General features: G+C 72.5%; 131 protein-coding genes, 2 pseudogenes and 1 riboswitch. Of the genes and pseudogenes, 44 read left to right on the plus strand and 89 right to left on the minus strand.

Annotated features, from left to right (window positions below; all coding sequences use genetic code 11):
- Together ABD347_RS21525 and ABD347_RS21530 are read left to right on the plus strand one after the other, a co-directional pair.
- A partial coding sequence (locus ABD347_RS21525; protein WP_344363802.1) for a PucR family transcriptional regulator occupies positions 1 to 495 on the plus strand: 495 nt, incomplete at its 5' end.
- A complete protein-coding gene (locus ABD347_RS21530) occupies positions 492 to 974 on the plus strand; it encodes a hypothetical protein (RefSeq protein ID WP_344363803.1) in 483 nt (160 codons plus the stop codon). The genes ABD347_RS21525 and ABD347_RS21530, both read left to right, overlap by 4 nt.
- A 67-nt stretch (positions 975 to 1,041) precedes the next feature.
- Here ABD347_RS21530 and serA read toward each other — a convergent pair whose 3' ends face one another.
- The 6 genes and pseudogenes from serA to ABD347_RS21560 form a co-directional block, all read right to left on the minus strand.
- On the minus strand, positions 1,042 to 2,643 hold the full coding sequence (gene serA, locus ABD347_RS21535) for a phosphoglycerate dehydrogenase (RefSeq protein WP_344363805.1): 1,602 nt from the start codon (positions 2,641 to 2,643) through the stop codon (positions 1,042 to 1,044).
- Positions 2,644 to 2,879: 236 nt separating this feature from the next.
- Positions 2,880 to 3,881 carry a ketol-acid reductoisomerase gene (ilvC, locus tag ABD347_RS21540; RefSeq protein ID WP_344363808.1) on the minus strand — a complete coding sequence of 334 codons (1,002 nt, stop codon included), beginning with the start codon at positions 3,879 to 3,881 and terminating at the stop codon, positions 2,880 to 2,882.
- Between the two features lie 75 nt (positions 3,882 to 3,956).
- Positions 3,957 to 4,481, minus strand: a complete 525-nt coding sequence (ilvN, locus tag ABD347_RS21545; protein WP_019889675.1) for an acetolactate synthase small subunit — start codon at positions 4,479 to 4,481, stop codon at positions 3,957 to 3,959.
- Positions 4,482 to 4,501: 20 nt separating this feature from the next.
- On the minus strand, positions 4,502 to 6,361 hold the full coding sequence (locus ABD347_RS21550) for an acetolactate synthase large subunit (RefSeq protein ID WP_344363813.1): 1,860 nt from the start codon (positions 6,359 to 6,361) through the stop codon (positions 4,502 to 4,504).
- A gap of 990 nt (positions 6,362 to 7,351) precedes the next feature.
- Positions 7,352 to 10,165, minus strand: a pseudogene (locus tag ABD347_RS21555) (putative bifunctional diguanylate cyclase/phosphodiesterase); the annotation flags it as partial.
- A gap of 432 nt (positions 10,166 to 10,597) precedes the next feature.
- On the minus strand, positions 10,598 to 11,548 hold the full coding sequence (locus tag ABD347_RS21560) for a 2-hydroxyacid dehydrogenase (RefSeq protein WP_344363814.1): 951 nt from the start codon (positions 11,546 to 11,548) through the stop codon (positions 10,598 to 10,600).
- A 47-nt stretch (positions 11,549 to 11,595) separates the two neighbouring features.
- On the opposite strand from ABD347_RS21560, the gene ABD347_RS21565 reads away from it, so the two are divergent.
- The 3 genes from ABD347_RS21565 to ABD347_RS21575 all read left to right on the plus strand — a co-directional run bounded on the left by ABD347_RS21565 (position 11,596) and on the right by ABD347_RS21575 (position 14,080).
- Positions 11,596 to 12,618, plus strand: coding sequence for an aldo/keto reductase (locus ABD347_RS21565; RefSeq protein WP_344364059.1), 1,023 nt, complete (start codon positions 11,596 to 11,598; stop codon positions 12,616 to 12,618).
- 84 nt (positions 12,619 to 12,702) lie between these two features.
- Positions 12,703 to 13,857, plus strand: a complete 1,155-nt coding sequence (locus ABD347_RS21570; RefSeq protein ID WP_344364061.1) for a PQQ-dependent sugar dehydrogenase — start codon at positions 12,703 to 12,705, stop codon at positions 13,855 to 13,857.
- Between the two features lie 13 nt (positions 13,858 to 13,870).
- Positions 13,871 to 14,080 (plus strand): DUF6191 domain-containing protein, encoded by a 210-nt coding sequence (locus ABD347_RS21575; protein ID WP_344363816.1) that lies wholly within the window; start codon positions 13,871 to 13,873, stop codon positions 14,078 to 14,080.
- Positions 14,081 to 14,633: 553 nt separating this feature from the next.
- Here the strand turns inward: ABD347_RS21575 and ABD347_RS21580 are convergent.
- The 14 genes from ABD347_RS21580 to ABD347_RS21645 form a co-directional block, all read right to left on the minus strand.
- Positions 14,634 to 17,726 (minus strand): helix-turn-helix transcriptional regulator, encoded by a 3,093-nt coding sequence (locus tag ABD347_RS21580; protein WP_425575729.1) that lies wholly within the window; start codon positions 17,724 to 17,726, stop codon positions 14,634 to 14,636.
- Between the two features lie 19 nt (positions 17,727 to 17,745).
- On the minus strand, positions 17,746 to 18,003 hold the full coding sequence (locus ABD347_RS21585) for a hypothetical protein (protein ID WP_344363817.1): 258 nt from the start codon (positions 18,001 to 18,003) through the stop codon (positions 17,746 to 17,748).
- A gap of 387 nt (positions 18,004 to 18,390) precedes the next feature.
- The gene (locus tag ABD347_RS21590; protein ID WP_344363818.1) at positions 18,391 to 18,954 is read right to left on the minus strand and encodes a GNAT family N-acetyltransferase; all 564 of its coding nucleotides are present in this window, start codon (positions 18,952 to 18,954) and stop codon (positions 18,391 to 18,393) included.
- A gap of 19 nt (positions 18,955 to 18,973) precedes the next feature.
- Complete coding sequence (locus tag ABD347_RS21595; protein ID WP_425575730.1) at positions 18,974 to 21,352, minus strand: MMPL family transporter; 2,379 nt, start codon at positions 21,350 to 21,352, stop codon at positions 18,974 to 18,976.
- A gap of 234 nt (positions 21,353 to 21,586) precedes the next feature.
- Positions 21,587 to 23,665 carry a phosphocholine-specific phospholipase C gene (locus ABD347_RS21600; RefSeq protein WP_344363820.1) on the minus strand — a complete coding sequence of 693 codons (2,079 nt, stop codon included), beginning with the start codon at positions 23,663 to 23,665 and terminating at the stop codon, positions 21,587 to 21,589.
- Positions 23,666 to 24,087: 422 nt separating this feature from the next.
- Positions 24,088 to 25,599: an Asp-tRNA(Asn)/Glu-tRNA(Gln) amidotransferase subunit GatB gene (gatB, locus tag ABD347_RS21605; RefSeq protein WP_344363821.1), complete on the minus strand. Its 1,512-nt coding sequence runs from the start codon at positions 25,597 to 25,599 to the stop codon at positions 24,088 to 24,090.
- 15 nt (positions 25,600 to 25,614) lie between these two features.
- Complete coding sequence (locus ABD347_RS21610) at positions 25,615 to 25,854, minus strand: hypothetical protein (RefSeq protein WP_344363824.1); 240 nt, start codon at positions 25,852 to 25,854, stop codon at positions 25,615 to 25,617.
- Entirely contained in the window at positions 25,851 to 27,344 is a 1,494-nt protein-coding gene (gene gatA, locus ABD347_RS21615; protein WP_344363826.1) for an Asp-tRNA(Asn)/Glu-tRNA(Gln) amidotransferase subunit GatA, read from the minus strand. The genes ABD347_RS21610 and gatA overlap by 4 nt, the downstream gene beginning before the upstream one ends.
- Position 27,345: 1 nt before the next feature.
- Positions 27,346 to 27,642, minus strand: a complete 297-nt coding sequence (gene gatC, locus ABD347_RS21620) for an Asp-tRNA(Asn)/Glu-tRNA(Gln) amidotransferase subunit GatC (protein WP_016642027.1) — start codon at positions 27,640 to 27,642, stop codon at positions 27,346 to 27,348.
- Between the two features lie 462 nt (positions 27,643 to 28,104).
- The gene (locus ABD347_RS21625; protein WP_425575731.1) at positions 28,105 to 30,231 is read right to left on the minus strand and encodes a putative bifunctional diguanylate cyclase/phosphodiesterase; all 2,127 of its coding nucleotides are present in this window, start codon (positions 30,229 to 30,231) and stop codon (positions 28,105 to 28,107) included.
- Positions 30,232 to 30,456: 225 nt separating this feature from the next.
- A complete protein-coding gene (ligA, locus tag ABD347_RS21630; RefSeq protein WP_344363829.1) occupies positions 30,457 to 32,640 on the minus strand; it encodes an NAD-dependent DNA ligase LigA in 2,184 nt (727 codons plus the stop codon).
- A gap of 23 nt (positions 32,641 to 32,663) precedes the next feature.
- Positions 32,664 to 33,671 (minus strand): methionine synthase, encoded by a 1,008-nt coding sequence (locus tag ABD347_RS21635; RefSeq protein ID WP_344363830.1) that lies wholly within the window; start codon positions 33,669 to 33,671, stop codon positions 32,664 to 32,666.
- Complete coding sequence (locus ABD347_RS21640; RefSeq protein ID WP_344363831.1) at positions 33,668 to 34,357, minus strand: SDR family oxidoreductase; 690 nt, start codon at positions 34,355 to 34,357, stop codon at positions 33,668 to 33,670. Before ABD347_RS21640 ends, ABD347_RS21635 begins: the two co-directional genes overlap by 4 nt.
- Before the next feature lie 28 nt (positions 34,358 to 34,385).
- On the minus strand, positions 34,386 to 34,925 hold the full coding sequence (locus tag ABD347_RS21645; protein ID WP_344363833.1) for an LOG family protein: 540 nt from the start codon (positions 34,923 to 34,925) through the stop codon (positions 34,386 to 34,388).
- 50 nt (positions 34,926 to 34,975) lie between these two features.
- Between ABD347_RS21645 and ABD347_RS21650 the strand changes: the two genes are divergently transcribed.
- Entirely contained in the window at positions 34,976 to 35,299 is a 324-nt protein-coding gene (locus tag ABD347_RS21650) for a DUF427 domain-containing protein (protein ID WP_344363835.1), read from the plus strand.
- A gap of 150 nt (positions 35,300 to 35,449) precedes the next feature.
- Here the strand turns inward: ABD347_RS21650 and ABD347_RS21655 are convergent, their stop codons facing one another.
- The 4 genes from ABD347_RS21655 to mnmA form a co-directional block, all read right to left on the minus strand.
- Entirely contained in the window at positions 35,450 to 35,929 is a 480-nt protein-coding gene (locus ABD347_RS21655; RefSeq protein ID WP_344363838.1) for a hypothetical protein, read from the minus strand.
- 104 nt (positions 35,930 to 36,033) lie between these two features.
- Positions 36,034 to 37,830 (minus strand): alpha/beta hydrolase, encoded by a 1,797-nt coding sequence (locus tag ABD347_RS21660; RefSeq protein WP_344363840.1) that lies wholly within the window; start codon positions 37,828 to 37,830, stop codon positions 36,034 to 36,036.
- The gene (locus ABD347_RS21665) at positions 37,827 to 38,192 is read right to left on the minus strand and encodes a hypothetical protein (RefSeq protein WP_344363842.1); all 366 of its coding nucleotides are present in this window, start codon (positions 38,190 to 38,192) and stop codon (positions 37,827 to 37,829) included. Before ABD347_RS21665 ends, ABD347_RS21660 begins: the two co-directional genes overlap by 4 nt.
- 129 nt (positions 38,193 to 38,321) lie before the next feature.
- Complete coding sequence (gene mnmA, locus ABD347_RS21670; protein ID WP_344363844.1) at positions 38,322 to 39,446, minus strand: tRNA 2-thiouridine(34) synthase MnmA; 1,125 nt, start codon at positions 39,444 to 39,446, stop codon at positions 38,322 to 38,324.
- A gap of 60 nt (positions 39,447 to 39,506) precedes the next feature.
- Between mnmA and ABD347_RS21675 the strand changes: the two genes are divergently transcribed.
- Entirely contained in the window at positions 39,507 to 40,166 is a 660-nt protein-coding gene (locus ABD347_RS21675) for an N-acetylmuramoyl-L-alanine amidase (protein WP_344363847.1), read from the plus strand.
- Here the strand turns inward: ABD347_RS21675 and ABD347_RS21680 are convergent.
- From ABD347_RS21680 to ABD347_RS21690, 3 genes are all read right to left on the minus strand, one after another.
- On the minus strand, positions 40,159 to 41,328 hold the full coding sequence (locus ABD347_RS21680; protein ID WP_344363849.1) for a cysteine desulfurase family protein: 1,170 nt from the start codon (positions 41,326 to 41,328) through the stop codon (positions 40,159 to 40,161). The genes ABD347_RS21675 and ABD347_RS21680 overlap by 8 nt on opposite strands.
- A gap of 129 nt (positions 41,329 to 41,457) precedes the next feature.
- On the minus strand, positions 41,458 to 41,829 hold the full coding sequence (locus tag ABD347_RS21685) for a DUF4190 domain-containing protein (protein ID WP_344363852.1): 372 nt from the start codon (positions 41,827 to 41,829) through the stop codon (positions 41,458 to 41,460).
- Positions 41,830 to 41,839: 10 nt separating this feature from the next.
- Entirely contained in the window at positions 41,840 to 41,986 is a 147-nt protein-coding gene (locus ABD347_RS21690; protein ID WP_344363855.1) for a hypothetical protein, read from the minus strand.
- 104 nt (positions 41,987 to 42,090) lie between these two features.
- Here ABD347_RS21690 and ABD347_RS21695 point away from each other — a divergent pair, with 104 nt between their 5' ends.
- Entirely contained in the window at positions 42,091 to 42,708 is a 618-nt protein-coding gene (locus tag ABD347_RS21695) for a TetR family transcriptional regulator (protein ID WP_344363858.1), read from the plus strand.
- On the opposite strand, the gene ABD347_RS21700 is transcribed toward ABD347_RS21695, so the two are convergent.
- The 3 genes from ABD347_RS21700 to ABD347_RS21710 form a co-directional block, all read right to left on the minus strand.
- Positions 42,677 to 43,822 carry a helix-turn-helix transcriptional regulator gene (locus tag ABD347_RS21700; protein ID WP_344363860.1) on the minus strand — a complete coding sequence of 382 codons (1,146 nt, stop codon included), beginning with the start codon at positions 43,820 to 43,822 and terminating at the stop codon, positions 42,677 to 42,679. The genes ABD347_RS21695 and ABD347_RS21700 overlap by 32 nt on opposite strands.
- A 63-nt stretch (positions 43,823 to 43,885) precedes the next feature.
- Complete coding sequence (locus ABD347_RS21705) at positions 43,886 to 44,704, minus strand: thioesterase family protein (protein ID WP_344363862.1); 819 nt, start codon at positions 44,702 to 44,704, stop codon at positions 43,886 to 43,888.
- Between the two features lie 26 nt (positions 44,705 to 44,730).
- Positions 44,731 to 45,411, minus strand: coding sequence for a trimeric intracellular cation channel family protein (locus ABD347_RS21710; protein WP_344363865.1), 681 nt, complete (start codon positions 45,409 to 45,411; stop codon positions 44,731 to 44,733).
- Between the two features lie 287 nt (positions 45,412 to 45,698).
- Between ABD347_RS21710 and ABD347_RS21715 the strand changes: the two genes are divergently transcribed.
- Positions 45,699 to 46,193, plus strand: a complete 495-nt coding sequence (locus ABD347_RS21715) for a hypothetical protein (protein ID WP_344363867.1) — start codon at positions 45,699 to 45,701, stop codon at positions 46,191 to 46,193.
- A 79-nt stretch (positions 46,194 to 46,272) separates the two neighbouring features.
- Here the strand turns inward: ABD347_RS21715 and ABD347_RS21720 are convergent, their stop codons facing one another.
- The 8 genes from ABD347_RS21720 to ABD347_RS21755 all read right to left on the minus strand — a co-directional run bounded on the left by ABD347_RS21720 (position 46,273) and on the right by ABD347_RS21755 (position 55,266).
- The gene (locus ABD347_RS21720; protein WP_344363868.1) at positions 46,273 to 47,652 is read right to left on the minus strand and encodes an ABC transporter ATP-binding protein; all 1,380 of its coding nucleotides are present in this window, start codon (positions 47,650 to 47,652) and stop codon (positions 46,273 to 46,275) included.
- Positions 47,649 to 48,740 (minus strand): ABC transporter ATP-binding protein, encoded by a 1,092-nt coding sequence (locus ABD347_RS21725; protein WP_344363870.1) that lies wholly within the window; start codon positions 48,738 to 48,740, stop codon positions 47,649 to 47,651. The genes ABD347_RS21720 and ABD347_RS21725 overlap by 4 nt, the downstream gene beginning before the upstream one ends.
- Complete coding sequence (locus ABD347_RS21730; protein ID WP_344363873.1) at positions 48,737 to 49,744, minus strand: ABC transporter permease; 1,008 nt, start codon at positions 49,742 to 49,744, stop codon at positions 48,737 to 48,739. Before ABD347_RS21730 ends, ABD347_RS21725 begins: the two co-directional genes overlap by 4 nt.
- Before the next feature lie 81 nt (positions 49,745 to 49,825).
- On the minus strand, positions 49,826 to 51,577 hold the full coding sequence (locus ABD347_RS21735; protein ID WP_344363875.1) for an ABC transporter substrate-binding protein: 1,752 nt from the start codon (positions 51,575 to 51,577) through the stop codon (positions 49,826 to 49,828).
- An 86-nt stretch (positions 51,578 to 51,663) separates the two neighbouring features.
- Entirely contained in the window at positions 51,664 to 52,662 is a 999-nt protein-coding gene (locus ABD347_RS21740; RefSeq protein ID WP_344363878.1) for an ABC transporter permease, read from the minus strand.
- 307 nt (positions 52,663 to 52,969) lie between these two features.
- Entirely contained in the window at positions 52,970 to 53,749 is a 780-nt protein-coding gene (locus ABD347_RS21745; RefSeq protein WP_344363880.1) for an enhanced serine sensitivity protein SseB C-terminal domain-containing protein, read from the minus strand.
- A 36-nt stretch (positions 53,750 to 53,785) separates the two neighbouring features.
- The gene (locus ABD347_RS21750) at positions 53,786 to 54,526 is read right to left on the minus strand and encodes an enhanced serine sensitivity protein SseB (RefSeq protein WP_344363882.1); all 741 of its coding nucleotides are present in this window, start codon (positions 54,524 to 54,526) and stop codon (positions 53,786 to 53,788) included.
- 74 nt (positions 54,527 to 54,600) lie between these two features.
- Complete coding sequence (locus ABD347_RS21755) at positions 54,601 to 55,266, minus strand: AAA family ATPase (RefSeq protein WP_344363884.1); 666 nt, start codon at positions 55,264 to 55,266, stop codon at positions 54,601 to 54,603.
- A gap of 173 nt (positions 55,267 to 55,439) precedes the next feature.
- A riboswitch (glycine riboswitch) is annotated at positions 55,440 to 55,532 on the plus strand.
- A gap of 155 nt (positions 55,533 to 55,687) precedes the next feature.
- On the opposite strand from ABD347_RS21755, the gene gcvT reads away from it, so the two are divergent.
- From gcvT to bla, 5 genes are all read left to right on the plus strand, one after another.
- Entirely contained in the window at positions 55,688 to 56,803 is a 1,116-nt protein-coding gene (gene gcvT / locus ABD347_RS21760; protein WP_344363885.1) for a glycine cleavage system aminomethyltransferase GcvT, read from the plus strand.
- 70 nt (positions 56,804 to 56,873) lie between these two features.
- Positions 56,874 to 57,251, plus strand: coding sequence for a glycine cleavage system protein GcvH (gene gcvH, locus ABD347_RS21765; RefSeq protein ID WP_344363886.1), 378 nt, complete (start codon positions 56,874 to 56,876; stop codon positions 57,249 to 57,251).
- A gap of 12 nt (positions 57,252 to 57,263) precedes the next feature.
- Positions 57,264 to 58,523, plus strand: coding sequence for a serine hydroxymethyltransferase (gene glyA / locus ABD347_RS21770; protein WP_344363888.1), 1,260 nt, complete (start codon positions 57,264 to 57,266; stop codon positions 58,521 to 58,523).
- Between the two features lie 156 nt (positions 58,524 to 58,679).
- Complete coding sequence (locus tag ABD347_RS21775) at positions 58,680 to 60,050, plus strand: L-serine ammonia-lyase (protein ID WP_344363890.1); 1,371 nt, start codon at positions 58,680 to 58,682, stop codon at positions 60,048 to 60,050.
- 53 nt (positions 60,051 to 60,103) lie between these two features.
- Positions 60,104 to 61,075 carry a class A beta-lactamase gene (bla, locus tag ABD347_RS21780; RefSeq protein ID WP_344363892.1) on the plus strand — a complete coding sequence of 324 codons (972 nt, stop codon included), beginning with the start codon at positions 60,104 to 60,106 and terminating at the stop codon, positions 61,073 to 61,075.
- On the opposite strand, the gene ABD347_RS21785 is transcribed toward bla, so the two are convergent.
- The 8 genes from ABD347_RS21785 to ABD347_RS21820 all read right to left on the minus strand — a co-directional run bounded on the left by ABD347_RS21785 (position 61,068) and on the right by ABD347_RS21820 (position 69,211).
- Positions 61,068 to 62,009, minus strand: coding sequence for a CopD family protein (locus ABD347_RS21785; protein ID WP_344363893.1), 942 nt, complete (start codon positions 62,007 to 62,009; stop codon positions 61,068 to 61,070). The two genes, bla and ABD347_RS21785, sit on opposite strands and share 8 nt — an antisense overlap.
- Entirely contained in the window at positions 62,006 to 62,221 is a 216-nt protein-coding gene (locus ABD347_RS21790; RefSeq protein ID WP_064071744.1) for an EF-hand domain-containing protein, read from the minus strand. The genes ABD347_RS21785 and ABD347_RS21790 overlap by 4 nt, the downstream gene beginning before the upstream one ends.
- A 347-nt stretch (positions 62,222 to 62,568) precedes the next feature.
- A complete protein-coding gene (locus tag ABD347_RS21795) occupies positions 62,569 to 63,210 on the minus strand; it encodes an ADP-ribosyltransferase (RefSeq protein ID WP_344363894.1) in 642 nt (213 codons plus the stop codon).
- Between the two features lie 161 nt (positions 63,211 to 63,371).
- Entirely contained in the window at positions 63,372 to 64,562 is a 1,191-nt protein-coding gene (locus tag ABD347_RS21800) for a YncE family protein (RefSeq protein WP_344364071.1), read from the minus strand.
- A 363-nt stretch (positions 64,563 to 64,925) separates the two neighbouring features.
- Positions 64,926 to 65,441 (minus strand): ATP-binding protein, encoded by a 516-nt coding sequence (locus ABD347_RS21805; protein WP_344364072.1) that lies wholly within the window; start codon positions 65,439 to 65,441, stop codon positions 64,926 to 64,928.
- Positions 65,442 to 65,672: 231 nt separating this feature from the next.
- Positions 65,673 to 66,440: an enoyl-CoA hydratase/isomerase family protein gene (locus ABD347_RS21810; RefSeq protein ID WP_344363896.1), complete on the minus strand. Its 768-nt coding sequence runs from the start codon at positions 66,438 to 66,440 to the stop codon at positions 65,673 to 65,675.
- A gap of 86 nt (positions 66,441 to 66,526) precedes the next feature.
- Positions 66,527 to 67,780: a L,D-transpeptidase gene (locus ABD347_RS21815; RefSeq protein WP_344363899.1), complete on the minus strand. Its 1,254-nt coding sequence runs from the start codon at positions 67,778 to 67,780 to the stop codon at positions 66,527 to 66,529.
- 195 nt (positions 67,781 to 67,975) lie between these two features.
- Positions 67,976 to 69,211, minus strand: a complete 1,236-nt coding sequence (locus ABD347_RS21820; RefSeq protein WP_344363901.1) for a L,D-transpeptidase — start codon at positions 69,209 to 69,211, stop codon at positions 67,976 to 67,978.
- A 164-nt stretch (positions 69,212 to 69,375) separates the two neighbouring features.
- Between ABD347_RS21820 and glgX the strand changes: the two genes are divergently transcribed.
- On the plus strand, positions 69,376 to 71,652 hold the full coding sequence (glgX, locus tag ABD347_RS21825) for a glycogen debranching protein GlgX (RefSeq protein ID WP_425575733.1): 2,277 nt from the start codon (positions 69,376 to 69,378) through the stop codon (positions 71,650 to 71,652).
- Between the two features lie 13 nt (positions 71,653 to 71,665).
- On the opposite strand, the gene ABD347_RS21830 is transcribed toward glgX, so the two are convergent.
- The 4 genes from ABD347_RS21830 to ABD347_RS21845 are packed head-to-tail and all read right to left on the minus strand — an operon-like array spanning position 71,666 to position 75,261.
- On the minus strand, positions 71,666 to 72,364 hold the full coding sequence (locus ABD347_RS21830; protein WP_344363903.1) for a response regulator: 699 nt from the start codon (positions 72,362 to 72,364) through the stop codon (positions 71,666 to 71,668).
- Positions 72,357 to 73,592 carry a sensor histidine kinase gene (locus tag ABD347_RS21835; protein ID WP_344363904.1) on the minus strand — a complete coding sequence of 412 codons (1,236 nt, stop codon included), beginning with the start codon at positions 73,590 to 73,592 and terminating at the stop codon, positions 72,357 to 72,359. The genes ABD347_RS21830 and ABD347_RS21835 overlap by 8 nt, the downstream gene beginning before the upstream one ends.
- A 20-nt stretch (positions 73,593 to 73,612) precedes the next feature.
- Positions 73,613 to 74,347 (minus strand): ABC transporter permease, encoded by a 735-nt coding sequence (locus tag ABD347_RS21840; protein ID WP_344363907.1) that lies wholly within the window; start codon positions 74,345 to 74,347, stop codon positions 73,613 to 73,615.
- Positions 74,344 to 75,261, minus strand: a complete 918-nt coding sequence (locus tag ABD347_RS21845; RefSeq protein ID WP_344363909.1) for an ABC transporter ATP-binding protein — start codon at positions 75,259 to 75,261, stop codon at positions 74,344 to 74,346. The genes ABD347_RS21840 and ABD347_RS21845 overlap by 4 nt, the downstream gene beginning before the upstream one ends.
- Before the next feature lie 152 nt (positions 75,262 to 75,413).
- Between ABD347_RS21845 and ABD347_RS21850 the strand changes: the two genes are divergently transcribed.
- From ABD347_RS21850 to ABD347_RS21865, 4 genes are all read left to right on the plus strand, one after another.
- A complete protein-coding gene (locus ABD347_RS21850; protein ID WP_344363912.1) occupies positions 75,414 to 77,198 on the plus strand; it encodes an ABC transporter ATP-binding protein in 1,785 nt (594 codons plus the stop codon).
- A complete protein-coding gene (locus ABD347_RS21855; protein WP_344363914.1) occupies positions 77,195 to 79,207 on the plus strand; it encodes an ABC transporter ATP-binding protein in 2,013 nt (670 codons plus the stop codon). Before ABD347_RS21850 ends, ABD347_RS21855 begins: the two co-directional genes overlap by 4 nt.
- Before the next feature lie 223 nt (positions 79,208 to 79,430).
- On the plus strand, positions 79,431 to 80,048 hold the full coding sequence (locus ABD347_RS21860) for a flavodoxin family protein (RefSeq protein ID WP_344363916.1): 618 nt from the start codon (positions 79,431 to 79,433) through the stop codon (positions 80,046 to 80,048).
- A 460-nt stretch (positions 80,049 to 80,508) separates the two neighbouring features.
- A complete protein-coding gene (locus ABD347_RS21865; protein WP_344363918.1) occupies positions 80,509 to 82,542 on the plus strand; it encodes a M4 family metallopeptidase in 2,034 nt (677 codons plus the stop codon).
- Here ABD347_RS21865 and ABD347_RS21870 read toward each other — a convergent pair.
- The 15 genes from ABD347_RS21870 to ABD347_RS21940 all read right to left on the minus strand — a co-directional run bounded on the left by ABD347_RS21870 (position 82,523) and on the right by ABD347_RS21940 (position 106,886).
- A complete protein-coding gene (locus tag ABD347_RS21870) occupies positions 82,523 to 83,128 on the minus strand; it encodes a flavin reductase family protein (protein ID WP_344363920.1) in 606 nt (201 codons plus the stop codon). The two genes, ABD347_RS21865 and ABD347_RS21870, sit on opposite strands and share 20 nt — an antisense overlap.
- Positions 83,125 to 83,574 (minus strand): acyl-CoA thioesterase, encoded by a 450-nt coding sequence (locus ABD347_RS21875; RefSeq protein ID WP_344363922.1) that lies wholly within the window; start codon positions 83,572 to 83,574, stop codon positions 83,125 to 83,127. Before ABD347_RS21875 ends, ABD347_RS21870 begins: the two co-directional genes overlap by 4 nt.
- Complete coding sequence (locus ABD347_RS21880) at positions 83,571 to 89,363, minus strand: SDR family NAD(P)-dependent oxidoreductase (protein WP_344363925.1); 5,793 nt, start codon at positions 89,361 to 89,363, stop codon at positions 83,571 to 83,573. The genes ABD347_RS21875 and ABD347_RS21880 overlap by 4 nt, the downstream gene beginning before the upstream one ends.
- Entirely contained in the window at positions 89,360 to 90,328 is a 969-nt protein-coding gene (locus ABD347_RS21885) for an enediyne biosynthesis protein UnbU (RefSeq protein ID WP_344363927.1), read from the minus strand. The genes ABD347_RS21880 and ABD347_RS21885 overlap by 4 nt, the downstream gene beginning before the upstream one ends.
- Positions 90,325 to 92,253: an FG-GAP repeat domain-containing protein gene (locus tag ABD347_RS21890; protein ID WP_344363929.1), complete on the minus strand. Its 1,929-nt coding sequence runs from the start codon at positions 92,251 to 92,253 to the stop codon at positions 90,325 to 90,327. The genes ABD347_RS21885 and ABD347_RS21890 overlap by 4 nt, the downstream gene beginning before the upstream one ends.
- Before the next feature lie 11 nt (positions 92,254 to 92,264).
- On the minus strand, positions 92,265 to 93,266 hold the full coding sequence (locus tag ABD347_RS21895) for a DUF1702 family protein (protein WP_344363931.1): 1,002 nt from the start codon (positions 93,264 to 93,266) through the stop codon (positions 92,265 to 92,267).
- 1 nt (position 93,267) lies between these two features.
- Entirely contained in the window at positions 93,268 to 94,590 is a 1,323-nt protein-coding gene (locus ABD347_RS21900; protein ID WP_344363934.1) for an ABC1 kinase family protein, read from the minus strand.
- Positions 94,591 to 94,625: 35 nt separating this feature from the next.
- Positions 94,626 to 95,177, minus strand: coding sequence for a hypothetical protein (locus ABD347_RS21905; RefSeq protein ID WP_344363936.1), 552 nt, complete (start codon positions 95,175 to 95,177; stop codon positions 94,626 to 94,628).
- 253 nt (positions 95,178 to 95,430) lie between these two features.
- Positions 95,431 to 97,170 (minus strand): MFS transporter, encoded by a 1,740-nt coding sequence (locus tag ABD347_RS21910; protein WP_344363939.1) that lies wholly within the window; start codon positions 97,168 to 97,170, stop codon positions 95,431 to 95,433.
- A gap of 254 nt (positions 97,171 to 97,424) precedes the next feature.
- Positions 97,425 to 100,052, minus strand: a complete 2,628-nt coding sequence (glgP, locus tag ABD347_RS21915; protein WP_344363942.1) for an alpha-glucan family phosphorylase — start codon at positions 100,050 to 100,052, stop codon at positions 97,425 to 97,427.
- A 125-nt stretch (positions 100,053 to 100,177) separates the two neighbouring features.
- Complete coding sequence (locus tag ABD347_RS21920) at positions 100,178 to 101,458, minus strand: FAD-dependent monooxygenase (protein ID WP_344363943.1); 1,281 nt, start codon at positions 101,456 to 101,458, stop codon at positions 100,178 to 100,180.
- 10 nt (positions 101,459 to 101,468) lie between these two features.
- Positions 101,469 to 102,590, minus strand: a complete 1,122-nt coding sequence (locus tag ABD347_RS21925; protein WP_344363946.1) for a monodechloroaminopyrrolnitrin synthase PrnB family protein — start codon at positions 102,588 to 102,590, stop codon at positions 101,469 to 101,471.
- A gap of 61 nt (positions 102,591 to 102,651) precedes the next feature.
- Complete coding sequence (locus tag ABD347_RS21930) at positions 102,652 to 104,046, minus strand: MFS transporter (protein WP_344363948.1); 1,395 nt, start codon at positions 104,044 to 104,046, stop codon at positions 102,652 to 102,654.
- A gap of 298 nt (positions 104,047 to 104,344) precedes the next feature.
- The gene (locus ABD347_RS21935) at positions 104,345 to 105,796 is read right to left on the minus strand and encodes a 4-hydroxyphenylacetate 3-hydroxylase family protein (protein WP_344363950.1); all 1,452 of its coding nucleotides are present in this window, start codon (positions 105,794 to 105,796) and stop codon (positions 104,345 to 104,347) included.
- A gap of 118 nt (positions 105,797 to 105,914) precedes the next feature.
- A complete protein-coding gene (locus ABD347_RS21940; protein WP_344363952.1) occupies positions 105,915 to 106,886 on the minus strand; it encodes an AraC family transcriptional regulator in 972 nt (323 codons plus the stop codon).
- A gap of 129 nt (positions 106,887 to 107,015) precedes the next feature.
- Between ABD347_RS21940 and ABD347_RS21945 the strand changes: the two genes are divergently transcribed.
- The 5 genes and pseudogenes from ABD347_RS21945 to glgB all read left to right on the plus strand — a co-directional run bounded on the left by ABD347_RS21945 (position 107,016) and on the right by glgB (position 116,210).
- A complete protein-coding gene (locus ABD347_RS21945) occupies positions 107,016 to 107,957 on the plus strand; it encodes an SDR family oxidoreductase (protein WP_344363955.1) in 942 nt (313 codons plus the stop codon).
- Between the two features lie 262 nt (positions 107,958 to 108,219).
- Positions 108,220 to 110,205: an alpha-1,4-glucan--maltose-1-phosphate maltosyltransferase gene (locus ABD347_RS21950; RefSeq protein ID WP_344364076.1), complete on the plus strand. Its 1,986-nt coding sequence runs from the start codon at positions 108,220 to 108,222 to the stop codon at positions 110,203 to 110,205.
- Positions 110,202 to 111,893: pseudogene (treS, locus tag ABD347_RS21955) on the plus strand (maltose alpha-D-glucosyltransferase); the annotation flags it as partial. The gene ABD347_RS21950 and the pseudogene treS, both read left to right, overlap by 4 nt.
- Positions 111,894 to 112,488: 595 nt before the next feature.
- Positions 112,489 to 113,871, plus strand: a complete 1,383-nt coding sequence (locus ABD347_RS21960) for a maltokinase N-terminal cap-like domain-containing protein (RefSeq protein ID WP_344363958.1) — start codon at positions 112,489 to 112,491, stop codon at positions 113,869 to 113,871.
- 29 nt (positions 113,872 to 113,900) lie between these two features.
- A complete protein-coding gene (gene glgB, locus ABD347_RS21965) occupies positions 113,901 to 116,210 on the plus strand; it encodes a 1,4-alpha-glucan branching enzyme (protein ID WP_344363959.1) in 2,310 nt (769 codons plus the stop codon).
- 339 nt (positions 116,211 to 116,549) lie between these two features.
- On the opposite strand, the gene ABD347_RS21970 is transcribed toward glgB, so the two are convergent.
- Together ABD347_RS21970 and ABD347_RS21975 are read right to left on the minus strand one after the other, a co-directional pair.
- Positions 116,550 to 118,772, minus strand: coding sequence for a HelD family protein (locus ABD347_RS21970; protein WP_344363962.1), 2,223 nt, complete (start codon positions 118,770 to 118,772; stop codon positions 116,550 to 116,552).
- 288 nt (positions 118,773 to 119,060) lie between these two features.
- The gene (locus ABD347_RS21975) at positions 119,061 to 120,677 is read right to left on the minus strand and encodes an MFS transporter (protein ID WP_344363964.1); all 1,617 of its coding nucleotides are present in this window, start codon (positions 120,675 to 120,677) and stop codon (positions 119,061 to 119,063) included.
- Positions 120,678 to 120,779: 102 nt separating this feature from the next.
- On the opposite strand from ABD347_RS21975, the gene ABD347_RS21980 reads away from it, so the two are divergent.
- Positions 120,780 to 121,379, plus strand: a complete 600-nt coding sequence (locus ABD347_RS21980; RefSeq protein WP_344363967.1) for a TetR/AcrR family transcriptional regulator — start codon at positions 120,780 to 120,782, stop codon at positions 121,377 to 121,379.
- A gap of 127 nt (positions 121,380 to 121,506) precedes the next feature.
- On the opposite strand, the gene ABD347_RS21985 is transcribed toward ABD347_RS21980, so the two are convergent.
- Positions 121,507 to 122,853: a cation:dicarboxylate symporter family transporter gene (locus ABD347_RS21985; protein WP_344363970.1), complete on the minus strand. Its 1,347-nt coding sequence runs from the start codon at positions 122,851 to 122,853 to the stop codon at positions 121,507 to 121,509.
- Between the two features lie 124 nt (positions 122,854 to 122,977).
- Between ABD347_RS21985 and ABD347_RS21990 the strand changes: the two genes are divergently transcribed.
- The 3 genes from ABD347_RS21990 to ABD347_RS22000 all read left to right on the plus strand — a co-directional run bounded on the left by ABD347_RS21990 (position 122,978) and on the right by ABD347_RS22000 (position 126,127).
- Complete coding sequence (locus ABD347_RS21990) at positions 122,978 to 124,630, plus strand: sensor histidine kinase (protein ID WP_344363971.1); 1,653 nt, start codon at positions 122,978 to 122,980, stop codon at positions 124,628 to 124,630.
- Positions 124,627 to 125,331 carry a response regulator gene (locus ABD347_RS21995; protein ID WP_344363974.1) on the plus strand — a complete coding sequence of 235 codons (705 nt, stop codon included), beginning with the start codon at positions 124,627 to 124,629 and terminating at the stop codon, positions 125,329 to 125,331. The genes ABD347_RS21990 and ABD347_RS21995 overlap by 4 nt, the downstream gene beginning before the upstream one ends.
- A gap of 100 nt (positions 125,332 to 125,431) precedes the next feature.
- Positions 125,432 to 126,127 (plus strand): helix-turn-helix domain-containing protein, encoded by a 696-nt coding sequence (locus ABD347_RS22000; protein WP_425575734.1) that lies wholly within the window; start codon positions 125,432 to 125,434, stop codon positions 126,125 to 126,127.
- 4 nt (positions 126,128 to 126,131) lie between these two features.
- On the opposite strand, the gene ABD347_RS22005 is transcribed toward ABD347_RS22000, so the two are convergent.
- Together ABD347_RS22005 and ABD347_RS22010 are read right to left on the minus strand one after the other, a co-directional pair.
- Positions 126,132 to 127,193: an RICIN domain-containing protein gene (locus ABD347_RS22005; protein WP_344363976.1), complete on the minus strand. Its 1,062-nt coding sequence runs from the start codon at positions 127,191 to 127,193 to the stop codon at positions 126,132 to 126,134.
- Between the two features lie 181 nt (positions 127,194 to 127,374).
- Positions 127,375 to 128,400: an ATP-dependent 6-phosphofructokinase gene (locus ABD347_RS22010; RefSeq protein ID WP_344363978.1), complete on the minus strand. Its 1,026-nt coding sequence runs from the start codon at positions 128,398 to 128,400 to the stop codon at positions 127,375 to 127,377.
- 259 nt (positions 128,401 to 128,659) lie between these two features.
- Between ABD347_RS22010 and pta the strand changes: the two genes are divergently transcribed.
- The 3 genes from pta (at position 128,660) to pyk (ending at position 133,507) form a co-directional block, all read left to right on the plus strand.
- The gene (gene pta / locus ABD347_RS22015) at positions 128,660 to 130,738 is read left to right on the plus strand and encodes a phosphate acetyltransferase (RefSeq protein ID WP_344363979.1); all 2,079 of its coding nucleotides are present in this window, start codon (positions 128,660 to 128,662) and stop codon (positions 130,736 to 130,738) included.
- A gap of 29 nt (positions 130,739 to 130,767) precedes the next feature.
- On the plus strand, positions 130,768 to 131,988 hold the full coding sequence (locus tag ABD347_RS22020; RefSeq protein WP_344363982.1) for an acetate kinase: 1,221 nt from the start codon (positions 130,768 to 130,770) through the stop codon (positions 131,986 to 131,988).
- A gap of 88 nt (positions 131,989 to 132,076) precedes the next feature.
- Positions 132,077 to 133,507: a pyruvate kinase gene (gene pyk, locus ABD347_RS22025; RefSeq protein WP_344363984.1), complete on the plus strand. Its 1,431-nt coding sequence runs from the start codon at positions 132,077 to 132,079 to the stop codon at positions 133,505 to 133,507.
- 266 nt (positions 133,508 to 133,773) lie between these two features.
- Here the strand turns inward: pyk and ABD347_RS22030 are convergent, their stop codons facing one another.
- The 4 genes from ABD347_RS22030 to ABD347_RS22045 form a co-directional block, all read right to left on the minus strand.
- Positions 133,774 to 135,081, minus strand: coding sequence for a hypothetical protein (locus tag ABD347_RS22030; RefSeq protein WP_344363986.1), 1,308 nt, complete (start codon positions 135,079 to 135,081; stop codon positions 133,774 to 133,776).
- Entirely contained in the window at positions 135,071 to 135,628 is a 558-nt protein-coding gene (locus tag ABD347_RS22035; RefSeq protein ID WP_344363987.1) for a DUF6114 domain-containing protein, read from the minus strand. Before ABD347_RS22035 ends, ABD347_RS22030 begins: the two co-directional genes overlap by 11 nt.
- 122 nt (positions 135,629 to 135,750) lie before the next feature.
- Positions 135,751 to 136,398 (minus strand): DUF6230 family protein, encoded by a 648-nt coding sequence (locus ABD347_RS22040; protein WP_344363989.1) that lies wholly within the window; start codon positions 136,396 to 136,398, stop codon positions 135,751 to 135,753.
- Positions 136,399 to 136,986: 588 nt separating this feature from the next.
- Complete coding sequence (locus tag ABD347_RS22045) at positions 136,987 to 137,964, minus strand: tetratricopeptide repeat protein (RefSeq protein WP_344363990.1); 978 nt, start codon at positions 137,962 to 137,964, stop codon at positions 136,987 to 136,989.
- A 294-nt stretch (positions 137,965 to 138,258) separates the two neighbouring features.
- Here ABD347_RS22045 and ABD347_RS22050 point away from each other — a divergent pair, with 294 nt between their 5' ends.
- Positions 138,259 to 138,885, plus strand: coding sequence for a TetR/AcrR family transcriptional regulator (locus ABD347_RS22050; RefSeq protein ID WP_344363993.1), 627 nt, complete (start codon positions 138,259 to 138,261; stop codon positions 138,883 to 138,885).
- Between the two features lie 241 nt (positions 138,886 to 139,126).
- Here the strand turns inward: ABD347_RS22050 and ABD347_RS22055 are convergent, their stop codons facing one another.
- The 4 genes from ABD347_RS22055 to ABD347_RS22070 all read right to left on the minus strand — a co-directional run bounded on the left by ABD347_RS22055 (position 139,127) and on the right by ABD347_RS22070 (position 142,518).
- Entirely contained in the window at positions 139,127 to 139,618 is a 492-nt protein-coding gene (locus tag ABD347_RS22055) for a GNAT family N-acetyltransferase (protein ID WP_344364079.1), read from the minus strand.
- A 229-nt stretch (positions 139,619 to 139,847) separates the two neighbouring features.
- Entirely contained in the window at positions 139,848 to 141,548 is a 1,701-nt protein-coding gene (gene icmA / locus ABD347_RS22060; protein ID WP_344363996.1) for a coenzyme B12-dependent isobutyryl-CoA mutase large subunit, read from the minus strand.
- A 74-nt stretch (positions 141,549 to 141,622) separates the two neighbouring features.
- The gene (locus tag ABD347_RS22065) at positions 141,623 to 141,955 is read right to left on the minus strand and encodes a DUF3817 domain-containing protein (protein ID WP_344363998.1); all 333 of its coding nucleotides are present in this window, start codon (positions 141,953 to 141,955) and stop codon (positions 141,623 to 141,625) included.
- A gap of 53 nt (positions 141,956 to 142,008) precedes the next feature.
- Complete coding sequence (locus tag ABD347_RS22070; RefSeq protein WP_189551834.1) at positions 142,009 to 142,518, minus strand: MarR family winged helix-turn-helix transcriptional regulator; 510 nt, start codon at positions 142,516 to 142,518, stop codon at positions 142,009 to 142,011.
- A 159-nt stretch (positions 142,519 to 142,677) separates the two neighbouring features.
- Between ABD347_RS22070 and ABD347_RS22075 the strand changes: the two genes are divergently transcribed.
- Entirely contained in the window at positions 142,678 to 143,721 is a 1,044-nt protein-coding gene (locus ABD347_RS22075) for a glycoside hydrolase family 6 protein (protein ID WP_425575735.1), read from the plus strand.
- 80 nt (positions 143,722 to 143,801) lie between these two features.
- Here the strand turns inward: ABD347_RS22075 and glxA are convergent, their stop codons facing one another.
- The 7 genes from glxA to ABD347_RS22110 form a co-directional block, all read right to left on the minus strand.
- Positions 143,802 to 145,763, minus strand: a complete 1,962-nt coding sequence (gene glxA / locus ABD347_RS22080; protein ID WP_344364006.1) for a radical copper oxidase GlxA — start codon at positions 145,761 to 145,763, stop codon at positions 143,802 to 143,804.
- A gap of 3 nt (positions 145,764 to 145,766) precedes the next feature.
- The gene (locus ABD347_RS22085; protein WP_344364009.1) at positions 145,767 to 147,563 is read right to left on the minus strand and encodes a glycosyltransferase family 2 protein; all 1,797 of its coding nucleotides are present in this window, start codon (positions 147,561 to 147,563) and stop codon (positions 145,767 to 145,769) included.
- A 139-nt stretch (positions 147,564 to 147,702) separates the two neighbouring features.
- Positions 147,703 to 148,353, minus strand: a complete 651-nt coding sequence (locus ABD347_RS22090; protein WP_344364011.1) for a TetR/AcrR family transcriptional regulator — start codon at positions 148,351 to 148,353, stop codon at positions 147,703 to 147,705.
- Positions 148,350 to 149,030: a DUF4166 domain-containing protein gene (locus tag ABD347_RS22095; RefSeq protein ID WP_344364012.1), complete on the minus strand. Its 681-nt coding sequence runs from the start codon at positions 149,028 to 149,030 to the stop codon at positions 148,350 to 148,352. Before ABD347_RS22095 ends, ABD347_RS22090 begins: the two co-directional genes overlap by 4 nt.
- Positions 149,027 to 149,845, minus strand: coding sequence for a hypothetical protein (locus tag ABD347_RS22100; RefSeq protein ID WP_344364015.1), 819 nt, complete (start codon positions 149,843 to 149,845; stop codon positions 149,027 to 149,029). The genes ABD347_RS22095 and ABD347_RS22100 overlap by 4 nt, the downstream gene beginning before the upstream one ends.
- Before the next feature lie 133 nt (positions 149,846 to 149,978).
- A complete protein-coding gene (locus ABD347_RS22105) occupies positions 149,979 to 150,272 on the minus strand; it encodes an MTH1187 family thiamine-binding protein (RefSeq protein ID WP_344364017.1) in 294 nt (97 codons plus the stop codon).
- On the minus strand, positions 150,269 to 150,613 hold the full coding sequence (locus ABD347_RS22110; protein WP_344364019.1) for a DUF3817 domain-containing protein: 345 nt from the start codon (positions 150,611 to 150,613) through the stop codon (positions 150,269 to 150,271). Before ABD347_RS22110 ends, ABD347_RS22105 begins: the two co-directional genes overlap by 4 nt.
- A gap of 172 nt (positions 150,614 to 150,785) precedes the next feature.
- Here ABD347_RS22110 and ABD347_RS22115 point away from each other — a divergent pair, with 172 nt between their 5' ends.
- From ABD347_RS22115 to ABD347_RS22130, 4 genes are all read left to right on the plus strand, one after another.
- Positions 150,786 to 151,424 carry an AIM24 family protein gene (locus tag ABD347_RS22115; RefSeq protein WP_344364021.1) on the plus strand — a complete coding sequence of 213 codons (639 nt, stop codon included), beginning with the start codon at positions 150,786 to 150,788 and terminating at the stop codon, positions 151,422 to 151,424.
- A complete protein-coding gene (locus ABD347_RS22120) occupies positions 151,424 to 152,074 on the plus strand; it encodes an AIM24 family protein (RefSeq protein WP_344364024.1) in 651 nt (216 codons plus the stop codon). The genes ABD347_RS22115 and ABD347_RS22120 overlap by 1 nt, the downstream gene beginning before the upstream one ends.
- Positions 152,071 to 152,844 (plus strand): AIM24 family protein, encoded by a 774-nt coding sequence (locus ABD347_RS22125; RefSeq protein WP_344364027.1) that lies wholly within the window; start codon positions 152,071 to 152,073, stop codon positions 152,842 to 152,844. Before ABD347_RS22120 ends, ABD347_RS22125 begins: the two co-directional genes overlap by 4 nt.
- A 136-nt stretch (positions 152,845 to 152,980) precedes the next feature.
- Entirely contained in the window at positions 152,981 to 153,457 is a 477-nt protein-coding gene (locus ABD347_RS22130; protein WP_344364029.1) for a MarR family winged helix-turn-helix transcriptional regulator, read from the plus strand.
- An 11-nt stretch (positions 153,458 to 153,468) separates the two neighbouring features.
- On the opposite strand, the gene ABD347_RS22135 is transcribed toward ABD347_RS22130, so the two are convergent.
- Both ABD347_RS22135 and ABD347_RS22140 read right to left on the minus strand, forming a co-directional pair.
- A complete protein-coding gene (locus ABD347_RS22135) occupies positions 153,469 to 154,827 on the minus strand; it encodes a sensor histidine kinase (protein WP_344364032.1) in 1,359 nt (452 codons plus the stop codon).
- The gene (locus tag ABD347_RS22140; RefSeq protein ID WP_344364034.1) at positions 154,824 to 155,483 is read right to left on the minus strand and encodes a response regulator transcription factor; all 660 of its coding nucleotides are present in this window, start codon (positions 155,481 to 155,483) and stop codon (positions 154,824 to 154,826) included. Before ABD347_RS22140 ends, ABD347_RS22135 begins: the two co-directional genes overlap by 4 nt.
- A 121-nt stretch (positions 155,484 to 155,604) precedes the next feature.
- On the opposite strand from ABD347_RS22140, the gene ABD347_RS22145 reads away from it, so the two are divergent.
- A complete protein-coding gene (locus tag ABD347_RS22145; RefSeq protein WP_344364036.1) occupies positions 155,605 to 155,958 on the plus strand; it encodes a PepSY domain-containing protein in 354 nt (117 codons plus the stop codon).
- 335 nt (positions 155,959 to 156,293) lie between these two features.
- Here the strand turns inward: ABD347_RS22145 and meaB are convergent, their stop codons facing one another.
- Together meaB and ABD347_RS22155 are read right to left on the minus strand one after the other, a co-directional pair.
- The gene (gene meaB / locus ABD347_RS22150) at positions 156,294 to 157,253 is read right to left on the minus strand and encodes a methylmalonyl Co-A mutase-associated GTPase MeaB (protein ID WP_344364038.1); all 960 of its coding nucleotides are present in this window, start codon (positions 157,251 to 157,253) and stop codon (positions 156,294 to 156,296) included.
- A 12-nt stretch (positions 157,254 to 157,265) separates the two neighbouring features.
- Positions 157,266 to 158,474, minus strand: coding sequence for an acetyl-CoA C-acetyltransferase (locus tag ABD347_RS22155; RefSeq protein WP_344364041.1), 1,209 nt, complete (start codon positions 158,472 to 158,474; stop codon positions 157,266 to 157,268).
- 137 nt (positions 158,475 to 158,611) lie between these two features.
- Between ABD347_RS22155 and mce the strand changes: the two genes are divergently transcribed.
- From mce to ABD347_RS22185, 6 genes are all read left to right on the plus strand, one after another.
- A complete protein-coding gene (gene mce, locus ABD347_RS22160; RefSeq protein WP_344364043.1) occupies positions 158,612 to 159,052 on the plus strand; it encodes a methylmalonyl-CoA epimerase in 441 nt (146 codons plus the stop codon).
- A 175-nt stretch (positions 159,053 to 159,227) separates the two neighbouring features.
- Complete coding sequence (scy, locus tag ABD347_RS22165; RefSeq protein WP_344364046.1) at positions 159,228 to 163,313, plus strand: polarized growth protein Scy; 4,086 nt, start codon at positions 159,228 to 159,230, stop codon at positions 163,311 to 163,313.
- Between the two features lie 115 nt (positions 163,314 to 163,428).
- Positions 163,429 to 164,367 (plus strand): coiled-coil domain-containing protein, encoded by a 939-nt coding sequence (locus tag ABD347_RS22170; protein WP_344364047.1) that lies wholly within the window; start codon positions 163,429 to 163,431, stop codon positions 164,365 to 164,367.
- Positions 164,368 to 164,556: 189 nt separating this feature from the next.
- Positions 164,557 to 165,492, plus strand: a complete 936-nt coding sequence (locus ABD347_RS22175; RefSeq protein ID WP_344364049.1) for an ABC transporter ATP-binding protein — start codon at positions 164,557 to 164,559, stop codon at positions 165,490 to 165,492.
- A gap of 2 nt (positions 165,493 to 165,494) precedes the next feature.
- Positions 165,495 to 166,274 (plus strand): ABC transporter permease, encoded by a 780-nt coding sequence (locus tag ABD347_RS22180; RefSeq protein ID WP_344364052.1) that lies wholly within the window; start codon positions 165,495 to 165,497, stop codon positions 166,272 to 166,274.
- A gap of 149 nt (positions 166,275 to 166,423) precedes the next feature.
- On the plus strand, positions 166,424 to 167,571 hold a 1,148-nt coding region (locus ABD347_RS22185; protein WP_344364054.1), incomplete at its 3' end, for an ABC transporter ATP-binding protein.

Here is a 167,571-nt window from a genome sequence, read left to right on the forward strand (position 1 = left end):
GACGGGCCGGCGGCGCGCGGGGGCACCGCGCGGAGCGCCGGGGCCGGGGGCGGGCCGGTCGCCCGGAGCGCCGGGCATTCCGCGGGCGCCGTCGTCGGGGTGGCCGATCCGCGGCGGGGGGTGGGCGGCCTCGCGGAGGCGTGGCGGGAGGCGACGTCCGCCGCGCGGGCGGCCATGGCCCAGCCGCGGCTCGGGCCGCTGGCCCCGTGGGCGTCGATCGGCCCGTACCGTCTCCTGACCGCGCTGCCCCCGGCGCCGCCGCACGACCGGGCGGTCCGCGCGCTGCTCGCGCCCGCCCACGCGGAACTGGCCCGCACCGCCGAGGTGTTCCTCGACAACGCGGGCCAGGCGGGCCGCACCGCGGCGGCCCTCGGCATCCACCGCCAGACGCTCTACTACCGCCTTTCGCGCGTGGAAAACCTCACCGGCCTGGATCTCGACGAGGGCGGGGACCGCCTCCTGCTGCACATGGCCCTGAAGGCGGCCCGCCTGTGAAGCACCTCGTCACCGTGCAGTGGGTCCACACGGCGTGGACCAAGGCGTCACGCGGCGGTGAGGCCGCCGCCCGGCGCCATGCCCTCCCCGAGGGATTCACCCTCCCGGGTGACATCGATGGGCCGTTCACGCACTGCGTCCGCATGGACGAGTGGCGCGACTTCGTGCCGGAGGCGTCGGCGCGGGCGTTTCGCGACACCCCCGTCCGCCTGCTGGAGCGGGACGGACGACTGACCGTGCTGCCCCGGGTGGACCCGCTCCACGGCGTCCCGCCCCGGCGCCGCCGCCCGCCCGCCGTACGGCTGGCGCCGGGCGAGTGGCTGCGGTGGCGGCTCAACCACCGGTTCAGTTCGGCGCTCGGCATCCGGGGCTGGACGTACTGGCTGGACACCTTCAACATCGCGTACGGGCCGGTCGGCCCCGAGGTGTTCCTCGGCGAACCGGTCCGCCTCGTCGACGAGACCGGCCCGGTGCGCTGAGGCACCGGGCCGGTCCCGGGACAGATCGTGCTTGTGATCGTGACCGTGATCGTGATCGTACGAACGGTCAGGTGAGGTTCACCGAGCGGGCGGACGTCGCGCCGATCTCCTCGGCCACCTCGGTCAGCACGTGCTGCGGGACGGTGTCGTCGACGGTGAGGACCGCGAGGGCCTCGCCACCCTCCGCGGCGCGGGCGACCTGCATGCCCGCGATGTTCAGGCCGGCCTGGCCGAGGATGCGGCCGACGGTGCCGACGACACCCGGACGGTCCTCGTACCGCAGGACGACCATGTGGTCGGCGAGCGCCAGGTCGACGTCGTAGTCGCCGACGGCGACGAGCTTCTGGAGGTGCTTGGGGCCGGCGAGCGTACCGGACACCGCCACGTCCTCGCCGCCCGACAGGGTGCCGCGCACGGTGACCACGTTGCGGTGGTCGGGGGACTCGCTCGACGTCGTCAGCCGCACCTCGACGCCCCGCTCCTGCGCGAACAGCGGCGCGTTGACGTAGCTCACCGTCTCGTCGACGACGTCCTCGAAGACGCCCTTCAGCGCGGACAGTTCCAGCACCTTGACGTCGTGCTGGGTGATCTCGCCGTACACCTCGACGTCGAGCCGGACCGCGACCTCGCCCGCCAGCGCGGTGAAGATCCGGCCCAGGCGCTCGGCGAGCGGCAGACCCGGCTTGACGTCCTCGGCGATGACACCGCCCTGGACGTTGACGGCGTCGGGGACCAGCTCACCGGCGAGGGCGAGACGCACCGAACGGGCCACCGCGATACCGGCCTTCTCCTGCGCCTCGTCCGTGGACGCGCCCAGGTGCGGGGTGCAGACGACCTGGTCGAGCTCGAACAGCGGGGAGTCCGTGCAGGGCTCCTTCGCGTACACGTCCAGGCCCGCGCCCGCGACCCGGCCCTCCTTGAGCGCCGAGTACAGCGCCTCCTCGTCGACGATCCCGCCCCGCGCGGCGTTGACGATGCGCACGGCCGGCTTGACCTTGTGCAGCGCCTCGTCGCCGATCAGACCGAGCGTCTCGGGGGTCTTCGGCAGGTGGACGGTGATGAAGTCGGAGACCTCCAGCAGCTCGTCCAGCGTCAGCAGCTTGACGCCCATCTGCGCGGCGCGCGCCGGCTGTACGTAGGGGTCGTAAGCGACGATCTTCATGCCGAAGGCCGACATGCGCTGGGCGACCAGGACACCGATGCGGCCGAGGCCGACGACGCCGAGGGTCTTCTCGCTGAGTTCGACGCCCGTGTACTTGCTCCGCTTCCACTCGCCGTTCTTCAGGGCGGTGTTCGCCTGGGGGATGTTGCGCGCGGTGGCGACCAGCAGGCCGCAGGCCAGCTCCGCGGCGGTGACGATGTTGGACGTCGGGGCGTTGACGACCATCACGCCGGCCTTGGTGGCGGCGGAGACGTCGACGTTGTCCAGGCCCACGCCCGCGCGGGCGACGACCTTGAGCTTGGCGGCGGCGGCGATGGCCTCGGCGTCGACCTTGGTGGCGGAGCGGACCAGGATGGCGTCCACGTCGGCGATGGCGGGCAGCAGTTCGGCTCGGTCGGCGCCGTTGCAGTGCCGGATCTCGAAGTCGGGGCCGAGCGCGTCCACCGTGGCGGGCGACAGCTCTTCAGCGATCAGTACTACCGGCTTCTTGGGGGGATGCGAGCTCACGTGGGTCCTCACAAGTCCAGTGCGGACGGCCGTCCCGACGGCCGCAGGCGGTGGAGGGGCTTGCCGCGTGGAAGACGCACGACGCTGTGGGCCTGACGCGTATGTGTTGAGAAGTGTAGTGGTGGCGGGTGCCGTCTTTTCCGCCGTGGCGGAAGGATCACCCGTCCGTGGTTGGACACTGGGTCCAATGCGGACGGGCGGGTCCGGACAGCCTGTCCGGACCCGCCCCGCGGGGCTTACGCCTCCTCGTTGTCCACCCAGCTCATGAGCTTGCGCAGCTCCTTGCCGGTGGTCTCCAGCAGGTGCTCGGAGTCCTGCGTCTTGTACTCGTCGTACTTCTTCAGACCGCCGTGGTACTCGTCCATCCAGTTCTTGGCGAACGTGCCGTCCTGGATCTCGGCGAGGACCTTCTTCATCTCGGCCTTGGTGGCGTCCGTGATGATCCGCGGGCCGGTGACGTAGTCGCCCCACTCGGCGGTCTCGGAGACCGACCAGCGCATCTTCTCCAGGCCGCCCTCGTACATCAGGTCGACGATCAGCTTCAGCTCGTGGAGGCACTCGAAGTACGCGATCTCCGGCTGGTAACCGGCCTCGACCAGCGTCTCGAAGCCCGCCTTGACCAGGGCGGAGGTGCCGCCGCACAGCACGGCCTGCTCACCGAACAGGTCGGTCTCGGTCTCCTCGGTGAAGGTCGTCTTGATGACGCCCGCGCGGGTGCCGCCGATGGCCTTCGCGTACGAGAGCGCCAGCTGGAACGCGCTGCCGGTGGCGTCCTGCTCGACGGCGGCGATCGCGGGGACGCCGCGGCCCTCCTCGTACTGACGGCGGACCAGGTGACCCGGGCCCTTGGGGGCGACCAGGGCGACGTCGACGCCGGCCGGCGGCTTGATGAAGCCGAAGCGGACGTTGAAGCCGTGGGCGAAGAACAGCGCGTCGCCGTCCTTCAGATTGCCCTTGACGGACTCCTCGTAGACCTGGGCCTGGATCGGGTCCGGGATCAGGATCATGATGACGTCCGCCTCGGCGGCGGCCTCGGCGGGCGTGACCACGCGCAGGCCCTGCTCCTCGGCCTTCGCCTTGGACTTGGAGCCCTCGTGCAGACCGACGCGGACGTCGACACCCGAGTCACGGAGCGACAGCGCGTGGGCGTGGCCCTGGCTGCCGTAGCCGATCACCGCGACCTTGCGGCCCTGGATGATGGACAGGTCGGCGTCGTCGTCGTAGAACAGCTCGGCCACTGGGTCTTCTCCTTGGTGTGCTGATGTTGCGTCCCACCGTACGGCGGGGAGGGATGTGGAGGTTGGGGGGTCTCGCTACGCGGAACGGTCCAGGGCCCGGAGCGAGCGGTCCGTGATGGAGCGGGCGCCACGCCCTATGGCGATCGTGCCGGACTGGACGAGCTCCTTGATGCCGAACTGCTCCAGCATCTTCAGCATCGCGTCGAGCTTGTCGCTCGAACCTGTCGCCTCGATGGTGACCGCCTCGGGCGAGACGTCCACGGTCTTGGCGCGGAACAGCTGGACGATCTCGACGATCTGGGAACGGGTCTCGTTGTCGGCCCGGACCTTCACCAGGACGAGCTCGCGCTGGATCGCCGCGCTGGGCTCGAGTTCGACGATCTTCAGGACGTTGACCAGCTTGTTGAGCTGCTTGGTCACCTGCTCCAGCGGCAGGTCCTCGACGTTGACCACGATGGTGATGCGGGAGATGTCGGGGTGCTCGGTGACACCGACGGCGAGCGAGTCGATGTTGAAGCCGCGGCGGGAGAACAGGGCGGCGATCCGGGCGAGGATGCCGGGCGTGTTCTCCACCAGGACGGAGAGCGTGTGCTTGGACATGTTTCTGACTCAGCTCTCTCTCAGTCGTCTTCGTTGTCGCCGAAGTCGGGGCGGACGCCGCGGGCGGCCAGGACCTCGTCGTTGGAGGTCCCGGCGGCGACCATGGGCCAGACCTGGGCGTCCTCGTGGACGATGAAGTCGATGACGACCGGGCGGTCGTTGATGGCGTTCGCCTCCTGGATGACCTTGTCCAGGTCCTCCGGGCGCTCGCAGCGGATCGCCACGCAGCCCATGGCCTCGGACAGCTTCACGAAGTCCGGGACGCGGGTGCCGGCGCTGGGCTGCCTGCCGTCCGCCTCGGGGCCGGAGTGCAGCACGGTGTTGGAGTAGCGCTGGTTGTAGAAGAGGGTCTGCCACTGGCGGACCATCCCGAGCGCGCCGTTGTTGATGATCGCGACCTTGATCGGGATGTTGTTCAGCGCGCAGGTGACCAGCTCCTGGTTGGTCATCTGGAAGCAGCCGTCGCCGTCGATGGCCCAGACCGTGCGGTCCGGCATGCCGGCCTTGGCGCCCATGGCGGCCGGCACGGCGTAGCCCATGGTTCCGGCGCCGCCGGAGTTCAGCCAGGTGGCGGGCCGCTCGTAGTCGATGAAGTGGGCGGCCCACATCTGGTGCTGGCCGACGCCGGCCGCGTAGATGGTGCCCTCGGGGGCGAGCTGTCCGATGCGCTGGATGACCTGCTGCGGCGACAGACTGCCGTCCTCGGGCTGGTCGTAGCCGAGGGGGTAGGTGTCGCGCCAGCGGCTGAGGTCCTTCCACCAGGCGCTGTAGTCGCCGGTGTTGCCCTCGGTGTGCTCGGCCTGGACCGCCTGGACCAGGTCGGCGATCACCTCGCGGGCGTCACCGACGATCGGCACGTCGGCGGTGCGGTTCTTGCCGATCTCCGCCGGGTCGATGTCCGCGTGGACGATCTTGGCGAACGGCGCGAAGCTGTCCAGCTTGCCCGTGACGCGGTCGTCGAAGCGGGCTCCGAGGGCGACGATCAGGTCAGCCTTCTGGAGCGCCGTGACGGCGGTGACCGCGCCGTGCATGCCGGGCATGCCGACGTGCAGGGGGTGGCTGTCGGGGAACGCGCCCAGCGCCATCAGGGTCGTGGTGACCGGGGCCTGCGTCAGCTCGGCGAGCACCTTCAGCTCGGCGGTGGCGCCGGCCTTGAGGACACCGCCGCCGACGTACAGGACGGGGCGCTTGGCCTGGGTGATCAGCTTCGCGGCCTCGCGGATCTGCTTGGCGTGCGGCTTGGTCACCGGGCGGTAGCCGGGCAGGTCCAGCTGCGGCGGCCAGCTGAAGGTGGTCCTGGCCTGGAGGGCGTCCTTGGCGATGTCGACCAGGACCGGGCCGGGGCGGCCGGTGGAGGCGATGTGGAACGCCTCGGCGATCGTCCTGGGGATGTCCTCGGCCTTGGTGACCAGGAAGTTGTGCTTGGTGATCGGCATGGTGATGCCACAGATGTCCGCCTCCTGGAAGGCGTCCGTGCCGATCGCCTTGGAGGCGACCTGACCCGTGATCGCGACGAGCGGGACGGAGTCCATGTGCGCGTCGGCGATCGGGGTGACCAGGTTGGTGGCACCGGGGCCCGAGGTGGCCATGCAGACCCCGACCTTGCCGGTCGCCTGGGCGTAACCGGTCGCCGCGTGGCCGGCGCCCTGCTCGTGTCGGACGAGGACGTGCCGGACCCGGGTGGAGTCCATCATCGGGTCGTACGCGGGGAGGATGGCACCGCCGGGGATGCCGAACACCGTCTCGGCGCCCACTTCCTCGAGAGAACGGATGAGGGACTGCGCACCCGTGACGTGCTCAACGATGGCGGAGTGCTGTCCGCCGGTACGGGCCCGCGGCTGCGGATGGTGGGCCCCGGTGGCCTGGTCGGTCATCGGCATTCTCTTCTCGAAGCTGAGGGTTTTCGCGAGGTTTAGCTGGTTTGGCGGGAAGCCAGTGCAACAAAAAACCCCTCGTGCCGTGAGGCAAGCGAGGGGAGCGCGCCGGTGTGGGTCTGCAGGGCCGTCATCGGGCCGTGCTCAGCCGACGCGCTTTCCAAGTACGAGAATTCGGGTGTGCATGGCATTGACCCTCCCTCCGGCGCACCGTCAGTGTCAAGTGGGTGGGACGCGAGTCTCACTATGTGAGCGGACGGGGTAGGGCGAACGCATGCCCGGAAGGCCACCCGGAAGGGCGGTGGGCACGCCGTTGGGCACCGTGCTGGCAAGCCCCCCGGGCAGCGCCGCGCGAGCCCCTCCGGCCGCCCCGCGCGCGGCGCCCGACCGGCCGGGCGGAGCGCCCGAGCCGCCGGGAAGGCCGTCGGACCGGTGCCCGTGACCACCAGGCGCCCCGCCGGACTGAGCGCCCGAGCCGCCGGGAGGGGCGCCTGGTTGGTCGCGGCGAGCGGCGTCGCGGGCCTCGCCCGGACGGGCGGCGGGGTGAGCGGCCGGGCCGCCGCCGGGTGGAGCCGTGCCCGACAAGTCGGCGGGAGCGGACGGGGGGCGGGAGCCGCTGGGCGGCGTACGCGGCCGGTCGCCGGCCGGGGCGGCCGGGACGGCGGCGGGGCCGGTGGGCGGGGTGTCCGGCATGTCACCGGAGCCGGCGCGGCGGGCTGACCCGGGCGGAGCGCCCGGGGCGCCGCCGAGGACGGTGGCCGGTCCGTGACCGGGCAGGGGCACGGACAGGGCTCCTGGCGCGCCACCGGGTCCGGTGGAGCCGAGGACGGGGCCCGGGCGGCCGGGGCCGGGCGCGGGGCCCGGCAGGGAGCCGGGGGACGGGTCGGGGAAGGCGTTCGACGCGGTGCTCGGAACGCCGTTCGGGAGGGCGGCGCGGGAACGGGCGCCCGGCAGTGCGCTCTTGAAGGTGGCGGGCAGGACACCCGGCAGGATGCCGGGACGGGCACCCGCGGCGAGCGCGGGCGGCACGGCCCCGCCGGGCACCGGGAACGCGCCGCGCGCCAGGGCGCGGCGGAGCCGGTACTCGTCGAGGGGGCCCGAGAAGGCCGTTCCCTGCCCATGGGTGCACCCCATCGCGCGTAGCGCCAGGACCTGCTCCGGTACGTCCACACCGTCGGCCACGGACTGCATACCGAGGTCACAGGCGATACGGAGCAGCCCGCTGGTGATCTTGTGCAGCCGGGCCGATTCGACGACGCCCTCGACCAGGCCCCTGTCCAGTTTCAGTATGTCGACAGGGAGCCGCCTGAGCGCGTTGATCGCGGCATATCCGCTGCCGAATCCATCGAGCGCGACACGCACGCCGAGCGCGCGCAAGGAGGCGAGGCGCTGCTCCAGCTCGTCGAAGGAGATCCGCGGGTCACTGTCGGACAGCTCGATGATCAAAGACCCGGAGGGGAGCCGGTACTTGGCCAGCAGCGCCTCGATCATGCCGAGCGGCATGGACCTGTCGACCAGCTTGTGCGCCGGGAAGCGGACCGAGACGGGCACGTGGTGGCCGAGCCTGCCGCGTTCGGCCGCCTGCCCGACGGCCTCTTCGAGGAGCCGGCTGTCGAACTCGGCGGTGCGCTCGGACTCCTCCGCGCCCCGGAGGTGCTCGGCCGGGGCGCACAGGGCCCCGCTGGCGGAGCGCCGGCGGGCCTGGGCCGCGACGGCGGTGATCCGGCCGGTCGCGAGGTCCACCACCGGCTGGTACAGGAGCACCGGCTCGCCGTCCCGGGCGCCGGTGCGCGCCCGGGTGGCCGGTTCCGTACGGCGTCCGACGTCCGCCTGCATGTGGGGCGCGTACAGCTCGACGCGGTTCTTGCCGCCCGCCTTGGCGCGGTACATGGCGAGGTCGGCGTTGCGCAGGAGGTCCCCGGCACCGATGCCGGCCTCGGCGAACGCGACGCCGATGGACGCGGCGACCCGCACCTCCTGGCCTTCGATCCGGTACGGCTGCGAGAGCGTCAGCCGCAGCCGGTCGGCGATCTCCAGGACCTGTGGCTCACGGGCGGACGGGTCACGGCCGCCGTCACCGAGGATCAGGGCGGCGAACTCGTCACCGCCGAGGCGCGCCGCGGTGTCACCGGCGCGCACCGAGTCCTGGAGCCGGCGGGCGGCCTGGATGAGCAGTTCGTCCCCCGCCTGGTGGCCGAGCCGGTCGTTGACGCCCTTGAAGCCGTCCAGGTCGATGAAGAGCACGGCCGTGCCGGCGTCGCCCGCCCGGCGTCCGCCGAGCGCCTGGCGGACCCGCCGGGTGAACAGGGCGCGGTTGGGCAGGTCGGTGAGCGGGTCGTGCTCCGCGTTGTGCTGGAGCTGCGCCTGGAGGCGGACCCGTTCGGTGACGTCCCGGCTGTTGAAGATCAGGCCGCCCTGGTGGCGGTTGACGGTGGACTCGACGTTGAGCCAGTCGCCGGTGCCGGACCTGAACCGGCATTCGATCCGGGTGGTGGGTTCCTCCGACGGTGGAGCGGCCAGGAACCGCCGCACCTCGTGGACGACGCCGCCCAGGTCCTCGGGGTGGATGAGGGAGGCCAGCTCGGAGCCGATGAGGTCTTCCGCGTCCCGTCCGTACACACCGGACGCGGCCGGGCTGACGTAGCGCAGCACTCCGTCGGGCGCGGCGATCATGATCACGTCGCTGGAGCCCTGCACCAGGGACCGGAAGTGGTTCTCCTTCTGGGCCAGTTCGTGCGTGAGGGCGATGTTGTCGAGGAGCATGATCCCCTGGCGTACGACCAGGGCGAGCACGACCGTGCAGCCGGTGAAGACGACGACGCGGTCCACCGTGCGGTCCTCGATGACGTTGTAGAGGATGCCGAGCGTGCAGACCGCGGCCGCGAGGTAGGGCGTGAGGGCGGCCAGCGACCCGGCGACGGGACGGCTGTGCTGACGGGGCCCGCGCGGCGGGCCGGAGTTCTCGAGGGCGCGGTTGGCGCCCCAGGGGGCGTAGGCCAGGAGCAGTGAGCCGGCGAACCAGCCCGCGTCGAGGAGCTGTCCGGACCGGTAGTGCTCGCGCAGCGGCGGCGAGGTGAACAGCGCGTCGCACAGGACGGTCAGGGCGAGCGCGGCGATCGCCGTGTGGACGGCCGAGCGGTTGGCCTGGGTGCGCCTGAAGTGCAGCGCGAGCACCATGCTCACCAGCACGATGTCCAGCAGCGGGTACGCCAGGGAGAGCGCTGCCCGCGCGACGCTCTCGCCCTCGAAGTGGGCGGTGTGGGCGAGTGCCAGGCTCCAGGACAGGGTGAGCAGCGATCCGCCGATCAGCCAGGAGTCCAGGGCGAGGCAGATCCATCCGGCCCGGGTGACCGGCCGCTTGGCGAGGACGAGCAGCCCGACGATGGCGGGCGGCGCGAAGAGCAGGAAGAACAGGTCGGCCACGGAGGGCTGCGGCACCTCGCGGTCGAGCACGACCTCGTACCACCCCCAGACGGTGTTGCCGCCGGCCGCCATCGCGGAGGAGAACGCGAACAGCAGCCAGGCCGGGGCGAAACAACTGCCACGCGTGCGTGCGTACACGAAGCAGGAGACCGCGGCGGTCAGCGCGGCGGCGCTGAGGCCGAAGTCGCCCATGATCAGGGCCATTTCCTCGGAGCCCCAGCCGATCGCCGACCCGGTGGCGTAGCTTCCGCACAGTACGGCGAGGAGCAGTTGGCAGCGCATGCCGCCGGAGCGGGCCTCGCCGGCGGGGGCGCCGCCGCTCGGGGTGTCACCGGCCCCGCCGCCCGTGACCGGCGGCCGCTCGATGAGCGCTCCCGGGGCGCTCACGGGGACACCCCCGTGAGCGGCTCCGGGCGGTGCGGGTGCCGGGAGGTCGTCGACGACCGTCGTACCGACGGCGGCGGCGCCGGGCTCCACCTCGCCTCCGGCTTCGGGTCCGGTGTGAGATCCACTCCCGGCTTCGGGTCCGGTGTCGGACCCGGCTCCGGCTCCGGCCTCCGTGACCGGGACGCGGTCGGGGGTCGCAGTCGGCTGCCCCGTCGCGTCGGTTCGTACGCCCATCGACCGTGCATCGCCCGTCGCCCCCCTCGGATTCTGATCGGCAATCACGTCGCTCCCCTGCGCCGGTTCGTGCTCGACGCGGCCCCCAGATCGGGACGATACACCAGGATCGTCACTCAGGGACAGGGGTGTTCTACGCTGCGTAACGATCATCAGTGTTATGGGCACGGAGGGCGCCCATTTCGCTTCGGAGCGTGGTCAGGAGGTGGTGAGGACGATATTCCGCATCGGCGCGCGCTCGGCGAAACGGGTGAGCTGGCCGGCGATGAGGCGCTTCGCGCGGGGCATGAACGCCGATGTGGAACCGCCCACGTGCGGACTGATCAGAACCCCGGGGGCGTGCCACAGCGGGTGCCCCTGGGGCAGCGGTTCCGGGTCGGTGACATCGAGGGCGGCGGTGATCCGGCCGCTTCCGGTCTCGGTCAGGAGCGCCTTGGTGTCGACGACCGGGCCGCGGGCGACGTTCACCAACAGGGCGCCTTCCTTCATCGCGGCCAGGAAGCCGGCGTCCGCGAGGTGGTGGGTGTCAGGGGTCAAGGGCGTGGACAGGATGACGACGTCCGCCTCGGGGAGGAGAGCGGGGAGATCGGCGAGCGCCTGCACGGGACCGCGCTCGGTGGTGCGCGCGGAGCGCGCGACGCGCGCCACCCGCGCGCACTCGAAGGGCGCGAGCCGGCCCTCGATGGCGGCGCCGATCGATCCGTACCCGACGATCAGGACGGACTTGTCGGCGAGCGCCGGGTAGAAACCGGCCCGCCACTCCTCCCGGTCCTGGCCGCGTACGAAGCCGGGGATGCCGCGCAGCGACGCGAGTATCAGCGCGATGGTCAGCTCGGCGGTACTGGCCTCGTGGACGCCCTTGGCGTTGCACAGGACCACGCCCGGCGGCAGCAGGCCGAGACCCGGTGTCACATGGTCGGTCCCCGCCGAGAGCGTCTGGACGACGCGCAGTGAGGTCATCGCGGACATCGGGCGCACCGCTGTCTCGCTGCCCTTCATGTAGGGCACCACGTAGAACACGCAGTCGGCCGGGTCGGCCGGGAAGTCCGGGCCTCCGTCCCAGAAGCGGTAGGTCAGGCCGGACTCGGCCGGGGCGGGGAGCCCGGCGATCTCGTCGGCAGGAATGGGGAGCCACACGTCAGCAGTCATGGTCAGGAGGTTAGTTTGGGGTGCGGCACGAGGAGGGGTACGGGGAGTTGGAGCGCAGGACGATCGGGGCGACGGCGCTCGAAGTAGGTGCGGTCGGCCTCGGCTGCATGCCGATGAGCTGGGCCTACAGTGCCTCGCGACAGCGCGGTGACCGCTCCCTGCGCACTGTGCACGCCGCGCTCGACGCCGGGGTGACGCTGCTGGACACGGCCGACATGTACGGGCCGTTCACCAATGAGCTGTTGCTGGGCCGGGTGCTGAGGGAGCGGCGCGCGGAGGCCTTCGTGTCGACGAAGTGCGGGCTGCTCGTCGGTGAGCAGCACATCGTGGCCAACGGCCGGCCCGGGTACGTGCGGCGGGCGTGCGACGCCTCGCTGCGGCGGCTCCAGACCGACGTCATCGACCTGTACCAGCTGCACCGCCCCGACCCCGAGGTGCCGATCGAGGAGACCTGGGGCGCGATGGCGGAGCTGGTGACGGCGGGGAAGGTGCGGGCGCTCGGGCTGTGCGCGATGGCGGTGCGGCACTCGCGCCGGGGCGCGGCGGGCGCGCCCCGGGCGGATCTCTACGACGGAACGATTCGGCAGCTGGAGCGGGTGCAGCAGGTCTTCCCGGTGAGCGCGGTGCAGGCCGAGCTGTCCGTGTGGTCACCGGAGGCACTGCGGCGGCTGCTGCCGTGGTGCGTGTCCCGTGGCGTGGGGTTCCTGGCGGCGATGCCGCTGGGCAACGGTTTCCTGACCGGGACACTCACACCGGGCGGCGGATTCGAGCCCGAGGACCTGCGGGCCCGGCACCCCCGGTTCACGGCCGAGATGATGGCCGCGAACCAGCCCATCGTGGTGGGGTTGCGGCGGGTCGCGGAGCGGCACGGTGGCGCGGCGGCCGGGGTCACCCCGGCACAGGTGGCGCTGGCGTGGGTACTGGAACGGGGCCGGCACATCGTGCCGGTGCCGGGGACGAAGCACGAGCGGTGGGCGGTGGAGAACGCGCGGGCGGCCGGACTGTCGCTGACCGCGGAGGACCTTGCGGAGATCGCGGCTCTGCCACCGGCGAGAGGGTCGTGGGACTGAATTCCCGGCGCCGGCGGGTGTATCAAGGGTGGACACGCGGCTCACACCGCCGTTGAAGGGATCGGAACTGTGCGACGTCCTGCTGTGACGGCCGTGTCGGCCGCTGCCGCCCTGCTTCTCGTGGCCGGGTGCTCGTCCGGAGCGGGCGGGCGCCCCGGGGACGACCGGAGCGCCGGATCGCGGCCGGCCGCCTCGGCCCCGCCGTCGGGCTCACCGTCCCCGTCGGGGCCGTCCGCACCGCCCGCGAAGGGCGCGGTGGCGGTCGTCTCCACGCTCACGGAGGGGCTGAAGTCGCCGTGGGGCCTTGCCGCCCTGCCGGACGGCGACCTGCTGGTCTCCTCGCGCGACGAGGGGACGATCACCCGGGTGGACGGGGAGAGCGGCGCGAAGACGGTGATCGGCTCGGTGCCGGGGGTGGCCCCGGCGGGCGAGGGCGGCCTCCTGGGTCTCGCGCTCTCGCCGGCGTACGCCTCGGACCACCTGGTGTACGCGTACTTCACCACCGAGTCGGACAACCGCATCGCCCGCATGCTCTACGACGAGAAAAAGCCGGCCGGTCAGCAGCTGGGGGCGCCGGACACGGTGCTGCGGGGCATCCCCAAGGGCACGATCCACAACGGCGGACGGATCGCGTTCGGCCCGGACAAGATGCTGTACGCGGGCACCGGTGAGACCGGAGACACCGGCCTGGCGCAGGACGAGGACTCGCTGGGCGGGAAGATCCTCCGGATGACCCCCGACGGGCAGCCGGCGCACGGCAACCCCGCCGAGGACTCGGTCGTCTACTCGTACGGGCACCGCAATGTGCAGGGGCTGGCCTGGGACTCGGACAAGCGGCTGTGGGCGTCGGAGTTCGGGCAGAAAACCTGGGACGAGTTGAACCTGATCGAGCCCGGCAAGAACTACGGCTGGCCGAACGCGGAGGGCAAGGGCGGCAGGTCCGGTTACGTCGACCCGGTCGCCCAGTGGCGGACCGCCGACGCCTCCCCCAGCGGTATCGCCGTCGCACAGGGCTCGGTGTGGATGGCGGCGCTGCGCGGCGAGCGGCTGTGGCGCGTCCCGCTGGCCGGGGCGGAACCTTCGGCGGACCCCCAGCCGTTCCTGGAGGGGCGGTACGGCCGGCTGCGCACGGTGCTGGCGGCGGGCGGCGACAAGCTCTGGCTGGTGACCAGCGAGACGGACGGCCGGGGCACACCGGAACCGGGCGACGACAAGATCCTCCAGCTGGAGGTGGAGTGAGAGGCGGCAGCCGGTGTTCAACCTCATGGAGCAGCTCTTCGCGCCGGGCCGCAAGCACACGGACGACGAGCGCCGGCGGCTGGAGCTGACGCGGGAGGACGCGGCCGATGGAGACCCGGCACGCGGCCCGATAGACCTCGCCTCCGGCACGGTCACCATCCGCGCCCCCCGGACCACCGGCGCTCCCGGCGCGGCTGACGCTCCTGGCGCGGCCGGCGCGTGACGCACCGCGTGCCCTGGCCCGGGGGGCGCGGGCAGGTGGGCGGACGCGCGGGCAGGTGCGAGCGGGCGGCCACGGTGGCCGGGCGCCGCGGCCGGAGTAGGGAGCCGACCGGGCGGCCCCAGGGCCCGGCAGCGGCCGAGGGCCAGGAGCCCGGCGGGCGGGCCCCCGGGGCGGCGCAGGGGCACGTGAGCGACGTAGGGAACCCGGGACGGCGCGGAGGCCCGGCGCATGGTGCGCCCAGGTGGAGGGGCTGGGCCGGTGCAGGGCGGGCAGCCGGCCGCCGGGGCAGGCCGCCGATCGCCATGTCCCGTGGGTCCGGCGCAACGCCCGTCCGCAGGGGCTCCCGAGCGCCCGCGAGCGTAGGCCCGGCGCCCGAGGCACAAGATCCCGCCGCTATGAGCGGAACGGCGGTCCGGGGGGTGCCCGGCGTCCCTCGCCGGGGCACCCTGCCACCGTGCGGGGCCGGTCGCGGGCGGGGCACCTGCCCGGCGCGGAAACGCGGGGCGCGGGAGCGGGGGCGCCCGGCCGGCGGGGCGGCCGGCGTCGACGGGGGTCAGGCGGGGACGCCCGGGAGGAGGCGCAGGCGGTGGGCGAGGGCGGCGGCTTCGCCACGGCCCGAGACGCCGAGCTTGGCGAGGATGTTGGAGACGTGCACGCTCGCCGTCTTCGGCGAGATGAACAGCTCCTCCGCTATCTGGCGGTTGGTACGGCCCGCCGCGACCAGGCGCAGGACGTCCTGTTCGCGGGGTGTGAGCCCGAAGCCCCCGTCCGTCGGCTCCGGGGCGGCGGCCTCCGGGGCCCCGAGGGACAGGCGGGCGCGGGCGGCGAGCAGTTCCAGGTCCTCGCGCAGCGGGCGGGCGCCCAGGTGCGCGGCGACGAGGTGGGCCTCGCGGACCAGTTCGGCGGCCCGCTCCCGGTTGCCGCCCCGGGCGAGCAGCGCGTCCGCCCAGCGGTGCCGGGCGCGCGCCAGCTCGTACGGGCGCTCAAGGGGGCCGAGGGCGGCCACGACCTCCGCCCAGCGGTCGGCGTCGTCGCAGCCCTCGGCGCGGGCCAGCTCGGCGGCGACGAACAGCGCGTACGCCTGCCACACCGGGACGGGGGTGGCGAGCCGCTTGGCGTGGGCGCGGATCAGCGCCAGCGCTTCGGGGCGGCCCTCCTCGGTGGCGGGCAGCCCACGCGCCTCCGCCTCCGCCGTGGCGGCGACGAGCAGCAGCGGCCACGCGTACCGGTGGCTGCCGACCGCGAAGCCGCCACGCGCCGTTTCGGCGAGACCGGTCCGCACGTCGGCGACACGGCCCTGCGCGGCGGCCACCGCCAGCTCGGTCCGGGCCAGCGGCAGCAGGTACTGGTTCATCGGGTCGTGTGTGCCGTACGCCTCCCGGGCCAGCGCCAGGTGCTCGGCGCCGCCGGCCAGTTCGCCCCGGAGCGTGGCGAGTTCGGCGCGCCTCAGATGCGCTCCGGCGCGTGGCTTCGCGCTGTAGGCGATGCGCTGGAGCCGGCGCGCGCCCTCGCTCGCCTCGTCCCAGTGCCCCAGCGACATCTCCGACTCGACCAGGTTGACCAGCACCCAGCCCTCGTTGTCACGCAGCCCCGACCGGCGTGAGTACGTGAGCCCCTCCAGGGCGATCCGGACCGCGTCGCGGGAGCGCCCGACGCCCTCCAGGCTGGAGGGAATGTTGACGTAGGCGCGTCCTGCCTCGTTCCGCACGCACAGCTCGCGGGCGCGGTCGAGGACCGCGTGCATCTCCGCGAGACCGGCCTCGATGTCGCCCGCGTCGACCATCAGGCCGCCGAGGGTGAGGCGGGCGTTGAGCTCCACCGGCTCGGCCCTGACCAGGCGGGCGTACTCGACGGCCCGCTCGGCCGCGGCGAGGCTCTCCGGGCCCGGCGCGTGCAGCATGCCCCAGCCGGCGGCCACGGCGAGGACCTTGGCGTGGACGGCGGACGGAGGCAGGCCGCGCACCAGCTCCTGCGCGGTGGCCAGCTCGGCCCAGCCGTCGCCCCGGCCGAGGTTCGACATGAGCCGGGACCGCTCGGTCCAGAACCAGGCGGCGCGCTGGGGGTCCTTGCCGCCCGAGGCGACGGCGGGGTCGCTCTCCTCGTCGAGGAGCCGCAGCGCCCTCTTGGCGATCTTCAGGGCGCGCTCGCGCTCGCCGCACAGCCGCGCGGCGACGGCCGCCTCGGCCAGCAGGTCGAGATAGCGCAGCGGCGTGGTGTCGGGGCAGCCGCACGCCGGGTACGCCTCGGCGTAGTCGATGGGCCTGAGGGACGCCCGTACGTCCTCGGGCACGTCGTCCCACAGCTCCATGGCCCGCTCCAGCAGCCGCAGTTGCTCGGCGTGGGCGTGACGCTTGCGGGCCTCGACGGCGGCGCGGAGGACGACGGGCAGCGCCTTGGCGGCGTCGTGCGCGTGGTACCAGTAGCTGGCGAGGCGGGTGGTGCGCTCGTCGGCCCGTACGAGACCGGGGTCGGCCTCCAGCGCCTCGGCGTACCGCCGGTTGAGGCGGGAGCGCTCGCCGGGCAGCAGGTCGTCGCTGACGGCCTCGCGCACCAGGGAGTGGCGGAAGCGGTAGCCCTCGCCGTCGGGCACGGCGAGGAGGATGTTGGCGTTGACGGCGGCGCGCAGCGCCTCGATGAGGTCGTCCTCGGGCAGCCGGGCGACGGCGGTCAGCAGGCCGTACTCCACGGTGGAGCCGCCCTCGGCGACGATCCTGGCGACCTTCTGGGCGTCCTCGGAGAGCCGCTCCACGCGCACCAGCAGCAGATCGCGGAGCGATTCGCTGAGGCCGCCGGACCCGCGGCCGTCCTCCTGGCAGACCACCAGCTCCTCGACGAAGAAGGCGTTGCCGTCGGAGCGGCGGAAGATGTCGTCGACGAGGGCGGCCGCGGGCTCGGCGGCCAGGATGCCGGTGAGCTGGCGGTGGACCTCCGTGCGGTTGAACCGGGGCAGTTCGATGCGGCGCACGGTGCGCAGGCGGTCCAGCTCGGCGAGCAGGGGCCTCAGAGGGTGGCGGCGGTGGATGTCGTCGGCGCGGTAGGTGGCGACGACGACGAGCCGGCCGCGGTGCAGGGTGCGGAAGAGGTAGGCGAGCAGGTGGCGGGTGGAGGTGTCGGCCCAGTGCAGGTCCTCCAGGGCGAGGACGACCGTGCGGTCGGTGGCGATGCGCTCCAGGAGGCGGACGGTCAGCTCGAAGAGCCGGGCGGTGCTGTCCTCGTTGTACGGCTCGGGGCCGGCCGCGTCGCCCAGTTCGGGCAGGAGCCGGGCCAGTTCGCCCTCCTGGCCCCGCGCCGCGGCGGCGAGCTCGTCGGGAAGCGTGCGGCGCAGGGCGCGCAGCGCGGCGGAGAACGGCGCGAACGGCAGGCCGTCCGCGCCGATTTCGACGCAGCCGCCGACGGCGACGACGGCGCCCCGGGCGCACGCCTCGCCGAGGAACTCCTCCAGCAGGCGCGTCTTGCCGACGCCCGCCTCGCCGCCGACGAGCAACGCCTGCGGCTCTCCCGCGGCGGCGCGGGAGAGCGCTTCGGTGAGGGCGGTCAACTCACCGGCTCGGCCGACGAATACCGGACTGACGGACCTGTTCTCCACGTCGCCGAGCATCGCACAGCCCTCTGACAACGCGGCACTGGTTATCGGTACGACGGCCATGGCCGGGGGCTTCCGTCCGTCACGCGGCCGTCGCGAACCGGTCGTGGTCGGTGTTCACCTGCCCTTCGGAGGCGTGGTCGCCGGACCGGCGGTCGAGGGAGCGGCGGGCCTTGCGGGCCGCCCTGGCGAGGTTGACCAGTCGCTGGGCGTCGGCCTCACGGAGGAGTTCGGCGTGACGGGCCTGCTGGAGTTCGTACGTGAACATCTGCTTCTCCCTGGTGGAGTCGGAGGGTGTGGTGATGCCTCGACTCTCGTCCACCAGGGGGTGGCGCCGCATCGGGAGACTGCCGCATCTTGACCGGCGCGGGGTCCTTAGGCGTGCTCACGAGGTCCTCAGTCCGGCGCGGCACGGCGTGGCTGAGGACGCCCGGCGCTTCCGAGGACCTCGGGAGCCGGTGCCGGACTACGGGCCAGCAGTCCGCCGCGTGTCCGTCGCCGGACGCGGTCCCGTAGTCCCCGCGACCGGCGGCCGGCGCGCGGCCCCGGGCTCCGCCCCGACCGCGCTCACCGTCCCGGGCGTGGTCGCCCCGGGGGGCGTCCTGGGACTCGGGCGTGGACGGAACCATCGGGGGCCCGGCGCCGTCAGTCGGCACCGGCGTCGGTGCCGGTCGTGGACGTCATGGGGACGTGCCCGGCGCGCTGGGTGCCGTTTCCGAGAGGCCCCTTAACGCGCCGCTTGGCGTGCCGCGCGCCACTCCGGGGCCAGGACGGACCACACCTCCATGTCGTGCCGTACGCCCCGGTAGGGGTAGCTCTCGCGGAGGACGCCCTCCTTGGTCATGCCGAGCCGCTCGGCGACGGCGATGCTCGCGGTGTTCGCCGAGGAGACCTGCCATTCGACGCGGTGCATGCCACGCTCGAACACCGCCCAGTCGATCAGGACGCGGACCGCGCGGGTGACCAGGCCCCGGCCTGACGCCGACGGCTCCAGCCAGCAGCCCGCCTCGCAGGTCCCGGTAGCGGTGTCCATGACCCGCAGCATGACGCCTCCGACCAGGGTGCCGTCCAGCCGGATGCCGAAGATCCGGCCGGTGTCGGCGGCGGCCTTGTCGGCGTACGCCTGGAGGAAGGCCCGCGACGACTCCAGGTCGGTGCAGACGGTCGGGAGCGCGACGTACCGCCCGATGTAGTCCCTGCCCCGGTCCATGTGGGCCAGATACTCCTCGGCCTGCCACGGCTCCAGCGGCCGCAGCTCGGCTCCGTCGTCACCCAGGGATATCGCGAACACCGCCGTGGCCCTCCGTGGCTCAAGGCACGAGCTGTCCGTCGTCGCTCGCGCGCTGCCACGGGATCTTCGCATGATCGGTATCGCGGCACTCGGGGTTTTCGATGCTGATGCGCGGCAGGACGCGGTCGAGCCAGGCGGGCAGCCACCAGTTGGCGCCGCCGAGCATGTGCATGAGCGCCGGAACCAGGAGCGTACGGAGGACGAACGCGTCGAGGGCCACGGCGGCCGCCAGACCGATGCCGAACATCGCGATGACCCGGTCGCCGGAGAGGACGAACGCCAGGAAGACCGCGATCATGATCACGGCGGCGGAGTTGATGACCCGGCTCGTCTCGGCCAGGCCGACCCGTACGGCCCGCCGGTTGTCACCGGTCTCCAGCCACTCCTCGTACATCCGGCTGACCAGGAAGACCTGGTAGTCCATGGAGAGTCCGAAGAGCACGGACACCATGATCACCGGCAGGAAGGGCTCGATGGGGCCCGCCCGGCCGAGCCCGAGCAGTTCGCTGCCCATCCCCCACTGGAAGATCGCGACGACGACCCCGAAGGCGGAGGCGACGGCGGCCACGTTCATCAGCGCCGCCTTCACCGGGATCCCGATCGAGCGGAAGGCGAGCAGAAGCAGCAGACAGCCCAGGGCGATGACGACGCCGACGAACAGCGGCAGCTTGCCGACGATGACCTGGGCGAAGTCGTCGTAGCCGGCGGTGATGCCACCGACGTACACCTCGAGGGAGGTGCCGTGCTCGGCGGTCGGCAGGACGTCGTCGCGCAGCCGGTCGACGAGGTCGCTGGTCTGCTGGGACTGCGGCGCGGAGTCCGGTACGACGGTGAGGACGGCCGTGTCGCCGCTGCCGCTGTACGTGACCGGGCCGACCGTCTCGACACCGCTGGTGGCGCGCAGGGCGTCGGGGAGCGTGGCGAGGGCGAGCCGGTCGTCGGCGCCGTCGAGCTCGGCGACGAGGGTCAGGGGGCCGTTGACGCCCGGGCCGAAGCCGTCGGCGAGCAGGTCGTAGGCCTTGCGCGTGGTCGACCCGGCCGGGTTGTTGCCCTGGTCGGACGTTCCGAGGTGGAGGCCGAGCGTGGGCAGGGCGAGGACCAGCATGACCACGGCGGCGACGGCGCCGAGCAGCTTGGGGTGGCGCTCGACGAACGTGGACCAGCGGGCGGCGAACCCGGTCGGCAGCTCGGGCTCCGGCCCGTGCTCGACGAGCCGGGCGCGCTCCCGCCGCGACAGGGCGCGCATGCCGATGAACGACAGGAGCGCGGGCAGCAGCGTCACGGACGCGGCCACCGTCAGGACGACCGTGAGGGAGGCCGCGATGGCGACGCCGTTGAGGAAGCCGAGCCGCAGTATCAGCATGCCCAGCAGCGCGATGCAGACCGTGGCTCCGGCGAAGACGACCGCCCGGCCGGTGGTGGCGACGGCGTTCCGGGCGGCTTCGGCGACGGGGAGGCCGCGTTTGAGCCCCTTGCGGTGCCGGGTGACGATGAACAGGGCGTAGTCGATGCCGACGCCGAGGCCGATGAGGATGCCCAGCATGGGCGCGAAGTCGGCGACCGTCATCACGTGGCCCAGCAGCCCGATGCCCGCGTAGGCGGTGCCGACGCTGACGAGGGCCGTGGCGATCGGCAGGAGGCTGGCGGCGAGGGAGCCGAAGGCGAGGAAGAGCACCACGGCGGCGACGGCGACGCCGACGATCTCGGAGGTGTGGGAGGCCGGCGCCTCGGTCACCGCGACGGCGCTGCCGCCCAGCTCCACCTGGACACCGTCGCTCGCCGCCGCGCGGGCGGTGTCGGCCACCGCCTGGATGTGGCCGGGCGGCATCTCGTCGGCGTGCCGGTCGAAGGCGACCATGGCGTAGGCGGTACGTCCGTCCTCGCTGATCCGGCCGGGCTGGAAGACGGGGCCGGAGGTACCGGACGCGCCGGAGGTGCCGGAGGTGCCGGTTCCGCCGGACGCGCCGGGTTCGCCGGACGTGCCGGGTTCGCCGGACGTGCCGGGTCCTTCGGCGGAGCCGGAGGCGCCGCCCGGGGCAGCGTCGCCCTTCGCTCCGGCGGGTGAGCCGCCGGCGCCGTACGGGGTGGTGACGGAGGCGACGCCGGGCAGCTCGGCGATGTCGTCGAGCATCGCGGTCATGCGGCCCTCGACGGCTGCCGCGCGGACGCTGCCCTCGGCGGTGTGCCAGACGATGGTGTCGCCGTCACCGCCCTGGCCGCGGAAGCCGTCCTCCAGGAGTGCGGCCGCGTGGCCGGACTCGGTCCCGGGGACCTCGTAGTCGTTGGAGTACGCGGAACCGGCGATACCGGAGGCCGCCGTGACACCGACCAGGGCGAGAAGCCAGAGCAGGACGGCGGCGAGGCGGTGCGTGATGCACCATCGGGCGATGGCTGCCAACGGGTGTGCTCCCTGAGTGGTTCGTGGTCCTTATCGGGAACTGCCCGTAAAGAACGCAGGACCTACGTCCCGCCACTCTGGCAGCCTAAAGAGATCAATTGTCCGTTTCGTGGCGATACTCACAGCCCCCGGGATCACGGTGCGCGAAAGGCCGGGCCAAGGCTCCGGGCACCGAGCACCGAGCACCGAGCACCGAGCACCGAGCACCGGCTCCCCGCACACCCCTCTGACCACTCAGCCGGATACGCTGGCGCGCCCGTTCTCGATGTGCCCCATCAACCGGCGGCGGAAGCCGTCGGGCCCGGCGATCTCCAGGTCGTACCAGCCGTGCGCGTCCGCGGCGGAGTGCACGACCGTGCGGCTGCGGCCGGCCCTGACGGTGACCTCGCGGGTCCAGTCGGCGAGGTCGGCCTCGTCGACGTAGCCGAGGGGGCGGACGGTGAAGGTCACCGGCCGGTCCCCGGTGGCGGCCAGCGTGAGGTGCAGGTCACGCTCGTGCGGATCGACGCGGGAGGTGACCTCGGCGCCGCCCGCCGCCCGGCCGGCGAACTCGCGGCGGAAGCCGTTCGGTCCGGTGATCGTGAAGCGGTACGCGTCGCCGGTAAGGGGCACCCTCCATTGCGCGGTGCCCCTTACGTCCATGTGCTGGGGGGCGGCGAACTCGCCGGCGTACGGGTACAGCGCGAGGGGCACGCTCGCCTTCCCGGTGTTGCCGAGGGTGACGATCACGGCCCCTTCCCGGAGACGGCCGTACGCGTCGGGCTGGTAGGGCAGAGGCCGCGCGGGCCGGGTGCCGGGCTCCTGGACGGGCATGCTCTGCACCTGTGGCGGCCGCGGACGCCAGCGGCCGGTGAACGGCGGAACGGCGCCCGGCCGCTCCACCTCCGGCTGCGGGCGGCCGCGCCGGAAGTCGAACGCGGACGTCAGGTCGCCGGTGATCCGGCGCCGCCACGGCGTGATGTTGGGCTCCTGGACGCCGGTCCAGGTCTCCAGGAAGCGGATCACCGAGGTGTGGTCGAAGACCTGGGAACAGACGTGGCCGCCGACGGTCCACGGCGAGACGACGAGCAGCGGCACACGGATCCCCAGCCCGGTGGGCAGCCCCTTCCACCGCTCGTCGGTGTCGTCGGCGGGCGGCACGGGCGGCGGGACGTGGTCGAAGAAGCCGTCGTTCTCGTCGTAGTTGATCAGGACGACGGTGTGCCGCCAGACGTCGGGGTGGGAGCCCAGGGCGTCCAGCACCTTGTAGACGAGGGTGGCGGAGGCGACCGGGGACGACGCGCCGGGGTGCTCGGAGTCGACCGCGGAGGGAACGAGATAGGAGACCTCGGGCAGGGTCCCGGCCGCGATGTCCGCCCGGAAGGCGTCGGCGAGGGTGCCGGACTCCACCCGGCGCAGCCCCCGCTCGAAGAGCGAGCGCTCCTGGTCGGTGAGCGTGGCCACCCCGTCCTCCAGGGTGGTGAGGAGCCGGGCCCGCTCGGCGGCGTCGCCGGTGGCGCGCACGGCCGCGTAGAAGGACTCCATGTAGGTGTGGCCCCCGGTCCGGGCGAGGGCCTTATGGGCGATCCGCTTGAAGGTGGTGAAGAACTCGATGTTGTTGTCGGTGAAGTTCTCCCACTCCGTGTACGTCTTCCACGTCCGGCCGGCCTTCTCCAGGCGCTCGGCGTAGGTCGGCCACGGGTAACCGGGGTGGGTGCCCTCGGCGTAGGCGGCGTTGGTGACGGCGCGGCTGCCGTCGGCCTCGTACCCGGTCCACCCGCTCCAGAGGTGGTTGCGGTTCGGGCTGGTGGAGGTGTGGATCGACGAGTGGTAGGCGTCGCAGATCGTGAACGTGTCCGCCAGCTCGTAGTGGAGCGGGAGGTCACGGCGGTCGTAGTACGCCATCGTCGCGGCCGTCTTCGCGGAGACCCAGCCGTCCATCCAGCCGTCCCGCCAGGCCTTGGCGCCGCCGCCCCAGGAGTGGTCGAGGTCTCCGATGTACTGGAGGTCCTTCTTCTGCGTCTCGGCGGCGTCGCGGACGGGGAAGGGCAGGACGGTACGGCCGAGCGGGCCGGGCTGCTCGAACACCGGCTTGCCGGAGGGCAGTTCGACGGCGTTGCGGTCGCCGAAGCCGCGGACACCGCGCAGGGTGCCGAAGTAATGGTCGAAGGAACGATTCTCCTGCATCAGGACCACCACGTGCCTGACCGCCCGCAGCCCCCCGGTGGGCGGAGCGGCGGCCATCGCGTCCCGCAGCGAGGGCGGCAGCAGCGATCCGGCCGCGGCGGCGCCGAGGGCGCCCCCGCCCAGCGCGAGCATCCTTCGGCGCGACATGTCCCGCTGCCGCGAATTGTCCGGTGACAAGCTCGACCTCCCGTCGACGGCCCAATGGTTGCTCTGCGATCCATTGGGCACTACGGGCGGGACGGTAGTGAGGCCGGGTGTCGGCGGGAAGGCCTCGTGACGACGGCGTGGTGAATGTCCAAGGATGCGGGGCGGGGAGTCCAAGCGGTCCGCCCCATTCGCACCACATTCGCACCACATCACGCCCCATGCCGGCACGGTCTCCTGGCGACTACGCGCCATGGGCGCATGACCCGCCGAACCGGGGGCAGAAGCACCAACGCTCCCCCCACGGGACGACACCCGGCCCCGCCATCCTCCCCCCGGTGGCGGCCAGGGCCGGAACACGGCTCGGCCCCCGCGCCCAGGGACTCCTGGGCGCGGGGGCCGAGCACTGCCGACCGGGGTCCGCGTCAGCCTTCGACGCCGAGCCTCTCCAGGATCAGTTCGCGTACGCGGGCCGCGTCCGCCTGGCCACGGGTCGCCTTCATGACCGCGCCGACCAGGGCTCCGGCCGCGGCCACCTTGCCGCCGCGGATCTTGTCCGCGATGGCGGCGTTGGAGGCGATCGCCTCGTCCACCGCGGCACCCAGCGCACCCTCGTCGGAGACGACCTTCAGGCCCCGCTTCTCGACGACCGTGTCCGGGTCGCCCTCGCCCGCGAGGACACCCTCGAGACACGAGCGGGCCAGCTTGTCGTTGAGGTCGCCGGACGCGACGAGCTCGGTCACCCGGGCCACCTGCGCCGGGGTGATGGGCAGCGCGTCGAGCGACGTGCCCGACTCGTTGGCGTTACGGGCCAGCTCGCCCATCCACCACTTGCGGGCCTGGTCGGCCGGGGCGCCCGCCTCGGTCGTGGCGACGATCAGGTCGACCGCGCCCGCGTTGAGGATGGACTGCATGTCGTGCTCGGAGACGCCCCACTCCTCGCGCAGCCGGTTGCGGCGCACCCGAGGCAGCTCGGGCAGCTCCTTGCGGAGTTCCTCGACCCACTCGCGGGACGGGGCCACGGGTACGAGGTCGGGCTCCGGGAAGTACCGGTAGTCCTCGGCCTCCTCCTTCACACGGCCGGACGTCGTGGAACCGTCGTCCTCGTGGAAGTGGCGGGTCTCCTGGATGATCGTGCCGCCCGCGTTCAGCACGCCCGCGTGGCGGCTGATCTCGAACCGTACGGCCCGCTCGACCGAGCGCAGCGAGTTGACGTTCTTCGTCTCCGAACGCGTACCGAACTTCTCGATGCCGTGCGGACGCAGCGACAGGTTCACGTCGCAGCGCATCTGGCCCATCTCCATACGGGCCTCGGAGACGCCGAGCGCCTTGATGAGCTCGCGCAACTCGGCGACGTACGCCTTGGCGACCTCGGGGGCGCGCTCGCCGGCACCGGTGATCGGCTTGGTGACGATCTCGATCAGCGGGATGCCGGCGCGGTTGTAGTCCAGCAGCGAGTGCGACGCGCCGTGGATCCGGCCGGTCGCACCTCCCACGTGGGTGGACTTGCCGGTGTCCTCCTCCATGTGGGCACGCTCGATCTCCACACGGAAGACCTCGCCGTCCTCCAGCTGGACGTCCAGGTAGCCGTTGAAGGCGATCGGCTCATCGTACTGCGAGGTCTGGAAGTTCTTCGGCATGTCCGGATAGAAGTAGTTCTTCCGGGCGAAACGGCACCACTCGGCGATCTCGCAGTTGAGCGCGAGGCCGATCCTGATGGCGGACTCGACGCCGATCGCGTTGACGACCGGGAGCGAGCCCGGCATGCCGAGGCAGGTGGGGCAGGTCTGCGAGTTGGGCTCGGCGCCCAGCTCGGTCGAACAGCCGCAGAACATCTTGGTCCTGGTGCCGAGTTCGACGTGCACCTCGAGCCCCATGACGGGGTCGTAGGCGGCGAGGGCGTCCTCGTACGGCACCAGCTCGGTGATGACGGTCACGGTGAAACTTCCCTCTCAGCCGAACAGGACGTCGTCGTCACCGACGCGCTTCAGCTCGCGCACCAGGATGGCGAGGCCGGTCGCGATGGCGGCGGCCGATACGACGGCGTCGATCAGCAGCAGCGTGTCGCTCTCGCCACGCGCCTTCCTCGCCTGCTTGACCACGCTGAGCGCGCCGAAGGCGGTGGTGCCGATGGACAGATACGTTCCGGCCCGGGACTTCTTGAAGCCCTTGGCCTTGGTCAGTGCGCTCACAGTGAGGGAGCCTCCTCCAGCAGCGGGTGGCCCCAGCGTGCCACGAAGGCGGCCTCGACGGCCGCGCCGACCGTGTAGAGGCGGTCGTCCTTCATGGCGGGGGCGATGATCTGGAGACCCACCGGCAGGTTGTCCTCCGGCGCCAGGCCGCAGGGCAGCGACATGGCGGCGTTGCCGGCCAGGTTGGTCGGGATGGTGCAGAGATCGGCGAGGTACATCGCCATCGGGTCGTCGGCACGCTCGCCGATCGGGAAGGCGGTGGTCGGCGTCGTCGGGGAGACGATCACGTCGACCTGCTCGAAGGCCTTCTCGAAGTCCCGGGTGATCAGCGTCCGCACCTTCTGCGCGCTGCCGTAGTACGCGTCGTAGTAGCCGGAGCTGAGCGCGTACGTACCGAGCATGATGCGGCGCTTGACCTCGTCGCCGAAACCGGCCTCACGGGTGAGGGCGGTGACGTCCTCGGCGGACCTGGTGCCGTCGTCGCCGACCCGCAGGCCATAGCGCAGGCCGTCGAACCGGGCGAGGTTGGAGGAGCACTCCGACGGGGCGATCAGGTAGTACGCCGACAGCGCCAGGTCGAAGGACGGACAGTCCAGCTCGACGATCTCGGCGCCCAGCTCCTTCAGCAGTTCGACCGACTCGTCGAACCGCTGCACGACGCCGGCCTGGTAGCCCTCGCCGCGGAACTGCTTGACGACACCTACGCGCATGCCCTGGACCGAGCCGCTGCGCGCGGCCTCGACCACCGGCGGCACGGGGGCGTCGATGGACGTCGAGTCCATCGGGTCGTGGCCCGCGATGGCCTCGTGCAGCAACGCCGCGTCCAGCACGGTCCGCGCGCACGGCCCACCCTGGTCGAGGCTGCTGGAGAACGCCACCATGCCGTAGCGGGACACCCCGCCGTACGTCGGCTTGACGCCCACGGTGCCGGTGACGGAGGCGGGCTGGCGGATGGAGCCGCCGGTGTCGGTGCCGATGGCGAGCGGCGCCTCGTACGAGGCGAGGGCGGCGGACGAACCACCGCCGGAGCCACCGGGGATCCGGGTCAGGTCCCACGGGTTGCCGGTCGGGCCGTAGGCGCTGTTCTCGGTCGACGACCCCATGGCGAACTCGTCCATGTTGGTCTTGCCGAGGATGACGACGTCGGCGCCGCGCAGCTTCTTCACCAGCGTCGCGTCGTACGGCGGCAGCCAGCCCTCCAGGATCTTCGATCCGACGGTGGTCGGCATGTCCCGGGTGGTGAAGATGTCCTTGAGCGCGAGCGGTACGCCCGCGAGCGGGCCGAGCTTCTCGCCCTTGGCCCGCTTCTCGTCGACGGCCCGGGCCTGGGCGAGAGCGCCCTCCCGGTCGACGTGGAGGAAGGCGTGCACCTTCTCGTCGACGGCCTCGATCCGCGCCAGGTGGGCCTCGGTGACCTCTACGGCGGTGAGCTCACCGGACGCGATCTTCTCCGCGATCTCGGCGGCGGTGAGCTTGATGATGTCCGTCATGTCAGTCCTCCCCCAGGATCTGCGGCACCTTGAAACGCTGCTGCTCCTGGGCGGGCGCGCCGGAGAGCGCCTGCTCGGGGGTGAGCGAGGGACGGACCTCGTCCGCGCGCATGACGTTGGTCAGCGGCAGCGGGTGGGAGGTCGGGGGTACGTCTTGGTCGGCGACCTCGGAGACGCGGGCGACCGCGCCGATGATGTCGTCGAGCTGTCCGGCGAAGTGGTCGAGCTCTTCGTCCTTCAGCTCAAGACGTGCCAGCCGGGCGAGGTGGGCGACCTCCTCGCGCGTGATGCCAGGCATGCAGCGATCCTCAGGGTGAGTGTGATGGTTTTGGCCCAATCCTATGGGGCCGGGCCGCGTGCCCGTTAAACGGTTTGCCCCGAGCGGCCTCCGCCCCTCCCCCACGGGCACGCGGCGAGGCCCGCGCCCCGCACCGCACCGGCGTCCCACCGGGACGCGCCCCGCACCCGGCATCCGGCCGGGGGGCGGCCGTGCGGGGTCGCCACCCGCAGGGGTGGGCGGCGTCCGAACGGCTCCCCTGCCGGGCCCGGGCCCACCTGCCCGAGGAGGCACGCCCGGAGGGGCCGCACCCCACCGCCCACCGGGCGTCCCGGGCCAGGCGCCGCCCCGGCGCGAACCGAAGAGGGCCCACCGCCTTGCCCGTTGCGCCCGCCCGCCCCGCCCACGACCGGGCGGCAGAAACAGACGGGGAAGCCCGACCGGCGATCGGCTGCCCACGGCGGAGAAGCGCGCGGCCCGGGGTTACTGCACCACCTGGTCGGCGCCCTGGGAGGCCGGGGGCGCCGGCGGCGTCGGGGGGAGCGCGCGCGGCGGGCGGTGCCAGCCGGCCTCACCGCGGGCGCGGAGCCAGGCCGTCGCCTCGGCGGGCGGCATCGCCGCGGCGACCAGCCAGCCCTGGACGGCGTCACACCCGAGATCCCTCAGGCGCTCCCAGGTCTCGTCGTCCTCGACGCCCTCGGCGACCACGAGGAGGCCCAGCGAGTGGGCCAGGTCGACGGTGCAGCGGACGATCTCGGCGTCCTCGTTGTCCACCGCGAGCCGTGCCACGAACGAGCGGTCGATCTTGAGCTCGCTCACCGGGAGGCGCCGCAGATGGACCAGGGACGAGTAGCCCGTGCCGAAGTCGTCCAGGGACATCTTCACGCCGTGCCCGGTGAGCCCCGCCAGGGTGTCGGCGGCGCGCTGCGGGTCCTCCAGCAGGACGTGCTCCGTTATCTCGAGCTGGAGCGCGCCCGCCGGTACTCCGTGGCGGGCCAGGCGCGCGGCGACCGCGCCCGCGAAGCCGGGGGTGTGGACGTCGCGGGGCGAGACGTTCACGGCGACGGGGACGTTCAGTCCCTGGGCGCGCCACTTGGCGACCTGGCCGAGCGCCGTCTCCAGGACGTACTCCGTGAGGTGCGGCATCAGCCCGGAGGACTCGGCGATGGCGATGAACTCGTCGGGCGGGACCTTGCCGCGTTCCGGGTGCACCCAGCGCACCAGCGCCTCCAGCCCGGCGACATGCCCGTCGAAGCGGACCTTCGGCTGGTAGTGCAGCTCGACGTCGCCGGCGTCCAGGGCGCGCCGCAGGTCGCCGAGGAGGCCGAGCCGGTCGGGGGTGTTGGAGTCGCGCTTCGACTCGTACACCTCGACGCCCGTGCGGTCGCGCTTGGCCTGGTACATGGCGACGTCCGCCCGCTGGAGCAGTCCTTCCGCGTCCAGCGCGTGGTCGGGGAAGACGGCGACGCCCGCGCTGGCCTCCAGGACCAGCGTCAGCCCGTCGAGGTCGAGCGGCGAGGACAGTTCGGCGGCGAGCTGCCGGGCGACCCGCTGGGCGCTGGTCGTGGAGTCGGCGACCGGCAGGAGTACGGCGAACTCGTCACCGCCGAGCCGGGCGGCCTCCGCGCCGCGCGGCAGCGCCAGCCGCAGCCGGTCGGCGATCTGGAGCAGCAGCCGGTCGCCCGCCAGATGACCGAGCGTGTCATTGACCGACCGGAAGCGATCCAGGTCGATCAGCACCAGAGCCGCCCTGACTCCCTCGCCCTCGGCCTCCTCCAGCGCGGACCAGGTCCGCTCCAGCAGCCACTGACGGTTGGGCAACCCGGTCAGCGGGTCGCGCAGTTGTTCCTCCGCCCGCGCGCGGGCGATCCAGAGCGTGGAGTCCAGGGCGATCAGCGGTACGGCGAACAGCGGCAGCATCACCGGCAGCGCGACGGCGACGACACAGATCAGCGGCGCGATGCCGAGCAGCGCGACCGCCACGAGCCCCTGCCGCAGCAGCGCCGTCCGGGCGGCGGTGGGCAGGCCGGCGCACTGCGGGGCGAGGGTGTACCACAGCAGCAGCCGGGTCACCACCAGATACGCGGCGGCCGCCAGCGCGACTTCCGGAACGGCCTCGATACCCCATTCGAGGGGCTGCCACGGCCGTTCGACCGTCGGCACGTCCCCGAACGCGGCGAGAATCAGGGCCGCCGCTCCTATGCCGAGGATGTCCGCCGCACCGTGCAGCAGCCCCTGCCGCCAGCGGTGCCGCCGCGCCGCGCCGACCAGGACGACGACAGCGAGGCTGACCAGTCCGGCCGGTACCCAGCCGTACAGGAGCAGCACGGCCAGGGTGAGCGCGGCGCCCGAGCCCGTGCCACCCCACCAGCGGTCGCGGCCGAGTGCGACGAGGTGGCCGACGATGATGCCGGTGAGCACGGCGAGCGACCAGCCGGCCGTGGCGCCGGGGAAGAGGGCGTTGCCGCCGCTCACGGCGCCGTACAGCCCTGCCGTGAGGACGAGGGCGGCGACGGTCATGACGACGTTCGGGAGCCTGGAGCCGATGCCCGTGCGGGCCGCGTACGCACGCGGCCGTGAGACCGGGGCGGCACTCTCGGTCGGTTTCATTCCGTCCCTCTCACAGCCGGCGGTGCCGTTGCCACGCGTTGGCCCGTTGTCATGCCGGCACGGCCGGAACCAGCCCCCGGCCGGGCACGACAGGCGCCGTCTCAACAGTAGGCCGCTGAAGGCTTCGACGGGCAGCGCTCTACTGGTCTTGCCCGAATGCGACCCGGCCACCCTTATCCATCTGGTATGCGCTGAACGGGTGACCTCCACGCGGCTTTCCCCGGCCTACTGTTCGAGCGGAACCGCCACCTCGCGAGCGGCGTCCGCACCCTGTTCCAGCAGCACACGGAAGCCGTCCTCGTCCAGAACCGGAACCTTCAGCTGCATCGCCTTGTCGTACTTCGAACCAGGGTTGTCACCCACAACTACGAAGGCGGTCTTCTTCGAAACGGAACCGGTCACTTTCGCTCCACGGCTCTGGAGGGCCTCTTTTGCGCCATCCCTGGTGTGGTTCTGGAGGGTGCCGGTGACGACGACGGTCAAACCCTCCAGGGGACGCGGCCCCTCGTCCTCGCCCGAGCCCTCCTCCTCCATCCGGACCCCGGCCGCCCGCCACTTGCGCAGGATCTCCCGGTGCCAGTCCACCTCGAACCACTGCTTGAGGGAGGCCGCGATGGTGGGACCGACACCCTCGACGGCGGCCAGCTCCGCCTCGTCCGCCTGCTCGATCCGCTCGATCGAGCGGAACTCTCGCGCCAGCGCCTCCGCCGCCACCGGCCCGACATGACGGATCGACAGGCCGGTGATGATCCGGGCCAGCGGCCGCTGCTTGGCCGCCGCGATGTTCTCCAGCATCGCCAGCGCGTTCTTGCGCGGCTCGCCCTGCTGGTTGGCGAAGATCGTGACGATCTTCTCCTCCCCCGTCTTGGGATCACGCTTCGGCAGGCCGCTGTCCTGGTCCAGGACGTACGCCCTGATGGGCAGCAACTGCTCGATGGTCAGGTCGAACAGGTCGCCCTCGTCCACCAGCGGCGGCTCGGCGGGCTCCAGGGGCTTGGTCAGCGCGGCCGCCGCCACATAGCCGAAGTTCTCGATGTCCAGGCACTTGCGCCCGGCGAGGTAGAAGAGGCGCTCGCGCAGCTGCGCCGGGCAGGTACGGCCGTTCGGGCAGCGCAGGTCGACGTCGCCCTCCTTCATCGGCCGCAGCGGTGTACCGCACTCGGGGCACTCGGCGGGCATGACGAACTCCCGCTCCGTGCCGTCCCGCAGGTCCGCGACCGGCCCGAGGATCTCCGGGATGACGTCACCGGCCTTGCGGAGCACCACCGTGTCGCCGATGAGGACACCCTTGGCCTTCACCACGTCCTGGTTGTGCAGGGTGGCGAACTCGACCTCGGAGCCCGCGACCGTGACCGGCTCGACCTGCGCGTACGGCGTCACCCGGCCCGTGCGGCCCACACCCACACGGATGTTCACCAGTTTGGTGTTGACCTCCTCCGGCGCGTACTTCCACGCGATCGCCCAGCGCGGCGCCCGTGAGGTGGAGCCGAGCCGGCCCTGGAGCGGGATCTCGTCGAGCTTGACGACCACGCCGTCGATCTCGTGCTCCACCGAGTGCCGGTTCTCACCGAAGTACGCGATGAACTCCCGCACCCCGGCGATGCCGTCGACCACCTTGTTGTGCCGGGCGGTCGGCAGCCCCCACTCGCGCAGCAGCTCGTACGCCTCCGACAGCCGGCCGATCTCCAGGCCGTCGCGCGCCCCGATGCCGTGCACCACCATGCGAAGCGGGCGGGTGGCCGTGACCTTCGGGTCCTTCTGGCGCAGCGAACCGGCCGCCGCGTTGCGCGGGTTGGCGAAGGGCTTGTCCCCGGACTCGACCAGACGGGCGTTGAGCTCCTCGAACTTCTCCATCGGGAAGTAGACCTCGCCCCGGATCTCGACGAGGTCCGGGATCCGGTCGCCCTTCAGCCGGTCGGGCACGTCCGAGATCGTGCGGATGTTCGGCGTGATGTCCTCACCCGTACGGCCGTCGCCGCGCGTGGCCGCGCGCGTGAGGCGCCCCTTCTCGTACGTCAGGTTGACGGCGAGGCCGTCGACCTTCAACTCGCACAGGAAGTGGTACTCCGAGGTGCCGACCTCCTTGGCGACGCGGTCCGCCCACCCGGCCAGCTCCTCGTCGTCGAAGGCGTTGTCCAGCGACAGCATCCGCTCGCGGTGCTGGACGGCCGTGAACTCCGTCGCGTACGACCCCGCGACCTTCTGGGTCGGCGAATCGGGCGTACGGAGCTCCGGATACTCCTCCTCCAGAGCCTCCAGCGAGCGCAGCAGCCTGTCGAACTCGGCGTCGCTGACGACCGGCTGATCCTTCACGTAGTACCGGAAGCGGTGCTCCTCGACCTGCTCGGCCAGCTGCGCGTGCTTGTCCCGTGCCTCCGCCGGCACGACGTCCTGCTGTTCGACAGCCACCGTCATTCCTCCCGTTACTGACGTCACTCAGGGTTGTCCGCGAGCGATCTCGCCGCCTGGACGCAGTGGGCGAGCGCGGCGCGGGCGTACGCGGGCGAGGCACCCGCCAGCCCGCATGACGGGGTGACCACCAGCGACTCGGCGAGAGTCCCCGGATCCAGCCCCAGCCTGCGCCACAGCGTCCTGACACCCATGACGCTACCGGCAGGGTCTGACAATGGAACGTCGGCCGACTCGACGACGCCCACCAACAGCCTCGTGCCTCCCTCGACCGCCTCCCCGATCTGCTCCTCGTCACGCTCCGTGAGCAGCCCGAAATCGAACGAGATACCCGCCGCACCGGCGCGCCGCAGCAGCGCGAACGGCACGTCGGGGGCGCACGAGTGCACGATCACGGGCCCGTGGCCGTCGTTCACCGCGACGATGTCGCGGAGCGCGCTCTCCACGACCTGCCGGTCCACCGCCCGGTACGTGCGGTAACCGCTCGCGGTCCGCACCCGTCCGCTCAGCACGGCGGTGAGGGAAGGCTCGTCGAGCTGGAGCGCCACCCGCGCGCCCGGCACCCGGCGCCGCACCTCCGCGAGGTGGGCGCGCAGCCCCTCCGCCAGCGAGGCCGCCAGGTCCCGGCAGGCACCCGGGTCGCCGAGGACCGCCTCGCCGCCGCGCAGCTCCAGGGCGGCGGCCAGCGTCCACGGCCCCACGGCCTGGACCTTCAGGAGCCCCTCGTACCCCTGGGTGAACTCCTCCAGGGCGTCGAGGTCCTCCCCCATCCACGACCTGGCCCGCCGCGTGTCACGGCCGGGCCGGTCGCTGACCCGCCAGCCGCTCGGCTCGACGTGCGCGTACATCTCCACGAGCAGCCCGATGGTCCGCCCGATCATGTCGGCGCCCGGGCCGCGCGCGGGCAGCTCGGCGAGGTACGGGAAGTCCTCGAAGGTGCCGGTGACCGTCCTGGCGGCCTCCCGCGCGTCGCCGCCCGGCATGGACCCGATCCCGGTGGCCGGACCCCAGCTGAAGTCGTCGTCGCTCATCGTCCGGGCCGCACCGTCAGGTCGTTGATCTCCGCGTCGCGCGGCAGGTCGAGGGCGGTCAGGATCGCCGTGGCGACCGACTCCGGGTCGATCCAGCGGGAGGCGTCGTACTCCTTGCCCTCCTGCTGGTGCACCTTGGCCTGCATGGGGCTGGCCGTGCGGCCCGGGTAGACGGACGTGACGCGTACGCCGGCCGCGTGCTCCTCGTGGCGCAGCGAGTCGGCGAGCGCCTTGAGACCGTGCTTGGAGGCGGCGTACGCGGACCACTCGGCGTGCGCGTTCAGACCGGCGCCGGAGTTGACGAACACCACGTGTCCTTGGGAGACGCGCAGCTGCGGCAGGAGGAGCCGGGTCAGTTCGGCGGGCGCGACGAGGTTCACCTCCAGCTGGCTCCGCCAGGCCTTGGTGGTGAGGTCGCCGACCCGTCCGAGGTCGACGACGCCCGCGATGTGCAGCAGCGAGTCGAGCCGGTCGGGAAGGGTCTGGTGGGAGAAGGCCCAGGAGAGCCGGTCGGGACTGGCGAGGTCGCCGACGAGCGCGCGGGCACCCGGGTAGGTGCCGGCCAGTTCCTTGGCGCGTCCGGCGTCGCGGGCCAGCAGGACGAGTTCGTCGCCCCGTTCGTGCAGGCGGCGGGCGACGGCCGCGCCGATGCCGGAACCCGCCCCGGTGATCATGTGTGTAGCCATACAGGCCATGCTCGCATCCGGACGGCGCCTACCGGATCCCGGCGCTCTCCTCCAGGTACGCGAGGGCCGAGACCCCGTCCTCTGCGAAGAACACCAGGTCGGTGAGCGGCAGTGGCAGGAACCCCTCGGCCTCCATGCGCCGGAACTGCTCCTTGAGCCCGTCGTAGAAGCCGGCCGCGTTGAGCAGCACCACCGGCTTGGTGTGCTTGCCGTGCTTCTTCAGCTCCAGGATCTCGGTCGCCTCGTCGAGGGTGCCGGTCCCGCCCACCATGATGACGACCGCGTCGGCCCTGGACAGCATCAGCGCCTTCCGCTCGGCCAGGTCCCCGGCGAACACCATCTCGTCGGCACCGGCCCGCGCCTTGGCGGCCAGGAAGTCCACGGACACGCCGACGAGCCGCCCGCCCGCCTCCTGGACGCCGTCCGCCACGACCTTCATCAGACCGGTGTCGCTGCCGCCCCACACCAGGCAGTGGCCACCCTTGCCGAGCAGCTCGGCGAACTCGCGGGCGGGCACGGTGTAGCGGTCGTCGAGGTCGGCGGCGGAGAGGAAGACGCAGATGTTCATGGCCGAACGGTACGGGGAATCACCCGCGCGGCGGGTCCGTTGAACCGGTTATGACGACGGGACACCGCATCACCATCGAGCAGGCCACCGATCACGTACGAGTCGTCCATGACGGGCAGCTGATCGCCGAGAGCCGGCGGCCGCTCGTCCTGCGCGAGACGGGCTGCCCCGCGCGCTACTACCTGCCCGCCGAGGACGTCCGAACGGACCTGCTCTCGGCGTCCGGCACCCACACGTACTGCCCGTTCAAGGGAACGGCGTCCTACTGGTCCCTGCCCGGGGCGAAGGACGCGGTGTGGGCGTACCCCGACCCCAAGCCCGGGGTCGCCGAGATCCAGAACCACTTCTGCTTCTACGAGGCCGAGGTGGTGTGACGGCGAGCGATCACGTTCCGCGCCCGGCGCAGGTCCGACTCGGCCTGGGCGACTGCGCGCGGGTTCCGAGCGGAACGATCACGCCGGGCGACGGCTCGCCACTGTTCCCGGTGAGCGGTGCGCCGCGCCCGGGACCCGGTGAGCAACGGCTCACCGCGCCGCCGGCCCGGAGGACGGGACGGGCGCCTCGGCGGACCAGAACGCGGAACGGACGTTGGGGGTGGGGATCTGCCCGAGTGGGTAGGCGGGGCCGTTGGGTTCGGAGGCGGGCTCGGCGACGTCCGACTTGGCTACGCAGGGGGTGATGACTTCGAAGTGAACTTGCCCCTTGTAGCCCACGTCCAAGGCCAGTTGGAACCCATCCGGAGACCTGGCGAAGATCGCTGGCATCTCTCGATCCCGGTTCACTGAAGTGATCGTGTAGCCGCTCTTTCTCCAGAACCGTTCGACCACACCGAGAAAGTTTCCCCGTCTTTGCTCCGAGATGATGGTTGTCACCGTCCTTCGGCGATTCACATTGCAGCTGCCCGCTGTGGTGACGTGGTGGGCCCAGTGGATCTCCGGCACGACAGCACTGAGCGTGGCATCCAGCATGGCATCGGCTTGCTCTGCGGCTTGCTGCATGTCCATCTTTTCAGCTCCTTTCCCTCCGGCGCTCCCGCCAGCGAGGCTGCAGCCAGCGACCAGTGCCCCGACCAAAAAAGTGACCGCTGGAGTTGCACGCCACACGCCTGTCATCGCCACCTCTCCGTAGTGATCTTCTCGGGTCTGCCGCCGACAATCCTGGCGATGTTGCTCGCTGATTCCGCGTCCAGTGTCGGGTCGAAATACTGGGAATGCGCGTCCATCAGCCCCAGCTGCAGCCCTTCCGAGGCGCTCACACCAGCGAGCGGAGGCCCGGGGTCGACCTTGAAGCGTTGTGCGCCGAAGGCCTCGCTCGCCGGATCCCTACCGAAGTAGTTGTCGTCGTTCCCCCGGTCGAAGACGTCGCCGTAGACAAGCGATCCGACTGGGCCGGCGAAAGCCATTTCGCCCTTCGTCGGGGCCCTGGTGACCAGGTCGTTGTCGGCCGCGCCGACGAAGACGTGGCTTTCGTCGACACCGAGATCCCCCGCTTTGTCGACGCCTACACCGGGGCTGCCGAGCAGGATTACGTCGTCGACGCCTGGGATGCCGCCGGATTGTTGGGCCGCCGTGCCAACGGTGTACGAGCCGTAGGAGTGGCCGATCGCCGTGAGGTGAGGGTCATGATTGGTGTTCGTGGCCTCCAGCCCCGCCATGAACTGGTTGTACGCAGGGGCTCCTCTGCGCGCGTCACCGTCACTCATGACGTCTGCGAGCTGAGGAGCGTCGTAACCCAGCCAGATGATGGAGGCACTGGACGGATCCACCCTCTGCGCCCCGACCGCCGTATCCCTGGCCCTCTTCATCGTGTCCTCGACGAACTCTCCGTTCAGCTTCGTGCCCAGGCCCGGTACGTACGCCGACACGTTCCGCGCCGTGTCCGGGTTGCCGTAGGCGACGATGGCGCGGCCGTTGCCGTCGTCGCCGATGCCCAGCAGGTACATCGGCGGGACGCTCGGTTCGCGGAGCTTGTCCTGGATCATGCGGAGCGCCTCGAGCTTCGTCCGCGAGTCGTCGTCGTTCCGCCGCGCCAGCTCGTCGATGAGCACCGGCAGGTAGTTGCGGTTGGCCTCGTCGCGTACCGCCGCCGGGATGCCGTCCAGGCCGCCGATGAGGTCAGGGGCGATGTCGATGTACTCGCGGCGCTGCTCCTCGGGGAGGCCGTCCCACCAGGCCTTGACGTCGGCCGGGGACCTGTCGGCGGGGATCCCGGCGCCGAGGTGCCCTCCCGTCACGGCACGGACGCCCGCGGTGTCTCGGGCGGCGTCCGCGAGGGTGGACGCGGTGACGTCGAGGCCCTTCTCCGCCTTGAGCCGGTCCAGCGTCGCGGCGTACTCGCGGTCGATGTCGGCCGCCGCACGGACGGCGCGTGCGATGCGGTCCGCGATGGCCTGGGCCTTCTCCGCGTTCGGGTTGAGCGGCTTCACGGCCGGGGCCGGACCGGCCAGGGCCGGTGCCCGGTCCAGGGGGAGACGTCCGTCGCCATGGGCGCGGCCGCCCGGGGTGCGGGTATCACCCGCAAGGGTGGGCGTGGTGGCGGCCGGGAAGCTGACGGAGCCGTCCTCGTGGACGGTGAACCGCAGCTCGGCCGCCTCGTCCAGGGCCTGCCGCAACTGCCGCTGCGGCTCCGCCAGATCGGCCGCCAGGGCGTTCAGGGTGGTCCGGATGAGGCCGCACTCGGTGTGCAGGTACTGGTAGTTGCGGCTCAGCCGCTGGAGGCGTCCGAGGACCGCCGCGGCGGACCGGCTCTCCTGCGTCTCCCGCAGCCGGGCCGCCATCAGGCGGTCCACGCGGACGCGGTCCGAGCGGGACCGGCCGGAGACCTCGTGCCACGCGTCGCCCGCGCCCTCCAGCACCGTCGGCTTGAGGTCCCGCAGGGCGCGCCAGGTGAGGGTGGTGCCGCTCACCGGCGTCCACCGTCCCGCTGGGCACCCTCCAAGGAGTGCCCCACCGCCGTGTCGGTCTCGCCCATCTCCTTGGCGACCTTCGACAGGGCGCCGGTCAGGTACGCGCACTCGTCCCGTACCGCGGCGAGGCGCTCCTCCCAGGAGGCCAGTACGGCCCGTAAGGAGGCCACGGACGTCAGGCCGGCTCCCGCGGCACCGAGTCCCTCGTGGCCGGTGCCGAGCGAGCGGCGACCGGTCTCGGTCCGCACGCGCAGCTCGTCCGCGGTGCCGGACGCGCCGGTCCAGGGTCCGCCGCTGTGCTTCAGCACGCCGCGCCCCGGCGCGAGGTCCAGCAGTTCCTGCCACCGCTGCGTATGGGTCACGTACGCCATCCCCCGCACGTCGAAGGTCACGCACAGCGACACACTGTGCGCGCGGCGACGTTAGCGCGGGTGGCGACAGGGCGCGCACGGGCGTCGGCGGCCCGGTCACCCGGGTTGACGCCCGTGCGCTCAGGCGCTGACCGCCGTCCGGCGGGTCGTCGTGGCGATGGTGGCCGAGCCGACGACACGGGTGCCGTCGTAGAGGACGATCGCCTGGCCGGGGGCGACTCCGCGGACGGGCTGCTGGAAGGTGACGCGCAGCTCGCCGTCCTCCAGGGTGGCCGCGACCGGGGTCTCGTCGCCGTGCGCGCGGAGCTGGGCCGTGTAGGTGCCGGGGCCCGAGGGGGGCGTGCCGCACCAGCGGGGCCTGATGGCGGTCAGGGCGGTGACGTCGAGGGCGTCGGCGGGGCCCACCGTCACGGTGTTGTTCACGGGCGAGATGTCCAGGACGTAGCGGGGCTTGCCGTCCGGGGCGGGGTGACCGATGCGCAGGCCTTTGCGCTGGCCGATGGTGAAGCCGTACGCGCCCTCGTGGGTGCCGACCTTGGTGCCGGACTCGTCGACGATGTCCCCCTCCAGCGTCCCCAGGCGGGAGGCGAGGAACCCCTGGGTGTCGCCGTCCGCGATGAAGCAGATGTCGTGGCTGTCGGGCTTCTTCGCCACGGCCAGCCCCCGGCGCTCCGCCTCCGCGCGGATCTCGTCCTTGGTGGTGAGGGTGTCGCCCAGCGGGAACATCGCGTGCGCGAGCTGCTTCTCGTCCAGGACGCCGAGGACGTACGACTGGTCCTTGGCCATGTCCGAGGCGCGGTGGAGCTCCCGGGTGCCGTCCTCGCGGGTCACGACCGTGGCGTAGTGGCCGGTGCAGACCGCGTCGAAGCCCAGGGCCAGCGCCTTGTCCAGCAGCGCCGCGAACTTGATCTTCTCGTTGCAGCGCAGGCACGGGTTGGGGGTGCGTCCGGCCTCGTACTCGGCGATGAAGTCGTCGACGACGTCCTCACGGAACCGCTCGGCCAGGTCCCACACGTAGAACGGGATGCCGATGACGTCGGCGGCGCGGCGGGCGTCGCGCGAGTCCTCGATGGTGCAACAGCCACGGGCGCCGGTGCGGAAGGACTGAGGGTTCGCGGACAGGGCGAGGTGCACCCCGGTGACGTCGTGGCCGGCCTCTGCGGCGCGGGCGGCGGCGACGGCGGAGTCCACACCGCCCGACATGGCGGCGAGCACACGGAGGGGGCGCTGGGGAGTCTGAGTCATAGCCCTACCAGGGTACGGGCCCCGGGAACCATGGGCGCGCGAGTATGCGTTCACGGTCACATGGGAGACAAGAAGCCGGGTGCGGTGGGCCGTCGCGCGGTGCTGATCGGCGGCGGGGCGGCCCTCGTGGGCGGGGCGGTGCTGGCGCGGGACGAGCTGCGGCGTGCCTGGTACCGGGTGCCCGGTGTGGAGAAGGAGCGGGTGGAAGGGGAGCTGGACCACGCGGGCGCGGAGTGGACGGCGGCGTCACCGGCGAACTGGCGGCGGGCGGACCGTCCGGACGACTTCACCATCGACCGGGTCGTGATCCATGTCGTCCAGGGCAGCTTTCCCATCGCCCTGAAGGTGTTCAAGGACCCGGGGCACGGTGCGGCGACGCATTACGTCGTACGCAAGGACGGGCACGTCGCGCAGATGATCCGCGAGCTGGACGTGGCCTTCCACGCGGGCGACCGGGACATGAACGAGCGCAGCATCGGCATCGAGCACGAAGGGTTCGTGGACCGGCCCCGGGACTTCACGGACGCGATGTACGCCTCGTCGGCGCGGCTCACGGCGGGGATATGCGCGCGGTACGGGATACCGGTGGACCGCGAGCACATCATCGGCCATGTGGAGGTGCGGGGCACCGACCACACCGATCCCGGTCCGCACTGGGACTGGGACAGGTACATGAGACTGGTCCGGGACGCCTCCCGGCCGTCCGCGACGGCTAGCTGAGGCCGGCGGTCCTGGCGCGTTCCACCGCCGGGCCGATGGCGTTGGCGACCGCCTCGACGTCGGCGCGGGTCGAGGTGTGGCCGAGCGTGAAGCGGAGCGTGCCGCGCGCCAGGTCCGGGTCGGTTCCGGTGGCCAGCAGCACGTGGCTCGGCTGCGCCACGCCGGCGGTGCAGGCCGAGCCGGTGGAGCACTCGATCCCCTGAGCGTCCAGGAGCAGCAGCAGCGAGTCGCCCTCGCAGCCCGGGAAGGTGAAGTGGGCGTTGGCGGGCAGGCGGCCCTCCGGGGCCGGGTCACCGCCGAGCACCGCGTCCGGGACGGCCGTGACGACGGCGTCGACCAGCTCGTCGCGCAGGGCCCCGATCCCGCGGGCGTACTCCTCGCGGCGTTCGGCCGCCAGCCGCCCCGCCACCGCGAAGGCGGCGACGGCCGGGACGTCGAGGGTGCCGGAGCGGACGTGGCGCTCCTGGCCGCCGCCGTGCAGCACCGGGACCGGGCTGTACTCACGGCCGAGGAGCAGGGCCCCGATGCCGTAGGGGCCGCCGATCTTGTGGCTGGAAACCGTCATGGCGGCGAGGCCGGAGTCGGCGAAGCCGACCGGGACCTGGCCGAACGCCTGGACGGCGTCGGAGTGCAGCGGGACGTCGAACTCGCGCGCCACGGCGGCCAGTTCCCGTACCGGCATGACGGTGCCGATCTCGTTGTTGGCCCACATCACGGTGGCGAGGGCGACGCTCGACGGGTCGCGCTCGACGGCCTCCCGGAGCGCCTCGGGGTGCACGCGCCCGTACCGGTCCACGGGCAGGTACTCGACGGTGGCCCCCTCGTGCTCGCCCAGCCAGTGGACGGCGTCGAGGACGGCGTGGTGCTCGACGGGGCTGGCCAGCACCCTCACGCGGCGCGGGTCGGCGTCCCGGCGGGCCCAGTACAGGCCCTTGACGGCGAGGTTGTCCGCCTCCGTGCCGCCGGAGGTCAGGACGACCTCGCTGGGGCGCGCCCCGAGGGCCTCGGCGAGGGCCTCGCGGGCCTCCTCGACGGTACGACGGGCCCGGCGGCCGGCGGCGTGCAGCGAGGACGCGTTGCCCGTGACGGCGAGCTGGGCGGTCATCGCCTCGATCGCCTCCGGCAGCATCGGAGTGGTCGCGGCGTGGTCGAGGTAAGCCATGGTGCGACGATTCTACGAGCCCCTCGCCGAACGTCGTTCAGCGCCGTACCGACCGGATCGGCCGGGCATGCGTCTCGGCATGCTCTCGGCGTGCGGCTCGGCGTGCGGCTCGGCTTGCGGCCCGCCGCGTCAGGCGATGCTCCAGGACACGGTGCCGTCCAGGGTGACCAGCGTGGCCAGCACCGCGAGGTCGGCGATGCCGAGTCCGAGGCCGAACGTTGCCCGCCCCCGGCGTGTGGTGCCACGGCGGAGGGCGAGGACGGCGAGTCCGATGGCGATGGGTCCCAGCAGGATGTTCATCACCAGCAGGCCCACCAGCCCCAGGACGAACGAGGCGACGGCCATCCCGTCGGCATCACGGACCCGGTCCCGGACGCGGCCGCGACCGCCGACGCGGGTGCCGGTGCCGATGCGGGCGTCGGTGCCGGTGCGGGCGTCGGTGCCGGCGCGGGCGTCGGCGTGGTTCCGGGTGGTGCGAGAACCGTGTGCGGTGAGTTCCATGGCGGCCTCCTCAGCGGTGCTGTCGTTCACGTACGGCGAAGACCAGAAGCCAGACGCCGATGACGGTCGCGGCGACGAGAGTGACCGGGACGGGCACATGGGCCACGGTCCCGAGGACGACACCCAGCATCAGCAGGGCGGCGACGATGGCGAACATCGGTGGACCTCCCTCGGAGGTTGATGAACAGTTGTTTACTGACTACCCAGCCTAGCGAGCTTCATCATTGGATCGATCCGGAGAACGGTTGTTTACTGAATGGCATGAGTCACACCTCCGGCATCCGGCAGGCCCAGAAGCAGAGAACCCGTCAGGCGCTCCTGGACGCCGCCCTCCGGCTACTGGAGGAACAGAGCCTGAGCAGCCTCGGCCTGCGCGAGGTGACCCGCGCGGTCGGCGTCGCCCCGGCGGCCTTCTACCGGCACTTCCGCGACACCGCGGACCTCGGCGTCGCCCTTGTCGACGAGGCCCTGGGCAGCCTGCACGGCACGATCCGTACGACCCTGGCGACGACCGGCGAGAGCGACGAACGGATCGCCGCCGCCGTCGAGTTGATCGCCGGGCTCGTACGCGGGTACCCCGCTCACGTCCGATTCATCGCCCGCGAACGACATGGCGGCGTGGCGCCCGTGCGCGAGGCGATCGGCGGCCAACTCGACCTGTTCGTCCGGGAGGTGGCGGACGAACTGGCGGAGCACCCCGAGAGCGAGGGGTGGATCCCCGACGACCTGCGGATGCTCGCCGGACTGTACGTCGACCACATGGTGATGACCGCCTCGGAGTTCCTGGCCACGCCCGAGGCCGACTGGGACGGGGTGGCGCGGACGGCCCGGCGCCAGCTGCGCCTGGTCAGCCTCGGGCGCCGCCACTGGCTGGACTGACCGCACCGCCCGGACCGGCACCCCCGTCCGGGCCGGCACCACCCCCCGCTTCGGCACCACCCGCCGTCTCGGCACCCCCGCCCCGACCGGCACCACCCGCCGCCTCGGCACCCCCACCCCGACCTGCCTCCCCGTCCGGGCCGGTGCCACCCGCCGGCTCGGGCTCCCCGTACAGCCGCACCACCGCCGCCGCCCGGCGGGCCAGTTCGGCACGCACCTCGGGTGGGTCGAGGACCTCCAGGCTGGGCCCGAAGGCCAGCAGCCCACGGGCATGGCGCACGTCCGGGAAGGCGAGCTCCACCCGCGCCCACTCCCCCGCCGCCTCCGGCTCCCGCACGAGGTGCGCGCCGTGGATCCGCACGAACAGGTCGAGCCGTGAGGAACGCACCCGGGCCCGTACGCGCAACCCCGCGGGCCGGTCCTCCACCTGGCGCCGCAGCACCTCCCACACGTCCCCGAGCTCCACCCCGGCGCGTCTGCGCACCGGCCGGTCGCTGACGTCCGCGCGCCGGATCCGGTCCACCCGGTAAAGGCGGGGCGCGCCGCGGTGGTCGGCGACCAGGTACCAGACGCCCGCCTTGGCCACGAGCCCGTACGGGTCGACGGTGTACGCCCTCGGCGTCCCCGTACCGCTGTGCCGGTAGCGCAGCCGCAGCCGCCGGTCGGCGAGGACGGCGTCGTGCAGGACGCCCAGGTCGATGGCGGGGCCCGGGGCGCGGAGCCAGCGGTCGGGATCGACGAGGATGCGGCGGCTGGTCAGCTCGGCCGCCGGGCGGTGCGACTCGGGCAGGGCGGCCATGATCTTGCGGAGCGCCGAGCCGAGGGCCCGGTCGAGCCCGAGGGCGGCGTGCGTGCCCCGCGCGGCGAGGACGAACAGGGCGCGGGACTCGTCGGCGGTCAGCCCGGTGACGTCCGTCCGGAAGCCCGGCAGCAGCGCGATGCCCCCGTGCCGGCCGCGCTCGGCGTACACCGGGACGCCGGACGCGGAGAGCGCCTCGACGTCCCGGTAGATGGTGCGTACGGAGACGTCGAGGCGCTCGGCGAGTTCGGTCGCGGGGACGAGGCCCCGGGTCTGGAGGAGCAGGAGGATCGACAGCAGCCGGTCGGACTTCACCCCACGACACTAGGGCGTGCCCCGTCGGCCCCGACCGGGCCGGTCCGCACCGGCGGGTGTCCCCTAGCCCCGTGGTGCGCGCGCGAGTTGCCGGGACTGGGCGACCAGGCGGTCGGCGCTGTCCCAGACCTCGGCGTCCTCCTCCAGGAAACCGCCCGCGAGGTTCCTGGTGGTGATGGAGACCCGCAGCGGACCGGGGGCGGGCCGGCACCGTATGTGGGCGGTGAGCTCCACGGTCGGGGTCCAGCCGGTGAGGCCGAGCTCGAAGGAGGTCGGGGGCAGGGCGTCGACGGTGAGCAGGAGCGACAGCGGGTCGGGCTCACGGCCGTCGGCCAGGCCGAACCAGGCGCGCATCTCGCCCTTGCCGGACGGGGCGCCGACCGCCCAGCCGAGGGTGGTGGGGTCGAGCTTGATGTCGAGCCGCTCGGTGATGGCGGAGGAGCCGGGGATGGGCGCGGGGCCGTCGCCCGGGCCGAGGCAGTGCTCGCGCGGCGGGATGGCGGGCGGCTTGGCCGTCGTCCGTACGTCGTCGGGCAGGGCGTCCAGGTCGCCGTAGGAGGCGAGGACCCGGATGCGCTCGACCTCGGTGCCGTCCTCCGCGTACTGGAAGAGCGAGGCCTGGCCGGTGGAGAGGGTGCGGCCGGCACGGACCGTCTCCGTCCGCACCACGGCGGGGCCGGGCACCGACGGCGTCAGGTAGTGCGCCGAGATCGTGAACGGGTGCGGGTGCGGCAGGGCGTCGCCGAGTGCGCGGCCGAGCAGCGCGAGCAGGTAGCCGCCGTTGACGGCGTGGATGATCGTCCAGCCGGCGGAGAGCTCCGCGTCGTAGACGCCGGGCTCGCGGAGGGTCACCGCGGTGTCGCGGTCGAACTCGCTGTCCATGCCCGGCACAGTACAACAGCCAATTACTAAGCGGTAGCTTTCCCGGGGAGCTGCTCCTCCCTGGCCGCCGAGCGACGGTTCCACGCACGGGGCGCGCGCCAGTGGAAGCGCAGGGCGAGCAGACGCAGCACGAAGGTGGTGACGGCGGCGAGGGCACTGGTGAAAGGGTTCAGCATCCCGAAGTGGATGCAGAGCGCGACCATGGTGGCGCCCACGACGGCCGGCACCGCGTACAGGTCCCGGTCCCAGCGGAGCAGGGACGGCACCTCGTTGGCGAGTACGTCGCGCAGCACGCCGCCGCCGACGCCGGTGGCCAGGCCCAGCACGGCGGAGAACGTGAGGCCGAGGCCGTACTCGTGCGCCTTGGTCGTGCCCGCGACGCAGAAGAGCCCCAGCCCGGCGGCGTCGAAGACGTTCACGGCGGCCTGGGTCCGCTCGACCACGGGGTGCAGGAAGAAGACGAGCACGGTGGCGACCAGGGGCATGACGAAGTACCCCAGGTCGGTGAACGCGGCGGGCGGTACGGCGCCGATGACCAGATCCCGGAACAGCCCTCCGCCCAGGGCCGTGACCTCGGCGAGGACGGCCATGCCGAACACGTCGAAGTTCTTGCGCACCGCGAGCAGGGCGCCGGAGATCGCGAACACGAAGATGCCGGCGAGGTCGAGCGCGTGTTGCACGGTGGGGGTGAAGAATTCCTGGAGCACCGCCCAATTGTGCCGGTTCCCCCGGTGGCTCCGGCCCGCACGCGACGGCCCACTCCTGCCTGGCCGCCGGGGAACCGGTCACGGCGGCGGTCGCGGGGCGGGACGCGGCGCGGTCGCGGGACCGGGCAGGGAGGCACGGACCCGGCCACGGGGCGGGCACGGGACCGGGCGCGGAGTAGGGGCAGAGGGCCGCCGCCCACGGGCCCGCCAAGCGCCCTCCGCGGCCCGCCGGGGCCGGATGACCGGCGCGCTGCTAGGGTGCGCCGCGACAGGCGAGGGGGAGCAGTATGGATGACCGGGCCGCGTACAGGCTGCAGTTGGCACCGGGCTTCCCGGGGCGCGTGCCGCGCCAGGCGCTCGCGGCGCTGGCGCCCACGGCGCTGTTCAGCGCGTACGGCGTATGGGTGGCCGGCGACCTCACGGCCGCCTGGCTTCTCGTCGTCACCGCGGCGTCCTTCAGCGTGTCCCTCTTCGCGGTGCTGGCGGCCCATGTGGGGACCGGGACCCTGCGCGTCGACGAGGACGGCATCACGGCCGGCCGGCGCGAGCTGATTCCCTGGGACGACATCCGGTTCGTCGTCCTCCACGGCCGGGTGCTCCAGGTGCGGTTGCACCGGCACGGCTCGTCCCAGCCGTTGGTGAACGTCCACAACGACGGCTACGGGCTGGGCCGGGAGCGGCACGCCGAGCGGCAGCGGGCGATCGTCGGCGCCGTCGAGTACTTCGCACCCGGCCGGTACGTGGCCGACCGGCAGCGGGTGCTGCGCGAACTCGGGCAGTGACGCACGGCGCGCCGACGCCCCGGGCCATGGCGGCTCCGGGGCGTCGGCGGTCCGTGTACCGGACCCAGGGGTTACGGCGTTACGCCCCCTTCGCCGGGCCGCCCTCCGACGGGCCGTCGTCACCGGCGGCCTCCCGCCCGGTCCCGGGCCCGGCCACCGAATCCGTCCCCGCACCGCTCAACGAGTCCGCCCCGGCATCCGCCTCGGCACCGGCCACCGTCTCCCGCCCGGCCGCCGGGTCCGTGACGTCCCCGGCCGGGGCCTTCGCGGGGGACGGCACCTTGACGGCGGGCTCCACCGCGGCGGAAGCGACGGCCCCGGCGACGGCCCCGGAAGCGGCGGCCTCCCCCGCACCGGTCTCGGTGGCCTCCACGTTCGACGCCTTCGTCGCCGGCACTATCTCGATCGCCTCGCCCGCCGAGGCCAGGGCGGTGTCACCCGGCACCTGGTCCGGGGCGTTCTCCGGGTGGTGGCACGCCACCCGGCGGCCCGGGGCCAGCTCCAGCAGCGGGGGCTCCTGCACCGTGCAGACCTGCGTCGCCTTCCAGCACCGGGTGTGGAACCGGCAGCCGCTCGGCGGGGCGATCGGCGACGGCACGTCGCCCTTCAGCAGGATCCGCTCGCTCTTGGCGCCCCGCCGCCTCGGGTCAGGCACCGGGACGGCCGACATCAGCGCCGTGGTGTACGGGTGCATCGGCGCCTCGTACAGCGACGTGCGGTCCGCCAGCTCCACGATCTTGCCGAGGTACATCACGGCGATCCGGTCCGACACGTGCCGGATGACCGACAGGTCGTGCGCGATGATCACGTACGTGAGACCCAGCTCGTCCTGGAGGTCGTCGAGCAGGTTCACCACCTGCGCCTGGATCGACACGTCCAGCGCCGAGACCGGCTCGTCCGCGACGACGAGCCGCGGCTTCAGGGCGAGCGCACGGGCGATGCCGATGCGCTGACGCTGGCCGCCCGAGAACTCGTGCGGGTAGCGGTTGTAGTGCTCGGGACTCAGGCCCACCCGCTCCAGGAGACCCTGGACCTCCTTCTTCAGCCCGCCCTCGGGCTCGACGCCCTGGAGACGGAAGGGCGCGGAGACGATCGAGCCGATGGTGTGCCGCGGGTTCAGCGAACCGTAGGGGTCCTGGAAGATCATCTGGATGTCGCGCCGCAGCGGCCGCATCCCGCCGGTGCTCAGGTGCGTGATGTCGGTGCCGTCGAACTCGACCTTGCCGCCGCTCGGCTCCAGCAGTCGCGTGATCAACCGGCCCATCGTCGACTTGCCGCAGCCGGACTCGCCGACCACGCCGAGGGTCTCCCCGCGGCGCACCTCGAAGTCGATGCCGTCGACCGCCTTGACGGCGCCGACCTGCCGCTGGAGCAGGCCCTTCTTGATGGGGAAGTGTTTGACCAGGCCCTCGACCCTGAGCAGGGGGGCGGAATCGGTACGCGTCGGTTCGTTGGTCACAGCTTCGGCGCAATCTCTTCGGTCCAGATCCGTGTGCGCTCCGCCTGGTCCATGTGGCAGGCCGAGAAGTGGCCGGAGCCCACTTCACGCAGTTCCGGACGCTCGGTGCGGGTGATCCCGTCCTTGGGCACGTCCGCGTACGGGCAGCGCGGGTTGAAGGCGCAGCCGCTCGGTACGTTGATCAGGGACGGCGGCTGGCCCTTGACCGGGATGAGCCGGTCGGTCTGGTCCCGGTCGATGCGGGGCATCGAGCCGAGCAGGCCCCAGGTGTAGGGGTGCTGCGGCTCGTAGAAGATCGTGTCGACCGGGCCCCGCTCCACGCACCGGCCGCCGTACATCACCAGGATGTCGTCGGCGATCTCGGCCACCACGCCGAGGTCGTGCGTGATGATGACGACCGCCGAGCCGAACTCCTTCTGGAGGTCGCGGATGAGGTCGAGGATCTGCGCCTGGACGGTGACGTCCAGCGCGGTCGTCGGCTCGTCGGCGATCAGCAGCTCGGGGTTGTTGACCAGCGCCATCGCGATCATCGCGCGCTGGCGCATACCGCCGGAGAACTCGTGCGGGTAGGAGTCCACGCGCTTGCCGGGCTCGGGGATGCCCACGCGGTCCAGCATCTCGACGGCCCGGGCGCGGGCGACCTTCTTGGTCACCTTGTTGTGGATGCGGTACGCCTCCACGATCTGGTTGCCGATCGTGTAGTACGGGTGCATCGCGGACAGCGGGTCCTGGAAGATCATCGCCATCTCGCGGCCTCGCAGCCGCCGCACCTCGTCGGGGTCGGCGCCCACCAGCTCCTTGCCGTCGAGCCAGATCTCACCGCTCATCCGCACGTTCTTGCCGCGCGCGCCGAGCCGGTGCAGGCCCATGATCGCGAGTGAGGTGACGGACTTGCCGGAGCCGGACTCGCCGACGACACCGAGGGTCTTGCCCTTCTCCAGCTGGAAGGAGAGCCCGTCCACGGACTTGACCAGGCCGTCGTCGGTCGGGAAGTGGACCTTGAGGTCGCGTACGTCGAGGAAGGCACGCGGTTCGGAGGTGCCGGGGCGGTCCTCCACCACGGCGCCGGACTTGGACAGTTCGGTCATGACACCCTCACGCGCGGGTCGACGACGGCGTACAGAAGGTCAACCACGAGGTTGAGGAAGACGACGAAGAACGCCGCGAGCAGGGTGACGCCGAGGATCGGCGGCAGGTCGTTGGCGACGATCGACTGCACCGCGTACTCACCGATGCCGTGCAGCGAGTACACCGACTCGGTGATCACGGCGCCGCCGAGCAGCAGGCCGATGTCCATACCGAAGACGGTGACGATCGGGGTGAGCGCGGCCCGGAGGCCGTGCTTGGCGACGACCCGCCGCTCCCGCATGCCCTTGGCGCGGGCGGTGCGGATGAAGTCCTCGCTCATCGCCTCCAGCATCCCGGAGCGGGTCAGGCGGGCGTAGATCGCCGCGTACAGCAGGGCGAGCGAACACCAGGGCAGGAAGAGGGTGTTGGCCCACTGCGAGGGGTTCTCTGTGAACGGGACGTACGTCCGCCCGAAGATCTCCAGCTTGTAGCTGAAGAGCAGCAGGAACAGCTGGGCGGTGAAGAAGATGGGCAGCGAGACGCCGGCGAGCGCGCCGCCCATGGCCGCCCGGTCGAAGAACGAGCCGGGCTTGAGCGCCGAGATGACACCGACGACGATGCCGGAGACCAGCCACAGCACGGCCGCGCCGACGGCGAGCGAGATGGTGACCGGAAGCCGGTCGACGAGCTGCGGCCAGACCTCCAGGTTGGTCTTGAAGGAGTAGCCGAAGCAGGGCATGTCGCACCGCACAGTGGCGGGTCCCCGCTCATAGGTGGCGCCGGTGACGATCCCCCTGATGAAGTCCCAGTACTGGATGTAGACCGGGTCGTCGAGGCCGAGGTTCCGCTTGACCGCCGCGATGTCCTCGGGCGTGGGGTTCTTGCCGATGTACTGCTGGGCCAGCTGATCGGCGGTCTGTCCGGCCAGCTTCGGCAGGATGAAGAAGATGCCGAAGGTGACCGCCGTGACGACCAGCAGCAGGATCACTGCCGCGATCAGCCGGCGGATGATGTACGAGATCACGGGGACCGGCGCCGGTGCCCGCGGGCCGCGCGGAGTACGCGGGGGCCCGCGGGCACCAATGCCTTCACCTGCCTTCCGGGGCTACTTCTTCGTGGTGCCGATGTTGAGGTAGTCGTACTGACCGCTGAAGGCTGCCGTGGAGACCATGTTGGTGCCCTGCGGCGAGCGGTAGAGCAGGACCTTGAAGTAGGACAGCGGGACGATGACCGCCTGGTCCATGACCTTCTTGTCGATCTCGGCGTAGGCGGCGTTGCGGGCGTTCTCGTCCGTGTTGGCGATGGCGTCGTCCAGCAGCTTGTTGATCGCCGGGTCGTTCAGCTCGGAGAGGTTGGTGTTGCCGGACTGGCCGATGGCCTTGCCGTGCACGATCTGCTGGAGGTAGCCGTAGCCGGTCGGCCAGTCGGCGCCCCACTGCATCATGATCAGACCGATGTTCTCCTTCTTGGTGAAGGAGGGGACACCGGCGTAGTCCGAGAAGTACTTGGACGACGGGTACTGCTTGATCTTGGCATCGATGCCGGCCTTCTTCAGCGCCTGCACGATCGCGGTGGCGGCGTCGACCTCGCTCTGGCGGTCGCTGCGCGCGGAGATGAAGGTGGAGATCTTCTCCTGGCCGCAGGCCTTCAGGTGCTCCTTGGCCTTGGCGGCGTCGCCCTTGTTGTCCGGCGTGGCGTACGTGTCGAACTTCTGGTAGCCCGGGATGTCGGTCGGCAGCACCGTGGAGGCGATGTCACCGCGGATCGGGCCGCCCATGGACGTCTGCACGGAGACCTTGTCGATCGCGTACTGCACGGCCTTGCGGCACTCGACGTTGTCGAACGGCTTCACCTTGGTGTTGATCGCCGCGTAGACGAGGCGGCCGCCGAGCGCGTTGTCGGTGTTGGCCTTCAGGTCTTCCTTCGCCAGGATCTGCGCCTGGGTCTGGGTGTCGACGCCACGGCCGGCCAGGTCGGCGACGATGTCACCGGCGAGGAGGTCCTTGTCGATGGTGGCCTGGTTGACCTTGAGGTTCAGGACGATCTTGTCCGGGTACTGCTTGCGCAGCGGGTCGGTCTTGGCGTCCCAGTGCTCGTTGCGGACCAGGGTGACCTGCTTGCCGTCCTCGTACGTCGCGAACTTGTACGAGCCCGACGAGACGATGGACTTGGTGTAGTCCACGCCCTTGTCCTTGGCCTTCGGCACCGGTGCGGTCTGCGGGGCGCTGACCAGGTAGTCGAAGTCCGCGAACGGCTTGTTGAGCTTGAAGACGATGGTGTGGTCGTCCGGCGTCTGGATGGACGCCAGGCCCTTCTCGCTCTTGTCCTTGTACGGACCCTTGTACTTGGCCGGGTCGTCGAGGACCTGCTGGAAGTAGTTCGGGCCCAGCGAGAGCGTGTCACGGGCGAAGTTGGAGCGCTCGACGGCGTACTTGACGTCCTTGGCCGTGACCGGCGTGCCGTCGCTGTACTTGACGCCCTTGCGGATCTTGTACGTCCAGGTCTTGCCGCCGTCGCTGGGCACACCCATGCTCTCGGCGAGGTCCGGCACCAGCTCGTTGCCCTTCTCGCCGGGGGCCGGCTTGAAGGTGGTCAGCGGCCGCGCGTACAGGCGGCTGAAGTTGTAGATGAAGGCGTAGTACGTGTTGCCCGGGTCGAACGACTCGGGGGCGTCGGCCATCGCGTAGGTGACCGTACCGCCCTTCTTGTCCGAGGCGTTGACGACACCGGTCGTCGCGGCGTTCGCCTTGGCGTTGCCCTTGGTACCCGAGTCGCCGTCGTCCGCCTTGCTGCAGCCCGCGAGAAGCAGGCTGGCACTGCTGACGACCGCGATCGCGGCCACTGCTGACCTTCGCATTTTCGTCGAACTCCCCTTTGTAATCGGAAACTTGTCGGTCCGGTACCGGCCCGGTGGTGCGGCCGCCGTCGATGACGTGGCAGACGTCAGCGGCTGCGCGGGTCGAGAGCGTCCCGAAGGCCATCACCGAGCAGGTTGAAGGCCAGTACGGTGATGAAGATCGCGAGGCCGGGGACGAGCATGAACTGCGGATCCACCTCGAAGAAGGTGACCGCCTCCCTCAACATGCCGCCCCACGAGGCCTGCGGTGGCTGGATTCCGACGCCGAGGAAGCTGAGCGACGCCTCGAAGATGATGTTGGTCGGAATGAGCAGGGTCGCGTAGACGGTGATCGGTCCCACGAGGTTCGGCAGCAGCTCGCGGAAGAGGATGTACGGGCCCTTGGCCCCCATCCCGCGCGAGGCGTCGATGAACTCCCGTTCCCGCAGGGCCAGGGTCTGGCCGCGCACGATACGCGCCATGTAGGGCCAGTTGAAGAACCCGATGACGAAGATCAGCACGCTGATGTGCAGGGGCAGGCCCTCCAGACCGAAGGCACCGCCCTGCAGGGTCGCCGAGATGGCGATGGCGAACAGCAGGAGCGGGAAGGCGAGGAACGTGTCCATGAGCCGGCTGATGAACGTGTCCACGCGGCCGCCGTAGTACCCGGCGATCAGACCGAGCACCACACCGATCACGTTGGACAGGACCGTCGCGCCGAAGGCGACGACCAGCGAGACCCAGGAGCCCTCCAGGATGCGGGCCAGGATGTCGCGGCCGAACTTGGGGTCGACGCCCAGCGGGTGGTCCCAGCTCATCCCGCCGAACCCGCCCTTGGGAAGGGAGGTGTTGGGATCGACCAGGTCCTGCTGGAAGGCGTTCGGGTCGAGGCCCAGCAGCGACTGCAACGGCCGGGACAGCACGGCGATCAGGATGAGCAGGATGACGACCACTCCGCCGGTCACGGCCACCTTGTCCCGCTTGAAGCGGGCCCAGGCGATCTGACCGAGTGAACGGCCCTCGATCTGCTGGGGCTCGGCGCCGTCGAGTACGGCCTCAGGCGCCGCCTCGGCCTGTGATCCGGTGGTCTCCATGGGTGCGGTCATCGTCCCTCGTGCTCGCCCGTGCCGACGGTCGCCGACAGTGCTCGACGGACCGCCCGGATCTGCGGTGCGGTCCGTTCAGGGAGTGCGCGAATGCGCAGCACGCATGTACGACGCCCCCTGGTTGGGGGGAGTCTTCAATGGGTTCACGATCACCCGCCAGACCTGATGGGGAATGTTTGCGCAACCGTGATGCGGGTCGGCGGCTTCCGTTATCCGGACGGGGTGATCGTCCCAGCGGACCAACCCGGCCCGTAATCCACCGAAACGGGCACCTGCGCGCGGCGGGGCCGAGCGGCCCGGGGACGCGTCAGGCGCGGGACGGGTAGCCGTACCCCGTACCGGGCACGACGGGGGCGGTGAGGTGGGCCTCGCGGTCGTAGAAGGGGCGGGCGTTGGCCCGCAGCCACATCGTCACCGGGTCGTACTCGTCGGACATCGCGACCGTCGAGACGGGCAGACCGTCGGGGACGGCGTCGACGGACTGCCGCATCATCGCGCGTACCGCGTCGACGGACGCCTGGCCGGTGTCGTAGAGGTCCAGGCCGATCGCGAGGTACGGGGTGCCGAGGGCCGGCTGGACCCAGGCGCGGCGCAGCGAGCGGACGGCGGGGGTGCGGTGGGCGTTCTGCGTGAGCAGGGCGTAGAACTGCGGGATCTGGATGCCCGGCTCGGACAGCCTCAGCGGCCCGGCGGGCATCCGGTCGAGGCCGGTGGCGATGCGGCGCAGGTCGGGCCACGGGATGCCGACGCCGCCGCCCGGCGCGTGCGGGTTGAGCCAGATGCCCCAGCGGTCGGGGTAGAGGGCGCGGGCGATGTCACGGCCGGGGACGACCTCGTGGGCGCGGTTCCAGCCGGAGACGGCGAGCTCCTGGGTGGAGGTGACGCACGGGGCGTACCCGAGCCCGTCGACCTCCATGTTCCCGTACTGGGCGTCGGGTGAGCCGGCCCGGCCGTGCCAGAGCAGCATCCACAGCCGGCCGTCGGCGAGGGCGTGCAGGAGCTGCTCGTACGCGTCGTAGCGCCCGGGCGTCACCTGGCTCAGCATGTGCTCGACCTGCCCGGCCGCCGCGGTGCCTGACGCGCTCACCCTGGGTCCCGCCCCTCTTCCGTCCACCCGACCAGCTTATGCGTGCCCGCGCTGGTAGAAGGGCCGTACCTTCTCCAGCATCCAGTCGCCCACCGGGTCCTGCGCCACGTCGAGCAGGACCAGGTTCACCGGCCACGGCACCTGGGTCCGGCCCAGTGCCCGGCCGAGGGCGTCCATCGGTACGTTACGGTCGGCGCCCTCCCAGGAGGAGAGCTGCACGCCGACGAAGAGGGCCGGGCTGTCGCCCTCGACGCTGGCGAGGCAGCGGCGGGCGGTCAGGACCGTGCCGGTGGCGTCGAACTCGGCGGCGGCGGCCGACAGGAAGTCGACCGGGTCCTCCTGCCAGTCCGGCTCGAACAGGCGGACGCGGGCGCCGCTCGCGGGGCCGTCCAGCGGGGTGCGGCCGGTCCGGCACAGTTCGGCGACGGCGGGCGGCGGCAGGGGGGCGCCGACGGCACCGCCCGGGTTCACGGCGATGCCGAGCTGGGGCGGCAGGCCGCGCGCGAACTCGACCGCCGGGGCGACGGCGTACGCCATGTGGGCGCCGACGCACTCGGTGAACTGCGCCTCGGAGCTGAAGACCGGCACATAGGCCTGCCCGTCGATCTCGAGCGTCGGGAGGTCCAGGTTCGGGCGGTCGGGGGCGCCGCCGTTGGGCAGGGGCACCCAGACGTGACTGCGGCCCAGAACCTCGACGATCCGTCCTCCGGCCGCGGGCTCGCCGAGCGAGGCGGCGAGCACCTCTTCCAGCTCGTTGCCCGGCCATGCAGTGTCCACTGGTGCTTCTGGTCCTCTCCGCGCGTGCGTGCCGCTGCCCGCAGCACCCTAACGCGGGGCACCCGTGCGGCGGATCAGAGGAACGTGATCCGGGTCAGCGCGGACGCCGCGGGCCGGTCCATCAGCACCGCGGAGGCGCACCCGCGCGGCACGACGCCCCGTTCCGCGTCCCGGACCAGCCGGCCCACCGCCCTGCGGTGGCGCCCGAAGGCGTACCCGGACACGCCGCGGCCCCGCTCGCGCTGGCCCTCCTTGGCCGTGCCGGGCGTGACGTCCAGCAGGAGCAGGTGCAGGGCCCTGCCCCGCCGCGCGGCCTCCCGGGCGAGCCAGCGCCGCACCCAGGCCTGCGTACCGCAGTCGTGGACGACGACGCTCCGCCCGGAGCGCAGCGCCCGCCGCAGTCCCGCGTAGTGCGCGAGCCGGACGAGGGGGCGGTAGACCGCGTACGGCAGAAGGCCGGGCATCCTGCGCTCCCACCGCTCCCGGGCGTCCTGCGAGTCGATGCCGCGCTCCTGGGCCGTCCGGGCGATCAGAGTGGACTTGCCGCTGCCCGGCAGGCCCGACACCACCACCAGGTCGCCGGCCGCGAAGGTCAGCGTCCTGGGGACCCGGCCGTGCCGGTCCCGCAGGTCGCGTACGACCGGCAGCGCGGCGGCCGCCGCACGGCCCCGAGCGGGCAGGCCCGGCTGGGCGGGCACGCCCGCGGTCGTCGCGTACGCCTCGCCCCGCTGCAACGTCATCGCTACTCCCCCTGCTAGGGCCCTGTCGGGTCCCCGGGCCGGCTGACCCGACCCTTGCCCAAGAAGTGTAAAGAAGGGGTAATAAGCCACAAGCGATTTGCCGAGGAGAACCCTCGTGCAATGATGTGCGCGCCGACGCACACACGTGCGTACACAACCGCATACCGGCCGCTCGAATCCGCGCGGGAGAGTCCCGGGTCCCACCCGGGCGCCGAAGGAGCAAGTTCCTCCCTTGAATCTCTCAGGCCCCGTACCGCGTGGATGAGGCAGATCTGAAAAGCGGGCCGCCGTGGCGGCTCCACCCAAGGTGCAAGCCGAAGGCCGCCCCCGTGCGGTCACGGTGAACCTCTCAGGTTCCGATGACAGATGGGGAGGATCGTCTTCGAGCCATGCCCGTCCTTGGGACCTGGGAGCCACATCCATGAGCACTGCCCCCCGCCTGACCGCCCTCGATGCCGTGCATCGCGCGCTGGGCGCGACCATGACCGACTTCGCGGGCTGGGACATGCCGCTGCGGTACGGGAGCGAGCGCGACGAGCACAACGCCGTCCGTACGAAGGCCGGACTCTTCGACCTCTCCCACATGGGTGAGATCACCGTCACGGGACCGCGGGCCGCGGACCTCCTGGACTTCGCGCTCGTCGGCAACATCGGCAGCGTCGGTGTCGGCCGCGCCCGCTACACGATGATCTGCCGGGAGGACGGCGGCATCCTCGACGACCTGATCGTGTACCGGCTCGGTGAGACCGAGTACATGGTCGTCGCCAACGCCTCCAACGCGCAGATCGTGCTGGACGCGCTGACCGCCCGCGCCGCCGGCTTCGACGCCGTCGTACGGGACGACCGCGACGCGTACGCGCTGCTCGCGATCCAGGGCCCGGAGTCCCCGGGTGTCCTGAAGTCGCTGACCGACGCCGATCTGGACGGGCTGAAGTACTACGCGGGGCTGCCCGGCACCGTGGCGGGCGTCCCCGCGCTGATCGCCCGTACCGGCTACACGGGCGAGGACGGCTTCGAGCTGTTCGTGGAGCCGCGGTACGCGGAGAAGCTGTGGCAGGCGCTGACCGCGGCGGGGGCCGCCGTCGGTCTGATCCCGTGCGGGCTGTCGTGCCGCGACACGCTGCGCCTGGAGGCGGGCATGCCGCTGTACGGGCACGAGCTGACGACTTCCCTGACCCCGTTCGACGCGGGGCTCGGCCGGGTGGTCAAGTTCGAGAAGGAGGGCGACTTCGTGGGCCGCGAGGCCCTGTCGGCCGCCGCCGAGCGGGCCCAGATCGCCCCGCCGCGCAAGCTCGTGGGCCTGGTCGCCCAGGGCCGCCGCGTCCCGCGCGCCGGCATGTCCGTGGTCGCCGCGGGCAAGGTGATCGGCGAGGTCACCTCGGGCGCCCCGTCGCCGACGCTGGGCAAGCCGATCGCCATGGCGTACGTGGACGCGGCGCACGCCGAACCGGGCACCGAGGGCGTCGGGGTCGACATCCGCGGTACCCATGAGCCGTACGAGGTCGTGGCGCTGCCCTTCTACAAGCGCCAGAAGTGACCGTCCGCACCACTCCGCCGTTCACCACCCCGTTCACCAGCACTCCCCCGCGTACAGGAGAATCCCAGTCATGAGCAACCCCCAGCAGCTGCGCTTCAGCAAGGAGCACGAGTGGCTGTCGGCCGCCGAGGACGGCGTGTCGACGGTCGGCATCACGGAGCACGCGGCGAACGCCCTCGGCGACGTCGTGTACGTCCAGCTCCCGGAGGTCGGCGACACGGTGACCGCGGGCGAGACCTGTGGTGAGCTGGAGTCGACCAAGTCCGTCAGCGACCTGTACTCCCCGGTGACCGGCGAGGTCGTCGAGGCGAACCAGGATGTCGTCGACGACCCGTCGCTGGTGAACACCGCCCCGTTCGAGGGCGGCTGGCTGTTCAAGGTACGCGTCACGGAGGAGCCGAAGGACCTGCTCTCCGCCGACGAGTACACCGAGTTCTCCGGCAGCTAAGGACCCTCCCCGATGTCGCTTCTGAACACCCCTCTCCACGAGCTGGACCCGGACGTCGCCGCCGCCGTCGACGCCGAGCTCCACCGTCAGCAGTCCACCCTCGAGATGATCGCCTCGGAGAACTTCGCTCCGGTCGCGGTCATGGAGGCCCAGGGCTCCGTCCTGACCAACAAGTACGCCGAGGGCTACCCCGGCCGCCGCTACTACGGCGGCTGCGAGCACGTCGATGTCGTCGAGCAGATCGCCATCGACCGCATCAAGGCGCTCTTCGGCGCCGAGCACGCCAACGTCCAGCCGCACTCGGGCGCCCAGGCCAACGCGGCCGCGATGTTCGCGCTGCTGAAGCCGGGCGACACGATCATGGGTCTGAACCTCGCCCACGGCGGGCACCTGACCCACGGCATGAAGATCAACTTCTCCGGCAAGCTCTACAACGTCGTCGCGTACCACGTCGACGACGCGACCGGTCAGGTCGACATGGCCGAGGTCGAGCGCCTCGCCAAGGAGTCCAGGCCGAAGCTGATCGTCGCCGGCTGGTCGGCCTACCCGCGCCGGCTGGACTTCGCCGCCTTCCGCCGGATCGCGGACGAGGTCGGCGCGTACCTGATGGTCGACATGGCCCACTTCGCGGGCCTGGTCGCCGCCGGTCTGCACCCCAACCCGGTGCCCCACGCCCATGTGGTCACCACCACGACCCACAAGACGCTGGGCGGCCCGCGCGGTGGCGTGATCCTGTCCACGGCCGAGCTCGCCAAGAAGATCAACTCCGCGGTCTTCCCCGGCCAGCAGGGCGGCCCGCTGGAGCACGTGATCGCCGCCAAGGCGGTCTCGTTCAAGGTCGCGGCGAGCGAGGAGTTCAAGGAGCGCCAGCAGCGCACCCTGGACGGCGCCCGCATCCTGGCCGAGCGCCTGGTCCAGCCGGACGTCACCGAGTACGGCGTGTCGGTCCTGACCGGCGGCACCGACGTGCACCTGGTCCTGGTCGACCTGCGCAACAGCGAGCTGGACGGCCAGCAGGCCGAGGACCGGCTCCACGAGGTCGGCATCACCGTCAACCGCAACGCGATCCCGAACGACCCGCGGCCCCCGATGGTCACCTCGGGCCTGCGGATCGGCACCCCGGCCCTGGCCACGCGCGGCTTCCAGGCCGAGGACTTCACCGAGGTCGCCGACATCATCGCCGAGGCGCTGAAGCCGGCGTACGACGCGGACGCGCTCAAGGCCCGGGTCTCGGCCCTCGCCGCGAAGCACCCGCTTTACCCTGGTCTGTAGCCGTTACGGCGTTACGTAACTAACAGACTGATCTGCGGGGCACCGCGCACACTGGACAGTGAGTGCGGTGCCCCGTGTCTTGCCCCGCCCCACGCCCCACCCGTTGTCCCGCACCACCCCGGCAGACAGCGACGTCTTCCAACCAAGGAGTCCCCCGTGGCCATCTCGGTCTTCGACCTGTTCTCGATCGGCATCGGCCCGTCCAGCTCCCACACGGTCGGCCCCATGCGCGCCGCCCGGATGTTCGCGCGCCGGCTGAAGAACGAGGGCCTGCTGGCCCCGACCGCCTCGATACGCGCCGAGCTCTACGGCTCGCTGGGCGCGACCGGCCACGGCCACGGCACCCCCAAGGCCGTCCTCCTCGGCCTGGAGGGCGACTCGCCGCGCACGGTCGACGTCGAGACCGCCGACGACGAGGTCGAGCGGATCAAGACGGAGAAGCGCATCAACCTGCTCGGCGCGCACGAGATCCCCTTCGACTTCGACGAGGACCTGGTCCTGCACCGCCGCAAGGCGCTGCCGTACCACGCCAACGGCATGACCCTGTGGGCGTACGACGCCGACGGCGCCACCCTGCTGGAGAAGACGTACTACTCGGTCGGCGGCGGGTTCGTGGTCGACGAGGCCGCCGTCCAGGGCGACAACCCGATCGTCCCCGACGACACCGTCCTGAAGTACCCCTTCCGCACCGGCGACGAGCTGCTGCGCCTGACCCGGGAGACCGGGCTGTCGATCTCCGCGCTGATGCTGGAGAACGAGAAGGCCTGGCGCACGGAGACGGAGATCCGCGAGGGGCTGCTGGAGATCTGGCGCGTCATGCAGGCGTGCGTGGACCGCGGCATGTCCCGCGAGGGCATCCTCCCGGGCGGCCTGAAGGTCCGCCGCCGCGCCGCGAACACCGCGCGCAAGCTCCGCTCCGAGGGCGACCCGCTGGCCCTCTCCATGGAGTGGATCACGCTCTACGCCATGGCCGTGAACGAGGAGAACGCCGCCGGCGGCCGGGTCGTCACCGCCCCAACGAACGGCGCCGCCGGCATCATCCCGGCGGTCCTGCACTACTACATGAACTTCGTGCCCGGCGCCGACGAGGAGGGCGTGGTCCGCTTCCTGTTGGCCGCGGGCGCGATCGGCATGCTCTTCAAGGAGAACGCCTCCATCTCCGGCGCCGAGGTCGGCTGCCAGGGCGAGGTCGGGTCGGCCTGCTCGATGGCGGCGGGCGCCCTCGCCGAGGTGCTGGGCGGCAGCCCGGAGCAGGTGGAGAACGCCGCCGAGATCGGCATGGAGCACAACCTGGGCCTCACCTGCGACCCGGTGGGCGGCCTGGTGCAGATCCCGTGCATCGAGCGCAACGGCATGGCGGCGGTCAAGGCGGTCACGGCGGCGCGCATGGCCATGCGCGGCGACGGCAGCCACAAGGTCTCCCTGGACAAGGTCATCAAGACGATGAAGGAGACGGGCGCCGACATGAGCGTGAAGTACAAGGAGACCGCGCGCGGCGGTCTGGCGGTCAACATCATCGAGTGCTGACACGCCGACCGGACCGTTTCCCTCCGGTGCCTCGCGCGTGATGGGCTCGTCCCATGACGGAGAACGAGACGGTACCGACGTTACGGGGCGGGGCCACGCGCCGCGCCCTGCTGACCGCCGCGGCCGGCGCCGCCGCGCTGCTGACGACCGGCGCGGCCGGTCCGGCCCCCGCCCCCGCCCCCGCGCCAGCTCACAGCGGGCCACGTGACGGCGCGGCGCGGCAGGGTGCCGCCCGGGTGGCGGCCGTGCGGCGGCTGCGGGCGCTGGAGCGGCGGCACGGGGCCCGGCTGGGCGCGGTCGCCCGCAACACGGTGACCGGCGCGACGGTGCTGTACCGGGCCGGCGAGCGCTTCCCCATGTGCTCGACGTTCAAGACCCTCGCGGCGGCGGCCGTGCTCCGGGACCTCGACCGGCACGGCGAGGTGCTCGCCCGGCGCGTCCGCTACACCGAGGCCGACCTCGTACCGCACTCCAGGAAGTGCGAGGAGAACCTGGCCACGGGCATGACCGTGGCCGAACTGTGCGACGCGGCCATCCGCTACAGCGACAACACGGCCGCCAACCTGCTCCTGCGCGAACTGGGCGGCCCCGGCGCCGTCACCCGGTTCTGCCGCTCCCTGGGCGACCGGACGACCCGGCTCGACCGCTGGGAGCCGGAGCTGAACAGCTGCGAGCCGTGGCGTGTCGAGGACACCACCACGCCCGCCGCCCTCTCCGGTACCTACGAGCGGCTGGTGCTGGGCACCGCGCTGAACCGCGCCGACCGCGAGCGGCTCACCGGCTGGCTGCTGGGCAACACCACCAGCACGCACCGGTTCCGTGCCGGGCTGCCGGAGGACTGGCGCCTGGCGGACAAGACGGGCGGCGGCTCGTACGGGACGAACAACGACGCCGGAATCGCCTGGACGCCCGGCGGCACCCCGGTCGTCCTCGCGGTGCTGACGACCAAGCCCGAGCGGGAGGCCGCCGCGGACGACCTCCTGGTGGCCCGGGCGGCCTCGGTGCTCGCCTCGGCGGTCACCTGAGGACCGCCGAGCGCAGGCTGAGCCAGTGGGGATCGGGCACCACGGTCAGCACCGCCGACACCACCACGACCCCCGCCAGCACCGCCAGCTCGCCGCGGGCGGGGGCCGCCGCGTCCCCTCCCCGGCGCAGCCGGCGGCGGGCGGTGACGGCCAGCGCGCTCACCACCGCGAGCAGCGCCAGTTTGGCGACGAGCACCCTGCCGTACGCCGTCGTGAACACCACGTCGGCCGGGAGGCGGCGCAGCGTCGAGCAGGTGCCGGTGACGGCGAGCGCGACGTACAGCCCGCCGGCGAGCCGGGCGTACCGGGCCAGCACCTGCCGCCCGCCGCCGCGCAGTCGCTCCGTCCGCAGCACGTACAGCAGGCCGCCCGCCCACAGCGAGGCGGCCAGGAGGTGGACCACCGTGAGGGCGGCTCCCAGCTCCGGGGTGTAGGGCTCGGGGTGTGCCCGCAGCGCCTCGGCGCCGACCACCAGCGCCAGCGGGCCGGCCGCCCACCGGGGGCGCCCGAGCGCGACGCACCCGGCGGCCAGGGCGAACCCGTTGGCCATGGCCAGCAGCAGCCCGCCGTCCCTCGTCCCGTACGTGGCGGTGATGCCGAGGTCGCTGACCCCGGCCAGCAGCACGATCTGCCCGGCCGACGCGGCGGCCCCGGCGAGGGCGGCCCCGAGGGCCCAGGAGCGGGGTGCGGGGCCGGTCCCGGCGAGCCGGGCGCCGGCGAGCTCGCCCAGGTGCACGGCGAGGGCGGCGAAGACGGCGGCGCGCAGCACCGTGGTGGTGCCGGGCGCGGGGACGCGCAGCTCGCCGGTGCCACGCGCGGCGAGACCCGCGCCGGACACCGCCGCGGCCACCGCCAGGAGCGCGCCGACGACGAGTGCGGTACGCGTACGGCGCCGCCCGGTGGCCCGGACGGCGCCGTTGGTCCGTATGGTCACGCCTTGTTGAGGTGCGCCCAGAACTCGTCGAAGGTGAGCAGCCCGTCGCCATTGCCGTCCTGCGCGTTGATCACGGCCTGGGCGACGGTCTCCGTGACGTTGAAGTCGCCCAGCTGCGCCATGACGCTCTTGTACTCGGCGGCCGTGATGAGCCCGTCCCCGTTCACGTCGTACCGCTCGAACGCCTTGCGCGCCGCCTCGATGTCCGCCACTGGTCCACCCCTTCTTGGTGCATAACTGACGGCGGTCAGATTATCGGCAGCGGCCGTGGGTCCGGCTCGGGGGCCGTGTCCGCCATGGGGCACGAGTGACGAGGTGGCGCGCGTCGTCACGGCGGCGTCCCGGGACGGGCTCCCGGGAGCCCGCCCGTGGACGGCGGCGCCGCGTCGTCACGCCACGGTGGTCGCGCGGCCGAACGCGCGGACACCGGGGCGCCGGCCCTCACCGCGCGCTCGGTGGTCTTCGCGGACGACCGACCCTCCGGGCCGCCGGTCACCGGGTGCACCGGCCGGCCGGTTCGCCCGGACGCCGCCCATCCCATCGCGGCTGACGGGCCGGGTCAGCGGCGCCAGGGCTCGTAGTACGGGTTGTCCTCGCACTCCGCCATGATCTCGATCTTCTTCACCAGGTCGACCGGACAGACGCCGACGATGTGCTTGCGGGCGATGCCGCCGGGGAAGGCGACCTCCTCCTGGTCGGCGTACTTGTGCGTGTCACCGATGGTCCTGTTGACGTCCACGCCCTTCGGGGCGTCCAGGTAGTAGTTGAAGCCGCTCTTCCACTTCTTGTAGAGGTCGTGGTCGTACGTCGTCGAGACGTATGGCGAGGGCTGGTTGACCAGGACGTACTTCTCGATGTCGTACTGGCCGTCCAGTGGCGCCTTGGGGTGGAAGCCCTGCTCGAAGACGACGGCCGGCGGGCGGTTGTCGGCGCGGTAGAGCTGCTTGCAGTTGCTCCGCCAGGAGGGCGCGGGGGTGATCCGGTCCGGGTCGACCCGGCGGTCGGCCGCCGGGTACAGCCGGTCCTCGACGACGGGGCAGCTCGCCGCGGCCCTGGGGGCGAAGGCGGGGGCGGCGGCGGGGGCGCCGGCGGCCGGGGTCGCGGCGGCGGGGGCGGCCTCGGTGGAGGCGGCGGGCACGAGGAGCGCGGCGAGGGACACGGCGAGCGCGGCGGCGCGACGCCGCGGGCGGGAGGTGATCATGACGCTCACCATGGCCGCCGCGCCCCGCCTCGCCGTGGATCTTCACCCGATCGGCGGCGTGTCAGAAGGGCCCCGCTCGGGGGCCCGGCCGGCGGTACGCGCCGGGACCGCCGCGGGGCCCGCAGCGCCGCGGGCCGGCCGGTGGCCCGCACCGCGGCCGCTCAGCGGAAGACGCCGGTGTGGCCCAGTGAGTACCGGCCGGGCTGCGGGTAGACGGCGAGACCGTGCGGGCCGCCGCCGACCGGGATGCGGGCCAGCTGTCTGCCGGTCGTGGTGTCGATGGCGTACACCTCGGAGTCGTACCGCCCGGACAGCCACAGCACCTTGCCGTCGGCCGACACCCCGCCCATGTCGGGCGAACCGCCGTCCGGCAGCCACCACTTCTTGGTCAGCTTGTTCCGCGCGAAGTCGAACACGGAGACCGAGCCCTCCCCGCGGTTGGGGATGTACATCTCCTTGGAGTCGCGCGAGACGTACAGGCCGTGGGCGCCCTTGCCGGTGGGCAGGAGCCTGGGGGTGGCGAAGGAGTCGCCGTCCAGGACCCACACGCCGTGCGCCATCATGTCGGCGACGTAGAAGGTCTTCCCGTCCGGTGAGAGCTTCACGTCCTGGGGCATGGCGCCCTGGAAGGGCAGCTTCTGCTGGGCGACGACCTTCATCCGCTCGGTGTCGACCTTGAGCAGCTCGCCGGAGAACTCGCAGCTGACGATGGAGTACCGGCCGTCGGCGGAGAAGTCGGCGTGGTTGACGCCGTAGCAGCTGACCGGTTCGGTGTGGCGCCGCTCCATGGTGTGCGGGTCGCGGAAGACCAGCTCCCGGTCGAGGGAGGCCATCACGATCGCGTACTTGCCGTTGGGCGTGAAGTACAGGTTGTACGGGTCGTGGACGTCGACGTCCCTGCCGCGTTCGCCGGTGGCCGGGTCGATGGGGGTGAGCGTGTGGCCCCGGTTGTTGTTGACCCAGAGGGTCTTGAGGTCCCAGGACGGCACCACGTGCTGCGGCTGGGCTCCGACCGGGATGGTCTCGACGACCTTGTACGTCTTCGGGTCGATGACCGAGACCGTGTTGGACAGGGTGTTGGGGACGTACACCCGGGAGGGGAAGTCCTTGACGACCGGGGACAGCGCGCCGGGGCGGTCGGCCGCGTACACGTCCTTGGGGTCGAGGACGGGCGGCATGCCCGGCAGGCCCGGCGGAGCGGCCTTCTTCGGTACGGGGACGGGAGCCGCGGCCCGGCTGCCGCGCGCCTCGGGCCGGTCACCGTCGCCGCCGCAGCCGGGAAGCGCCGTCGCGGCGGTGAGCAGGGCGGTGGCCGCGAGGAGGGTCTTGGATCGCTTCGTCAGGCGCAGCATCGTCACGCGCCCCATTTAGGGTGCCGGGTCCTCCGGTCCGCTCCTCACAGCTCCCAGGAGCCCTGCGACACCCCGGAAGGCAGGTCGATGATTCACCCGCCGGACCCCATATTTATTCATGGTTTATGAGGTTCGTGGCCGATCTCACCTGCGATTCATTCGCCAAGTGCCCCGTTTTGCTGAATTTTAAGCCGGTTTGGTCTTTTGGTGGCATGGCCCCCCGTCTGCCATAGTCGGGAACACACGACCCCCATTGACCCGGGCCAGGTCGTTCCAGCGACCGTGGATACACCCCCCCGTCCACGGCGCCTCCATGGAAGCCCCCGCGGCGCCCCATCACGGCGCGAGGGGGCTTTCCGTGCGTCAGTGGTCGGAAACGCGCATTTCGAACCAGGTGGTCTTGCCGCGCGGCAGCAGGTCCACACCCCAGCGGTCGGAGAGTTTGTCCACCAGGAAGAGCCCCCGGCCACTGGTGTCCAGCTCATGCACCGGCATCAGACAGGGCAGCCCCCGGGACGGATCACGCACCTCGACCCGGATCCAGCCGCGGCGGCGCAGCATCCGCAGGCCGAAGACCCGCGCGCCGGTGTGCCGGACGGCGTTGCCGACGAGCTCGGAGACGAGCAGGACCGCGTGTTCGGCGACCTGCGGACCGAGCCCCCACTGGCGGATCACCACGCACTGGGTGAGCCGGCGGGCGGACGCGGCGGATTCGGGGCGGGAGGGCAGCCGTACCTCCTCCTCCGCCGGGTTGCCGAACAGTTCGAGCGCCTTGAGCGCCTGTTCGTCATCCGCGGCGGGCGTCCACCGCGCGGCGGTAGCGCCGCCGCGCTGCCCCGGTTGCTCCACACCTTCCAGCCCCGCCATGCCCACCATGATGGCCGCCCCGCGGCCCCCGCGTGGCCGTTCCCGAGGAATCGATGCCCCGGAATGGGTGGTTCCCGGGGCACCGTCCGGCATATGACCATGGCACACAAGGAGCGGAAAAGGGGGCCTGACCTGCGATGCCGCGAGCGACGCGGTCGCGGGGCGAGCCGATGCGCCGCACAGCGCTTAAGGCACCGTTAAGACTCCCCTAAACCACCCGCACGACTGACAACTCGCTTGTGCTTACAGGAACTTGGCCTTGCCCGGACCTTCCTCCACGAAGCTGCGCATGCCGCGCTCCCGGTCCTCGGTGGCGAACAGCCCGGCGAACCAGTTGCGTTCGACGGTCAGGCCCGTGTCGATGTCCGTCTCCAGGCCCGCGTCGACGCACTCCTTGGCCGCGCGCAGCGCCAGGGCGGGGCCCTGGGCCAGCTTCGCGGCCCAGGCGCGCGCCTGCCCGTACACCTCGGCCGCCGGGACGACCCGGTCGACGAGACCGATCGTGAGAGCCTCGTCGGCCTTCACATGACGGCCCGTGAAGATGAGGTCCTTGGCCCTGGACGGGCCGACGAGGCGGGCGAGGCGCTGCGTACCGCCCGCGCCGGGGATCAGGCCCAGCAGGATCTCGGGCTGGCCCAGCTTGGCGTTGTCGGCGGCGATCCGGAAGTCGGCGCACAGCGCGAGCTCGCAGCCGCCGCCCAGCGCGTACCCGGTGACGGCGGCGACGACCGGCTTGGGGATGCGGGCGACGGCGGTGAACGAGTCCTGGAGGGCCTTGGAGCGCAGCACCATGGCCGCGTGGTCCATCGCCTGCATCTCCTTGATGTCCGCACCGGCCGCGAACACCTTCTCGCCGCCGTACAGCACCACGGCACGGACGTCGTCGCGGCGGGCCGCCTCCTCGGCGAGTTCGCGCAGCCGGTCCTGGGTGGCGATGTCCAGAGCGTTCATCGGCGGGCGGTCCAGGCGGATGGTGCCGACGCCTTCGGAGACTTCGAGAGTGACTGTCATGCAGGGCAGGTTAGCCGCCGTTAACGACATCGGGCCCGGTGCTGTGAGGAACAGCACCGGGCCCGTACGGCGCGGGTCCCGCGGCCCTACTCGATCCACTCCGACCAGGCCATGTTCCAGCCGTTCAGGCCGTTCTCCGGCTGGATCTGCTTGTCCTTGGAGTTCTTCACGACCACCACGTCACCGATGAGCGAGTTGTCGTAGAACCAGGCCGCGGGGGTCGAGCCGTCGTACGCGCCGCGCACGTCCCGCAGACCGACGCAGCCGTGGCTGACGTTGGCCGAGCCGAAGGTACCGCTGGAGGCCCAGTAGTTGCCGTGCACGAAGGTCCCCGAGGTGGACAGGCGCATCGCGTGCGGCACGTCCTTGATGTCGTACTCGCCGCCGAAGCCCACGGTGGCGCCGTTCATCCGGGTCACCTTGTACTTCTCGCTGATGACCATCTGGCCGTTGTACGTCGTCGTGGCCGGCGCGCCGGCGGTGATCGGGATCGTCTTGATCAGCTTGCCGTCGCGGACGACCTTCATGGTCTTCGCGCTCGCGTCGACCGTGGAGACCTGGCTGCGGCCGATGGTGAACCGCACCGTCTTGGACTGCTTGCCGTACACGCCCGGGCGGCCCTCGACACCGTCCAGGTCCAGCCGCACGGTCACCTTGGTGCCCGCGGCCCAGTACTTCTCGGGGCGGAAGTCGAGACGGTCGTTGCCGAACCAGTGGCCCTCGATCGGGACGGACGGCTCGGCGGTCACCCTGATGGCCTTCTCCACGGCCTCCGGGTCGGTGATACCACGGGTGAAGTTGATCGACACCGGCATGCCGACGCCGACGGTCGAGCCGTCCTCCGGCGTGTAGTGGCCGATGAAGGTGTTCTTCGGTACGAGTGTGGTGAAGGTGGTGTCCTTCGCCGACTCACGCCCGTCGGCGTCCTTGGCGACCGCGTGCACCTTGTACCTGGTGCCGGCGGCCAGGTGCCGCACCGGCTCCCAGCTGGTGCCGCCGGCGGCCGGCCTGCCCTCGACCCGGTTGCCCCTGGAGTCGGTGACCGTGACCGTGACCAGCTTGCCCTTCTCCGCGGTGACCTTCAGTGCGCCGCTCGTCGCGACCGACGCGGCACCGTCCTTGGGCGCGATGGTCACCACCGCCCGCGAGGCCGCGTTCTCGACCTTCCCGGCGTCACCGGCCTTCTCCCGGCTCCCGCCGCTGCCGGCGGCCTCCGGCCCCCCGCACGCCGTCACCAGCAGCAGCAACGTCCCCAACAGCAGGGCCGGCAGTACCCTGCCGGTCCCCGATCCGCCCCTGCCCGCCCCGGCCGACGCCCCCGATATCGGCTGCACGTCCACTTCGGTGTTCTCCCCTCGCACGGCCTGGCCCCGCCACGGCCCGCACCCCCGCACGCCCACTCGCGCGTGCACCGCGATAGATAATCACACCGCGGGCGCCGCCGAGCGCCCGCGGATGTCACCGTTCAGTCGCAACTTGTCCAGGGTCGGGACGGGCCGTGCCGGAGCCTTCGGCAGCGGCGGGAGGGGCCTGGGTCACCGCAGGGCGGAACCGGCCTTCCAGCGGGCCCAGTCCATGTTCCAGCCGCCCAGGCCGTTGTCGGGGGAGACCTTCCGGTCGGCCGACTTGACCACCTCCACGACGTCCCCGATCAGCGTCCGGTCGAAGAACCAGCCCGCCGGGGAGTCGGCGCTGCCGCCCTTCACGTCACGCAGCCCCACGCACCCGTGGCTCACGTTGGCCGTGCCGAAGGCGGACGCGGGTGCCCAGTAGTTGCCGTGCAGGAACGTCCCCGAGTCGGTCAGCCGCATGGCGTGCGGGACGTCCTTGATGTCGTACTCGCCCTTGCCGTCCTTGTCCTTGAAGCCCACCGTGGCGCCGTTCATCCGGGTCACGTCGAACAGCTCCGTCACCACCATCTTCCCGTTGTACGTGGTGGTCTTGGGCGCCCCGGCCGTGATCGGCACCGTCGTGACGAGCCGGCCGTCGCGCCGCACCTCCATGGTGTGCTCCTCCGCGTCCACCAGGGAGACCTGTGAGCGGCCGACCGTGAAGCCCACCTTCTTGTGCTGGATCCCGTACACCCCCGGCGCCCCCTCCACGTCGCGCAACCGCAGGTCGACGGTGACCTCGGTGCCCGGCTTCCAGTACGCGCGCGGGCGGAAGTCCAGACGCTCCTTGCCGAACCAGTGGCCGGCCACCTCCACCGGCGGCCGGGACGTGACACGGATGGCCCGCTCGACGGCCGCGCGGTTCTCGATGGGCCGGTTGAAGGAGAAGGAGACGATCATTCCGGTGCCGACGGTGGAGCGGTTCTCGGGCTTGAAGTAGCCGATGAACCGGTGCTCGGGCACCGCGGTGGTGAACGTGGTGTGCCGGGCCGACCGCCGCCCGTGGCCGTCCAGCGCGACCGCGTCCACGCTGTACTTGGCGGCCAGCGCGAGCCGTGCCCCCCGCGCCGGCCGCCAGCGCAGCCCGTCCTCCGAGACGGTGCCGGGCACCTCCACCGGCTGGGCGTCCTCGACCTTCACCACCCTGACCCGCTCCAGCCGCCCGCTGGGGACGCGCACCTCCACCCGGCTGTCCGGTTCCACGCCCTCCGCCCCGTCCTCGGGCGTCACCCGGATGGTGTCCTCCGGGGACCGCCCCTTGCCGCCCATGCCGATGTCCAGACCACCGTCACTGGTGCACCCGGCCAGCCCGGCCATCAGCCCCGCGCATGCCACGGCAGCGGCGATGCCGAGCCCTGCCCGCTTCAGTACGTGTCTCACGATGCGACCAACGACTGCCACCCTCCAGGGGAAACGTCAGTGCGGGCCATGTTGGGAGGCGGGCAGTCCGGGAAGAACAGGTGGAGGACCATGTGCGGGGCCGCGGCAGGGACGCCGCGCGCCCCGCGCCGCATGGAGCCGGACGAGCCGCAGGAGGCCGGCAGGTGTCGAGCGCAGCCGAGCAGCAGGCAGTGCAGCGTGCGGTAGGTGACGCACTGCTGGACGGGAGGCCCGCCCCCGCCGGGGCACGGCACCACGGGCTGAACGGGTTCTCCCGGGACCCCGACGCGCCCTCCCCACCCGTATGGCCGGGCGCGCCCACGCCGCTCGGCGCCCGGTTCCGCGCCGGGCCGGGCGGCGCGACGGGGACGAACTTCGCGCTCTGGGCGGGCGGGGCCGAGGCGGTGGAGCTGTGCCTCTTCGACGCGGACGGCGCCGAGACCCGGCTTCCGCTGTCCGAGCTGACCCACGAGATCTGGCACGGCTTCGTGCCGGGCGTACGGCCGGGGCAGCGGTACGGCTACCGGGTGCACGGCCGCTGGGACCCGTGGACGGGCGCCCGCTGGAACCCGGCCAAGCTGCTCCTCGACCCCTACGCGCGGGCGGTCGACGGGGACTTCTCGCTGCCGCCCGAGGTGTACGGGCATGTGAGGGACTGGCCCGAGCAGCACGTCGCCGACACCGTCCGGGACACCCGCGACTCGGCCCCGTACGTCCCGAAGGGGGTCGTCGTCCATGACGACGACGACTGGTCCGACGACCGGCGGCCCAAGACCCCCTGGGCGGACTCGGTCATCTACGAGGTCCATGTGCGCGGCTTCACCCGGCGCCACCCGGGCATCCCCCAGGAGCTGCGCGGCACGTACGCGGGCCTCGCGCACCCGGCCGCGATCGAGCACCTGGTGTCCCTCGGGGTGACGGCGGTCGAGCTGCTGCCGGTGCACCAGTTCGCGCACGAGGACCACCTGCTGCGCCGCGGGCTGAAGAACTACTGGGGCTACAACTCCATCGGCTACTTCGCGCCGCACGCCGCCTACAGCGCGTCGGGGACGGCAGGGCAGCAGGTCGGCGAGTTCAAGCGGATGGTGAAGGCGCTGCACGCGGCCGGCATCGAGGTCATCCTCGACGTGGTCTACAACCACACGGCCGAGGCGAGCGAGCTGGGCCCCATGCTGTCGCTGCGCGGCATCGACAACCGCGGCTACTACCGGCTGGCCGCCGACGCCCGTCGGTACGCCGACTACACGGGCTGCGGCAACACCCTGCACGTCGTCCAGCCGCATGTGCTGCGGCTGATCACCGACTCGCTGCGCTACTGGGTGACGGAGATGGGCGTCGACGGCTTCCGCTTCGACCTGGCGGCCGCGCTCGCCCGCTCGATGCACGACGTCGACATGCTGTCGCCGTTCCTCGCGACGATCGCCCAGGACCCGGTGCTGCGGCGGGTGAAGCTCATCGCCGAGCCGTGGGACGTCGGGAACGGCGGCTACCAGGTGGGGGCTTTCCCCCCGCTGTGGACCGAGTGGAACGACCGCTACCGGGACGCCGTCCGCGACTTCTGGCGCGGCGCCCTGCCCGATGTGCGCGACCTCGGCTACCGGCTGTCCGGGTCGAGCGACCTGTACGCGTGGGGCGGCCGGCGCCCGTACGCCTCCGTCAACTTCATCACCGCGCACGACGGCTTCACGCTGCGCGACCTCGTGTCGTACGAGCACAAGCACAACGAGGCGAACGGGGAGGGCAACCGGGACGGCACGAACGACAACCGGTCCTGGAACTGCGGCGCCGAGGGTGAGACTGACGACCCGGCGGTGAACGCGCTGCGGCGGCGGCAGGTGCGCAACCTGCTCACCACCCTGCTGCTGTCGACGGGCGTGCCGATGCTGGTGGCGGGCGACGAGATGGGCCGCACCCAGGGCGGCAACAACAACGCGTACTGCCAGGACAACGAGACCGGCTGGGTCGACTGGTCCCTGCCGGAGCAGCCCGGCCCCCGAGGGCTGCTGGAGCTGACCTCCCGGCTGCTGGCGCTGCGCCACGCCCACCCGGTGCTGCGCCGCCGGGCGTTCTTCTCGGGCCGCCCGCAGGGCGCGGACGGCCTGCGGGACCTGGCGTGGTTCACGGCGGCGGGCGCGGAGATGACGGAGGGCGACTGGTACGCCCCGACCGCGACGATCGGGATGTACCTGTCCGGGCGGGACATCCCGGGCCGGGACGCGCGGGGGGAGCCCATCACGGACGACAGCTTCCTGGCGGTCCTGCACGCGGGCGCCGAGCCGGTGGACTTCCGCCTGCCGGGGCCGCCGTGGGCGGAAGGCTATGAGCTGGTGGTGGACACCTCGGAGGAGGACCAGTCCGAGGCGCCGGGCACGGTGCGCCAGGGCGGGGAGGTGGTGACGGTGCCGGCGCGGTCGGTGCTGCTGCTGAGGGTGCGGGGCTAGGCGGGTCTTGCGGTCACCGGGGCGCCGCGGCCCTGCCGGAACCGGCTCTCCCCTCCTGACCGAGGATCCCGCGCTCGTACCCGGCGGCGACCGCGGCGGCCCGGTCGCTCACGCGCAGCTTGCCGTAGATGTGGGTGAGGTGGGTCTTCACGGTCGCCTCGCTGATGAACAGCACGGCCGCGATCCTGCGGTTGGAGGTTCCCCTGGCGACGAGCTCCAGCACTTCGCGCTCGCGGGCGGAGAGGGTCTCGCCACCGGGGCCGCCCGGCGCGGACGGGGAGCGCACGGCGGAGACCAGCCGGGTCGCGACGGCGGGCGACAGGACGGTGCGGCCGTCGGCGGCGGCCCGTACGGCGGTGAAAAGGTCCTCGCGCGGGGCGTCCTTGAGGAGGTAGCCCGTGGCGCCCGCCTCGATGGCCGGGATGGTGTCCGAGTCCGTGTCGTACGTGGTGAGGACGAGGACCTTGGCGCGGGCGCCGCGCCGGGCGAGCTCCCGGATGGCCTCGACCCCGCCGCCGCCCGGCATCCGCAGGTCCATCAGGACGACGTCGGGATCCAGGCGCAGCGCGCACGCGACGCCCTCGGCACCGCCGGAGGCCTCGCCCAGCACCTGGAATCCGGGCTCGGTGGCGAACATGCCGCGCAGGCCGTCGCGCACGACGGGGTGGTCGTCGACGATGAGGACCGTGACGGTCCGGTGGGAGTCAGCCATGGGGCACCAACGGTACGCGGGCCGACACCGCCGTACCGCCGCCCGGTTCGGATTCGACGGACAGGGTGCCGGCGAGGCGGGCGGCGCGGGCCCGCATGCCGTCCAGGCCGAAGCCACCGGCGCGGGTGCGGGGCGGCACGGCGGACGGCTCGAAGCCGCTGCCGTCGTCGCGGACGTCCAGGGTGACCTCGTCGCCCATGTAGGAGAGCGTGACACCGGTGCGGGTGGCGTGCGCGTGCCGGGCGGTGTTGGCGAGGGCCTCCTCGGCGATGCGGAGCAGGGTGGCGGCCACCTCGTCGTGCAGTGACTCCTCGGTGCCGGTGACGGTGAACCGGGCGGCGACCCCGGTGCGTTCGGACCAGTCGGTGACGGTCCTGTGGAGCGCGTCCGGCAGGGTGCCGTGCTCGAGGGCGGCCGGGCCCAGGTCGTGCACGGAGCGGCGGGCCTCTCCCAGGCTGTACCGGGCCAGCGCGGTGGCGCGCTCCAGGTGCTCACGCGCGACGCGCGGGTCCGGGGCGGCGGTGACCACCTGGAGCTGGGCGACGATGCCGGCCAGTCCCTGGGCGATCGTGTCGTGGATCTCGGCGGCCAGCCGGCGGCGCTCGTCGGCGACGCCCGCCTCGCGGGCCTGCACGAGCAGTTGGGCGTGCAGGCCCTCGTTCTCGGCCAGGGCCTGTTCCAGGCGGGTGTTGGCGCGCTCCAGCTCGGCGATCGTGGCGGCGCGTTCCGCGGTGCGCTCGGCCTCCTTGTCACCGAGGTGGGCGAAGACCAGGGCGAGGCAGACGTTGAGCACGAGCAGGGCGCCGAACAGCGCCCACTGGAGGGCGGAGGCCGGTGGCAGACCGCCGGACTGCGCGCCGGCCATGGTGACCGCGGTGGCGAGGAGCCCGAGGCGGGCCCGGCGGGCGGGGAGCAGCCGGCCGGCGTCGAAGTAGCCGATGACGGCGTAGATGGAGAACAGCGGGTTGTACCAGCAGAGAGCGGCGGCCAGCGCGGTCCGCAGGGCGAAGTACACCTGCCCGCGCACCGGGTGGCCCGGCCGCGGCGCGCCCCACCACGCCTGGAGGGCGAGGACGGCCAGGACGAGCCCGGCGGCCGCGTACGTCTCGGTCCGGTTCATGAAGATCTCCGCCGTGACGGCCCCGATGGCGGTGGCCAGGGCCAGCAGGCCGTAGGGGCCCCAGCGGAAGAACCGGTCCCAGCGCTCCTCGACGGTCGTCGGTGTCATGGGGCAAGTCTCCCGGTGGCTCACTCCCAGCGGAACCAGCGGGCCGCCGCCCACGTCAGCAGCGCGGTCCACAGTGCCGTCACGCCCAGGTGCGTCCAGGCGGGCCGGCCGCCCGCGGCCGCGTCGGCCAGCGCCTCGGCGGCCGCGCCGAACGGGGTGAGCTGGACGATGCTCCGCAGGGCCTCCGGCATGGCCTGGACGGGCACCCAGACGCCGGCGGTGAACATGGTGGGGAAGAAGACCGCCGAGCCGACGGCCGTGGCGGCCTTCTGGGTGCGGGAGACCGCGCAGATCGTGGCGCCGAGCGCGAGGGCGGCCGCGACGGCGAGGAGCAGTGCCAGGGCGTACCCGGCGGGCCGCTCGGGGAGGCGCACGCCGAACGCCGCCCGGCCGGCCGCGACGACCAGGACGGCCGAGACCAGCGCCACGGCGGCGTGGACCAGCAGTTGGGCGGTGAGGAGGGCGGAGGGGCGTACGGGGGTGGTGGACATGCGGCGCAGGATGCCGCGTTCGCGGTAGCCGGTGAGGACGGGGGGCATGGCCTGGAGCCCCGCCATGATCAGGGCGAAGAGGACCGCGACCGGGACGTACAGGTCGATGACCCGTAGCCCGCCGAGGTCGTCGGACGCCTTCCGGAAGGAGGGGATGAGGCCGAGGATCACCAGCAGGAGGGTCGGGGAGACGGTCACCCAGAACACGGATCCGGGCTCGCGGGCGAAGAGACGCGCCTCGGTCTTCAGGACGGTGGTGTTCATCGGTCGGCTCCGGTGGTGAGGTCGAGGAACGCGTCGTCCAGGGTGGCTTCGGTGACGCGGAGCTGGTGGGCGGTGACGCGGTGGCGGGCGAGCAGCGAGACGGCGGCCTCGACGGTGTCGTCGGTGCCTTCGACGACGACACGGCCGCCCTCTTCGGTCCGTACGGAGGCGGCGCCGGGGAGGGTGGCCAGTTCGCGGTCGTCGAGCGGGGCTGAGGGGGTGAAGGAGATGACGGTGGAGACCGTGGCGCGGCGGATCAGCCCGGCGGGGGTGTCGAGTGCGGCGACCCGTCCCTTGTCGATGACGGCGATCCGGTCGCAGAGCCGCTGGGCCTCTTCCATGAAGTGGGTGACCAGCAGGACGGTGACGCCGCGTGCGCGGACGTCCTCGATCAGCGCCCAGGTCTCGCGGCGGGCCCGCGGGTCCAGGCCGGTGGTCAGCTCGTCCAGGACGACGGCCTTCGGGTCGCCGATGAGGGCGAGCGCGATGGACAGCCGCTGCTTCTGGCCGCCGGAGAGCCTGGCGAAGCGGACGGCGAGGTGGTCGGTGAGGCCGAGCCGCTCGGCGAGGGGGCGCCAGTCGGCGGGGCGGGTGTGGAAGGAGGCGTACAGTTCCAGCGCCTCGCGGACGGTGAGTCTGGGCTGGAGTTCGCTCTGCTGGAGCTGGGCGCCGAGGAGGCGGGTGACCTCGCCGTGGTCGGTCACGGGGTCGAGTCCCGCGACGCGTACGGTGCCGGCGTCGGGCCTTCTGAGTCCTTCGACGCACTCGACGGTGGTGGTCTTGCCCGAGCCGTTGGGCCCGAGGATCCCGAAGATCTCGCCCTCCGCGACGGCGAAGGACACGTCCGCGACGGCGACCTTGTCGCCGTAGGCCTTGCGCAGCCCGTTCACTGTGATCATTCCGGTCGTCGGCATGTGATGAGCATGCGGGTGGGGGCCGGTCCGGGACATCGGCCATCCCGCTCGGAGCGCCATCAGCCGATCGGTTGATGCGCGGGTACGACCGTTGACGAGGTTCGGGAAAAGCACATGAGCGATGTCAGTGCCGAACCGTAGGCTCGCTCCTGATGCCGAAAGAGGATGCAACGACCAAGGAACGCTCCACCGTTCGCACGCTGCTGCGGCTGTGGCCCTACGTACGTCCGGTGCGCGCGCGGATCGGGACGGCGGCCGTCGTCGCCGTCGTGGCGTCCTGTCTGGGCCTGGTCATCCCGCTCGTACTGAAGTGGATCGTGGACGGGCCGGTGGCCGCGCGGGAGCCGGGCGGGGTGTGGTCCGGGGCGCTGGTGGTGCTGGCGCTGGGGGTCGCGGAGGCGGTCCTGTTCGGGCTTCGGCGGTGGCTGGTGGCCCGGCCGCTGGCGGGTGTGGAGGCCACGATGCGCGCCGACCTCTACCGGCACCTGCAGCGGCTGCCGATCGCGTTCCACGACCGGTGGGCGTCGGGGCAGTTGCTCTCGCGGGCGACGGCGGACCTGTCGTTGATCCGGATGTTCCTGGCGTTCCCGCTGACGTTCCTGTTCGTCAACGGCGTGACGGTGGTGGTGGGTTGCGGAGTGCTGCTGGTGCAGGACTGGACGCTGGGGCTGGTGCTGCTGGTGCCGGTGGTGCCCCTGATCGTGGTCTGCTCCCTGTTCGAGACGCACTACTCGCTGGTGGCACGGCGGGCCCAGGACCAGGTGGGCGACCTGACGACGCTCGTCGAGGAGAGTGTGCTCGGCATCCGGATCATCAAGGGTTTCGGCCGCCACCGCGGCCAGGCGGAGGCGTTCGGCGCCCTGGCCGAGCGGCTGCGGGGCACGGAGCTGGGCAAGGCACGGCTGCTGGCGGGCATCTGGGCGGTCATCACCGTCGTGCCGGAACTCGCCATCGGGGCGGCGCTGGTGCTGGGCACGGTCCAGGTCGCGGACGGCGCGCTGTCCGCGGGGACGCTGGTGGCGTTCCTGTCGACGGCGCTGGCGCTGCGGTGGCCGGTCGAGTCGCTCGGGTTCCTGCTGGCGATGAGCCAGGAGGCGGCGACCTCGGTGGACCGGTTCTTCGAGGTGATGGACGAGGCGGAGGAGGACGCGGGCGGGCGCCACGGCCCGCCGCCGGTGTCGTCCGGCGGGCTGCGCTTCGAGGGCGTGACGTTCCGGTATCCGGACGCGCCCGAGGACGCGCCGCCGGTGCTGGACGGGGTGGATCTGTTCGTACGCCCCGGCGAGACCATGGCCCTGGTCGGTGCCACCGGCTCGGGCAAGACGACGCTGACGGCGCTGGTGCCGCGGCTGCACGAGGTGACGGGTGGGCGGATCCTGCTGGACGGGGTCGATGTGGCGGCCATGCCCCGGGAGCGACTGCGGGAGCTGGTGTCCGTGGCGTTCGAGGAGCCCACCCTGTTCTCGGCGAGCGTCGGTGAGAACGTCCTGATGGGCACCGGCCCCGGGGGCGCGGGCGAGCCCGAGCTCCGGCGCGCCCTGGAGGTGGCCCAGGCGGGGTTCGTGGGGCAGCTGCCGCGGGGGGTCGCGACCCAGGTCGGCGAGCAGGGTCTGAGCCTGTCGGGCGGTCAGCGCCAACGCCTGGCCCTGGCGCGGGCGGTGGTGGGCCGTCCGCGGTTCCTGGTGCTGGACGACCCGTTGTCGGCGCTGGACGTCCACACCGAGGCGCTGGTCGAGGCCGCGCTGCGGGACGTTCTGCGGGAGACCACCGCCCTGGTCGTGGCGCACCGCCCGTCCACGGTCATGCTCGCCGACCGCGTGGCCCTCCTCTCGGCGGGCCGCGTCACGGCGGTCGGCACCCACCAGGAACTCCTGCGGGACAGTGCGGAGTACGCCTGGCTCATGTCAGGAGCCGGAACGACGGGTGGTGCGCGATGACGGACACGGTGGGCGGAACGCCCCCGGTACCCCCGGCCGGCCCCCCGGCCGACCGGATGGCCGACCCCCTCGGCGCGAAAGCGCCGGACGCGGGCGGGGTGCCGGACGTGGGCGGGGCAGCGGACGCGGGCGGGGCAGGGGACACGGGCGGGACGTCCGATGCTGGTGGGGCACGGGGCGCGGGCGAGGCCCCGGACGCGGGCGGGACGCCGGACGCGGACGCGTTCGACCGGGACGACCTGCCCGTGGCGGAGGGCGCCACGCGGCGGCTGCTGCGGTCGCTGCTGGCGCCCCGGCGGGGGCGGGTCGTGCTGTCCGCGCTGTTGCTGCTGCTCCAGCAGGCCGCCGTGCAGGCCGGTCCGCTCCTCGTCGCGTACGCCATCGACCGGGCCGTGCCCGCCCTCCGGGGCGGGAACCACGGGCCACTGATCGCGGTGGCCGTGGGGTACGCCGCGTGCGCGGCGGGCGCCGGCCTCTTCCAGTACGCGTTCATCCGCACCTCGGCCCGCGTCAACCAGGACGTCCTGCTGGACCTGCGCGGACGGATCTTCCGGCAGGCGCAGGCACTGAGCATCGACTTCCACGAGCGGTACACCTCCGGCCGGCTGATCTCGCGCTCCACCACCGACGTCGAGTCGTTGCGCGAACTGCTCGGAGAGGGGCTCCAGGAGCTGATCGGGGTCCTGCTGTCCTTTGCCTTCATCTCCGTGCTGCTGCTCTGGCTGGACCTGGGCATCGGTGCGGTCGCGCTCGCCTCCCTCCTCCCCCTCTACCTGCTCGTACGGCTCTACCGGCGCCGCGCTGCCGTCGCGTTCAGCGCACGCTCGACGGCCATCGCCGCCGTCATCGTGAAGTTCGCGGAGACGATGAACGGCATCCGGCCGGTGCGGGCCTTCCGGCGGGAACAGGCCAACGACACGGCCTTCCGCACCCTGAACCACCGCCACGAGCGCCGCAACGGCGACGCGATACTGGAGATGGCCCGCTATGTCGTCGGCTCCCGGCTGGTCGCCAACACGGCGGTCGCGGGCATGGTGCTGTGGGGCGCGTACCGGGTCGCGTCCGGGACGCTGGCGCTGGGCGTGCTGGCGGCGGCCGTGCTCTACATGCGCCGGCTGTACGACCCGATCGACCGGCTGGCGATGTTCCTCAACTCGTACCAGTCGGCGGCCGCCTCGCTGGAGAAGATCGCCGGGCTTCTCGCCCAGACCCCGACGGTCCGGGAACCCACCGCGCCCCGCCCGCTGCCGCCGCGCCGCTCCGGGAGGCCCGGACGGGAAGTGGTCTTCGAGGACGTCCGCTTCGGGTACCGCACGGGCGGCGAGGTGCTGCCGCGTTTCGGCCTGACCATCCCGGCGGGGCAGACCGTCGCGGTGGTCGGTTCGACGGGCGCGGGCAAGTCGACTCTCGCCAAACTGCTCGCCCGTTTCTACGACCCCTCCGGCGGCCGGGTCCTGCTCGACGGTGTGGACCTCCGGAACCTGGCCGTACCGGAGTTGCGGCGCGGGGTGGTGATGGTGACCCAGGAGGCGTTCCTGTTCTCGGGGACGGTCGCGGAGAACATCGCGATCGGCCGGCCGGACGCCACCCGCGCGGAGATCGAGCAGGCCGCGAAGGCCATCGGCGCGCACGACTTCATCGCGGACCTCCCGGACGGTTACGACACCGACGTACGCAAACGGGGCGGCCGGATCTCGGCCGGTCAGCGCCAGTTGGTCGGCTTCGCGCGGGCGCTGCTGGCCGACCCGGCGGTGCTGATCCTCGACGAGGCGACCAGTTCGCTGGACATCCCCGGTGAGCGGGCCGTGCAGCGCGCCATGGACACGGTGCTGGAGGGCCGTACGGCGGTGGTGATCGCCCACCGTCTGTCGACGGTCGAGATCGCGGACAGGGTGCTGGTGATGGCGGACGGCCGCATCGTGGAGGACGGGCCGCCCGCCGAACTGATCGAGGGCGAAGGCCGTTTCGCCGGTCTCCACCGGGCGTGGCGGGAGAGCCTGGTGGGATGAGGTGCCGGGGTGCCGGTGCGGCGGCCCGCCGGGCAGGCCGGCGCGTCCGGGCGTGGCCAGGGAAGCGCGTGCCGGAGGAAGCCGGCGGTCGGCCACCGTTCCCCGGAATATGCATGTGCATCAAGGTGGTTGGAGGGAGGGAACCCATTGACGTCCCGGGGGGGGGCGACGGCCGGCACCTGCGGCCTCCGTCCGGCCCCAGGGCCCCAGAGCCGGAGCTGATATGACCAACGACACGGCCCGTGGCGCCGACCGCTCGTTCCTCTTCGTCCTCGGCAGCTCCCGCGCCGACGGCAACACCGAGATCCTCACCCGGGCCGCGGCCGCGCAGTTGCCCGCCGGGACACCGCAGCGCTGGGTGGACCTCAACGCGCTGCCCCTGCCCGACTTCCAGGACGGGCGGCACGAGACCGACGACTGGCCGGCCGGTGAGAACGAGCGGGAACTGCGGCGGGCCACCCTGGCGGCCACCGACATCGTCCTGGCCTCGCCCCTGTACTGGTACACCCTCTCCGCGCAGACCAAGCGCTACCTCGACTACTGGTCCGGCTGGCTGACGGCGCCCGGCTCGGACTTCAAGGAGCGCATGGCCGGCCGGACGCTGTGGGGGGTGACGGTCATGGCGGACCCCGACGAGTCCGTGGCCGACGGGTTGGTGACCACCCTCGGCAACTCGGCGGCGTACTTGCGGATGCGGTTCGGCGGGGTGCTGTTCGGCAACGGGTCCCGGCCCGGTCAGGTGCGGAACGACGAGCGCGCGATGATCCGCGCCAAGAGCTTCTTCCAGGGCGAGACCCCGCTCGCCCGGTTCCCGTACGAGGAGGGGGCGGGCCGGCGGTAGGCGCGAGCCCGCGGCACGACAGGGCCCCGAGCGGGCACGGCCGCCGGCCCGAGGGGGGCCGGAAAGTGGATGGCCGGAAGCACGCGCGGCGGCGGGGCGCCCGCGAAGGGGGTCGCGGCGCACGCGCTCAACACCGCCTTCACCATGGGGAGTCGGCCGCCCGCCCCCGCCCGTCCCCTGCTCCGGGGGCCGGGCGGGGCACCGTGCCGCTTCGCGGTGCACACCGGCGAAACGTCCGCTCAACGAACACGGCTTTTCGGGCAACGGACGAATTCCGGCCAATCTGTTGACGCGCTCCTGACAGCGAGCCGCCGCTGCCGCCACTCTTACCCCATTCTCCGCACCACTTGTTCGACACGGGTTCTCGTGTTCGGTCCACACGTGTTCCGCGCTTGTTCAGGCTGCTCCGCCCGGCCGGCCCCACCCAGCCGCCGGTACCCCCCTCGCAAAAGGAGTCTGCGTGAGATCCACGCCAAGCCGTCGCGCCACCGCGACCGGTGCTCTCATCGCCGCCGCCGCCATGCTCGCCGTGGGCGTGCAGACCGGCGCCGCAACCGCCGCCGACACCGCCACCCCCGTGGCCCCCAAGGCGCAGGCGGCCGGCAAGGCCGACCCCGGCTCCCTGCCCGCCGACCTCTCCCCCGCCCAGCGCACCGCGCTGATACGCGCGGCCGAGGCCGGCAAGGCCGAGACCGCCAAGGAACTCGGGCTCGGCGCCCAGGAGAAGCTCGCCGTCCGCGACGTCGTCCAGGACCGCGACGGCACCACCCACACCCGGTACGAGCGGACCTACGCCGGGCTCCCGGTGCTCGGCGGCGACCTGATCGTCACCGAGACCGGGGCCGGACGGACCGAGGCGGTCAGCAAGGCGTCCCGGGCGGTGCTCAAGGGCGTGGACACCACCGCGGACATCGCCCCGGCCGCCGCCGAGAAGCAGGCCGTCACCGCGGCCCGCGCCGAGGGCTCCAAGGCCACCGACCCCGAGCGCGCCCCGCGCAAGGTGGTCTGGCTCGCGCAGGGCAAGCCGGTCCTCGCGTACGAGACGGTCGTCGGCGGCCTCCAGCACGACGGCACCCCGAACGAGCTGCACGTCGTCACCGACGCCACCACCGGCGCCAAGCTGTTCGAGTGGCAGGCCGTCCACAACGGCACCGGCAACACCCAGTACAGCGGGCAGGTCACGCTCGGCAGCGCGCCGTCGTACACCCTCACCGACACCGGCCGCGGCAACCACAAGACGTACAACCTCAACCGCGGCACCTCCGGCACCGGGACGCTGTTCTCCGGGGCCGACGACATCTGGGGCGACGGTACGCCGCAGAACCTGGAGACGGCCGGCGCCGACGCCCACTACGGCGCCGCGCTCACCTGGGACTACTTCAAGAACGTGCACGGCCGCTCGGGCATCAAGGGCGACGGCGTCGGCGCGTACTCCCGCGTCCACTACGGCAACGCGTACGTCAACGCCTTCTGGACCGACAGCTGCTTCTGCATGACGTACGGAGACGGCGCGGGCAACGCCAAACCGCTCACGTCCATCGACGTCGCCGCCCACGAGATGTCCCACGGCATCACCTCCGCCACCGCCAGGCTGGTCTACAGCGGTGAGTCGGGCGGTCTGAACGAGGCGACCTCCGACATCTTCGCCGCCGCCGTCGAGTTCCACGCCAACAACCCCCAGGACAAGGGCGACTACCTGGTCGGCGAGAAGATCGACATCCGGGGCAACGGCACCCCGCTGCGCTACATGGACAAGCCGAGCAGGGACGGCTCGTCGAAGGACGCCTGGTACTCCGGCATCGGCGGCATCGACGTCCACTACTCCTCGGGCCCGGCGAACCACTGGTTCTACCTGCTCTCCGAGGGCAGCGGCGCCAAGACCGTCAACGGCGTGAACTACGACTCGCCGACCTCCGACGGTCTGCCCGTCACCGGCATCGGCCGCGACAAGGCCGCGCTGATCTGGTACAAGGCGCTCACCACCAAGTTCACCTCGACGACCAACTACGCCGCCGCCCGCACCGGCACCGTCGCGGTCGCCACGGAGCTGTACGGCGCCGGCAGCGCCGAGGTGAAGGCCGTCGAGCACGCCTGGGCCGGCGTGAACGTCGGATCCCGCCCCGGCGGCGGCGACCCCGGCACCGGCAAGGTCTTCGAGAACACGGCCGACGTCGCCATCCCGGACAATGGTGCCGCCGTCACCTCGGCCGTCGACGTCACCGGCGTCGCCGGCAACGCCCCCTCCGCGCTCAAGGTGGACGTGGACATCGTCCACACCTGGCGTGGTGACCTGGTCGTCGACCTCGTCGCCCCGGACGGCTCGGTCTACAACCTGAAGCCGTTCAGCTCCTCCGACTCGGCCGACAACGTCAAGGCCACCTACACGGTCAACGCCTCCAGCGAGGCCGCCAACGGCAGCTGGAAGCTCCGCGTGCAGGACAAGGCCCGGCAGGACACCGGTTACATCAACGGCTTCAAACTGACCTTCCCGTAACCCGGGGAGCACGGTGAACGGCTGACGCGCCGCCCGGTGGCACCCCGAGTGCCGCCGGGCGGTCGTGCGTGCGGCGGTGGTGGATCAGTGGGGTGCGGTCCGGGTGGTGGGCGCTGCGCACCACCCGTCCCACCAGCAGGGTGTGGTCCCACACGTCGTAGCACCTGTCGACGGCGCAGACGACGCTGGCCGCCACGCCCGCGAGGACCGGCTGGCCGTCCTGGACCTCCCAGGTGACGCCCTCGAAGCGGCGGCACGGGGGCTCCTCGGCGAAGCGCCGGGTGAGATCGCGCTGTTCCCAGCTCAGCACGTTGACCGCGAAGCCGCCGACCCGCCGGATCTCCCGGGCGGTCCGGCCGGCCGCGGCCAGCGAGACCAGCAGGCCCGGCGGGTGGAGGGAGAGCGACAGCACGGCACTGGCGGTGCAGCCGACCGGCCCGTGGCGCGTGGCGGCGGTGACGACGGTGACGCAGGTGGGCATGTGCGCCATCGTGGCCCGGAAGGCGTCGGTGGGCACGGGCGCCCCGGCGGTCGCCCGGACGTCCCCGGCCGCGGCGGCGCCGGTGGCACCGGCCTCGGGCCTCACACCGTGCTCCGGTACGGGGCGAGCGCGGCGAGCAGTTCGTCAGGCACCGGTACCGGCCGCAGCCCCCGCTCGGTGCGGCGCATGCACGCCACGGTCTGGCCGCCCCGCGCGACGAGCTGGGGCACCGCGGCGTTGGTGCGGTAGTAGTCGAAGCCCATGCCGACCTGGTGGTCGCCGGACGCGGTCAGCGACATCCGGATGCCGACCCGGTCCATGGCGTAGAGCTCGCTGAAGTAGTCGCAGTGGCAGGACACGGTCACGAGCGCCAGTTCGTCGCGGAGTGCCCGCAGCACCCCGGGCGCCCGTTCCGCGAGGAACCGCTCCCGGCAGTGCCCCTGCCAGCGCAGGTAGTTGGTGAAGTAGACGTTCCCGACGAGGTTGGTCTCCTCCAGGGTGACCAGGTGGTCGTACGTGTACGTGAGGGTCGTGGTCGTGGTCGTCGTCATCGGCTCTCCTCCGGGGTGCCCAGCACCGCCACCGCCACCCGCTCCCCGCCGTGGGCCGCCACCCGTACGACCCCCGAGACGATCAGGGCGTCGCCGGAGCGCAGGACGACCCACCCGCCGTCGAAGACGCCGTACAGCGCCAGCGGCGCACGCGGCGGCCTGCCCGCCTTGGACAGGCACTCCGCGGCCGTCCACACCCGGGTGGCGGCCACCGCGAACGGCTCGCCGCCGCGGCGTCCCAGCAGCTCGGCCAGGGCCTGGTGTTCCGTACCGAGCATCGCGCGCCAGTCGGCCTCCGTCCGGGCCGTCACGGCTTCCCAGTCGCAGGCCACCTGTGTGCGCGCGCCGCTCTCGACCTGGAGCACCAGGCCGTCCAGGTGGCTGCGGGAGAGGCCCGGGCGGGGGCGGTCCGGCGGGGTGCGGCGCTCACCGGGGCCGACCGTCACCCGCAGCCCCTCGCCCAGTCCGAGCGCCGTCGCGGCCCGCTCCAGCAGGACGGCCAGCAGCGGCGCCGGCCAGGGGCGCTCCCCGCGCGGCAGCGGCCCGACGTCCTTCAGCCGCAGACCGCGCCAGCGCACGGCGGGACGCCCCGTGGCGTCCAGGCCGTCCACGTCCCAGGTGTACTCCCCGTCCGCAGCGGCGCGTTCACCGCCCCGGACCCGCTCCACGGGCCCCGCGCCCCGCCGGACCGACACCGCGTCGGCGGCCACCGGCAGGAGCCGGCGGTGCGGCACGCAGGCCTGGAGCGCGTGGAGCGTGGCGTCGTTCGCGGAAGGGTCGCCCAGCAGCGGTGCCGCGAACGGGTCCGGGAACCAGGGCGTGGGCGACGCGGCGCCCAGGTCGGCCAGGCAGGTGCGGGCCGTGGGCGCGGTCAGGCTCCGCACCCGCCGGAAGGGACCGGTGTGGAAGTACAAGGGCCCGTACAGCTCGTGGGCGGGCACCTCGTCACCGGTGTTCCCGGGAGACGGCCGGTGTCCGTCCGGGAAGGGCGCCGAGAGCGGGAAGACGGCGCGGAAGTGGTCGACGCAGAAGTCGTCCTCGTCACTGCGGAGCACGGTCTCCACCCGGTCCCCCCGGTGCAGCGCGCACACCCGTACCGTGCGGGGCCCCTCCTCCGGTACGGTCACCGGCCGCGTCCAGGCGATGTCGCGGGCCTCGGACAGCGGGCGGCCGGCCACGGCGGAAGCCGCTTGGGCCATGGCCTCCAGGCCCAGAACGCCGGGGAGCCAGACGACCCCGTCCAGCCGGTGGCCGGCCAGGTACGGGTCGGTGCGCAGAGCGAGCCGCGCCTCGGCGACCAGCTCGACGGCGGGCTGGTGGACCCGGAGCTCCTCCAGGAACCGCTGCGGCGGGCCGGGCACGGCGGGCACCGGGACGTCACGCCCCAGTCTGCCGTGCACGGCGACCGTGGGCCCCGTCCCGGAACCGGCCGCCAGGAGGCGGAGGAACAGGTCGGTGCCGGTGTCGGGGGCGATGGGCGTGATGTCCTCGCGCACCAGCGCGTCCAGCACACCCAGGCGCACGCCCATGCCCGCGCCGGACCACACCGACCAGTCGACGTTCAGGACCCGGCAGTGCGGCGGCAGTTCCTCGGCGAGCCGCTCGAGCTCGGTGCGCAGCAGCCCGTTGGCCAGGGCGTAGTGGCTCTCGCCGGGCAGACCGTACCGGCCGATCACCGAGCCGAAGCCGACGAGCAGCCGCAGCCGGCCGGTGGGGACCGCCGCGAGGAGGTGCCGCAACCCGGCGGCCTTGGGGGCGAGGTGCGCCTCGACGCGGGCCTCGTCGAGGTCGGTGAAACGCGCCGGTTCGTTGACCCCGGCTGCGTGCAGGACCCCGGTGACCGGGCGGCCGAGCCGGTCGGTGAGGCGGCGTACCGCGTCGGCCACCGCCGCGCGGTCGCCGAGGTCGGCCGGCTCGTAAGCGGCGCTCACCCCGGCCGCGTCCAGCGCCGCCAGGTTGGCGCGGAGCGTCGCGTCGTCCCCCGGCCGGGCACGGCCGACCAGGGCGAGCCGGACGCCGGTGCGCCGCGCGAGCGCCAGGGCGCAGCTGTGGCCGATGCCCTTGCCGCCGCCGCTGACGAGCAGCACGTCGTCGGGTCCCAGGGGCAGCGGGTGGCCGGGGCCGGGCTCGGGGAGCCGCAGGACGTGCGCCGCCGGGACGTGCGCGGTGCCGTGGTCGTCGAGGACCAGCTCCTGGTACCGGCCGGGTTCGGCGCCCGCCCAGCGGGTGGCGTGGCGCAGGCCCGCCTCGGTCGGCGGGACGCGGAGCAGGGTGACGCCGAGGCGGGGGTGTTCCTTGTGGAGGCTGCCGAGGAACCCGGCGAGCGCGGTGTCGTGGGCCACGACGACGAGGCGTCCGGTACGGAGGGCGGAACGGGCGGCCGTCAGCAGGCGGGCGACCGGGACCGGGCCGGGGGTGTTCGGTACGTAGACGAGTTCCGTGTCCGCCCCGGGGGCGGAGCCGTACAACTCCTCGGCACGCACGGCGAGTCCGCCGTCGCCGAGGACGGTGGTACGCCGGCCGGTGCTCGGTGACGGCGGGCCGTCCGGGGCCGGGAGCAGCTGCTCGGTGAAGCAGTGGACCCAGGTGTCCACGCCGGTGGCGACCGTCTCGGGCGCGGGCGCGCCGGCGGACGGCAGCGCTTCGAGGGCGGCGACGAGGTCGCCCACCCGGGCGTCGGCGAGGGAGAGCGGGGCGGCCGGCGAGCGGCGGCCCATGCGGTGCGCGGCGGACGCGGCGAGCTGGGTGACCGTCAGGGAGGTCAGGTGCAGGTCGGTCAGCAGCCGGGTCTCCATGCCGATCAGCTCGGGCTCCAGCTCGGTGGCCCGCGCGAGCAGCTCGCGCACGGCGGAAGCGGTGTCCGCGGTGGCCGCAGTGGCCGCGGTGCCTGTGGTGTGCGCGGCGCCGGGCGTGCCCGTGGTGCCCGCGGTGTGCGCGGCGCCGGGCGTGCCCGTGGTGGGCGCGGTGCCTGCGGTGGCCGCCTGGACGGCGAGGGCGGTGCGCGCGGTGGGCGCGGTGACCGCCTGGACGGCGAGGGCGGCGGGCGCGGTGGCGGACGGGCGCGGGCCGGGGACGGCGGACGGGGCCGGCGGTGCCGCTCCTGTCGCTGCCGGTTCCTCGGGGCGGGGCTCCCCGAACGGCGGTGGCGCCGAGCAGGGGCTGGCGAGGAAGGTGCGGGGCCGCCCGATGTCGATCGGCCGGACCGCCCGGCCCACCGTCAGCGCGTCGAGCCGCGCGCAGGCCCCCGCCGCGAACAGGGCGGCCGCCGCGTGGGCGGTGTCGGCGGCGTCCGGGTCGCCGGAGCCCACGGTGACCACCGGGACACCGCCGCCCTGGTCGGCGACGAGAGCGGCGAGGCCCTGGCCCGGCCCGCAGGCGCAGAACAGGTCCGTGTCCGGCAGGACACCGCTGATCGCGTCCCAGAACCGCACAGGCGCGGTGACCTGGTCGGCGAGGAGGGCCGCGAGGTCGTCGTCCGGTGTGAGCGCCCTGCCGTGGACGGTGGACATCAGCCGTCGCGAGGGCCGGCCGAGGTCCAGGGCTGCCACCACCCGGCTCAGCGGCGGGACGCAGGACCGGACCGCCGGGGAGTGGAAGCCGTGCGACACGGGGAGCGGCGTACGGGCGATGCCCGCCCGGCCGGCCCGGTCCGCCGCCTCCCGCAGGTGTGCCGACGGCCCGGCGACCACCACCGAGCGGGGGCCGTTGAACGCGGCGACGACCAGTTCGGTGCCCTCGCACAGCGCGAGCGCGGTGGACGGATCCGTCCGCAGACCCAGCATCCCGGTCCCGGAGGCGCCGAGGGCGGCCATCAGCCGGCCACGCGCGCGTACGAGGCGGAAGCTGTCCCGTACGGACAGGGCCCCGGCCCACACCAGGGCGGTGATCTCGCCCAGGCTGTGGCCGACGGCGGCCGTCGCCGTGACGCCCAGGGCGTCCAGCGCGCGCAGACCGCCCAGCGATGCCCGGTGGATCGCGGGCTGGGCCGTCTCGGTGCTCGCGGCGCCGGCCAGGCCGGGCGCGCCCTGCCCGGGGAAGAGCAGGGTGACGCGGCCCCGTACGCCCTGCCCCACCCATACGCCGGGCAGGTGCGTCAGGTCGCCGGGGGCGGCGCCCGCGGCCAGGCGGGTGGCTGCCGAGGCAGCCCGGGCCGCCAGTTCGGCGGGGGTGGCGGCGACGACGGCGGCCCGCACCGGTCCGGTGGCCGCCTCGCTCGCCGACCGGGCGGCCAGGTCGTGCAGCTCGGCGAAGGACAGCCGGGGAGCGGCCTGCGCCACCCGTGCGAAGAACGCGCGTACTTCCTCGGTGTCGGCCCCGGCGGCGGCGACGACTGCGTGTTCGGGAGCGGGGCGGCGTACCGGCAGCGAGGCGCGTACGGGCGTGGTGGTCCCGGCCGGAGGTGCGGACAGCACCAGGTGGGCGTTGATGCCGCCGAAGCCCATCGAGCTCACCCCGGCCAGCCGGCGGCCCTCCGGCCAGTGTTCGGCCCCGCGCAGGACACGCAGCGGGGAGCCGGGCGACCGCAGCAGCGGGTGTGGGGTCTCGCATCCCGTCGTCGGCGGGAGCACTCCGGTGTGCACGCTCATCGCCGCTTTGATGACGCCCGCCGCCCCCGCCGCCGCCTTGGTGTGCCCGATGTTGGCCTTGACCGTGCCGAGCGCGGCACGCGCGCGTGCGCCTTCCCGCAGCGCGGTCAGGGCGCTCAGCTCGACCTCGTCGCCGACCCGCGTCCCGGTGCCGTGCCCCTCGTGGAGCAGGACCTCCGCCGGGTCGGCCCCGGCCAGGTCGTAGGCGCGGCGCAGCGCGAGCAACTGCCCGTCCCGGCCGGGCCGGGTGATGCCGCCGCTGCCGTCGGAGGAGACTCCCCACCCGTGGATCTCGGCGTACACGCGCAGTCCGGCGGCCCTGGCGTCGGCCGCGCGCATCAGCGCGAGCATGCCGCAGCCCTCGCCGGGCCAGAAACCGGCGGAACGCTCGTCGTACACCCGCATGCGGTCGCCGGCGAGCGCGCCGGTCTTGGCGAAGCCGACCAGCTCGAACGGGTCCAGGCTCAGGTCGACCCCGCCGGCCAGCCCGAAGTCGACGCTGTGGTCGGTGAGTGCCCGGCACAGCTCGACGACCGCGAGCAGGGAGGAGGCGCACGCCCCGTCGACGGTGTAGCCGCCGCCATGGAAGTCGAAGTGGTTGCAGACGCGGCCGGCGATGGTGTTGGACAGCGCCCCGGCGAGGGACTCCTCGGTCGTGGGCGGGAACGGCGCGAGGTACCCGGCCCGGGCGCGGCGCACCACGTCGTCGCGTACGTCCGCGGTGACGTGGGCGGCCTCCAGGGCGGCGGCGAGGACCCGGCGTACGTACGGCCAGCGCAGCCGCAGCGTCCCGGCGCGGGTGGCGTCCCCGGTGAGGCTGTTGCCCAGCACCACCCCGACGCGGTCGCGGGCCAGGCCGGTCCCGCCGGGGAAGCCGGCGTCTTCCAGCGCGCGGGCGGCCGTCTCCAGGGCGAGCCAGTGGGCGGGGTCCCCGGCGCGGAACACCGGCCCGGGGATGCGGAACGCCGACCGGTCGAACGACCAGCCCTCCAGGACGGCCGCGTAGAGGCTGTACGTCCGGTCGGCCGCCGTGGGATCGGGGTCGTAGTAGTCGTCGGCGGCCATCCGTTCCTCGGGCAGGCGGCGGAACGCCCGGCGCTGTTCCAGCACCATCTCCCACAGCCGGTCCGGCCGGTCGGCGTCCGGGTAGCGGCAGGCCATGCCGACGATGGCGACGGCCCGGTCGTCGTGCGTATCGCTCATCGTGACTCCGGGAGGAGCGGGGTGCGCCGGGCGGCGGCCGGCGCCCGTGTCGGCATCCGGGCCGTCAGCGGCGCGAGACGTTCGGCGGCCACCAGGGCGCATCCCCGCAGCACGCAGGTGATCACCAGGGCGAAGAAGAGGCCGAAGACGATGTGGAAGTGGACGAGCAGGCCGTAGACGGCGGCGGTCGCCACTCCGAAGAGGACCTGGTTGCGCGGGCGTGACGGGGTGGTGCCCGGGTCGGTGATCATGTAGTTGGTGAACAGTACGAACGCGACGCCCGTCATCGGCAGCAGCGCGCTCGCCAGGGAGATGTCCGTCAGCGCCCAGCGGGTGACGCCCTGGGCCGCGAATCCGGCGGCCCAGCCGGCGATGACGGGCATCTTGCCCGTCAGCTTGCCGTTCAGCATGGTCCCCGCCGCCAGTACGCCCAGGGGGATCAGCCAGTCCACCGGGCCGGAGGTCCACTCGGTGAACTGGTACGGCGGTGCGATGCCGACCCACGGGAACAGCAGCAGGACGAGGACGATGCCGGTGTTGCTGGGGTTGAGGACGTGGCGCGGGCGCCCGGCGACGCGCACTCTGACGACGTACTTGCTGGCCACGCCCGCGACGGTGGCGAGGACGGTCGGCATCAGCCGGTCGTTGGCGTACAGCAGCATCGCGCACGCCAGGGCGGTGATGTAGGCGGGCAGCAGGAGGTCCACGACGGCGCCGGGGGAACCGGCGGCGTACCAGGGCCGTTCGCGCCGGGCGTGGGCGTCGAGGGCGCCGAGGACCGCCTCGGCGGCCAGGCCGGACGCCACCGCGACCACCGGTGTGAGGTAGGCCTGTTCGAATCCGAGCAGGGTGTGGCCGACGACGGTCAGTACGGTGATGGAGAGTCCGAACCGGCGCAGTGCGGCGCTGCGCGGGTCGTCCGGGCCGCCGAGCACGCGGCCCATCGTGCGGCCGAGTCGGGTCATCGTGTCTCCTTGGTGAGGATGCGCTCGGTGAGGACCAGCTCGTGCCATCCGGGACGGAGCGTGGTGGTGCCGGTGCGGACGCGGCCGTCGCCGTCGCGCCAGGTGAGGCGCACCGGCAGAGCGGTGGACGGGGCCGCCCCGCCGCCGAGCCCGAAGGTGATGTCGGGGGCGTTCACCCCGTTGTGGCCGTTGGCCGGGTAGAGCTGTTCGGTACGGACGCTCCCGTCGGGCAGCGTGAGGGTGGCGGTGGCGCCGATGGCGGGCCGTGTCGCACCGCCGGTGGCGGGCAGGCGCAGGCGGAGTCCCAGAGCCGGGTGCGCGGGTCCGGTGTTGCGGTACATCACCGACGGGGCCCACTGGTTGGCGACGACGAAGTCCAGCCGGCCGTCGGCGTCGACGTCACCGACGGCGAAGGCGCGGCTGACGGCGTCGGTGCCCACGCCGACCTCGCCCGCCACGTCGGTGAAGCGGCCGCCGGCGCCTGCGCGGACGAAGAAGGTGTTGCGGTCGTGGCCGGACAGATCGGTGCCGGCCGGGAAGTGCGGCCACAGCCGGGGATGGTCCAGGATCAGGTCGTTGGACATGGCGGTCTCCTGCAACAGGGCCCAGCCGTTGGTCCGTCCGGCGACGAAGCCGGTGGCGTGCATGATCTCCGGTCCGCCGTCGTTGTCGAAGTCCGCGGCCTTCACGTCCCAGGTCCAGCCGGTACGGGACAGGCCGAGCGGTTCGCTGTCGTCGTCGTGCGGCGCCGTGCCCCGGTGGAGGGCCCGGCCGGTGTCCTCGGGGGTGCCGGTGGCGGTGAACGCGAAGTTGCTCTCGTGGAGGGCGAAGTCCTCGGTGATGTTGCCGACCAGGATGTCGGGCACGTCGTCGGGGCCCAGGTGGGCGAAGGCCACGCCCATGCCCTTGAAGGAGTCCCGGCCCAGCACCTTGGACTTGGGGGTGGTCGCGTGCCGCTCGCCCACCGCCTCCCGGAACCGGATGCGGCCCGGTGACGACTGGTTGACCAGCAGCTGGTCGGGGCCGAAGTCGTTGGCCACGTACAGCTCGGGGCGCTGGTCGCCGTCGAGGTCGTGCGTCCCCATGGCGAGCGTCCAGCCGCGTGCGGCGTCGGTGCCGAAGGCGTCCGGGACCTCGGTGAAGCGGGCGTCGGGGGCGGGGCCTCGGGTGGCGCCGGTGAAGCGCAGCAGCCGGTTGGTGCCGCCGTTGCGGGCGTTGGAGAGGGAGGCGTTCATCACCAGCAGGCCGGGCTGGTGGGCGGTGGGGTCCAGGACGCGGGCGCCGTCCGGGAAGTAGTTGCCGAAGACGAGGTCGAGGTGTCCGTCCCCGTCGTAGTCGCCGGTCGTCGCGGCGTTGGTGTTCCACACGGCGCGGGGGTGGACCAGTTCGCGGGCGAGGAAGGCCCCGGCGCCCGGTGGTGTCGCGGGGCGGCGCATGAACAGGACGGGTGAGCGGCCCCAGTAGTAGACGATCACGTCCTGCCACCCGTCCTCGTTGAGGTCGGCGGGCAGGCACCCCATGGGCGCGGCGTACTCCGGCATGGTGGCGGCCGGGGGGCGGAGGACGAAGGGGGCGTAGCGGTCGCCGGTCGCGGGCGCCGGACGGATGGTCACCGTGTCGGTGCGCGGGTCGACCAGGCAGATGTCGTGCGACACGCTGCCCCCGTCCGCGGCGAGGAGCGCCACCCCGGCGCCCACGGAGGAGATCCAGGACGGGATGTCCTTGTACGCGGGGGCGACCGGCCGCAGGGTCCGATCGGTGGCCTGCCGGGCGGGGGACACGAGGTGGGAGGAGAACGCGAACCGCTGGGCGAGGCGGTCGCGTTGGGCCTCGGACGCGGCGGGTGGCTGGGTGAGGTGCCACAGCAGCACGCAGGTGAGCAGCGCGGCGACGCGTGCGAGGTTCCGGCGCGCCAGTGTCGTCATGGTCGCCATGGTCAGCGGTCCCCCTCGCGGCTGTGGTCGGCGTACTGGGCCCGGATGCCGGCACGCCACCGCTGGTAGTGGCCGGTACCGGTGGCCTCGGGTCCGAGCGAGGCGAGCGAGCGGTCGGTCCAGCCGGCCGCGACCTCGAAGGTGGCCCCGGTCAGGGTGAGCGCGGCCTCCGCGGTGTGCCCGGGTACGAGCCCGGACGCCTGGTGCGCCTTGCAGGCGAAGGCGGCGCCCTGGGCGAGGTCCGGGTGGTGCTCTCCGCTCAGCCGGGCGAGGCGCCGCAGCTCCTGGGGCGTGGCGCCGCCGGCGTACGTGGCGGCGAGTCCGGCGCCGCTCCACAGGTCACCGCGCCGCTCCGCCGGGAACTCGGCGATCCGCAGCGCGATGCCGTCCGGGTCGGCGCACTCGTGGAACCACAGCGCCCGGCCCAGGCCCTGGTCGCGGATGGCGCGCTCGTCGGGGGTCAGCCCGCGCTCGACGCACTGCCGTCCGATGACCCGGTCGGGGTGGAAGAACCCCTGGTGGAAGCCGTATCCGTCCCAGACGAGCCAGCACTGGGGCGGGCTCACGCCGGGGGTGCCGCTTCGTGACGGCCGCAGCCCGAGCCGTGCGTAGGCCCAGCCCGCGCCGACCTGGGCGAGGTGCGGGTAGCGGGCGGCGGGGCCGTCGAGCAGGGCGGCGAACCGGCGGCCGCGCGAGGCCGTGAGCAGGTCCAGCACGCCGCAGGCCATACCGGCGCCCTCGTAGGCGAATCCACGCCGCTCCTCGGGCAGGCGGTCCACCTCCGCGGTCAGTTCGGACAGGGCGCGGGTGCGCAGGGCGGCGTGGAAGCCGCAGAGGAAGGCCTGTCCGGCGGCCTGGAGGATGTCGCGCGCGGGCCCGGGGCGGAGCCGGAAGCGGCGTACGCCGAAGTCGATCTGAGCGGTGTCCTGGCGCAGCAGGGGAATGACGACGCGGCGCAGGGGGCGGGGCACCACGGAAGGCGATGACGAGAAGGAGGAAAGCATGTCAGCCGGGCTCCTGTTTTCTCTGAGCTTGGGCGATAGCGCGTTCCATGAGGGCGATCATCAGGTACGGCTTGGCGACGGCCTGGAAATCGAGATCGGGGCCGAGGGAACGGACCGTGCCCTCCAGAACCAGCAGCGACAGAATGGGAAAGGCGAATTGCGGGTCGGCGTAGAGGCCGTGGCGGCGCTGGAGGGCGAAGAGCCGGACGGCGAAGTCCATGAGGTCGAAGGTGGCGGTGGTCGCTCCCCCGCAGGAGTCGACGAGGGCGGCGAGGTCGCGCCGGAACGCGGCGGTGTCGGTGTCCCGGCCGGGGCGGGCGGTGGAGAGCACGATGTCGGCGCAGGTCTTTCCGTCGCCGAGGCTCATCGCGTGGAAGAAGTCGGTGAACTTGTCCCGTGCGTGCGGGGTCAGGCGCACGGTGAACCCGGCGTCGACGATGGTCACGGCGCTGCCGGGCCCGCAGACGAGGTTGCCGGGGTGGAGGTCGCAGTGGACGAAGCCGTCGAGGAAGAGCATGTGGTAGGCGGCGCGCAGCGCGGTGACGGCGGCCCGTTCGCCGTCCGTCCCGTCGGCCGGCCGCCGGTGCAGGTCGTCGAGGTACTCCATGACCAGGATCTCGGGGCCGCACAGTTCCTCGTACACGGCCGGGACCCGTACGTGCGGCTCCTCGGCCAGGTTCTCCTTCAGGAAGCGGAGGCTTCGCCGCTCGCGGTGGAAGTCGAGCTGTCCGCGCAGGGACCGGGCGAGCTGCCCCATGATGTCGGCCACCGGGACGCCGCGCAGCGGTGGAAGCGGGGCGGCCAGCCGCGTGAGGGCCGACATGATGGCCAGGTCGGTGGTCAACTGGCGTGCGACGCCCGGCCGGCGGACCTTGAGGGCGACGGTGCGGCCGTCGGTGAGGTCCGCCCGGTAGACGCAGGCGATGGTGCCCGCGGCCACCGGGCGGCGTGCGGCGAGGGTGGGACCGTCGTCCCGCAACAGGCGCCTCAGCTCGGGGCCGAGGTGCCGTAGTCCCTCGCCGAGCGGGAGCGGGCGCACCCGGTCGTGCAGGGTGCTCAGCACCCGGGCGACGTGAGGGGGGACCACGTCGGCGCGGGTGCCGAGGATCTGGGCGGCCTTGACGAACGCCGGCCCGAGGGCGGTGACCGTGTCCAGGAGCCAGGCGTCGCGCCGGGGCGCGAAGTCCTTTCCGCCCGGCGCCAGGAAGCAGCGGAGGGCGAGGCCGCCCAGGATGGCCAGCCGGACCGTCAGGATGAGACAGACCCGCAGAGTCCGTACGACACCGGCGGCGACCGCCACCTTCGGATCGTCGGCATGGCTCATCGGACACCCCCGCCCCCACCGTCACCGGTTCCGGTTCAGCCGCCGACCCGGACGGGGAACTTGTCGATCGTGGCGACGACCTGGTCGGTGTCCGGGTGAACCAGCTTGATCGGGTTCTCCAGCCGGTAGAAGTCCCCGTCCGGCGGGAACTTGCTGAGCTCCGGGCTGAGGAGCTTCGCGGGCTCCTTGGTCCGCAGGACCAGCGGCTCCGGCCTGGCGCCCTGGCTGCCGCCTTCGCCGGGCGGCCGCTCGATGGTCAGCTTGAAGGACAGGAACATCGTCGCGCTGAGCTTCGGCGGGAAGTGCTGGACGATGTTGAGGAGGCTGTCCGGCGTCGCCTCCATGTTCTCCTGCTCGATGGTGATGCGGCCCAGCTCCGGGTGGTCGGCCTCCACCTTGTGGCCGATCACCTTGAGCACGACGGCCTTGTGGGGCGGCTCGCTGGGGTGGGTCTCCACCCGGACCTTGATCCCGCCCTTGAACTCGACGTTCACGAGGGCGGTGCGGATCTTGAGCGGCACGTTCGCCGCGTAGCAACTACAGGGGATTTCGGCGCCGATGGACGGCAGCACGGTGGCCGTGGTCACGATGAAAAACCTCCGAACATTACTCGGGGTGTGTGTGGGGTGCACTTCTGACATTCCCACGTGCCGCCATTCGGACCATTTCCGCCGTCATATTCACCCATCCGGGTGGCCGATCGGCCGGAGCAAGGTGGTGCGCCGGTATTTTCGGGGGGCGCCCGCTCAAAATCCGGATGCGATTTTCCGATGAATTCCCTCTGCCATTGGCAAGAATGCGCCAGAAAAGGGTCGGCCAATGATGGACGGCCCGGCGCGATCAGCTCTCGTCGAGCCGGCGACCGCGCGTCTCGGGAGCGAGGAAGACGAATGCCACCGCCGCCAGGGCGAGCGGCACCGCGGCCACCAGCGCCGTGACCTCCATGGGCGGCACGGCCGCCGTCCCCACCGCCAGCGCCAGGACGAGCACCCCGCCGGCCTTGCTCACCCCGGCCGCCCAGCCGGTCCCCCGGGACCTGAGCGCGGTCGGGTACACCTCGGAGCTGTACGCGGCCACCACCGCCGCGGTCGCGCTGATCCCCCACAGCGGGACGAACAACAGCAGCCGCATCAGCGACTCGTCACCGGCGACCGTCTCGCCGGCCACCGCCAGCACCACCAGCGCCCCCGCCGCCGACCCCGCCACGACGACCGCCGTGCGGCGGCTGCTCCACAGCCCGTACAGCAGCGCGGTCAGCACGTTGAGCGGCAGGCTGATCAGTGCGCTGTCCCGCAGGATGCGGGCCGACGACGCCTCCAGGTACCCCACCCGCCCCAGATTGACGGGCAGCCACATCTGGAACCCGTACGTCAGCAGCCCGGCGCCCGTCGCCAGCAGCGTCAGCACCGCCGTACGGCTGCCGAACCCGCGGCCCCACAGCCGGAGGTGCCCCGGCACGTCACCCGGCGGGACGGGCCCGGGTCCGGACCCGGGCCCGTGGGCGGACCCGTGGGCGGACCCGGACAGAAGCGCGGACCCGGCCCCGGACCCGGGCGCATCCCCGGGCGCATCCCCGGGCCCGGCCCCGGACACAAGCGCGGGCGCGGACCCGGACACCGGCACGGGGCCGGAGACGGGCGACACCACGGTCGAGCCGTACCGCCGCAGCAGCTCGCGGGCCTGTTCCTCCCTGCCGGTGGCGAGCAGGAAGCGCGGCGACTCCGGGATCCAGTGGTTCAGCACCAGCAGCAACAGCCCCGTCGGCAGCCCCACCAGCCACAGAGCGCGCCAGCCGAACTCCGGGGTGAGGACCGCCGCCAGCCAGCTCGTCAGGGCGTACGCGACGGTGACGTTCCCGCCGATCAGCACCATCAGCCAGCCACGGTGCCGACGCGGCACCGTCTCCGCCATCAGGGTGAACGCGATGGGGATCATGCCGCCGGCCGCCATGCCCATCACAAAACACATAAGTACGTTCCACCAGAAGCCGGGCATGGCCCCGCAGACGGACGTGGTGGCGAAGAGCACGCCCGCCAGCAGGATCGAGTTCCGCCGTCCGATCCGGTCGCCGAGCCCCGCCCAGACGAACGAGCCCACCATCGTCCCGGAGATCCCGGCCAGTGGCAGCCACGCCACCGACACGGCACCGCCCGGGCGCAGGGGTGAGGCCAGACCGTACTCGGCGGCCACTCCGGGGACGACGAGGGAGAGGGTCAGCGGCTTCATGACGTCGATGGTCACGGCCAGCGACAGCACGATCAGCAGCATGACGTGGGCCGGCCGGAGTCCGGCGTCGTCGTCGGCGCGCACCCTCACCGCCGCCGCCTCCCGGCGCAGTGCCTCGGCGCGCGGCGGCCACAGTCCCACCAGCACGGCCCCCACCCCGCACACGATCAGCGCCATGCCCGCCACCATGGCCGGGTCGGGAGCCATCCCGGCCATGCGGTACCCCATGTGCCGCGCGTGCAGGAACATCGGCAGGTGCAGCACCGTGCCCGCCGTTCCGGCGGCCACCCCGGCCCAGAACCACACCGGGCGGGGGAACCCGCCCCCGGTCTCCGCCCACGGTCCGCTCTTCACGTCGTCCACCCCCTGTTTCCCGAAGGACTCGCGGCACGCCGGAGGACCGGCACGCCGCACGGAAACACCTCGCGCCGGAGCGGCCGGGCCCCGTCTCCTCCCCGGGGCGGGGCCGCCCTACGCCGAACGGCCCAGACGGGATCGGTTCGCCGGACGATGCCCGGCACCCGCTCCGGCGGCAGGCTGTGTGGCGCGCGGCTCGTCGCCCTCCACGAGGGGAGAGGGCGACGAGCCGCGGTACGCCGTCGGTCAGGTCAGCGCATCAGGACGCCCGCGCCCTCACCGGTCGCCTCCGTGGGCAGCGCGACCAGCCCGAGGTCGGCGCCCGCCGCCAGCAGGCGGTGCGTCGGCAGTATCCGGACCGTGTACCCGAACGGGCCCGTCCGGTCGAGGGTGAGGGGGCCCTCGTAGACCCAGCGTCCCTGCTGGTCCGGTCCGCCCGCCGGTTTCAGCGGCACCGTCTGGGCGTCCCGGAGCCGGTCGTCGGTGTCGACGCGGCCCGCGACCGCCTGGACCTCGACGTCCTCCGGCTGGAGGTCCCCGAGGGCGACCCTGACCCGCAGCGCCAGGGTGGAGCCGAGCTCGGCGACGCCGCTGGCCTCGTCCACCTCGACGTGGTCGACCGCCACGCGCGGCCACGCGGCGCGCACCCTGGCCTTCCACCCGGCGAGTTCACGGGCCGCGTCGGTGGTCAGCGACCGGTGGGCGAGCGCGGCCGGGGCGTACAGCCGCTCGACGTACTCCCGCACCATCCGCCCCGCCAGCACCTTGGGGCCCAGATTGGCGAGCGTACGGCGGACCATCTCGACCCACCGCTCCGGCAGCCCGTTCGCGCCCCGGTCGTAGAAGCGGGGCGCGACGCGCTTCTCGATCAGCTCGTACAGCGCGTTCGCCTCCAGGTCGTCGCGCCGGTCCTCGTCCATGGCCGGACCGTCGGCGGTCGGGATGGCCCAGCCGAAGTCCGGCTCGTACCACTCGTCCCACCAGCCGTCCAGGACGGACAGGTTGAGGCAGCCGTTGAGGGCCGCCTTCATGCCGGACGTCCCGCACGCCTCCAGGGGGCGCAGCGGGTTGTTCAGCCACACGTCGCACCCCGGGTACAGCTTCTGGGCCATGCCCATGCCGTAGTCGGGCAGGAAGACGATCCGGTGGCGTACGCGCGGGTCGTCGGAGAACCGCACCAGCTCGCGCACCAGCCGCTTGCCGCCGTCGTCCGCCGGGTGGGCCTTGCCCGCGACGACGATCTGCACCGGCCGCTCCGGGTGGAGCAGCATCTCCGTCAGCCGGTCCCGGTCCCGCAGCATCAGCGTCAGGCGCTTGTACGAGGGGACCCGGCGGGCGAAGCCGATGGTCAGGATGTCGGGGTCCAGGACCCCGTCGATCCAGCCCAGCTCGGCCGAGCCCGCGCCCCGCTGCCGCCAGGAGGCGCGCAGCCGGGTCCGTACCTCCGTCACCAGCTGTTCCCGCAGCTCGCGGCGGAGGTCCCAGATCTCGGAGTCGGCGATCTCGCCGACGGCGTCCCACCGCTGGGAGCCGCCGACGCTCAGGGCGTCCTCGGCGCGCTGGGTACCGATCCTGCGCGCGCCGAGCCGGAACACCTCGGGCGCCACCCAGGTCGGCGCGTGGACACCGTTGGTGATGGAGGTGATCGGCACCTCGTCGGCGTCGAACCCGGGCCACAGCCCGGCGAACATCCCGCGGCTGACGGCGCCGTGGAGGGTGGAGACGCCATTGGCGCGCTGGGCCAGGCGCAGTCCCATGACGGCCATGTTGAAGAGGTTGGGCTCGCCGCCGGGGTAGGTCTCCAGACCGAGCTGGAGGACGCGCTCGACGTCGACGCCGGGCAGCTCCGCGCCGTCGCCGAAGTGGCGGGCGACGAGCTCACGGTCGAACCGGTCGATGCCGGCCGGGACGGGGGTGTGGGTGGTGAAGACCGTGCCCGCCCGGACGGCCTCCAGGGCGGCGTCGAACTCGACGCCCTCCTCGCTCAGTTCCCGGATGCGCTCCAGACCGAGGAAACCGGCGTGCCCCTCGTTGGTGTGGAACACCTCGGGCGCGGGGTGGCCGGTGAGCTCGCAGTACGCGCGTACCGCCCGGACACCTCCTATCCCCAGCAGCATCTCCTGGAGCAGCCGGTGTTCGCTGCCGCCGCCGTAGAGCCGGTCGGTGACGTCCCGCTCGGAGGGGCCGTTCTCCTCGACGTCCGAGTCGAGCATGAGCAGGGGCACCCGGCCGACCTGCGCCACCCAGATGTGGGCGTGCAGGCAGCGGCCGGCCGGCAGGGCGAGGGAGACCCGGACGGGGCTGCCGTTCGGCTGCCGCAGCAGGCTGACGGGCATCTCGTTGGGGTCCAGGAGCGGATAGTGCTCCTGCTGCCAGCCGTCCCGGGAGAGCGACTGGCGGAAGTAGCCGTGGCGGTACAGCAGACCGACGCCGATCAGCGGTACGCCGAGGTCGGAGGCGGCCTTCAGGTGGTCGCCCGCCAGGATGCCGAGGCCGCCGGAGTACTGGGGCAGGGCGGCGGTGACACCGAACTCGGGCGAGAAGTAGGCGACGGCGGCGGGCAGGTCGCCGTCCGGGAGCGAATGGTTCTGGTACCAGCGGCGGCCGCGCAGGTAGTCGTCGAGGTCGTCGGCGACGGCGGTGAGGCGGCGCAGGAAGCGCCGGTCGCGGGCGAGCTCGGCGAGCCGGGTCCCGGACACGGAGCCCAGCAGCCGGACGGGGTCGCAGCCGGCCGCCCGCCACCCCTCTGGGTCGACGGCCTGGAACAGTTCACGGGTCTCGGCGTGCCAGGACCAGCGCAGGTTGCGCGCGAGGTCGCTGAGCGGCCGCAGGGGGTCGGGGAGGACGGGGCGCACGGTGAATCGACGGATTGCCTTCACGTGTTCCACCTTCGCAGGGCAGGTACGTATCGGGGCGGACACACGGGCGTCGTACGCCCGCCTTCACCCTTCGACGTTATCGGCACGCCGCCCTCCGCAACCACGGCGCACTCAGGGGGGCGCGTTCACGGCGCGTTCACCGGGACCGCGTACGGGGAGCCCGCGTTGACGGTCTCCGGGTCGAACGCGCCGGTCGCGGCGTACCGTGCGGCGATTTCACGCCGTTCTCGCGGCGGGATCACGTCATCGATGTGCGTGAAGCCGCCGGGGGCGCGCTGGTGGGCCAGATTGATGACGACTTCGGGGCCGAGGCGCCGGTTGGCGCGCTGAAGCTCCGTCATCGCGGGCCGCCGGTCCGCCTCGTAGGCGGCGAGGGCGTCGGCCGGGTCGGCGTGCCGGGACATGGCGTGGGCGAGGGCCCGGCCGTCGATGATCGACTGGGTGGCGCCGTTGGAGCCGATCGGGTACATCGCGTGGGCGGCGTCGCCGATCAGGGTGGTGCGGCCGTGGCTCCAGCGCGGCAGGGGCTCACGGTCGACCATGGGGTACTCGAAGGCCGCGCCGGAGGCGCACAGCACCTCGGGGACGCTCACCCCGTCGAACTCCCAGCCTTCGAAGTGGCGGAGGAAGTCCGTCACCGGTACGGCCCGGTTCCAGTCCCCGCGCGCGGCGGCGGCGATGCTGTCGGCGGGCATCGCCAGCGCCCAGTTGACGAGGACGTCCCCGGCGGGCCGCTCGGCCATCGGGTAGACGACCGCCTTCCGCCGGTCGTCGCCCGCGACGAGCATGAACGTTCCGGCCCGGCGCCGGTCGATCCAGGAGGCGCCGCGCCACACCAGCATGCCGTTCCAGGGCGGCTCGCCCTCGCACGGGTTCAGCGCGGCGCGGACCGTGGAGCGGATGCCGTCGGCACCGATCAGGACGTCCGGCTCCAGCGACGCCCGGCCGCCCATGGCGCCCTCGCGGTGTTCGAGGCGCACGCGCGGGCGTCCGTCGGCGCGCTCCTCCACGCCCGTCACCCGGACTCCGGTGACGATCGCGGAGCGGCCGAGCCGGTGGCGTACCGCGTCGGCGAGGACGCGCTGCAGGGTGCCGCGGTGGATGGAGAGCTGGGGCCAGTGGTATCCGGCGCCCAGCCCGCGCGGCTCGCGGGAGATCAGCCCGCCGGAGCGGTGGTAGTAGCGCAGTTCCCGGGTGCGTACGGCGTCGGCCTCGAGGTCGTCGAGGAGCCCCAGCGCGTCGAGTTCGCGGACGGCGTTGGGCATGAGGTTCAGCCCGGCGCCGACCGGCTGGATCTCGCGGGCCGCCTCCACGACGGTGACGTGGCGGAACCCGGCGGCGTGCAGCGCGAGCGCGGCGGTCAGTCCGGCGACTCCACCGCCGGCGATGAGGACGTGCGGGGTCATCGTCGCCCCCTCACGCGGCGGTGGGGCGCGGTCGCCTCGTGGACTGGCGCACCAGCGTCTCGTTGTCGCGGGTCAGGTCGAGCACCGAACGCAGCAGCGCGACGGGGGCGCCGCCGCTGCCCTCGTCGTACAGCCGCAGGTCGTCGCTGTAGGCCTTGCGGGCGATGCCTATGTGGCGGGCGCGGAACGTCTTGAGGATCCTCAGCACCCGCGCCAGCGAGTGGGCCGAGGCAAGGAGCTGGGGCGGCAGCCGGTGGACGGTCTCCCAGCTGAGCGCGGCGGACAGTTTGCTGACGGCGGAGACGCCGCCCTTGTGGGTGGCGTGGAAGGCCCGCCACGACGGGAGGCTGTACTCGACGGATTCGGCGAGGAAGGCGTCGTAGCCGGGGTGGGGGCGGTCGCACTGCCAGACCGTCAGGTCGACGAGCCAGAGGGGCACCTGGGCGGCGGCCGGGCCGAGGTAGTCGCGGCCGGCGACGTCGACCTCCTCGAAGTAGGGGCGCAGGGTGCGGGCGAAGTAGGACGGTGAGACGTTGTCGATGGTGAAGTCGATGGAGTCCACCATGGCCTGGACGTGCTGTGCGGTGCGGTCCAGGGTGAGGGCGAAGCCCGGGTCGTACGGTTCGAGGCGGGCCAGCTGGCCGCAGGTGTCGAGGGCGGCGACGAGGCTGGGGAAGACCATCCGGACGGCCTCCTGGAGGTGGGCCTCCATCTCGTGGCCGGTGTACATCCGCTGACGGGGGCCGAGCGGGTTCCAGGTCGTGTAGTGGTGCACGGTGTCCCGGGGCACCATGTCGGTGCGCCGGGCCAGTTCCTCCAGCACGGGAAGGACCTCGGGGACGGCGGCGACCGGCTGGACGCCGTGCCGTTTGAGGGAGCCGAGCAGCATGCCGAGGTCCCGCATCGCGGCGAGCGCCTCGATGACGCACCACTCGGCGACCCGGTCGAGGTCGGGTACGAGGGTGCGCAGGGCGATGGTGAGCGCGGGTACGTCGGCGTCGCGGTTCATCGCGGGGAGCGCGGCGAGCAGCGCGTCGGCGCCGAGCGGGTCGGCGCCGCGTATCTCGGTGATGCGGTAACGCGGTTCGGCGCAGGTATCGAGACACGGCGCGACAAGGTCGTACAGGGTCAACGGGATGCCCCCCTCGGGCAGTGTGGGTTCGGGAGTGGCGCGGTGTCCGCGGGTCAGGCGGTCACCGCGGGTCGCCCACCCGGTCCTGGCGTGGCGGCGCCGGTGCGGGCGCGGGCAGGCTCAGTCGCACGGACAGCAGTGCGGCCGCGGCGGCGAACGCGGCGCCGACGAGCAGCGCCGCTTGGTAGCCCGCGGTTTCGGCCTGGGGTGTGGCCGTGCCGGTGCGGGTGGTGGCCACGGCCACGAGGACGGCCAGGCCCAGGACGGACCCGAACTGCTGGCTGGTGTTGATCAGCCCGGAGGCCAGGCCGGTCTCCTCTGGCGCGGCCTCTGCCGTGGCGGCCACATTGGTGGTGACCATGACCAGCGGCAGGGCGGCACCCAGCACGAGGCTGGGTGCGAGGACGGTGGTGGTGAAGGTGCCCTCGGCGCGCAGGGCCAGGGCGAGCCAGACCATGCCCGCGAGCAGCAGCCCGAAGCCGAGGGTCATGGTCCGGCCGAGGCCGAGGCGGAGGATCAGGCGGCCGGTCAGCGGTGCGGTGGCGACGACGACCAGGGACAGCGGGAGCAGGCCGAGGCCGCCGGTGAGCGGCGAGTGGTCCAGCACGCGCTGGAGGTAGAGGCTGACCAGGAAGAACATGGGGAACAACGCCATCTGGGCGAGGGCACTGAGCACGTTGGCGAGGCGCAGCGCGGGCCGCCGGGCCACGGCGGGCGGCACCAGGGGCCGGGCGGCGCGGGTCTGTACGAGGGCGAAGCCGGCGAGCAGCGCGAGCCCGGCGGCGCCCGCGAGGGGGCTGCGCCCGACGAGCGCGTAGGCGACGAGGCCGAGGCCGCCGGTGGCGGTGAGCGCGCCGAGCAGGTCGAACCCGCGCTCGGGGCGGCGTGTCCCGCCGTCGAGGAGGCGGGGGGCGAGGGCGCCGAGCACCGCGGCGACGATCACGTTCAGCCAGAAGGTGGAGCGCCAGCCGAGCAGGTCGGTGAGTACCCCGCCCAGTACGGTGCCGAGGACGCCGCCGAGTCCGCCCATCGCGGCGAAGGCGCCGAGCGCCTTGTGCCGGGCGGGGCCGTCCGGGTAGAGGAGCAGCAGCAGGGCGAAGGCGGCGGCGGCCGCGAGTGCCGCCCCGACGCCCTGCGCGGCGCGGGCGGCGACGAGCGCGCCGGTGGACTGTGCGAGGCCGCCGGCGGCGGAGGCGGTGGCGAGGAGCGCGAGCCCGCCGGCGAACAGCCGCCGGTGGCCGAGGAGGTCGGCGGCGCGGCCGCCGAGGAGGAGCAGCCCGCCGAAGGTGATGAGGTAGGCGTTGGCCACCCACGAGAGTCCCTCGGAATCCGTCCCGAGGTCCTCGCCGACGGACGGCAGCGCCACGTTGACGATCGCCGTATCCATGATCATCAACAGCTGTGTGGCCGCCAGCAGCGCCAGCGCGCCGCGCCGGGTCCCGGGCGACCCCTTCATCGACGGCTCCCGCGCGCCGCGCCGGACCGGGCGGGCCCGGACGCCGGGAACCCGCGCCCCGCCGGGAACCCGCGCCCCGCCGGGCCGCCGGACGCGGCCGTCCCGCGCGCCGGGCGGCACGCGCGGGCACCCGCGCCACGGCCGCAGTGCCAGCCGGGGTCGCTCGCGCCACGGCCACGGAGCCTTCCTCCGGCCGCCGCCCGCGCCACGGTCCCGGCCGGAGGGCGCGGAGGTCGGACCGCGCGTCCGCCCCGGGCGCACTGCCCCGGGTCCGCCGCGCGCAGCCGGGCCGGCGCCGTCATCGGGCACCTCCGAGGCCGTAACCGTCCAGGCAGGCCTGGGCGAGCGCCTCGCAGGCGGGGCCGTCGCCCTCCCAGGCCTGCTGGGTGAGGTAGACGTGCGGGGCACCGTGGTAGAAGCGTTCGTACTGCTCGTGACGTCCGGCGAACTCCGAACCGAGCGCGTCCCAGGCGAGCTTCAGCAGCTTGACGCGGTCCTCGGCCGGGGTGCCGGGCGAACGGATGTACTTGCGGACCAGCGGGCCCAGCTCCGGGTGGAGCAGATCCTCGCCCGACGCGGGCAACTGGATGACACCACCGCCCATCAGCAGCTTGATCTCCTGGACGGCCTGCGGATACAGCTCACCGGCCATGATGCGCTGCGCGAAGGAGATGTCCTTGCCGGGCGCGACGCCGCCGCGGCCGCCGTCGACCTCCTCGTACGACGCCTCGGCCGCCAGCACGAACGCCTTGGCCTGCGCGACGCGGCCGAGGAGACGGCCGACGGCCTGGGTGACGGGCGGCAGCGCGTAGGTGTTGTTGGCCCTGGTGACCAGGATCGCGACGCCGGTGAGGAACTCCAGCTTGGTCCAGAACCGGGTGGCGGCCTGGTGGACGAAGTTCAGGTACGCGGGGGTCTGCCACCACATCCGGAACGACACGTCGACGTTCCGGTAGGCGAGCACCCGCTCCCACGGCACGAACACGTCGTCGCACACGAGCAGGGCGTCGTTCTCGTCGAAGCGGGAGGAGAGGGGGTTGTCGAAGACGCTGCGCGCCTGCGCCTCGTACGACGTGCGGGAGACGAACTTCAGCCCCGGCGTGTCGACGGGGACGGAGAAGCACACCGCGTGCTCGACGTCCTGCGGGGCGAGCGGCTCGATCGTGCCGACGATCACCTCGTTGCCGAAGACGGCGGCGGTGCCGATCATCTTGGCGCCGCGCACCACGATCCCGCCGTCCTTCTCGGCGACGACCCGCACCACCAGGTCGTCCTCCTCCTGCTCGGAGGCGGACCGGGTGCGGTCGATCTGCGGGTTGGTGATGGTGAAGGTCGGGTACAGGTCGCCCTCGGCGAGCCGCCGGTGGTACGCGAGGGCGGCGGCGGAACCGTCGTACGTCTCCGTCGCGAACAGGGACGGCAGGGCCGCGAAGCCCGCCGCGCCGCCCGCCATGTAGTCGGGCGTGCGGCCCAGGAAGCCGAAGCTCGCCTCCGCCCACACCTTGTACGCCTCACGGCGTGCGACGAGGTCCCCGTACGAACGCGGGATCGCGTAGGCGCGGTGGACCCCGCCCTGGGTGAGGACCGGGGTGTGCTCGGAGTCGTGCGCCAGGTCGTACAGGCGGGCGATCGAGGCGGCGGTGTTGCGGAACGCCGGGTGCGAGGTGATGTCCTCGACCCGCTCCCCGTCGATCCATATCTCCCGGCCGTCGCGCAGCGACGCCAGATACTCCTGACCGGACCTCGTCACCGTTTCTCCTCCTGCGAACGTCATTACCGCAGGAGAGCCTCTCCGTTGGTCCACACCTTCGGCAATGAACGTCCGTCCAATGGTCCTTAAGAACCGGCCAGCCCGCGTCCGGAAACCATTACGCGGCGCTCGCCCCACCCGCCCGGTACTCACCCGGAGTGACGCCGAACCATTTGCGGAAGGCAAGGTGGAAACCGACCGCGCTCTGGTAGCCGACCCGCTCCGGCACCGCCGACTGCGGCAGGGACGTCTCCCCGAGCAGCCGCGCCGCCTCCTGCATGCGCCGTCCGGTCAGGTGCCGCGCCGGCGCCTCGCCGACCAGGGCGCGGAACGCGGCCGTGAAGGCCGAGCGGGACATCCCCACCTCGCGGGCGAGCGACTCGATGGTCCACGGCTCGGCGAACCGGGTCGCGATCATCACCAGGGCACGGCTGACACCCGGGTGGCGCAGGACCGGCAGCGAGGCCGGGTTCTCGGCGAACTCACGGAGCAGCGGGCGCAGCGCGAGCACCAAAGCCATCTCGAAGGCCCGCAGCGTGATCAGCCGGTCGCCGGGACCGATGGGCCGGTCGGGGGCGGCGAGCAGCCGCAGGGTGTCGCGCAGCAGCGGTTCGCGGTCGACCTGTGAGCCGTCCAGCACCAGGGCCCAGGGCAGCGCCTTGTACAGGCCGGTGGCGGCGCTGGCGTCGTAGTGCAGCCCGGCGCAGAGCAGCCGGCTCTCCGGCCCCGTGCCGCCGATGCGGATCTCGCCGGAGGTGCCGGGCTGGCGCTCGGGCAGGACCGCCTTGAGCGGGACGCCCTGCCGGCCGGGCCGGTCGGAGAGCCGGTGCGCGGTGCCGGTGGGGAAGACGGCCAGGTCACCGGCGTGCAGTTCCTGCGGCGGCTGGCCTTCGGCGGTGATCCAGCAGCCGCCCTCGACGATGTAGTGCAGGACGGCGCAGCTCTGCTCGGCGTCGCCTTCGATCGCCCAGGGGGTGCGGACGTGCCAGCGGCTGTCGAAGACGCCGGTGAGGCGCAACGGTTGCAACAGCTCACTGAGGAGGTCGTCGTTCCGGTCGTCGTTCCCGGTTTCGGTGCGCACGGTGTCCATGGACGATCCTTCAACCCCCGCCCCGAATTGTTAATTGATCGGCCAAAGCCGCCGCCGCCAGCCTGAGAGGAGCCGTCATGGCAGCAGTCACACCCTATCGAAGGGCCAATCAGGCATATGTCGGAGCCAATGTCCGAGCAGAATCAGATGCGGGTAGCAGTGGTCGGCGCGACCGGTTTCCAGGGGGGTGCGGTCGCCCGTCTGCTGACGGAGCGTGACCACCGGGTGCGCACCCTCTCCCGGCGCCCCGAGAGCGACCGGCCCCCGCTGCCCGGCGTCTCGTGCGCCAGAGGAGACCTGGGCGACGCCGAGGCGGTACGGCAGCTGTTCACGGGTGCGACGCACGCCGCGGTGGTGATGCCGCTGGTGTACGAGGCGAAGCGGGTGCGCACCTACGCCCGGAACATCGCCGAGGCGGCCGTGGAGGCCGGGGTGCGGCGGCTGGTCTACAACGCCAACACCCGCGTCCCGCGCGACGCCACCGAGGTGGCGGCGTTCGAGACGCGCCGGATCGCCGAGGAGGAGCTGCGGGAGAGCGGCGTACCGCTGGTGGTGCTGCGTCCGCCGGTCTACCTGGACAACCTCTTCAGCCCGTGGAACGGCCCGGCGCTGGTCAACGAGGGGGTCCTCGCCTATCCGCTGCCGGCCGACGTGCCGGCGGCCTGGCTGTCGCACCGGGACCTGGCCCGGGCGGTCCACGCGGCGCTCACCGTGCCGGGGCTGGAGGGGCGGACGTACGACATCGGCGGGGCGCGGGCCCTGACGGGAGATGAGCTGGCGGAGGAGTTCGGCAAAGGGCTGGGGCGCGTGGTGCGGTACCGGGCGCTGGCGCCGCAGGCCTTCGAACAGGGTCTCGCGCAGGCCGTCGGCCCGGCCGCGGCTGCCGGGGTGGCGGGCATCTACCACTACATGGCGGCGGGCCGGGACCCGCTGCTGCTGGCCGGGGACGACGGCCTGTCGGCCCGGACCCTGTCGGTGACGCCGGCGCCGGTCGACGAGTGGGTGGCGCGCCAGCCGTGGCAGATCTGGGCGAGTGATCCGGAGGAGCGGGGCGCCCAGACGCTCACCTGAACGCCACTTGACACACCCGAGCAGGAACCGGCCTCGATTTTCCACTCGAACGGGGCCGGTTCTCACCGTGTTCACCTACGCCTGAGTAGTTAACAACGCGCCGGATTGCCCACCCGAAGGGTATGGGTAGGGCTCCTCCGGTACCCGCCCACCCGAGTGAACCCGGACAGGAGCGGTGATGCCTGCGCTCTGCCACTCGTCAACGGAGCAAGTACAAAGAGCGATACCCGTTACGCAACCCTCAGGTGATGCCGTGAACTCGCTGATTGGTCGCATTCCCGTTCTCGATGTACGCCCGCTCGTCGACTGCGGCAGAAGGCCCGCCAAGGCGGTGGTCGGCGAAACCTTCCAGATTACGGCCACGGTGTTCCGTGAAGGCCACGACGCCGTGGCCGCGAACGTCGTCCTGACGGACCCGGCCGGACGTCCGGGCCCGTTCACCCCGATGCGGGAACTGGCGCCCGGCACCGACCGCTGGGGCGCCGAGGTCACTCCAACGGCCGAAGGGCGGTGGACGTACACCGTCGAGGCGTGGAGCGACCCGGTCTCCACCTGGCGCCACACCGCCGGTATCAAGATCCCGGCCGGGATCGACTCCGACCTGGTGCTGGCCGAGGGCGCCGCCCTGCACGAGCGCGCCGCCGACGGCGTACCGAAGGGCGAGGGCCGCGAGGCGGTGCTCGCCGTGGTGGACGCCCTGCGGGACGAGCGGCGCTCCGCCGAGGACCGGCTCGCCGCCGCCCTCGGCACCGAGGCGGTCGAGGCGCTGGCCGCCCACCCGCTCCGTGAACTGGTCACCTCCTCCCGGCCGTTGCCGTTGCTGGTGGAGCGCGAGCGGGCACTGTACGGCTCGTGGTACGAGATGTTCCCGCGCTCGGAGGGGGCCAGGGAGATCGACGGGCGGATGGTCTCGGGGACCTTCCGCACGGCCATGGAGCGGCTTCCGGCCATCGCAGCGATGGGGTTCGATGTCCTGTATCTGCCACCCATCCATCCCATCGGCACCACTCACCGCAAGGGCCCCAACAACACCCTGACGGCCGGCCCCGACGACGTCGGCGTGCCGTGGGCGATCGGCTCCCACGAGGGCGGTCACGACGCGGTCCACCCGGATCTCGGCACCATCGAGGACTTCGACGCCTTCGTCGAACGGGCGCGCGAACTGCGGCTGGAGGTGGCGCTGGACTTCGCGCTCCAGTGCTCGCCGGACCACCCGTGGGTGAGGAAGCGCCCGGCCTGGTTCCACCACCGGGCCGACGGCACCATCGCGTACGCCGAGAACCCGCCGAAGAAGTACCAGGACATCTACCCCATCGCGTTCGACCAGGACATGCGGGGCATCGTCCGCGAGACGCTGCGGGTGCTGCGGTTCTGGATGGCCCACGGGGTGCGGATCTTCCGCGTCGACAACCCGCACACCAAGCCCGTGGTCTTCTGGGAGAAGGTCATCGGGGCCATCAACAGGACCGACCCGGACGTGATCTTCCTGGCCGAGGCCTTCACCCGCCCCGCCATGATGCGCACCCTCGGCGCGATCGGCTTCCAGCAGTCGTACACGTACTTCACCTGGCGCAACACCAAGCAGGAGCTGACCGAGTACCTCACCGAGCTGTCCGGCGACGACGCCGCCCTCATGCGGCCGAACTTCTTCGTGAACACCCCGGACATCCTGCCCGGCTACCTCCAGCACGGCGGACGCCCCGCCTTCGAGGCCCGCGCGGTGCTCGCCGCGACGATGTCCCCCACCTGGGGGGTGTACGCGGGGTACGAGCTGTGCGAGAACACCCCGGTACGGGAGGGCAGCGAGGAGTACCTCGACTCCGAGAAGTACCAACTGCGGCCCCGTGACTGGGAGTCGGCGGAGCGCGAGGGCCGTACCATCGCCCCGCTGATCACGAAGCTGAACCGGATCAGGCGCCGCAACGCCGCCCTGCGGCAGCTGCGCTCGGTGCACTTCCACCACGCGGACAACGACGCCGTCCTCGCGTACAGCAAGCGAGCGGGCTCGAACATTGTTCTGACGGTCGTCAACCTCGACCCGCGCCACACCCACGAGGCGACGGTGTCGTTGGACATGCCGGAACTCGGCCTCGACTGGCACGAGACCGTGCCGGTGCGCGACGAGCTCACCGGTGAGACCTATCACTGGGGCAGGGCCAACTATGTGCGCCTCGAGCCGGGTGTCTCGCCCGCGCACATCCTCGTCCTGCGACCGTCCCCGCCGATCGGAGGGTCACCCACATCATGATCGTCAACGAGCCCGTCCACGACACGTTCGAGGACACACCGGCAAAGGACCGTGATCCCGACTGGTTCAAACGAGCCGTCTTCTACGAGGTTCTGGTGCGTTCGTTCCAGGACAGCAATGGCGACGGTGTCGGCGACCTCAAGGGCATCACCGCCAAGCTGGACTATCTGCAGTGGCTCGGGGTCGACTGCCTCTGGCTTCCGCCGTTCTTCAAGTCGCCTCTCCGGGACGGCGGTTACGACGTATCGGACTACACCTCCGTACTGCCCGAATTCGGCGACCTGGCCGACTTCGTCGAGTTCGTCGATGCCGCCCACCAGCGCGGCATGCGAGTGATCATCGACTTCGTGATGAACCACACCAGCGACCAGCACCCGTGGTTCCAGGAATCCCGCAGCGACCCCGACGGCCCCTACGGCGACTACTACGTCTGGGCCGACGACGACAAGCAGTTCCAGGACGCGCGGATCATCTTCGTCGACACCGAGACGTCCAACTGGACCTTCGACCCGGTGCGCAAGCAGTACTACTGGCACCGGTTCTTCTCCCACCAGCCCGACCTCAACTACGAGAACCCGGCCGTGCAGCAGGAGATCCTGTCCGCGCTGCGCTTCTGGCTCGACCTGGGTATCGACGGGTTCCGCCTGGACGCCGTGCCCTACCTGTACCAGCAGGAGAGCACCAACTGCGAGAACCTCCCGGCCACCCATGCCTTCCTCAAGCGGGTCCGCAAGGAGATCGACGCCGCCTACCCCGACACCGTGCTCCTGGCCGAGGCCAACCAGTGGCCGGAGGACGTCGTCGACTACTTCGGCGACTACGCGGCCGGCGGCGACGAGTGCCACATGGCGTTCCACTTCCCGGTCATGCCGCGCATCTTCATGGCGGTGCGCCGGGAGTCCCGCTACCCCGTCTCGGAAATCCTGGCCAAGACCCCGGCGATCCCGGTGAACTGCCAGTGGGGCATCTTCCTGCGCAACCACGACGAGCTGACGCTGGAAATGGTCACGGACGAAGAACGTGACTACATGTACGCGGAGTACGCCAAGGACCCCCGGATGCGCGCCAACATCGGCATCCGGCGGCGGCTCGCCCCGCTGCTCGACAACGACCGGAACCAGATCGAGCTGTTCACCGCGCTGCTGCTGTCCCTCCCCGGCTCGCCGATCCTCTACTACGGCGACGAGATCGGGATGGGCGACAACATCTGGCTGGGCGACCGGGACGCCGTGCGCACCCCGATGCAGTGGACGCCCGACCGCAACGCGGGCTTCTCGTCCTGCGACCCGGGACGGCTGTACCTGCCGACCATCATGGACCCGGTCTACGGCTACCAGGTCACCAATGTCGAGGCGTCCATGGCGTCGCCGTCGTCACTGCTGCACTGGACGCGGCGGATGATCGAGATCCGCAAGCAGAACCCGGCCTTCGGCCTCGGCTCGTACACCGAGCTGCCGTCGTCCAACCCGGCGGTCCTGGCCTTCCTCCGGGAGTACGGCGACGACCTGGTGATGTGCGTGCACAACTTCTCGCGCTTCCCGCAGCCGACGGAGCTGGACCTGCGGCGGTTCAACGGGATGCACCCGGTGGAGCTGATCGGCGGGGTGCGCTTCCCCGCGGTCGGCGAATGGCCGTACCTGCTCACCCTCGCGGGGCACGGCTTCTACTGGTTCCGCCTCCGCAAGGACACCGCGAAGCCGGGCAAGGGCAGAACGGTCACGGAGGCGTCGGTGGCGACGGTGACACCGGGCACGCCCGGCACGGCCACCACCGGCATGGGTGCCAGGACCGGCGCGGCGGCGCCCACCGGCGCGGCGGCCGTGACCGCGCCGGACACGCCGCCCGCCGGGGTGCCAGGGCCTGACGGGGCGGCGCCTGACGGAGGGTCACCGGGCGCGACACCGCCACCGCCGCCCGCGCCGGCCGGGGCGGACCGTCCCGGAGCCGCGGGCCCGGCCGGAGCGGTCCGTCCTCCCGCGGCGCCATCCGCCGCGGGGCCCTCGGGCGGGCGGGACGCGGCCGGAGCGCCGGCGGCGGAGGGCAAGGCCCGCCCCGTGGCGGCCGAACGCCCCGCGGGCCGGGCGGCCGGTAAGAGGTGAGGACATCAGGGCGGGGCGTTTCCGTCGCCCCGCCCTGGGCACTCTCCCCCTCATACGTCGATTCGGGTCTATCTCGACCATCCCCGCCCGACACGTCCCGCACAGCCGGACAGCACTCGCCGCATTCCGGGACACTCTGCACGTTCTGTGCATTTCGTAGTGCCCGGGGAAAGGACGCGCTGCCATGTCGGAGACCGCATCCACCGCCCGGGCCCCGGTCGCCCTGCTCCCCTCACTGGTGCCCCTGCTCCACGACTGGCTCCCACGCCAGCGCTGGTTCGCCGGGAAAGGGCGCCCCGTCACGGGCTTCACTCTCGCCTCGGTGACCGAACTGCTCCCGCTCGACACCACCGGCCCCGGGTTGCTGCACCTGCTCGTGCGGGTCCAGCAGCCCGGGCTCGGCACCGCCGCCCAGCCCGACTGCTACCAGTTGCTGCTGGGCGTCCGGACCAGCCTGCCGCCGCAGCTCGCGCCCGCGCTGATCGGCCGCGTCCCGGACGGCCCACTCGCCGGGCGCACCATCTACGAGGGGCTCCGCGACCCGCGGCTCGCCGCGCTCCTGCTGGAACGATTGCGCACCCCCGGCCCCATGGGCCCGCTGCGGTTCTCCAGGACCGTCGTGATCCCGGAGGGCCTCACCCCGCGTGTGCTCGACGCCGAGCAGTCCAACTCCTCGCTGGTGTACGGCGACGCGTACATCCTGAAGGTGTTCCGCCGGGTCTACCCGGGCGCCAACCCGGACCTGGAGCTGCCGCTCGCGCTCGCCCGCGCCGGCTGCACCCGGGTCCCCGCGCCCGTCGCCTGGTACGAGACCGGCAACGGCCGGCCGGAGGCCAGCACCCTGGGCGTACTCCAGCCGTTCCTGCGCGGGTCCCAGGACGGCTGGCAGCTCGCCCTGGACTCCCTCGCCGCCGGGCGCGACTTCACCACCGAGGCGCGGGCGCTCGGCCGGGCCACCGCCGAGGTGCACACCGCGCTGGCCGACACCCTGCCCACGGTCGCCCTGGGCCGCCCGCAGACCGAGAACCTGGTCCACGGGATGAGCCGTCGGCTGGACGCCGCCGCGCAGGCGGTGCCCGCGCTGATGCCGTACGCCCCCGGGCTGCGCGCCGCGTTCGAGGCGGTCGCCGGGCTGCGGTCGGACAGCCGGCTGTGGCGGGCCCAACGGGTCCACGGCGACCTGCACCTCGGGCAGACCCTGCGCACCCAGGACGGCGACTGGTCGGTGATCGACTTCGAGGGCGAGCCCGCGAAGCCGCTCGCCGAGCGCCGCCGCCCCCAGCCGCCGGTGCGCGACGTGGCGGGCATGCTGCGCTCCTTCGACTACGCGGCCCGCTCCCACCACCCCTGGAACCCGGACTGGGCAGAGCGGTGCAGGGACGCGTACTGCACCGGGTACGCCGAGGCCTCGGGCACCGACCCGCGCGACGAGCCCGCGCTGCTGCGCGCGTACGAGACGGACAAGGCCGTGTACGAGGTGCTGTACGAGGCCCGGCACCGCCCCGACTGGCTCCCGGTCCCGATGGCGGCCATCCGGCGCCTGGCCGCGCAGACCACCACTCCGTGATGTGAACGCCCTTGAGGAGGCCCTCCCCCGTGACCCCCCGTCGCCCCACCCGCAACCCTGCCGCCCCGGCCACCAAGAAGGCCCCGGCCACCCCGGCCGTCAAGCAGACCCCGCTGGGGGATGCCACCGCCCTGCCGACGCCGCCGCCCGGCGCGACGCCCCGCCCCCGTACCGGCGGCGACGGCGCCCCCGCCGCACCACTGGACCCCGCCGACCGGGGGCGGCTGCTGGCGGGCGAGCACCACGACCCGCACGCCCTGCTGGGCGCCCACCCGGTCGGTGGCGGGATCGCCGTCCGGGCCCTGCGCCCGTGCGCGAAGAGCGTCGCCGTACTGGTGGACGGGGCGCGCACCGAGCTGCACGACGACGGTGACGGACTGTTCTCCGCCGTGCTGCCGCTGTCCGAGGTCCCGGCGTACACGCTCCAGGCGGTCTACGACTCCGGGGTCGTCGAGGCGGACGACCCGTACCGCTTCCTGCCCGCGCTCGGTGAGCTGGACCTGCACCTGATCGGCGAGGGCCGGCACGAGGAGCTGTGGAAGGCGCTCGGCGCCCACCCCATGACCCACCAGGACGTCGCCGGCACCCGCTTCACGGTGTGGGCGCCCAACGCGCGCGGGGTGCGGCTGGTCGGCGAGTTCAACTACTGGGACGCCGGCACCGGCCTGCCGCTGCGGTCGCTGGGCGGCACCGGGGTGTGGGAGCTGTTCGTCCCCGGACTGGGTGAGGGCGCGCTGTACAAGTTCGCCGTCACCGGGCCCGACGGCCACTGCTCGTTGCGCGCCGACCCGATGGCCCGCCGCACCCAGTGCCCGCCCGAGACGGCCTCCGTCGTCACCGCCTCCCACTACACGTGGCAGGACGACGACTGGATGGCGCACCGCGGTGACCGGCCGGTCCACGAGGCCCCCTTCTCCGTGTACGAGGTGCACCTGCCCTCCTGGCGCCCGGGGCTGACCTACCGGGAGCTGGCGAAGGAGCTGCCCGCGTACGTGAAGGAGCTGGGCTTCACCCATGTGGAGCTGATGCCGGTCGCCGAGCACCCCTACAGCCCGTCCTGGGGCTACCAGGTCACCGGTTTCTACGCGCCCACGGCCCGCCTCGGCACGCCCGACGACTTCAAGTTCTTCGTCGACGCCTGTCACCGGGCCGGGATCGGCGTGCTGGTCGACTGGGTGCCGGCGCACTTCCCCAAGGACGACTGGGCGCTGGCGCGGTTCGACGGCACGCCGCTGTACGAGCACCCCGACCCGCGGCGCGCGGAGCACCCCGACTGGGGCACCCTCGAGTTCGACTACGGCCGCACCGAGGTCCGCAACTTCCTCGTGGCGAACGCCGTCTACTGGTGCGAGGAGTTCCACATCGACGGCCTGCGGGTCGACGCGGTCGCCTCGATGCTGTACCTGGACTACTCCCGCGAGGGCGGCGAGTGGGTTCCCAACGAGCACGGCGGGCGGGAGAACTACGACGCGGTGGCCTTCCTCCAGGAGATGAACGCCACGGTCTACCGGCGCTGCCCGGGTGTGGTGACCATCGCCGAGGAGTCCACGGCCTGGGAGGGCGTCACCCGCCCCACCGACAGCGGTGGCCTGGGCTTCGGGCTGAAGTGGAACATGGGCTGGATGCACGACTCGCTGGTGTACGTCTCCAAGGAGCCGGTGCACCGCAAGTACCACCACAACGAGATGACGTTCTCGATGGTGTACGCGTACAGCGAGAACTACGTCCTGCCGATCTCGCACGACGAGGTGGTGCACGGCAAGCAGGCGCTGGTGACCAAGATGCCGGGCGACTGGTGGCAGCGGCGCGCCACCCAGCGCGCGTACCTGGGCTTCATGTGGGCCCACCCGGGCAAGCAACTGCTGTTCATGGGGCAGGAGTTCGCGCAGGGCGCGGAGTGGTCCCAGGAGCACGGCCCGGAGTGGTGGCTGACGGAGGACAGCTACCACTCGGCCGGTGACCACCGGGGGGTGCGGGACCTGGTCCGCGACCTCAACGCGGTGTACACGGCGACGCCCGCGCTGTGGGAGCGGGACACCGTCCCCGAGGGCTTCCAGTGGTCGCTGGGTGACGCCGCCGAGGACAACGTCTTCGCCTTCCTGCGGTACGACGCGCAGGGGGCTCCGCTGCTGGCGGTGAGCAACTTCTCGCCGGTGGTGCGTGACGACTACCGGCTGTGGGTGCCGGACCGGATCGCGGCGTGGGCGGAGGTCCTGAACACGGACGCGGTGGAGTACGGCGGCAGCGGCGTGCGCAACGCCGACCCGGTGAAGCCGGAGGGCGGGCACGTCCGGCTGACCCTGCCGCCGCTGGCGACGGTGTGGCTGAAGCCGGCCTGAGCACCACGGGCGCGGGCACGCGCTGCCGTACGGAATGGAGGCGGGGAAGGTCCCTGGGGACCTTCCCCGCCTCTCCGTCCGGGTCCCGCCGGTCTTCGGCCGGGACGACCGGTGCACGCCGCGCCGGCGTCCGACGCCGCCGTGCGCGCGCCGGACGCCGCGGACGAGCCGGACGCCGCGGACGAGCCGGACGGACACGAGGCGTTCCCGGGCCGGCGGCGGACGGGGCGCCGTGACGGCGCCCGGGGGGTGGCGCGGCCCGGCCGTCGTGGGGACGGCCGGATCGGGCGAGCACGGGCTCGTCCCCGCCCGCCCCGGAGGAGCCGGCCCGGCTCCGCCTCACCCGCTGAGGCGCACCACGCCCAGCCGCTGGGTGGCGCGGGTCAGCGCCACGTACAGGTCGTTGACACCGTTCGGGCCGCCGGACCTGATGCCGTCCGGGTCGGCGACGATCACCGTGTCGAATTCCAGGCCCTTCGCCTGCCGGGGCTCCAGCAGGACGACCGGCCGGGTGAGGTCGGGGTCCGGGCCGTGCGCGGCACCGGGCAGGGCGGCGCCGATGCCGGGAAGGCGCCCCGCCGGGGCGATGACGGCGAGCCGCCCCTCGGCGGGCCGCTCCCGGCGTACCGCGTCGGCCACCTCGGCCGCCAGATCGCCCGTGGTCCTCTCCCAGGGGGCCACGCCCGTGGAGCGCACCGAACGGGGCGGGACGAAATCCGGGTCCTCGGCGCGGCGTACCGCTGCCGCGACCTCCATGATCTCGGCGGGGGTGCGGTAGTTGACGCCGAGGCGTACGTGCTCGAAGCGGTCGCCGACGTACGGGCCGAGGATGTCCTGCCAGGAGCCGCAGCCGGCGGCGTCGCCGGTCTGAGCCGGGTCGCCGACGAGCGTCATGGAGCGGGTGGGGATCCGGCGCATCAGCAGTCGCCACGCCATGGCGGACAGTTCCTGCGCCTCGTCGACGATGACGTGCCCGAACGCCCAGGTGCGGTCGGCGGCGGCGCGCTCGGCGGCGCTGCGGTGGTCGGTCTCCTCGTGCCGTTCGGCGAAGCGTTCGGCGTCGATGATGTCGTGGGCGCCGAGCACCTCGGACTCCTCGTCCTCGAACTCGTACGTCCGGGAGGCGTAGCTGACGTCCAGCACGCCCTGGGCGTAGGAGATCCGGGCGCTGCGCTCGCGCTCGGCGGCGGCGCGGGCGGCGGAGTCGTCCTCGCCGAGGAGTTCGGCGGCCTCGTCGAGGAGAGGTACGTCGGCCTCGGTCCAGGGGCCCTCCGTCCTGCGGACGAACTCGGCCTCGCCGTCCGGGAGGTGACCGTCGGGTGCGGCGAGGAAGGCGGCCACCAGCTGCTGGGGGGTGAGGGTGGGCCACAGCTCCTCGATCGCGGCGTGGACGTGCGGGCTCGCGGCGATCTCCTTGCGCATCTGGGTGATGTCGGCCGGGTCGAGGAGGTTGGGTCCGCCGAACGGGTCGGCGCCGAGCCGTTCGGCGAGCTGGTCGGTGAGCGCGTCGATGATCCGGAAGGCGAAGCGCGGGCGGGCGAGGTTGTGGGGCAGTCCGGTGCCGCGGGCGTCCCAGCGGGCGTCCTCGGCCATGTTCCGGTCGAGCAGGAGGGTGCCGTAGTCGTCGTGGTCGATTTCGAGGGGCGCGTCGGTGGGCGGCACGGTCTGCCGGTCACGCAGGACCTGTGCGAGGACGGCGGCCATGCTCGCGCGCCCCTTGATCTCGGCGGCCTCGGGGGTGTCGGTGCCGGTGGCGCGGACACCGGGGAACAGCTCGCCCATGGTGGACAGCAGGACACCCGTCTCGCCCAGGGCGGGCAGGACTTCGCCGATGTAGCCGAGGAAGGCGGGATTGGGCCCGACGACGAGGACGGCACGGCGGGCCAGCTGCTCGCGGTACGCGTAGAGCAGGTACGCGGCGCGGTGCAGTGCGACGGCGGTCTTGCCGGTGCCGGGGCCGCCCTCGACGACGAGGACGCCCTGGTGCGGTGCGCGGATGATGCGGTCCTGCTCGGCCTGGATGGTCTGGACGATGTCGCTCATACGCCCGGTGCGGGCGGCGTCGAGCGCGGCGAGCAGGACCTCGTCGGCGTCGCGGTTCTCGTGTCCGGTGCGGGTGGTGTCGGTGAGGTCGAGGATCTCGTCGTGCAGGGCGGTGACCTCGCGCCCGTCGGTGGTGATGTGGCGCCGGCGGCGGAGCCCCATCGGCTCGTACCCGGTGGCGAGGTAGAACGGCCGGGCGACCTCGGCGCGCCAGTCGACGACGAGCGGGGTGCGTTCCTCGTCGTCCTCACGGATGCCGATACGCCCGATGTGGTGCTCGCGGCCGTCCCGGAATTCCAGCCGCCCGAAACACAGCCCGTTCTCCCCCGCGTCGAACGCGGCCAGCAGCCCGGACTGCTCGGCGACCAGCACATCTCGCTCGAGCCGCGCCTGGAACCCGGTCCCGACGCCCTTGAGGGCGGCCGCGACGGCGGTTTCGGCCTGGTCCCGCAGGTGGTCGAGTCGCGCGTAGAGCTCTGTGATGAATTGCTGCTCTTTCCGATATTCCTCGGTTGACAATCCGACTCCTGACGCGGTACAGTGCGTTTATTGAATTTCTGTGCGCGATTTTCCATGCCCGCACAGGAATATCTCAATATACGCGAGAAAACGCCCCGGTCGTCAATCGACCGGGGCGTTCTCTTTTTCCACGCCTTTTCGGGCCGGTGCGTCCTCCCGCCCCCGGAGGGGGCGGCCCGGACGCCTCGCCGACGCGCACGCGCGGACGCCGGCGGTCGAGCGTGGGCCGCCGGGTCTGTGACGTGCCGCCCCCCGGCGGCACGTCACAGACCCGGCGGTTGGCCGGCCTCAGACCGGGGCGGGCTCGCGGGCCTCGGCCCTCGCCTCCGTACGCGCCTTCCGCCCCGGCAGCAGGACCGCCACCAGGACCGTGCCGACGGCCAGGATCGCCGCACCGATCAGGCTGGTGTGGGCGACCGCGTCCGCGAAGGCCGAGCCGACGGCGTCGGTCATCCGGCGGGCCGCCTCGGCGAGTCCGGCCGCCTGCTCGGGCGGCGCCTGGGCGGCCCGTTCACCGATCCCGTGCGCCACGGCGTACCCGGCGCCGACCGAGTCCTGGGCGGTGGCCAGGGCCGAGGCGGGCAGGCCGCTGCCCTCGGTGGCGTCGGCGAGGTGCGAGGAGTACGAGGAGGCCAGCACCGACCCCAGCAGGGCGATACCCAGCGAGCCGCCCAGCTCCAGCGACGTGTCGTTGACCGCCCCGCCGACGCCGAGCTCGGACTCGGGGAACGCGCCCATGATGGCGTCGGTGCAGGGCGACAGGGCGAGACCGATCGCGACACCCAGGACGATCAGCGGGGCGACGAAGTCCCCGTACGCGGAGGACGCGTCCACCCGTGTCAGCAGGGCGAGGGCCAGCGTGCCGAGGGCCATGCCCGCCGTGACGGTGGCCCTCATGCCCAGCCGCGGGGTGAGGAAGCCGGTCAGCGCCGAGCCGACGAACACCGCGCCGGCCAGCGGCAGCATCCGCACGCCCGTGTCGAACGGGTCGTACCCGAGCACGAACTGCAGGTGCTGGGTGAGGTAGTAGAAGGCACCGAAGACGGCGAGGAAGAAGAGCGCGACGGCCAGGTTGGAGCCGGCGAAGCCGCGGTCGAGGAAGCGGCGGACGTCCAGCACCGGGCGCGGGTGGCGCAACTCCCAGGCGACGAAGGCGACGAGTCCGGCGCCCGCGACGACCGCCGCCCCGACGGCCTTGGCGTCCCAGCCGAAGTGCGGACCCTGGATGATCATGTAGACGAGCGCGCCGGTCCAGACGACGGAGAGGAGCCCGCCGACGTAGTCGATGCGCCCGTGCCGGGCCGCCTTCGACGGCGGTACGAGGGCGAACGCGCCGACGATCGCGAGCGCGGCGACCGGGACGTTTATCAGGAACGTGGACGCCCAGCCGTGGTTCTCCAGGAGCGCGCCCGCGACCAGCGGTCCGGCGGCGATGGCGAGACCGGCGGTGGCCGTCCACAGGACGATCGCCTTGGCCCGCTCCGTACGGGGGAACGTCGCGGCGAGCAGGGAGAGAGTGGCCGGCATGATCATCGCGGCGCCGACACCCATGACCGCCCGGGCGGCGATGACCCCGGCGGAGGAGTCGACGAGCGATCCGGCGACCGAGCCCGCGCCGAAGACGACCAGCCCGAGGACGAGCGCGCCGCGCCGGCTGTACTTGTCGCCGATCGCGCCGAGCAGCAGCATCAGCGCCGCGTACGGGACGGTGTAGCCGTCGATGACCCACTGGAGGTCGGAGCTGGTCAGCCCGAGGTCCTGGGTCATGTCGGGCGCGGCGACGGTGAGGGCGGTGTTCGCCATCACGATGATCAACAGGCTCAGGCACAGGACGAGCAGTGCCCACCAGCGCTTCGCGTACGGCCGCTCCATCCTCTCCACCGGCTCGTTCATGACGAGACGCATGGCTCGTTCCACCCTTCCGACGACACTCTCTTGCACAGCAGTGTGCAATTACACAATGCTGTGCAAGTTACGCCACTGCACAGACTTGTGCAAAATGAGGGCGTGACTTCTGGACGAGCCGATGCCAACCGGCGCCGCATCGAGCAGGTGGCCCTCACCGAGCTGCTGCGCGACCCGGACGCCTCCATGGACCAGATCGCCCGCGCGGCCGGGGTCGTGCGCCGTACCGTCTACGGGCACTTCCCCAGCCGCGAGGCGCTGATCGCCGCCCTCGTGGACAGCGCGGTCGAATCGGTGGCCCGGGCGCACGCGAGCGGCCGGGAGGGCGTGGACGACCCGGCCGAGGCGCTGGCCAGGGCCACGCTCGCGGTGTGGGAGATCGCCGACCGCTACCGGCTCCTGGTGGCCCTCGCCCAGCGCAGCGTCACGATGGAGGGCATCCGGGAGCGGCTGACCCCGGTGCGCGAGGCCTGCGCGGCGGTGCTGCGACGAGGTCTGGAGGAGGGCGTGTTCACCTCCCCGCTGCCTGCCGCCGCCCTGGCGTACGTGCACGAGCAGGTGCTGTTCGGGCTGATGGAGGCGGTCAACGCGGGCGCCCTCGCGGCGGACCGGGCCGGCCGGTCCGCCGCGGAGACGATGCTGATCTCGGCGGGGATGTCGGCGGAACGGGCGACCGGGCTGGTGGGGTCGCTGGCGGCCTGAGGCCGGCGGCCCGGCCCGGACCGGGCGTCCGCCGCCGCCTCCCTGGCCCGCTCGCGCCGCGGGAGGCCGCCGGCCCTCGCCCGGGCGGCCTCCTTGGCCGTGCCGCGCGGTCCGTCGCCCCTGCGCGTCAGACCTTGACCGGCTCGCGCGGCTCGGGGAGGTCGTCCGCGTCGCCGGCCTCCGGAGCGTGGTCGTCGACCAGGGTCTTCTCGTCGAACGGCACCCTGCCGGCGAGGACTTCGGCGACCCGGGCCCGGTCGATCTCCTTGGTCCAGGTACCGACGAGGACGGTGGCGACCGCGTTGCCCGCGAAGTTGGTCAGCGCACGGGCCTCGCTCATGAAGCGGTCGATGCCGACGATCAGACCGACCCCGTCGACCAGTTCGGGACGGTGCGACTGGAGGCCGCCGGCCAGCGTGGCCAGGCCCGCGCCGGTCACACCGGCCGCGCCCTTCGAAGCGATGATCATGAAGACCAGGAGCGAGATCTGCTCACCGACCGAGAGCGGGTTGCCCATCGCCTCGGCGACGAAGAGGGACGCCATCGTCAGGTAGATCGCGGTGCCGTCCAGGTTGAAGGAGTAGCCGGTCGGCACGGTGATGCCGACGACGGGCTTGCTCACACCCAGGTGCTCCATCTTCGCGATCAGGCGCGGCAGCGCGGACTCGGAGGATGAGGTGGAGAGGATCAGCAGGAACTCCCGCCCCAGGTACTTCAGCAGCGTCAGGATGTTCACGCCCGCCACCAGCCGCAGCAGGGCGCCGAGGACGACGAAGACGAAGAGGGCGCAGGTGAGGTAGAAACCGATCATGATGACGGCGAGCGACTTCAGCGCGTCGAGACCGGTCTCGCCCACCACGGCGGCGATGGCGCCGAACGCGCCCACCGGGGCGGCCCACATGATCATCGCGAGGATCCGGAAGACCAGGCGCTGGATGTGTCCGATGCCGCGCAGCACCGGCTCGCCGGACTTGCCCATGGCTTGCAGGGCGAAGCCCGCGAGCAGCGCCACCAGCAGCGTCTGGAGGACCTCGCCCTCGGTGAAGGCGGAGACCAGGGTCTTGGGGATGATCCCGAGGAGGAAGTCGACGGTGCCCTCACTGGCACCGGACGCCTGCTTCTCGCCCGCGGCGGCGGCCTCGTCCGTGAGGCGCAGGGTCGCGCCCGGCTCCAGCAGGTTGCCGACGACCAGGCCGATGGCGAGGGCCACGGTCGACATGACCATGAAGTAGCCCAGGGCCAGCCCGCCGACCGCGCCGACCTTGGCGGCCTTGCGGACCGAGCCGACGCCCAGCACGATCGTGCAGAAGATGATCGGCGAGATCATCATCTTGATCAGGTTCACGAAGCCCGTACCCAGCGGCTTCAGTTCGACGGCCACCCCGGGGGCGGCGAAGCCCACGGCGATGCCGAGCACGACCGCCGCGATGACGGCCAGATACAGATAGTGGGTACGGTCCCGTCGTGCGGCCACGGGGTCCTCCTCGGTGAGTCGCTCCACTGTCCCTGTGGATCCCCGAGACCATCTCTCACCCGGTGACGGCGGTCACCGTTGCGTTCCTTTCGTTCACGTGTTTCCGGACAGGCAGACTTGGCCCATGCGCATCTCGCACACCCGCCCCCGCAGCCTCGCCGGCCAGCTCTTCGCGATGCAGGTCGTGCTGGTCGCCGCCATCGTGGCGGGGTGCGCGCTGTTCGCGTACGCGGACGACCGCGGCCAGGCCGAGGAGACCGCGCGTCGGCAGACGACGGCGACCGCGACGGCGGTCGCCCGCTCCCCCGCGGTCGTGGCGGCGGCCCGCTCGGAGGATCCGACCGCCGCCCTCCAGCCGTACGCCGTCTCCCTCGTCGGCGAGCCGGGGGTGACCTTCGTGACGATCATGGCTCCGGACGGGACGCGCTGGACGCACCCCGAGCCGGAGCGGATCGGCCAGAAGTACCTGGGGCACATCGAGGAGGCGCGGCGGGGCCGGATCTTCTCGGAGACGTACCGGGGAACGCTGGGGCGCTCGGTGCGGACGGTCGCGCCGGTGCACGACCGCGGCCGGGTGGTCGCCCTCGTCAGCGCGGGCATCACCGTCGACCGGATCAGCGCGCAGTTGCGGGGGCAGGTGACCGCCCTGCTCGGGATGGCGGGCGCGGCGCTGGCCCTCGGCGGAGCGGGGACGTACGTGATCAACGCGCGGCTGCGGCGGCACACGCACGGGATGAACGCCGCGGAGCTGAGCCGGATGCACGACTACCACGAGGCCGCGTTGCACGCGGTGCGCGAGGGCCTGGTGATGCTGGACGGCCGGCGGCGGATCGCGCTGATCAACGACGGGGCGCGGGAGCTGCTGGGTCTGGGCGAGGAGGCGGTGGGCGCCCCGGTCGCCGGGCTCGGCCTGCCGCCGTCGCTCACCGGCGCGCTGCTCTGTGCCGAGCCGCGGGTGGACGAGCTGCACCTGACGGCCGACCGCGTGCTGGTGGTCTCCACCCGGCCGGTGGTGGGCGGGGAGCGGCGCGGGACGGTGGTGACGCTGCGGGACCACACGGAGTTGCAGGCGCTGTCGGGCGAGCTGGACTCGGAGCGCGGGTTCACCCAGGCGCTGCGGTCACAGGCCCATGAGGCGGCGAACCGGCTGCACACGGTCGTGTCACTGATCGAACTGGGGCGTGTGCAGGAGGCGGTGGAGTTCGCGACGGCCGAACTGGAGCTGGCGCAGGCGCTGACGGACCGGGTGGTCGACGCGGTCGGCGAGCCGGTACTGGCCGCCCTGCTGCTGGGCAAGGCGGCCCGGGCGAACGAGCGGGGTGTGGAGCTGGTGCTGACGGAGGACAGCCGGATGGACGACGGTGTCCTGCCGCCGTCGCTCCCGGCGCGTGACCTGGTGACGATCCTGGGCAACCTGATCGACAACGCCCTGGAGGCCGCCCAGGGCAGCCCGGTGGCGCGTGTCATGGTGACCGCGCGGGCGGACGAGGACGCCGGCGAGCTGCTGTTGCGGGTCGCCGACTCCGGCCCCGGCGTCGGCCCGGCCGACCACGAGGCCGTCTTCGAAAGCGGGTGGTCCACCCGTGGCCCGGGCCGGGGCCTGGGGCTCGCCCTCGTCCGTCAGGCAGCGCACCGGGCGCGGGGCGCCGTCGAGCTGGGCCACGGCCCGGACGGCGGTGCGGAGTTCACCGTCCGCCTGCCCCTGGGCCCGGCCGGGGCGGCGGGCGCGCGGGTTTCGGCGGGCGGCGCCGGGCGGGGCGTGGGGGTGGCGTCGTGACGGCGAGACCCGGGCCGGCCATCAGGGTCCTGGTGGTGGAGGACGACCCCGTCGCGGCGGACGCCCACGCCCTGTACGCGGGCCGGGTGGCGGGCTTCGCCGTCGTCGGGGTGGCCCACTCGCGGGCCGCCGCGGTACGGCTGCTGGAGCGGACGGCCGTCGACCTGATCCTCCTCGACCTGTACCTGCCGGACGGGCACGGTCTGCACCTGTTGCGGTCGCTGCGGGCCGCCGGCCACCACGCCGACGTCATCGCGGTCACCTCCGCCCGCGACCTGGCGATCGTCCGCGAGGGCGTCTCGCTCGGCGTGGTCCAGTACGTGCTGAAGCCGTTCACCTTCGCCACCCTGCGCGACCGCCTCACCCGGTACGCCGAGTTCCGCGCGGCCGCCGGGGAGGCGTCGGGCCAGGACGAGGTGGACCGGGCGCTCGCCGCGCTGCGCACACCACAGCCCGCCGCCCTTCCCAAGGGGCTCAGCGCGCCCACGCTGGCCGCCGTGACCCGTACCCTCCGCGCTGCGGACACCGGGCTCACGGCCACCGAGGCCGGGACGGCGGTCGGCATCTCGCGGATCACCGCCCGGCGCTACCTGGAGCACCTCGTCACCTCCGGACGGGCCGAACGCAGCCCGCAGTACGGCCAGGTGGGGCGCCCGGAGCTGCAGTACCGCTGGGTGCCGTCCACGCCGGGGACAGGGTAAATTACCGCCAGGTAGGGCAGGAGCGGCACTTCTGGACGTTCCTACGACATTTGGCCTTGGGTGAACCCACGGTAGCCAGGAGTCACCCTCTGCTCCTACGGTGTGCGGCGTGCACCCCTCTTCCCCGTCCCCCCCGTTCAACGCCCTCGCCGCGCGCCGCCTGCGTGAGGCGCTGGGAATGGCCCCCGCGCACGTCGCCTACGGCCTGCGCGCCCAGTACGGCCTCGGCGTGCCGCCCGAGACGGTCATCGCGTGGGAACGTGGCGTCGCCGCTCCCGACGCGCGCGAGCTCACCGCCCTCGCCGGTGTCCTGTGGTGCTCGCCCGGCGAGCTGCTGGCCGCCGCGACGACGCTGCGCGAGCACCGCATGGCGCGGGCCATCGCGCCCGAGGACCTCGCCCGCCGCGTCGGCCTGGACCCCAAGGCGTACCTCCGCATGGAGGAGTCCGGCCGCTGGCGCGGCAACGAGCGCCAGACCGCCGCTCTCGCCGAGGCGCTGTCCCTCGGCCCGCGGGAGCTCATCACGGCGACCGGCCGGGACCAGGAGCTGGCGGACCTGCTGCGCAGCGCGGCGACGACGCGCTGGCAGGCGTACGTCAAACCGGCGGCGAAGCTGCTGCCGATGGACCGCCGCCACCTGGAGGACGTGCTCCAGCAGCTGTACGCCGACTACCAGTCGCGGATGGTGGCGACGAACAGCTGGGGTTCCGGCGTGACCGGCGACAGCGGCGGCGAGGCGGGCCGGGAGTACCTGGCTCGGGTGGTGGAGCACTTCTGGGAGCTGGCCCGGCTGTGACGTCCTACTCCCGGCGCCGGTCGAAGCTGAAGAGCTGCCCCGCGCCGGTGTCGTCGCACGGCCGTTGGACGACGTCCGTCCACGGCTCGGACGAGCCGTCCCGTACCTCCAGGCACAGCCCCGAGTGCGCCGACCGGATGCGGTGGCCCCCGCCGGGACCGGCGAAGGTCTCTATACGGAACGTCTCGCGCGGCCCCCGCCTGCCGCACTCCTGGTCCACCAGGGGCGCCCCGTCCTGCTCGGCGGCCTCCACGGGGAAACCGGCACAACCGGTCCCCGCGCCGGGGCGGTCCGAGTGGAGCCGCCACAGGCCGCCGGCCAGCGGTACGAGGGAGTAGCGCGGCACCTCCGCCCCGCCGCACGCCACTTGGTACACCCGCCCGCTCTCCCGCCCCCGCCGCTCGTCGAGGCAGAGGCCCGAGTGCACGGCCCGTATCCGTACGGGCCCCGCGGACGGCGCGGTCACCCCGGCGCCCGTCACGCGGTGCCCGGGATCGTCACCGCGCACGAACGTCACGACCGTGAAGGCGGCGACCACGAGCGCGAGGACGGCCGGCACCGGTACGGCCAGGCGCCGCCACGGGGACGCTCCGGAGGCGGCGGACGCGCCGCCACCGCCGCTGCCACCACCCCCGCGACCTCCGCTGCCGTCGCCCCCACCGGCGGCCTCGGCCGCAGCGGCCTCCCCGGCGGGCGCCATGCCCGGCGCCGACGCGGGCCCGGCGCGCTGCGAGGCACCCGGCCAGGAGAGGACCTGCCCGCCCGTACCGCCGTGGCGGCCCCGTACCGCCAGTTCCTCGCGCACGGCGAGCCAGTGCTCCAGCGCCTCGGGACCGGCGCCGCACGCGCGGACGAACGCCTGGAGCAGGTCCTCGCCCGGCACCGTGGAGCCGGCGAGCATGTTCGCGACGGAGGAGCGGGGCAGGACGTCACCGGCCGCCTCCGCGCGGGCCGCCAGCTCCCCGCAGGTCAGGCCCGACCAGTCCATGAGCGCCTGGAGCCGCGCGACGAACCCCGCCGAGTCACGCACCGCGCGGGGGTCGGGGGCCTGCTCCCCGTCGGCCATGCGCCCTCCCTCGGGCCGTTCCTCCCACACCCCCATGCCCCGCGCCGAAGCGGAGTGCGGGGGCATGTCCCGGTCACTCGTAAGCCTGGTCGATTCCGCGACCCGGCTCAAGAGGGGAAAACGGCCTTGATCGCCTACGGGGAGGCGATCAAGGCCGTGGGGAGAACGGGGAGGAACGGCGTCAGAAGACCGACTCCGCCTCGTACATCCGGCTCGCCGGCACCGTCTTCAGCCGGGTGACCGCCTCCGCGAGCGGCACCATCACGACATCGGTCCCCCGCAGCGCCGTCATGTTGCCGAACTCGCCGCGGTGGGCCGCTTCGACCGCGTGCCAGCCGAAGCGGGTCGCGAGGACCCGGTCGTAGGCGGTCGGCACGCCGCCCCGCTGGACGTGGCCGAGGATGACCGGGCGGGCCTCCTTGCCGAGCCGCTTCTCCAGCTCCGCGGCGAGCCGGTTGCCGATGCCCTGGAAGCGCTCGTGGCCGAACTGGTCGATGGCGCCCTTGGCGTACTCCATCGAACCCTCCGCCGGATGCGCGCCCTCCGCGACACAGATGACGGCGAACTTCTTGCCGCGCGCGAACCGCTCCTCCACCATCTTCACCAGGTCGTCGACCTCGAAGGGCCGCTCGGGCAGGCAGATGCCGTGCGCGCCGCCCGCCATGCCGGACTCCAGCGCGATCCACCCGGCGTGCCGGCCCATCACCTCCACGACCATCACCCGCTGGTGGGACTCGGCGGTGGTCTTCAGACGGTCTATGGCCTCCGTCGCCACCATCACGGCCGTGTCGAACCCGAAGGTGCGGTCGGTGGAGGAGATGTCGTTGTCGATGGTCTTCGGTACGCCGACCACGGGCATCCCGGCGTCCGACAGCATCCGGGCGGCGGTCAGCGTGCCCTCGCCGCCGATGGGGATGAGGACGTCGACGCCGTACCGCCGCTGCAACTCGTCGCAGTTCTCGGCGGCCTCCTGCAGCCGCGCGCGCTCCAGGCGGGCGGAGCCGAGAATGGTGCCGCCACGGGCGAGGATGCCGCTGACCGCGTTCAGGTCGAGAGGACGGTAGTGACCGTCGAGCAGACCTTTGAACCCGTCCTCGAAGCCGATCACCTCGTCGCCGTGGCCGGTCATGGCACGGTGCACGACCGACCGGATCACTGCGTTCAGGCCGGGGCAGTCGCCGCCTGCGGTGAGAACTCCGATGCGCATCGTGCCGTGTCTCCTGCTCGGTAGTGGTACGGGGGGCCCTTACCGAATTGTCCCACGGCGGGCGTCCCGCCCGCGCTCACGCCGCCCGTCCGGAAGTGCCCTCCGCGCCCGGGTTCCCCCGTCCCCGCAGGCCGGACGCCCCGTGGGCGCCCTACCCAGCGGCAGAGGTATTGTCAAGAGGGTATTGCCACCCTTGCAGGGTATTTTTGTTCACACCTTTGTTCGACTACGACCTTCTACCTTCGACAGGAGAGCTTGCGTGGCGCGCAGCGTGTACGTGACCGGGATCGACCGCGGGGACGGCCGGCAGGTCGTGGAGCTGGGAGTCATGGAGCTCCTGACCCGCCAGGTGGACCGCGTGGGGGTGTTCCGGCCGCTGGTGCACGACGGCCCCGACCGCCTCTTCGACCTGCTGCGGGTGCGCTACCGGCTCTCCCAGGACCCCGCCACCGTGTACGGCATGGACTACCAGGAGGCGTCCGCCCTCCAGGCCGAGAAGGGCACGGACGAGCTGGTCGCGCAGCTGGTCGAGCGGTTCCACCGGGTGGCGCGGGAGTACGAGGTCGTGCTGGTGCTCGGCACCGACTTCCACGCCACCCAGCTGCCCGAGGAGCTGGCGGTGAACGCCCGGCTCGCCAACGAGTTCGGCGCCTCGGTGATACCCGTGGTCGGCGGCAAGGGCCAGAGCGCCGAGGCCGTCCGCGCCGAGACGCGCAACGCGTTCCGGGCCTACGAGAGCCTCGGCTGCGACGTCCTCGCCATGGTCGCCAACCGGGTGGCGCCCGAGGACCGCGACGTCATCGCCGAGCGTCTCGCCGCCCGGCTGCCCGTCCCCTGCTACGTGCTCCCCGACGAGCCGGCGCTGTCCGCGCCCACGGTCGCTCAGATCACCCAGGCGCTGGGCGCCGAGGTGGTGCTGGGCGACGACTCCGGACTGGCGCGCGACGCCCTGGACTTCGTCTTCGGCGGCGCCCTGCTGCCGAACTTCCTCAACGCCCTGACCCCCGGCTGCCTGGTCGTCACCCCGGGCGACCGCGCCGACCTGGTGGTGGGTGCGCTGGCCGCCCACTCGGCCGGGACGCCGCCGATCGCGGGCGTCCTGCTGACCCTGAACGAACGGCCGAGCCGGGAGATCCTCACCCTCGCCGGCCGGCTCGCCCCGGGCACACCGGTGATCTCGGTGAGCGGCAACAGCTTCCCGACGGCGGCCGAGCTGTTCTCGCTGGAGGGCAAGATGAACGCGGCGACGCCCCGGAAGGCGGAGACCGCACTCGGGCTCTTCGAGCGGCACGTGGACACGGGCGACCTGCTGAAGCGGGTCTCGGTGGCGCGCACCGGCCGGGTCACGCCGATGATGTTCGAGCACGACCTGCTGGAGCAGGCGCGGGCGGACCGGCGCCGGGTGGTGCTGCCGGAGGGCGAGGAGGAGCGGGTGCTGCGCGCCGCCGACGTCCTCGTACGCCGTGACGTGTGCGAACTGACGCTGCTGGGTGACGGCGAGGTGATCCGGAAGAAGGCCGCCGACCTCGGCATCGACCTCAAGGACACCCGGCTGATCGACCCGTCGACGAGCGACATGCGTCAGCGGTTCGCCGAGCGGTACGCCGAGCTGCGGGCCCACAAGGGCGTCAGCGTGGAGCTGGCGTACGACGTGGTGTCGGACGTCAACTACTTCGGCACGCTGATGGTGCAGGAGGGCCTGGCCGACGGCATGGTGTCGGGCTCGGTGCACTCCACGGCGGCCACCATCCGCCCCGCGTTCGAGATCATCAAGACCAAGCGGGAGGCGTCGATCGTCTCCTCCGTCTTCTTCATGTGCCTGGCCGACCGGGTGCTGGTGTACGGGGACTGCGCGGTCAACCCGGACCCGAACGCGGAGCAGCTCGCCGACATCGCCGTCCAGTCGGCGGCCACGGCCGCCCGGTTCGGTGTGGAGCCGCGGATCGCGATGCTGTCGTACTCGACCGGCACCTCGGGCTCCGGCGCGGACGTCGACAAGGTGCGCGAGGCGACGAAGCTGGTCCGCGAGGCGCACCCGGAGCTGAAGATCGAGGGCCCCATCCAGTACGACGCGGCCGTCGAGCCGTCCGTCGCGGCGACCAAGCTGCCGGGCTCGGAGGTGGCCGGCCAGGCGACGGTGCTGATCTTCCCGGACCTGAACACCGGCAACAACACCTACAAGGCCGTCCAGCGCTCGGCCGGCGCCGTGGCGGTCGGCCCGGTCCTCCAGGGCCTGCGCAAGCCGGTCAACGACCTGTCGCGCGGCGCGCTCGTCAGCGACATCGTGAACACCGTCGCGATCACCGCGATCCAGTCCCAGCCCACCGCGTCCGCATGACCGCCCGTACGGCAGAAAGCACCGAACCCATGAGCAACCCGACCCGGGTCCTCGTCCTCAACTCCGGCTCGTCGTCGGTGAAGTACCAGCTGCTCGACATGCGCGACGGCGCACGCCTGGCTGTCGGGCTCGTCGAGCGGATCGGCGAGGAGAGCTCCCGCCTGGTCCACACCCCGCTGACCGGCGGCGACCTCGACCCGCGGGAGCGTACGGCCCCGATCGCCGACCACGAGGCGGCGCTGAAGGCGGTCGCCGAGGAGCTGGCGGCGGACGGACTCGGCCTGGACTCGCCGGACCTGGCGGCGATCGGGCACCGGGTGGTCCACGGCGGCCTGCGGTTCTCGGCGCCCACCGTCATCACGGACGAGGTCCTCGCCGAGATCGAGCGCCTGATCCCGGTCGCGCCGCTGCACAACCCGGCGAACGTCACGGGCATCCGCACCGCCCGGGCACTGCGCCCGGACCTCCCCCAGGTGGCGGTGTTCGACACGGCGTTCCACACCACGATGCCGGAGCACGCGGCGCGGTACGCGATCGACGTCGAGACCGCCGACGCCCACCGGATCCGGCGCTACGGCTTCCACGGCACGTCGCACGCGTACGTCTCCCGCCGGGTCGCGGGACTGCTGGGCAAGGACCCGGCCGAGGTGAACGTGATCGTGCTGCACCTGGGCAACGGCGCCTCGGCGTCGGCGGTCGCGGGCGGCCGGTGCGTGGACACCTCGATGGGCCTGACCCCCTTGGAGGGGCTCGTGATGGGTACCCGCTCGGGCGACGTCGATCCGGCGGTCGTTTTCCACCTGGAGCGGGTGGCCGGAATGTCGACCGACGAGATCGATGTCCTGTTGAACAAGAAGAGCGGATTGGTGGGGCTTTGCGGCGACAATGACATGCGGGAGATCCGCCGGCGGATCGACGAGGGCGACGAGCGGGCGCGGCTCGCGTTCGACATTTACATCCACCGGTTGAAGAAGTACATCGGCGCCTATTACGCGGTGCTCGGCCGGGTGGACGCGGTGGTCTTCACGGCGGGGGTCGGTGAGAACGCGGCGCCGGTGCGGGAAGCTGCCGTCGCCGGCCTGGAGGAGCTGGGTCTGGCGGTGGACTCGGGCCTCAACGCGGTGCGCTCGGCGGAGCCCCGGCTGATCTCGCCGGAGTACGCGCGGGTGGCGGTCGCCGTGGTGCCGACGGACGAGGAGCTGGAAATCGCGCAGCAAACCTACTCGCTGGTCACTTCACCGGCCCATTGAGCCCCCACGATTGAGCGCCGGTCCGCCCATTTGTACATTCCACCAGACGGAATATTCCGCAGTGAAACAAACCGATAGGATCCGCCTTATGCGCCGTTCCAAAATCGTCTGCACACTGGGCCCCGCCGTCGACTCGTACGAGCAGCTGAAAGCTCTCATCGAGGCCGGTATGAACGTGGCCCGTTTCAACATGAGCCACGGATCCCACGCTGAGCACGAGGAGCGGTATCACCGTCTCCGTCAGGCCGCCGAGGACACCGGCCGCGCCGTGGGCGTCCTCGCCGACCTCCAGGGCCCCAAGATCCGTCTGGAAACGTTCGCCGAGGGACCGGTCGAGCTGGTCCGCGGGGACGAGTTCACCATCACCACCGAGGACGTCCCCGGTGACAAGTCCATCTGCGGCACCACGTACAAGGGCCTGCCCGCCGACGTCTCCAAGGGCGACCAGATCCTGATCAACGACGGCAACGTCGAGCTGCGCGTCATCGAGGTCGACGGCCAGCGCGTCAAGTCGATCGTCGTCGAGGGCGGGGTCATCTCCGACCACAAGGGCATCAACCTGCCGGGTGCCGCCGTGAACGTCCCGGCCCTGTCCGAGAAGGACATCGAGGACCTGCGCTTCGCCCTGCGGATGGGCTGCGACCTGGTCGCCCTGTCCTTCGTGCGCGACGCCGACGACGTCAAGGACGTCCACAAGGTGATGGACGAGGTCGGCCGCCGCGTGCCGGTCATCGCCAAGGTGGAGAAGCCGCAGGCCGTCGAGAACATGCAGGACGTCGTGATGGCGTTCGACGGCGTGATGGTGGCCCGTGGCGACCTGGCCGTCGAGTACCCGCTGGAGCGGGTGCCGATGGTGCAGAAGCGCCTCATCGAGATGTGCCGCCGCAACGCCAAGCCGGTGATCGTGGCGACCCAGATGATGGAGTCCATGATCACCAACTCGCGTCCGACCCGCGCCGAGGCGTCCGACGTCGCCAACGCGATCCTGGACGGCGCGGACGCGGTCATGCTGTCCGCCGAGTCCTCGGTGGGCGCCTACCCGATCGAGACCGTCAAGACGATGTCGAAGATCGTCGTGGCCGCGGAGGAGGAGCTCCTCTCCAAGGGCCTCCAGCCCCTGGTCCCCGGCAAGAAGCCCCGCACCCAGGGCGGCTCGGTCGCCCGCGCGGCCGCCGAGATCGCGGACTTCCTGGACGGCAAGGCCCTCATCGCCTTCACCAAGTCCGGTGACACCGCGCGCCGCCTCTCCCGCTACCGCGCGCAGCAGCCGATCCTCGCCTTCACGACGGAGGTCTCCACCCGCAACCAGCTCGCCCTGAGCTGGGGCGTCGAGTCCTTCGTGGTCCCCCATGTCGACAACACCGACGCGATGGTCGACCTCGTGGACGCGGAACTGCTGAAGCTCCAGCGCCACAACGAGGGCGACACCATGATCATCACCGCCGGCTCGCCCCCCGGCGTCCCCGGCACCACGAACATGGTCCGCGTCCACCACCTGGGCGGCCAGTCCGCCTCCTGACGGCCTCCCCATGCAAGGGGCCGCGCCTTCCGTACTTCGAAGGCGCGGCCCCTTCGCGTACTGGCGGGTGATCGCCCTTCCCGCCGCACCGGCCGGCATGCGGTGACCGCCGGGCCTCCGGAGGGGGAAGCGGGGATGCGCCCCCGGTACGCCGGTGACGTACCGGGGCATCGTCGTACCCGGTGCCGCCCTCGTGGAGCACACGGCCTCCCGCCCCGAGAGGGTGGGAGGCCGTCGCGCTGTGCGGCTCCCGGAAGGGTCCGTGGTCAGCCCTCGATGAAGTTCTTCAGGCCCGGCACCGCGAGGGTGCCGCCGAACTGACCGGCCTGTGTCACCTTCACGTCGGTGAAGAAGGCGAAGGGAACGTTCAGCGGGGGCGGGGTCTCGGGGCTGAAGGTGATCGGGATGATGCCGAAGAGGTTGCCCTTCAGCTCCTCCGTGTACATCGTCACCGTGCCGCCCCGGATGGTGGACGTGGAGCCGGGGCGGGACGTCACGTGGCCCGTGTGGCCCTCGGAGTGGACGGTCAGCTGGTGGAGGTCCTTGATGTCGACCTCGCTCGCGGTGAACTTCAGCACCTTCTTGACCTCGCCACCGTACGTCTTGACCTCCACGATGCCGTGGTAGTCCAGGCCCCGCAGGGTGAGCATGGTGCTCTCCAGCCTCCACGGCTCGTCGGGGAGCAGCGGGATGCCGGGCTCCAGCTCGGCGGCGGCGAGGGCCTCGGGGTCGGCGGTCGGGCAGGGGAAGCGCGGCTTGGCGCCGTCGGGGATGTCCTCGTCCTCCTTGGGGTCGAGCCCCTTGACGTCCTCCGGAAGCTCCTCGACCTCGGCACCCGCCTTGTCGGCGGCGTCCTTGATCGCTTCCTTGGCCCGGTCGACGGCCTCCTCGTCCTTCCCGGCCGGCTTCTCCGTGGGCCCGCTCGCCGGCGGCTGCTCCGACGGCTCGGCGGTGGCGGGCTTCTCCGGCGTCGGCAGCGTGGGCGGGGCCGCCGTCGTGGGCGCTTCGGCCGACGGGGTGGCCGTCGGCTCCTCGTCCGGGCCGTCGAAGACGTCCTTGATCGCGTCACCGATGCCCAGCGGATCCAGCGGGTTCCTGGTCTCTGTCGGCTCGGGCGTCGGGGTAGGGGTGGGAGCGGGCGTCGTGGAGGGAGCCGGGCCCGTGCCGCCCGGAGGCTTGGTGACACCGGTCTTGGGCTCGGTGGTGGCCTCCTCCTCCGTGTCGCTCGTGGACGAGCCGGTGCCGGGTGACGGCTCCTTCTCCTCGTCCGCCCCGGGCCTCTGGGTCGCGCTCCGCGACGGCTCGGGCGCCGGGGACTCGGACTCCGACGGCTTCTCGGACTCCGACGGCTCGTCCGACCGTGTCACACACGGGCCGGGCGCGAAGGGGATGTCCTTCTCATCGGCGACGGCCGGCTTGGGGGTCATACCGAGGCCGACGAGTACGGCGGTGGGCATCGCGGCCAGGGCTATCGCCCTCCCGGCCGGCGCCTGGAGCTTGGTCAGCAGCGACTTCTTCGGGGCCGCGTGGCGCGGTCCCTTTCTCGTCGCGGGCTGTATGTCGTCACCCCGCACTGTTCCTCCCGCCGTTGGCGTCGATCGTGGTGTCGTTCGCGTTCGTCCGCGGGGACACGGCCGCCGAGAGCGCGTCGGCCCTCTCGTCGGCGGACGGAAAGACCTTTTCGCCGCCCTCCGGCAGGCCGGCTGCGTCCGTCGCCTCCTCCGCCACCGGTTCACCGGGCACCCACGACACCGACAGAGCACCACCGATCAGGGCGCACAGGAAGCCGGCCAGGAAGCCACCGATGTTGGCCACCGGCAGGGACACGAGCGCCAGGACGATGGCGGCGACACCGGCGAACACCCGCACGATGGCGTGGAACCACATGGTCAGGCCGAGCGTGATCAGCAGGACGCCGATGATCAGGGATCCCGCGCCGGCGGTGGTGGACATGGCGATCGTCATGTTGCCGAGCCGCATGTCGGCGTAGGGCAGATAGGCGATCGGTACGCCACCGAGCATGGTGAGCAGCCCGCCCCAGAAAGGCCGGTTGCCCCGCCACGCACGGAAGCGCAGCCGCCAGTAGGCGAATCCGCGGGAACCAGTGGACTCGGCGCTCATGGAAAACAGCTCCCTGGAAGCGGTGTTGCTGAGAAAAGTGGTGAAAGGCAGCGCCAAGGGCTCCGGCCGGGCGGGCCGCGTCGCGCGCGGCACCACCCGCCCGGCCGGCTCCGGGCCTAGGCCTAGAAGCACTCCTTGGTGCCCTTGTGCAGCTTCAGGCTGAGGTCGGGCAGCCGGAAGGTGCCGGCCGTGGTCGCCCACGCCTTCTGCTTGACGTTGTCGAGCTTCGCGGTCTTCGCACGCTGGGAGAAGCCCTGGGCCGCGGCCTCGGTACCGGGCTGGATGCCCGGGTTCTTCAGCGAACCGGCGGCAACACCGATGTCGATGTTGCCGAACTCGGCGTCGGCCTCCAGCTCCGAGACATCGAGGTAGATGTCCTTGGCGTAGACGCGCTTGTTCTTGTCCTTCGCCGCGGCCGGGTCCGTACCCGCGCGCAGTTCCAGGCTGACGTTGCCGAGGAGCGGCACCGGCGTGACGACCGACTGGCACATGTCGGTGATCCAGGCCTCACTGAAGCCCGAGACGCCGACAGGCTCCCAGAACCCCTTGCCGTGGAGGTCCTTGCCCTTGACGATGTTGCCGTACTGGACGAAGTCGTTGCCTTCGAGGCTCTTCGCCCTGACCTTGAACTCCTGGCCGGAGATGCTGAACGACGCCGCCAGCGCTCCCTGTGCCAGGCCGATACCTATCGCGGCCGTCGCGGCCACGCTCGGCACCATGACGACGGCGAACCGCTTCCATCTGGTCCCGCCGCGAACCTGGGACTTCATAGATTTCCTCCTTCTCGGACGTACATCTCCGGAGGGGCCGGGGCCCGTCCTGGGATGGGAGAAGTGCTACGTCCTCGGGAAGGAGAGCGCCCGTGGATCAGGCGCGAGCCGCGTCCGAATCACCGGCGATCACCCCCGAGCGACAACCACTGGCCACGCCTTCGCGCAACCCTGCTCGGACAGGCCCTGCCCGGAGGGGCAGGAACCCCCCTGTCCGGAGCCGGCGGCAGTGTCGCCGGCCCGCTCGGTGGGGACCCGCCCCCGTGAGCGCGGCTGGTTGCCGGGCTGGTACGGGATTGGACCGAGCGTGGCCGATCGTGGTGCATTCACGGCGTCGGCACAAGAGGCTTCATTACTGGCTAGTAACGGGTGGATAACCGCGCCACGACGGGGTGATGTCGCCCAGGCACTCAGGGTGCTACTCACGGGTTCGACAGAAGGTGATTTCATCGGCAAAAGCCGGACATAAAGAGGGTGTTGACTTACTGCAAGTAACAGGCGGCCGCTATTACCAAGTTTTGGTAAAGCGCGGCCGCCTTTTGTCACCGTGTCGCCAAATCGCCGGTGTTCCGGCGGGGGTTCAGTACGTCAGAAGAGCACCCGGGCGAGCGCCGCACGGGCCTTGGTGACGCGCGGGTCGTCGGGGCCGATGACCTCGAAGAGCTCCAGCAACCGCACCCGCGCCGTGTCGCGGTCGGCACCCGCCGTACGGCGCACGGTGTCGACGAGCCGGCCGAAGGCGTCCTCCACATGACCGCCCACCAGGTCCAGGTCGGCGGCGGCGAGCTGGGCCGGTACGTCGGCCGGGTCGTCCGCCGCGTTCTTGCGGACCACCTGCGGGTCCATGCCCTGCACCCGGGAGAGGAGCTCCGCCTGGGCGAGGCCCAGCTTGGCCTCCGTGTTGCCGGGGTCGTCGACCAGGACGTTCTTGTACGCCTGGACCGCACCGCCGAAGTCGTTGGCGTCCAGCGCCCGCGCCGCCGCCTCCAGCAGCGCGTCGTACGGGCCGGCCGGCTGCGCCGGGGCCGCCGCCGGCGAACCGGCCGCGGCCGGGTCCCCGTCGACCGTGATGCCGGTGAGGCCGAAGCGCTCCTCCCCCACCCGGATCAGCTCGTCCAGGGTCTGGCGGATCTGCGCCTCGGGCGCCGCCCCCTGGAACAGCGGCAGCGCCTGACCGGCGACCACCGCGAAAACGGCCGGGATCCCCTGGATCCCGAACTGCTGCATCAACATCTGGTTGGCGTCGACGTCGATCTTGGCGAGCACGAACCGGCCGTTGTACTCGGCGGCCAGCCGCTCCAGCAGCGGACCGAGCTGCTTGCACGGCTCGCACCACTCGGCCCAGAAGTCGATGACGACCGGGACCTCGGTGGAGCGCTGGAGGATGTCGCGCTCGAACCCCGCCTCGTCGACATCGATCACCAGGGCCGACGGGGGTACGGCTCCGCCGCCGCCCTCCCGGGCGGCCTGGGCGCGCGCCTGCTCCGCCTTCGCCTTGGCCTCTCCGGCCGCCTTCACCGCGGCGAGGTCGACGACGCCGCTCATGGACATGTTCCTAGGCTGCATGGGTACATCCTCCCCCTTCCGCGCGCGTAACCGTTAAGCCATGGCCGAACCGCGACCGCCCGCGCGCCCCCCGCCGGTGTGCGGGGCGTACGGACGTACGCGGTCCAGCGGTGTTTTCGGCGCCGGGTCCCCACCCTGGCGCCTGTGGTTGTCGCTCCTGGCCGCTCAAAGCCTTTCGCTACGGGTCGTAGCGTAACCCCGATCGCGGACCTCCGGGGCCCGGGCCCCCCGGTGAACTGCCTCACACATACGGGCGGGTAACACGGGGCGTACTCGCCGGTATGGTCGAGCGTCATGTGCAGTAGCTCCAGCCGTTCACCGAGGCGCACCGGCGGCCGCCCGCGCTCGGTGGAGGCCGACGCCGCGATACTGGAGGCGACCAGGGCCGCCCTGGTCGAGCTGGGCTGGTCCAAGCTGACGATGGGTGACGTCGCCGGCCGCGCGGGGGTCGCCAAGACGACCCTCTACCGGCGCTGGGCCGGCAAGAACGAGCTCGTCGTCGACGCCGTCGCCGTCCTCTTCGACGAGCTGGAACTGCCCGACCGCGGCAGCCTGACGGCCGACATCGAGGGCGTGGTGGTGCAGTTCGCGGCCCTGCTGGAACGCCCCGAGACCAAGACGGCGCTGATGGCCGTCGTCGCCGAGTCCACCCGCGACGAGCCGCTGCGCGAACGGATCCGCACCTCGATCGTGGAGCGGCAGAAACGGCTGGTCCTCGCGGGGCGACGGCGCGCCCAGGCCCGTGGCGAGCTGCCCGAGGGCCCGGCGTCCGCCACCGGGACCGACGACCTGATCTTCGACGTGATCGCCGGCGCGGTGGTCCACCGGGCGCTGGTGAGCGCCGAACCCGTCGACGCCGAGTGGGTCCGACGCTTCACCGCGCTGCTGCTGGGGGGACTGTCGGCGGCCGCTCAGGCCTGACAGCGGCCGGCGGCGAGGAGGTGCGGGTGGTCCGCGATCCGCTCCGGCGTACCCGGCGGACCCTCCTGCCCGGGACGTCCCGGGCCGCCGGCCCGCCCGCTCACCGCCCGGAGGGGCGCAGCCGCGCCGGGCCCGGCTCCCGCACGCCTCAGAACGCTTCCACCGGGCCGGGGCCGCGGCCGCAGGTGTGCCGCCCGGGCCGGCCTCGGGCGGGGCGGCGCCCTGTTCCGCCCGACGCTCCCTACAGGGGGCGGTACATGACGTGCAGCGCCACATAGCCTTCCGTGGGGTGGCGGAACGCCTCCGGGACCGTGCCGACCACGCGGAACCCGAGCCGCTCGTAGAGCCGTACCGCGTGGACGTTGGTCTCGACGACCGCGTTGAACTGCATGCCCCGGAAGCCGTGCTCGCCCGCCCACTCAAGGCTGTACTCCACGAGCGCCCGCCCGACGCCCCGGCCGCCGTGCGCGGGGTCGACCATGTAGCTGGCGCTGGCGATGTGCGCGCCGTTGCCGCCCTGGTTGTTGTTCATCTTGGCCGTGCCGACGACCGCGCCGGTCCCGTCGTCGACCGCGACGACGGTGCGGTTGGGGGCGGCCAGGAGCCACCAGCCGGGGGCCTCCTCCTCCCCCAGGTCGGTCGGGTACGTGAAGGTGTCACCGGCGGCGACGATCTTGTGGAAGAAGGGCCGGATGGCGGGCCAGTCGTCGGCGGTGGCTTCCCTGATGCTGATCTGCATCCGTCCAGCATGCCGCGCCCGGGCCCGGCGGCGCAGTCGGGTTTTCCACGGACGCGTACGAACCGGGCGGGCGGCGCCTCATCGGGCGGCAGCGGCCCGGCCCGTACGGGAGGGGCGGCGCGAACGGCCCGCACGCTCCCGCGTACCGGCGCGCACGCCCCCGCGTACCGGCCCCCGGACGGCGAGCCCGGGACCGGTACGGGGAGGGGGGACGCGGTCCGGTCTAGAAGCCGGGGGGCTCCGTGTAGGTGCCCCACTCGTCGCGCAGGGCGTCGCAGATCTCGCCGAGCGTCGCCTCCGCCCGTACGGCGTCCAGCATCGGCTCGATCATGTTCCCGCCGTCCCGCGCGGCGGCGAGCATCCCGTCCAGCGCGGTCCGTACGCGCGCGTCGTCACGGCGCGCCTTGCGCTCGCCGAGGATCCGGACCTGCTCCCGCTCCACCTCGTGGCTGACCCGGAGGATCTCCAGGTCGCCGGTGACGGAACCGTGGTGGCAGTTGACGCCGACGACCCGCTTGTCGCCCTTCTCCAGGGCCTGCTGGTAGCGGAAGGCGGACTCGGCGATCTCGCCGGTGAACCAGCCGTCCTCGATACCGCGCAGGATGCCGGAGGTGATCGGCCCGATGGGGTGCCGCCCGTCCGGGTGGGCCCTCAGACCACGCTCCTTGATCCGGTCGAAGATCTTCTCGGCGTCGGCCTCGATGCGGTCGGTGAGCTGCTCGACGTACCAGGAACCGCCCAGCGGGTCGGCGACGTTGGCGACGCCGGTCTCCTCCATCAGCACCTGCTGGGTGCGCAGGGCGATCTCGGCGGCCTGCTCGGAGGGCAGGGCGAGGGTCTCGTCGAGGGCGTTGGTGTGGAGCGAGTTCGTCCCGCCGAGGACGGCCGCGAGGGCCTCCACGGCCGTGCGCACGACGTTGTTGTACGGCTGCTGCGCGGTGAGTGAGACACCGGCGGTCTGCGTGTGGAACCGCAGCCACTGCGCCTTGTCGCTCCTGGCACCGTAGACGTCCCTCATCCAGCGCGCCCAGATGCGGCGGGCGGCGCGGAACTTGGCGATCTCCTCGAAGAAGTCGACGTGCGCGTCGAAGAAGAAGGACAGGCCGGGCGCGAAGACATCGACGTCCAGGCCGCGGCTGAGCCCCAGCTCGACGTAGCCGAAGCCGTCGGCCAGCGTGTAGGCCAGCTCCTGCGCGGCCGTCGCGCCCGCCTCGCGGATGTGGTAGCCGGAGACGGAGAGCGGCTTGTACGCCGGGATCTTCCGGGCGCAGTGCTCCATCAGGTCGCCGATGAGGCGGAGGTGGGGCTCGGGCTGGAAGAGCCACTCCTTCTGGGCGATGTACTCCTTGAAGATGTCCGTCTGGAGGGTGCCGTTGAGGACGCCCGGGTCGATGCCCTGCCGTTCGGCGGCGACCAGGTACATGCAGAAGACGGGGACGGCGGGGCCGCTGATCGTCATGGAGGTGGTCACGTCGCCGAGCGGGATGTCCTTGAACAGGACCTCCATGTCGGCGGCGGAGTCGATGGCGACACCGCAGTGGCCGACCTCGCCGAGCGAGTGCGGGTCGTCGGAGTCGCGTCCCATGAGGGTCGGCATGTCGAAGGCGACGGACAGGCCGCCACCGCCGTTGCCGAGGATCATCTTGTAGCGCTCGTTGGTCTGCTCGGCGTTGCCGAAGCCGGCGAACTGGCGGATGGTCCAGGTGCGGCCCCGGTAGCCGGTCGGGTACAGGCCTCGGGTGAAGGGGTACTCACCGGGCCAGCCGATCCGCTCGAAGCCGTCGTAGGTGTCACCGGGCCGGGGGCCGTAGACGGGCTCCACGGGATCGCCGGAGAGCGTGGTGAAGTCGGCGTCGCGCTTGCGCGCGGCGTCGTAGCGGGCCTGCCAGCGTCGGCGGCCTTCCTCGATGGCGTCAGCGTCCATACCTTCGAATTTACTAGGACGTCCTAGTAAATGTCGATGGCTGAAGGCCGTACGCGTGGCGCACGGCCTTCGGGTCAGGCCTTGACGGTGACCGGGGCGGCGTCGGCGAGCAGCGGCTCGACGTCCCGGACGACCTGGCGCTCCACGAAGAAGGCGGCGAACGGGATCGTGCCGGAGAGCAGGATCCACAGGAGCTTGCCGAACTTCCACCGGGCCTTGGAGCCCAGGTCGAAGGCGAAGACCAGGTAGATGATGTAGAGGACGCCGTGGGTCTGGGAGACCATGAAGGTCACGTCCTCGCCCATGTCGAACCCGTACTTGAACACCATGCACGTGCAGAGCACCAGCAGCATGACGGCGGTCACATAGGCCATGACCCGGTAGCGGGTCAGCACGCTCCTCTTCATGGCATTGAGCGTAACCGGCCGTTCCGGGCGATCTTCGCGCGGGGACCCCGCCGTCACTTCTCCTCGAAGTCGTGCGCCGCGATCCGCAGCGGACGCAGCATCGCGAAGATCTCGGCGCACTCCTCCGCGTCGTAGGCGCCCAGGCCGAAGTCCATCGCCATGAGGTCCGCGGTCGCCGCCTCGACGACCTCCCGGCCCTTGTCCGTGATGGAGGCGAGGGTGCCGCGCCCGTCGTTGGGGTTGGGGCGCTTGGCCACCAGACCGGACCGAACCAGCCGGTCGACCGTGTTCGTCACCGAGGTCGGGTGGACCATCAACCGCTCGCCGATCTTGGACATCGGCAGCTCGCCCTCCTTGGAGAAGGTGAGCAGCACCAGCGCCTCGTACCGGGCGAAGGTCAGGCCGTAGGGCTTGACCACCGCGTCGACCTCCGCGAGCAGGATCTGGTGCGCGCGCATGATCGAGGTGATGGCGGCCATCGAGGGGACGGGCCCCCAGCGGCGCTGCCAGAGCTCGTCGGCGCGGGCGATGGGGTCGAACGGGAGACTGAGCGGCTTCGGCACGCCGTCGACCTTACCGACTGGTCACATGCTGGTCAGCCCTGTCTCGGGGTTCGGTCCCCCACCGCCACCGCGAGGTGTCGCAACCGGATACCAGATGCCGGTTATGTCACGATTGCCCAACTCGTCCGTCCGTAGCTCGCAGCCACACGAGGGGGCTGGATGTCCGGCCGCAGACCGTTCCGCGCACGTACCCGCCTTCCATTCGTGGCCGCGCTGTCCGCCGGCGCCCTGGCCGCCACCGGCTGCCTGCCCGGCGGCCCGGGCGCCCCCACGGGCGGTGAGCAGCCCGCCCAGGAGCCCGTGGGCCGCAGCGCGCCCGCCAACGGCTCGCCGTTCTGGGTCGACCCCGACAGCGCCGCCGCCCGCCAGGTCAAGGAGTACAAGGCCCAGGGCCGCACCGAGGAGGCCACCGTGCTGCGGCGGATCTCCGAACGGCCGACCGCCCTGTGGCCCCTGTGGAACAACCCCGTGGCCGACATCCGGCGGGCCGTGCGGGACGCCGCGCCCAAGAACCGGACGGTCGTCCTCGTGGCGTACAACATCCCGCACCGCGACTGCGGCATGTACTCGAAGGGCGGCGCGGCGAGCGCGGAGGCGTACCGGGAGTGGATCGGCTCGTTCGCCGAGGCCGTCGGTGACGCGCCCGCCGTCGTCGTCCTGGAGCCGGACGCCGTGCCGCACGTGGTGGACGGCTGCACACCCGCCCAGTACCACGAGGAGCGCTATCGGCTGCTCGCCGAGGCGGTGGACCGGCTCAAGCGGCAGCCGCGCACCAAGGTGTACCTGGACGCGGGCAACCCCGCCTGGATCAAGGACGCGGGCAAGCTGGTGGAGCCACTGCGGCGCGCCGGGATCGAGAAGGCGGACGGCTTCTCGCTGAACGTGTCGAACTTCCAGACCACTCCGGCGGTCACCGCCTTCGGCACCGAGCTCTCCGCGCTCCTGGGCGGCTCGCACTTCGTCATCGACACCAGCCGCAACGGCGCCGGACCGCTCCCCGGCGACGGCGAGGAGGCCTGGTGCAACCCGCCCGGCCGGGCGCTGGGCACGCCGCCGACCGAGAGCACCGGCGACGCGCGGGCCGACGCCTACCTGTGGATCAAGCGCCCCGGCGAGTCGGACGGCACCTGCCGGGGCGGCCCGGCCGCCGGGACGTGGTGGCCCGAGTACGCCCTGGGCCTCGCCCGCCGCGCCAAGGGCTGACGGCCCGGCGCCCGCCCCCGCCGCGCGGCGGTGACTCCGTCACGCCGGGCCTCGCCCGCCGCGCCAAGGGGCGACCCGGGTCAGTCGTCGACCCGCACCCACTTGGCCACCGACGGCCGGCCGTCCTTGTCCACCACGAAGAGCATGTACCAGCCGGGCGGCACCAGGGTCCGGTCCTGCGGCGCCTCGACCGTCACCGCGTCCTTGCCCTTGGTCAGGCCCAGCTCGATGGAGCGCTGTTCCACGTCGGTCGTGTGCGTCACCGCGCTGGGCCGCATCAGCCGCGCCTTGGTGATGCGGGCGGCGTCCTTGGTGCGGAAGGTCGCCCGGCCGTTCTGGTCGAGCTCCTCGGGGCCCTCGCCCAGCACCGGCCTGGCCTCGGCGCCGCCGCCGTGCAGGTACGGCGGGGTGAAGATCTCCACACGCTGTTCGAAGGTCCCGAGCTTGGTGTTGTCCTTGTCGCTGAACAGCGGGTCCGAGCCGAAGGTGGCCACCCGCCCGTCGGGCAGCAGCAGCGCCTCGGAGTGGTAGTTGCGGCCGACGGTCGGCTCGGCGGCCTCCCGGAAGGAGTCGGTCCCCGGCTCGTAGAACTGCGCCTTGTAGATGTCGCTGCCGCTGCGGCCCCGGTACTGCTTCGACCCGCCGGTCGTGAAGACGGTGTCGTCGGGGAGGAGGACGCTGCTGAGGTAGCGGGTGCCCTGGGGCAGCGAGGGGCCCGTGCGGAAGGTGGGGGTGGCCGCCTTGAGGTCGATGAGCGCGGTCCGGGCGGTGGACAGTTCGGACTCGCCGACCCCGCCGCCGCCGAGCACCATCAGCTTCTGGTCCTGGGCGGGGGGCAGCAGCAGGGACGCGGAGGTCTCCAGCTGGTCGGGGTCGGTGATGCCCTTGATCTCCTGGAAGGTGTTCTTCTTCAGGTCCCACAGGCCCGGTACGCGGCCCTTCTCGGCGGGTCCGTAGCCGGCGTTGGAGCCGGTGTAGAAGAGTTTGCCGCCCTGGGTGAGGAAGAGCGCCGGGTAGGTGGGGAAGTAGCGGAACGGGCCCTTGGACCACTTCTTCGTCTTCGGGTCGTAGATCTCGTTGTCGCCGGGTACGACGTCGCCCACGTCGTTGAGGCCGGAGACCGCGAGCACCTTGCCGTCCTGGAGGGTCACCAGGGTGGGGTACCAGCGGGCGTCCTTCATGGGGGCGACGGGGACGTACTTCTCGGCCTTGGGGTCGAACTCGTACGCCGCCTTGATGCCCTGGAAGTCCTGCTTCTCGGTGGTGAGCTTCTGGGCGATGCCGTAGACGTTGCCGGCGTCCTTGCCCTTGAGGCCGAGGACCTTGTACTGGGCGGCCTCCGTCGTCAGGGCCTTGGGGCCTTCCTTCCTCGCCTCGACGAAGACCCGCGCCTCGGCGGCGGTGACCTTGGTCTCCCAGGGCTTCATCTGGCCGCTCTTGAAGTACGAGATCTTGAACTCGCGCTTGGCCTTGGGGACCGTCACATCGAACTTGGAGACGTACTCGACCCCCGACGGGGACCGGAAGACGGTGCCCTTCTTGAGGGTGATGGCCTTGTCGGGGCTCTCGTTCTTGACACGCATACCGCCGCCGGCGCGCTTCACCTCGCCGTCGAGGACCTCGTAGCGGGCGGTGCCGCCCGCCACCAGGAGGCGCCCGTCGGGGAGTTGGCTGTGGCCCGCGCAGAAGAAGTCCTCCGGGGTGGGGATCTTCTTGAAGGTGTTCTTGGCCGGGTCCCAGAGGATGGTGTCGAACGTGCCCGCGTCGAACTTCGCCTGGTTGTTGCCGGAGCCCGCGATCAGCAGCACCTTGCCGGTGTGGAGGAGGGCGGCGTGGATGGCGTTGAGCCGGAACTCGTCGGGGACGTCGAGCTGCTGCCAGGAACCGTACGCGGCCTTGTAGCCGGGTTGGGAGATCTTGTACGCGTGGTACTTCTCCTCGGCGAAGGACAGTGCGGCCGGCGCGTTCAGCCCCGCGAGCACGACCACCGCTCCACCACCCAGCAGGGTCTTCTTGAGCTTCTTCGACGGCCGGTAGGCCATGGGTCAGTTCCCTCCTGTCGTCGTGGCGAACGCGGGCTCCGGCTCGTCGCCGGCCTTCGGGGTGACCTTCGTCTTCGCCACCACCACGGCGGACTTCGGCTCCGGGGCCCGGAGACGGGCGCGGACGCGGCGCTCCTGGAGCAGGCCCCAGCCCCAGACGCCGACCGGGGCGAGCGAGACGCCGAGGGCGAGCACCGCCCAGGTCCGCATGGCCGCGTGGGTGTGGTCGAGGACGGCGGAGGCGACGAGCGAGGCGGCGAGTACGGCGGCCCAGTACAGATGGATGCGGAAGGTGGCCGGCCGGTCGGGGCTCGCCTCGCCGCCCTTGGGCGTGACGACGAAGCGGCCCTGGGTGCGCAGCAGGGCCGAGGACAGCGACTTGAGGTAGATGGGCGCGCAGAGCGCGGACATCGCCATGCCGGCCAGTCCGCCGGAGCCCTCCGGCTCGTGCGGTGAGACGTTGTGGCGGCGGTTCCACAGGTAGAGGCCGATCTGGAGGGCGGCGGCGTCGCTGTAGAGCATCAGCCACACGGAGGTCGACACCTGGGTGCCGGAGGCGCCGAACCAGAGGAACAGGAAGCAGGAGAGGACGCCGAGGAACCAGTTGACGGCCGTCATCGGGTAGTAGACGAGCATCAGGGTGTAGTTGAGCAGCCGGCCCGGCGGCAACCGGAAGAACCCCTTCCAGTACTGCTTGAGCAGGGTCTCGTACGTGCCGCGCGACCAGCGCAGTTGCTGGGTGAAGAAGTCGGTCCAGGAGGCCGGTCCCTCGCCGACGGCGAGGACGTCGGGCGTGTAGACGGACCGCCAGAGGTGCCCGGTGCGCGGGTTCACGGTGCGGTGCAGTTCGAAGCCGGTGGCCATGTCCTCGGTGACCGAGTCGTACAGCCCGCCGATCTGCTTGATGGCGCCGACGCGTACGACGTTGTTGGTCCCCACGAACATGGGGGCGCGGTAGCGGTTGCCGGCACGCTGGATGAGGGCGTGGAAGAGGAACTGCTGGGACTCGGCGGCCTTGGTGACGGGCGAGGTGTAGTTGCCGTACACCTGGGGGCCGACGACGAAGGCGATGTCGGGGTCGCGGAAGTAACCGAGGGTCCGTTCCAGGAAGTTGGGCAGCGGCACGTGGTCGGTGTCGACGGAGGCGAAGAAGTCGTAGTCGTCGCCGTGCATCGCGATCCAGGCGTTGTAGTTGCCGTGCTTGGTCCTGGCCTTGTGGACACCCCGGGGACGGTTCCAGGCGGGCACGCCCGCCCGGGTGAAGTGGCGTACGCCCAGTTCCCGGCAGAGCGCCTTGGCCTGTTCGTCGTCGCCCTCGTCGAGCAGCCACACGTCCAGCCGTCCGTCGTGCGTGACGCGTACGGCGCCTTCGAGGGTGGAGCGGACCATGGAGAGGGGTTCCTTGCCCGGGACGTAGGTGGTGAGGAACGCGACCCGGGTGCCCTTCTGGGGGACGACGGGCACGGGGTCGCGGGCGACCATCGTGGCGTGGGCGATGGAGACCACGTTGACCAGCATGAACAGGCAGATGAGCCCGATCGACACGAGCATCACGGCGTCGAACCTGACCAGCCACCGCTCGCCGCCCTCGCGGTCGGTCCAGTGGGTGGGCCACACGAGGTAGGCCAGCAGCACCGCCGACAGCACCGGGGCGAGGGTCATCAGCAGGATGGCGCGTATTCGGTGCGGTTCCCCGGAGAGCAGGCTGCGGTACTGGACCTGATAGGCCGTCCGGTCCGGTTCCGTCAGGGGGCCGGCGAGACGGCTGTAGGTGTCGTAGTCGTAGCCTTCCGGCCGCACGGTGCCTCCAGCTGTCGAGCGGGTCGCTATACCCCCTACAAAAAGGGAGAACTGGTGACATGTCGACCGGAGGCGTCCGAGCGGGTTCTTCTGCGCGGGGGACGGTTTGGCGGCGGCGCCCGGGGCCCGGGCGCCGCCGTCAGCCGCGCCCGGTGGTCCGCCGCAGCCGGTGCCGTACCGCCCGCTGGCCCAGCGGGCCCAGCTCGTCGAGGACGGTGACCAGCGCGGCCAGCTGCTCCAGCGCGGCGAGGGCCCGCCGGGCGCCGTCGGCGTCGACGCCCTCGTACAGCTCCAGGCCCACGAACGAGGCGGCCACGGCCCGGGCGAGCCCCGCGCTGTCGGTGAACCCGGCGAGCGGGGTCGCGGCGAGCACCCGGGCGAGGACCTTCTCGATCTCGTCGATCCACAGGTCGAGCCCCGCGGCGGTGGCGGGCGCGAGGCGCGGCTGGGTCTGGGCGCCGGCGAGCAGCTGGCCCAGGAAGGCCACGTTGCCCGCCTCACGTTCCTCGGCGTGCAGCTCGCGGCCGAGGACGAGCAGCTCCGCGAGGCTCCCCACCCCGGCGAGGCGGTCGCGGTAGCGGGCGACGCGCTGCTCGGCGCCGTGACGGCAGGCTGCGGCGAGCAGCTCGTCGACGGAGCCGAAGTGGTAGAAGACCAGCGCCTGGTTGACCCCCGCGGCGGCGGCGACGGCGCGGGCGGAGGTCTTGGCGATGCCCTGCTCGGCGAGGGTGCGCAGGGCTCCCTCCAGCAGCTTGACCTTGGTCTCCTGGCTCCTGGCCTCCGCGTTCACGCCCGCATCTCCTCGCGTACCGGGCGCAGCCCGGCCCGCACCCCGTGCGAGCGTACGTCGGCGTAGTGGGCGGTGAACGACCCCTCGTACCCGAAGAGCGGACCGGCGTACCGGTTGGTGACGCGGACGCGGACGCGGAAGCGTCCCGTGGCGTCGTCGTAGGACTCGCGCACCTCGGCGTCGCCGCCGATGAGTTCCGGTACGCGCACGTCGATCCGGCCCTCGCGGAAGCGGTGCTCCCCGGAGCGGATGAGCAGGGAGCCGTCGGGCCGGGCGCTCAGGTGGAGGTCACTGGCGAGGTGCTGGTGGGTGCCGAGGTAGTCGAGCACGCAGGCGCGCTCGGGGCTGTGGACCATCGTGGCGTCGAAGCGGCGCGGGCCGCCGGGCAGCGCGAAGGTGCGGACGAAGGTGACGGTCTCGCGGCCGTACGCGTCGGTGTAGGGGACGTTCTCGATGGTGAAGGGGACGTTCCGGCCGGTGCGCGGGACGAGGATGTTGCGGGTGCCGGCGAGGGCGAGGAACGGCTTGACGAAGGCCGGTCCGTGCCAGACGCGGTCCATCACGCCCCGGCCGACGCACATCTCGCCGCTGTCGAGGCCGACCGAGAAGCGCCGCCGCAGCTGGGGGTGGAGCCGCTGGAAGTCGTCGCCCATGGCGCGGGCGAAGATCGAGGTCATGGGTGCTCCAGGGTGGCGAGGACGGCGGGCGCCGCGGTGCGCGCGGGCGGGGTGCGGCGGCAGCGTCTGGCCGCGGGGGTACGGGGCGAGGGCGGGGCGAGCAGGGCCACGGCGGCGAGCGCCGCGGCGCCGAGCCCGGTGAGCCCGGTGAGCCCGGCGAGCGGGCCCGCGGCCCCGCCGGGCGGTTCGGCGCCGGCCGGCACGGTCCCCGCGGTGCCGCCGAGGGTGACCGCCTCCGCGACGGCCACCGGGCACACCGCCCACAGGCAGGCCAGGACCGCGACGGTGACGGCGAGGATCCGCACGGCCAGTTCCGCGAGGGCGTGGACCAGCGAGCGGGCCGGGCTGACGCCCTGTTCGCACCAGAGCCGCAGGCGGTCGAAGGACCAGGCGGTCGCCCAGCCCATCAGCGGCCGGAACACCAGCCGGTCGGCCGTCGCGCCGAACCGCCCCCAGCGCGGCCGGTAGTCGTAGCCGGTCAGGAAGCGGACACCGTCGGGGGTGGGGACGTACCGCCAGTAGCCGCTGCCCTCGGCGAGGAGCGAGAGCGGATCGGGCGAGGCGAACCTCAGGGCCGAGACCCGCTCGCCGCCGGCCCGGTGGCACTCCCCCGCGGAGACACCGGTGCCGGCGACGGTCAGGAAGGGCAGCACCCGGGTCGCGTACCGGAACCGCCGGGGCCGGCCGGGCACGTCCGGCAGGGGGGCGATCTCCGTGAACCGGAGGTCCCACCGCTGGTGCCGCGACGGGTCCTGGGTGCGCCGCCAGACGGTCTCCATGTCGGCGCGGATACGCGTCTCCACGTAGAGCCCCATGACGACACCCCCCGGGCCGGAACGCTTTTGAGCGTCTGCTCAACGGAAACCTACCGCTGTTTGAGCAGTCGCTCAAGAGTGACCTCGTACAGAACCCCCGGCCACGCGGGCCGGGGGTTTTGATGAGCACGTGTCAGGCGGAGAGGTGGCGCTCCACCGTCTCGACCTTGGCGGTCAGGCCGTCCGTGACGCCCGGCCGGATGTCGGCCTTCAGGACGAGCGAGACGCGCGGGGCGCGGGCCTCCACCGCGGCGACGGCTCGCCGGACGACGTCCATGACCTCGTCCCACTCGCCCTCGACGGAGGTGAACATCGCGTCGGTACGGTTCGGCAGACCCGACTCGCGGACCACCCGCACCGCCTCCGCGACGTACTCGCCGACCTCCTCGCCGACGCCGAGCGGTGTGACGGAGAAGGCGACGATCACGCGCTCACCGTGCCCTCGCGACGGGCCCGGGAGGCGATGACGGCGTCGTCGGCTGCGCGCTTGAGCTTGCGGTCCGCGTAGAAGCCGCCGAACGGCAGGACGGACAGGACGAAGTAGAGCGCGGCCGTCTTCAGGTCCCACTTCGTGCGGTTCCAGGCGTCCGCCCAGAGGAGCACGTACAGGACGAAGAGCACACCGTGGATCGCGCCCATGACCGGGACCGCGTTGAACTCCGTCGTGCGCTTCAGTACCGAGCAGACGAGCAGCAGGATGAACGACACGGCCTCCGGGGCGGAGACCAGTCGGAGGCGGTGGAGGGAAGCGGCGGTCTTGATGTCCACGGGGCAGCACCTTCGGCGTCGGTCGGGTCGACTGTCGCCCGCGCACCGATCTTGTGAATGGATGCACAAGCGACCCGCTCATTGTGACAGGCGGCGGGGCGTGCTCTTTATCAGGGTCCTGATCCTCCGCAGGGCCCTGTCTGCGCCCCCGGCCACCGGTTACCGTCATGGCGTGGCAATGTTCCGACTCCAAGGCAGCAAAGTGCTCGCCGTCGACATGACCGGCGACGCCGTCAGAGCGAAGAACGGCTCGATGGTCGCGTACGACGGCCAGATGGCTTTCAAGAAGATGTCCGGTGGCGGTGAGGGCATCCGCGGGATGGTCACCCGCCGCCTCACCGGCGAACAGATGGAAATGATGGAGGTGAAGGGGCAGGGCACCTGCTACTTCGCCGACCGCGCCTCCGAGATCAACCTCGTCTCCCTCCACGGCGACAAGCTGTACGTGGAGTCCAGCAACCTCCTCTGCGCCGACGCCGGGCTGCGCACCGGCACCAGCTTCACCGGGTTGCGCGGCGGGGCGACCGGGACCGGGCTGTTCACCACCACCGTCGAGGGCACCGGACAGGCCGCGATCATGTCGGACGGCCCGGCCGTGGTGCTGCGCGTCACGCCGCAGTACCCGCTGTCGGTCGACCCGGGCGCGTACGTCGCCCACCAGGGCGACCTCCGGCAGAACTTCCAGTCCGGTGTGACCTTCCGCACGCTGATCGGCGAGGGCGGCGGCGAGGCGTTCCAGATCCGCTTCGAGGGCGACGGCCTCGTGTACGTACAGCCCAGCGAGCGCAACACGGTCGGAGGGGACGTCTGATGCCGTTCCGCGAGGTCAACTCCAAGGTGGTCGAGGCGGCCATCTCCCCGGGGCAGAAGATGTTCAGCCAGCGTGGCGCGATGCTGGCGTACCGCGGTGACGTCACTTTCACGCCGAACACGGCGGGTGGTCACGGTGGCGTCATGTCGATGATCGGCCGTCGCGTCGCCGACGAGGCCACCCCGCTGATGACGGTGGAAGGCAGCGGCACGGTGATGTTCGGGCACGGCGGCCACCACATCCAGGTCGTCAACCTGAGCGGCGAGACCCTCTACGTCGAGGCCGACCGCCTGCTCGCCTTCGACGGCACCCTCCAGCAGGGCACCATGTTCATGGGTTCCCAGGGCGGCGTCATGGGCATGGTCCGCGGCCAGGTGACCGGGCAGGGCCTGTTCACCACGACCCTCAAGGGCCACGGCGCGGTCGCCGTGATGGCCCACGGCGGGGTGATCGAACTGCCCATCACCCCCGGCCGCCCCGTGCACGTCGACCCGCAGGCCTACGTGGCCCACCACGGCGACGTACGCAACAAGCTGTCCACCGCGCTCGGCTGGCGCGACATGGTGGGGCGCGGCTCCGGCGAGGCGTTCCAGCTGGAGCTCAGCGGAAGCGGTGCGGTGTACGTCCAGGCGTCGGAGGAGAAGCTGTGAGCACGCCCGTCATCCACGACCCCTCGACCCTGCCGAGCGACGACAACGTCGACGCGTACACCTTCTGCGTGGAGCTCAAGGGCTCTCAGTGGTTCCTGCAGAAGGGCAAGATGATCGCCTACTACGGGCGCATCGACTTCAACGGCATCGGCCACGGCCGCCTGGACCGGCTGGTGCGGTCGAGCTTCCACTCCCCGCTGCACGCGAGCGACTGGGTGGTGGCGGAGGGCAGCGGCAAGATGCTGCTCGCGGACCGCGCCTTCGACGTCAACTCCTTCGACCTGGAGGACGGGAACCTCACCATCCGCGCCGGCAATCTCCTCGCCTACCAGCCGTCCCTCGCGCTGAAGCAGTCGATCGTGCCGGGCTTCCTCACCCTCCTCGGCACCGGCAAGTTCGTCGCCGCCTCCAACGGCCCGGTGGTCTTCATGGAGCCGCCGCTGCGGGTCGATCCGCAGGCCCTGGTGGGCTGGGCGGACTGCCCCTCGCCCTGCCACCACTACGACCACGGCTACATGACGGGCGTCATGGGCGGCCTCCGGGCGCTGACGGGGATCGGCGGGGCGTCGGGCGAGGAGCACCAGTTCGAGTTCGTGGGGGCGGGGACGGTGCTGCTCCAGTCGACGGAGGCGCTGATGCCGGACCCGGGGACGGGTGCGGTGCCGCACGAGCCGGGGGTGCCTGGGGCGGGATCCGGCCAAGGTCAGCACGGGTCCGCACCGCGCCTTCCCGGACAGCTGGGGGACCTCCAGCGTCGCTTCGGGCTGTGAGCGGTAGTCTGCGGAGTGTGACGCCCTCGAACGTACGCACCCTTGACCCGGTACGGACGCGAGGACGGGGGGCCGGAGAGGCCGGCGTCACCGACCAAAACCGTCCAGAATTCAACTTCTTAGGTAGAATCCATATATGGAGACCGAGACGGCCACCAACTGGCTGACCGATGCCGAGCAGTGCGCCTGGCGCACCTATCTGGACGTCAACAGGCTGCTGACGTACCAGTTGGAGAAGGACCTCCAGCCATTCGGCCTGACCAACAACGACTACGAGATCCTGGTCAACCTCTCGGAGGCGCCCGACCGCCGCCTCCGCATGAGCGACCTGGCCGCCGCGACCCTCCAGTCCAAGAGCCGGCTCTCCCACCAGATCACCCGCATGGAGAACGCGGGCCTGGTCCGCCGGGAGAACTGCGAGTCCGACCGGCGCGGGCTGTACGCGGTCCTGACGGAGCAGGGCATGGAGACCATGCAGAAGGTGGCCCCCCACCACGTCGACTCGGTGCGCAAGCACTTCATCGACCTGCTGAGCCCCGAGGCCCTGGACGGCCTGCGCCAGTCCCTCACGCCCGTGGCCGAACAGCTCCGGGGCCTGCGCGGCAAACCGTAACGGCCCGCGGCTCACCCACCCCCCGGCAGCCGCAGCTCGAACAGCGCCCCGCCCGACGGCGCACGCCCGACCCGGAGCGTGCCGCCATGACGCACCGCCACGTCACGGGCGATGGCCAGCCCCAGCCCCGCGCCACCCTCGTCGCGGCTGCGGGCGTCGTCGAGGCGGACGAACCGTTCGAAGATCCGCTCCCGCTCGGGCTCCGGCACGCCGGCCCCGTCGTCCGCGACGGTGAGCACGACGTGCCGGCCCTCGCGGCGCACCCTCACGGCCACGGCCGTCTCCGCGTGCCGCTGGGCGTTGTCCAGCAGGTTGCCCAGCACGCGCGCCAGCTGCCCGCGCGACCCGTCGACCTCGACCTCGGCCTCCACCGCCTCGACCCGCACCGGTACCCGGTCGCCCGTCCGCCGGGCGGCCTCCTCCCTCACCAGGGCGCCGAGGTCGACCCGCCCCCGGCCGGGCCGCTCCCCCGCGTCCAGCCGGGCCAGCAGCAGCAGGTCGGCCGCGAGCTGCTGCAGCCGTACGGTGTCGGCGACCGCCCCCGGCACGTCCAGCAGCTCCGGATGCGCCGCGCCGACCTCCAACTGGGTGCGCAGGCTCGCGATGGGGCTGCGCAGCTCGTGCGACGCGTCCGCGACGAACCGCCGCTGCCGCTCCACGCTCCCCTCCAGCGCCGCCAGCGTCTCGTTCGTCGTCCGCGCCAGCCGCGCCACCTCGTCGCGCGTCGCCGGCTCCGGAACCCGCCGCGACAGGTCCTCCGACGCCGTGATCGCCGCCATCTCCCGCCGGATGCCCTCGACCGGCTTCAGCGCCCGGCGGGTCACCAGCCACGTCACGCCGCCCACGACCAGCAGCAGCGGCGGCAGCGCGGCGAGCATCGCGTCACGCACACCCGCGACCGTCGCCTCCTCGGTGGCGAGCGGCGCCCCGGCGTACACGGTCACCCCGCCCACCTCGACGGCGGCGAAGCGGTACGTCGCCGTCTCACCGTCGACGGTGACCTCCCCCGTCGAGTGGTCCGCGTCCTCCGACACCTCGCCGCCCCCGGCACCCCCCGCGACGGCCTTGGTGCCGGGGCTCCCGGTCCCCGCGATAGCCTGGATGTCCTCCCCCACCGCGACCACCCGCCCCTCCCCGTCGACCACCTGCACCGGGTGCTCCTCGGTGTCGTCGGGCAGGTCCAGCCCGGCGAACGGCGTGCCGTCGGCGATCTGCGAGGCCACCGAGCGCGCCGACACCTCCGCCTGGAGCCCCGCCTGGTCCACCAGGTTGCCCCGCAGCACCCCCAGCAGCGCCGCCCCCGCCACCACCAGGGCGAGGGCGACCACGAACGTGGCCCCGAGCGCGGTCCGCGCGCGTACGGAAGTCACCGCCGCTCCAGCCGGTACCCGGCCCCGCGGACCGTCGTGATGACCCCCGGCCCCAGCTTCCGCCGCAGCGCGCTCACGTACACCTCGACGATGTTCGGGTCGCCCTCGTAGGCGAAGTCCCAGACGTGCTCCAGGATCTCCGTCTTCGACACGACCTGTCCGGCCCGGGTGGCCAGCTCCTCCAGCACGGAGAACTCCTTGGTGGTGAGGGCCACCTCCTCCTCCCCCACCCGGACCCGGCGCCCGGCCGTGTCCACGGTGAGCGCGCCCACTCGCAGCACCGGTGACGGGGAGCCCCCGCCGCGCCGCAACAGGGCCTTCACCCTCGCCACCAGGACCACGTACGAGAACGGTTTGGTCAGGTAGTCGTCGGCACCCGTGTCGAGGCCCTCGGCCTCGTCGTACTCCCCGTCCTTCGCGGTGAGCATCAGGATCGGCACGTCGTGCCCGGCCGCCCTCAGCGCGCCGCACACCCGGTACCCGTTCATCCCGGGCAGCATGATGTCGAGCACCACCAGGTCGTAGGATCCCTCACCCGCCCGGTGCAGCCCTTCCAGTCCGTCGTGGACGACATCCACGGCGAACCCCTCGGCCCGCAGCCCGGCCGCCAGCGACAGGGCGAGCCGCTTCTCGTCCTCCACGATCAACAGGCGCATGCGTTCAGGGTCCCAAACGGAACCTGAAGAACCCTTCAGCCGCCTTCAGCGCGCGTTCAGCGAGCCGGAGGCACCGTGGTGGCCGTAACGGACCGCACGACCTCAACCGGAGGCCCCACCCATGAAGCGCAACGTCATCATCGCCACGGTCACCGCGGCGGCCCTGCTCACCGGCGGCACCGCGGCCGCGTTCGCCTCCGCGTCGGACGGCGACGCCCCGGTGGCCAAGGCCCCGAAGGTGACGGCCGAGCAGGCCCTGAAGGCGGTCGCCCCCCACGGCACGGTGCTCTCCCTGGACCTGGACGACGACGCCCAGCGGTCCTGGGACGTCGAGCTCCTGACGAAGGACGGCAAGACCCAGGAGTGGACGGTCGACGCGCGGACGGCGAAGGCCACGCAGGACACCTCGGACGCGTCGGACGCGTCGGACGCGTCGGACGCGTCGGACGCGTCGGACGGCTCCGACGACGACTGACGGCCCCGCCCGGGCGCCCCTCCCCGGGGCCCGCGGCCCGCTGCTTCCCTCGGGCCCAGCCTCTGGCCGGTGGGTGGTGGGGTGTGGCCCTCCGGGCTCGCCTCCTCGGGGCCGGCGGCCTTGGGTTCCCTGTTGGGGAGCCCTTCCGTTGCCGCCAACCCCTGCGGGGGCGACCCTGCACGGCCCCACCCCGGTCGTATGCCGTCTGCGGGCCGGATCTCGCCACGGCGAGAAACTGTGTGGCGTACGGCGAGGAGGTGAGCCCGGGGGCCCCGACCTTGCCCACCGGCAGGAACCACCCCGCGCCGCAGGCACAGGCGCCGACCCGGCCGGGATTACCGGCCCGTCAGGCCCGCCACCAGTTCGTCCGCCGCGGCGTACGGGTCGAGCTCGCCCGCCACGATGCGCTCCGAGAGCGCCTCCAGGCGGCGGTCGCCGTGCAGGTCGCCGATCCGCTCCCGCAGGGCGGTGACCGCGATCGTCTCGACCTCGTGCGCCGCCCGCGCGCGGCGGCGTTCCGCGAGGACGCCCCGTTCCTCCATCCACGCGCGGTGCTTCTCCAGCGCCTCGACGACCTCGTCGACACCCTCGCCCCGCGCGGCCACCGTCTTCACGATGGGCGGCCGCCAGTCTCCCGGGCCACGCGACTCACCGAGCCCCAGCATGTGGTTCAGTTCGCGCGCCGTCGCGTCGGCACCGGCCCGGTCGGCCTTGTTGACGACGTACACGTCGCCGATCTCGAGGATGCCCGCCTTCGCGGCCTGGATGCCGTCGCCCATCCCGGGCGCGAGCAGCACCACCGACGTGTCGGCCTGCGAGGCGATCTCCACCTCCGACTGCCCGACGCCGACCGTCTCGACGAGCACCACGTCGCACCCGGCGGCGTCGAGCACCCGGATGGCCTGCGGAGCGGCCCACGCCAGCCCGCCCAGGTGGCCGCGCGTGGCCATCGAGCGGATGTAGACCCCCGGGTCCGACGCGTGCTCGGACATCCGGACCCGGTCACCGAGCAGCGCGCCGCCGCTGAACGGCGACGACGGGTCGACCGCGAGCACACCGACCCGCTTCCCGGCCCGCCGGTACGCGCTGACCAGCGCCGACGTCGACGTCGACTTGCCGACACCGGGCGAGCCGGTGAGGCCCACCACGTACGCACCGCCCGCGAGCGGTGCCAGCGCCGCCATCACCTCACGGAGCTGCGGGGACGCCCCCTCCACGAGCGAGATCAGCCGGGCCACGGCACGCGGCCGGCCCTCCCGTGCCTGGGCGACCAGTGCGGGGACGTCCACCTTCACGTACGTGACTCCTTACTTGCCGTTGCCCGGGACGCGCAGGATCAGCGCGTCGCCCTGCCCGCCACCGCCGCACAGCGCCGCCGCGCCGACCCCGCCGCCGCGCCGCTTGAGCTCCAGCGCCAGGTGGAGGACGACGCGGGCCCCGGACATGCCGATCGGGTGCCCGAGCGCGATCGCGCCGCCGTTGACGTTCACCTTTTCCGGGGACACCCCGAGGTCCTTCATTGACTGGACGGCGACGGCCGCGAACGCCTCGTTGATCTCGATCAGATCGATGTCGGCGACGTCCAGCCCCTCCTTCTTCAGCGCGTGCCTGATCGCGTTGGACGGCTGGGACTGGAGGGAGTTGTCCGGGCCGGCCACATTGCCGTGGGCGCCGATCTCGGCGATCCAGTCGAGCCCCAGCTCCTCGGCCCTGGCCTTGCTCATCACCACGACGGCCGCCGCGCCGTCGGAGATCTGGGACGACGTACCGGCCGTGATCGTGCCGTCCTTCGCGAACGCGGGACGGAGCTTGCCGAGCGACTCCGCCGTGGTCTCGGGGCGGATGCCCTCGTCCTTGCTGAAGACGACCGGCTCACCCTTGCGCTGCGGGATCTCGACGGGCGTGATCTCGGCTTCGAAGAGGCCGTTCTTCTGGGCGGCGGCGGCCCGCTGGTGCGACAGGGCGGCGATCTCGTCCTGCGCCTCGCGGGCGATGCCCAGGCGCGTGTTGTGCTTCTCCGTGGACTCGCCCATGGCGATGTTCTCGAAGGAGTCGGTGAGGCCGTCGTACGCCATGGCGTCGATCATCTCGATCGCACCGTACTTGTAGCCCTCTCGGGACTTGGGCAGCAGGTGCGGCGCGTTGGTCATGGACTCCTGGCCGCCCGCCACGACGACGTCGAACTCGCCGGCGCGGATCAGCTGGTCCGCGAGCGCGATGGCGTCGAGACCCGAGAGGCACACCTTGTTGATGGTGAGCGCGGGCACGTTCATGGGGATGCCCGCCTTGACGGCGGCCTGGCGGGCGGGGATCTGGCCGGCGCCGGCCTGCAGCACCTGGCCCATGATCACGTACTGCACCTGGTCGCCGCCGATGCCGGCCCGGTCCAGCGCGGCCTTGATGGCGAAGCCGCCGAGGTCGGCTCCCGAGAAGGTCTTCAGCGAGCCGAGCAGGCGGCCCATGGGCGTGCGTGCGCCCGCGACGATGACTGAGGTGGTACCGGTCGTTCCAGACATGAGGCACGGCCCCTTGGATGTGGGAGTGAACGAGGGTTTACCGCCAATGTACTGAGCGGTACGTGTCCTGGTCACCGGGCAGCCAGTGTGACGGCGCGCACGTTGCGTAACCACCTCCACCGCGCTGCACTGTTCCCATGCTGACGCGAATCGACCACATCGGGATCGCCTGTTTCGACCTCGACACGACCGTTGAGTTCTACCGTGCCACGTACGGCTTCGAAGTGTTCCACGAGGAAGTCAACGAGGAGCAGGGGGTCCGCGAGGCCATGCTCAAGATCAACGAGACGTCCGACGGAGGGGCCTCCTACCTCCAGCTCCTGGAGCCGACCCGCGAGGACTCGGCCGTGGGCAAGTGGCTCGCCAAGAACGGCGAAGGCGTCCACCACATCGCCTTCGGCACGGCGGACGTCGACGGGGACGCCGTGGCGATCCGTGAAAAGGGTGTGCGGGTCCTGTACGACGAGCCGCGCGTCGGGTCCATGGGGTCCCGCATCACCTTCCTGCACCCCAAGGACTGTCACGGCGTCCTGACGGAACTGGTGACCTCGGCCGGGACGTCCTCGGTGGAGCACTGACCTCCGGATTCCTGGCCCGGTAGAGTGGGCGGCTCCGGGCCGGGGCCGGATCGGGGCCGTGCCGCGGCGTCGTGGTCGAGCCATTCGATCTGACACCATTCCCCGGGGGGCCGTTCGCCGGCGAACGGTGCTCGTACCAAGAGAGTTGCGACCAGGGGACGGATGGGACCGCGCAGTGCGGGGCTACGAACGCCAGGAGAGCCACCGGGCTGACGACCACCTTTCGCGGTTCGAGGCCGAGATGGACCGGCTGAAGACCGAGCGGGAGAAGGCCGTCCAGCACGCCGAGGACCTCGGTTACCAGGTCGAGGTGCTGCGCGCCAAGCTCCACGAGGCGCGCCGCACCATCGCCTCCCGTCCGGCGTACGACAACGCCGACATCGGTTACCAGGCCGAGCAGTTGCTGCGGAACGCCCAGGTACAGGCCGAACAGTTGCGCTCGGACGCCGAGCGCGAACTGCGCGAGGCCCGGGCCCAGACGCAGCGGATACTGCAGGAGCACGCCGAACACCAGGCCCGCCTCCAGGCGGAGTTGCACGCCGAGGCCGTCCAGCGCCGCCAGCGGCTGGACCAGGAACTCTCCGAGCGCCGCCAAACCGTCGAGGCCCACGTCAACGAGAACGTGGCATGGGCGGAACAGCTGCGCGCCCGCACCGAGGCGCAGGCCCGCCGCCTGATGGAGGAGTCCCGCGCGGAGGCCGAGCAGGCGCTCGCCACGGCCCGCGCGGAAGCCACCCGGCTCGCCGAGGAGGCCCGCCGGCGGCTGAGCACCGAGACCGAGACGGCCCGCGCGGAGGCCGAGGCGATCCTGCTGCGCGCCCGCAAGGACGCCGAGCGGCTGCTGAACGCCGCGTCCACCCAGGCCCAGGAGGCCACCAGCCACGCCGAGCGGCTGCGCAGCGCGACGACCGCCGAGTCGGACCAGGCGCGCCAGCAGGCGGCCGAGCTCGGCCGCGCGGCCGAGCAGCGGATGGCCGAGGCGGAGGAGCGGCTGCGCGAGGCGCGCGCCGAGGCCGACAAGGTCGTCGCGGAAGCACGCGAATCGGCCGCCAAGCGGCTGTCCACCGCCGAGTCGGAGACCGAGCAGCGCACCCGTACGGCCAAGGCGGAGATCGCCCGTCTGGTCGCGGAGGCGACGAAGGAGTCCGAAGCGCTCAAGGCGGAGGCCGAACAGGCGCTGGCCGACGCCCGCGCGGCGGCGGAGAAGCTGGTCGCCGAGGCCTCCGAGAAGGCCCGCACGGCGGCGGCCGAGGACAGCGCCGCCCAGCTCGCCAAGGCGGCCCGTACCGCCGAGGAGGTCCTGTCCAAGGCGTCGGACGACGCGCAGGAGACCACCCGCAAGGCATCCGAGGAAGCAGAGCGCATCCGCCGCGAGGCGGAGGCCGAGGCGGACCGGCTGCGGGCCGAGGCGCACGACACGGCCGAGCAGCTCAAGGGCGCCGCGAAGGACGACACCAAGGAGTACCGCGCCAAGACGGTCGAGCTCCAGGAGGAGGCGCGCCGGCTGCGCGGCGAGGCCGAACAGCTGCGGGCGGAGGCCATCTCCGAGGGCGAGCGGATCCGGGGGGAGGCGCGGCGCGAGGCGGTCCAGCAGATCGAGGAGGCGGCGAAGACCGCCGAGGAGCTGCTGACCAAGGCGAAGGCGGACGCCGACGAGCTGCGGACGGCCGCGACGGCCGAGAGCGAGCGCGCCCGCGCCGAGGCGGCCGAGCGGGCGACGGCCCTGCGCAGGCAGGCCGAGGAGACGCTGGAGCGCACCCGCGCCGAAGCCGAGCAGCTCCGCACCGAGGCCGAGGAGCAGGCCGAGTCGGTGAGGGCCGCGGCCGAGCAGGCCGCCGCCGCGCTGCGCGAGGACACCGAGCGGGGCATCGCCGCCCGGCAGGCGGAGGCCACCGAGGAACTGGCCCGGCTGCACACCGAGGCGGAGGCACGCCTCACGACCGCCGAGCAGGCGCTCGCCGACGCCCGCGCGGAGAGCCAGCGGATCCGCCGCGAAGCCGCCGAGGAGACCGAGCGGCAGCGCGGCGAAGCCGCCGAGCGCATCCGTACGCTCCAGGCACAGGCCGAGCAGGAGGCCGAGCGGCTGCGCACCGAGGCGGCGGCGGACGCGTCCACGGCCCGTGCGGAGGCGGAGAGCGCCGCGGTACGGCTGCGGACGGAGGCGGCCGCCGAGGCGGAGCGCCTCAAGTCCGAGGCCCAGGAGTCGGCCGACCGGATGCGCGCGGAGGCCCAGGCCGCCGCCGAGCGCGTGACCGCGGAGGCCGCCGAGGAGCTGGCGGCCGCCCGCGAGGAGGCCAACCGGCGCCGCCGCGAGGCGGAGGAGACGCTGGGCGCCGCCCGCGGCGAGGCCGACCAGGAGCGGGAGCGGGCACGGGAGCAGAGCGAGGAGCTGCTGGCGTCGGCGCGCAAGCGCGTCGAGGAGGCGCAGACCGAGGCGCAGCGGCTGGTCGAGGAGGCGGACCGGCGGGCGACCGAGATGGTGTCGGCCGCCGAGCAGACCGCGCAGCAGGTGCGGGACGCGGTCGCGGGGCTGCACGAGCAGGCCGAGGAGGAGATCGCCGGGCTGCGGTCGGCGGCCGAGCACGCGGCCGAGCGGACGCGGAGCGAGGCGCAGGAGGAGGCCGACCGGGTCCGTTCCGACGCGTACGCGGAGCGGGAGCGGGCCGCCGAGGACGCGAGCCGGGTCCGGGAGCGGGCCCAGGAGGAGACGGAGGCCGCCAGGGCGCTCGCGGAGCGCACCGTGGCGGACGCGATCTCCGAGTCGGAGCGGCTCAAGAGCGACACGGCCGAATACGCGCAGCGAATGCGGACGGAGGCGTCGGACTCGCTCGCCGCCGCCGAGCAGGACGCGGCACGCACCCGTGCGGACGCGCGCGAGGACGCCAACCGCATCCGGTCGGAGGCGGCGGCGCAGGCGGACCGGCTGGTCGGCGAGGCGACGGCCGAGACCGAGCGGATGACGGCCGAGGCGGCCGAGCTGCTGGCCACGGCCGAGCAGGACGCGGCGCGGCTGCGCGGCGAGGCCGAGCAGGTCAAGGCGGACGGCGAGGCGCGGGCCGAGGAGCTGCGGGCGGCCGCCCGGGCGGACGGCGAGCGGGTGGTCGACGAGGCGCGGGAGGCGGCGGCCAAGCGGCGGGCGGACGCGGCGGCGCAGGCGGACCAGCTGGTCGGCGAGGCCACCGGCGAGGCCGAGCGGATCGGCGCGGAGACCGCGGAGCGGGTGGAGCGCCTGGTCGCGGAGGCGACCGCGGAGGCCGAGCGGCTGCGTACGGAGGCCTCGGCGGAGGCCGAGCGGCTGGTCGGCGAGGCGACCGGCGAGGCGGAGCGGCTGCGGGCCGAGGCGGCCGAGACGGTCGGTTCCGCACAGCGGGCCGCGGAGCGCGTCCGCGCGGAGGCCGAGCGGCTGCGCGCGGAGGCGGAGGCGGCGGCCGAGGAGCTGCGCGCGGAGGCGCGGGCCGAGGCGGACCGGGTGGTCGACGAGGCGCGGGAGGCGGCGGCCAAGCGGCGGGCGGACGCGGCCGAGCAGGCCGATCAGCTCATCGCGAAGGCCCGGGAGGAGGCGCTGCGGACCACCGCGGAGGCGGAGTCCCAGGCGGACACGATGGTGGGCGTGGCGCGCAAGGAGGCCGAGCGGATCGTCTCGGAGGCGACGGTCGAGGGCAACGCGCTGGTGGAGAAGGCCCGTACGGACGCCGACGAGCTGCTGGTCGGGGCGCGTGGTGACGCGACGGCCATAAGGGAGCGGACGGAGGAGCTCCGCCGGCGTACCGAGGCGGAGGTCGAGGAGCTGCACGAGCGGGCCCGCCGGGAGAGCGCCGAGCAGATGAAGTCGGCGGGCGAGCGGGTGGACAAGCTGGTGAAGGCGGCCACCGAGCAGCGGGCCGAGGCGGAGGCGAAGGCGAAGGAGCTGTTGGCCGAGGCGAACTCGGAGGCGAGCAAGGTCCGGATCTCGGCGGTGAAGAAGGCGGAGGGGCTCCTCAAGGAGGCCGAGCAGAAGAAGGCCACGCTCACGCGCGAGGCGGAGAAGATCAAGGCGGAAGCGGAGCGGGACGCCGAGAAGATGATCTCCGAGGGCAAGCGGGAGCTGGAGGTGCTGGTGCGCCGTCGGGAGGACATTCAGGCCGAAATCTCCCGAGTCCAGGACGTGCTGGAGGCGTTGGAATCTTTCGAGGCGCCTTCGGGGGGTACCAAGGAGGGCGGGATCAAGGCCACCGCGGCGGCAGGGGTTACCCGTTCGAGTGGCAAGTCAACCGACGAGTAAGCCACTCAAAAGGCTGGACATTCTCCAGTTTGAACGGGCATCCGCTCGAAGACACGCCGTGTGGACCCCTAGGATTCCCCCTAACACCTCACCGGTCTCATTCGACAGGAACCCCATGAGCGACACTTCCTCCCCCTTCGGCTTCGAGCTCGTGCGGCGTGGTTACGACCGCGGTCAGGTGGATGACCGCATTACCAAGCTCGTCGCCGACCGAGACAGTGCTCTGGCCCGAATCACCTCTCTGGAAAAGCGCATCGAGGAGCTCCACCTCGAGACGCAGAACGCCCAGGCCCAGGTCAGCGACGCCGAGCCGTCGTACGCCGGTCTCGGTGCCCGCGTCGAGAAGATCCTCCGCCTCGCCGAGGAGGAGGCGAAGGACCTGCGCGAGGAGGCCCGTCGCGCCGCCGAACAGCACCGTGAGCTCGCCGAGTCGGCCGCGCAGCAGGTGCGCAACGACGCCGAGTCGTTCGCGGCGGAGCGCAAGGCGAAGGCCGAGGACGAGGGTGTCCGCATCGTCGAGAAGGCCCAGGGCGAGGCGAACTCGATGCGCGCCGAGGCGCAGAAGGACGCGCAGTCCAAGCGTGAGGAGGCGGACGCGCTCTTCGAGGAGACGCGCGCGAAGGCCGCGCAGGCCGCCGCCGACTTCGAGACGAACCTCGCCAAGCGGCGGGAGCAGTCGGAGCGGGACCTGGCGTCGCGCCAGGCGAAGGCGGAGAAGCGTCTCGCCGAGATCGAGCACCGGGCGGAGCAGCTGCGCCTGGAGGCCGAGAAGCTGCGTACGGACGCGGAGCGCCGGGCCCGTCAGACGGTGGAGACGGCGCAGCGCCAGGCCGAGGACATCGTGGCGGACGCGAACGCCAAGGCGGATCGTATCCGCAGCGAATCGGAGCGGGAGCTGGCGGCGCTGACGAACCGTCGGGACTCGATCAACGCCCAGCTGACCAACGTCCGCGAGATGCTGGCGACGCTGACCGGTGCGGCTGTGGCCGCGGCCGGTTCGCCGGCGGACGACGAGCCGGTCTCGCGCGGCGTCCCGGCGCAGCAGACCCGCTAGCCGGAGCTCGGCCGGCCCCCGCCGGTCCCGCCCGAGGGCCCTGTGGGTCCCATGACGCGTCCGCCCGGCGGCGGTGCGCGCGTGGGCCTCGCGGGGCCCTTCGCGTGCGCCGGCGGCGGGCGGCGCCGCGCGCAAGAGGGGCGCGCCATTCCGGTGGCGGGCCGCTCGGGGGGCCCGTAGCGTGGACGGGTGATCGAGCTCGAGGGTCTAACGAAGCGTTTCGGTGCGAAGACTGCGGTCGACCATCTCTCCTTCCAGGTCCGCCCCGGTGTGGTGACGGGCTTTCTCGGTCCCAACGGCGCGGGCAAGTCGACGACGATGCGGATGGTGCTGGGCCTGGACCACCCGACCAGCGGTTCGGTCCGGATCGACGGCAGGCGTTACCGGGAGCTGGACGAGCCGCTGAAGCACGTCGGGGCGCTGCTGGAGGCGCGGGGGCTGCACGGCGGGCGCACCGCGTACAACAACCTGCTGTGCCTGGCGCAGTCCAACCGCATTCCGGAGAGCCGGGTCTCCGAGGTGCTGGAGCTGGTGGGGCTCTCGGCCGTGGCCAGGAAGAAACCGAAAAGTTTTTCGATGGGCATGGGTCAGCGATTGGGAATCGCCGCCGCTCTCCTGGGTAATCCGCAGATCTTGATGTTCGACGAGCCCGTCAATGGTCTGGACCCCGAGGGAATTCACTGGATCCGCAATCTGATGCAGGCGCTGGCCGCCGAAGGGCGGACGATCTTCGTTTCCAGCCATCTGATGAGCGAAATGGCCCTGACGGCCGATCACTTGATCGTCATCGGGCAGGGGAGGCTCCTGGCCGACACGTCGATGGCGGATTTCATCCAGCAGAACTCGCGCAGTTATGTACGGCTGCGCTCACCCCGGCTCGAGCAGCTGCGCGACGCGCTCCACGGCGCCGGCCTGACGGCGGTCGAAGCCGGGAACGGCGCGCTGGAGGTCGACGGCGCGACGACCGAACAGGTGGGTGATCTGGCGGCCCGTCACGGCATCACCCTGCACGAGCTGAGCGCCCAGCGGGCCTCGCTGGAGGAGGCGTTCATGCGGATGACGGCGGCGACGGTCGAGTACCACGCGCACTCGGGCACCGGGCCCCAGTGGTCGAAGGAGGTCTGACGATGGCGTCGGCACCCGCGGTCCTCAGGTCGGAGTGGACCAAGATCCGCACGGTCTCCTCCACGGTCTGGACGCTGGCCGCCGCGCTGGTCGTCACCGTCGCGATGGGCGCGGCGCTGTCCGCCCTCGTGCGCGAGACGTTCGACGAGATGCCCGCCGTCGAGCAGGCCACCTTCGACGCGACGGTGATCAGCTTCTCCGGCATGCTGCTGGGCCAGCTGGCGATGGTGGTGTTCGGCGTCCTGGTGGTCGGTACGGAGTACAGCACCGGCATGATCCGTACGTCGCTGGCCGCCGTCCCGCGCCGGGCCACCTTCCTCTTCAGCAAGATCGCGGTGGCCGGGGCGCTGGCCCTGCTCGTCGGCCTGGCGACCAGCTTCCTCGCCTTCTTCCTCGGCCAGGCCCTGCTCGGTGAGCACCGCACGACCATCGGCGAGGAGAACGTCCTGCGCGCGGTGATCGGCGGCGGCCTCTACATGGGCCTCATGGCGGTCTTCTCGATGGGGGTGGCGGCGATGCTCCGCTCGACGGTGCTGTCGCTGGGCATCCTGGTGCCGTTCTTCTTCCTCATCTCCCAGATCCTCTCGGCCGTGCCGAAGGCGAAGGAGGTCGCCGAGTACTTCCCGGACCAGGCGGGCTCCACGATCATGCAGGTGGTCCCGGGCGCCCTGGGCAGCGACCCGGCGCCCTACGGCCCCTGGGGCGGCATGGGCATCATGGTGCTGTGGGTGGCGGCGGCCCTGGTCGGCGGGTACCTGGTCCTGAAACGACGGGACGCCTAGCACGCCACCCGGCGGTGGGGCAGCGCGGAGCGTCTTTGACGGCGTAGCTGGAACCGTCAAGAGGCAGATACCCTCTTACCTCTTACGGGGGACCTGTGTGAGCATGCCGCAGGCCCGACGACGTGACCACCTGTCGATGGGGCTGGAGAATGATCGAGGCAGTCGGCCTGACGAAGCGCTACGGCGCCAAGACGGCCGTGTACAACCTTTCCTTCCAGGTCAGGCCGGGGACCGTGACCGGCTTCCTGGGACCGAACGGCTCCGGCAAGTCGACGACGATGCGCATGATCCTCGGGCTGGACCGGCCCACGTCGGGCCATGTGACGATCGGCGGCCACCCCTTCCGGCAGCTGCCGAACGCACCACGCCAGGTGGGGGCCCTGCTCGACGCCAAGGCCGTGCACGGCGGGCGCAGCGCGCGCAACCACCTGCTGTCGCTGGCCCAGCTCGCGGGCATCCCGGCGCGCCGGGTGGACGAGGTGCTCGGAGTAGTGGGCCTGCAGGAGGTGGCCCGCAAGCGGTCCAGCGGGTTCTCGCTCGGTATGGGGCAGCGGCTCGGCATCGCGGCCGCGCTGCTCGGCGACCCGCAGGTGCTGCTGTTCGACGAGCCGGTCAACGGCCTGGATCCCGAGGGCATCCTCTGGGTGCGCAACCTGATGAAGGCGCTGGCCGCCGAGGGACGGACGGTCTTCGTCTCCTCGCACCTGATGAGCGAGATGGCCGTCACCGCCGACCACCTGATCGTCATCGGCCGCGGCCAGCTGCTGGCCGACATGAGCGTCAAGGATTTCATCTCGGCCAACTCCGCGGACTTCGCCCGGGTGCGCACCCCGCAGACCGAGCCCGCCCAGCGGGAGAAGCTGCTGGGCGTACTCGCTGAGGCGGGCGGTCAGGTCATGTCCGAGCCGGACGGCGCCCTGCGCGTGACCGGGCTGCCGCTGCCGCGCATCAGCGACCTGGCGCACGGCGCCGACGTACGTCTGTGGGAGCTGTCGCCGCACCAGGCGTCGCTGGAGGAGGCGTACATGCGTCTCACCCAGGGCGCCGTGGACTACCGCTCCACGGCCGACCAGCGCGCGGGGCTGATGCAGCAGCCGGACCCGATGGGGTACGCGCCGCCGCAGCCGGTCGTCCCCGAGGTGCCGCAGCAGGGCTGGTACGCCCCGCCGCCGCCCGGGCAGAACCCGTACGCCGGCGGTCAGCAGCCCGGCGGGCACCACCCCGGGGCGCAGCCGCCGCAGACACCCCAGGCCGCGCCGCCCGCTCCCGCCGCACCCGCGCCGCCCGCCGCGCCGCC

It is taken from the genome of Streptomyces gobitricini (assembly GCF_039532985.1).
Taxonomy (GTDB): domain Bacteria; phylum Actinomycetota; class Actinomycetes; order Streptomycetales; family Streptomycetaceae; genus Streptomyces; species Streptomyces gobitricini.

Coding starts and splice junctions, on each gene's coding strand:
- ilvN (WP_019889675.1), bottom strand. CDS start 4,481: ATGTCCAAGCACACGCTCTCCGTCCTGGTGGAGAACACGCCCGGCATC.
- ABD347_RS21550 (WP_344363813.1), bottom strand. CDS start 6,361: ATGCCGATGACCGACCAGGCCACCGGGGCCCACCATCCGCAGCCGCGG.
- ABD347_RS21560 (WP_344363814.1), bottom strand. CDS start 11,548: ATGACTGCTGACGTGTGGCTCCCCATTCCTGCCGACGAGATCGCCGGG.
- ABD347_RS21580 (WP_425575729.1), bottom strand. CDS start 17,726: ATGGCCGTCGTACCGATAACCAGTGCCGCGTTGTCAGAGGGCTGTGCG.
- ABD347_RS21585 (WP_344363817.1), bottom strand. CDS start 18,003: ATGCGGCGCCACCCCCTGGTGGACGAGAGTCGAGGCATCACCACACCC.
- ABD347_RS21600 (WP_344363820.1), bottom strand. CDS start 23,665: ATGTCGCGCCGAAGGATGCTCGCGCTGGGCGGGGGCGCCCTCGGCGCC.
- gatA (WP_344363826.1), bottom strand. CDS start 27,344: ATGACGGACATCATCAAGCTCACCGCCGCCGAGATCGCGGAGAAGATC.
- gatC (WP_016642027.1), bottom strand. CDS start 27,642: ATGCCTGGCATCACGCGCGAGGAGGTCGCCCACCTCGCCCGGCTGGCA.
- ABD347_RS21625 (WP_425575731.1), bottom strand. CDS start 30,231: ATGAAACCGACCGAGAGTGCCGCCCCGGTCTCACGGCCGCGTGCGTAC.
- ABD347_RS21635 (WP_344363830.1), bottom strand. CDS start 33,671: ATGAGCGACGACGACTTCAGCTGGGGTCCGGCCACCGGGATCGGGTCC.
- ABD347_RS21640 (WP_344363831.1), bottom strand. CDS start 34,357: ATGGCTACACACATGATCACCGGGGCGGGTTCCGGCATCGGCGCGGCC.
- ABD347_RS21645 (WP_344363833.1), bottom strand. CDS start 34,925: ATGAACATCTGCGTCTTCCTCTCCGCCGCCGACCTCGACGACCGCTAC.
- ABD347_RS21650 (WP_344363835.1), top strand. CDS start 34,976: ATGACGACGGGACACCGCATCACCATCGAGCAGGCCACCGATCACGTA.
- ABD347_RS21655 (WP_344363838.1), bottom strand. CDS start 35,929: ATGGACATGCAGCAAGCCGCAGAGCAAGCCGATGCCATGCTGGATGCC.
- mnmA (WP_344363844.1), bottom strand. CDS start 39,446: ATGACTCAGACTCCCCAGCGCCCCCTCCGTGTGCTCGCCGCCATGTCG.
- ABD347_RS21675 (WP_344363847.1), top strand. CDS start 39,507: ATGGGAGACAAGAAGCCGGGTGCGGTGGGCCGTCGCGCGGTGCTGATC.
- ABD347_RS21680 (WP_344363849.1), bottom strand. CDS start 41,328: ATGGCTTACCTCGACCACGCCGCGACCACTCCGATGCTGCCGGAGGCG.
- ABD347_RS21685 (WP_344363852.1), bottom strand. CDS start 41,829: ATGGAACTCACCGCACACGGTTCTCGCACCACCCGGAACCACGCCGAC.
- ABD347_RS21690 (WP_344363855.1), bottom strand. CDS start 41,986: ATGTTCGCCATCGTCGCCGCCCTGCTGATGCTGGGTGTCGTCCTCGGG.
- ABD347_RS21695 (WP_344363858.1), top strand. CDS start 42,091: ATGAGTCACACCTCCGGCATCCGGCAGGCCCAGAAGCAGAGAACCCGT.
- ABD347_RS21705 (WP_344363862.1), bottom strand. CDS start 44,704: ATGGACAGCGAGTTCGACCGCGACACCGCGGTGACCCTCCGCGAGCCC.
- ABD347_RS21715 (WP_344363867.1), top strand. CDS start 45,699: ATGGATGACCGGGCCGCGTACAGGCTGCAGTTGGCACCGGGCTTCCCG.
- ABD347_RS21725 (WP_344363870.1), bottom strand. CDS start 48,740: ATGACCGAACTGTCCAAGTCCGGCGCCGTGGTGGAGGACCGCCCCGGC.
- ABD347_RS21735 (WP_344363875.1), bottom strand. CDS start 51,577: ATGCGAAGGTCAGCAGTGGCCGCGATCGCGGTCGTCAGCAGTGCCAGC.
- ABD347_RS21740 (WP_344363878.1), bottom strand. CDS start 52,662: ATGACCGCACCCATGGAGACCACCGGATCACAGGCCGAGGCGGCGCCT.
- ABD347_RS21755 (WP_344363884.1), bottom strand. CDS start 55,266: ATGACGTTGCAGCGGGGCGAGGCGTACGCGACGACCGCGGGCGTGCCC.
- gcvT (WP_344363885.1), top strand. CDS start 55,688: ATGAGCACTGCCCCCCGCCTGACCGCCCTCGATGCCGTGCATCGCGCG.
- gcvH (WP_344363886.1), top strand. CDS start 56,874: ATGAGCAACCCCCAGCAGCTGCGCTTCAGCAAGGAGCACGAGTGGCTG.
- glyA (WP_344363888.1), top strand. CDS start 57,264: ATGTCGCTTCTGAACACCCCTCTCCACGAGCTGGACCCGGACGTCGCC.
- bla (WP_344363892.1), top strand. CDS start 60,104: ATGACGGAGAACGAGACGGTACCGACGTTACGGGGCGGGGCCACGCGC.
- ABD347_RS21795 (WP_344363894.1), bottom strand. CDS start 63,210: ATGATCACCTCCCGCCCGCGGCGTCGCGCCGCCGCGCTCGCCGTGTCC.
- ABD347_RS21800 (WP_344364071.1), bottom strand. CDS start 64,562: ATGCTGCGCCTGACGAAGCGATCCAAGACCCTCCTCGCGGCCACCGCC.
- ABD347_RS21810 (WP_344363896.1), bottom strand. CDS start 66,440: ATGACAGTCACTCTCGAAGTCTCCGAAGGCGTCGGCACCATCCGCCTG.
- ABD347_RS21830 (WP_344363903.1), bottom strand. CDS start 72,364: ATGGCTGACTCCCACCGGACCGTCACGGTCCTCATCGTCGACGACCAC.
- ABD347_RS21835 (WP_344363904.1), bottom strand. CDS start 73,592: ATGACACCGACGACCGTCGAGGAGCGCTGGGACCGGTTCTTCCGCTGG.
- ABD347_RS21840 (WP_344363907.1), bottom strand. CDS start 74,347: ATGAACACCACCGTCCTGAAGACCGAGGCGCGTCTCTTCGCCCGCGAG.
- ABD347_RS21845 (WP_344363909.1), bottom strand. CDS start 75,261: ATGCCGACGACCGGAATGATCACAGTGAACGGGCTGCGCAAGGCCTAC.
- ABD347_RS21850 (WP_344363912.1), top strand. CDS start 75,414: ATGCCGAAAGAGGATGCAACGACCAAGGAACGCTCCACCGTTCGCACG.
- ABD347_RS21855 (WP_344363914.1), top strand. CDS start 77,195: ATGACGGACACGGTGGGCGGAACGCCCCCGGTACCCCCGGCCGGCCCC.
- ABD347_RS21860 (WP_344363916.1), top strand. CDS start 79,431: ATGACCAACGACACGGCCCGTGGCGCCGACCGCTCGTTCCTCTTCGTC.
- ABD347_RS21875 (WP_344363922.1), bottom strand. CDS start 83,574: ATGACGACGACCACGACCACGACCCTCACGTACACGTACGACCACCTG.
- ABD347_RS21880 (WP_344363925.1), bottom strand. CDS start 89,363: ATGAGCGATACGCACGACGACCGGGCCGTCGCCATCGTCGGCATGGCC.
- ABD347_RS21885 (WP_344363927.1), bottom strand. CDS start 90,328: ATGACCCGACTCGGCCGCACGATGGGCCGCGTGCTCGGCGGCCCGGAC.
- ABD347_RS21890 (WP_344363929.1), bottom strand. CDS start 92,253: ATGACGACACTGGCGCGCCGGAACCTCGCACGCGTCGCCGCGCTGCTC.
- ABD347_RS21895 (WP_344363931.1), bottom strand. CDS start 93,266: ATGCTTTCCTCCTTCTCGTCATCGCCTTCCGTGGTGCCCCGCCCCCTG.
- ABD347_RS21900 (WP_344363934.1), bottom strand. CDS start 94,590: ATGAGCCATGCCGACGATCCGAAGGTGGCGGTCGCCGCCGGTGTCGTA.
- ABD347_RS21920 (WP_344363943.1), bottom strand. CDS start 101,458: ATGACCCCGCACGTCCTCATCGCCGGCGGTGGAGTCGCCGGACTGACC.
- ABD347_RS21930 (WP_344363948.1), bottom strand. CDS start 104,046: ATGAAGGGGTCGCCCGGGACCCGGCGCGGCGCGCTGGCGCTGCTGGCG.
- ABD347_RS21940 (WP_344363952.1), bottom strand. CDS start 106,886: ATGGACACCGTGCGCACCGAAACCGGGAACGACGACCGGAACGACGAC.
- ABD347_RS21945 (WP_344363955.1), top strand. CDS start 107,016: ATGTCCGAGCAGAATCAGATGCGGGTAGCAGTGGTCGGCGCGACCGGT.
- ABD347_RS21960 (WP_344363958.1), top strand. CDS start 112,489: ATGTCGGAGACCGCATCCACCGCCCGGGCCCCGGTCGCCCTGCTCCCC.
- ABD347_RS21975 (WP_344363964.1), bottom strand. CDS start 120,677: ATGCGTCTCGTCATGAACGAGCCGGTGGAGAGGATGGAGCGGCCGTAC.
- ABD347_RS21990 (WP_344363971.1), top strand. CDS start 122,978: ATGCGCATCTCGCACACCCGCCCCCGCAGCCTCGCCGGCCAGCTCTTC.
- ABD347_RS22005 (WP_344363976.1), bottom strand. CDS start 127,193: ATGGCCGACGGGGAGCAGGCCCCCGACCCCCGCGCGGTGCGTGACTCG.
- ABD347_RS22010 (WP_344363978.1), bottom strand. CDS start 128,400: ATGCGCATCGGAGTTCTCACCGCAGGCGGCGACTGCCCCGGCCTGAAC.
- ABD347_RS22020 (WP_344363982.1), top strand. CDS start 130,768: ATGAGCAACCCGACCCGGGTCCTCGTCCTCAACTCCGGCTCGTCGTCG.
- pyk (WP_344363984.1), top strand. CDS start 132,077: ATGCGCCGTTCCAAAATCGTCTGCACACTGGGCCCCGCCGTCGACTCG.
- ABD347_RS22035 (WP_344363987.1), bottom strand. CDS start 135,628: ATGAGCGCCGAGTCCACTGGTTCCCGCGGATTCGCCTACTGGCGGCTG.
- ABD347_RS22040 (WP_344363989.1), bottom strand. CDS start 136,398: ATGAAGTCCCAGGTTCGCGGCGGGACCAGATGGAAGCGGTTCGCCGTC.
- ABD347_RS22045 (WP_344363990.1), bottom strand. CDS start 137,964: ATGCAGCCTAGGAACATGTCCATGAGCGGCGTCGTCGACCTCGCCGCG.
- ABD347_RS22050 (WP_344363993.1), top strand. CDS start 138,259: ATGTGCAGTAGCTCCAGCCGTTCACCGAGGCGCACCGGCGGCCGCCCG.
- icmA (WP_344363996.1), bottom strand. CDS start 141,548: ATGGACGCTGACGCCATCGAGGAAGGCCGCCGACGCTGGCAGGCCCGC.
- ABD347_RS22065 (WP_344363998.1), bottom strand. CDS start 141,955: ATGAAGAGGAGCGTGCTGACCCGCTACCGGGTCATGGCCTATGTGACC.
- ABD347_RS22075 (WP_425575735.1), top strand. CDS start 142,678: ATGTCCGGCCGCAGACCGTTCCGCGCACGTACCCGCCTTCCATTCGTG.
- glxA (WP_344364006.1), bottom strand. CDS start 145,763: ATGGCCTACCGGCCGTCGAAGAAGCTCAAGAAGACCCTGCTGGGTGGT.
- ABD347_RS22095 (WP_344364012.1), bottom strand. CDS start 149,030: ATGACCTCGATCTTCGCCCGCGCCATGGGCGACGACTTCCAGCGGCTC.
- ABD347_RS22100 (WP_344364015.1), bottom strand. CDS start 149,845: ATGGGGCTCTACGTGGAGACGCGTATCCGCGCCGACATGGAGACCGTC.
- ABD347_RS22120 (WP_344364024.1), top strand. CDS start 151,424: ATGCCGTTCCGCGAGGTCAACTCCAAGGTGGTCGAGGCGGCCATCTCC.
- ABD347_RS22130 (WP_344364029.1), top strand. CDS start 152,981: ATGGAGACCGAGACGGCCACCAACTGGCTGACCGATGCCGAGCAGTGC.
- ABD347_RS22140 (WP_344364034.1), bottom strand. CDS start 155,483: ATGCGCCTGTTGATCGTGGAGGACGAGAAGCGGCTCGCCCTGTCGCTG.
- ABD347_RS22145 (WP_344364036.1), top strand. CDS start 155,605: ATGAAGCGCAACGTCATCATCGCCACGGTCACCGCGGCGGCCCTGCTC.
- ABD347_RS22155 (WP_344364041.1), bottom strand. CDS start 158,474: ATGTCTGGAACGACCGGTACCACCTCAGTCATCGTCGCGGGCGCACGC.
- mce (WP_344364043.1), top strand. CDS start 158,612: ATGCTGACGCGAATCGACCACATCGGGATCGCCTGTTTCGACCTCGAC.
- ABD347_RS22170 (WP_344364047.1), top strand. CDS start 163,429: ATGAGCGACACTTCCTCCCCCTTCGGCTTCGAGCTCGTGCGGCGTGGT.
- ABD347_RS22180 (WP_344364052.1), top strand. CDS start 165,495: ATGGCGTCGGCACCCGCGGTCCTCAGGTCGGAGTGGACCAAGATCCGC.